The sequence below is a fragment of the Porticoccaceae bacterium LTM1 genome (assembly GCA_030252795.1).
Classification (GTDB): Bacteria; Pseudomonadota; Gammaproteobacteria; order Pseudomonadales; family Porticoccaceae; genus SCSIO-12696.
Window position 1 is genome coordinate 1,439,902 of record CP127080.1, and the last position, 230,686, is coordinate 1,670,587.

General features: G+C 50.4%; 190 protein-coding genes, 6 tRNA genes, 1 other RNA gene and 1 pseudogene (2 of these 198 running past the window's edge). 79 read left to right on the top strand and 119 right to left on the bottom strand.

Annotated features, from left to right (window positions below):
- Nucleotides 1-1,181: the 5' portion of a 5-methyltetrahydropteroyltriglutamate--homocysteine S-methyltransferase gene (gene metE / locus QP938_06280; protein ID WIO75507.1), read on the bottom strand. It extends 1,099 nt beyond the left edge of the window; 1,181 of the gene's 2,280 nt are visible here — the first part of the coding sequence; it begins with the start codon at nucleotides 1,179-1,181; its stop codon lies off the left edge, out of view.
- A 116-nt stretch (nucleotides 1,182-1,297) separates the two neighbouring features.
- Between metE and QP938_06285 the strand changes: the two genes are divergently transcribed.
- From QP938_06285 to QP938_06305, 5 genes are all read left to right on the top strand, one after another.
- On the top strand, nucleotides 1,298-2,212 hold the full coding sequence (locus QP938_06285; GenBank protein ID WIO75508.1) for a LysR family transcriptional regulator: 915 nt from the start codon (nucleotides 1,298-1,300) through the stop codon (nucleotides 2,210-2,212).
- A 223-nt stretch (nucleotides 2,213-2,435) separates the two neighbouring features.
- Nucleotides 2,436-4,202, top strand: a complete 1,767-nt coding sequence (gene ggt, locus QP938_06290; protein ID WIO75509.1) for a gamma-glutamyltransferase — start codon at nucleotides 2,436-2,438, stop codon at nucleotides 4,200-4,202.
- Between the two features lie 33 nt (nucleotides 4,203-4,235).
- Nucleotides 4,236-4,733: a hypothetical protein gene (locus tag QP938_06295; protein WIO75510.1), complete on the top strand. Its 498-nt coding sequence runs from the start codon at nucleotides 4,236-4,238 to the stop codon at nucleotides 4,731-4,733.
- Between the two features lie 278 nt (nucleotides 4,734-5,011).
- The gene (locus tag QP938_06300; GenBank protein ID WIO75511.1) at nucleotides 5,012-5,446 is read left to right on the top strand and encodes a hypothetical protein; all 435 of its coding nucleotides are present in this window, start codon (nucleotides 5,012-5,014) and stop codon (nucleotides 5,444-5,446) included.
- Between the two features lie 492 nt (nucleotides 5,447-5,938).
- Nucleotides 5,939-7,672 carry a hypothetical protein gene (locus QP938_06305; GenBank protein ID WIO75512.1) on the top strand — a complete coding sequence of 578 codons (1,734 nt, stop codon included), beginning with the start codon at nucleotides 5,939-5,941 and terminating at the stop codon, nucleotides 7,670-7,672.
- Here the strand turns inward: QP938_06305 and QP938_06310 are convergent.
- Nucleotides 7,655-8,739 (bottom strand): IS3 family transposase gene (locus QP938_06310; GenBank protein WIO75513.1). Its coding sequence is split into 2 segments (ribosomal slippage): nucleotides 7,655-8,478 and nucleotides 8,478-8,739, totalling 1,086 coding nucleotides; the frame shifts between segments, so codons are not numbered across the junction. The genes QP938_06305 and QP938_06310 overlap by 18 nt on opposite strands.
- A 226-nt stretch (nucleotides 8,740-8,965) precedes the next feature.
- On the opposite strand from QP938_06310, the gene QP938_06315 reads away from it, so the two are divergent.
- Together QP938_06315 and QP938_06320 are read left to right on the top strand one after the other, a co-directional pair.
- Nucleotides 8,966-12,301: a hypothetical protein gene (locus QP938_06315; protein WIO75514.1), complete on the top strand. Its 3,336-nt coding sequence runs from the start codon at nucleotides 8,966-8,968 to the stop codon at nucleotides 12,299-12,301.
- 106 nt (nucleotides 12,302-12,407) lie between these two features.
- Nucleotides 12,408-12,603, top strand: a pseudogene (locus QP938_06320) (transposase).
- A 48-nt stretch (nucleotides 12,604-12,651) separates the two neighbouring features.
- On the opposite strand, the gene QP938_06325 reads toward QP938_06320, so the two are convergent.
- From QP938_06325 to QP938_06340, 4 genes are all read right to left on the bottom strand, one after another.
- Complete coding sequence (locus tag QP938_06325) at nucleotides 12,652-13,791, bottom strand: cupin domain-containing protein (protein WIO75515.1); 1,140 nt, start codon at nucleotides 13,789-13,791, stop codon at nucleotides 12,652-12,654.
- 249 nt (nucleotides 13,792-14,040) lie between these two features.
- Complete coding sequence (purB, locus tag QP938_06330; GenBank protein ID WIO75516.1) at nucleotides 14,041-15,411, bottom strand: adenylosuccinate lyase; 1,371 nt, start codon at nucleotides 15,409-15,411, stop codon at nucleotides 14,041-14,043.
- A gap of 332 nt (nucleotides 15,412-15,743) precedes the next feature.
- Nucleotides 15,744-19,142, bottom strand: coding sequence for a UvrD-helicase domain-containing protein (locus QP938_06335; GenBank protein ID WIO75517.1), 3,399 nt, complete (start codon nucleotides 19,140-19,142; stop codon nucleotides 15,744-15,746).
- Between the two features lie 577 nt (nucleotides 19,143-19,719).
- Nucleotides 19,720-22,419 carry a PD-(D/E)XK nuclease family protein gene (locus QP938_06340; GenBank protein WIO75518.1) on the bottom strand — a complete coding sequence of 900 codons (2,700 nt, stop codon included), beginning with the start codon at nucleotides 22,417-22,419 and terminating at the stop codon, nucleotides 19,720-19,722.
- Between the two features lie 110 nt (nucleotides 22,420-22,529).
- Here QP938_06340 and QP938_06345 point away from each other — a divergent pair, with 110 nt between their 5' ends.
- A complete protein-coding gene (locus QP938_06345) occupies nucleotides 22,530-23,174 on the top strand; it encodes an NUDIX hydrolase (protein WIO75519.1) in 645 nt (214 codons plus the stop codon).
- A 14-nt stretch (nucleotides 23,175-23,188) separates the two neighbouring features.
- Here the strand turns inward: QP938_06345 and murI are convergent, their stop codons facing one another.
- Complete coding sequence (gene murI, locus QP938_06350) at nucleotides 23,189-24,004, bottom strand: glutamate racemase (protein ID WIO75520.1); 816 nt, start codon at nucleotides 24,002-24,004, stop codon at nucleotides 23,189-23,191.
- 105 nt (nucleotides 24,005-24,109) lie between these two features.
- On the opposite strand from murI, the gene rmuC reads away from it, so the two are divergent.
- From rmuC to QP938_06365, 3 genes are read left to right on the top strand one after another with little or no spacing between them, the layout of a single operon-like run.
- The gene (gene rmuC / locus QP938_06355; protein WIO75521.1) at nucleotides 24,110-25,462 is read left to right on the top strand and encodes a DNA recombination protein RmuC; all 1,353 of its coding nucleotides are present in this window, start codon (nucleotides 24,110-24,112) and stop codon (nucleotides 25,460-25,462) included.
- 29 nt (nucleotides 25,463-25,491) lie between these two features.
- The gene (locus tag QP938_06360; protein WIO75522.1) at nucleotides 25,492-25,992 is read left to right on the top strand and encodes a DUF2489 domain-containing protein; all 501 of its coding nucleotides are present in this window, start codon (nucleotides 25,492-25,494) and stop codon (nucleotides 25,990-25,992) included.
- A gap of 26 nt (nucleotides 25,993-26,018) precedes the next feature.
- Nucleotides 26,019-26,795, top strand: a complete 777-nt coding sequence (locus QP938_06365; GenBank protein WIO75523.1) for a class II glutamine amidotransferase — start codon at nucleotides 26,019-26,021, stop codon at nucleotides 26,793-26,795.
- 40 nt (nucleotides 26,796-26,835) lie between these two features.
- Here the strand turns inward: QP938_06365 and QP938_06370 are convergent, their stop codons facing one another.
- Nucleotides 26,836-28,509, bottom strand: a complete 1,674-nt coding sequence (locus tag QP938_06370; GenBank protein ID WIO75524.1) for a formate--tetrahydrofolate ligase — start codon at nucleotides 28,507-28,509, stop codon at nucleotides 26,836-26,838.
- Between the two features lie 140 nt (nucleotides 28,510-28,649).
- On the opposite strand from QP938_06370, the gene QP938_06375 reads away from it, so the two are divergent.
- The 9 genes from QP938_06375 to QP938_06415 all read left to right on the top strand — a co-directional run bounded on the left by QP938_06375 (nucleotide 28,650) and on the right by QP938_06415 (nucleotide 40,418).
- The gene (locus QP938_06375) at nucleotides 28,650-30,326 is read left to right on the top strand and encodes an AMP-binding protein (GenBank protein WIO75525.1); all 1,677 of its coding nucleotides are present in this window, start codon (nucleotides 28,650-28,652) and stop codon (nucleotides 30,324-30,326) included.
- A 105-nt stretch (nucleotides 30,327-30,431) separates the two neighbouring features.
- Nucleotides 30,432-34,364 carry an ATP-dependent RNA helicase HrpA gene (gene hrpA / locus QP938_06380; protein WIO75526.1) on the top strand — a complete coding sequence of 1,311 codons (3,933 nt, stop codon included), beginning with the start codon at nucleotides 30,432-30,434 and terminating at the stop codon, nucleotides 34,362-34,364.
- Between the two features lie 178 nt (nucleotides 34,365-34,542).
- The gene (locus QP938_06385) at nucleotides 34,543-34,956 is read left to right on the top strand and encodes a hypothetical protein (GenBank protein ID WIO75527.1); all 414 of its coding nucleotides are present in this window, start codon (nucleotides 34,543-34,545) and stop codon (nucleotides 34,954-34,956) included.
- A 14-nt stretch (nucleotides 34,957-34,970) separates the two neighbouring features.
- A complete protein-coding gene (locus QP938_06390; GenBank protein WIO75528.1) occupies nucleotides 34,971-35,834 on the top strand; it encodes a DUF692 domain-containing protein in 864 nt (287 codons plus the stop codon).
- Nucleotides 35,835-35,838: 4 nt separating this feature from the next.
- The gene (locus QP938_06395; protein ID WIO75529.1) at nucleotides 35,839-36,612 is read left to right on the top strand and encodes a putative DNA-binding domain-containing protein; all 774 of its coding nucleotides are present in this window, start codon (nucleotides 35,839-35,841) and stop codon (nucleotides 36,610-36,612) included.
- A 145-nt stretch (nucleotides 36,613-36,757) separates the two neighbouring features.
- Nucleotides 36,758-37,804, top strand: coding sequence for a porin (locus QP938_06400; GenBank protein ID WIO75530.1), 1,047 nt, complete (start codon nucleotides 36,758-36,760; stop codon nucleotides 37,802-37,804).
- Nucleotides 37,805-37,948: 144 nt separating this feature from the next.
- Nucleotides 37,949-38,674 carry a VacJ family lipoprotein gene (locus QP938_06405; GenBank protein ID WIO75531.1) on the top strand — a complete coding sequence of 242 codons (726 nt, stop codon included), beginning with the start codon at nucleotides 37,949-37,951 and terminating at the stop codon, nucleotides 38,672-38,674.
- A 71-nt stretch (nucleotides 38,675-38,745) separates the two neighbouring features.
- Entirely contained in the window at nucleotides 38,746-39,933 is a 1,188-nt protein-coding gene (locus QP938_06410) for a SpoIIE family protein phosphatase (protein ID WIO75532.1), read from the top strand.
- A gap of 5 nt (nucleotides 39,934-39,938) precedes the next feature.
- Nucleotides 39,939-40,418 carry an anti-sigma factor antagonist gene (locus QP938_06415; GenBank protein WIO75533.1) on the top strand — a complete coding sequence of 160 codons (480 nt, stop codon included), beginning with the start codon at nucleotides 39,939-39,941 and terminating at the stop codon, nucleotides 40,416-40,418.
- A gap of 32 nt (nucleotides 40,419-40,450) precedes the next feature.
- On the opposite strand, the gene QP938_06420 is transcribed toward QP938_06415, so the two are convergent.
- Nucleotides 40,451-40,891, bottom strand: a complete 441-nt coding sequence (locus QP938_06420; protein ID WIO75534.1) for a TerB family tellurite resistance protein — start codon at nucleotides 40,889-40,891, stop codon at nucleotides 40,451-40,453.
- A complete protein-coding gene (gene dusA, locus QP938_06425) occupies nucleotides 40,891-41,841 on the bottom strand; it encodes a tRNA dihydrouridine(20/20a) synthase DusA (GenBank protein ID WIO75630.1) in 951 nt (316 codons plus the stop codon). The genes QP938_06420 and dusA overlap by 1 nt, the downstream gene beginning before the upstream one ends.
- A gap of 337 nt (nucleotides 41,842-42,178) precedes the next feature.
- On the opposite strand from dusA, the gene QP938_06430 reads away from it, so the two are divergent.
- From QP938_06430 to QP938_06445, 4 genes are all read left to right on the top strand, one after another.
- On the top strand, nucleotides 42,179-44,362 hold the full coding sequence (locus QP938_06430) for a type I secretion system permease/ATPase (GenBank protein WIO75535.1): 2,184 nt from the start codon (nucleotides 42,179-42,181) through the stop codon (nucleotides 44,360-44,362).
- Nucleotides 44,362-45,720 (top strand): HlyD family type I secretion periplasmic adaptor subunit, encoded by a 1,359-nt coding sequence (locus QP938_06435; protein WIO75536.1) that lies wholly within the window; start codon nucleotides 44,362-44,364, stop codon nucleotides 45,718-45,720. Before QP938_06430 ends, QP938_06435 begins: the two co-directional genes overlap by 1 nt.
- Nucleotides 45,721-45,788: 68 nt before the next feature.
- On the top strand, nucleotides 45,789-47,132 hold the full coding sequence (locus QP938_06440) for a TolC family outer membrane protein (protein WIO75537.1): 1,344 nt from the start codon (nucleotides 45,789-45,791) through the stop codon (nucleotides 47,130-47,132).
- A 76-nt stretch (nucleotides 47,133-47,208) separates the two neighbouring features.
- Nucleotides 47,209-55,371: a type I secretion C-terminal target domain-containing protein gene (locus QP938_06445; GenBank protein WIO75538.1), complete on the top strand. Its 8,163-nt coding sequence runs from the start codon at nucleotides 47,209-47,211 to the stop codon at nucleotides 55,369-55,371.
- Between the two features lie 38 nt (nucleotides 55,372-55,409).
- On the opposite strand, the gene QP938_06450 is transcribed toward QP938_06445, so the two are convergent.
- Nucleotides 55,410-56,081, bottom strand: a complete 672-nt coding sequence (locus QP938_06450) for a transglutaminase-like cysteine peptidase (GenBank protein WIO75539.1) — start codon at nucleotides 56,079-56,081, stop codon at nucleotides 55,410-55,412.
- A gap of 199 nt (nucleotides 56,082-56,280) precedes the next feature.
- On the opposite strand from QP938_06450, the gene QP938_06455 reads away from it, so the two are divergent.
- The 10 genes from QP938_06455 (at nucleotide 56,281) to QP938_06500 (ending at nucleotide 65,322) form a co-directional block, all read left to right on the top strand.
- Nucleotides 56,281-58,242, top strand: a complete 1,962-nt coding sequence (locus tag QP938_06455) for an EAL domain-containing protein (GenBank protein ID WIO75540.1) — start codon at nucleotides 56,281-56,283, stop codon at nucleotides 58,240-58,242.
- An 84-nt stretch (nucleotides 58,243-58,326) separates the two neighbouring features.
- Nucleotides 58,327-59,841 carry a glutamate--tRNA ligase gene (gltX, locus tag QP938_06460; protein WIO75541.1) on the top strand — a complete coding sequence of 505 codons (1,515 nt, stop codon included), beginning with the start codon at nucleotides 58,327-58,329 and terminating at the stop codon, nucleotides 59,839-59,841.
- Between the two features lie 40 nt (nucleotides 59,842-59,881).
- Nucleotides 59,882-59,957 (top strand) — tRNA-Ala (locus tag QP938_06465).
- A 58-nt stretch (nucleotides 59,958-60,015) separates the two neighbouring features.
- Nucleotides 60,016-60,091 (top strand) — tRNA-Ala (locus QP938_06470).
- Nucleotides 60,092-60,304: 213 nt separating this feature from the next.
- Complete coding sequence (locus QP938_06475) at nucleotides 60,305-60,445, top strand: hypothetical protein (GenBank protein ID WIO75542.1); 141 nt, start codon at nucleotides 60,305-60,307, stop codon at nucleotides 60,443-60,445.
- Nucleotides 60,446-60,473: 28 nt separating this feature from the next.
- Nucleotides 60,474-62,357, top strand: coding sequence for a molecular chaperone HtpG (gene htpG, locus QP938_06480; GenBank protein ID WIO75543.1), 1,884 nt, complete (start codon nucleotides 60,474-60,476; stop codon nucleotides 62,355-62,357).
- 123 nt (nucleotides 62,358-62,480) lie between these two features.
- On the top strand, nucleotides 62,481-63,512 hold the full coding sequence (locus tag QP938_06485) for an NAD(P)H-dependent glycerol-3-phosphate dehydrogenase (protein WIO75544.1): 1,032 nt from the start codon (nucleotides 62,481-62,483) through the stop codon (nucleotides 63,510-63,512).
- A gap of 47 nt (nucleotides 63,513-63,559) precedes the next feature.
- Complete coding sequence (locus tag QP938_06490; protein ID WIO75545.1) at nucleotides 63,560-64,009, top strand: DUF4389 domain-containing protein; 450 nt, start codon at nucleotides 63,560-63,562, stop codon at nucleotides 64,007-64,009.
- Complete coding sequence (gene sixA / locus QP938_06495) at nucleotides 64,006-64,464, top strand: phosphohistidine phosphatase SixA (protein WIO75546.1); 459 nt, start codon at nucleotides 64,006-64,008, stop codon at nucleotides 64,462-64,464. Before QP938_06490 ends, sixA begins: the two co-directional genes overlap by 4 nt.
- A gap of 6 nt (nucleotides 64,465-64,470) precedes the next feature.
- Nucleotides 64,471-65,322 carry an alpha/beta fold hydrolase gene (locus tag QP938_06500; protein WIO75547.1) on the top strand — a complete coding sequence of 284 codons (852 nt, stop codon included), beginning with the start codon at nucleotides 64,471-64,473 and terminating at the stop codon, nucleotides 65,320-65,322.
- Nucleotides 65,323-65,469: 147 nt separating this feature from the next.
- Here the strand turns inward: QP938_06500 and folE are convergent, their stop codons facing one another.
- Complete coding sequence (gene folE / locus QP938_06505; GenBank protein ID WIO75548.1) at nucleotides 65,470-66,009, bottom strand: GTP cyclohydrolase I FolE; 540 nt, start codon at nucleotides 66,007-66,009, stop codon at nucleotides 65,470-65,472.
- 151 nt (nucleotides 66,010-66,160) lie between these two features.
- Here folE and prmB point away from each other — a divergent pair, with 151 nt between their 5' ends.
- From prmB to QP938_06520, 3 genes are read left to right on the top strand one after another with little or no spacing between them, the layout of a single operon-like run.
- Entirely contained in the window at nucleotides 66,161-67,084 is a 924-nt protein-coding gene (gene prmB / locus QP938_06510; protein ID WIO75549.1) for a 50S ribosomal protein L3 N(5)-glutamine methyltransferase, read from the top strand.
- A 48-nt stretch (nucleotides 67,085-67,132) separates the two neighbouring features.
- Nucleotides 67,133-68,236: a chorismate synthase gene (aroC, locus tag QP938_06515; GenBank protein ID WIO75550.1), complete on the top strand. Its 1,104-nt coding sequence runs from the start codon at nucleotides 67,133-67,135 to the stop codon at nucleotides 68,234-68,236.
- Nucleotides 68,237-68,251: 15 nt separating this feature from the next.
- On the top strand, nucleotides 68,252-69,433 hold the full coding sequence (locus QP938_06520) for an MFS transporter (GenBank protein WIO75551.1): 1,182 nt from the start codon (nucleotides 68,252-68,254) through the stop codon (nucleotides 69,431-69,433).
- A gap of 18 nt (nucleotides 69,434-69,451) precedes the next feature.
- Here QP938_06520 and QP938_06525 read toward each other — a convergent pair.
- A tRNA-Pro gene (locus QP938_06525) sits at nucleotides 69,452-69,528 on the bottom strand.
- Between the two features lie 80 nt (nucleotides 69,529-69,608).
- A complete protein-coding gene (locus tag QP938_06530; GenBank protein ID WIO75552.1) occupies nucleotides 69,609-70,400 on the bottom strand; it encodes an ion channel in 792 nt (263 codons plus the stop codon).
- A 163-nt stretch (nucleotides 70,401-70,563) separates the two neighbouring features.
- Between QP938_06530 and QP938_06535 the strand changes: the two genes are divergently transcribed.
- Nucleotides 70,564-71,223, top strand: a complete 660-nt coding sequence (locus tag QP938_06535; GenBank protein ID WIO75553.1) for a TetR/AcrR family transcriptional regulator — start codon at nucleotides 70,564-70,566, stop codon at nucleotides 71,221-71,223.
- A gap of 34 nt (nucleotides 71,224-71,257) precedes the next feature.
- Nucleotides 71,258-71,809, top strand: coding sequence for a DUF1285 domain-containing protein (locus QP938_06540; GenBank protein ID WIO75554.1), 552 nt, complete (start codon nucleotides 71,258-71,260; stop codon nucleotides 71,807-71,809).
- 66 nt (nucleotides 71,810-71,875) lie between these two features.
- Here QP938_06540 and QP938_06545 read toward each other — a convergent pair whose 3' ends face one another.
- Entirely contained in the window at nucleotides 71,876-73,501 is a 1,626-nt protein-coding gene (locus QP938_06545) for an electron transfer flavoprotein-ubiquinone oxidoreductase (protein WIO75631.1), read from the bottom strand.
- 210 nt (nucleotides 73,502-73,711) lie between these two features.
- On the opposite strand from QP938_06545, the gene QP938_06550 reads away from it, so the two are divergent.
- Nucleotides 73,712-74,461, top strand: coding sequence for an electron transfer flavoprotein subunit beta/FixA family protein (locus QP938_06550; GenBank protein WIO75555.1), 750 nt, complete (start codon nucleotides 73,712-73,714; stop codon nucleotides 74,459-74,461).
- The gene (locus QP938_06555; protein ID WIO75556.1) at nucleotides 74,458-75,387 is read left to right on the top strand and encodes an FAD-binding protein; all 930 of its coding nucleotides are present in this window, start codon (nucleotides 74,458-74,460) and stop codon (nucleotides 75,385-75,387) included. The genes QP938_06550 and QP938_06555 overlap by 4 nt, the downstream gene beginning before the upstream one ends.
- A gap of 60 nt (nucleotides 75,388-75,447) precedes the next feature.
- On the opposite strand, the gene xthA is transcribed toward QP938_06555, so the two are convergent.
- The 3 genes from xthA to QP938_06570 form a co-directional block, all read right to left on the bottom strand.
- Nucleotides 75,448-76,263 (bottom strand): exodeoxyribonuclease III, encoded by an 816-nt coding sequence (xthA, locus tag QP938_06560; protein ID WIO75557.1) that lies wholly within the window; start codon nucleotides 76,261-76,263, stop codon nucleotides 75,448-75,450.
- 7 nt (nucleotides 76,264-76,270) lie between these two features.
- Nucleotides 76,271-78,325: a carboxy terminal-processing peptidase gene (locus QP938_06565; GenBank protein WIO75558.1), complete on the bottom strand. Its 2,055-nt coding sequence runs from the start codon at nucleotides 78,323-78,325 to the stop codon at nucleotides 76,271-76,273.
- Between the two features lie 566 nt (nucleotides 78,326-78,891).
- The gene (locus QP938_06570; GenBank protein WIO75559.1) at nucleotides 78,892-79,362 is read right to left on the bottom strand and encodes a hypothetical protein; all 471 of its coding nucleotides are present in this window, start codon (nucleotides 79,360-79,362) and stop codon (nucleotides 78,892-78,894) included.
- A gap of 311 nt (nucleotides 79,363-79,673) precedes the next feature.
- Here QP938_06570 and QP938_06575 point away from each other — a divergent pair, with 311 nt between their 5' ends.
- Nucleotides 79,674-80,264, top strand: coding sequence for a hypothetical protein (locus QP938_06575; protein ID WIO75560.1), 591 nt, complete (start codon nucleotides 79,674-79,676; stop codon nucleotides 80,262-80,264).
- 151 nt (nucleotides 80,265-80,415) lie between these two features.
- Here the strand turns inward: QP938_06575 and QP938_06580 are convergent, their stop codons facing one another.
- Entirely contained in the window at nucleotides 80,416-81,993 is a 1,578-nt protein-coding gene (locus QP938_06580; GenBank protein WIO75561.1) for an arylsulfatase, read from the bottom strand.
- A gap of 305 nt (nucleotides 81,994-82,298) precedes the next feature.
- Nucleotides 82,299-84,617: a heavy metal translocating P-type ATPase gene (locus QP938_06585; protein ID WIO75632.1), complete on the bottom strand. Its 2,319-nt coding sequence runs from the start codon at nucleotides 84,615-84,617 to the stop codon at nucleotides 82,299-82,301.
- Nucleotides 84,618-84,785: 168 nt separating this feature from the next.
- Between QP938_06585 and QP938_06590 the strand changes: the two genes are divergently transcribed.
- Nucleotides 84,786-85,331 carry a hypothetical protein gene (locus tag QP938_06590; protein WIO75562.1) on the top strand — a complete coding sequence of 182 codons (546 nt, stop codon included), beginning with the start codon at nucleotides 84,786-84,788 and terminating at the stop codon, nucleotides 85,329-85,331.
- Between the two features lie 48 nt (nucleotides 85,332-85,379).
- Here the strand turns inward: QP938_06590 and QP938_06595 are convergent, their stop codons facing one another.
- Together QP938_06595 and QP938_06600 are read right to left on the bottom strand one after the other, a co-directional pair.
- On the bottom strand, nucleotides 85,380-86,003 hold the full coding sequence (locus tag QP938_06595) for a c-type cytochrome (GenBank protein WIO75563.1): 624 nt from the start codon (nucleotides 86,001-86,003) through the stop codon (nucleotides 85,380-85,382).
- Between the two features lie 14 nt (nucleotides 86,004-86,017).
- Nucleotides 86,018-87,271: a porin gene (locus QP938_06600; protein ID WIO75564.1), complete on the bottom strand. Its 1,254-nt coding sequence runs from the start codon at nucleotides 87,269-87,271 to the stop codon at nucleotides 86,018-86,020.
- A gap of 350 nt (nucleotides 87,272-87,621) precedes the next feature.
- Between QP938_06600 and QP938_06605 the strand changes: the two genes are divergently transcribed.
- Nucleotides 87,622-87,996, top strand: coding sequence for a hypothetical protein (locus QP938_06605; protein WIO75565.1), 375 nt, complete (start codon nucleotides 87,622-87,624; stop codon nucleotides 87,994-87,996).
- Between the two features lie 64 nt (nucleotides 87,997-88,060).
- On the opposite strand, the gene gorA is transcribed toward QP938_06605, so the two are convergent.
- The 7 genes from gorA to QP938_06640 all read right to left on the bottom strand — a co-directional run bounded on the left by gorA (nucleotide 88,061) and on the right by QP938_06640 (nucleotide 96,194).
- Nucleotides 88,061-89,422: a glutathione-disulfide reductase gene (gorA, locus tag QP938_06610; protein ID WIO75566.1), complete on the bottom strand. Its 1,362-nt coding sequence runs from the start codon at nucleotides 89,420-89,422 to the stop codon at nucleotides 88,061-88,063.
- A 2-nt stretch (nucleotides 89,423-89,424) separates the two neighbouring features.
- On the bottom strand, nucleotides 89,425-90,132 hold the full coding sequence (gene tsaA / locus QP938_06615) for a tRNA (N6-threonylcarbamoyladenosine(37)-N6)-methyltransferase TrmO (protein WIO75567.1): 708 nt from the start codon (nucleotides 90,130-90,132) through the stop codon (nucleotides 89,425-89,427).
- 83 nt (nucleotides 90,133-90,215) lie between these two features.
- Nucleotides 90,216-91,490, bottom strand: a complete 1,275-nt coding sequence (serS, locus tag QP938_06620) for a serine--tRNA ligase (protein WIO75568.1) — start codon at nucleotides 91,488-91,490, stop codon at nucleotides 90,216-90,218.
- Between the two features lie 33 nt (nucleotides 91,491-91,523).
- Nucleotides 91,524-91,895, bottom strand: a complete 372-nt coding sequence (gene crcB, locus QP938_06625; protein ID WIO75569.1) for a fluoride efflux transporter CrcB — start codon at nucleotides 91,893-91,895, stop codon at nucleotides 91,524-91,526.
- Nucleotides 91,895-93,235, bottom strand: a complete 1,341-nt coding sequence (locus QP938_06630; protein ID WIO75570.1) for a replication-associated recombination protein A — start codon at nucleotides 93,233-93,235, stop codon at nucleotides 91,895-91,897. The genes crcB and QP938_06630 overlap by 1 nt, the downstream gene beginning before the upstream one ends.
- On the bottom strand, nucleotides 93,228-93,878 hold the full coding sequence (gene lolA, locus QP938_06635) for an outer membrane lipoprotein chaperone LolA (GenBank protein WIO75571.1): 651 nt from the start codon (nucleotides 93,876-93,878) through the stop codon (nucleotides 93,228-93,230). The genes QP938_06630 and lolA overlap by 8 nt, the downstream gene beginning before the upstream one ends.
- Nucleotides 93,879-93,899: 21 nt before the next feature.
- Nucleotides 93,900-96,194 (bottom strand): DNA translocase FtsK 4TM domain-containing protein, encoded by a 2,295-nt coding sequence (locus QP938_06640; GenBank protein ID WIO75633.1) that lies wholly within the window; start codon nucleotides 96,192-96,194, stop codon nucleotides 93,900-93,902.
- A 278-nt stretch (nucleotides 96,195-96,472) separates the two neighbouring features.
- Between QP938_06640 and trxB the strand changes: the two genes are divergently transcribed.
- The 4 genes from trxB (at nucleotide 96,473) to infA (ending at nucleotide 99,264) form a co-directional block, all read left to right on the top strand.
- Entirely contained in the window at nucleotides 96,473-97,423 is a 951-nt protein-coding gene (trxB, locus tag QP938_06645) for a thioredoxin-disulfide reductase (GenBank protein ID WIO75572.1), read from the top strand.
- Between the two features lie 43 nt (nucleotides 97,424-97,466).
- A complete protein-coding gene (gene aat / locus QP938_06650) occupies nucleotides 97,467-98,141 on the top strand; it encodes a leucyl/phenylalanyl-tRNA--protein transferase (protein ID WIO75573.1) in 675 nt (224 codons plus the stop codon).
- A gap of 55 nt (nucleotides 98,142-98,196) precedes the next feature.
- A complete protein-coding gene (locus QP938_06655) occupies nucleotides 98,197-98,934 on the top strand; it encodes an arginyltransferase (protein WIO75574.1) in 738 nt (245 codons plus the stop codon).
- Between the two features lie 111 nt (nucleotides 98,935-99,045).
- A complete protein-coding gene (gene infA / locus QP938_06660; protein WIO75575.1) occupies nucleotides 99,046-99,264 on the top strand; it encodes a translation initiation factor IF-1 in 219 nt (72 codons plus the stop codon).
- A 65-nt stretch (nucleotides 99,265-99,329) separates the two neighbouring features.
- Here infA and clpA read toward each other — a convergent pair whose 3' ends face one another.
- Both clpA and clpS read right to left on the bottom strand, forming a co-directional pair.
- Nucleotides 99,330-101,600, bottom strand: a complete 2,271-nt coding sequence (clpA, locus tag QP938_06665; GenBank protein WIO75576.1) for an ATP-dependent Clp protease ATP-binding subunit ClpA — start codon at nucleotides 101,598-101,600, stop codon at nucleotides 99,330-99,332.
- A 27-nt stretch (nucleotides 101,601-101,627) separates the two neighbouring features.
- Nucleotides 101,628-101,978, bottom strand: coding sequence for an ATP-dependent Clp protease adapter ClpS (gene clpS, locus QP938_06670; protein ID WIO75577.1), 351 nt, complete (start codon nucleotides 101,976-101,978; stop codon nucleotides 101,628-101,630).
- A gap of 244 nt (nucleotides 101,979-102,222) precedes the next feature.
- Between clpS and cspD the strand changes: the two genes are divergently transcribed.
- The 7 genes from cspD to QP938_06705 all read left to right on the top strand — a co-directional run bounded on the left by cspD (nucleotide 102,223) and on the right by QP938_06705 (nucleotide 109,275).
- Nucleotides 102,223-102,495 carry a cold shock domain-containing protein CspD gene (gene cspD, locus QP938_06675; GenBank protein ID WIO75578.1) on the top strand — a complete coding sequence of 91 codons (273 nt, stop codon included), beginning with the start codon at nucleotides 102,223-102,225 and terminating at the stop codon, nucleotides 102,493-102,495.
- 275 nt (nucleotides 102,496-102,770) lie between these two features.
- Nucleotides 102,771-105,005, top strand: a complete 2,235-nt coding sequence (locus QP938_06680; GenBank protein ID WIO75579.1) for an NADP-dependent isocitrate dehydrogenase — start codon at nucleotides 102,771-102,773, stop codon at nucleotides 105,003-105,005.
- A 77-nt stretch (nucleotides 105,006-105,082) separates the two neighbouring features.
- Nucleotides 105,083-105,715, top strand: coding sequence for a pseudouridine synthase (locus tag QP938_06685; GenBank protein ID WIO75580.1), 633 nt, complete (start codon nucleotides 105,083-105,085; stop codon nucleotides 105,713-105,715).
- The gene (locus QP938_06690; protein WIO75581.1) at nucleotides 105,675-106,112 is read left to right on the top strand and encodes an NUDIX hydrolase; all 438 of its coding nucleotides are present in this window, start codon (nucleotides 105,675-105,677) and stop codon (nucleotides 106,110-106,112) included. The genes QP938_06685 and QP938_06690 overlap by 41 nt, the downstream gene beginning before the upstream one ends.
- Nucleotides 106,113-106,175: 63 nt before the next feature.
- Nucleotides 106,176-107,306, top strand: a complete 1,131-nt coding sequence (gene mnmA / locus QP938_06695) for a tRNA 2-thiouridine(34) synthase MnmA (GenBank protein WIO75582.1) — start codon at nucleotides 106,176-106,178, stop codon at nucleotides 107,304-107,306.
- A complete protein-coding gene (gene hflD / locus QP938_06700; GenBank protein WIO75583.1) occupies nucleotides 107,303-107,932 on the top strand; it encodes a high frequency lysogenization protein HflD in 630 nt (209 codons plus the stop codon). The genes mnmA and hflD overlap by 4 nt, the downstream gene beginning before the upstream one ends.
- A gap of 275 nt (nucleotides 107,933-108,207) precedes the next feature.
- Nucleotides 108,208-109,275, top strand: a complete 1,068-nt coding sequence (locus tag QP938_06705; protein WIO75584.1) for a 3-deoxy-7-phosphoheptulonate synthase — start codon at nucleotides 108,208-108,210, stop codon at nucleotides 109,273-109,275.
- 68 nt (nucleotides 109,276-109,343) lie between these two features.
- Here QP938_06705 and nfuA read toward each other — a convergent pair whose 3' ends face one another.
- Nucleotides 109,344-109,928 (bottom strand): Fe-S biogenesis protein NfuA, encoded by a 585-nt coding sequence (gene nfuA / locus QP938_06710; GenBank protein ID WIO75585.1) that lies wholly within the window; start codon nucleotides 109,926-109,928, stop codon nucleotides 109,344-109,346.
- A gap of 215 nt (nucleotides 109,929-110,143) precedes the next feature.
- Between nfuA and metH the strand changes: the two genes are divergently transcribed.
- The 3 genes from metH (at nucleotide 110,144) to QP938_06725 (ending at nucleotide 115,653) form a co-directional block, all read left to right on the top strand.
- The gene (gene metH / locus QP938_06715) at nucleotides 110,144-113,863 is read left to right on the top strand and encodes a methionine synthase (protein WIO75586.1); all 3,720 of its coding nucleotides are present in this window, start codon (nucleotides 110,144-110,146) and stop codon (nucleotides 113,861-113,863) included.
- Between the two features lie 17 nt (nucleotides 113,864-113,880).
- Nucleotides 113,881-114,105 (top strand): DUF2970 domain-containing protein, encoded by a 225-nt coding sequence (locus tag QP938_06720; GenBank protein WIO75587.1) that lies wholly within the window; start codon nucleotides 113,881-113,883, stop codon nucleotides 114,103-114,105.
- 381 nt (nucleotides 114,106-114,486) lie between these two features.
- Nucleotides 114,487-115,653 (top strand): cation:proton antiporter, encoded by a 1,167-nt coding sequence (locus QP938_06725; GenBank protein ID WIO75588.1) that lies wholly within the window; start codon nucleotides 114,487-114,489, stop codon nucleotides 115,651-115,653.
- A gap of 57 nt (nucleotides 115,654-115,710) precedes the next feature.
- On the opposite strand, the gene sohB is transcribed toward QP938_06725, so the two are convergent.
- Together sohB and nudC are read right to left on the bottom strand one after the other, a co-directional pair.
- Nucleotides 115,711-116,742 (bottom strand): protease SohB, encoded by a 1,032-nt coding sequence (gene sohB / locus QP938_06730; GenBank protein WIO75589.1) that lies wholly within the window; start codon nucleotides 116,740-116,742, stop codon nucleotides 115,711-115,713.
- Nucleotides 116,743-116,790: 48 nt separating this feature from the next.
- Complete coding sequence (gene nudC, locus QP938_06735; GenBank protein WIO75590.1) at nucleotides 116,791-117,609, bottom strand: NAD(+) diphosphatase; 819 nt, start codon at nucleotides 117,607-117,609, stop codon at nucleotides 116,791-116,793.
- Nucleotides 117,610-117,724: 115 nt separating this feature from the next.
- Here nudC and nhaD point away from each other — a divergent pair, with 115 nt between their 5' ends.
- Nucleotides 117,725-119,176, top strand: coding sequence for a sodium:proton antiporter NhaD (nhaD, locus tag QP938_06740; protein WIO75591.1), 1,452 nt, complete (start codon nucleotides 117,725-117,727; stop codon nucleotides 119,174-119,176).
- Nucleotides 119,177-119,290: 114 nt separating this feature from the next.
- Here nhaD and dnaQ read toward each other — a convergent pair whose 3' ends face one another.
- Genes dnaQ through QP938_06755 form a run of 3 tightly spaced genes read right to left on the bottom strand, consistent with a single transcriptional unit; the run spans nucleotide 119,291 to nucleotide 121,288 of the window.
- Nucleotides 119,291-119,998, bottom strand: coding sequence for a DNA polymerase III subunit epsilon (gene dnaQ, locus QP938_06745; GenBank protein ID WIO75592.1), 708 nt, complete (start codon nucleotides 119,996-119,998; stop codon nucleotides 119,291-119,293).
- 32 nt (nucleotides 119,999-120,030) lie between these two features.
- Entirely contained in the window at nucleotides 120,031-120,477 is a 447-nt protein-coding gene (gene rnhA / locus QP938_06750) for a ribonuclease HI (protein ID WIO75593.1), read from the bottom strand.
- Nucleotides 120,464-121,288: a methyltransferase domain-containing protein gene (locus QP938_06755; GenBank protein ID WIO75594.1), complete on the bottom strand. Its 825-nt coding sequence runs from the start codon at nucleotides 121,286-121,288 to the stop codon at nucleotides 120,464-120,466. The genes rnhA and QP938_06755 overlap by 14 nt, the downstream gene beginning before the upstream one ends.
- Before the next feature lie 91 nt (nucleotides 121,289-121,379).
- Between QP938_06755 and gloB the strand changes: the two genes are divergently transcribed.
- Both gloB and QP938_06765 read left to right on the top strand, forming a co-directional pair.
- Nucleotides 121,380-122,177, top strand: a complete 798-nt coding sequence (gene gloB, locus QP938_06760) for a hydroxyacylglutathione hydrolase (protein WIO75595.1) — start codon at nucleotides 121,380-121,382, stop codon at nucleotides 122,175-122,177.
- 53 nt (nucleotides 122,178-122,230) lie between these two features.
- Nucleotides 122,231-123,772: a LysM peptidoglycan-binding domain-containing protein gene (locus QP938_06765; protein ID WIO75596.1), complete on the top strand. Its 1,542-nt coding sequence runs from the start codon at nucleotides 122,231-122,233 to the stop codon at nucleotides 123,770-123,772.
- 56 nt (nucleotides 123,773-123,828) lie between these two features.
- Here QP938_06765 and QP938_06770 read toward each other — a convergent pair.
- The 9 genes from QP938_06770 to QP938_06810 form a co-directional block, all read right to left on the bottom strand.
- Nucleotides 123,829-125,051 (bottom strand): IS3 family transposase gene (locus QP938_06770; protein WIO75597.1). Its coding sequence is split into 2 segments (ribosomal slippage): nucleotides 123,829-124,700 and nucleotides 124,700-125,051, totalling 1,224 coding nucleotides; the frame shifts between segments, so codons are not numbered across the junction.
- Nucleotides 125,052-125,157: 106 nt separating this feature from the next.
- Nucleotides 125,158-127,026 (bottom strand): SurA N-terminal domain-containing protein, encoded by a 1,869-nt coding sequence (locus tag QP938_06775; protein WIO75598.1) that lies wholly within the window; start codon nucleotides 127,024-127,026, stop codon nucleotides 125,158-125,160.
- A 127-nt stretch (nucleotides 127,027-127,153) separates the two neighbouring features.
- Nucleotides 127,154-127,426: an HU family DNA-binding protein gene (locus tag QP938_06780; GenBank protein ID WIO73023.1), complete on the bottom strand. Its 273-nt coding sequence runs from the start codon at nucleotides 127,424-127,426 to the stop codon at nucleotides 127,154-127,156.
- A 177-nt stretch (nucleotides 127,427-127,603) separates the two neighbouring features.
- Nucleotides 127,604-130,033 (bottom strand): endopeptidase La, encoded by a 2,430-nt coding sequence (gene lon, locus QP938_06785; GenBank protein ID WIO73024.1) that lies wholly within the window; start codon nucleotides 130,031-130,033, stop codon nucleotides 127,604-127,606.
- 183 nt (nucleotides 130,034-130,216) lie between these two features.
- Nucleotides 130,217-131,500, bottom strand: a complete 1,284-nt coding sequence (gene clpX / locus QP938_06790) for an ATP-dependent Clp protease ATP-binding subunit ClpX (protein ID WIO73025.1) — start codon at nucleotides 131,498-131,500, stop codon at nucleotides 130,217-130,219.
- A gap of 91 nt (nucleotides 131,501-131,591) precedes the next feature.
- Nucleotides 131,592-132,218: an ATP-dependent Clp endopeptidase proteolytic subunit ClpP gene (gene clpP / locus QP938_06795; protein ID WIO73026.1), complete on the bottom strand. Its 627-nt coding sequence runs from the start codon at nucleotides 132,216-132,218 to the stop codon at nucleotides 131,592-131,594.
- Nucleotides 132,219-132,373: 155 nt separating this feature from the next.
- Nucleotides 132,374-133,708, bottom strand: a complete 1,335-nt coding sequence (tig, locus tag QP938_06800) for a trigger factor (protein WIO73027.1) — start codon at nucleotides 133,706-133,708, stop codon at nucleotides 132,374-132,376.
- Nucleotides 133,709-133,785: 77 nt separating this feature from the next.
- Nucleotides 133,786-133,870: transfer RNA gene (locus tag QP938_06805), tRNA-Leu, on the bottom strand.
- A 122-nt stretch (nucleotides 133,871-133,992) separates the two neighbouring features.
- Complete coding sequence (locus QP938_06810; GenBank protein ID WIO73028.1) at nucleotides 133,993-135,369, bottom strand: hypothetical protein; 1,377 nt, start codon at nucleotides 135,367-135,369, stop codon at nucleotides 133,993-133,995.
- A 167-nt stretch (nucleotides 135,370-135,536) separates the two neighbouring features.
- On the opposite strand from QP938_06810, the gene QP938_06815 reads away from it, so the two are divergent.
- Nucleotides 135,537-135,869, top strand: coding sequence for a type VII secretion target (locus QP938_06815; GenBank protein WIO73029.1), 333 nt, complete (start codon nucleotides 135,537-135,539; stop codon nucleotides 135,867-135,869).
- An 83-nt stretch (nucleotides 135,870-135,952) separates the two neighbouring features.
- On the opposite strand, the gene fadA is transcribed toward QP938_06815, so the two are convergent.
- The 4 genes from fadA to QP938_06835 are packed head-to-tail and all read right to left on the bottom strand — an operon-like array spanning nucleotide 135,953 to nucleotide 140,617.
- Nucleotides 135,953-137,131 carry an acetyl-CoA C-acyltransferase FadA gene (fadA, locus tag QP938_06820; GenBank protein ID WIO73030.1) on the bottom strand — a complete coding sequence of 393 codons (1,179 nt, stop codon included), beginning with the start codon at nucleotides 137,129-137,131 and terminating at the stop codon, nucleotides 135,953-135,955.
- Between the two features lie 3 nt (nucleotides 137,132-137,134).
- Complete coding sequence (gene fadB, locus QP938_06825) at nucleotides 137,135-139,276, bottom strand: fatty acid oxidation complex subunit alpha FadB (GenBank protein WIO73031.1); 2,142 nt, start codon at nucleotides 139,274-139,276, stop codon at nucleotides 137,135-137,137.
- Nucleotides 139,277-139,328: 52 nt separating this feature from the next.
- On the bottom strand, nucleotides 139,329-140,003 hold the full coding sequence (locus tag QP938_06830) for a class I SAM-dependent methyltransferase (protein WIO73032.1): 675 nt from the start codon (nucleotides 140,001-140,003) through the stop codon (nucleotides 139,329-139,331).
- On the bottom strand, nucleotides 140,003-140,617 hold the full coding sequence (locus QP938_06835; protein ID WIO73033.1) for a nitroreductase family protein: 615 nt from the start codon (nucleotides 140,615-140,617) through the stop codon (nucleotides 140,003-140,005). Before QP938_06835 ends, QP938_06830 begins: the two co-directional genes overlap by 1 nt.
- A 142-nt stretch (nucleotides 140,618-140,759) precedes the next feature.
- Between QP938_06835 and QP938_06840 the strand changes: the two genes are divergently transcribed.
- From QP938_06840 to QP938_06860, 5 genes are all read left to right on the top strand, one after another.
- Nucleotides 140,760-143,114 carry a Tex family protein gene (locus QP938_06840; protein WIO73034.1) on the top strand — a complete coding sequence of 785 codons (2,355 nt, stop codon included), beginning with the start codon at nucleotides 140,760-140,762 and terminating at the stop codon, nucleotides 143,112-143,114.
- Between the two features lie 141 nt (nucleotides 143,115-143,255).
- Entirely contained in the window at nucleotides 143,256-143,567 is a 312-nt protein-coding gene (locus QP938_06845) for a hypothetical protein (protein WIO73035.1), read from the top strand.
- Between the two features lie 18 nt (nucleotides 143,568-143,585).
- Complete coding sequence (locus tag QP938_06850; protein WIO73036.1) at nucleotides 143,586-144,245, top strand: DUF6249 domain-containing protein; 660 nt, start codon at nucleotides 143,586-143,588, stop codon at nucleotides 144,243-144,245.
- A 6-nt stretch (nucleotides 144,246-144,251) separates the two neighbouring features.
- The gene (locus QP938_06855) at nucleotides 144,252-144,800 is read left to right on the top strand and encodes a sigma-70 family RNA polymerase sigma factor (GenBank protein ID WIO73037.1); all 549 of its coding nucleotides are present in this window, start codon (nucleotides 144,252-144,254) and stop codon (nucleotides 144,798-144,800) included.
- Entirely contained in the window at nucleotides 144,797-145,153 is a 357-nt protein-coding gene (locus tag QP938_06860; protein WIO73038.1) for a hypothetical protein, read from the top strand. Before QP938_06855 ends, QP938_06860 begins: the two co-directional genes overlap by 4 nt.
- A 21-nt stretch (nucleotides 145,154-145,174) precedes the next feature.
- Here QP938_06860 and QP938_06865 read toward each other — a convergent pair whose 3' ends face one another.
- The 9 genes from QP938_06865 to ffs all read right to left on the bottom strand — a co-directional run bounded on the left by QP938_06865 (nucleotide 145,175) and on the right by ffs (nucleotide 151,632).
- Nucleotides 145,175-145,918 carry a ferredoxin--NADP reductase gene (locus QP938_06865; protein WIO73039.1) on the bottom strand — a complete coding sequence of 248 codons (744 nt, stop codon included), beginning with the start codon at nucleotides 145,916-145,918 and terminating at the stop codon, nucleotides 145,175-145,177.
- 127 nt (nucleotides 145,919-146,045) lie between these two features.
- Complete coding sequence (locus tag QP938_06870; GenBank protein ID WIO73040.1) at nucleotides 146,046-146,435, bottom strand: hypothetical protein; 390 nt, start codon at nucleotides 146,433-146,435, stop codon at nucleotides 146,046-146,048.
- Nucleotides 146,436-146,837: a YcgN family cysteine cluster protein gene (locus tag QP938_06875; protein WIO75634.1), complete on the bottom strand. Its 402-nt coding sequence runs from the start codon at nucleotides 146,835-146,837 to the stop codon at nucleotides 146,436-146,438. It abuts the gene before it with no gap.
- Between the two features lie 44 nt (nucleotides 146,838-146,881).
- Nucleotides 146,882-147,172 carry a YcgL domain-containing protein gene (locus QP938_06880; GenBank protein WIO73041.1) on the bottom strand — a complete coding sequence of 97 codons (291 nt, stop codon included), beginning with the start codon at nucleotides 147,170-147,172 and terminating at the stop codon, nucleotides 146,882-146,884.
- Nucleotides 147,173-147,197: 25 nt separating this feature from the next.
- Nucleotides 147,198-148,355: a ribonuclease D gene (rnd, locus tag QP938_06885; GenBank protein ID WIO73042.1), complete on the bottom strand. Its 1,158-nt coding sequence runs from the start codon at nucleotides 148,353-148,355 to the stop codon at nucleotides 147,198-147,200.
- Nucleotides 148,355-148,948, bottom strand: a complete 594-nt coding sequence (gene recR, locus QP938_06890; protein ID WIO73043.1) for a recombination mediator RecR — start codon at nucleotides 148,946-148,948, stop codon at nucleotides 148,355-148,357. The genes rnd and recR overlap by 1 nt, the downstream gene beginning before the upstream one ends.
- 56 nt (nucleotides 148,949-149,004) lie before the next feature.
- Nucleotides 149,005-149,325 carry a YbaB/EbfC family nucleoid-associated protein gene (locus tag QP938_06895; protein ID WIO73044.1) on the bottom strand — a complete coding sequence of 107 codons (321 nt, stop codon included), beginning with the start codon at nucleotides 149,323-149,325 and terminating at the stop codon, nucleotides 149,005-149,007.
- A gap of 9 nt (nucleotides 149,326-149,334) precedes the next feature.
- Complete coding sequence (dnaX, locus tag QP938_06900; protein ID WIO73045.1) at nucleotides 149,335-151,368, bottom strand: DNA polymerase III subunit gamma/tau; 2,034 nt, start codon at nucleotides 151,366-151,368, stop codon at nucleotides 149,335-149,337.
- A gap of 167 nt (nucleotides 151,369-151,535) precedes the next feature.
- Nucleotides 151,536-151,632: signal recognition particle sRNA small type (gene ffs, locus QP938_06905), an RNA gene on the bottom strand.
- Between the two features lie 164 nt (nucleotides 151,633-151,796).
- Here ffs and QP938_06910 point away from each other — a divergent pair.
- The 5 genes from QP938_06910 (at nucleotide 151,797) to QP938_06930 (ending at nucleotide 159,184) form a co-directional block, all read left to right on the top strand.
- The gene (locus QP938_06910; GenBank protein WIO73046.1) at nucleotides 151,797-153,902 is read left to right on the top strand and encodes a S9 family peptidase; all 2,106 of its coding nucleotides are present in this window, start codon (nucleotides 151,797-151,799) and stop codon (nucleotides 153,900-153,902) included.
- 187 nt (nucleotides 153,903-154,089) lie between these two features.
- On the top strand, nucleotides 154,090-155,748 hold the full coding sequence (locus tag QP938_06915; GenBank protein ID WIO73047.1) for a peptide ABC transporter substrate-binding protein: 1,659 nt from the start codon (nucleotides 154,090-154,092) through the stop codon (nucleotides 155,746-155,748).
- A gap of 1 nt (nucleotide 155,749) precedes the next feature.
- Nucleotides 155,750-156,685, top strand: a complete 936-nt coding sequence (locus tag QP938_06920; GenBank protein WIO73048.1) for an ABC transporter permease subunit — start codon at nucleotides 155,750-155,752, stop codon at nucleotides 156,683-156,685.
- On the top strand, nucleotides 156,685-157,572 hold the full coding sequence (locus tag QP938_06925) for an ABC transporter permease (protein WIO73049.1): 888 nt from the start codon (nucleotides 156,685-156,687) through the stop codon (nucleotides 157,570-157,572). The genes QP938_06920 and QP938_06925 overlap by 1 nt, the downstream gene beginning before the upstream one ends.
- Nucleotides 157,573-157,576: 4 nt before the next feature.
- Nucleotides 157,577-159,184, top strand: a complete 1,608-nt coding sequence (locus QP938_06930) for a dipeptide ABC transporter ATP-binding protein (GenBank protein WIO73050.1) — start codon at nucleotides 157,577-157,579, stop codon at nucleotides 159,182-159,184.
- Nucleotides 159,185-159,430: 246 nt separating this feature from the next.
- Here QP938_06930 and QP938_06935 read toward each other — a convergent pair whose 3' ends face one another.
- Both QP938_06935 and QP938_06940 read right to left on the bottom strand, forming a co-directional pair.
- Entirely contained in the window at nucleotides 159,431-159,775 is a 345-nt protein-coding gene (locus tag QP938_06935) for a DUF4286 family protein (GenBank protein WIO73051.1), read from the bottom strand.
- Nucleotides 159,776-159,785: 10 nt separating this feature from the next.
- Nucleotides 159,786-160,817, bottom strand: a complete 1,032-nt coding sequence (locus QP938_06940) for a phospholipase A (GenBank protein ID WIO73052.1) — start codon at nucleotides 160,815-160,817, stop codon at nucleotides 159,786-159,788.
- A gap of 100 nt (nucleotides 160,818-160,917) precedes the next feature.
- On the opposite strand from QP938_06940, the gene QP938_06945 reads away from it, so the two are divergent.
- Nucleotides 160,918-161,751 (top strand): sulfurtransferase, encoded by an 834-nt coding sequence (locus QP938_06945; GenBank protein ID WIO73053.1) that lies wholly within the window; start codon nucleotides 160,918-160,920, stop codon nucleotides 161,749-161,751.
- Here the strand turns inward: QP938_06945 and QP938_06950 are convergent.
- The 3 genes from QP938_06950 to QP938_06960 are packed head-to-tail and all read right to left on the bottom strand — an operon-like array spanning nucleotide 161,746 to nucleotide 165,613.
- A complete protein-coding gene (locus QP938_06950) occupies nucleotides 161,746-163,701 on the bottom strand; it encodes a DUF3488 and transglutaminase-like domain-containing protein (protein WIO75635.1) in 1,956 nt (651 codons plus the stop codon). The genes QP938_06945 and QP938_06950 overlap by 6 nt on opposite strands.
- Nucleotides 163,702-163,733: 32 nt before the next feature.
- Nucleotides 163,734-164,645 (bottom strand): DUF58 domain-containing protein, encoded by a 912-nt coding sequence (locus QP938_06955; protein ID WIO73054.1) that lies wholly within the window; start codon nucleotides 164,643-164,645, stop codon nucleotides 163,734-163,736.
- 47 nt (nucleotides 164,646-164,692) lie between these two features.
- The gene (locus QP938_06960) at nucleotides 164,693-165,613 is read right to left on the bottom strand and encodes a MoxR family ATPase (GenBank protein WIO73055.1); all 921 of its coding nucleotides are present in this window, start codon (nucleotides 165,611-165,613) and stop codon (nucleotides 164,693-164,695) included.
- A gap of 152 nt (nucleotides 165,614-165,765) precedes the next feature.
- Between QP938_06960 and QP938_06965 the strand changes: the two genes are divergently transcribed.
- The gene (locus QP938_06965) at nucleotides 165,766-166,908 is read left to right on the top strand and encodes a methyltransferase (GenBank protein WIO73056.1); all 1,143 of its coding nucleotides are present in this window, start codon (nucleotides 165,766-165,768) and stop codon (nucleotides 166,906-166,908) included.
- A gap of 136 nt (nucleotides 166,909-167,044) precedes the next feature.
- On the opposite strand, the gene QP938_06970 is transcribed toward QP938_06965, so the two are convergent.
- The 16 genes from QP938_06970 to leuC all read right to left on the bottom strand — a co-directional run bounded on the left by QP938_06970 (nucleotide 167,045) and on the right by leuC (nucleotide 184,530).
- On the bottom strand, nucleotides 167,045-168,247 hold the full coding sequence (locus tag QP938_06970) for an O-succinylhomoserine sulfhydrylase (GenBank protein WIO73057.1): 1,203 nt from the start codon (nucleotides 168,245-168,247) through the stop codon (nucleotides 167,045-167,047).
- A gap of 22 nt (nucleotides 168,248-168,269) precedes the next feature.
- Entirely contained in the window at nucleotides 168,270-169,796 is a 1,527-nt protein-coding gene (purF, locus tag QP938_06975; GenBank protein WIO73058.1) for an amidophosphoribosyltransferase, read from the bottom strand.
- 61 nt (nucleotides 169,797-169,857) lie between these two features.
- Nucleotides 169,858-170,352 carry a CvpA family protein gene (locus tag QP938_06980; GenBank protein ID WIO73059.1) on the bottom strand — a complete coding sequence of 165 codons (495 nt, stop codon included), beginning with the start codon at nucleotides 170,350-170,352 and terminating at the stop codon, nucleotides 169,858-169,860.
- 53 nt (nucleotides 170,353-170,405) lie between these two features.
- Nucleotides 170,406-170,999, bottom strand: coding sequence for an SPOR domain-containing protein (locus QP938_06985; protein WIO73060.1), 594 nt, complete (start codon nucleotides 170,997-170,999; stop codon nucleotides 170,406-170,408).
- A 16-nt stretch (nucleotides 171,000-171,015) separates the two neighbouring features.
- Nucleotides 171,016-172,227, bottom strand: a complete 1,212-nt coding sequence (folC, locus tag QP938_06990; GenBank protein ID WIO73061.1) for a bifunctional tetrahydrofolate synthase/dihydrofolate synthase — start codon at nucleotides 172,225-172,227, stop codon at nucleotides 171,016-171,018.
- A gap of 7 nt (nucleotides 172,228-172,234) precedes the next feature.
- On the bottom strand, nucleotides 172,235-173,119 hold the full coding sequence (accD, locus tag QP938_06995) for an acetyl-CoA carboxylase, carboxyltransferase subunit beta (GenBank protein WIO73062.1): 885 nt from the start codon (nucleotides 173,117-173,119) through the stop codon (nucleotides 172,235-172,237).
- Between the two features lie 24 nt (nucleotides 173,120-173,143).
- Nucleotides 173,144-173,962, bottom strand: a complete 819-nt coding sequence (trpA, locus tag QP938_07000; GenBank protein ID WIO73063.1) for a tryptophan synthase subunit alpha — start codon at nucleotides 173,960-173,962, stop codon at nucleotides 173,144-173,146.
- A gap of 9 nt (nucleotides 173,963-173,971) precedes the next feature.
- On the bottom strand, nucleotides 173,972-175,180 hold the full coding sequence (gene trpB / locus QP938_07005; protein WIO73064.1) for a tryptophan synthase subunit beta: 1,209 nt from the start codon (nucleotides 175,178-175,180) through the stop codon (nucleotides 173,972-173,974).
- A gap of 35 nt (nucleotides 175,181-175,215) precedes the next feature.
- Complete coding sequence (locus QP938_07010) at nucleotides 175,216-175,839, bottom strand: phosphoribosylanthranilate isomerase (protein ID WIO73065.1); 624 nt, start codon at nucleotides 175,837-175,839, stop codon at nucleotides 175,216-175,218.
- A gap of 108 nt (nucleotides 175,840-175,947) precedes the next feature.
- A complete protein-coding gene (truA, locus tag QP938_07015; protein ID WIO73066.1) occupies nucleotides 175,948-176,844 on the bottom strand; it encodes a tRNA pseudouridine(38-40) synthase TruA in 897 nt (298 codons plus the stop codon).
- Nucleotides 176,845-178,788, bottom strand: a complete 1,944-nt coding sequence (locus QP938_07020; protein ID WIO73067.1) for a FimV/HubP family polar landmark protein — start codon at nucleotides 178,786-178,788, stop codon at nucleotides 176,845-176,847. It lies immediately after the preceding gene.
- Nucleotides 178,789-178,924: 136 nt separating this feature from the next.
- A complete protein-coding gene (locus tag QP938_07025) occupies nucleotides 178,925-179,956 on the bottom strand; it encodes an aspartate-semialdehyde dehydrogenase (protein WIO73068.1) in 1,032 nt (343 codons plus the stop codon).
- A gap of 1 nt (nucleotide 179,957) precedes the next feature.
- Entirely contained in the window at nucleotides 179,958-181,061 is a 1,104-nt protein-coding gene (gene asd, locus QP938_07030; protein ID WIO73069.1) for an aspartate-semialdehyde dehydrogenase, read from the bottom strand.
- Between the two features lie 201 nt (nucleotides 181,062-181,262).
- Complete coding sequence (gene leuB / locus QP938_07035) at nucleotides 181,263-182,345, bottom strand: 3-isopropylmalate dehydrogenase (GenBank protein WIO73070.1); 1,083 nt, start codon at nucleotides 182,343-182,345, stop codon at nucleotides 181,263-181,265.
- A 106-nt stretch (nucleotides 182,346-182,451) separates the two neighbouring features.
- A complete protein-coding gene (leuD, locus tag QP938_07040; protein WIO73071.1) occupies nucleotides 182,452-183,099 on the bottom strand; it encodes a 3-isopropylmalate dehydratase small subunit in 648 nt (215 codons plus the stop codon).
- A gap of 3 nt (nucleotides 183,100-183,102) precedes the next feature.
- Nucleotides 183,103-184,530, bottom strand: coding sequence for a 3-isopropylmalate dehydratase large subunit (leuC, locus tag QP938_07045; GenBank protein WIO73072.1), 1,428 nt, complete (start codon nucleotides 184,528-184,530; stop codon nucleotides 183,103-183,105).
- Between the two features lie 119 nt (nucleotides 184,531-184,649).
- Between leuC and QP938_07050 the strand changes: the two genes are divergently transcribed.
- A complete protein-coding gene (locus tag QP938_07050) occupies nucleotides 184,650-185,516 on the top strand; it encodes a LysR family transcriptional regulator (GenBank protein ID WIO73073.1) in 867 nt (288 codons plus the stop codon).
- A gap of 221 nt (nucleotides 185,517-185,737) precedes the next feature.
- On the opposite strand, the gene QP938_07055 is transcribed toward QP938_07050, so the two are convergent.
- The 17 genes from QP938_07055 to QP938_07135 all read right to left on the bottom strand — a co-directional run bounded on the left by QP938_07055 (nucleotide 185,738) and on the right by QP938_07135 (nucleotide 203,985).
- On the bottom strand, nucleotides 185,738-187,522 hold the full coding sequence (locus QP938_07055; protein WIO73074.1) for an acyl-CoA dehydrogenase: 1,785 nt from the start codon (nucleotides 187,520-187,522) through the stop codon (nucleotides 185,738-185,740).
- Between the two features lie 68 nt (nucleotides 187,523-187,590).
- A complete protein-coding gene (gene trmH, locus QP938_07060) occupies nucleotides 187,591-188,259 on the bottom strand; it encodes a tRNA (guanosine(18)-2'-O)-methyltransferase TrmH (protein ID WIO73075.1) in 669 nt (222 codons plus the stop codon).
- A gap of 276 nt (nucleotides 188,260-188,535) precedes the next feature.
- Entirely contained in the window at nucleotides 188,536-190,695 is a 2,160-nt protein-coding gene (locus QP938_07065; protein ID WIO73076.1) for an EAL domain-containing protein, read from the bottom strand.
- A 456-nt stretch (nucleotides 190,696-191,151) separates the two neighbouring features.
- Nucleotides 191,152-191,238, bottom strand: a tRNA-Leu gene (locus tag QP938_07070).
- 23 nt (nucleotides 191,239-191,261) lie between these two features.
- Nucleotides 191,262-191,335 (bottom strand) — tRNA-Cys (locus tag QP938_07075).
- Between the two features lie 100 nt (nucleotides 191,336-191,435).
- Nucleotides 191,436-191,999: a CDP-diacylglycerol--glycerol-3-phosphate 3-phosphatidyltransferase gene (gene pgsA / locus QP938_07080; GenBank protein WIO73077.1), complete on the bottom strand. Its 564-nt coding sequence runs from the start codon at nucleotides 191,997-191,999 to the stop codon at nucleotides 191,436-191,438.
- A gap of 37 nt (nucleotides 192,000-192,036) precedes the next feature.
- A complete protein-coding gene (gene uvrC, locus QP938_07085) occupies nucleotides 192,037-193,860 on the bottom strand; it encodes an excinuclease ABC subunit UvrC (protein ID WIO73078.1) in 1,824 nt (607 codons plus the stop codon).
- On the bottom strand, nucleotides 193,860-194,510 hold the full coding sequence (locus tag QP938_07090; GenBank protein ID WIO73079.1) for a response regulator: 651 nt from the start codon (nucleotides 194,508-194,510) through the stop codon (nucleotides 193,860-193,862). Before QP938_07090 ends, uvrC begins: the two co-directional genes overlap by 1 nt.
- A 63-nt stretch (nucleotides 194,511-194,573) precedes the next feature.
- The gene (locus QP938_07095; GenBank protein ID WIO73080.1) at nucleotides 194,574-195,209 is read right to left on the bottom strand and encodes an alpha-ketoglutarate-dependent dioxygenase AlkB; all 636 of its coding nucleotides are present in this window, start codon (nucleotides 195,207-195,209) and stop codon (nucleotides 194,574-194,576) included.
- Nucleotides 195,210-195,212: 3 nt separating this feature from the next.
- Nucleotides 195,213-196,244, bottom strand: coding sequence for a UDP-N-acetylmuramate dehydrogenase (gene murB / locus QP938_07100; GenBank protein WIO73081.1), 1,032 nt, complete (start codon nucleotides 196,242-196,244; stop codon nucleotides 195,213-195,215).
- 8 nt (nucleotides 196,245-196,252) lie between these two features.
- Nucleotides 196,253-196,759 carry a low molecular weight protein-tyrosine-phosphatase gene (locus QP938_07105; protein ID WIO73082.1) on the bottom strand — a complete coding sequence of 169 codons (507 nt, stop codon included), beginning with the start codon at nucleotides 196,757-196,759 and terminating at the stop codon, nucleotides 196,253-196,255.
- Between the two features lie 26 nt (nucleotides 196,760-196,785).
- Complete coding sequence (gene kdsB / locus QP938_07110; GenBank protein ID WIO73083.1) at nucleotides 196,786-197,580, bottom strand: 3-deoxy-manno-octulosonate cytidylyltransferase; 795 nt, start codon at nucleotides 197,578-197,580, stop codon at nucleotides 196,786-196,788.
- 4 nt (nucleotides 197,581-197,584) lie between these two features.
- Nucleotides 197,585-198,616, bottom strand: coding sequence for a tetraacyldisaccharide 4'-kinase (gene lpxK, locus QP938_07115; GenBank protein WIO73084.1), 1,032 nt, complete (start codon nucleotides 198,614-198,616; stop codon nucleotides 197,585-197,587).
- A complete protein-coding gene (msbA, locus tag QP938_07120; protein WIO73085.1) occupies nucleotides 198,613-200,499 on the bottom strand; it encodes a lipid A export permease/ATP-binding protein MsbA in 1,887 nt (628 codons plus the stop codon). The genes lpxK and msbA overlap by 4 nt, the downstream gene beginning before the upstream one ends.
- Before the next feature lie 12 nt (nucleotides 200,500-200,511).
- Nucleotides 200,512-200,937, bottom strand: a complete 426-nt coding sequence (locus QP938_07125) for a biopolymer transporter ExbD (GenBank protein WIO73086.1) — start codon at nucleotides 200,935-200,937, stop codon at nucleotides 200,512-200,514.
- Nucleotides 200,938-200,939: 2 nt separating this feature from the next.
- The gene (locus QP938_07130) at nucleotides 200,940-201,605 is read right to left on the bottom strand and encodes a MotA/TolQ/ExbB proton channel family protein (GenBank protein ID WIO73087.1); all 666 of its coding nucleotides are present in this window, start codon (nucleotides 201,603-201,605) and stop codon (nucleotides 200,940-200,942) included.
- Nucleotides 201,606-201,717: 112 nt separating this feature from the next.
- Nucleotides 201,718-203,985 carry a DNA internalization-related competence protein ComEC/Rec2 gene (locus QP938_07135; GenBank protein WIO73088.1) on the bottom strand — a complete coding sequence of 756 codons (2,268 nt, stop codon included), beginning with the start codon at nucleotides 203,983-203,985 and terminating at the stop codon, nucleotides 201,718-201,720.
- Between the two features lie 131 nt (nucleotides 203,986-204,116).
- Here QP938_07135 and QP938_07140 point away from each other — a divergent pair, with 131 nt between their 5' ends.
- Nucleotides 204,117-205,301 carry a patatin-like phospholipase family protein gene (locus tag QP938_07140; GenBank protein WIO73089.1) on the top strand — a complete coding sequence of 395 codons (1,185 nt, stop codon included), beginning with the start codon at nucleotides 204,117-204,119 and terminating at the stop codon, nucleotides 205,299-205,301.
- A 7-nt stretch (nucleotides 205,302-205,308) separates the two neighbouring features.
- Here the strand turns inward: QP938_07140 and QP938_07145 are convergent, their stop codons facing one another.
- From QP938_07145 to QP938_07180, 8 genes are all read right to left on the bottom strand, one after another.
- On the bottom strand, nucleotides 205,309-205,836 hold the full coding sequence (locus QP938_07145; GenBank protein ID WIO73090.1) for a GNAT family N-acetyltransferase: 528 nt from the start codon (nucleotides 205,834-205,836) through the stop codon (nucleotides 205,309-205,311).
- The gene (locus tag QP938_07150) at nucleotides 205,829-206,161 is read right to left on the bottom strand and encodes a DUF2288 domain-containing protein (protein ID WIO73091.1); all 333 of its coding nucleotides are present in this window, start codon (nucleotides 206,159-206,161) and stop codon (nucleotides 205,829-205,831) included. Before QP938_07150 ends, QP938_07145 begins: the two co-directional genes overlap by 8 nt.
- Nucleotides 206,154-206,453 carry a GIY-YIG nuclease family protein gene (locus tag QP938_07155; protein ID WIO73092.1) on the bottom strand — a complete coding sequence of 100 codons (300 nt, stop codon included), beginning with the start codon at nucleotides 206,451-206,453 and terminating at the stop codon, nucleotides 206,154-206,156. The genes QP938_07150 and QP938_07155 overlap by 8 nt, the downstream gene beginning before the upstream one ends.
- Nucleotides 206,450-207,634 (bottom strand): 2-methylaconitate cis-trans isomerase PrpF, encoded by a 1,185-nt coding sequence (prpF, locus tag QP938_07160; GenBank protein WIO73093.1) that lies wholly within the window; start codon nucleotides 207,632-207,634, stop codon nucleotides 206,450-206,452. The genes QP938_07155 and prpF overlap by 4 nt, the downstream gene beginning before the upstream one ends.
- A 232-nt stretch (nucleotides 207,635-207,866) precedes the next feature.
- On the bottom strand, nucleotides 207,867-210,461 hold the full coding sequence (acnD, locus tag QP938_07165; protein WIO73094.1) for a Fe/S-dependent 2-methylisocitrate dehydratase AcnD: 2,595 nt from the start codon (nucleotides 210,459-210,461) through the stop codon (nucleotides 207,867-207,869).
- Nucleotides 210,462-210,589: 128 nt separating this feature from the next.
- Complete coding sequence (gene prpC / locus QP938_07170) at nucleotides 210,590-211,711, bottom strand: 2-methylcitrate synthase (GenBank protein WIO73095.1); 1,122 nt, start codon at nucleotides 211,709-211,711, stop codon at nucleotides 210,590-210,592.
- Between the two features lie 20 nt (nucleotides 211,712-211,731).
- Nucleotides 211,732-212,619, bottom strand: coding sequence for a methylisocitrate lyase (prpB, locus tag QP938_07175; protein WIO73096.1), 888 nt, complete (start codon nucleotides 212,617-212,619; stop codon nucleotides 211,732-211,734).
- Nucleotides 212,616-213,326, bottom strand: a complete 711-nt coding sequence (locus tag QP938_07180) for a GntR family transcriptional regulator (GenBank protein ID WIO73097.1) — start codon at nucleotides 213,324-213,326, stop codon at nucleotides 212,616-212,618. Before QP938_07180 ends, prpB begins: the two co-directional genes overlap by 4 nt.
- Nucleotides 213,327-213,546: 220 nt before the next feature.
- On the opposite strand from QP938_07180, the gene QP938_07185 reads away from it, so the two are divergent.
- The gene (locus QP938_07185; GenBank protein WIO73098.1) at nucleotides 213,547-214,107 is read left to right on the top strand and encodes a DUF2062 domain-containing protein; all 561 of its coding nucleotides are present in this window, start codon (nucleotides 213,547-213,549) and stop codon (nucleotides 214,105-214,107) included.
- Between the two features lie 27 nt (nucleotides 214,108-214,134).
- Here the strand turns inward: QP938_07185 and QP938_07190 are convergent, their stop codons facing one another.
- The 3 genes from QP938_07190 to QP938_07200 are packed head-to-tail and all read right to left on the bottom strand — an operon-like array spanning nucleotide 214,135 to nucleotide 217,370.
- Nucleotides 214,135-215,367, bottom strand: a complete 1,233-nt coding sequence (locus QP938_07190; GenBank protein ID WIO73099.1) for a lipoprotein-releasing ABC transporter permease subunit — start codon at nucleotides 215,365-215,367, stop codon at nucleotides 214,135-214,137.
- Nucleotides 215,360-216,091, bottom strand: a complete 732-nt coding sequence (lolD, locus tag QP938_07195) for a lipoprotein-releasing ABC transporter ATP-binding protein LolD (protein WIO73100.1) — start codon at nucleotides 216,089-216,091, stop codon at nucleotides 215,360-215,362. The genes QP938_07190 and lolD overlap by 8 nt, the downstream gene beginning before the upstream one ends.
- Nucleotides 216,092-216,113: 22 nt before the next feature.
- On the bottom strand, nucleotides 216,114-217,370 hold the full coding sequence (locus tag QP938_07200) for a lipoprotein-releasing ABC transporter permease subunit (GenBank protein WIO73101.1): 1,257 nt from the start codon (nucleotides 217,368-217,370) through the stop codon (nucleotides 216,114-216,116).
- Nucleotides 217,371-217,587: 217 nt separating this feature from the next.
- On the opposite strand from QP938_07200, the gene QP938_07205 reads away from it, so the two are divergent.
- Nucleotides 217,588-217,899, top strand: a complete 312-nt coding sequence (locus tag QP938_07205) for a hypothetical protein (protein ID WIO73102.1) — start codon at nucleotides 217,588-217,590, stop codon at nucleotides 217,897-217,899.
- A gap of 80 nt (nucleotides 217,900-217,979) precedes the next feature.
- On the opposite strand, the gene sthA is transcribed toward QP938_07205, so the two are convergent.
- From sthA to QP938_07260, 11 genes are all read right to left on the bottom strand, one after another.
- Complete coding sequence (sthA, locus tag QP938_07210) at nucleotides 217,980-219,377, bottom strand: Si-specific NAD(P)(+) transhydrogenase (GenBank protein ID WIO73103.1); 1,398 nt, start codon at nucleotides 219,375-219,377, stop codon at nucleotides 217,980-217,982.
- A gap of 179 nt (nucleotides 219,378-219,556) precedes the next feature.
- Complete coding sequence (locus QP938_07215) at nucleotides 219,557-219,763, bottom strand: cold-shock protein (GenBank protein ID WIO73104.1); 207 nt, start codon at nucleotides 219,761-219,763, stop codon at nucleotides 219,557-219,559.
- A gap of 209 nt (nucleotides 219,764-219,972) precedes the next feature.
- Entirely contained in the window at nucleotides 219,973-220,215 is a 243-nt protein-coding gene (nqrM, locus tag QP938_07220) for a (Na+)-NQR maturation NqrM (protein ID WIO73105.1), read from the bottom strand.
- Between the two features lie 11 nt (nucleotides 220,216-220,226).
- Nucleotides 220,227-221,240: an FAD:protein FMN transferase gene (locus tag QP938_07225; GenBank protein ID WIO73106.1), complete on the bottom strand. Its 1,014-nt coding sequence runs from the start codon at nucleotides 221,238-221,240 to the stop codon at nucleotides 220,227-220,229.
- Nucleotides 221,241-221,453: 213 nt separating this feature from the next.
- Nucleotides 221,454-222,680: an NADH:ubiquinone reductase (Na(+)-transporting) subunit F gene (gene nqrF, locus QP938_07230; protein ID WIO73107.1), complete on the bottom strand. Its 1,227-nt coding sequence runs from the start codon at nucleotides 222,678-222,680 to the stop codon at nucleotides 221,454-221,456.
- A 21-nt stretch (nucleotides 222,681-222,701) separates the two neighbouring features.
- Complete coding sequence (nqrE, locus tag QP938_07235) at nucleotides 222,702-223,319, bottom strand: NADH:ubiquinone reductase (Na(+)-transporting) subunit E (GenBank protein ID WIO73108.1); 618 nt, start codon at nucleotides 223,317-223,319, stop codon at nucleotides 222,702-222,704.
- Entirely contained in the window at nucleotides 223,319-223,984 is a 666-nt protein-coding gene (locus tag QP938_07240) for an NADH:ubiquinone reductase (Na(+)-transporting) subunit D (GenBank protein WIO73109.1), read from the bottom strand. The genes nqrE and QP938_07240 overlap by 1 nt, the downstream gene beginning before the upstream one ends.
- Before the next feature lie 3 nt (nucleotides 223,985-223,987).
- Nucleotides 223,988-224,755: a Na(+)-translocating NADH-quinone reductase subunit C gene (locus QP938_07245; protein WIO73110.1), complete on the bottom strand. Its 768-nt coding sequence runs from the start codon at nucleotides 224,753-224,755 to the stop codon at nucleotides 223,988-223,990.
- The gene (locus QP938_07250) at nucleotides 224,748-225,971 is read right to left on the bottom strand and encodes an NADH:ubiquinone reductase (Na(+)-transporting) subunit B (protein ID WIO73111.1); all 1,224 of its coding nucleotides are present in this window, start codon (nucleotides 225,969-225,971) and stop codon (nucleotides 224,748-224,750) included. The genes QP938_07245 and QP938_07250 overlap by 8 nt, the downstream gene beginning before the upstream one ends.
- Before the next feature lie 5 nt (nucleotides 225,972-225,976).
- On the bottom strand, nucleotides 225,977-227,326 hold the full coding sequence (locus tag QP938_07255) for a Na(+)-translocating NADH-quinone reductase subunit A (GenBank protein ID WIO73112.1): 1,350 nt from the start codon (nucleotides 227,324-227,326) through the stop codon (nucleotides 225,977-225,979).
- Between the two features lie 319 nt (nucleotides 227,327-227,645).
- The gene (locus tag QP938_07260) at nucleotides 227,646-229,034 is read right to left on the bottom strand and encodes a glyceraldehyde-3-phosphate dehydrogenase (GenBank protein ID WIO75636.1); all 1,389 of its coding nucleotides are present in this window, start codon (nucleotides 229,032-229,034) and stop codon (nucleotides 227,646-227,648) included.
- 300 nt (nucleotides 229,035-229,334) lie between these two features.
- Between QP938_07260 and QP938_07265 the strand changes: the two genes are divergently transcribed.
- Nucleotides 229,335-230,686, top strand: partial view of a Na/Pi symporter gene (locus QP938_07265; protein ID WIO73113.1) — the 5' portion only. It continues 328 nt past the right edge of the window; the window shows 1,352 of its 1,680 coding nt (coding positions 1-1,352); it begins with the start codon at nucleotides 229,335-229,337; the stop codon falls past the right edge of the window.

Sequence of the window (230,686 nt, forward strand, 5' to 3'; positions counted from 1 at the left end):
ACACGAAGCGAAATGCTGCGCTCCTCAACGATTTTATCGACAGTCGCAATCAGCGTGGCAGTAGTTTCGTCACCTTTGCCGGAAAGCACCTGGGCAATGGCGCTGACCTCAGCGAGTTTCTGTTTGCCAAATGCCAGCCAGCTGCGAATTTCCGGATCAAGGTTTTCCTCAACATCCAGATCAATCGGGCTGTGCAGCAGCGAACAGGATGGGGCAATCCACAGGCGATTACCCAGCTTTGCATAGGTTGCCTCGAGTCGCGCTACCGATTGACTCAAATGATTGCGCCAGACATTGCGACCGTTAACGATACCCACAGAGAGAATTTTGTGTGGTGGCAGCTGATCGGCAAGCTTTTCAAGCTCGTCCGGGGCGCTCACTGCATCGAGGTGCAGGCCGGCAACCGGCAGGCGGCTGGCGGTGTAGAGATTATTGCCGTAACCACCAAAATAACTGGCCACCAGCAGCTTGATATCGCGGCGCTGCAACTGGTGATAGCTGCGTTCAAACGCCTGCTGCCACTGAGCTGGCAGGTCCAGTGACAAAATCGGCTCATCCAGCTGTACCCACTCGACATTGCTGCTGGCCAAGCGGTTCAGAATATCTGCATACACTGGCAAAAGTCGCTCCAGAAGTGCCAGCTTATCGAACTCATTGCCGCTGCACTTGGCCAGCCACAGGTAACTCAACGGTCCAAGCAAAACCGGCTTTGCGTTGTAGCCCAGCTGCTGTGCCTGCTCCAGTTCTTCAAACAATTGCGTCCACTGCACACTGAACTGCTGATCTTCGCTTAGCTCAGGAACAATGTAGTGATAATTAGTGTTAAACCACTTGGTCATATCGCTGGCGGAGCAGCAATCTCCACTCGGTGCCTGACCGCGAGCGCAGCGGAACAAGGTGTCCAGATTAATTTTGCCGTCGGCTGGCAGGTGACGAGCCGGAATCGCACCAAGCAGGGCAGAGGTGGTGAGCACTTGGTCGTACCAGGCGAAATCGCCCACCGGAATCAGGTCAATGCCAGCGGCTTTTTGTAGTTGCCAGTTTTCTGCACGGATTTCAGCACCGATTCCCAGTAGTTCGTCCTGGGTGATTTTTCCTTGCCAGTAACTTTCCTGGGCAAATTTTAGCTGCCGCTTTAAACCAATTCGCGGAAAGCCAAGGTTGTGGGTTGTGATGGTCATGGGTCACCCTTGTGTTAGTCATATTTAGTGTTATTCATATTTCGATGGACGCCATTCTGGATTTCACCTAACATGAGTGCAAATCAAGTTTTAAGATTTAAACATGAGATAAATTTATGATTGATTTGAGACACCTCAGAACTATTCGAGCACTGGCCAAAGGCGGTTCGCTGGTGGAGGCCGCGGAAATGCTGCACCTGACCCAGTCCGCATTGTCCTACCAGCTGAAAGAGGTGGAAGATCGTATCGGTATGCCGCTGTTCGTGCGCAAGTCGAGGCCGTTGCAGCTGACCGGAGCGGGGCAGCGCCTTCTGGATTTGGCGCAACAGGTTCTGCCGCTGATTGAGCAGGGTGAGCGCGACCTCAAACAGATCAGCTCTGGCCAGGTGGGGCGTCTGTATATGTCCATTGACTGCCACAGCTGCTTTGACTGGTTGATGCCGTCGATCAACTATTTTCGCGACAGCTGGCCGGAAGTGGAGGTAGACCTGAGCAGTGGCTTCAGCTTTGCGCCATTGCCAGTGTTGCAGCGAGGCGAACTGGATCTGGTGGTCACCTCAGACCCTGAACCTATGGACGGGATCGCTTACGAACCGCTGTTCCGCTATGAGGTGATGCTCGCCATTGCCAAAGACCACCCTCTGAAAGCGGAGCCCTATATTCAGCCGAAGCATATTCAGGATCAGACTTTGATTACTTATCCGGTGGAGCCGACTCGTATGGATGTGTTTAACCACTTCCTGACTCCGGCTGGTATTGCACCTGGGGCAGTTCGCAAAGCAGAGTTGACCCTGATGATTGCCCAGCTGGTCGCCAGCAACCGCGGTGTAGCGGCGCTGCCAAACTGGGCGTTGGCCGAATACGTGCGCAACGGCTTTATCGAGGCGCGCTCACTGGGTGAAGGTGGTTTGTGGCGCACGCTCTATGCGGCGATTCGGGAGGAAGACAGGGAGTCTGCGTATATCAGCGATTTTATCAACAGTGCCCGTCGAATCAGCTTTGATAACCTGAAAGGTATTCGCAGGCCATAGAAGCCATTTCATAACGTAACGAGCGCAGTAGTTATGAACCAACTTCTAAAAAAAACGCCCGACTCGGGCGTTAGAGTGTGTCGCTTTGCGACCTTTGGGGGTAGGTAATAGCAACAGCAATAAATTCAGTCTAGTAGGAGATTTCGAGAGTGCCAGTTTTTTTGCCCCCTTTTTTATCGTGGGGTACTCTTACGCAATTCGTGGCAAGGATGGGAAGAGAACGATGATTATAAAAAGAGTTGGATTGGCTGCCTTCAAAGGTTTTATAGCCTCATTAGCCTGTCTGCTGATGTTGCTAGCACTGCCGGCTATCAGCGCCGAAAAAGCCATTCTCGACTACGGCGTTTCGGCTCACCCGGTAATCAGCAAATCAGGGATGGTGGTCTCTCGCGATGCCATCGCCAGTAATGTGGGCGCGGATATTCTCGCCAAAGGCGGCAATGCCATAGACGCGGCAGTGGCTACCGGATTTGCCTTGGCAGTGACCTTCCCGCAGGCGGGTAATATCGGCGGTGGTGGCTTTATGATGGTCTATCTCGCCGAGGAAGACCGTACTATCGCTCTGGACTATCGGGAAATGGCACCGGCAGCGGCCTATCGCAAACTGTTCCAGGACGAAGAGGGCAATGTAGTAGAAGAGCGTGCCCGTTTCAGTCATAAGTCCGCCGGAGTACCGGGCACCGTTGCTGGCTTTGCCCATGTGCTGGAAAAGTACGGCACCTTGCCCCTGAAAGAAGTGCTCCAGCCAGCTATTGAGCTGGCCGAACAAGGTTTTGTTGTTGGCTATCCACTGGCCCAGTCGCTGGAATCCCGCTCGGAGCGCTTTGCCAAACACGCGGCATCGGCCAAATACTTCTTGAAAGATGATGGTGACAGCTATCAGCAGGGGGAGACCTTCATACAGGCTGACCTCGCCAAAACGTTAAAGCAGATTGCCAAAAAAGGCGCTGCGGGTTTCTATGAGGGTGAAGTTGCCGACCAGATTGTTGACGAAATGGAACGCGGCAATGGCCTGATTACCCACGAGGACCTGAAAAACTATCGAGTTGTTGAGCGTAAGCCGGTAACAGGCAGCTACCGTGGCTATCAAGTCGCCTCTATGCCACCGCCATCATCCGGTGGCGTTCACCTTATCCAGATGCTCAATATTCTCGAAGGCTGGGAGCTGAACAAACTCGGCCACAACAGCGCCGCCTACCTGCACGCCCTTACCGAAGTAATGCGCCGCGCCTACGCCGACCGCAGTAAATACCTGGGTGATCCGGATTTTTACGATGTGCCAGTAGAGAAATTATTGGATGCCAATTACGCCACAACTCTGCGCGAGTCCATTGACCTTGCCAAAGCCACTCCCTCACCATTGATCTCACCAGGGCTTGATCTGCCAAAAGAAAGTCCGCAGACCACTCATTTCACGGTCTGGGATAAACAAGGCAACGTAGTCAGCAATACCTACACGCTTAACTTTTCCTACGGCAGCGGCATTGCCGTTGAAGGTGCAGGCTTTCTGCTCAACAACGAAATGGATGACTTCTCATCCAAACCCGGTGAACCCAATGCCTACGGCCTGATCGGCGGCGAAGCGAATTCCATTGAACCTCGCAAACGCCCGTTGTCATCCATGACGCCCACCATCGTATTCAAAGATGGCAAACCTTGGCTCGCCACCGGCAGCCCAGGCGGCAGCACCATTATCACCGTGGTGCTGCAAACTATTCTGAATATGGTGGACTTTGATATGAATGTGGCCGAAGCCAGCATCACGCCGCGCATTCACCACCAATGGTTCCCGGACGAAATCCGCCTTGAAAAGGGGATCAGCCCGGATACCCAGATTTTACTCAGTCAGCGTGGCCATCAGTTGAAGGCTGGTGGGGTAGTGCTGGGGCGTACGGCTAGCATCATGATTAAAGACGGCGTGTTGTATGGGTTTTGTGATCTGCGCTGGCCGGGTGGGGCGGCGGTGGCAGCGGGGGATAGTGAGCGGTGATTTATTGCTTCGCAAAGGGAGTTTGGAGGTGGCGTGATTGAAATATTGTTAGGCCTTGGTCTTTTTCTTGGGATTGCTCTGCTTGTATTGGTTGTGGTTTTTGTTGTTCCGATGATTATTGATTTGGTTACTAAATCAGAAGGTGACTCAGATCATTTGTACACAATCTTCATGGAGGAAAGTGGCTACAGAGGACATAAAGTATTGTCAGCTGCTGGGTGTTTGTTTCCTTTTATTTTGCTCACAAAATCATCGAACGATATAGGCGTCTGGATGTTGGTGGTCACTATATGTGCCACCTGTTTTCTCTGTCATTTATCGGTCTACAAACACTATCCAGTTCTAACAAATAAAATGAAAGTGGTGCTGGCGATAATGCTGGGATTTCTTGCTGTGATGAGCTTTCTTGTGAGAGTGGAAATTTTGTCCAAAAATATTCTTGTATTTATTTTGGTTGCTTCAGGGTTGATCTGGGGCGGTTATGCTGTCTTTCGGCGTTCGTTGTTAGTCCGTATTGCAAGGAGAAGCTAAAAGGCCGATAAATAGCGCTTTTTTCCCTATAACTTGTGACTTGTTGCTAGTTGCTGAGGTCTAGATGAACTTTACAGTGGGTGGATAAAGTGATGGTAGTAGTCTTTTCTTGGTAACTATTGCTTTGATTATCGTAGTAGAGGTGTGGCTTGCAAGTAGAAAGCAAGTATACAAGCCATTGCGAGAAGTAGACGAAGGAAGGTTATAAACTAAAGGGGATGGCCCCCTTTTTGCTCCTAAAGTAGGGTGGTCACCTTTTTTTAAGAGAAATTTTACTCATGACTATTTTTGTAAAAATTATTGGTTGTGTTGCTTTCGTTGCTCTGGTGCTCCTGATGTTTATGTCTGAAGGGGTGGAGAGGCTCTTAATTCTATTATCCAGTTTTTTGTTTTTTTATCTGGTCCATGTGGCTTTATATTTATTTGATTCACTTAAATTCTTGGGGCGAGATGTTGTTTTTCCGGTTGGAGGGGGTGCAACTTCACTGTCGTATATATTGACATCGTCAGAGTTGACGAGAGTCTGGTTCTTCTGTTGTGTTTTGTTGTTTTTTTGGTTTTCTCGTTTGGTCTTTAAAGATTATGTTTGGGGGTCGACAAGATATGTGGATGGAGAAATGCCTGTGTCTCAAGGGATGCGAGCAGCCTTCATGATGCTGCTATCGTTAGGGTTCTTTATAGCAGGTTTTAAAGGTGACTTTCCACTCTGGTAGAGTTATAAGAACTCTTCAACAAACAACGTCCCATACTCCACCAATTGCTCAATCACATTCTTACTCTCTGGCGACAGCAGATGCGACTGCAGGCTGTAAAGTCCGGAGCTGCTGAGTTGTGTTTTTCGCCAAAGATGGTCCTGTTTGCTGCCGATCTTAATAAATACCTCATCCAGAAACCAAGTATCGTCGGGCTTCCCGGTGGACTTGCTTGGTATAACCAGTTGAAAAATTCAAACACCACAGACGAATGGTTTCATAGATGACGGTTACGTCGCAGCGGCCAATAGTTCTTCAACTTCTCTGAAGCTCAATGAGAATCGATGGTAAAGCAACGCCGTGTGGCCATTGCTGTGCGACAAAAAATGGATTTCCACGATTTGCCGTTGTCGAATAACTTCGTCCGCTTGCTATACAAATTCCCAGTTTGGCCTATATTTATATCTAACGCATTTGCAGTCCAGCCTTAGGTGGAAATGCGGAGGAGACAACTTGAGGAAATTAATTGCCTCTCTCAGATGCGCCCTGATTTCTGCAGGTGCCATCTTTATCAGTGCGCTATTACCCGCGCAGGCCGATCCTTTTGCTTATATATCCAGCCAAGAGACCGACAGTATTACGGTCATTGATACGGCTACTGACACCGTGGTCGACGTTATCAACTTTGAATCACTGGGGTTTGCAGTTGCCGTCGACCCTTCCGGTTCCACTTTTTACATCGCCAGTGGTGGTAGCGCTTGCGCAACCTGCATTTCGGTTGTGGATACCACCACCAATGCGGTAGTCAACACGATCGAACTGGACCACAATCCAATTACCTTGGTCGTTAGCCCTGATGGCAGCAAACTCTATGCCTCCAGGAATGAAAGCAATACTAACTCGGCGACAGTGACGGTTATTAATACTGTCACACTTACCATCGACACCGTAATCGAACTGCCTCGTTCGGCATTGGACAATCGGGTAAACCCCCGCACAATGACACTTACGCCAGACGGCATGACGCTCTACGTCAACGACTTTACCGGTCAGCGGGTCATACTGATAGACACTGCCAGTCACACGATCTCTGGCGAAATCCTGGTCAATACTTGCCCGCTGGGCATGGATATCACACGCGATGGATCCAGGGTGTATGTGGCGAGCTTTTGCGCCCATGCGGTCAATGTGATCGACACATCGAGTAACACCGTTGTAGACACTATCTTCAACACTGGAGCCAGAACAGCCTACCTGGCAGTCTCACCGGATGGGTCCACTGTTTACGTCACCAATATCATCACCGACCATACGGTTACTGTTATTGATACCGCCACCAATTCCATCGTTGACACCATAGCGGTAGGTACTGAGCCCATCGAAGTTGCAGTGACGCCCGATGGGGCTAAGGTCTATGTACCCAATAAGGAAAGCAATTCAGTGTCTGTTATCGACACAGCTTCAAATACTGTCGTCACCACAATACCGAACATTGTCGCACCGAACTTCCTTGGTAACTTTATTGCCCAGGGAGTACCGCCTCACAGCCTGAATATTACGGCTGGCCCGTCCGGCATTCCTGACCCGGTAGCTTCCGGGGGCGGGGTAGAGTTGGATGTTACCGCTGTGGACTCCGAGGGCCATGAGCTGACTTACGCCTGGATGGCGGACTGCTCAAGCTGGACCGATGACAACGGCACATTTAACGACGCCGGTCTTCGTCAGCCCATCTGGACTGCGCCTGTCAACGAAACCGGCGACCCGCGTGAGTGCCTGATTAGCGTCAGGGTAGAGGATGGCAAAGGGCTTTTCGACCAGGGCAGTTATTCACAACGGGTTACCGAAGTTCCGCATAATTTGTCTATTACGGAAGGACCGAGCGGCACCCCCAACCCGGTCGCTACCAGGGGTACCGTCAATTTGCATGTGGCTGCGACAGACAATCGCGGCCATGCGCTGAATTATCTTTGGACCTCCAATTGCCCCGAAAGCAGCTTTAACGACAATACCCTGCAACAGCCTGTATGGACCGCGCCGCCCAACAATACCGGTTCCACCCTGGAATGTGTTATCTCAGTCACTGTTGACGACGGCACAAACGGGTTTAGCGATGAGGGCTTTTTCGCTCAGCGGGTGTCTTCGGGGCCGACAGGGCAGGGCGTTCTTGATGTCAAACCGACTACTGGCGCTGTAATCCCCCCATTTATAACCGAGCTTTTTAGTAGAGGATTAAGCCGCCAACATTAATTGCCTTGGCGGCACACCGCCAATGGCGGTATTTGGTCTTTCGTTATTGTATTGCCATAACCATTGGGTGGCCAATAGCTGGGCATGAGCAACGTTCTCGAACTGGTGCATATCCAACCATTCATGCCGAACGGTTCGGTTAAATCGCTCTATGTACGCATTCTGAGTTGGCTTGCCAGGTTGGATGTATAGCAGAGTAATACGTTGCTCGGTTGCCCAGTCAATTAGCTTCTGAGAGATATACTCCGGGCCGTTATCACAACGTATCGCCATTGGCTTCCCTCGCCATTCAATAATCTGCTCAAGGCTTCGTATCACTCTGCTGCTTGGCAAAGAGAGGTCAACCTCAATGCCTAAGCCCTCACGATTGTAGTCGTCCAGTACATTGAACGTACGCAATGAGCGACCATCAATTAGCCCATCGCTCATAAAGTCCATCGACCAGACCTGATTAGGCGCTGTGGGCACATCAAGTTCGCCAGGATGGTCGCGTTTGATAAGTCGTTTGGGCTTTATTCGTAAATTTAGCTCCAGCTCCCGATAAATACGGTAAACCCGCTTATGATTCCAGGGAAAACCTTTTACATTCCGCAGGTAAAGGAAACACAAGCCAAACCCCCAGCGTCTGTGGGCCTCTGTCAAACTTAATAGCCAGCCTGCAATCTGTTGGTTCTCACATGAGAGCTTTGCCTGATAGCGGTAGCAAGTCTCACTAATGCCGAAGGTCGCACAGGCTAGACGGATGCTGATGCCATCCCGCTGAACAGCCTTTTGGGCCATTGCTTTGCGGCAGGATGGCCTTACAGCTTTCCCTCGAGGGCCTCTTGGCGAAGCTCTGCTTTGATGCGCTCCTCGGCATACATCTTCTTCAGGCGGGCATTCTCTGCTTCCAGCTCTTTGAGGCGCTTCATCAAGGCGGCGTCCATACCGCCATATTTTGAACGCCATTGATAAATCAGGGCTGTGCTGACACCGTGTTCACGAGCTAATTCGGCAACGGAAACGCCAGCCTCATGTTGCTTCAGTATCGCCAGAATCTGGTGATCCGAAAACTTCGACTTCTTCATAGATAACTCCTTCTGATTCACATCATAAAAGTCTCTACTTAAAAGCGCGATTATTTTTCGGGGGGATTACAGCGCGAATTTCAGGGGGCCTATAGGCGGGCCATTTACCCGCTCGCTGCCCGGAGACATTATTATTCTGCCAGCCATTCATACATTTCTTCTCGAAAATACAGGCGGAGAGCCCATAACCGCCACCGTACAACGAACGCCGGCAGGAGCCGACTGGGTGAGTCTTACCTCCTCTGGCGGGGGCTGCGCGCTTGGTATTGCCTGCATCATTGAAATTGATCCCCAGGAAAAGAGGGATGTCACTGTAACGACCAATGGACAGGCTAATCTACTGGCGCTCGGTGAATACAGCGTCAACATCCAGTTTACAAATGGCACCAATCACAATGGCGATACCATCCGCCCCATTAATCTTACGGTTGAACCGGCGGACCACATTCCCCCGATCGTCGTCGGGCCAGCTGATGTCACCATAAAAGCCGAGGGCTTGCTCACCGATATCACAGGTAAGGTCGGCGAGGCGGTGGCAATCGACAATATCGACGGTGTACTACAGGCTGAGCCCTTTATTGGAGGCCAACCGGGCTTGGGGGCTTTTGGAGTGGGCGAGATATTTATCGAGTGGCGCGCAACAGACAGCTCCGGCAATACGGGAAACGATTTCCAGAAAGTGACTATCGTGGATAAAACGCCGCCGGAACTTACCCTGCCGCCCGATAAAACCAGGATTGTGACCACCATGTCCCAACTGCCTGTTTTCGTCAATATTGGAGATGCAACCACGACGGATATTCATGATCCTGACACGCCGACTCTTTCAAATGACGCGCCCACGAATTCCATGTTCCCGCTGGGGGAAACCTTTATTACATGGACCGCGGTAGACTGGAAAGGAAACAAAAGGGTTGCGGTGCAGAAGATCACTGTGGTGCTTCAGCCTGGTGACCTAGCGGGCGTCGAACTGATTCAGACCTCTCAGGATCTTGAGAATAGTGTGCGGTTGATAGATGGAAAGACCACTTTGTTGCGCGCTTATTTTAAAAGTCTCAACGGCAGAAACAATACCTTCCCGGGATTGAAATTAACAGCCACCCGTAATGGCCAACCGTTGTCACCGTCGGTATTATTCCCGCGAAACTTCAATGTGATTTCCACGGCATTTCCCAATGTATTGGATCTGCGGGCCAACCCACAGCCAGCTGATGGTACTAACCCGGATGGCAGCAGACTAAACAATGGCCGCACCCGTCGAGCGAATTTGGCCAATCTGGCATCCGAGTTTATTTTGCCCAATGACTGGACGACGGGAACAGTGACATTCAGCTTGGTGTTCGATGATTTTGTTGACGTGGATTGCGCGAATGTTGTCGGACCCGTAAACCCAGACTGCAGCATCACCAAGACCTTTGCTCTTTCCGAAGAGATGGAGCTGAAAATGGTCACGGTCAGTTTTACCCCGAGCGATGACAGCTCCGCACCTTTTTCCACCACCATCCAGGATCTGATCAACGAGCGCAATCATATTATGGCGCAATTCCCGGTAAGCGAGATTGATGCCACCGTAGGCGCCATCTCTTATCCGGATATCCTTCAAGTAGGATTTGATATCTTTACTATCGATTATGATGGCCGGGACCTGTTCGATGACATTCTGAGTTCGCTGGATGACATGCGGGACTCGGATTCCTGCTATGAGACATTTGGAGACTGCCAGAGAATTTACTATGCACTCGCCACCAACAACAATGGTGAGGATCTTGATGGCGACGGTGTATTTGATCGTACAACCGCGATATTCAACAAAGAGGGCGGTGGAACGGTATTAGGCCTCGGGCAAAACCCTGGCAGGGCGTCTGCCGGCCTGCGCGGCAGAGTCGGTACCAGCGGTCAGGAGATTGGCCATAACTTTGGTATGAGTCACACACTTTGGAAGGATGAAGGTACTATCTTTTTCGATGGCATCGGCCCCTGCGATGCCCCGGTGAGTGACAGTGACGAGCCGTTTTTCCCCTATATCAACAACGTTGACGGAAGCCGCAGGTCCACGCTCGGCCCGCTGTTACCAGACAAAGATGTGGTCATCGGCTGGGAATCCGACAGGGACCGCATGCTGCCCATTGTCGATGCGTCGGACACCATGAGCTATTGCCCCGAAACGGCATGGCCCTCAAAATTTACCTATCACCGCTTCTGGTCCAATATCCTCGCCATATTCGGGCTTGGTGCCTCGCCTTCGTCGAGCGCACTGTCCGCCAGTGAGTTTTCGTCTTCAGCAGAAGTGACAGCCGAGTCACTGGAATTTGCTGAAGCCATCAGTTTCGTACGCGGCTTCGTTCGCCACGATAACGAAGAAGATGAAGTCATTTTCAAACCGACCGGGCTGCTAGTGGATCCGCCGGTAGCGCCTCCGATGCAACCCGCAGGTGATTTTGCTCTGCGGCGCTTTGATCAGTTCGGGGCTCTGGTGGATGAAGTGAATTTCGCGGCCTCTCATGTGGATTACCGATTGTCCCCCGGCTCTACTCCAATACCCGCATCTGATTACTTCTCCATTCCATTCCCATTCAACCAGCGGGTGGAAAAAGTCGAATTGTTCCACGAGGGCCACCTTTTGGGCCAGATGGAAGCCAGTGACAACGGGCCTGAAGTCGAGCTGATGTTTCCAAACGGTGGCGAGACCCTGTCTGGCGATTCGGTAACCGTAACCTGGAAGGGACGAGACAGGGATAGGGATGAACTGGTCTATGATGTTCAATTCAGCCCGGACGGTGGCAGTACCTGGGAGACCATCATTGTCAATTACGCGGATACCTCCCTTGATGTGAACCTGAATAATCTGCCGGGTACTGACAACGGGCTGATACGGGTCTATGCAAAAGATGGCTTCCATGTTGCTCACGACACCTCCGAAGGCACCTTCATCAAATCCAACAGCCCGCCGCTGGTCAGTATTTTGCTGCCTTACGGCAACGAGATAATCGCGGGTGAGCAGCTACTGGTCTTGAAAGGTACTTCCGACGACAGGGAGGACGGCCATCTGCCAGACAGCAACCTGAACTGGACATCTGATATTGATGGTTTGCTGGGCAATGGACACAATTTGAATGTCTCTGCAGCCTCACTCACACCCGGCGAACACAGGATTACTTTGCATGGAGAGGACGCTGACGGCGCCAGTAGTTCGGACAATAGAAAAGTCCTTGTCTTTGGCCATGACCTTCCGCCTATGGTAATTGCCGGCGTGAATGTAAGCCCCGATACTCTTTGGCCGATAAACCATAAAATGATACCCATTCAGGTCGAGGTGGATGTGCGATCCATCCCGCTGCCAGAGGCACCCGAGTGCACTATCACGTCGATTGTAAGCTCTGAAGATGCGGATGGCCTTGGGGACGGTCACACAGCTGTGGATTACAGAATTACCGGACCACTGACGGCTGAAGTTCGGGCAGAGCGCTCTGGCAAGGGGGGGGCAGGAAATATTCCATCCATGTCGAATGCTCTGCCAACGATGGGGAGAAGCAGCTTAACGCCAGCAGCGTGGGCATCATAACTGTTCCACACAATCGCTAAACGGTATTCATTGCTTTGCTGAAAAGCGAGCCCAGTTTCTATATTTGCACAACATACACCCAAGCCATTAGAGGCATTCACCCAATATTGAATCGTTAAACAGCGTCATCCGCAGGTCATTAAAAAGCGAAAGCTCTTTCCCACAGATGATTCGGCTCGAAAGGTGATTTATCTGGCAATCATGGATTGTATCAAAAAGTGGACGATGCCAATACGAAATTGGAAAGCGGCCCTGAGAGACTTATGATCGAGTACGAAGTCTGCCTGAAATGCTACGTTTAACCCGCGGCAGTTACACAATTAAAATTACAAGAACCGTTATTGAGCTGCTCAATATTCGATAAATAACGCCCCATACTCCACCAACTGCTCAATCACATCCTTACTCTCTGGTACCAGCAAATACGATTGCAGGCTATAAAGCTCCAGCGGCTCGTCACTGCAGAGCAGCTCAGCAAAAGCAAGATCGGTTTTTACCGCTTCGCCATCAACAAACAGTTCCGCCTTTTTCTCGTTCAGTTTCGCAAACGCAAAACGTGATGCAGGGTGGCGTTCGAGGTGGGCGCCTTGTTCCAGCGCGTCCAGCCATTGTTGTGGCTGGCCATCGGAAATTTCCAGCTCCGGATATTTGCGCATTGTCATGTAGCGGCCGAGCCAGTTGCGGAGTAGTTGTTCGTCAAGCAGGGCTTCGCTGAGGATTTCCTTCAGGCGATTGATTGCCGCCGGGGTTACTTCACCGGGGTGTTGGAGGATCTCGTTCGGGTCTGTATAGCGCTGGTGGTCACGATGCTGTGAAATCGCATCGGTGGCGACATCGTCAATAATTTCGCCAACGCTGGGTGCACGGAAGCCGATGGAGTAGGTGAGGCAATCATCTACTGCAACACCATTATGGCTGTATTGTGGCGGCAGGTAGAGCATATCGCCGGCTTCCAGTGTCCACTCCTGTTCGACTTCAAACTGATCCAGAATTCGCAGTTTGGTGCCGGCAACGCGGGGACTTTCATCGTCGGCTTTGGGGCCAACCTGCCAGTGGCGTTTACCGTAACCCTGAATCAGGAATACATCGTAGTAATCAAAATGAGGGCCAACGCTGCCGCCTTTGGGGGCGTAGCTCACCATCAGGTCGTCCAGTCGCCAGCTTGGCAGAAAACGAAACTGTTCCAGCAGGGCTTTGGCTTCCGGTACCCACTGGTCCACGGCTTGGATCAACAGGGTCCAGTTCTCTTCCGGCAGTTTGGCAAAGGTCTCTTCGTCAAATGGGCCATTGAGGAGTTGCCAGGGGCCTTCCGGGCCTTGCTCCATCACAATGCGGGATTCCACGTCTTCTTCCAGCGCCAGGCCGGCCAGTTCGTCTGGCGATAGTGGCGATTCAAAATCGGGGAAGGCGTTGCGGACCAACAGCGGCTTTTGCTGCCAGTAGTCGCGGAGGAATTCTTCGATTGTGATATTGCCGAGGTGGGTAAGCATCGTTGGTTCCGCTTGTGAGTGTGGATTTTTAAGCATCGAAGACGCTGGTTTGCTTCGCTGCGCTCGCAATGACGGGTGCCATTTTACCGGAATATCGTCATTGCGAAGGAGCGGAGCGACTGCGGCAACCTAGTGACTTTTAGTGCCTATCCCCGCGAAGGCGGGGATCCACTTTTTAAACCATGGATTCCCGCCTGCGCGGGAATGACGTGCGGTTTATTCCCGCTTTCGCGGGAATGACGGTATGGCTTAGATATTTTGCGCCTGTGCTACAGCGTTACCAATGTAGTTGGCCGGAGTCAGGGCACGCAATTCGGCTTTGGCTTCTTCCGGCAGTTCCAGGGAATCGATAAAGGTCGCGATGGACTCTTTGTTGATGGCCTGGCCGCGGGTGAAGGCTTTCAGCTTCTCGTACGGCTCTTCGATGGCGTAGCGACGCATTACGGTCTGGATCGGCTCGGCCAGTACTTCCCAGGCGTTGTTCAGGTCTTCGGCCAGACGCTGTTCGTTCAGCTGCAGTTTGCTCAAACCTTTCTGGGTGGCTGCGTAGGCGATCATGGCGTAACCGATACCAACGCCCATGTTACGCAGTACGGTGGAGTCGGTCAGGTCACGCTGCCAGCGGGAAACCGGCAGTTTAGCCGCCAGGTGGTTGAACACGGCATTGGCGATGCCCAGGTTGCCTTCGGAGTTTTCGAAGTCAATCGGGTTAACCTTGTGCGGCATGGTGGAAGAGCCCACTTCGCCAGCAATCACTTTCTGCTTGAAGTAACCCAGTGAGATGTAGCCCCAGATGTCGCGGTCGAAGTCGATCAGGATGGTGTTGAAGCGGGCAATGGCGTCGAACAGCTCGGCGATGTAGTCGTGCGGTTCGATCTGGGTGGTGTACGGGTTCCAGGTCAGGCCCAGCTCCTGCTCGATAAAGTCCTGGGAATTCAGCTGCCAGTCCACATTCGGGTAGGCGGAGATGTGGGCGTTGTAGTTACCTACGGCGCCGTTGATTTTGCCCAGCAGCTCAACGTTTTTGATCTGCTCTATCTGGCGGAACATACGGGCTGCCACGTTGGCAAACTCTTTACCAACGGTGGTCGGGGAAGCGGTTTGGCCGTGGGTGCGGGACAGCATCGGGATTTCGGCGAAATCGTGCGCCATATCGGCGATAGTGTCGGCGATATTTTGCAGGGTCGGAACCAGAACCTCGTCACGACCGGCGCGCAGCATCAGGGCGTGGGACAGGTTATTGATATCTTCGGAAGTACAGGCAAAGTGTACGAACTCGGTTACCGCGTTCAGCTCGGCGTTGTCCTTGATGCGCTCCTTGATGAAGTACTCAACCGCTTTTACGTCGTGGTTGGTGGTCGCTTCGATGTTTTTGATGGCTTGTGCATCGGCTTCGCTGAAGTCATCAACAATGCTGTTGAGCAGGGCATTGGCTTCGTCAGAGAACGGTTTAACTTCGGCGATCTCTTCGTGCTTGGCCAGTTGTTGCAGCCAGCGGATTTCCACCTGAACGCGGAATTTGATCAGGCCAAACTCACTGAAAATAGGGCGCAGGGCGTCGGTTTTGGAACCGTAGCGGCCATCGATTGGGGTAACGGCGGTAAGCGTCGAGAGATCCATGATGTTCTGTCTCTTGAATAGTCGATTTAGGAAGGCGCGCATGATACCCGAAATGGGGTCAAAATGCAGCGTTGGTGTGGCTTTGTGGCTCTGTTATTGCGTGCGTTGCCCAAAACATTTGAGATCCTTCGCTTTGCTCAGGATGGCTGTGGAGAGGCAGCTATTTGGGTGAGGTCGAAAACAATAGAGATCCTTCACTTCGTTCAGGATGACAATTAAGGTAAGGGCTGCGTTTAGTGCGACTTGCCCCCAATAATGGTTGTCATCCTGAACGAAGTGAAGGATCTGGGTATAGTTTCGCTACGCTCAGAATGGCACTCGACGAATACTGCCTAAATTTCTTCCAACCGATTAATCAGCGGAAAGTAGAGCGCCAGCTTGGTGGGCCTGCTTTCCAGTTGACTGAAAATCCAGCAATAGCGCGTGAGTTGGGACTGGTAGTGCTCCTTCTGCTCTGCCAGAAATGCATCAAGCGGCTGATCTGCCGAGGGGGCTGCGCTTTTGTAGTCGATAATCCATCGCACGTTGTTTTCGTCCACAAAAGTGCGGTCGATTACGGCTTTGCGCTGGCGACCCTGTTGGTCGACGTACATCAGTGGCAGTTCGCACTGGCTGTCGGTATAGCTGTTTGCCAGTAGCCAGCGGCCGGTTTCGCAGCTGCTGATCACCTCAATGGCCTGGCGCAGTTGTTCTAGGGCCTTGGTGGTTTCCTGAATACCCAGCTGCTGCAATTGGCTGCGCCAGAAGGTCTGTTGGCTGGCGATTCGCTCCTGGTGCCAGCTGTCTATGCCATCAGCCACCATCTGCTGGAGGGTTTGGTGCAGAACTGTCCCGGTATGGCGAGCCTCGGCGTTGTCCGGCTCCTGAGTTTCCTCATCGTAACCTTCAGCACGGCCTCGAAAGTTCGCAAGCAGTGGGTTGTCTTCAATGGGTTGTGGCTGCCACTCTTCTTTCAAGCGAGCGAAGTGGCTGAGGGTCGTTGGACCGGGTTGCTGTTCAAGATTTAAGGTATCGCGGTGCACGATGCAGCCCTGACCTGGGGCGAGCAGCTTTGGCTCAATTACTGGCCACAACGGTGCCAGCAAGCTGTCTGCTCCGGGCGCTTTAAAGCTGTCTTCTTTCGCGCTTTTAACATTAAAGATCAGGTGTAGCTGTTTGATCGCGCGGGTCGCTGCTACGTAAATTACACGGGTGTTTTCGAGGCGTGTCTTTTCCTTGGCTTCCTGCTTTAGGTGTTCAAACAATGGGTCTTTGTCACTGCCACTGGCTTGCAGTGGGCCAAGCAGAAGCTGGGTGTCGCCGAAAGAATCGATGCGCTCGCGCCACAGCAGCATCTCGGAATCACTGCCAAAACCAGTTTTATCCAGCCCCGGGACAATAACGGTGTCGAACTCCAGGCCTTTGGATTTATGTATGGTCATTAACTGCAATTTTGGGTCACTGTTAGCAGCGGGAGCGGCGTAAAGGCTGTCTACCGCACGGGTAAAGGTCTGCCAGTCGTCGATATCGCCACTGGTGCTGTGCTGTTCCAGCAGGTCGAAATAACGGCGGGCGTGTTGCAGGTCGTTGTGATCGAGTAGCGCTTCAGCGCCACCCAGTGCAAGCCAGATACCTTCCACCCAGCTGCGCAATGGTTTGCGGCCTTTGTGGGCAATGGCGGGAAGTAGTACTTCGCAAAGGCGATTCAATCGAGCGCGGCCGGAGTCGGACAAGCCGGAGATTTGTTGGCGATGCAGTAATTGGCCGAAAAGCAGCGGGTATTGCTCGCCTTCAATGGGCGGATTTCCGTCGACGATTGAGTTGGCCAAGGTATGCAGGTCGTGCAGATCCAGACCGCACCAAGGCGCGCGCAGTATCGATAGCCAAGCGATGCGATCTGCCGATGAGCGCAGTGCTCGCACCAGGCTGTGAATATCAATCACTGCCATTTTTTTCGACAGCGGTTCAATATCAATGGCCTGCCAGTTCAATCCTGCCTGATACAGTGCCGGAAGAATTTCCCGCAAATGACCGCGATTGCGAACCAGTACGGCAATACTGCCCTCGGGATTTTGGGCTTTTGCCTTGTGAATTTTTTCTACCACCAGAGCGGCTTCCTGCTGGCGATTTTCGGGGTCCACAACGGCATCGATAGTAACGGCATCGCCGGGCAGGGCGTCATTGAATGCTATGGCATCGGTGTAGCGAACGGCACCGCGGTCAATATCGTCCTGACTTGGAAATGCCGCTTTAAAATGTTGATTAACCCATTCCACCACTTGATTCTGGGAGCGGAAATTCACCGTTAAATTCAGCGGCTGCAGTTGAATTTCGCCAATTGGGTGACGACGCGCCTCCAGAAACAGACCGACATTGGCACTGCGGAATCCGTACAGGGATTGCATGCCATCGCCTACGATAAACAGTGTGCGGCCATCGTCGGTTTGCCAACCTGCAGTGAGTTTTCTCAACAGCTGAAACTGGCTGCTGGAGGTATCCTGAAATTCGTCAATCAGAATATGACGAATACGATAATCGAGTCGCAGGGCGGTATCAGTTGGCGCATCTTCATCGCCTAATGCTCGCAGGGCTGCCAGGGTAACTTCAGTAAAATCACAGGCGTTATTGCGCAGAAATACCAGACTTAAACGTGCGCTTAATTGGGGTAGTAACTGAGTTAGCGCGGAGAGCACTTGCCACTGTTTGGCGGGATATTCCGGGTAGGGCAACGAGCGGATTGCCAATAAGTTATCCAGTAGGGCGCTGTTTTGTTTCAGTTCACCAATCAGTGCCAGCAGTTGATCCTTGCGCTCTTTGGGTTCGCCTTTACCTGCCGGAAAACCATCGCGTACGGTGACGGTTTTGCGCCAATTGCCTTCTTTAGTAAGCAGCAGATCAATAACGATATTCCAGATATCACCGCAATCGCTGTCGGGTGGTGGCAACTCTGTGATTCTTTGTAATTGGCACAGTGGGTGATTAGGATTGGAGCTTGCCAGATTACTGGCGGCAAAATCGACCAGTAGTGCAAGGTCACTATTGCAAGGTTGCAGTTGCTCGTAAGCGGTTCCTAAAGTATCGCTGATGGTTTGTTGTAGCTGCGCTTCGAGGTAAGGGCGCGCGTCAATGGCGCTTAAAATATGACCGAGCCACTGTTCACGCTTTGCCAGCAAGCCAGACAACAGGTTTTCCAGACGTTGCATATTGTTGTCGAGATGGCGCAACAAATTAGAAATCGCATCGGCATTGCTGCCACCGGATTCCAGTTCGGTCATTAACTCCTGAACGGCTTCGCGATAAAACGGTTCGGCATTTTCGGCAGGTTGCGGCAATTCTCCGAGGCCATTTTCCAGTACCAGTTGGCGTGCGAGGTCGCGGCACAATCCATCAATGGTTTGCAGTCGCAAGCGATTGGGCGCGGACAGTAATTGCCAGTTTTGTTCGGCATCACGCTCCAGAACTTTACGCGCCAAAAGCCAGGTCTGTTTTTTGAACTCTGCTTCCGGTTCCGGATTGTTTTGTGCATCTTTCAGTGCGCCAATTATCCGGTGGCGCATTTCCGCGGCGGCTTTTCGGGTAAAGGTAATTGCCAGTACTTCTTCCGGATTTTGACAGGTGGCCAAGAGGGTTAATACCCGCTGGGTGAGCAGACCGGTTTTGCCGGAACCAGCTGGTGCGGCCACGGCAAATGAGCGGCTTGGGTCGAGTGCTTCCAGACGCTGCTGGTGGTCGGCTGGGTAATTATTGGCCACTTGTGTTCTCTGTCTGTTTGGTGATATGTATTTGGTTATTGTTTGGGCTTGGTGTGTCAGCAGTTTCAGTATTCCGGTCAGTGACACGCCGTAGACCCATCCATAGGGGCTCGAGGTCAGCATCCATGCTGACCACGGTCACTGACCGGAATACTGAAACTGCTTCTGGAAGCTTGGTGCTGAAGGCATTTAGCTTAAAAAAAGAGCTCAGTAAGCTAGATTGGCTTTTAAATTTCATTATTACCTTAAGGGAACTCTGATTAACGTCATTCCCGCGAAGGCGGGAATCTATAAGCTTTTGAAAAACATGGGCTCCCGCCTTCGCGGGAGCGACGGAAAAGTAATTAATCAGGCTTTCCCTTGATAGTAAATTTCGAATCCAGCTAGAGGCACGGGCAAGTTCACAATTAATAGCCGTGACCGTGGCCAGCAGGGCCGATTTATTGCTCCTGCAAAATCGGCATTTCCACCATCCATGGCGGTCAGATGCTGGCGTCGAGCCCCCATGGATGGGTTTACGGCGTGTCACGGCTATTAATTGTGAACTTGCTACCACAGTTAAATACGAAGCAGCCATTTAAGACGGATCCCCTTTCAAAAGCCTTTCCATCTGCACCTGCTCAGGCCACCTATTGAGAGGCAAAAGCTCATCCTGATAATTAAACGCCTGATTGTTATAGGGCGTAATTTCAGCGTCACCCTGTTTGTAACTGATCGCGATAGAGGTAAGTGTGCTCTTCCATTGTTCAATCAGTTCACCCCATGATTCAGGCAGCTCAGCATTACGTGGAATACGGTAATTGGGAATAAGTGCAGGATTTTCTGCAAGGCCGGTCATGCTCTGTTGATCGGCATTGATAATGGCGAAACTGATGGCTGCCGGTGGTTGTTTCAGCAGCAGGGAATAGAGCGGTAATTGGGGTTCAGAAGGGCGATCACCAAGCCAGCTGCTTACAGAAGCATTGCCGGTTTTGTAGTCAATCAGGATTTCTTCGCCGTTTTCTGATGTGTCGATTCGGTCAATGCGCAAATCCAGTGGTAATCCAGCAAATTCGGCTTTTACCTGTGCCTCTCTTGCGGCTACTGTGAAAGCAGTACGTTGACGCTCCACATCCAGCCAACGTGAAATTAAATTGGTTAGTCGTTCTGCTTCCAGCTGAAAAAACTGATCGCCGAGTTCCGGCTTACGGCTACGCCATTTATTCAAAATGCTGTTGGCAATTTCGGTAACCTGATTCGTGGATTCTTCGTTCGATAAATCATGAAGAGAAGCCTGAGACCCGATTTTTTCCCAAAATGTATCGAGAATATTGTGCAGGATGATGCCGCGTTCCAATGGCGAGAGGCCGCTGCAAGGTTCGCTGGGTTCCAGTGCACCCAGGCGCCAGCGAGCGAACGCATTGAACGGGCAGTTGGCCTGGTCTTTAAACAGGCTGCTGCCGCCGCGCACTGTTTCGGTTTGTGGATTTAATTCTGGTGCTGAGCCGACTGGAATGAACTCCAATTCTGCACTTGGCGAGTCTGTATTTTTCAGTGGTTCAAAATCTATCGGCTCCATTCCGGCAATCAGTGAACTGGGCGACAGTTCGGCATCGCCGTCAAACTGGCAGTAGCTGAATATCTGCTGGGTTGCGCGGCTCTGGTAGGTATCCAAAAGCTTTTGAGCTAAAACCAGTTCTCGCTCTGCGCTGGCGCGAGGCATTTGTTTTTCGCGCTGTAATGCAATGGGTAATAGAGGGTTAGGTTCGGTGGCGGGCGGCCATTGGCGGTCATCCATGCCCATCATCCACAGGTGATCGAATCGCAATCCGGCGCCTTCCAGTAAACCGAGAATCTGAAGAGGTGAGTCTTCGGTTTCGGCCTGGAATGGTGTGGTTTGAGCAAGACGCTCAAGTTGTTTGAAGGCTTGGGCAAATGAAACCGGTGGCGCGACAGCACCTAAGGCCTCAAATTGCTCGAGCAATTTACGCCAATGGTTTCGCTGCTGAAATTCTATACTGTCGATCGGGCGCGGGCCTGGCCAATTAAAAATGGTCAGTTGGCTCTCAATCAGTTTGCGCCAGTTGCTGTGTGTATCTGAGTAAGGGCGCTGGCGTCGCAATTGTTCAGCGTGATTTAACAAGCTGGACAATTTGTTTTCGGATTCTTCAACATCGCCGGACAGAGAGGAAATCCTATCTTCAATTCTGGCAACGCACTCGCGAAACTCTACAGATCGAATGGTTGCTTTTTCGAGGGTCAGTAAACGTTTTTCTGTAAGGCTGCGGACCAGTTGCCCAGAATCGGTATTGCCCCAAAAGGGCGAATTCAGCACCCTGCAAAAATCCGCCAATGCTTGCTTCGGTTGATTGAGCTTCAACAGTTGCAACGCACTGGCAATCATCGGTGTGTTTGCCAGCGGGGTTGCGGTGGAGATGTTAAATGGCGGTGCGTAACGTTCTGTTTTGGGCAGTTTGTAAAGCGGCTCAAACTGCTCGCGAAACACTCTTTCAACCTGTTGGCGGCGATTGGGTAGGTCAGGAATGATAATGCCGACACGGGCATTAGGCTCCGCGTGCAGTTTTTGCTCGGCCCAGTGTGCTGCTTGCTGTAATTCCTGCGATGAATCGTTAAACGTCGCTTGTCGGCTTTGGTGGCTATTATTTTTTGGCCACTGGAACTCTACGAGGTTGTTGGTGGCGGATTCAACTACTTTACGGTGTAGCGGTGCCAGGGTCTGGAAGTCCACCAGAATAATTTTTTCGATACCGGTGATTTTTCCGGATTGGAATGCATCGACGACGTTGGCGATTAATTTAGGGTGGGAAATCAGTTTCAGGTCGTCACAGCGCTGCTGAAATGTCTCCTGCCAACGCAATAAAAGTTGTATGCCTGGCTCGTCATAGGAGCGCAGTTCGTCCAGCTCAATTGCCCACATAGCCAGATTCTGGTTTGCGCGCATGGCGCTCTGCGCCAGACCGGCGGCATTCAGCAAAAGAGGTTTGTCATCGTCCGCTTCGATAATCTGTTCCCAGAGCAGCAGCTCTTGTGCACCGCTAAGTTCGGCGCGGTCACTGCCTTCCATAGCACCGGTTACAAGCTGTTGCCAGTATTCTGAAATCCAGTTCTCGATCGCAAAAACCGCCGGCATTTTCCAGGCCAGCTTGCCCTGTTGCTGCTGGATAAGCCCCCAGGCATCGAGCAATTTGCTGGCCAGACGGTTGTTGGGTGTCAGAATGGTTGCACCGGACTCAATGGCTGGCAGCAGGGGTTCGATATCAAACAGTGGCTTTAACATATTGGTATTATTGCATCCTTGAGAGAGCGAATAATCGCATAACCAAGAGTCTGTTAACACTAATTGAATACTTACTGTTAACAGACACATACGCCATAGCGAATACCAAGATGACGAACAAACCACCAAAAGCGATCCCATCTGCCAGCATGATTGTACTGCGCGACAGCAGTAACGGCATTGAGGTTCTGGTTGCCCGACGCAACCCGGAGCTGCGCATGGCTGGTGACTTCTGGGTTTTTCCTGGTGGTGTACTGGATAAGCAGGATCAGGTCGAGGGTGATGAGCCACTGTCGGCATTTCTGCGCAATGCCAGGCGTGAAACTCTTGAGGAGGTTGGCTTGAATGTGGCCCAAGACACTGTCGTTCACTTTGCCCACTGGATTACTCCGGTGGAGCTGGCGATGCGCTTTGATACCCACTTCTTTGTCGTTCAAATGCCCAGTGACCAGCAGCCGGTGCCAGATGGCAGTGAAATAGTTGAAGTACGCTGGCTCACCCCGCAATCATTAGTTGAGGGCTGTGATAGAAGTGAATTCAAGCTGATGTTTCCCACCTTGATGAATGCTCGTCGCCTGATAGGGTTTGATTCCGTAAAGCAGGCTTTGGATCGGGCTCGTCTGGAAGAAGTAAAGCCACTGATGCCGGGTTTAGGTTTTACCAACGGCAAACCAGTGGCGCTGATTCCCGAAGAGGCGGGCTATGGGATTACCGAGTGGGAGTTTCCTTATCCCGTAAAGATCGTCTCTGATTGAGATTGGTTTAGGACCTAAACCTGCATAATTTCTATGCGGGTACAGCCAAAGTTCTTCAGACCAATCGACATACTGTCCAGCTGATCATGGGGGCCTGTGAAGATCGCCAGACTCTCCTGTACCTCAGGCAGCCCTGTATCCAGCGAAGGCAACAGTGAGTGAACACGGCGGGCGATGGCTTCGCCTGAATCTATCCAGCGGATATGTGGCTTGGCGAGTGCGCTCAACTCTTCTTTCAGCAGCGGAAAGTGGGTGCAGGCCAAAACGACGGTATCGATCTCGGTTTCAGCCAGCAGGGGGGACAAAACCTCCTGCAGCTTCTCCGCTGAAATCGCTTTGCCTCTGATTTTCTCTTCAGCCAGATGCACCAGTTCCGATGAGCCAACGCGCACCACGCGACAGTCATTGGCGAAATCGTCAATTAACTGCTGGGTGTATTGGCGTTTAACGGTTCCGGGTGTTGCTAACAGGCCAATACATTTGGTCTGACTCATGGCAGCAGCAGGTTTGATGGCGGGGACAACACCAACTACCGGTCTGACGAAGTGTGAGCGAATTCTTGGCAATACCAGTGTGCTGGCGCTGTTGCATGCAACCACCACAATATCCGGATCAACCTTTCGAATCAGGGCCTTCAGCACCTGATCTACACGCTCCACCAGCGTCTCTTCGTCTTTAGTGCCGTAGGGGAATGCCGCGTTGTCGCAGGCAAACACCAGTTCGCACATCGGCAGGGCGCGACGCAGTTCGGCCAGAATGCTCAATCCGCCGACACCGGAATCGAACACCAGGACCTTGGGGGCAGTTGAGGGCGTAGCAGAGTGGGGCATGTGGTTACAGGTCAATGAATGTCGGCAAATTGTACACTTTGCTTTGCTGTGCTCGCCAGACTGTTAGAATAGCCTCCATAACTAAGATGCACTTGGGAAGGAATTGTGGAAAACGTAACCCTGATAGACTGGATCGCTTTAGTCCTCGCTCTTGCAGTGGGTGGGCTGGCTGGCTACCTGATGGCCAGGCAGAAGCATGGTGGCAGCGAGAGTGAGGCCATTGCCAGAGCATCCACCGCCGAAGCCAACAGTACTATGCTGGGAAGCGAACTCGAGAAGCTGCGTACTGAACTGGCAACCAAACAATCCCGGCTGAGTCAGGCAGAATCCGAAATAGCCACTCTTACCGAGCGATTGAGCGCTTCCACAGAGCGTTACGAGGAACGATTGGCTGAGTTGAAAGCTGCTCGCGAATCTCTGGCCAAAGAGTTTGAAAATCTGGCTAACCGGATCTTTGACGCCAAGCAGCAGAATTTCTCGCAGCAGAGCAAGGCAGCACTGGATACCACGTTGGCACCGGTTCGTCAGGAGCTGAAGGACTTCCGCAAAAAAGTGGAAGATGTCTACGATAAGGAAAACGCCGACCGCAACAAACTGGCCGGACAGATAGCCGAGCTACAAAAGCAGGCTATGCAGATCAGCCAGGGAGCGGAAAACCTCACCAACGCCCTGAAAGGTGACAGCAAGATGCAAGGCAACTGGGGTGAGGTGATTCTGGAGCGATTGCTGGAGGAATCTGGCCTGCACAAGGGCAGGGAGTACGAAACCCAGGCATCGTTTGTGGACAGCGATGGCAAACGCAGAATGCCGGATGTGATTATTCACCTGCCGGACAATCGGGATATTGTTGTCGACTCCAAGGTGTCGCTGACCGATTACGAACGCTATTGCAGTGCCGAAAATGACGAAGACAGGCAGCAGTACCTGAAAGCCCATGTCAATTCGGTGCGCACGCATATTACCGGCCTGTCCCGTAAAGCTTATGAGCAACTGGACGGTATTAATACGCTCGATTTCGTGCTGATTTTTGTGCCGATTGAATCCGCCTTTATGGTGGCGCTGGAGCAGGATCAAACCCTGTTCCGCGACGCCTATGACAAGGGGATTATTCTGGTGAGCCCAAGCACCTTGTTGGCCACCTTGCGCACCATCCACAATATCTGGCGCTACGAGGACCAGAACCGCAACGCGGAAAAAATCGCCGAGAAAGCCGGCGGGCTGTACGATCAGTTTGTGCTGCTGGTTGAAGCGTTTGACGATATTGGCAAACAGCTTGAGCGCAGTCAGGCAGCTTGGGATACAGCCAATAAGCGACTGCATAGCGGGCGTGGCAATCTGGTGAAGCGGGTTGAAGATATTAAAGTCCTGGGTGCCAAAGCCAAGAAGCAAATTGCCAAATCCAATCTGGAACAGGCGGTGGTGGATGGCGCGCCACGGCTTGAGTCAGAGGTGGAATAACTTTTTAATATTTGGATAGAAGAATATTTATGTTGATCTGGATTTCTCTCGCTGTTTTGATTATCACCGGTTTGGGTTTTTACGCTTGGCATTTACACCAAAAGGTAAAAACCCGTATTGCTGAACAGGAAGCTTCCCGCAAAGAGGTTGAAGCTTTTGTGAAGGAGCGCAGTGACAACATTACCAACAGCATTGTGGTTATTGCCGGTGCTATGCTGGAAGAACAAATGTCGCTTAGCGAGTGCTGCATTCGTTTGAGTTCATTGCTAAATCAGTTGGGGCCGGTAGGGCAGCAGGATCGCTTTTTGTCACTACACAAAGCGGCGGAAGAGTTGGGGCATATTCCCATTCTGGATGAGTGGAAGCAGCTGAAATTCAAGCAGCAAATGACCTACCTGAAAGAGATGGAAATCATCGAAGATAAATACGGTGATTTTATTCTTGAAACCTGCAGAACAATTCACCTGAATGGTTTGAACTTGCCAAAGCAGGAAGAAAAAGATGGCGGCGTCGGCTTCTATCAACCATAAATTAAAGTATTAATCAGGTATCCAGTATGTGTGAGCTTCTCGGTATGTCCACGGATGCACCAACAGATATCTGTTTCAGTTTTACCGAATTAATGAAGCGTGGCGGTGAATCTGGTCCCCACGCCGATGGGTGGGGAATCGCTTTTTACGAAGACAAGGGCGTTCGCACTTTCCTCGATCCGTCCCCTAGCCACTGTTCACGTATTGCAGACCTGGTACGTGATTACCCGATTCGAAGTTGCAATGTGATCGGTCATATTCGTCAGGCAAATGCCGGAATGGTGGCTCTGCAGAATACACATCCATTTGTTCGAGAATTGTGGGGCCGATACTGGGTGTTTGCCCATAACGGCCAGTTTAAGTCGGTAAAAAAATGGCCGTTGGGGCGTTTTAATCCGGTAGGAACCACCGATTCAGAACATGCATTTTGTTGGCTGATGAGTCAGATAGACAATACGTTTCAGGGGCCACCAAGTTCTGTGGTCGCATTTCACAAACAACTTAAAGAGTGGTGTGATCAGCTCAGGGAGCAGGGAGTCTGTAACCTGATTTTCAGTGACTCTCGCTATACCTACGCTTACTGCACAACCAAGTTAACCTGGTTTACCCGTCGGCCACCATTCAGTGTTGCCAAGTTGAAAGATGCCGATGTGACTGTAGACTTTAAATTGAAAGATACTCAGGTTACTGCCGGAACAATAATTGCTACTGCTCCGCTGACTGATAATGAAGATTGGCAGGTAATGCAGCCAGGAGAGTTTCTGGTTTTCAGGAAAGGCGAGATTGTTCGACGGCTATTGTAGCCGCCACCTTCAAAATGAAGGTGGCGTTTTGATTTAAGGATTAGAACAGCCCTTCAATCTGCCCGTTATCGTTAACATAAATATTGTTTGCAGCAGGAACTCGCGGTAATCCCGGCATCCGCATGATATCGCCACAGATAGCCACCAAAAACTCCGCGCCGGCTGACAGTGACAACTCACGAATAGGCACTACGTGGTTGCTTGGCGCACCCAACAGATTCGGGTCAGTCGAGAAACTGTACTGGGTTTTCGCCATGCAGATCGGGAAGTGGCCATAGCCCGCCTCCTGGAACTGTGCAAACTGATCGCGAATCTTTTTGTCGGCGATAATGTCATCCGCGCCGTAAATGGAACGGGCGATATGGCGGGTCTTTTCCCAGAGCGTCATGTTGTCATCGTAGAGGGTGCGGAACTGTGAATTCTCGTGCTCGGCAAGCTCTACCACCGCTTTCGCAAGTTCTTCAGCCCCGGCACTGCCATTGGCCCAATGAGTGCAGACATAAGCCTTGGCACCATGGGATTGCACATACTGCTCAATGGCCTCGATTTCGGCCTTGGTGTCACCGGTAAAGTGGTTGATGCAAACCGCAACCGGAACTCCAAACTGGCCTACGTTGCGAATGTGGCGGCCGAGGTTTTCCAGGCCCTTTTTAACAGCGTCAACGTTTTCACCACCGAGGTTGTTCTTGGCGACACCGCCGTGCATTTTCAGGGCGCGAACAGTGGCGACAACTACTGCAGCATCAGGCTTCAGGCCAGCCTTGCGGCATTTGATATCGAAGAATTTTTCGGCCCCCAGATCGGCACCAAAACCGGCTTCAGTCACGACATAGTCAGAGAGTTTCAATGCAGTTTTGGTGGCAATCACACTGTTACAGCCGTGGGCTATGTTGGCGAACGGACCGCCGTGGATAAATGCCGGGTTGTTTTCCAGTGTCTGGACCAGGTTGGGTTGCAGGGCGTCCTTAAGCAGGGCAGTCATGGCACCCGGCGCATCCATTTGAGCAGCAGTTACAGGCTGCTTATCTCGGGTGTAGCCGATCACGATTTTCCCAAGGCGCTCCTGGAGGTCTTTCAGGTCGTTGGCGAGACAGAAAATCGCCATTACTTCTGAGGCCACGGTAATGTCAAATCCACCTTCCATCGGGTAACCATTACCGGGGCCGCCAACACCAGTCACGACCTGACGCAACTGGCGATCATTCATGTCCACAACACGCTTCCAGGTAATGCGACGCAGGTCGAGGCGGACTTCGTTGTGCCAATGCACATAGTTGTCGATCATGGCTGACAGCAGGTTGTGTGCCGCGCCAATGGCGTGCATATCGCCGGTAAAGTGCAGGTTGATGTCTTCCATTGGCACTACCTGGGAGTAACCGCCCCCGGCGGCGCCACCCTTCATGCCGAAGCAGGGACCAAGGCTGGGCTCGCGAATACAGACTGAGGCTTTTTTGCCAATGCGGTTGAGGGCATCGCCTAGGCCAATAGTTGTGGTGGTTTTACCTTCCCCGGCAGCTGTAGGGCTGATAGCAGTTACCAGTATCAGCTTACCGTTGGAATTTCCGTTCAACCCTTTGATGAAATCCTGATGAACTTTGGCCTTTGTGTGGCCGTAGGGAATCAGCATGTCTGACGGAATACCCAGCTTTTCACCAATTTCATTGATATGTTGCATTGATGCTTCGCGGGCGATTTCTATATCGGATCTCACCATGGTTATCCCCAAAAAATATTTGTTGTGTTGTTGTAAGGATCGGTCGACAGACCCTATTAAGTCGAGCTATGGTAACAAAAAACGATCTAAGTAATAGGGCGGTAGGCCCAAGCTTTCTTTCAATGACTTTGAGGGATGACATGACCACCTTGCAACAAGCCGTTAACGACGCACGTCGACGTTTTGGTATCAGCGAGCATCTTCCGGAAAACCTGCCGGAAACCATTGTGGAACTGTTAACTTCTGCAGTGGCCAAGAGTCCGAACAGCCCAGCGTTTTCGGCACTGGGAGGGACTCTCAGTTACCGTCAGATTGATGAGTTATCGAATAACTTTGCTGCATACCTGCAGCGGCACACCGGTCTCGAGCCCGGTGACCGTATTGCAATTCAGTTGCCTAACCTGCTGCAGTATCCCGTAGTGGCATTTGGTGCCATCAAGGCCGGGTTAATTGTGGTGAACACCAATCCGCTCTATACACCGAGAGAGCTGGTCAACCAGCTGGGTAACTCCGATGCAAAGGCTGTGGTGGTTCTGGACAGCCTGATTCACAACCTCAAAGAGGCTCTTCCGCAGACTGACATTACTACTGTAATCAGTACGGGCGCGGCAGATTTGCTGGGTGATGGCAGGCGCCTGATGTTAAGCGCATTGATCAAAGTCACCGGCAAAGGTCGCAAAGTCAGTGCCCTGGCCGAAGAGGTTTCATTTAAAAAAGCGCTTCAGCTGGGTAGAAAGAGTCATTATTCCCCGGTTGAACTTAAGCAATCGGACATCGCATTGCTACAGTACACTGGAGGCACTACAGGTGTCGCTAAGGGCGCTGAACTGACACATCACAACCTGATCTGTAACACTTTTCAGGTGATGGAGATTTTGAAAAACTGTGGACTCAAGGCAAATGAAGAGCAAATTATTGCTCCTTTACCGCTTTACCACGTCTTCTCTTTTGTGGTCAGTATGGTGATGATGGTGCACATTCGCGGCCATATTCATTTGATCCCCGATCCGCGCAACATACCGTCTCTGATTAAAGTCCTGAAAAACACCAAGGCAACGATTTTCTTTGGGCTAAATACGCTCTTTACCGCACTGATGCGCCATAAAAGCTTCAGGGAAGTGGACTTTTCCGGACTCAAGCTGACTGCCTCTGGCGGTATGGCGCTCAGTGAGTCGGTGGCTCTGGAATGGCAGGGGATTACCGGTTGCCCGATCACTGAGGGTTATGGACTTACCGAAACATCACCAGTAATTGCGGTTAATGTCCCGGGGCATGAAAAGCTGGGAACCATAGGTGTTACGGTTCCGGATACCGAAATCAGGATCGTTGACGATTCGGGTGTTGACCAGGGAATAGACGGGTCGGGTGAGCTTTGGGTGCGTGGTCCGCAGGTAATGCGTGGCTACTGGAGCGAAGGGGTAGAGCTTGCAGGCAGCCCCGACAATGAAGGCTGGTTTCATACCGGCGATGTTGCCTGTGTAGGGGAGGATGGTCGCTTGCGGATTATGGACCGCAAGAAAGATATGATTATCGTCTCCGGCTTTAATGTCTATCCAAACGAAATTGAGAATGTCTTTAATGGCCACCCGGATATTAAGGAGTGTGCCGCTATCGGTGTGCCAGATCAGTTAACCGGGGAAGCGATTAAGTTATACGTGGTATTAAATGGTAAAAGCCTGGATGCTACAGAGCTTAAGAAGTGGTCACGAAGCTATTTGACTGCATACAAGGTTCCTCGCCACTTCGAGTTTTGTGAAGATTTGCCTAAATCTAACGTAGGTAAAGTACTTCGCGCCAGACTCCGTGAGGCGTCCTAGATCCTTGGCTATCAATAGACGGGTCAACCCGATAAAATCCTGAATCGCCTCGTATCCGGCAGTAACGAGGCGCAAACCTGTGCCGTGCTGCCTTATCGTGGAAGAATGTCTGAAAGTCCAACCCAAATCGCCAAACAAATCTCCCAACAGCTTGATGTTTGCCTGAGCGCTGATCGAGGTCGGCTGATTGCCGGTCTGAAAAAAGTTCGGGAGCGAATTGCGAACAAGCAGCCGTTCGACAAAGACCTTGAAAGATTAGCAAAACTGGTTGAGTCATCCAGCCAACAGGTCGCATTGCGTCGCGAAGGAATTCCCCAAATAGATTACCCGGACCTGCCTGTTAGTGGTCGTCGCGATGATATTGCCAAAGCGATTCTCGAAAACCAGGTTGTGGTGATAGCCGGTGAAACCGGTTCCGGTAAAACTACGCAGCTGCCAAAAATCTGTCTGGAGCTTGGGCGTGGCAGTCATGGTTTGATTGGCCATACCCAGCCGCGCCGAATTGCAGCTCGCACAGTGGCCAGTCGAATCGCTGAAGAATTGCATACTTCTCTGGGCGATAAAGTGGGTTATCAAGTCCGGTTTAACGACCAGTGTTCCGAAAATACCTATATCAAGTTGATGACGGACGGTATTTTGCTGGCGGAAATTCAAAATGACCGACTGCTTAATCGTTATGACACCATCATTATCGATGAGGCCCACGAGCGAAGCCTTAATATTGATTTTCTGTTGGGATATTTAAAACAGATTCTCCCCAAACGCCCGGACTTGAAGGTTATTATCACCTCTGCCACGATCGACGTAGAGCGCTTTTCCCGACACTTTGATAATGCGCCTGTTATAGAAGTGTCCGGGAGAACCTACCCGGTTGAGCTTCGTTATTGCCCGCCGTCGGAAGATGAAGAGTTAAGCCAGTCGGTGCTCAATGCATTGGATGAAATTCAATCACTGCCGCAGCGCGGTGATGTGCTGGTGTTTTTGAGCGGTGAGCGGGATATCCGTGAAGTTGCCCTTGCACTTCGCAAAGCTCAGCTTCCTCATATCGAAGTGCTGCCGTTGTATGCACGCCTCAGTCTCGCCGAGCAGAATAAGGTTTTTGAAAGTCGCGGTCGTCGTGGCACAAGGGTTGTATTGGCGACCAACGTCGCGGAAACCTCAATCACTGTTCCCGGAATTCGCTATGTGATTGACCCTGGTACGGCACGTGTCAGTCGATACAGTTATCGCACCAAGGTTCAGCGTTTGCCCATTGAGGCAATTTCACAGGCAAGTGCCAACCAGCGCAAGGGACGCTGTGGCCGCTTGAGTGACGGGGTCTGTTATCGACTCTATTCGGAAGAGGATTTTATCAATCGTGCCGAATTTACTGACCCGGAAATTGTTCGCACCAATCTTGCGGCGGTTATTCTGCAGATGATGCATTTGCGAATTGGTGATATTCGCAATTTTGATTTTGTTGATGCGCCGGATCAGCGCTTGATCAGCGATGGCTTTCAATTACTCAAGGAGCTTGGCGCTATTGATGCCAAAGATCGTCTCACTGCCGTTGGTCGTCAGCTCTGCCGTTTACCCCTGGATCCGAAAATGGGTCGAATGCTGTTGTCAGCAGCCGATGAAGGAAGCCTGCGCGAAGTACTAATTATTGTTTCGGCCCTCAGTATCCAGGATCCAAGGGAGCGACCTGCAGAGAAACAGCAACAGGCCGATCAGGCACATGCCCAGTGGCGTGATAAAACTTCGGACTTTATATCGCTGTTAAATCTATGGGACCACATGGAAGAACAGCGCCAGCTATTATCCGGCAACCAATTCAGTAAATACTGTAAGCGCAATTTTATTTCCTATCTGCGAATGCGGGAGTGGCGTGATCTGCACCATCAGCTTCACCATTCAGTTCGGGAGCTGCAGATAAAAAACAGCTCAGCACGTATTAAAAGCGAATCCGATGAAGGCTTTACATACAACGATGCAGCAATTCATCGTGCATTGCTTACCGGTCTGCTTGGACAGGTAGCGACCCTGCACGAGGGCAAAGAGTATCTCGGAACCAGGAATCGCAAATTTATGATTTTTCCCGGCTCTGGTGTCTATAAAAAAACGCCTAAATGGTTGATGTGTGCCGAGCTGATTGAAACCAGTAAATTATTTGCCCACACCGTCGCACAGATAGATGTCGGTTGGCTGCCCAAGTTGGCGGCTCACCTGGTAAAGAAAAATTATTCCGAGCCGCATTACGATGCGAAGCGCGGTGAGGTGATGGCTTTTGAGCGGCAGACTCTCTACGGTCTGACAATCGTCGAGCGTAAGCGCTGTTCATACTCACACATCAACCCGAAAGAATGCCGAGAGGTGTTTATTCAATCGGCATTGGTAGAAGGGAGATACGGTGAGCACAAGCGAGCAAAAGGGAAATTTTTCAGCCATAACCAACAATTGCTGGATGAGCTGGAAGATATTGAAGCGCGGGTGAGGCGGCGGGATATTGTTGCCGAAGAGATAGCCATCTATCAGTTCTTTGATGAACGGGTGCCGGCAGATATTGCCAACTTAACCAGCTTTGAAACCTGGCGCAAACAAGTGGAACAAGAAAATCCCGAACTGTTGTTTATGGATCGCGAGCTGCTGATGCAGCGCTCTGTAAGCAATGCAACAGAGGCCCAATTCCCCGATAGCATTCAATGGCAGGGGATCTCTTATCCTCTCAGTTATCGATTTGAGCCGGGTCATCCGCAGGATGGCGTTACCGCAACTATTCCTTTAGCAGCGCTCCATCAGGCACCGCGGTTTCGCTTTGAGTGGTTGGTGCCAGGGTTGTTGCGGGACAAGTGCATCAGTTTGGTAAAGGCCTTGCCCAAGCCATTGCGCCGCAACTTTGTGCCAGTACCGAGTTTTGTGGATAAGGCACTACCAGGTATGCAACCTGACAATAAGCCGTTGGGCGAGGCTCTTGGATTTCAATTACAGCGTCAAACCAGTGTTGATTTGACCAAGGCAGAATGGCGAGTAGATCAACTGGATCCATACTATTTAATGAATTTCAGGTTGATTGACGAGGATGGAGCCGAACTGGCGGTGGCGCGAGATTTGGAAGAGCTGCAAATTCGCTATCGTGATCGAGTACAAAAAACTATCCAGCGTGCTGCAGATCCCGGTATCGAAAAATCCAATTTGACCAGCTGGAATTTCGGTGACTTGCCGGAAATCTACCAAAACGATCAAAACGGTTTGAATGTCCGCGCCTGGCCGGCATTAATTGATGAAGGTGAAAGCGTCTCGCTGAAATTGCTCGATCATCCAGATGCAGCACGTAACTTGAGTTGGACAGGTGTACTTAAGCTTGCTCTCATACAGCATTCGCAGCCAGCCAAATACCTGAAAAAGCAGCTGTTAAAGTCTGTAGACCTGAAATTAATGGCCGCGGGGTTGGGCAAACGCGAGCAATTGATCGAGCCGTTAGTTACAAATGCCTACCGGCAGGCGCTGTTTGCTGATCGCGATCAAATTCCGCGGGATCAGCAGACATTTGAGGCGCTGATTGAGCAGGGCAGTGGCGCTATTGTTGGATTTGCTAATGAACTGGAGTCAATAGTTGAATCAATTTTGGAACCATTGGCCCAGATTCGTAAAGCACTCAAGAAGTTGGGATTGGCTGCTATTCATGCCGCCAATGATATTAATCAGCAACTGGATGAGTTGTTAAGTCACGAAAGTTGGGCTGATCAGTCTTTTGATGTGCTCAGGCAATATCCTCGATATATCAAGGCAATTCAACTGCGCCTGGAAAAAGCTCCGCTCAACGTACTTAAAGACCGGCAATTTACCCTTGAGCTTGAAAAGCTTCAGTCGAAGCCAGGCTCTTTGCCTGTAGAACAGTCCGAATGGTCTCAAACACAGCTGCAAAGAGTGGCACATTATCGCTTTTTACTACAGGAATATCGGGTTTCCCTGTTTGCTCAGCAGCTCAAAACGGCAATGCCAGTATCTCTCAAACGTATTGAGGATTACTGGAAGGAGGTAAATGAGGCCTTTAGTTGAATTACTGTGAGCAAGCTCTCATCAACAGGGTCGGTCATTCCCCAGATTGCAAATCTGAAGATTTAAAGCTAAAAAAATGAAGATAGTATGGAAACCAACCGGCGTTAGACCGGTCATAAGACCAGCAATCTGATCTAGGACAGGTTGCTTTCATAACCAAGATTAGGAGAGTTCCCTCATGGCTAAACAAGCTACTAAACCTCTGGCGGCCGCTGTTGGCGCAGCATTTCTGGCCTCTGTTGCTGTTGCCCCAATGGCTATGGCATCTGATAACCCGTTTCAGGCCAGTGAATTGACTTCTGGCTACAACAACATGAGCTCCAAGCTTGCCGAAGGTGGTTGTGGTGAAGGCAAGTGCGGTGAAGGCAAGTGTGGCGACAAGGATAAAGGTAAGGAAAAAGACAAAGACGGTAAGTGCGGCGAAGGTAAATGCGGCGAAGATAAAGAGAAAGGTAAAGAAGAAGGTAAATGCGGCGAAGGTAAGTGCGGCGAAGATAAAGAGAAAGGTAAAGAAGAAGGTAAGTGCGGCGAAGGTAAATGCGGCGAAGATATGAAAAAAGAAAAAGACAAAGATAAAGAGAAGGGCGAATAAGCCCGGCTTGTGTGATGTCTTTAAAACGCTACCCCATTAAGGGGGCGGGTCTGGGGCTGCGGCGTTGTCAACTCGACAACCTGCAGTCCCTTTCTTTATCCGATGTTGATTTTATGGAGGTTGCTCCGGAAAACTGGATCAATGTCGGGGGCCGGAATGGCCGCAAGTTCCGCGAATATACCGAGCGCTTCCCGTTTGTCTGCCACGGGTTGTCATTATCCATTGGATCACCGTCACCGCTTGATTTTGATTTTCTTGCAGATGTTAAGCAGTTTCTCGCTGAGCATAACGTCAAGACTTACACAGAGCATCTTACCTACTGCAGTGATGATGGGCACTTATATGATCTGCTGCCAATTCCTTTTACCGAAGAGGCCGTTCATTATGTGGCCGAACGTATTCGACAGGTACAGGATTACCTGGGTATGCGAATCGGAATGGAGAATGCGTCGTACTATGCCGCGCCTCACCAGGAGATGTCTGAAAGTGACTTTATCAATGCAGTCCTGAAAGAGGCGGACTGCGATCTTTTACTGGATGTGAATAACATTTACGTAAACAGCATCAACCACCGTTATGACCCTTTTGAATTCCTGGCGTCTTTGCCGGGTGAGCGTGTCAGCTATGTACACATCGCTGGCCACTACAATGAGGCTGAGGACCTGCGAGTGGATACCCACGGCGCTAACGTGATTGATCCAGTCTGGGAGTTGCTGGATCGAGCCTACGAGCTGTTTGGGGTAATGCCAACGCTGCTGGAGCGGGATTTCAATATCCCTCCCGTTGAGCAGTTATTGGCCGAAGTTAACCAGATCAAGGCAGCACAGGCCAAATTCAGCACTGTTGAGCCATTGGTAACTAGCAAGGCAGAGGTCTGAGGCCGTGGTAAAAGCCTTTCAAAAAAACCAGTATCAGTTTGCCGCTCACTTGCGTGATCCAGAGCAAAATGCGGCACCGTCTGAAATCGAAGATCGCCGAATGGGCATCTATCGGGAGTTGGTCTACAACAACATCGAATCTTTCATATCAAGTGGCTTTCCTGTCCTTCGAAAAATCTACAGTGACCAGGATTGGCACGCCATGGTGCGAGACTTTATTCGCTGTCACCGGAGCAGCAGTCCGTATTTTCTGGAGATCTCCCAGGAGTTTCTCCGCTATTTGCAGGAAGAGCGTGGGGTGCAGCGGGGGGATCCAGGGTATCTCCTTGAGCTGGCTCACTACGAGTGGGTCGAGTTGGCTCTGGATGTCTCCACTGAAGTACTGCCAGCTGAGCAGAAGATCAGTACTGAGCAATTAATGTCAGAGCATCCGGACGTGTCGCCCTTGGTTTGGCGTTTATCCTATCAGTACCCGGTTCATATGATCGGCCCTGATTACCAGCCGGAATCACCACCAGAGCAGCCAACCTTTTTACTGGTATACAGAAATCCAGAAGAACGAGTACGGTTCATGGAAGCCAATGCGGTAACCATACGGCTTTTGCAGCTTTTGGAAGAAAATGACGAGATGAATGGTTACAGTGCGCTCGATCAAGTTGCAAAAGAGCTGAATCACCCACATCCTGAGCAAGCTATCCAGGGCGGCATACAAGTTTTGGAAAAACTGGCAAACCTAGGTATCATCTGCTCTACGAGGCCGCTCACCGAGCCATCTTGAGTCTGTTTCTCAATTTGTTTGCTTGTCATTACTTGGCAAAAAACTTGTCATATATCGGTAACATTTCATCCCCACAATACGCCCCGATCCGAACTTAACCTTTTGTGGATCGGCTACGTCCAAACAAATTAGGGGACTTAAACTGATGAAAAAGAATATTCTTGCTCTGGCAGTTGCCGCTGTAGCTTTCAACGCTAACGCCGGAACTGTTAAAACTGACGGCGAAGACCTGGTAATCAGCACCAAAGGTGGCCTGAAAGTTAAAACTGAAAGTAACAGCGCTTCTTTCCAACTGGGCGGTCGTATCCAGTGGGACTTCGATCAAACTGAAGTTGATGGCGGCAATGCTACTAGCGATACCGACTTCCGTCGCGCTCGCATCTTCGCTAAAGGTCACGTTGGCGACTGGGGCTACAAGGCTCAGTTCAACATCGACGGCGATGGCGTAGAAGACCTGTACATCCGCTACATGGGCTGGGGCAAAGGTGCCAACGTAACTATCGGTAAGCAAAAAGAGCCGTTCGGTCTGGAAGAGCAAACCAGCTCTAAAGACATCTCTATCCTGGAACGCTCTGCTCTGACCGAAACTCACGCTTTTGGCCGTAACGTTGGTGTTCAGCTGCACGGTAAGAGCGGCAACTTCACCTACGGCATCGGTGTATTCGAAGATGGCGAAGGCAAAGACGAGTCTGGCGATGTAGCTCTGACTTCTCGCTTCACTTACGCTCCTGTTAAGACTGACGACACTGTTGTTCACTTCGGCCTGGGTCTGTCTGAGCGTTCTGCTGACGTTAGCGCCTACAACCTGGAATTCGCTGCTGTAATGGGCTCTTTTCACTTCCAGGCTGAGCAGTTCGAAACTGAACTGGCTGACATGGACGTAGACGGCTTCTACATGCAAGCTGGCTGGATCCTGACTGGCGAACAGCGCCCATACAAAGACGGCGTATTCAAGCGCGTTAAGCCTTCTAAAGACGCTGGTGCTTGGGAACTGGTTGCCCGTTACGAAGACGGTTACGGTAAATACTCTGACGTTGGTCTGTCTACCGTTGAAGGTAACCAGCTGTCCCTGGGCATCAACTACTACCCGAACGACAATGTTCGTCTGGGCCTGAGCTGGATGACTGCCGAAGAAGACGAGTCTGGTCTGGAAGGTGATGAACTGCGTGCACGTGTACAATTCGTATACTAAGGCACACTTTCTGACCATTACTGGCCAGTAATAAAAAAGCCCTGCTAAATGCAGGGCTTTTTTGTTTGCGATTCATACTTTGAGCATTTGGATTGAGGGGAGTACAATTTGCCAAATCCAAGGACGCACAAACGAGATTCCATCATGAAAAAAAGCGCCATTATCCTTTCGCTGGTTGTTTCCCTCTTTGCTGGTGTTACCCAGGCTGAAGAGTCTGAAACCACCATGCTGGATGGCTACAATCGCGCGATGTTCAAGTTTAATGACAAGGTGGATGGATGGGTGCTGAAGCCCTTGGCCAAGGGGTACAGGGCAGTTACCCCTAATGTGGTTGAAACCGGCGTTTCCAACTTCTTTTCCAACCTGGGCGAGCTGATCAACATCCCCAACGACCTGCTTCAGGGCAAATTTAAGCAGGCAGCTAACGATACGGGGCGGTTGCTGGTCAATTCAACCATAGGTATTGGCGGTCTGTTTGAGGTAGCCGACAAGATTGGTCTTGAAAAGAGTGATGGCGAAGACTTTGGACAGACGCTTGCAACCTGGGGAGTTCCTTCTGGCCCATATGTGGTGATTCCGGTACTTGGGCCAAGTACGTTACGTGACTTCCCTGGAACGGTTACAGACAGTGTATTGTTTTCGCCAATAGGTGAGATTGAAAATGTCAGTGTGCGCAACTCACTCTATGGCCTCAAGACTGTGGATACGCGGGCTGGGCTGTTGGAATCGGAAGAATTGATCACCGGAGACCGCTATACTTTTATCAAAGGAGTTTACCTCCAACGTCGTGAGTATCTGATTAAAGATGGTGAAGTTGAAGACGATTTTGGCGATGATTCTGGTGAGTATGGCTCAGAAGAAGAGTTTTAGGGGCTTTTGACCCCTAATCGCTGACTGCGAGGCTGACTCCATTAATAACAATATCAAGCAGCCGTGAGATTATGGATCGCTATAATCGCGAGATTTTATTGATTGCACCTGATAGCCCGGAGCGCCAGCTTTGGGTCGATGGTCTTGCCACCAATGGTTGGAATATCCACTTTGCGACAGAATTGTCGCAACTTAATGCCTATAAAAACAGCCTTGATCCTGCCGTTATCCTTGCAGATTGCGAACTGCTAAACAGGAAAGAGGTGACTCAACTGTTGGCAGTGTGTCAGGAGTTTGGCGAGGGTACTGCAACTGTCCCGGTTTTGGCTGAAGATTCTACCGACCACGTAATTCACTGCATTCGTCATGGCGCAAATGATGTTTTGATCAAGCCTTTCCAGATCGAAGAGTTAATCTCAGTGCTTTCTCGTGCTTCAGGCTTAAAGCAGGCGCTCAGGGATCGCCAGATGTACCGGGATCAATTGGAGCTGGCCAACCACGAGTTGAAAGAAAGTTTAAAGGTTCTGCGACAAGATCAGCTTGCCGGGCGACAGGTTCAGCGTAGTATGCTACCTAAAACCCCTCAGCATCATAAGCAATACACTATCGCTCACCATATCATTCCATCCCTGTATCTGAGCGGTGATTTTGTTGGTTATCACGTCCTTCTTGATCGCTACCTGATTTTCTATTTTGCAGATGTTTCAGGGCACGGTGCCTCCTCGGCATTTGTGACGGTACTCCTGCGCTTTATGCTGAATCGGATTATTCGCAGGCATGTGTTACACCATGAAGAAGAGAACCTGGCCAAAGCGCCACTGGGGCTTGCTGAATCATTAAACAGGCAGCTGCTGGCCACCGGTCTGGATAAGCACATGACGCTGTTCGCGGGCAGTATTGATACGCGAAAGCATGTTTTACGCTATGTGGTTGGTGCCCAGATGCCAATGCCAATCATTGTTACAGACGGAAAGGCTGAATTCCTGCCTGGGAAGGGTAAGCCGGTTGGTCTGTTTGAGGACGCAAGCTGGGATGTTCAGGAGATGTCGCTTCCGGAGCAGTTTTCCCTATTTGTTGTCTCAGATGGTGTGTTTGAACATATGGAAGGCGATTCACTCTCCGATAAAGAACAACAACTGTTGCACCTGGCAGAAACCAAGGGTTCCACCCTCGAGGGTATTTGCGAGGGCCTTGGGCTGGAGGGTGTGGTTGATGAAGCCCTTGATGATATCTCATTGCTTTTTGTATCGAGAAATTGAATGTAATGCGTGGCCGAATACTGGTATCTGAAGAGCAGGGTACTTACGACATTAAGCTGGAAGGGGATGTGCGCATGGTTTTATGCACCTCCCTGAATCGATATATCGAATCTATTTTTCGTGAGGGAAAAGCAACCCAGGTTTTAATTGATTTACTGGATGCAACCGGTGTTGATAGCACTACACTGGGACTCCTGGTTAAATTAGCCATTCACTGTAATCGAGAGTTTCACCTTAAGCCGAAAGTATTTTGTGTTGATGATGGCCTGAACCGAACTCTCGTTACGATGGGTATTGACGAGATCTGTGAACTGCATCGTGAAGCGCCAAATAGTTTTAATGGACTCATAGAACTGGAATGCGGGGATGCTGACCCGGAAGAATACCGCCAACAGGTTTTGGAAGCTCATCGCCTGCTTGTAAAATTAAATCCTGCCAATCACAGTGAATTCATTGACCTGATTCGCGCCCTCGAGGCGGAATGATCGGTCTCTGTCAGTGTCAACAGACCGCTGGCTCAGCGGGTGTTTAATTTGGCTCGAATAAAGTCGCTGTGTGACACATAAATCAGCTCACTAATTCGACGGATAACAGCTTCTTCGTGTTTATCCAGCACATTATCTGCAAAGGCTACTTTCCAAAGGTTTTCAATCAACGTTATCTTTTCCTGATATTCAAAGTTCTCATTTATAAGGCGAGTAAACTGATACAGGGAGGTGGCATCTTTAACTTCCTGGTGAGCTAACTCAAACAGGGTTTCTACTTCGTCCGAGGATAGCTCATATTGAGTTTGCAGTAGATTTTTAACGCGCTGTTCTTCAGAAGTCTCGACTTTGTTGTCGGTAACCATTACCTCTACCAAAAGTGCAGCTGCAGCCAATTGAACTGAGCGCACTGTTGATTTCTCATCAGAGAGGTCGATATTCTGTTGAAAGAAAGCCTTTAGACGGGCAATCATTACAGGCTCCTTTCAATCTCGCTGTGCATTGCCTCAAGTGCACCGTACATTACTTCTTTCCCTGCCCCTTTTATATGTGCGTTTTCGCTCAGGTGACGCCGAAATTTGCGGCCACCAGGTATGCCGTGAAAAAGTCCCATAATATGACGAGTCATATGACTCAATTTGAGTCCGTTCTCAACATGCTGCGAGGCAAACTCGATAAACTGCTCAAACACTTCCACCCGTGACGGAATAGGGTGGCTATCACCAAAAAAGCGTTGGTCAACTTTAGCTAGAAGGTATGGGTTGTGATACGCCTCTCGCCCGATCATGACGCCGTCAACGTGGAGTAAATGCTCCTCGATTTCGTCCAGGGTTTTAATGCCGCCATTGATTATGATCTCAAGACTCGGGAGGTCTTTCTTCAGCTGATAAACACGCTGGTAGTCCAGTGGGGGGATTTCACGATTCTGTTTGGGGCTAAGTCCCTGTAACCAGGCTTTTCTGGCGTGGACAATAAAGGTTTCACAGCCAGCATCAGCTACCGGGCCGACAAAATCCAGTAAGTGTTGGTAGCTGTCCAGATCATCAATTCCAATGCGTGATTTAACAGTAACAGGAAGGTGGGTGACATCGCCCATAGCCCTAATGCACTCCGCTACAAGGCTGGGTTCTGCCATCAGGCATGCACCGAATCGACCTTTTTGTACCCGATCACTGGGACAGCCACAATTCAGGTTTATTTCGTCATAGCCATATTCAGTAGCGGCCTTTGCGGCCAGAGCCAGCTCTTCTGGGTCACTGCCACCCAGCTGAAGAGCCAGTGGGTGTTCGGCTTCATCAAACCCCAGATGATAGTCCCTGTCACCGTACTTGATGGTTCCGGAATTCACCATTTCGGTATAGAGCAGTGTGTGGTGACTGATAAGCCTGAGAAAGTACCGGCAAAATCGATCTGTCCACTCCATCATTGGGGCAACGGATACGCGACGATTCAGGTTTTTGAGGTCTGTGTTATTGGGGGAGGCTATCGTAGTGGATGGCTGGGGTGAAGTCATAGTCATTGGAGGTATCGAAAACCGGTTTACTAAGAAGAAAGTACCAATACTGGTGTGTTGTCACCAAAATTCAGAACCCGGCAATGATACCTCACATCTGTAAACACCACACTTTTTCACCACTTATCGCTCGTTTTCCACACTACATCGCAAAGTTATTTGATACCATAGTTGTGAAACTGTTCACAAAATGAAGATAGGCTAAAATTGCCATTGGGGATAGTCCTGACCGGATGAATACAACTATATGACTTCTATTGAACAACCCGGAAACTTTACCGGGCAGCAGGTGGCTGCCAATGCCAATATTGGACCGCTACCTCTAATCGATTGCTTGTTACTGACTGCTCAGGCTGAGGGGTTACCTACCTCTGTGGCCGCAGTTTCTTCTGGTCTTCCCCTGGATAATGGAAAGCTGACGGCTGACCTGTTTGTAAGAGCAGCTAACCGAGCGGGTTTGGCGGCGTTACTGGTTGAGCGCACGCTCGATGACATCAAAACGGCAGCGCTACCTTCTATCCTGATGACCAGCCATGAATCAGCGGTTGTTCTGGCTGAGCTGAACCGGGAAGAGGGCTACGCCATTCTTCTCAACGCCAATGAGCAGAGTAAGGATCAGTACCAGCAAGTTTCCATAGCTGATCTGGAGGCTATATACAGTGGCCACCTATTTCTGGTTAGACCTTTCCAACAGTTTGATAGCCGAACCCCCAAGATTTATAAGGATACTGGCCAGCATTGGTTCTGGGGGGTAATCAAGAGCTCTTCCAAGATTTACCGTGATGTGTTGGTTGCGTCTATTTTGATCAACCTGTTTGTCCTGGCTCAGCCACTTTTTGTCATGAACGTTTATGACCGGGTGGTGCCAAATAATGCCGTTGAGACACTTTGGGCGCTTGCGATAGGTATTGGAATTGTTTACCTGTTCGATTTTGCGTTGAAGGGATTGCGCAGCTATTTTGTCGAGCTGGCGGCAAAGCGTTCAGATGTAATTCTATCTTCACAACTTTTTGAGCGGGTACTGAATCAAAAACTTCAATATCGTCCAGCCTCTGTCGGCGCTTTTGCCAATCGTTTACATGAGTTTGATGCTATTCGCAGCTTCATTACCTCATCGACGATCCTTACTTTGATTGACCTGCCATTCATCCTGTTATTCATAGCCTTTATTGGTTACCTGGGAGGGTGGCTTGTTGCTGTTCCTCTCCTCATCATTCCTGTAGCTATCACCTATGGACTAATCGTCCAGAAGCGACTGAAGCCAGCTGTAGAAAATGTGATGCGCGGTGGCGCTCGTAAAAACGCCACTTTGGTGGAAAGTCTGGTGGGCGTAGAAACAATCAAGTCACTAGGAGCGGAAAGTGCGGTTCAACGCAATTGGGAGCAATCTGTTGGCTTTGTATCCCAGTGGGGACTGAAGACTCGATCCACATCCAATACCGCACTGCATCTGGTTCAATTCCTGCAGCAGTTTGGCATGGTTGCTGTTGTTGTTTGGGGTGTGTACCTGATTGGTTCAGAAAGTCTGTCTTTGGGTGGGTTGATAGCCTGTGTAATCCTGAATGGTCGTGTTTTGGCTCCACTCGGTCAGGTTGCTGGCTTGCTGAGCAGCTATGACTACGCTGAAGCCACACTCAAATCCCTGAATGACATCATGGCGATTCCTACAGAGCGTCAGGCTGGCAAGCGCTTCCTGAGTCGCTCGACCCTGCGTGGTGATATCGAATTCAAGAATGTGACATTCAAATATCCGGAGCAGGCAGTGGCTGCACTGGATGGTGTCAGCATCAAAATTTCTGCCGGGGAGAAGGTGGGTATTATTGGCCGTATCGGTTCAGGTAAATCCACACTGGCCCGCATGTTGCTGAGTTTGTATGAGCCAACGTCCGGTTCGGTAGCTCTTGATGGTTTTGAATCACATCAAATCGATCCCGCTGATATTCGAAATAACATCGGCTACGTCTCTCAAAACGTAACTCTGTTTTACGGCACGATCCGGCAAAACATCGCTTACGGTTTGCCTGGTAAAGATGATAGTGAAGTAGTAGCTGCTGCGGAAAAAACAGGTATTGCTGACTTCATTAACCGCCATCCTCTGGGATTTGATATGCCCGTTGGCGAGCGTGGCGAAACATTGTCCGGAGGGCAGCGCCAGGCGATTGGTTTGGCTCGGGCACTTTTAAGAAATCCACCTGTTTATGTGTTGGATGAGCCTACGGCCTCAATGGATATGGGGAGTGAAAACCGTATCAGAGAGCAGCTCAAGGAAGTAACAGAAGGAAAGACCCTGATTCTGGCAACTCACAAATCGAGCATGCTGGAACTGGTAGATCGTTTGATCGTTATGGATAGCGGTCGAGTGGTCGCGGATGGGCCCAAGGAGAAAGTTTTAGCCGCTCTCAAGGAAGGTAAGTTGAGGGGGCAAAGCTGATGATTGATCTCAATAAATTACGTCGACACCTCGGTAATGCTGATACTACAGACCTTAAATACATGTCGTATTCCTCAGAGGCTGTACTGCAACAATCACCAGTCTTGAGTCGCATGCTGTTATGGCTTGTTGCTCTGTTTATTGTTGTGATGATTGTTTGGGCATCTCTTGCTGAGGTTGATGAGTTTACTCGTGGTGAAGGAAAAATTGTTCCGTCCAGCGATATTCAGGTTGTAGGTAATCTTGAAGGCGGAATATTGGTTTCTTTAATGGCTTCGGAAGGCGAGTTGGTCGAGCGAGACCAGCCATTGCTGCAAATCGACGACACACTTTTTGCATCAAGCGCCAGGGAGCAGCAGATCCAAATGCACCAGTTGCAGGCGAAAGTGGCGCGACTTCGTGCAGAGGCAACCAGAAGTTCATTGGATGATGAGTTGTCAAAAATAAAATCTGGGTTGCCAGGCAATGTTGTTACGGAAGAAAGGGGATTGTTTGATGCCAGGGATCGTGGTTACAAGGCAAAACTGAACAGCTTGCAGCAGAAAGTAACCCAGAAGCAGCAGGAACTTTCATCCATTAAGGTTGAAAAGGACCATCTAAGTAAAAGTTATGAATTAGCACTGCGGGAGTTGAATATTAATCGCCCGATGGTTAAAGATGGCGCAGTTTCTGAAGTGGAACTGCTCAGATTGGAGCGGGAAGTAAACGACCTGAAAAGTCGTGTAGAGCAAGCCGAATTGGCTATCCCGCAATTGCAGGCAGCACTTCAGGAATCTAAACAAAATGTAGAAAGTTTCAAGGAAGAGTATATCGGAACAGTCAGGGAGGAGTTGACCGACACACTTTCAGAGCTACAACGCCTAGAAGAAACGCACGGTGCCCTCGAAGATAAAGTTCGCAGGCGTACGGTGCGTTCTCCTGTGCGTGGAACTGTTAAGCAACTGAATGTGAAAACAATTGGCGGTGTAATTCAACCGGGGATGGATATTGTTGAAATTGTACCGATTGAAGATTCACTTTTGGTAGATGCCAAAGTGCTGCCAGCTGATATCGCTTTCATACATCCCGGGCAGAATGCAGCGGTGAAGTTTACTGCTTACGATTACTCGATCCACGGCGGACTTGATGCGGAAGTTGTTCAGATCAGTCCGGATACCATCGTGGATGAAGAGGGCGTCAGTTATTACGAAGTAAGATTGCAAACGACAGGGCGTTTTATTGGGGCCCAGGATAAAGAACTGGACATTATTCCCGGCATGACAGTCCACGTGGATATTTTGACCGGCAAAAAAACCATCATGGACTATCTGTTAAAGCCGATACTGAAGACCAAACAGCTGGCTTTCAGAGAAAGGTAATTAAAAAGTCAGTATTAAGCTGACTTAACACTAAAAAGATTTGGCAATTATCAATAAGGATAAGTGATATGTCTGCAAGAAGAATAAATCAAGCACTGGCTTTAATCGGGGCGGCGTCGCTTTTCAGTAATGTTCACGCCGAGAAGCTGGATGTCAGGGATGCCATCAAAGAGGCTTTGGCGAGCAACCCGCAGGTATTGAGCGAAATGCGTGAAGTAGATGCTCGGGACCGTGAAGTTCGCCAGGCACTGGCCGGCTATTATCCTACTGTTGACCTGGTTGCCGCATACGGTTTCCAGGAGATTGATCCGGCTGTAAGTCGTGATCCGTTCACTGGTGAAATTCTTAATTCTGGGCCAAATGGCCGCACTCGCAATGAACTGGAGCGGGGCGAAGTACAGTTAAGTATGCGTCAATTGGTTTTTGACGGTTACAAGACCGATTATGAATACAAAAACCAACAAGCCCGCTTCAAGAGTGCTCGTCATCGCACCAAATCAGTTGCAGAAGATGTTTCCTTGCAAGTTGTACGTGTTTACCTTGAAGTTCTTAAGCGTGAGGCGATTCTGGATATCGCCCAGGAAGCATTGGCATTCCACGAAGACGTTTATAACCGCATGAAAAAGCGTCATGAATCTGGTGCTGGCAGTAAAGCGGACCTCGATCAAATCTCCGGTCGCCTGGCGCTTGCTCGCACAAACGTTGTGACATCAACTACAAACCTTGTTGATGCACGCAGCAACTTCCAGCGTGTAGTCGGCCGCTTTCCGAACGAAGGCGAGCTGGTAATGCCTGGTACGTATCGTAAGTATTTGCCAGAAGGTGTTGGTACTGCCGTTGAGCGTGCCATTGTCAATCATCCGCTCTTGGATTCTGCCAATGCGGACATTGAAGCAGTGTCACATAGCTATGAGCAGTCCAAGAGCTCTTTCTATCCCTCGTTCCATATCGAAGCGCAGCGCGATATCAATAACAATATTAATGGCACAGAAGGTCAGGTTGACGATCTGCAAGTAATGCTGCGGATGCGCTACAACCTGTTTAATGGCCATGCTGATACTGCCCGTAAACAACAATTTGCTCACTTGGTTGAGAAAGCCAAAGAGATTCGTAACAACGCCCACCGTGCCGTAGAGGAAGAAACTCGATTGGCTTGGGCTGCACACGAATCCCTGAATATGCAGATGCCGGCACTGGAAGCTCATGTGACCAATTCATTGGCTACTCGTGAAGCTTATACACAGCAATTCGATCTGGGTCGTCGAACTTTGCTGGATCTGTTGAATACTGAAAATGAATATATTGACGCTCGAATTGCCCATCAGCTGGCGTGGCATGATGTTCTGTATCACGAGTACCGCATTTTTCACGCCATGGGTGACCTGATGTATATGGTCGGTGCAAAACTGTAATTAGCGTCCAAAAGGGTAGATGTAGAGACCGTAGGGCTATCTGATTTGTGCGATAGAGTCGCAAGGGGTAAGTGTCATGAACGATCAAGTTAAAGATGGAATGGATATCCAGACTACTGCTACAGAGAGTGGAAAAGTCATTGGTGTTGTGATGTCGCTGGTTGGCGGCAAAGCGTTTGCTGCTGCTCCCGATGGCAGTGAACGTCCTTTAAATGCAGGCGACAAGATTTTTGTCGGAGAAAAATTACGTTTTGACAGCGACGCTAAAATTGTTGTGAGTGATGCTGACCCCAGCAGCGAAACTCAAACTCTGGACGCTGCCCAGGCGGTTATCTCCTTTGCAGATGGCTCTGTCCGTATGGTAACCCCGCAAGATGACCAACCACTGACTTCAGAATCTGCACAGCTGCTTGCGGTTGCTGATTTATCGGAAGATGGCAATCCAGATTTTGGTGAATTGTTAGCTGCACTGGAATCCGGGGAGGATATCAGTGAGCTGCTGGAAGAGACCGCAGCCGGTGAAGGCGGTGCCAATGGTGATGAATCCGGTCAAGGTGTTCGGTTTGAACGTGTTGATCAATCTGCTTCACCTACAGCGGGTATCGATCCCGATTTGGCATTTAACAGTCCAGAAGCTGACCAGAATTTTGTTCAACAGGAAGTAGGCAACCCTGAAGGTGTTATTACTCTTGGAACGGTTAGCACTGACGAGAGTAAATCGTTGATTTATTCTGCATCAGTCGATAATCCACCTGAAGATACTGACTTAGTCATTACCTTATCGAATGGTGTAGAGATTATCATTCCCGTAGGCGCTACAACGGGGACATCTGCACCGCAGCCGGCGCAAGGTGATGACGTCTACCAGGACGGTGAAAGCTTCAACGTCGGTATTGCCAGCACCAGCGGCGGCAACTACGAGGCGCTGGACACCAGCAGCACCGCCACCGTCACCATCAACGACACCGTGGACACCACCACCGTGACGCTCGACGACGTGACCGTGAACGAAGACCAGACCATCACCTACACCGCCAGCGTCGACAACGCGCCGCAGGGTGCGTTCAGCGTGACCCTGGACAACGGCGTGGTGATCAACTTCGCCGACGGCGCCTTGACCGGCAGCTCGGCACCGCAGGCGGCGCAGGGCGATGACGTCTACCAGGACGGCGAGAGCTTCAACGTCGGTATTGCCAGCACCAGCGGCGGCAACTACGAGGCGCTGGACACCAGCAGCACCGCCACTGTCACCATCAACGACACCGTGGACACCACCACTGTGACGCTGGATGACGTGACCGTGAATGAAGACCAGACCATCACCTACACCGCCAGCGTCGACAACGCGCCGCAGGGTGCGTTCAGTGTGACCCTGGACAACGGCGTGGTGATCAACTTCGCCGACGGTGCACTGACCGGCAGCTCGGCACCGCAGGCGGCGCAGGGCGATGACGTCTACCAGGACGGCGAGAGCTTCAACGTCGGTATTGCCAGCACCAGCGGCGGCAACTACGAGGCGCTGGACACCAGCAGCACCGCCACCGTCACCATCAACGACACCGTGGACACCACCACCGTGACGCTGGATGACGTGACCGTGAACGAAGACCAGACCATCACCTACACCGCCAGTGTCGACAACGCGCCGCAGGGTGCGTTCAGTGTGACCCTGGACAACGGCGTGGTGATCAACTTCGCCGACGGTGCACTGACCGGCAGCTCGGCACCACAGGCGGCACAGGGCGATGACGTCTACCAGGACGGCGAGAGCTTCAACGTCGGTATTGCCAGCACCAGCGGCGGCAACTACGAGGCGCTGGATACCACAAGCACCGCCACCATCACCATCAACGACACCGTGGACACCACCACTGTGACGCTGGATGACGTGACCGTGAATGAAGACCAGACCATCACCTACACCGCCAGCGTCGACAACGCGCCGCAGGGTGCGTTCAGTGTGACCCTGGACAACGGCGTGGTGATCAACTTCGCCGACGGTGCACTGACCGGCAGCTCTGCACCGCAGGCGGCGCAGGGCGATGACGTCTACCAGGATGGTGAAAGCTTCAGCGTCGGTATTGCCAGCACCAGTGGCGGCAACTACGAGGCGCTGGACACCAGCAGCACCGCCACCGTCACCATCAACGACACCGTGGACACCACCACCGTGACGCTCGACGACGTGACCGTGAACGAAGACCAGACCATCACCTACACCGCCAGCGTCGACAACGCGCCGCAGGGTGCGTTCAGTGTGACCCTGGACAACGGCGTGGTGATCAACTTCGCCGACGGTGCACTGACCGGCAGCTCGGCACCGCAGGCGGCGCAGGGCGATGACGTCTACCAGGACGGCGAGAGCTTCAACGTCGGTATTGCCAGCACCAGCGGCGGCAACTACGAGGCGCTGGACACCAGCAGCACCGCCACCGTCACCATCAACGACACCGTGGACACCACCACCGTGACGCTCGACGACGTGACCGTGAACGAAGACCAGACCATCACCTACACCGCCAGCGTCGACAACGCGCCGCAGGGTGCGTTCAGCGTGACCCTGGACAACGGCGTAGTGATCAACTTCGCCGACGGCGCTTTGACCGGCAGCTCGGCACCGCAGGCGGCGCAGGGCGATGACGTCTACCAGGACGGCGAGAGCTTCAACGTCGGTATTGCCAGCACCAGCGGCGGCAACTACGAGGCGCTGGACACCAGCAGCACCGCCACCGTCACCATCAACGACACCGTGGACACCACCACCGTGACGCTCGACGACGTGACCGTGAACGAAGACCAGACCATCACCTACACCGCCAGCGTCGACAACGCGCCGCAGGGAGCGTTCAGTGTGACCCTGGACAACGGCGTGGTGATCAACTTTGCCGACGGTGCACTGACCGGCAGCTCTGCGCCACAGGCGGCACAGGGCGATGATGCTTATGTAGACGGCGACAGCTTCAACGTGTCGATCGCCAGCACCAGCGGCGGCAACTACGAGGCGCTGGACACCAGCAGCACCGCCACCGTCACCATCAGCGACACCGTGGACACCACCACCGTGACGCTGGATGACGTGACCGTGAACGAAGACCAGACCATCACCTACACCGCCAGCGTCGACAACGCGCCGCAGGGTGCGTTCAGTGTGACCCTGGACAACGGCGTGGTGATCAACTTCGCCGACGGTGCACTGACCGGCAGCTCTGCGCCACAGGCGGCACAGGGCGATGACGTCTACCAGGACGGCGAGAGCTTCAACGTCGGTATTGCCAGCACCAGCGGCGGCAACTACGAGGCGCTGGACACCAGCAGCACCGCCACTGTCACCATCAACGACACCGTGGACACCACCACTGTGACGCTGGATGACGTGACCGTGAATGAAGACCAGACCATCACCTACACCGCCAGCGTCGACAACGCGCCGCAGGGTGCGTTCAGCGTGACCCTGGACAACGGCGTAGTGATCAACTTCGCCGACGGCGCCTTGACCGGCAGCTCGGCACCGCAGGCGGCGCAGGGCGATGACGTCTACCAGGACGGTGAAAGCTTTAACGTCGGTATTGCCAGCACCAGCGGCGGCAACTACGAGGCGCTGGACACCAGCAGCACCGCCACCGTCACCATCAACGACACCGTGGACACCACCACCGTGACGCTCGACGACGTGACCGTGAACGAAGACCAGACCATCACCTACACCGCCAGTGTCGACAACGCGCCGCAGGGTGCGTTCAGCGTGACTCTGGACAACGGCGTGGTGATCAACTTCGCCGATGGCGCCTTGACCGGCAGCTCGGCACCACAGGCGGCGCAGGGCGATGACGTCTACCAGGACGGCGAGAGCTTCAACGTCGGTATTGCCAGCACCAGCGGCGGCAACTACGAAGCGCTGGACACCAGCAGCACCGCCACCGTCACCATCAACGACACCGTGGACACCACCACCGTGACGCTCGACGACGTGACCGTGAACGAAGACCAGACCATCACCTACACCGCCAGCGTCGACAACGCGCCGCAGGGTGCGTTCAGTGTGACCCTGGACAACGGCGTGGTGATCAACTTTGCCGACGGTGCACTGACCGGCAGCTCTGCGCCACAGGCGGCACAGGGCGATGATGCTTATGTAGACGGCGACAGCTTCAACGTGTCGATCGCCAGCACCAGCGGCGGCAACTACGAGGCGCTGGACACCAGCAGCACCGCCACCGTCACCATCAGCGACACCGTGGACACCACCACCGTGACGCTGGATGACGTGACCGTGAACGAAGACCAGACCATCACCTACACCGCCAGCGTCGACAACGCCCCACAGGGTGCGTTCAGTGTGACCCTGGACAACGGCGTGGTGATCAACTTCGCCGACGGTGCACTGACCGGCAGCTCGGCACCGCAGGCGGCACAGGGCGATGACGTCTATCAGGACGGTGAAAGCTTCAACGTCGGCATTGCCAGCACCAGCGGCGGCAACTACGAGGCGCTGGACACCAGCAGCACCGCCACCGTCACCATCAACGACACCGTGGACACCACCACCGTGACGCTCGACGACGTGACCGTGAACGAAGACCAGACCATCACCTACACCGCCAGCGTCGACAACGCGCCGCAGGGTGCGTTCAGCGTGACCCTGGACAACGGCGTAGTGATCAACTTCGCCGACGGCGCTTTGACCGGCAGCTCGGCACCGCAGGCGGCGCAGGGCGATGACGTCTACCAGGACGGCGAGAGCTTCAACGTCGGTATTGCCAGCACCAGCGGCGGCAACTACGAGGCGCTGGACACCAGCAGCACCGCCACCGTCACCATCAACGACACCGTGGACACCACCACCGTGACGCTCGACGACGTGACCGTGAACGAAGACCAGACCATCACCTACACCGCCAGCGTCGACAACGCGCCGCAGGGAGCGTTCAGTGTGACCCTGGACAACGGCGTGGTGATCAACTTTGCCGACGGTGCACTGACCGGCAGCTCTGCGCCACAGGCGGCACAGGGCGATGATGCTTATGTAGACGGCGACAGCTTCAACGTGTCGATCGCCAGCACCAGCGGCGGCAACTACGAGGCGCTGGACACCAGCAGCACCGCCACCGTCACCATCAGCGACACCGTGGACACCACCACCGTGACGCTGGATGACGTGACCGTGAACGAAGACCAGACCATCACCTACACCGCCAGCGTCGACAACGCGCCGCAGGGTGCGTTCAGTGTGACCCTGGACAACGGCGTGGTGATCAACTTCGCCGACGGTGCACTGACCGGCAGCTCTGCGCCACAGGCGGCACAGGGCGATGACGTCTACCAGGACGGCGAGAGCTTCAACGTCGGTATTGCCAGCACCAGCGGCGGCAACTACGAGGCGCTGGACACCAGCAGCACCGCCACTGTCACCATCAACGACACCGTGGACACCACCACTGTGACGCTGGATGACGTGACCGTGAATGAAGACCAGACCATCACCTACACCGCCAGCGTCGACAACGCGCCGCAGGGTGCGTTCAGCGTGACCCTGGACAACGGCGTAGTGATCAACTTCGCCGACGGCGCCTTGACCGGCAGCTCGGCACCGCAGGCGGCGCAGGGCGATGACGTCTACCAGGACGGTGAAAGCTTTAACGTCGGTATTGCCAGCACCAGCGGCGGCAACTACGAGGCGCTGGACACCAGCAGCACCGCCACCGTCACCATCAACGACACCGTGGACACCACCACCGTGACGCTCGACGACGTGACCGTGAACGAAGACCAGACCATCACCTACACCGCCAGTGTCGACAACGCGCCGCAGGGTGCGTTCAGCGTGACCCTGGACAACGGCGTGGTGATCAACTTTGCCGACGGTGCACTGACCGGCAGCTCTGCGCCACAGGCGGCACAGGGCGATGATGCTTATGTAGACGGCGACAGCTTCAACGTGTCGATCGCCAGCACCAGCGGCGGCAACTACGAGGCGCTGGACACCAGCAGTACCGCTACCATCACCATCAACGACACAATTGATACAACAACTGTGCTCATTGAAGACGTGGCTGTCGATGAGGGCGAAAGCGCTGCGACCGTTCAGGCTACTGTTGACAACGCCCCGCAAGATAGCCCATTGGTTGTCACTCTGAGCAATGGTGCAACCATAACCTTTGCAGTCGGTGAGACTACTGCGACTTCAACATCTTTTGCTGTGGGTGGAGAAGGGCAGACCGTTGTCACCATGGACAGTGCGTCAGGTGGTAACTACGAGAATCTGGATATTAGCGACACGGCAACAGTTACCGTTGAAAATGTTCCGCCAACATCTGATAACGCGACAATATTGACTGATGAGGATACCGCTTATCAGTTTGACGGCAGCGAATTTGCCTTCTCTGATACAGGTGGGGATACGCTTGATAGCGTAACAATTACTTCCTTGCCTACTGCCGGGACGCTCCTTTTGAACGGTGTTGCTGTAAACGCTGATGACAGTATTTCTGTTGCTGATTTAGCGAGCCTGACTTTTGAGCCAGCTCAAGATGAGGCAGGAGAAGGTTATGCCTCATTTAACTTTACCGTTAGCGACGGTGATGCTGATAGCTCCGAGTACACAATCACAATTGATGTTGATCCTGTGGCCGATGCTGCATCAGTAACCAGTGTTCAGGTCTCGACCAATGGGTTTGCGTACACAATTGCGACGAGTAAGACCACAGGTGACAGTCAGTTGATTCGCATTGATATGGACAACGGCTCACAAACGCTGATTGGTAATATTTCTGTTGGCAATAAAGACACCGTTGATATTGAGGCACTAGCTGCAGATCCTTCTGACGAAAATACGCTCTACGCCTTTGTAAATACGGGTGGTGCCAGAACGTTACTAAAAATTGATGTTGAGCTGCTAGAGAGTGGCGCTCCAGGAGCAATTGAAAACCTCTCTAACTTCACCAATACCACTGGTGAAATGGGGTCAACATTTGTAAATGGTGTGATGTATGTCTTCACCAAAGACGGTACCAATAGCAAGTTATATTCAGTTGATACAGATGATGGCACTCCAACTGAAATTGGTACTTTGGCCAGTGAAAATATTGTTGCGATGACATTCGATGTCTCGAAATCCACTTTCTATGCAATCAATACCAATGGAGAAGTGCTGGAAATTCACGGCATTCTAGAAGGTGGTCCTATCACGTCAACGGCCTTGCTGGACGGAAGCAACAATCCTGTCACTGTTAATGGCGCAGTGGAGAGCTTGGCGTATTCTCAGAATGGCAAGCTGTTTGCGATTGACCGTGTAACGGGTACTGTATTTGAAATCGATACTGATGATGGCATGGTCACCAACTTGCTTACCCTCGATGTAAGTGACTATCAGGGGGACGGCATTGAATCGCTTGCCATTACTACCAGTGGTAATACTGTAGTTAACGATGGTGAACAGTTTGGCATTTCATTAGCTGGTCACTTTGGCGACTTTACCGACGGCTCAGAGCAGCACTACTTCCTCGTGTCTATTCCTGACGAAACCTGGTTGGTTGGCGGAACTGATACGACGGTTGTCACGGATCCGGACGGTGTACCTTCTGGGACTTATGCAATGGTTCCAGTCGATGACTTGATGGATGCTGATGGAAATGCATTTGCCACCCTGATCCTCAAGTCACCTGTGGATAATACCGAGAGTGTTTCAGTCGAATCATTCAATATCTATGCGGTTTCGCAAGAGACAGGCGGCATTATTGATACTTCTGACGACCTTTATGTCAGCTCACCAGAAACTGTTGAGATACAGGTGCTTTATGGAGACAGTGTTTTCCGGGGCTCTGAAGGTGATGAATCCATAACAGGTACCACTGGTGATGATTTGATCTACGGTGCTGGCGGGGATGACATCCTTACAGGTGATACCGGTTCTGATCTGTTTGTCTGGCTTGCCGGGGATGAAACAGGCTCACCCACTGACACTGTAACGGACTTCAATGTTGGTCAAGGTGATGTTCTCGATTTCTCCGATCTGCTGCAGGGAGAAGGCCCGGATGCAGATGGCTCAGATCTGGATTCATACCTGAGCTTCAGTTATAACAATGGCACTGGTGACACTACCATCGAAATAGATGTTGATGGAGATGGAGGTGGCGCGGATATGACTGTGATTGTTGAAAATGTAGACCTTGTTGGTGCGGCAGCAAACAACATAGAGGTGATCGATAATCTGATTCAAAGTGGGAACTTGACCACTGACTAGGTGTTGTACTGAAAAGGCCCCGAATTTCGGGGCCTTTTTTATTCCTGGCTTGCCATCCTTTCAGTTAAATCCATCCACCGTTTAATCTTGTCTGACTTGCCGGCCCTGAGCTGCTCATTGCGACTGCGGTTTAACCAAAGGCTATCTGCATTAAAGCTGTATACAGGGGTCAGGTCGGTTCTTTCTGATGCGGGTTTTATCTGTTTGTTAATATTGTCGAGAATGAGCGGTACGGAGGAAGGGGTCTCATAGTAGGCCAGTACCATGTGCGCCTGGTTATAGGTGACTGACTTGGTGTATGTGATGCGCATTTTGCTGGTTGGTACGCCAAGCTCTTTAAGGGTGAAGTACTTGGCAATTGAAAAGTCTTCACAGTCACCAGCATCTAACGATAAAAACTCTATCGGAGTTGCCCAGTAGTCTTTGGTTTTCCAGAGATCAATATCATTTACAAAGCGAGCCCCGTTGAAAAAATTATTGACCAGATTCAGTTTTGCCAGCTCTGTGGTGTCCTGATTATTGCGTATCAGGCTTTGCCAGTGTTCAAGTCTCGCCACGGCTATTTCACCGTGCGTCTCTTTAACGCTGGCAAGAAGTTTTTCACTCAAGGTGAATAATTTGGGGTCGTTAGTGCGTGCAATAAGACTGAACACCAGCAGTAGGGCCAGTGAAGCAATTTGCAAGAGTGTATATCGAGGCGTCGCTGCCAAGGTTGCTCCAAGCACATTATTGTTCAATTTGTTACCGGGTAATCATAGCATTACAGAAGGCGTTAACAGGTAGACTTCTAAAGAATTGGGGATTTTGTCAATTTTCAATACAAATTGGCTTGTTTTAAAGAGTTGGCATAGAATTCACTCAAGTCGCGCGGTTTTGCGAGTCTACTAAATAATAAGGAAATCTGAGACAGTGACCCTGTATCGTCAACTGCTTATTGCTGTCGTTGTACTTTTAATAACACTCTATGGGGTGAGCATTGTTGTTGGAATATACAACAATCGAGAGTTGGTTCAGCAGCAGATGGAGGTCCATGCCCAGGATACGGCAACCTCTGTAGCGCTTTCGATGACTCAAGCGGCACAAGAAAAAGATATGGCATCGCTGGGTGCCATGTTTAATGCCGTTTCAGACAGTGGTTATTTTCGCCAGATTACCTATAAGGATTTATCCGGAAAAATTCTTCTCGATCGACATTTTGATGTTGATGTTCAAGGTGTTCCCGAGTGGTTCGTCAGAAATATATCCTTGCCGTCACCTGAAGGACGCGCTGAAGTAGCCTCAGGCTGGATGCGGCTGGGTGAGCTGGTTGTGATAAGTCATCCGGGACAGGCCTACAATAAACTCTGGCAGGTTACCAAGGATCAGTTGCTCTGGTTTGCTTTGGTTACCTTGATTGTTTGTGTGACAGCGATCTTTGCTTTGAAGATTATTCTCAACCCTCTGGTCAGGGTTGAGCAGCAGGCCAATGCAATCTGCAATCAGGACTTTATGGTTCAATCCAGTGTTCCTAGAACGCGTGAATTACGCAGCGTGGTGGAAGCAATGAATCGTATGGCCAAGCGGCTGCAAAGTATCTTTGATCACCAGCTCTCCCTCATCGGTCAGTTACAGGAGCAATCGCTGCGAGATTCCGTCACCGGCCTGTTTAACCGATTGGGATTTGATACCCAGTTACGCAGCTTTGTACGACCGGATACCAGCGCGGTATCTGGAGCTCTGATGATTCTATCAATAGACCATTTTGAGCGGGTTAATGAGCAGGCTGGCCGATTGGAGGGTAACGCTGTTTTAAAAAGGCTTGGAGAAAAGCTTCAACATGTATTGAAGTCATACTCAAGGTCAGTATTGGCAAGACGGCAGGGGCCGGAAATTACAGTATTTGTTCCTTACCTGATCGAATCTGATGCCCGTGAATTGGCTCAGGCACTGTACGATGCTGCGGTCTCGGTTGAATGGAAAGGCCAGGATACAGATCCGCTGGTATTCCGTATGGGCTTTACCTATACGGAGCGGCTGGAAGACGCCAGTGAAATGCTTCGCGAAGCGAATGCGGCCAGGCAGCAGGCGATTGATAACGGTATTGAAGGTTGGGTTGCCAGTGACCAGCTCGAAGGCGGTCTGGTGCCATTGCTGACATCGGATGCCAGTGAATGGCAGCATGTCCTGCAGGACGCCATTGAGAATGAGCATACCAGGATTCTTTTCCAGCCCATCTATTCAGCCAATCGAAAACTGATGGGACACGAAATTTATTCAAGGCTGGTTAGTGGTGATCAGCTCATTTCGGCTGGCATTTTCATGCCACTGGCAGAGCGTTTTGGAATAGCCCATCATTTTGATCGCATTGCGCTGGAAAGGCTTTCTGAGTTTGCTTCCAGGCTTCCTGGAAATCATATTCTTTGTGTCAATTTCAGTACGTCGTCTATTCAGAATGACGAATTTGTCACCTGGCTTTGCCAGTACCTTGGAAAACACAGGGATCTTGCCAGGCGATTGGTGGTTGAGTTGCCAGAGCACGCAATGCATGTAGAAGAGCATTATGTGCGACAACTATGTGAAAAGCTGTCCCGCTACGATGTGCGCCTTGGTATTGACCACTTTGGCCTTGAGTCCTCGGCCTTCAGTTATCTGGCCAGCCTGCCTATTCACCACATCAAAGTGCACCGTAGCTTTGTTCGGCAGATTGATGAAAATCCTGATAATCGCTTCTACATCCAGTCACTGGCTCAAGTGGCTCGCAGCCGTGATATATATCTGGCGGTTGAAGGGGTTGAGAGGGAAGAGGAGTGGCAGGCTATCGCAGAACTTGATATTGATGCTATGCAGGGCTACTACCTCGGTCAGCCTGCATCTGAACCAATTAAGGAATAGCTCAGATCAGTTAGCCCTTATTTGTTGGCAGCAAAATCACTATAATACGGCGCTTTCGAGAATCGACTTAACCGGAAGCCGTTCATGACCGTAAGAACTCGTATTGCGCCATCACCAACTGGTGACCCCCACGTAGGCACAGCTTATATCGCGCTGTTTAACCTCTGTTTTGCCCGTCAGTATGGCGGTCAGTTCATTCTGCGTATCGAAGACACCGACCAGGTGCGCAGCACACCAGAGTCAGAGAAGGCTATTCTCGACTCACTGCGCTGGCTGGGCCTGGACTGGGAAGAGGGACCGGATGTTGGCGGACCTCACGGCCCGTACCGCCAAAGTGAGCGGATGGGTATCTATAAGCAATACGCTATGGAGTTGGTCGAAAAGGGGCATGCGTTCTACTGCTTCGCTACTCCAGAAGAGCTGGATGAAATGCGTCGCGAGCAAATGGAATGTGGCGAAGCGGCCAAATATGACGGTCGCGGCCTGAAGCTGAGCCAGGAAGAGGTTCAAAAGCGCCTCGAGGCTGGTGAGCCCTATGTGATCCGCATGAGAGTGCCGGAAGAGGGCAGCTGCCTGGTTCATGACCTGCTGCGTGGTGAAATTGAAATCCCCTGGCAGCAGGTTGATATGCAGGTACTGCTGAAAAATGATGGCATGCCGACTTATCACCTGGCTAATGTGGTTGACGACCACCTGATGGAAATCACCCATGTGATTCGTGGTGAGGAGTGGATCAACTCTGCCCCCAAACACAAGCTGCTTTACGAGTACTTTGGCTGGGAGATGCCGAAGCTTTGCCACATGCCGTTGTTGCGAAACCCGGATAAGAGCAAGCTCTCCAAGCGAAAAAATCCGACCAGCATTACCTACTACCGGGATATGGGGTACATGCCAGAGGCTCTGCTCAACTACCTGGGTCGTATGGGTTGGTCAATGCCTAATGAGGAAGAGAAATTCAGCCTCAAGGAGATGCAGGAAGCATTCAATATCGAAACTGTTTCCCTGGGTGGACCGGTATTTGATGTAGAGAAGCTGGACTGGCTCAACGGCCGTTGGATTCGTGAAAATCTTGATGAAGACCAGTTTGCCGATCGTGTCGCTAACTGGGCCTTTAACCGAGACAATTTGAAGCGCATGATTCCGCTGATTCAAGGGCGTGTTGAGAAGTTCAGTGACATCGCACCCCTGGCGGCATTTATGCTGTCTGGAATGCCGGCTATCACAGAAGAGAGTTTTGAGAATAAGCGCCTTGATAGTGACACTGTTAAAAAGATTCTGCAGTTTAGCTCCTGGCGCCTGGATGGCATGCGTCACTGGACCCGTGATGACCTTTATCAGGAATTGAACCAGATTGCTCAAGGTCTTGAAATCAAGCTGAAAGACTTCCTGTCTCCGCTGTTTGTTGCTGTGGCTGGTTCACCTTCGGCTCCGCCGCTGTTTGACGCGATGGCGATTCTGGGTGCTGATGTGGTTCGTGCGCGGGTCCGCTATGCACTCAATGTTGTGGGTGGTGTATCGAAAAAGCAGACTAAAAAACTCGAAAAAGAGTATCAGGCTTTGTCAGCTACACGGGAATCTCATCCGGAAGAAAGTGCTTGACACAATCTGGGGTGCTTCATAGAATGCGCCCCTCATTTACGGGGCCTTAGCTCAGCTGGGAGAGCGCAACACTGGCAGTGTTGAGGTCAGCGGTTCGATCCCGCTAGGCTCCACCAAATATAAAGCCTCTGTGGCTTAGCCCAGAGGCTTTGTTATTCCAGATTTACCCGTTTTGGGGCCTTAGCTCAGCTGGGAGAGCGCAACACTGGCAGTGTTGAGGTCAGCGGTTCGATCCCGCTAGGCTCCACCAAACTAAAAAGCCCTGCACGCAAGTGCGGGGCTTTTTGGTTTGGGCGAACGCAGTGAGCCGAACCGCTGAAAGCGGTTACACAAAAGCGCAGTTTTTGAGCGCCGAAGGCGACCCCAAAGGGGCGAGGAGCTTGCGACGAGTAATCCCGCTAGGCTCCACCAAACTAAAAAGCCCTGCACGCAAGTGCGGGGCTTTTTAGTTTGGGCGAACGCAGTGAGCCGAACCGCTGAAAGCGGTTACACAAAAGCGCAGCTTTTGAGCGCCGAAGGCGACCCCAAATGGGTGAGGGAAGCCAATTACACCAATTCAGCCCTTGAAAACCTGGTTTTCGACCCTACCTTAATCATCAGCTAAGTAGTTAGACCATTTGGAGAGATAAGGAATGGCTGAAGCAGCACATAAAGCAGAAAAAATGGGGTTTCAAACAGAGGCAAAGCAGCTTCTGCACCTGATGATCCACTCACTGTACAGCAACAAAGAAATCTTCCTTCGTGAGCTGATTTCCAATGCTTCTGATGCGGCAGACAAACTGCGCTTTGAGGCTCTGAAAAACGCCGACCTACTGGAAGGTGATAGCGACCTGAGTGTTCGTATTACCGCCAACGAATCAGAAAAAACCATTACCATTTCTGACAATGGTATTGGGATGTCACGTGATGAGGTTATAGAGAATCTCGGTACCATCGCCAAATCCGGTACAGCTCAATTCCTATCGTCTCTGTCAGGTGATGCGAAAAAAGATTCACACTTGATTGGCCAATTTGGTGTTGGGTTTTATTCTGCATTTATTGTTGCCGATAAGGTTGTTGTTGAATCTCGCCGGGCAGGACTTGATGCTAATGAAGCAGTGCGTTGGACTTGCGAGGGAGAAGCAGAATTTACCGTTGAATCCATAGAGCGCAAGGAGCGCGGTACCAGCATTACCCTGCATTTAAAGGATGATGAGAAAGAATTTGCCAGCGACTGGCGTCTTCGCTCAATTGTTAAAAAATACTCGGATCATATCGCTGTAGCGGTTGAAATGATCAAGCCAAATTTTGATGAAGAGAAAAAATCTGAAATCGAATTTGAAGTGGTAAATTCAGCCAAAGCAATGTGGACTCGCTCACGCAGCGAGTTGAATGATGACGAGTACAAAGAGTTCTACAAACACCTGTCACACGATTTTAAAGAGCCGCTTACCTGGAGCCACAATCGCGTAGAGGGCAAGCTGGATTACACCAGCTTGTTGTATGTCCCATCCCATGCGCCATTTGACATTTATAACCGAGATGCTCCAAAAGGCCTGAAGTTGTACATCCAGCGTACTTTTATTATGGATGAGGCTGAGCAGTTTTTGCCGATGTACCTGCGTTTTATCAAGGGTGTAATCGATTGCGCTGATTTGCCACTGAACGTATCCCGCGAAATCCTGCAAAGAACACCCGCGGTAGACAGTATTCGTACTGCGCTTACCAAGCGCGTACTGGATATGCTTTCCAAGCTGGCAAAAAAAGATGATGCCGCTTACCAGACCTTCTGGAGTACCTTCGGCAATGTGGTGAAAGAGGGGCCTGCGGAAGACTCGGCCAATCGTGAAAAAATTGCTGAATTGCTGCGTTTTTCCAGTACGCAAGGTGATGCCACTCAGAATGTGTCACTGACTGATTACATCAGCCGCATGAAGGATAAACAGTCAAAAATATATTACCTCACTGCCGACAGCTTTAATGCTGCCCAGAATAGCCCATATCTTGAGGTGTTCCGCAAAAATGGCATTGAAGTATTACTCTTGACCGATCGTATCGATGAATGGTTGATGAGCTACCTGACCGAATTTGACGGTAAGCCCTTCCAGGATATCGCCCGTGGGGAATTGGATCTTTCGGAGCTTGGAATCGAAGAGTCCAAGACTTCTGAGAAAGAACAGCCGGCTGACGATCTCTCCGAGAGAGTAAAAAATCTTTTGGAAGACAAAGTTGAAGCTGTGCGTACTTCCAGGCGCCTGATTGATTCAGCTGCCTGTCTGGTGGTTGGTGATAATGATGTCGGCATGCAAATGCGTCGCATTCTGGAGCAGGCCGGCCAGTCATTACCTGATGCAAAGCCGATTCTCGAGATAAATGCCGATCATCCACTGTTAAAAAGACTGGTCGCTGAGCAAAATGACGATCAGGCGAAAGAGCTGGCGTTGCTGATGTTTGAGCAAGCCCAACTGTCTGCTGGAGAGCAGCTGGATGACCCATCTGCTTTTGTGCAGAGGCTGAACCGTCTGCTATTCGCCTAAATGCCTAAAGAGCCACCTTATGGTGGCTCTTTTTTTGTCAATCTTTTTTCTTGGCAGGGTGTCGTAGAAGTGCCAATGTGATGCCCCTATAATTGCTGTATTGAAACAATTTCGAGAACACTAATGTCTGATCAAAAACCATCCACAACCCATAAAATTACCGTTCTAGGTGGCGGCAGTTTTGGCACAGCGATCGCCAATATGATCGCCATCAATGGTTATCCTGTGACCCTGTGGATGCGTGATGAAGAAAATGCCGAGCATTGTCGCACTGCCCACGAAAACACCCCCTATCTGCCCGGTTATAAATTGACTGAAAGCCTGGCTATTACATCTGATATCTCTGAGGCCTTGCGAGGTAGTGACATCGTATTCTTCTCGGTACCAAGTAAAGCTTTCCGTACCGTAGCCAAAGAAGCATCGAAATATATTGAACCTGGCACTATTGCAATTAGTACGGCCAAGGGCATTGAGCCGTCCAGCTTTAAACTGATGAGCCAGGTACTTGGAGAAGAGCTGACAGACGCACGAATCGGTGTCATCAGCGGACCAAATCTGGCCAAAGAAATCGCCGATCACCAGATCACAGCTACTGTTGTCGCAAGTGAAGACGACAAAGTATGCAAAATCGTTCAGGACCTGCTGGGCTCTCAATATTTTCGTGTCTACGCCAACAGCGACCCCTTTGGCGTTGAGCTTGCTGGTGCATTGAAGAATATTTATGCACTGGGAGCCGGTATTGCTGCCGCATTGGGGGTAGGCCAGAACACCATGAGTGTACTGGTCACTCGCAGTTTGGCTGAAATGAGCCGGTTTGCGATGCGTTTGGGGGCCGACCCAATGACCTTTCTCGGTTTGAGTGGAGTAGGGGATCTCTATGTAACCTGTACTTCCCCGCTGAGCCGAAATTATCGAGTGGGTTATGCGTTGGGTAAAGGCAAGACCCTGGAGCAGGCTACCGAAGAGGTGGGCCAGGTTGCTGAAGGCGTGAATACCACGAGGCTGGTAAAACAGAAAGCTGATGAGATGGGCATTTATATGCCGCTTGCAACTGCGCTGTTCGAAACTATGTTTAATAACAAGTCGATCAGGGATTTGATGCGTGGCATGATGTTAGCTGAACAGGCGGCAGATGTTGAGTTTAGTGCCCAATAGAATTTGTCAATAATAAAACCAAAAGCATGTTACACAGGAAAATAGGCATGACTGATAAACCGGTAAAAACCAATCTATTGAACGTTAACGTTTGGATTCGGCTCATTTACATGGTGATTTTTGGCCTGTTGATGATGTTGGCTCGCGCTGTTATCTGGGTGGTGGTTGCTCTCCAGTTTATCCTTGTGTTGGTTACCGGCAAGGATAACGACAACCTCAGGAATCTCGGGCAGGGCCTGGGAAAATGGGTTTATCAGGGTGTTCTCTTTTTGAGCTTCAACAGTGAAGAGAAACCATACCCGTTTAGTGACTGGCCTGATATTGAAGCGACAGAAAGCTATGAAGCACCTGTTGAGGAGGCTTCTGAAGAAGCTTCGAATCCTGTAGTGGCCACTGAGCAGCCTTCCGATAATCCTGACGCAGGTGGTGATGAGGATGTCCCCTCATTTACAGAAGCGGCAGAAGAGGAGAAGGGTAAAGATACCCCCAGCCAATGAAGCTCTTTCTGCTGAGACACGGCGATGCGTCCTTCGCGGCGCACAGTGACTGCGAACGCCCCCTGACAGATTATGGCAGGGGGCAGATTCATCAGGTCGTTACGCGGGTAACCAGCAAGCTTTCCTCCACACCAGTCCTTCTCACCAGTCCAAAGTTAAGAGCTCGTCAGACAGCAGAAATTGCCCAGTCTATTTTGTTGGCCAATGAGGCCAGTATTACTGAGCATTTAAAACCGTGCAGTGAACTTGTAGATCTCGGCAAGCTTATTGATCGCCACAACGATAACGACCTGCTTTTGGTTACTCATCAGCCATTGGTAGGGGATCTGCTCGACTACCTTATTGATATGCCGGGTACAGGCCGCTTGATGGGTACCGGTTGCTTTGCAGCATTGGACCTGATCACCTTCGGTCGCGGTTGCGGCACACTTGAATGGCTTGAAGCCCCCTCCTGATCCGTTATGTCCGTTCAACAGAAAAGTTTTCAAATTGGCTCTCTAAGTCTGGTCGCTCAATCGTGGCGACTTGAATCATGTAGTAAAGCGACGCCAGTGCTGGCTCTGCATGGCTGGCTCGACAATAGTGCCAGCTTTGAGTTGCTCGCCGATCAACTCAAAGCGCCGTTGATGGCACTGGATTTAGCCGGCCACGGACAAAGCTCTCACCGATCCAGCGATTCCAGCTACAACTTATGGCTGGATGTTGACGAAGTCCTTCAGGTTGCCAATCAGCTAGGCTGGAAGCAGTTCTCCCTTTTGGGTCACTCTCGTGGAGCAATGATTTCAGTGTTGCTTGCTGCAGTCGCGCCGGAAAGGGTTGCCAAAGTAGCACTGATAGATGGTCTTGTTCCGTTCCCTGTGCCCGAGGATCAGGTGGTCGATCAGTTGCGACGAGCCATACAGGAAAAGCATCGTTTTGCTCAGCGCAAGCGACGCCGCTACCCAACGTTTAAAGAGATTGCCGAAACCCGCTTGAAGGGCGATTTTCCGTTATCTGAAAACTCAGCAATGCTTATGGCTAAGCGTGGCACCCAGGAAGATGAAAATGGTTTTTACTGGAGTGCCGATCCGAGGCTGCAAGCGGCATCGGAAGTGAAATTTACCGAAGGACAGCTGCGCAGCTTCTTAACATCAATCCAGGCACCAGTGCAGCTTTATTTGGCCCGGCGAGGGATGGGGCGCCTGATCGAGCGGTTTGCTGCCATGTGGCAGTTGGTTGAGCGAGGGGAAAGGATTGATCTGGAGGGTGGTCACCATCTGCATATGGATGGTGCCACCGGAGAAATTGCTGAATCGTTAAATCGTTTTTTCTAGCAGGCGGTTGAAATTCGTTTTCGAGGCAGCTACTGCAAGGCAAAAATGAACGAAAAGAGGGAGCTTATTGCAATAAATGGCCGACCTGAGTTCATTTTTAACACCGCAGGAGCAACGCAGATTGAATTTCATCAGCTTGCTAGCGTATTACTTAACCAGCGCAAGGAATTCACTGCGGGTGCTCTGGTTGTTGCGGAATACGCCCATCATGGCTGAGGTTTTCATCAGCGAGTTTTGTTTCTCAACACCGCGCATCATCATGCACATGTGCTTGGCTTCAATGATTACCGCCACACCCAAGGCACCAGTGACATCCTCAATGGTCTTGGCAATTTGTGTGGCCAGATTCTCCTGAATCTGCAGGCGACGGGAGAACATGTCGACAATGCGTGCAACTTTTGACAGTCCCAATACTTTACCGTCCGGAATATAGGCAACGTGACATTTGCCAATGAAAGGCAAGAGGTGGTGTTCGCACAATGAGTAGAGTTCAATGTCTTTTACGATCACCATTTCACTGCTGTCACTGGGGAAGAGGGCGCCATTTACAACTTCTTCAAGATTCTGGTGATAGCCTTTAGTCAGGAATTCGAAAGCCTTGGCTGCACGAGCCGGAGTGTCGACCAGGCCGGGGCGCTCCAGATCTTCACCAATACTCTTGATAATGTGTGCAAATGAGTCTTTCATCTCTCTATACCCTACTAAAATCATCGGCTATTCAAAAAGGGTGGCTACCGTACGCCAATTACATGAAAACGTAAAGCATTTTACGCAATCAAGCTTTAGAATACGCCGATTTACTTTCCACATTTTACCCGCAACTTCAGGGGCGCTCCGCATGTCAGAGTCCAGTCAGGACATCACTCAACAATTAATTACCGTCAGGGACTACATTCGCTGGGGTGCCAGCCGGTTTACCGAAGAGGCCCTGTTTTTCGGGCACGGTACAGACAATGCATGGGATGAAGCGGTAGCGCTGGTTCTGCACGGACTATTTCTGTCGCCGGAGTGTGGTGCGCAAGTATTGGATGCGCGTCTTACCCTGGCGGAGCGGCAGAGGGTGCTGGTCCTACTGGAGAGGCGCATCACCGAGCGCGTGCCAGCCCCATACATTACCGGTGTTGGCTGGTTCTGCGGTCTGGAATTTGAGGTTGATGAGCGGGTGTTGATTCCCAGGTCACCTATCGCAGAGCTGATAGAGGCGCGCTTTGCTCCCTGGCTGACACATGAGCCGGAGCGAATCCTGGACCTGTGTACCGGCAGTGGGTGCATCGGTATCGCCTGCGCCTATGCGTTTGAGGATGCCAAAGTGGACCTCAGCGACATATCCATGGATGCTTTGCAGGTTGCAGACCAGAACATTATTCGGCACCACCTTGAGGGCCAGGTCAGAACCGTAGCCTCCGACCTTTTTGAGTCACTGCAGGACGAAATTTACGACCTGATCGTTACTAACCCTCCTTATGTGGATGCGGGTGATTTCCACAGCATGCCGGCAGAGTTTCATCATGAGCCTGAAATTGCACTCAGCTCCGGTTATGATGGTCTCGATTTTACGCGTCGATTGCTGCTTGAAGCGCCTGACCACCTGAGTGAAAACGGGATACTGGTATTGGAAGTTGGCAACTCCTGGGTAACACTGGCGGAAAAACTGCCGGAAGTGGATATTACCTGGTTGGAGTTTGAACGCGGTGGACATGGTGTTTGTGTGTTCACAAGGACTCAATTGATAGCCCATAAAGCGGACTTTGAGAACCTGTAAAATACTTAAAACTGATTATTTGTCTTTACTAAAAATTTCGGAATTACTATGTCAGGAAACAGCTTTGGGAAGCTTTTCACAATCACCACTTTCGGCGAAAGCCATGGCCCTGCATTAGGCTGCATTGTCGACGGTTGTCCTCCGGGACTCGAGTTGTCTGAAGAGGATCTTCAGGGTGATCTGGATCGTCGAAAACCGGGCCAGTCACGTTACACGACTCAGCGCAGGGAAGGGGATCAGGTAAAGATCCTGTCGGGTGTTTTTGAAGGTAAAACGACCGGTACTCCTATTGGCCTGCTAATAGAGAATACTGACCAACGCTCTAAAGATTACAGCAATATCAAAGATCAGTTCCGTCCGGCTCACGCCGACTATACCTATCACCAGAAATACGGGGTGAGGGATTACCGCGGGGGCGGCCGTTCATCAGCTCGCGAAACCGCAATGCGAGTGGCTGCCGGCGGTATTGCCAAGAAATATCTGCGCGAATATTACGGTATTGAAATTCGCGGTTACCTCTCGCAGCTGGGTCCGATCAAAATCGACAAGATCGATCTGGATGCTGTTGAGACCAATCCGTTTTTCTGTCCGGATCCGGATAAAGTCCCGGAAATGGAAACTTACATGCAGCAACTGATCAAAGAGGGCAATTCCATTGGAGCCCGCATCAGTGTCCGGGCCAGCAATGTCCTGCCTGGTTTGGGTGAGCCAATTTTTGATCGCCTTGATGCGGATATCGCCCACGCCATGATGAGTATCAACGCAGTGAAAGGGGTTGAGATTGGTGCCGGCTTTGCAAGTGTTGAGCAAAAGGGCACTGAACATCGTGATGAAATTACCCCGCAAGGTTTCCTTTCCAATCATGCCGGTGGAATTTTGGGGGGCATCTCATCAGGTCAGGATATTGAGGTGCATATTGCCCTGAAACCTACTTCTAGCTTGCGGATCCCGGGAAAGAGCGTAGACCGTTTTGGCAATCCTATTGAAGTGGTGACCACAGGCCGTCACGACCCTTGTGTTGGCATTCGGGCCACACCTATTGCCGAGGCAATGCTTGCCCTGGTGCTTATGGATCACGTATTGCGTGATCGCGCCCAGAATTTTGATGTGGACTCAGATCTTGAGCCTATTCCGGGGCAGGCTCCAGAGTAAAGTAACTCTTTGCTAATGGAGCCCATAACTACCGCAGCAGGAAAAGAGCCGCCAGTACCTTACTGGCGGCTTTCATCGTTTTATTTCTGGTATTTCGCCCTGCTGGGCGTGTTAAGCCCATACTGGGCACTCTATTTTCAATCAGAAGGGTTTAGTGCTGAGCAGATTGGCTTGTTGCTCGGCACAATGATGGGTACCAAGGTGGTGGCTCCAAACCTTTGGGCCTGGTTAAGCGAGCAAAGTGGTAAGCCGCTGCGAATATTACGGCTTGGTGTATTCCTGGCTTTGTTGTGCTTTTCGGTAATGCTCTGGCCCTTGTCGTTTACATTGGCTTTATTGGTCATAATCGGTTACAGCTTTTTTGTGAATGCGATATTGCCGCAACTTGAAGCGATAACGCTCCATTTCCTGTCGGACAAACCACAGAGATATAGCCAGATACGCCTGTGGGGATCTGTAGGGTTTCTGATAGCTGTAGTTGTGGTTGGCTATTGGTTTGAAAGTCAGCCCCTAAAAACTCTTCCGGTTATAGCCTGCTTTATGTTGGGTGTGGCCTGGCTCTGCAGCTTATTCATACCGGCCATTTCCGATCAGCATAAATCCCGAGCCAGATTGCCATTTGCATCACTGATAAGGCAGCGCGGCATAATAGCGTTTCTCATTTCTGGACTATTGATGCAGGTGGCCCATGGGAGCTATTACAGCTTTTTTAGCATCCATCTCAGTGAAGTTGGCTACAGTAACCACGCTATAGGGTGGATGTGGGCGCTCGGTGTTATTGCCGAGGTGTTGATATTTACCGTTATCCATCGCTGGCTACCCCGTTACGGGGTGAAAGAGTTGATGCTAACGAGTCTAATTCTCGCGGCTATTCGTTGGTGGGTGATTGGCTGGCATGCTGATTCATGGTTCTGGTTATGTGCAGCGCAGCTGCTGCATGCCTTTACGTTTGGAGTGTTCCATTCAGCTTGTATTGAGGGTTTGCGCCAATTCTTTGGTAGTGAACGCCAGGCAAGGGGGCAGGCTTTATATGTGGCTTTTTGCTACGGTGTGGGGGGCGCATCAGGTTCCTGGGTCGCAGGATTTTTGTGGGCTGAGCATGGCGCGCACTCTGTCTTTGGTGTTGCTACCGTGGTGTCGTTAGTCGCTGTCTTTGTGGTTGCACTCTGGTATCCGGGCACAAAAAAAGCCACCTGAGAAGATGGCTTTTTAAAATGGTCGGAGCGAGAGGATTTGAACCTCCGACCCCCTCGTCCCGAACGAGGTGCGCTACCATGCTGCGCTACGCTCCGACTGCGTTATGAAGGATGGATGCCTTCAAATCGGCGCGCATTATAGCACCGATTATTGCCTTGTAAATGCAAAGCCGGGGCTAATCTCTTTTCTTTAAAAGCTGATCCAGTTTGGCTTCCATCCGCTCGGTTTTCTTGGTCAAAGCATCCAGCTTATCCTTGATTTCAGCTTCAGCAGACCCGGGCTCTTCTTCGCGCTGGGAGATAAAGTGGGCGGCAATACTGGCGGTAAAGATGGAGGTCAGGGCAAGTCCCGCAAGAATGATCAGGCTGCCAAACATGCGACCTTGTGGGCTCAATGGAACCACGTCCCCATAGCCAACAGTGGTCATTGTGACCCATGCCCACCATATTCCATCCCAAGGTGTTTCTATCCCCTCGTCGAGGGCTGCCATCATGATCCCCGACATCACGATTACAATAGCACTTGCTGACAGGGTCATGCCCAGTTCATTGCGGGTCAGCATGCGTCGGACTCCGCTGCTGATGTGAAGCAGCAGGGTGATGATGACTACTATGCGCAAAACACGCAAAGCGCCCAGGTTTACGTCCCAGCCAAGCAAGATGGGCAGCCCGAACAATATGATGACTACATTTAGCCAGTTGCCCCTCAAATAGCGGGCTTTCTCATTCACCAATAACGAGATTAACAGGGTTTCAAAAACGAATAAGCCCCACAACATCAAGTCATAAGCATTTGATTGGACCTCCTGCAGGTGATCGGGCCTCTCAGACCACACAAGAAAGATCCAAAACGCCGCAAGCAGCATGGGCATTTCAAACAGAAGCCCAACACGTCTCGCCAGGTCATTTTCGCTGGGGTCTACACCGGCAGCACCAATGTAATAACCTATCGGGTTAATCGAATTCATAGGCTGAATTTCTATAAGTTCCTGGTTTTTTTAAAAGACTCTTATATATCCAAAAATAGAATAAAAAACTGTTTAACAGCTGTCCTTCAGATGTTCTATTGTCTATCCTTTGAAACAGAAAACACAAATTTGGTCACGCTGATCGTTAATAAGAAGAGAGGTTATGTTGACTGCCAACTCTACAAGCACTGAAAAGATCCGCGAGAAGAAGCGCCGCTTTCTGGCCCGTGAACAACGCATTGTTGATGCCGCACTTGAACTGTTGCTGGAGCAGGGCATTGACCGCGTTACCGTGTCCTCTATCGCTAATCGTGCAGGCATAGGCAAAGGAACGATTTACAAGCACTTTCTCACCAAAAATGAGATCTTCATGCGTATCGTCCTGGATTACGAGCGTACCTTGGCCGAAAATCTAGCCAAAGGCATTAAGGAGGCCTCCAGAAGTAATCCGGGTGCCGCCGCAAAAGCGTACTTTCAGTCGAGGCTTAACAACCCTGCGCTCGATAGGCTGGTACAGCACTTGGAAGCTCGCCTTGAGGCTGAACAGGAAGTTGAGGTTCAGCTCAAAGAGTTGCATGAAATCAGGCGCTCAAATGTAAATTCCTTGAATGCGATGGTCGCTGAATTGATGAAAGACGGCATACTGGAAGATGTCCCGCCTCACTATCACTATCTGAGCTGTTGGGCCTTGGCTCAGGGTGCAGTGGATCTTTACTTCAACAAGACACTTGATGGTCTAGGTGCCGATGACAAAGCCAGTTTGCTGGAGTATATAGCTGGAATCGGAGTTACCATGGGCAATCGCGGCCAGCTTGGTAACTGATAGAATCATTCTCTATAACTAGTGTATTTGTATCTTGAACCTTGACGCCTTTGCTGACCTGATAGAAAGGCAGCGCCAATCGTATGAAAGTATTCCGCCGGTTGAAGACTGGAACCCGCCATTGTGCGGGGATATGGATCTTGTCGTAAGGCAGGATGGAAGCTGGATCCATCAGGGAACGCCCATAAAGCGAGAAGCTCTCATACGTCTATTTGCCAGTGTGTTAAAACGCGAAGGCAATGACTTTTTTCTTGTAACGCCGGTGGAAAAATGGCGTATTCAGGTCGATATAGCCCCTCTCTTTGTGACCAGCCTACAGATTGAACATCGTGATGGCTCTCAGGTTCTGATCTTTGAAACCAGCACAGGAGATACAGTCGTCGCTGGACCTGACAACCCGTTGTGGATGGAGAAAGAGGGGCGGGGAAGAAATCCTGTGCCTTTGCTCAGGGTCAGGTCAAACCTTGATGCCGTTATTAGCCGATCAGTTTATTACCAGCTTGCGGAGCACTGTGAATCTAGGGTTTTGGATACCGTTGAAAGAGTGGGAGTTGTAAGTCTGGGAGCGTTTTTCCCATTGGATTAATGGTCGACCAGACAGGTCAATAAAAAAGGCTGAGCAGATAGGTTTCTGGTCAGCCTTTTTGTTGGTCTACATATTTGGGTAGTTGGGCCCGCCTGCGCCTTCAGGGGATACCCAAGTGATGTTTTGCTCGGGGTCCTTGATGTCACAGGTTTTACAGTGCACACAATTCTGGGCGTTGATCTGGAAGTGCTTGTCGCCATCATCGCCCTCTACCACCTCGTAAACACCCGCAGGGCAATAGCGCTGGGCTGGTTCGTTATAGATTGGTAGATTGTGACTGATTGGCAGTTCGGCATCAGCAAGCTTCAAGTGGCAAGGCTGATCCTCTTCGTGGTTTGTATTCGACAGGAACACGGAAGAAAGCTTGTCAAAGCTGAGTTTGCCATCGGACTTGGGGTAACTGATCGGGGTGCACTCAGACGCAGGCTTGAGCTGTTTGTGATCCGGTTTTGGATCGCTTAGGGTCCAGGGCAGTTTGCCGCCAAACAGGTTGATATCGATAAAAGCGTACGCGCCACCCAGGAAATTGCCCCATTTATGCTGGGCCGGACCAAAGTTGCGTTGTGCATGGAGTTCTTTCCAGGCCCAGCTGGCTTTGTAAGCTTCGCCAAATTCGGTCAGGTCATCATTGCTGCGGTTGTTGGTAATTGCCTCGACAATTACTTCGGCGGCAATCATTCCGGACTTCATCGCAGTATGGTTGCCTTTGATTTTGGCAAAGTTCAGGGTGCCTGCATTGTCACCAATAAGCAGTCCGCCGGGAAAGGACATCTTAGGCTGGGATTGCAAACCACCTTTTACCAGCGCACGAGCGCCGTAGGATACACGTTCACCACCTTCCAGATACTTGCTAATGGCAGGGTGGTGCTTGTAGCGCTGAAACTCATCAAATGGGCTCAGGTGGGGATTGCTGTAGGACAAGTCGGTGATTAGCCCGACAGCAACCTGGTTGTTTTCTATGTGGTACAGGAAGCCGCCACCAGTGGATCCGCTTTCAGAGAGTGGCCATCCGGCGGTGTGCACCACCAGACCTTGTTTATGTTGGCCCTCAGGAATGGTCCATAACTCCTTGATTCCAATGCCGTAATGCTGTGGTTCTTTGCCGTTATCAAGGTTGTATTTGGAGATCAGTTGCTTGCCAAGATGGCCGCGACAACCCTCACCAAACAGGGTGTATTTGGCGTGCAGTTCCATGCCGGGCATGTATGAATCTTTGTGGGACCCATCGGCAGCAACACCCATGTCGCCTGTGGCAATGCCTTTCACGCTGCCGTCGTCGTTATAAACCACCTCAGCCGCAGCAAAGCAGGGGAAGATTTCCACGCCCAGAGCTTCAGCCTGTTCGGCCAACCAGCGGCAAAAGTTGCCCAGGCTGATGATGTAATTGCCATGATTGCGCATGGTTTTGGGGGCAAAGAACTCAGGAATACGTCGCTCTTTCTCGCCGTCTTTAAGGAGTAAAATATCATCGCCGGTAACGGCTGTATTGAGCGGCGCTCCCAGCTCCTTCCAGTTCGGAAAGAGTTCGCTGAGGGCGGTAGATTCAAAAACAGCACCGGAGAGGATGTGGGCGCCTACTTCAGACCCTTTTTCAACCACACATACGCTAAGGTTTTCATTCAGCTGCTTGAGGCGGCATGCCGCAGCCAGGCCAGATGGGCCGGCGCCTACGATGACAACATCGTACTCCATAAACTCTCTATCCACTTCGTCCTCCGGGTATCAGCGGGAGATTGGTTAACTGCATGATTCTACCCTGCATTTTATTGGCAGGTAATGATTCGTTTGACTAAAAAATGTCCAGTCAGAGTTTGCTTTGATGCGGCTCTATGGGCATTATTCTGTGTTTCAACAGATGCCCAAAAGGCGATAAACCACCCAAATATATAGGAAGGGTAGTCAATGAAGGTCCTTGTCGCAGTTAAGCGTGTGGTCGACTACAACGTAAAAGTACGCCCCAAGTCGGATGGCTCGGGAGTTGACCTGAACAACGTTAAAATGTCCATTAACCCGTTCTGTGAAATCGCGGTAGAAGAAGCGGTTCGCTTGAAAGAGAAGGGTGTAGCTACAGAGGTTGTTGTGGTATCCATCGGCCCTCAACAGGCACAGGAGCAGATTCGCACGGCCCTGGCCCTGGGTGCTGACCGCGGCATCCTGATCAAGACTGACGACCAGCTTGAACCACTTGCTATTGCCAAGTGCCTGAAGGCGGTTTACGACGAAGAGCAGCCCCAGCTGATCCTGATGGGTAAGCAATCAATTGACGGTGACAACAACCAAACTGGCCAGATGCTTGCGGCTCTGACCGGCTTGCCACAAGGTACATTTGCGTCTGAGGTGGTAATTGAGGGTGGCAGCGCTTCTGTTACTCGTGAAATCGATGGCGGCCTACAGACTGTATCTTTGAAATTACCTGCTGTGGTTACCACTGACTTGCGTCTGAATGAACCACGATACGCATCACTCCCCAACATTATGAAGGCGAAACAAAAGCCTTTAAACACCACCTCTCCAGAGGAGTTGGGTGTTGATACTGCTGCGCGCGTGAAAACACTAGGTGTTGAACCACCTGCGGCTCGTAAAGCAGGTGTAAAAGTTGAATCCGTGGCCGAACTGGTCGACAAGCTGAAAAATGAGGCGAAAGTGATATGAGTACTCTGGTCATTGCTGAACACGACAACGCCAGCCTCAAGCCTGCGACCCTGAATACAGTTGCCGCAGCCAAGGAGCTTGGTGAAGGCTTTGATATATTGGTGGTTGGTGAAAACTGCAGTGCTGCTGCGGAAGCTGCTGCCAAAATCGCTGGTGCCGGGAAAGTGCTGGTTGCCAATAATGCGGCCTTTGGCCACCAGTTGCCGGAAAACATTGCACCACTTGTCGCGGATGTAGCCAAGTCCTACAGCCATGTACTGGCACCAGCCACTACAACCGGCAAGAACCTGATGCCCCGAGTAGCAGCTTTGCTTGACGTACAGGGAATCTCCGATATCAGTGCAGTGGTATCAGCCGATACCTTCAAGCGTCCGATTTATGCCGGTAACGTGATTGCTACGGTACAAAGTACTGACTCAATCAAAGTGCTGACCGTACGTGGAACCGCTTTTGATCCTGCGGCGGCAGATGGCGGGAATGCCGCTATCGAGGAAGTGTCTGGTGCCCAGGATGCTGGCATTTCAAGTTTTGTTGGCGAAGAACTGGCTGCTTCGGATCGCCCTGAGTTGACTGCGGCTCGCGTGGTTATTTCCGGTGGTCGCGGGATGCAGAACGGCGAAAACTTTGCCTTGCTGGAAAAAGTGGCCGACAAGCTGGGCGCTGCCGTTGGCGCCTCTCGCGCCGCTGTAGACGCCGGATTCGTGCCAAACGATATGCAGGTAGGGCAGACAGGTAAGATCGTTGCTCCGGATCTTTATATTGCTGTTGGTATCTCGGGTGCCATTCAGCACCTGGCCGGCATGAAGGACAGTAAAGTTATTGTTGCTGTGAATAAGGATGAAGAGGCGCCAATCTTCCAGGTAGCAGATTACGGACTGGTAGCAGACTTGTTCGATGTGTTGCCGGAGCTTGAAAAGGCCCTGTAATTGCTGGATTATTCCAGACATAAAAAAAACCGGCTAAGGCCGGTTTTTTTTTATGTCTGGTTAAAGCTGGAATTCTGCCCAAACCGGTGCGTGATCTGACGGCTTCTCCATGCCGCGAGTTTCATAGTCCACATCTGCCGCCAAGCAAGCGTCGATCAGCGGTTTGGTAGCCAGAATGTGGTCTATCCTGAGGCCGCGCTTCGGCTCTGCTTCAAAGCCTCTGCTGCGGTAATCAAACCAGCTGAATCGGTCGTTACCCTCAGGGTTATACTTGCGATGGCAGTCAGACAAGCCCCAATCGAGCAGACGCTGATACCACTCACGCTCCTCGGGTAAAAACGAGCATTTCCCCGTGCGAAGCCAACGTTTACGGTTTGGCTCGCCAATACCAATATCAAGATCGGAAGGGGAGATGTTCATATCACCCATAATGATCAGTGGTTGTTCCGCACTGCATTCATTCTCCAACAGAAATTGCAGATCCTCATAAAACTTCTGCTTTGCTGGAAACTTTAACGGGTGATCACGGCTTTCCCCTTGTGGGAAGTAGCCGTTTATCACGGTTAGCGTTTTGCCGTCGGTAATTGGAAGCTTTACGGTTATCAGTCTTCGCTGGGCGTCATCTGTGTCAGATGAAAAGCCCTTGATTACCTCCGTGGGCTGCTGGCGACAGAGCAGGGCGACACCATAATGACCTTTTTGGCCATGATAGAAGACTTCGTAGCCCATTGAGCGAACTTCATCAATCGGGAAGGCTTCATCATGAACCTTGGTTTCCTGAAGTCCAATTACATCTGGCTGGTGTCTGTCGATTACTGCTTGCAATTGATGTAAACGGGCGCGAAGCCCGTTTACATTGAATGAGATTATTTTCATTGAATTCTTATGGTGTTTCAGCGAGTCGCTGATGGTTTCTCAGTTGAATCATATCGGCCATTATCTGACAGGTTTCCATCAGGTAAAGGTCTGACTCTGGTGATGGCTCTTCGTCACGCCTAGCCTCTAGCCAGGTGTTGTAGTCAGGGAAGGGCTCTTTTCCTAAAGCTTTACGGCGACTGTTTTCCAGTGCCAACTCGAGCTCTTTAACTTTTTCCCTTTGCTCAAGTCTTTTGCCTTTGCTTAAAGTGACTGCGGTGGCCTGCTCTTTGCGGTAATCATCCTGAGCCTTAAGAACTTCAACAAATTCAGTGAACCCGGGATCGGATGAAATACGTTCTTGGTGAGTTCTGTCCAACATGGGAATGACCGCTGAAAGGTCGCCATTTTTCCTGTAGTTGGCTGGACGAATCTGGTCCCAGGGGAGGGCGTTCTTTTCATTGCTTTCACCGTAGCTATCCTCCGGCATCAAGCTTGGCAGCTTGATGTCCGGGGTGATTCCGTGGTGCTGATTGCTATCGCCAGACACGCGGTAGAACTTTGACTCGGTAAGCTTTAATTGCCCTTCTGACAGGGGTAGCAACACCTGAACCGTACCTTTACCGAAGCTTTGGCTACCAACAATAACTGCGCGATTGTAATCCTGCATTGCGCCAGCAAAAATCTCGGAAGCAGATGCGCTCAGGCGGTCAATCAGAACGATCAGGGGACCTCTGTAGTAGGCGCCACTGCGCGCTACCTGGCGTCGATTTATACGACCTTTGCTGTTCTTGATCTGGACAACCGGGCCTGGATTGATAAACAGGTCACTCAGCATGGTTGCTTCCTGAAGGGCGCCGCCGCCATTGCTTCTCAGATCTACAATCACGCCATCAATATCTTGTGTGCTGAACTCATTGAGAAGGTTGTATACATCGCGGGTGGTGCTTTTAACATTGCTGTCACCATTTCTGTCAGCCTCAAAATCCCGGTAGAAAGTAGGGATGTCGATAACGCCGATCCGGTAATTATCTTCACCGCGCTTTATTTCGATTATGTCGCTTTTGGCCGCCTGCTCTTCAAGCTTTACCTTGTCACGCACAATTTTGATGGTAACAGTGGCGTCATTAGTTCCGGCAGGGAGCACCTGCAAAACTGCCAGGCTCGACTTTGGACCACGAATCAGGTCAACCGCATCGTCAAGACGCCATCCAACGATATCCACGTTGTCGCCATCGTCACCAGTGGCGATACCAACGATTCGGTCACCTGCTTTGAGCTCACCCTGTTTGTCGGCCGGGCCACCAGGGACGATGCTCACGACCTCAATGTATTCATCTTCGCGCTGCAATACAGCGCCAATTCCCTCCAGAGACAACGACATGTTGATATTGAAATTTTCTGAAGTGCGTGGAGAAAAGTAGTTTGTGTGAGGGTCGTACAGCGAACTGATCGAATTTGCGTACGTCTGGAAAACGTCGGTTGAGTTGAGTTCTTCAAGTTGCTTTTTGATGGTCTTGTAGCGCTTTGCAAGTACTTCGCGAGCTTCGGCGGTATCTTTGTCAGAAAGTATCAGGCGAAGAAGGGAGTCTTCCATTCTTTTGCGCCAGAGCTCATTCCGTTCCTCGACAGTCTTGGGCCACTGTATATTGTCCAAATCCGTCAGCAGAACCTCATCATCATCGAAATTGAATACAATATCGCCCTCAAGAAGCGCGATATTGTGATCAAGCTGCTTTTCAGCGATGTCCCGATAGAGGTTAAACGCCCTGAACCCAAAAGCGGGGTCTTTGTCCTTCAGCTGGTCATCCAGCTTGGTTTTCCAAGCCGCCAATTCGTCTATATCAGATTGAAGGAAGTAGCTTTTGCCTGGGTCGAGGTCGTCAAGATAGGCCTCAAATAGCTCTTGTGAGAAGGCGTCATCAATTGTTCTGTCCCTGTAATGTCCTTCATGAAGAATCTCAAGCATGTCTGACAGCACTTGAGGCTGTTGTTCGCTCGGGGAAATCGACTCTGCTTGAATGCTGGAAGCCAGCAACAGGGAAAGGATGGCGGTGGACAGGTTTCTTGAAGTATTCGTCATAGTAGCAACTTGTTTAATTGTATCTGCTTTATAGAGACAAGATTTTCGCTTCTGAGTTTAACACCCGTGGCGGGGCAAAAGGGAACCCTGGTAACACTTCTTTACATTCCCCGCCAATTCTCGATATACAATTTAACATAATATACATTATGCGCATATATACGTTTCAGGGGTTTGGGTCAACAAGCAATCGGACGTCCAAGTATTGTTCTAAACAAATCCAATCAAACCAATAAACTTACAAGTAAAGCTGAAAACTCGTCGCCGGTGGATTTCGTGCAAATCTATGTTTTCTCGGGATTAATCCACTCGCTTGATGAACGCTTCTCTCAGCAATGGGTCAGCCTCTAAGATTCGAGCAATGTTTCTAGAGTCATCAGTCATCATGCCCACTCTTTTGGCTGCCTAAATGACCACCTGCAGCCCTAAATCTGCAGGTGAAAATATTAAGGGTACTCATATGATTCATAGGGCTAAGGTATAGATTTCCCTAAAATGGGTGGATGTGTGTAGATGCCCGAGATAGTGACGAGCAACTGGTAATCCATCACAGTACTATAAGTAAATCAGGCCTGAAGAAGACCACGCTCTGCCGCCCAGTAAACTCCTTTGAGTTTAGCCAAGCCAAGCTCGCGCGCGTGGCAGGCCATCGCGAAAGCGCCCTCCTTACCAAATTTTTTCTCTGAAAAACGCTTGGTCTCACTCTGTCCTGGGGCTGTTGGCCAAATTGCCTCCCAGTACCAGGTCTTGCGCTGACGACCATCAGCCAACCAATAGACGCTGGCGAAACGACAGACACCGGAAACGCCGGACTTGTTGTTTTTTTGCAGTTTGCGCGCCACTTCGGAGCGGGTGATAGGCGGGTGCTTGGCGACTAGCTCATCTCTGTACTGCTTGGCTAACTTAAGTGCCTTACCTTTGCCGCCGTGCTTTTTATCAGGGAAATTTTTGACCAGCGTCTTACCTCGACGACGCAAGCTGACACGCCAGGCAAAGGTATAGTAAAAAGGGTCATCAATTCGGGAGATTCCATACATCCCCAAGGGCTTCCTTGTCTTCATAATCTTCTAGCTGTTATTGGTTATCAGTGATTTGGTGCAGATGCTTTATTAATGTTTTGTTTTATAACGGTTAATCTCTGTAATTTCAAGTTGGTGTGGTGGACCAACTGCTTCACCACGTCGAGATGTTTGAGCATACGCTATGACTACCATTTAATGTGCCCGAAAAGCTATTGATCCCCTACCCTACGAAGAGAAAAAGTCCAAAACCTGATCAGCTAGATGTAAAGTAGGAATGTTGTCCATCACCAACCGGGTGAATTACGGAATTTAGAAGTGAGGTTAGTTTGATTCGTTTGCTGATGATCTTTGCCATAGTGCAAATTCTTTGCGGGTGTACACCAGTGGAAATAGACCCGAAAGCTGCAATTCAACCAGCAGAATCTTCTGAATTATGGCTGCAAATCAATGCCAGTATCCGAAGCGATGATGATATCCCCCTCTCAGGATTGCTGACTTCGGCAACACAGCCAAATCAATTCACGCTGAAACAAGTCAAGAATCAAACATTGTTTATCCAGTTATTGTCCCGAGCTCTGGGCATGGATAACTTCTCGTATGAGGCTGTTGATCTACCTGATGGAAAGCTTGTAAGCCTTATATATGATGATGTCTCCATATGGGAGAAATTTGGTTACGGGCTGTTTTATCGACAAGGTAATTGGTATTGGTTTTATTGCGCAGGAGTCTCAAGTAAAAATTTTACTCCAATGTTTGATCTGTCTCTGATTGGCAGGAACAGGGTTGAAGCAATTCTTTGTATTGAAGACTGCAGTTGGTGGGGCAAGAACGCTTTGGTAGTACTTGATATGGAACGGCTGGAAATAGAACTTGTTGAGCCAGTTGAGATGACTTATGCAGATTGGGTCAATCAATAGATAGCTTGAATACATTGAAAAATTTTGGATCGAACCCTATCAATTAGACAGGAGCTCGACCTAGGTTATGGCAGTCATCCTGGTCAGGGTAGCTTGGGGCTAAAAGTTTTTGTGAAATATGGCATCCAAAAACTAAAGCCCCTTAGCGCAATTACTGCAAAGACTTGTTGATAAATTCCTCCACGACATCGGACATATCAAAGCTCTTACCGCCCTGCACTGGTGGATGGTCCGCAAGCGATTTCAGATGCGCACGCATTAATTCCCCCATGGGCTGAATCAGCCAAGATACCTTTTGCATTAGGTGGCCGTATGAGTCAGAGGAATCGTAACTCTCATATGGATCCATACGGATATTGAACACCAGTGGCACTGTGCGTGGAATCACATTCGCGTAGTAATCCTCTTTGGTCGAAAAGTGGAATTTCCAAGGTCCCATCCGCACCGCAGTCAGCTTGCTTTCGTAATAATAAAAAATGTGATTGCGATTGGACATACCGGACTCACCCATCCAGTACTCAAGGTTGTTTACGCCGTCGATATACTGTTTTTTTTGCTTCATAACGCGCTCAGCCACATCCGGTACACCTGCAGCTGCCGCCAATGTGGTAAACAAGTCTTGATGCGCCTGAATGCCGTTAAGCTTTTTGCCCCCCGGTATCTTGCCAGGCCAGCGGGCCATCATCGGGACCCGTACGCCGCCTTCGTAGGTTGTCATCTTTTCACCGCGGAATGGCGTGGTCGCGCCATGAGGCCAGGAAGAATGCTCCGGTCCGTTATCTGTGGAATAAATCACAATGGTGTTATCGGACAGGCCAGTTTTATCCAGCCAGTTCAGCACCAGGCCGATATCGTGGTCATGTTGCAGCATTCCTGCGCCGTGCAGATCGGCTTCGCTGGTAATGGATTCAACCTTGCGGACCCACTCGTCACCAACGCGGGTGTACAGGTGCATACGGCTGGTATTTAGCCAGACAAAGAACGGCTCGCCTGCTTTTTGGGCTTTATCCATAAAACCCAACGCGAGGGGTATGACCTCACCTGCGTCGAAATTTTTCATCCTTTCTTGAGTTAATGGTCCGGTGTCTTTAATGCTCTGTTTGCCTACTTGGCCAAATCGTGGTTGTTCAGTGCGGTCATTTTTGTCTGTCGCAAAGGAATGGATTACGCCTCGGGTTCCGAATTTCTCCTCATAGCGTTCCAGACTGCCGGAATACGCCTTGCCGAAATTCTGGTAGTCCCGCTGTTCCGCCTCTTCCTGAGTGTTCAAGTGGTAGAGGTTGCCAAAGAATTCATCAAAGCCGTGCACTGTCGGCAGATGCTCATTGCGGTCACCCAGGTGATTCTTGCCGAAGTGTCCGGTGCGATAGCCCTCGGCTTTCAGTACCTCTGCCAGCGACGGGGACTTCTTCGATAAACCCAGTGGGTCTCCCGGCTGACCCACCGTAGTCATTCCTGAGCGAATCGGATACTGGCCTGTGATAAATGCTGCACGCCCTGCTGTACATGAAGGCTGAGCGTAGTGATCGGTAAACAATACACCCTCATTAGCGATGCGATCTATGTTGGGTGTGCTGTAGCCCATAACTGCATGATTATAGGAACTTAGGTTCGACCAACCAACATCGTCGCCCCATATCACAAGGATGTTGGGTTTTTCTGCATGAGAGTATGCTGAGCTGATGAGCAGAATAGATAAGGCAATAAACTTCATGATCAAGGACTTCATTGGGCTTCTCCAATCTTGTTGCAAGATATCTGATCTAGAGCTGGCGCTTCACTTGATGTGTAATTGAGAAGTCTAGTCGACTGTTCTGTTTTAGCCAGAATTCTGCCCAATATGGTGTTGATCTCTGTTTTGAAATCCACTGACGGCTTTATAAGGGCTTATCAAAAGTAAGTAGAGCCTGACTGGGTTGCGAAGATGCCCACCCCCTCCCGAAGAAAGCCTTTCAGGAAAAATATCCAACTGTTTATGCTCCAAGGAGGGGGTAGATATAAATGAATGCCCAGCTTAGTTGATCGTGCTACGTATCACTTGTACCTCAAGCGCAACGCATTGGTTACCACAGAAACTGAACTCAAACTCATTGCCAAAGCAGCAATCATCGGAGACAGCAGCAAGCCGAAAAACGGATAGGCAATTCCCGCAGCTACTGGCACACCAATGCTGTTGTATATGAAGGCAAATCCAAGATTCTGGCGCATATTGCGTACCGTGAGTCGGGATAGCTGTATCGCCTCAGCGATTCCCCGCAAGTCACCTTTCACCAGTGTTACTTGTGCGCTGCTCATGGCTACGTCGGTTCCGGTGCCCATGGCGATCCCAACGTTTGCTTTTGCAAGAGCTGGTGCATCATTGATGCCGTCGCCCGCCATTGCCACTATGCGGCCTTTGGACTGGAGTTTGGCAATAAGATCGAGTTTGTCGCCTGGCTTAACTTCACCGTGGATTTCGTCGATACCCAGTTCCTTGCCAACTGCTCTGGCAGTCCTCTCCCCATCACCAGTAGCCATGATGACGCGTATGCCCTCTTTTCGAATCAACTCAATAGCAGCGCGGCTGGTTTCCTTAACAGGATCGGCAATCGCCAGCACCCCGGCTAGCCGGTCACCAACACCGAGATAAACGACACTCGCGCCCTGATCACGTAGCCTGTCAATATCAGCAGACAAGGACTTCCAGTTGATTTTGTGTTGATCCATCAAGGCAGTATTGCCCAGTGCCAGTTTTTTACCGTCAACCTCTCCGGTAACCCCGATACCCGATTCAGAGTCAAAATCACTGACTTTGGCAAGTTTGATTTCTTGTTCTCTCGCGGCATTTACTATCGCAATGGCGAGTGGATGTTCGCTGCCCTGATCAAGGCTGGCGGCAAGACGTAGAACTACCGAGTCTTCAAAACCTTCAGCGGGTATGACTTCTTTAAAAACAGGGCGCCCTTCCGTTAACGTTCCGGTTTTATCCACTACGAGAGTATCTACAGTTCGCAATGCCTCGATTGCAGCTGCATCGCGGAACAGCACCCCATGTGTGGCTCCCTTGCCGGTTGCAACCATGATTGACATGGGGGTTGCCAGACCCAGCGCACAGGGACAGGCGATGATCAGCACCGCAACCGCATTGATCAGGCCGTATATCCAGCTCGGTTCCGGCCCGAAAACTCCCCAGATTATGAAAGTGGTTAGAGCTATTGCCACCACGATGGAGACAAAATAACCAGCCACCACATCAGCAAGTCGTTGCATTGGGGCTCTTGAACGCTGGGCCTGAGATACCAGGTGAATAATCTGCGACAGTGTGGTGTCTTCCCCAACCCGCTCGGCACGAATAATCAAACTGCCGTTGGTGTTCTGTGTCGCGCCAATGACTTTGTCGCCGGGCTGCTTTGACACTGGTGCCGGCTCCCCGGTCAACATGGATTCGTTCACCGCGCTGCGACCCTCTTCCACCTCTCCATCTACGGGCACGTTTTCGCCAGGACGAACTCGTAGCCGGTCACCTTCGCGCACTTCGCTCAACGGGATGTCTTCTTCGCTACCATCGTCATTCAGGCGACGTGCAGTATCTGGTGCCAAACGCAGAAGCGACCTGATCGCTTCTGAGGTTCTGGAACGCGCTTTTAACTCAAAGAGCTGCCCCATCAGTGTCAGTGAAATAATCACCGCAGCGGCCTCAAAATAGACATTTACCTTGCCACCTTGAATGAATGAACCTGGGAACCAGTGTGGCACTATGGTGGCAGCCAGGCTGTAGAGATAAGCGGCCGCCGTTCCCAGTCCAATCAGTGTCCACATATTGGGACTGCGATGAATGATGGATTGGGCGCCCCGAACAAAGAATTGTAGACCGCACCAGAGTACGACAGGTGTTGTAAGAACCAGCTCTATCCAGCTCTGCGTGCCATGGGGGAACCAGTTTCGGCCATGGCCAAACATGGCTATAACGAATACCACGGCTGTAAATGGCAGGCTAATCAGAAAGCGCCGCCTGAAATCTATGTATTCGTGATCCTCACTCTCTTCGAGGGAAGGTGTTTCTTGTTCCAGCGCCATTCCGCATTTGGGGCATGTCCCCGGTCCCTGCTGACGTACTTCCGGGTGCATGGGGCAGCTATACCAGGCTGAAGAATCAACTCTCTCCTCCTTTTCAATATCCGGTTGCAGATATTTCTCTGGCTGCTCCGAAAACTTGGTGAGACAGTTGGCGCTGCAGAAATAATAATCTTCACCTTGGTATTGATGGTGATGCTTTGAGTTGCTGGTAACTGTTATGCCACAAACCGGATCCTTCAGGTCAGTCGACTCTTGGTGGTGTATGTGGCAGCAGCTTTTGTGGTCCTGATGATTCATGTTGATGTACTCATGTAGATTATTGGCCAATTCGGGATTCAATCAGGCGGCACACATCATCGCCGTCGGGTATGCAATCCGGAATCTTTTGCCAATCGGCCATGGCTCGCTCCATTTTTTCGCAAAGTCTGGTCAACCCCCCTATTCTGGGGGCTGCCGATTCTGGTTGTGGTTGTCACGCTGTATTTTTTAATGTGGGAACCAGCCAATGTTGATGGGATGGCATACCCTGATTTGCATCGGGTTATGGAGAGTTCAAATATATTGAGACTGGGCCCTGAAAGTGCGCAAGATAGAGAGTTAGTGCAGAAATATACCGCTCCTTCCAAAGCCATAACAGAGATTGTTTTACAGCGTCTTTCAGAGTTACGAGCAACCTATAAACAACTTGGGCCCGCACTGGAAGTCGTTCCAACAGATTCAGACGAGCACCAGCGAGTTGCGGACTCGATAACCAATTTACTGGGTACTTATAACCTGAGCAGTTCGGTTAAGCCGAAGGCGCATGAAATCCCGCCAGCAGAGCTGCCATTAATTCTCTATTGCTCAACCAAAGATATGGACTTGGCATATAAGTTTCTTTCTGCAATAGCTCCTTATATTCATGGTGCAGCAGTGATTATGACAGACCCCGAATATTCTCCAGGCAGGATGAGGCTGTTTATTCAGGGCACAGTTTATTTTAGTGACAACGGCGTGGCTGTTTTCGAGTAGCACTGACTTATTTCAGTTGCCAGTCATTACACCAGAGGCCTTACACATTCATTTAGTACCAAACGTTTCCCTGATGTATTTCAGCACTACTTTAATATCACCATCGGTTAGCGCACTATTCCCCCCTTTCGGTGGCATAGCCAAGGTGCTGCCAGTGCTTTGGAATCCGTTAGTAATATTTTTTAACAGTTCAGAGTCAGCTTTGCTTAAGCTGCCGTTTCTATCCGTTAAATCAGGCACACCCGCCAGTAATCCTTTGCCATCCTCCCCGTGACAGGCTACGCAGCTACTCTGGTAGATTGCTTGACCGGAACCGGAGCTTGAAATTGGTCCAACATTTTTTTCAGTACCGGTATCGTTGTTGGCTGCCTTTTTCTTACTATTAGATTCTTGCAAAAAGGTTAAGATATCCCTGGTTTCCTGACCGGTTAATCCAGCGCGAATACGCATATGAAATGTACTGGTGATCCATTGATCATCGCGAAGATCACTTGGGTTGCGCATGTTATGACAGCGTGCACAGTTATTCGCCCAGGTTTTACTCCCGCGTGTAAAATCACCTTTCTCAGGATAATCCGCCGCGAAGCCAAGTGCTGCCGTCATCCCAATCACAGGTATACAAACTTTTCTTAAAAGACTTGGGAACACTCTGCTATTGATCAGTAAATTCATAATGACTCTCCAGATCAGAAACCGTAAGCCATCTGGAGCAACAGCCGATCTTTGTCAGTATCGCTTTGCCTTGCTCCGTCGTTAAACTCATAGCTCAATTTTCCAATGAAGTTACTAGTAAACAAGTAATTAACTCCACAGGACCATTGGTCTTGTTCCTGACTCTTATGTGGTGAGTTAAAGTCTGTAAATCGAGTGACAATCTCCCATTTCTTTTTGGGTAGACGATAAGCGCCTTGGATATACCAGCTCTTCCATTCCGCTCCTTCGGAAGCTGCTACCCCACTGCCATTGTCAGCACCAACCTTTGTGCGCACATACTCACCGCGAAGATCCAAACCACCGCTTTGCCACGCAAAATCAATACCGGCGACATCATAATCACGCGCTGCTTCTCCATTTAGTAGGCTGCTGTCGCCATCTTCGATCATGGTAACTGTGGCTTTACCGGTAGCGTATGACAGCCCTACTTCAAAACCATTGAAGGGGAGAAGGCCAAATCGCCCACCAATGACTTTTTCACCATCCTTGTCAGAATTAAATCCTTCAGCCTCAACAGCCTCCAGTTCAAATTCTATGTCACCCCCCTCCACTTCCATTTCCGCTGCCAATTCCGGTCCGTTACCGATAAAGAGCGCATAGTTTGCTTTCATTCCTTCAATTGGAAATCCGCCACGAAGTTGAAATCCGGTATCGGAAACTGGCGCCGCGCCATCCTCTCCAAATCCAGGCGGAGCGGATGGCAATTTATTAATCCAGGAGGGGTGCAGATTCTGGCGGAACTGACCTATTGGGCTAAGGAATCTACCAGCCACCAAAGCAACGTAGTCATTGATAAACCAGTCAACAGTCAAATATTCAAGTTTAGCTTCAGTTTCACCATCTTCCTCGAGCTCAAGTTCCAGCTCGGACTCCACCATGACTAAATCGCGATACTGGAAATGAAAGATTGGCGAGAAGGTTCCGAGGTTAAAGCTCCCATCTTGAGATTCTGAATCTGAGTATCCGACATCCACATAGCCGGCTAAGTGGACAAGTGTATTTGGCTGTTTCCACTCAGCCGCCGCTTCAACCTTCCTTTCAACCTCTTGCACTTCCTGCTTGGTAGCGCTTTTTTGTATTTGCTGACGCAGATAGTCCACTTCTTTCTGTAATTGCTCAAGGCGCTTCAACAATTCCGTGGTATCTTCTTCGGCAAGAGCAAAATTAGAAAGCGTGATTGCGGTAAGGCCCAGCGCGATTCTGGTAAGTAACTTGTTGGTACGCATGATCTGCTCCTTATCCATGGGACATGGCTGGTAAAAGCAACATGAGTATAGTCAGCATTTCGCGAAGCACATTAGAGAGTGCAGCACATATAACTGGTCATTCAATTTAGGCGACTAGGTAAGGTATAGGTGAAAACATTGGTCTCATCATGGGCGCAGAATGGGAGATTCGACTTTCATTGATCTGAGTCGATTTTTTAGTAAAAACCAATGGGGTCCTCGGGCACATTAACATCCATGCCTTCTACCTATGGTTAATTTGCTAACTGTGTCACAATCTAGTGCACCAATACTTCTATTCGACTATATTTGTCTGGACAGAGAACAACCAAGAAAAAGGAGAAATTTCAATGAAATCAGCTATTTTGCTCAGTGCTTGCCTGTTGCTGATCTCAGCCTGTTCGCCCAGCCTGAAGAACGATTCACAAGCCTCTCAATACTACTGGCCTGAAAGCGGTGACAGTATTTTGATTAGTGCTGACCTTAACAATAACTTCACCGAGCATGGTGCTGGAGTTACCTCAAGGCACTTGGTGGTCAAGTTTAATGGTGAAGCGGTTGTGGACGGTTTTCTCAGTGATACCTACGAGGGTATGTTGACTGGCACCTACGCTGGTCAGGATGTATCCGTTACTTGTCATATGCCGAAGGTTTCCGGTCAATGGCGTGAGGTCCGCTGTGTGGTGACTCATGGTGATAAATGGGCGGCTAACCTGACGTTTTAAAAGTCCAGAGATTGAAAAGCCCGCATATCAACATGTTATGCGGGCTTTTTTGTGTGGATTCGAGTTAGCTTGCTGGTTCACGCATGGTAACAAACTCCTCCGCAGCTGTTGGGTGAATGCCAATCGTTGCATCAAAATCAGCCTTCGTGGCCCCTGCCTTGATGGCAATCGCCAATCCCTGAACAATCTCTCCGGCGTGTTCGCCAACCATGTGGCACCCCACTACTTTGTCGGATGCAGTATCGACGATCAGCTTCATAAATGTTTTTTCATCGCCGCCGCCCAGAGTTTGCTTCATCGCTCGGAACTGGCTCTTGAATACCGTAATTTCTCCAAATTTTTCCCTGGCCTGTTCTTCACTTAAACCGACGGTCCCAATACAAGGCTGGCTGAATACCGCTGTAGGAATAGCGTCGTAATCCATTTTGCAGGGCTTGCCTTGATAAAGATGCGCCGACAACGCCATGCCTTCAGCAATGGCTACCGGTGTTAATGGGACTCGATCGATTACATCCCCCAAAGCAAAGATCGAAGGTTCTGACGTTTGAAATTGGTCGTTGACGACAATAGAGCCATTAGAACTTACTTCGACCTGTGTATTCTCAATGCCAAGATTGTCGAGATTTGGTTTACGACCTGTGGCATACATCACTTGGCCAATTTCGAGCTTTTCGCCGTTATTAAGTGTGGCGAGTAGGTTGTCCCCTTGCTTGTTGAGGGATTGGATGTCGGTATTGAAGTGGAGGTGAACTCCCCTGCTCTTCATTTCGTGAGCTAGCACATCACGGACTTCATCATCGAACCCCCTGAGGAACTTCGGCCCGCGGTACAGCAAGTGAGTTTCAACACCCAGGCCGTTAAAAATGCCTGCAAATTCGACAGCGATATAACCGCCACCAACCACAATAATCTTTTCTGGCAGTTGCTCCAGGTAAAACGCTTCGTTGGAGGTGATGGCCAATTCTTTTCCGGGAATATCTGGCACAAATGGTTTGCCACCGGTGGCGATCAGAATTCGCTCGGCACTGTACTCTGAGCCGTTAACCGATACTGTGTTCGCATCTATAATGGTGGCGGTCCCTTCAAACAACTCAACCCCGGAGTTATTTAACAAATTTCTGTAGATGCCATTCAGGCGCTCTATTTCTGTGTTTTTATTGGCAATGAGTTGAGGCCAGCTGTGTTTGGGTGACTGTTCGATATTCCAGCCAAATCCTGCCGAGGAAGAAAACTCACTGGAAAATTCAGCTGCATAAACCAGTAACTTTTTCGGCACGCAGCCGACATTAACGCAGGTGCCACCCAGGTATTGCTGTTCGGCAATAGCTACTTTTGCACCATATTTCGCAGACATTCTTGCGGTACGAACGCCGCCAGAACCAGCGCCAATAACAAACAAGTCGTAATCAAATTTCCGGTCGGACATGGTTATACCTCTTCAATCCGGATAACTCGAGAGGTCCCATCTACAACCTCCCAAACTACATTTATATCGTACAGGCGAACACCATATTGGCGGTTTTCGGTACTAGCATTTCGATAAGCTGGTCTTGGGTCCTGCGCCAACACATCACTAATAAAGTCTTTCAGGTGTGGATGCTTGTCATTTAATTTATGCAGAATGGATTCGGCCTCAGCACTGAATTCCACTGTCATTATTGCAGCCGGCTTATCCGCAGCGTACCCAGCATGAGCACCAGGAAGACTATCTGAATATGGAATATATGGCTTGATATCAATTACCGGTGTGCCATCAAGCAGATCCATTCCGGCAATTTCAATAAATACCCTCTGCCCTTCCTGTTTGATGCCTTCAAGAGAGACGACGGACATACCGATAGGATTAGGACGAAAAGTAGAACGCGTTGAAAAAACGCCCGTTTTGGTATTGCCACCTAAACGTGGAGGGCGCACCAATGGTTTCCACCCCTGATCCTGTGTTCCATGGAATACGAATAAAACCCACAAGTGGCTGAACTGTTCAAGATCCCTAATGGCGTGCTCGTCATTGTACGGAGGCAGTAATTCAATTTGTCCTTTGGCACTGGAGACGATGCCCGGCTGCCTCGGCACCGCAAACTTCTCCTTATAGGGTGAGTGAACAATGCCTATGGTGTCGAATTGAAACGTTGCCACTTTCAAATCCTGAAATTTGGGTCTGGATAAAAACAGGGCTCCACACGGGAGCCCAACTGAAAGCTGTATTTAACCGACTTAAATTAGCCGATTTTTTCAAGCCCACCCATATAGCCGCGCAGCACTTCCGGGATTTCAATACTGCCATCGGCTTGCTGATAGTTTTCCATTACAGCAACCAGGGTACGGCCAACGGCCAGGCCTGAGCCGTTAAGGGTGTGCAGCAGCTCAGGCTTGCCGGTTTCCGGATTGCGCCAGCGCGCTTTCATGCGGCGAGCCTGAAAGTCGCAGAAGTTACTGCAGGAAGAAATTTCACGGTACTTCTCTTGAGATGGCAACCAAACTTCGATGTCATAGGTTTTGGCTGAACCGAATCCAAGGTCGCCACCGCAGAGAACAACGGTGCGATATGGCAGGTTTAGCTTCTGCAGGATAGTCTCGGCATTTGCCACCAGTCCTTCCAGGGCATCCCATGAGTCTTCGGGTTTAACAAACTGAACCATCTCGACTTTTTCAAACTGGTGCTGACGAATCATGCCGCGAGTATCACGACCATAGCTGCCAGCCTCACTGCGAAAACATGGTGTATGAGTGGTGAATTTCAGCGGCAGCTGCCCTGCTTCGACAATTTCGTCTCGTAGCAGGTTAGTCACCGGTACTTCTGCGGTTGGGATCAGGTAGAACTCGCGATCATCGGTCAGCTTGAACAGATCTTCTTCGAATTTAGGCAGCTGGCCTGTGCCGTAAAGGGAATCGCGATTGACAATGTACGGTACATAAACTTCTTTATAGCCGTGCTCACGAGTGTGAGTGTCCAGCATAAATTGGGTCAGTGCACGGTGCAGGCGAGCCAGGTCGCCACTCATTACGGCGAAGCGGGAGCCGGTGAGTTTTACAGCGTTTTCAAAATCGAGGCCATTCAGCTTGGCGCCCAGATCGACGTGATCCTGAACCTCAAAATCAAACTCGCGCGGAGTGCCGTAACGGCGAACTTCTACGTTATCGTCTTCGGTCTTTCCTTCTGGCACAGATTCATGAGGAATATTGGGAATGCCACTCAGCAGGTCATTGAGTTCAGCCTGTATATCATTTAGCTCGACTTTGGCTGCATCCAGCTCTTCACCCAGCTTGGACACTTCTGCTTTTAACGGTGCAATGTCCTCACCAGCTGCAACCGCTTTACCGATGGATTTGGAACGGCTGTTACGTTCTGCCTGAAGGGCTTCGGTTTTCACCTGTACTTCTTTGCGGCGGGCCTCAAGGGAATCCAGTGCAGCAGTATCAAGTTGAAAGCCTTTTTTGGCGAGTGCCGTAGCAACGGCATCCATGTCTGAGCGGATAACTTTTGGATCAAGCATAGTGAGTCAATTCGTAGCGTTAGTTTTGAAATATTAAATCAGTCGAGCCAGGTAGATGGCACCTAATGTTGCCGCAAGGCAAAGGATCAGGCTGCCTACTGAGTAACTGATGGACATAGCAAAGTGACCATTTTGCCACAAGGCAAGGGTCTCTAGCGAGAAGGTTGAGAAAGTAGTGAATGCACCAAGAAAGCCGACCATGACGATATTGCGCCATTCTGTGGGCAGCAGCCCTCTTTCGATGATCAGCACATAAAAAACGCCCATCAGGAAAGCCCCCGACACATTGGCAATCAGTGTGCCCAACGGAAGTCGTTCACCAAAGACCGGGAATGCCAGTGCATTGACTCCAAATCGAGCCATTGCCCCCAAGGCTCCTCCTACCGCGACCGCCAGCCATTGCATTATTTTTTATCCTTAGTGGGATAACGTTGTTCCGGGCTTGTTTGATCAAGCTTGCGCAGGTGTTCCAGTTTATCAGCAATCTTCTGTTCGAGCCCGCGCGGTACCGGTTGATAGTAGACCTGGTCTTTCAGTTCTTCGGGAAGATAACTCTCGCCGGCCGCGTAGGCATTTGGCTCATCATGGGCATAACGGTATTCCTTGCCGTAATCGAGCGACTTCATCAGCTTTGTTGGTGCATTGCGAAGGTGCAATGGTACATCGTAACTGGGTTGAGACCTGACGTCCGCCAATACCTGCTTAAAGGCTGTGTATACGGCATTGCTCTTGGGTGCAGCTGCCAGGTAGGCAAGCGCCTGGGCTATGGCCAACTCCCCTTCCGGGCTGCCAAGCCGCTCCTGGGTTTCCCATGCATCCAGGGCCAGTCTCAGTGCTCTGGGGTCGGCATTGCCGATATCCTCACTAGCCATACGCACGACGCGGCGAGCAACATAAAGCGGATCGCATCCACCATCGATCATGCGCGCAAACCAGTACAGCGCCCCATCAGGAGATGATCCGCGCACCGCTTTATGCATTGCGGAGATCTGGTCGTAAAAGTGCTCCCCACCTTTATCAAAGCGACGAGTGTCGGCAACCAGCACTTCCTGGATATTGGCAAGGACTATGCGGTTATCTTCGCCAGCGAGATCGCTGGCAATCTCAAGTAGATTCAATACCGTTCGAGCATCGCCATCGGCGGAATTTACCAGTGCAGTTAGGGCGTCATCGTCGATGGTTAAACCATTTGGTAACTCTGCATTGCTCGACTGCAATGCTCGCTGAACTACTTCCAGCAATTCGTCCCGCTCCAGGCTGCGTAGAACATAAACACGGCATCGAGATAGCAAGGCATTGTTTAATTCAAAGGACGGGTTTTCTGTGGTGGCGCCAATCAGTACCACCGTGCCATCTTCCACATAAGGCAGAAAGGCATCCTGCTGGGACTTATTAAAGCGGTGAACTTCGTCCACAAACAGTATGGTTTTGCGGCCCCGAACATCTCGCTCTTCTTCGGCGCGAGCTACGGCAGCGCGAATCTCTTTCACCCCGGCAAGTACAGCACTGACACTTTCAAAATGAGCGTCAGCTGATTGGGCAATGATTTTGGCCAGGGTGGTTTTGCCAACGCCGGGCGGCCCCCAGAACACCATGGAGTGCAACTGCCCCGCTTCTATCGCCTCGCGAAGGGGTTTCCCCTCCCCTAACAGGTGCTTTTGACCGATATATTCAGACAGCTTTGCGGGCCGCATACGAGCGGCAAGAGGCCTATATACCGTCTGCTGGAAGAGCGACTCAGTCATTGTGGATTACGTCAGTTCCTTCAGGGGGATCAAACTGAAACAGCTCGTCGTCGAGGTCAGGGTTAAGCTTTACGTGGCTCAGTTCAATGCGGGTGAGTTCACCCAATCCATCGCGTGCCTCAATCAGGCTTGGGCTTTTGGATGTAAAGCTTAAAACCACAGACTCAAACAGCGCATTTTCGTCCAGAGGCGTCAGCACAAAGCTGTTTTCGTTATCACCCCTGGCAACAGAGTACTCTTTAGTAAGTGAAGAGAGGTCGCCAGAAAGCAGCATCATCGGAGAGTTACGGCCATCAAAATTCTGGACAGTTACCTGCTCCAGATCCGGGTCGTAAATCCACAGCAGATCGCCATCGGTAATAATGGATTGTTCGAAGGGCGGCTTGCTGACCCAACGCATTTTCCCTGGTTTGGCCAACTCTACTTCACCCTCGGTAGCACGCACCTCAAAGCCATCAACAGCCAGTTGCGTCTGCTTAAAGTTGGCTCGAAGACTGCTTACCGGGGAGAGTAATTGTTTTAGTTCGGCGACAACGGTTTCATCACTGGACACAGTGTCGGTTTTTCCATAACTGTTGATTGCGGCAGCCGAAAAAGATACAGCGGCGATTAAGCTGATAAATGCTTTAGAAAATACCTTCACACACATTTCCTTAAAAATAAATTAACGCCCGTGATCCGGTGCCAGGACCTCACGGTTACCGTTGCTGCCCATCGGGCTGACAACACCGGCGGCTTCCATTGCTTCGATCAGTCGTGCAGCGCGGTTATAGCCAATTCTCAGTTTGCGCTGAACCGAAGATATCGACGCCTTGCGGGTTTCAAGCACAAAGGCGACTGCTTCATCGTAGAGCGCGTCGGACTCATTGTCTTCACTACCGCCTTCGCCTTCGGCAGCAAAGCCGGGTACTGCAATCCCACTGGCAACGGTTTCATCAACGATCTCATCGAGATAATCCGGTTCACCGCGTTTTTTCCAATCCGCTACTACGTTGTGTACTTCGTGGTCGTCCACAAACGCACCGTGGACACGAACCGGCAAGCTGCTGCCAGGTGGCAGGTAAAGCATATCGCCCATACCCAGCAGCTGCTCTGCGCCGCCCTGGTCGAGAATGGTTCGGGAGTCAATTTTGGATGACACCCTGAATCCAATTCGGGTCGGCACGTTGGCCTTAATCAAGCCTGTAATCACATCCACCGACGGGCGCTGGGTTGCCAATACAAGGTGAATACCTGCTGCCCTCGCCTTTTGGGCAATACGAGCGATCAATTGTTCTACTTTTTTACCAACAATCATCATCATGTCGGCAAATTCATCGATTACGACGACGATGTAGGGCATTTTATCAAGCCCCGGTGCCTCTTGAGGCACATCTTCGCCAAACAGGGCTTCGTTTGGATTTGGGCTCCACAACGGATCTTTGATTGGTTCGCCAGCCGCTTTTGCATCCAGCACTTTGCGGTTGTAACCGGAGATGTTACGAACCCCGAGTGCAGCCATAAGCTTGTAGCGACGCTCCATCTCACCCACGCACCAACGCAGGCCATTGGCAGCATCTTTCATGTCGGTAATAACGGGTGTGAGCAGATGTGGAATACCTTCGTAAGCACCCATCTCCAGCATTTTGGGATCAATCAGGATAAGGCGCACATCCTCTGGCCCGCTTTTGTAAAGCCAGCTCATCAGCATGGTGTTTACGCCGACAGATTTACCGGCACCGGTTGTACCAGCAACCAGCAAGTGTGGCATTTTGGCCAAATCACCAACCACCGGTCCGCCGGCGATATCATGGCCCAGGGCAATTGCGAGTGGGGATTTGGCGCTTTCAAACGCCTCCGAAGCAATTACCTCGGACAGACGAACCACCTGACGCTTCTCGTTCGGAATCTCGATGCCCATTACCGACTTGCCTGGAATCACCTCTACCACTCGCACACTCTGAACGGCCAGAGAGCGAGCAAGGTCTTTGGCAAGGTTGGTAATACGGCTTGCTTTCACGCCGGGCGCTGGCTGGATTTCAAAGCGGGTAATTACCGGGCCGGGTAGTACTTCAACAACTTCGGCACTGATGCTGAAGTCCAGCAACTTGAGCTCAAGCAAACGGGACATGGCCTCCAGTGACTCTTGGGAGTAGCCCTTTTTGGCATTTGGGTCTGCAGCGTCAAGCAGGCCGATAGCTGGTAAATCACCGACTGCTGCATCGTCAAATAGTTTGACTTGCTTTTCCTGTTGGGCGCGCTTGCTTGGAGCGGCTTTAGGCTGCGGAGCAGGCATCTGGATACTCGGCGGAATCCGCTTTTCGTACTCCTTGGTAGCCTTCTCCACTTTTTCCTTACGCCGCTTGCTGGCAATACTCGCGGTTCTTTCCTCTTCTTTATTTTTTCGGTACTCAACGATTCGGCTGCGGATCAGGTCTGCCAGGCGTAAAGTCAATCTTCCGGTACCGTCTATAACGGCTAGCCATGAAAGATCGGTAAAAATGGTTAACCCGAACAGCGCCACCGCAAACAGAATCAGGGTGCTGCCAACCAGATTGAATGCTGATAGTGCAGCTCCGCCGACCGACTGCCCCAGTACGCCTCCTGCCCCTTCACGATATATTTCGATATCACCGTAATGAAGATTGGCCAGTGCAGTAGCGGTAATCATAACCAGGGCGAAGCCGAGGAAGCGCTGGGCAAAAGTCAGCCAGTCAAATGGCAGACCTTCGTTGCGCCTGAGGCGAAATACTTTCCACGCTCGCGCCAAAAGCAGTATCGGGAATAGATAGGCCATTACCCCAAAGATGTAGTAGAAAACATCGGCAATCCATGCGCCGGCAGGACCACCGGCATTGGCAACCTTGCCGGCAGCACCGGTGTGGGACCAACCCGGGTCTGCTTCAGAGTATGTGATCAGCGAAATGAGCAGATAGCAACAGACAACCAGCCAGCCCAATAAAGCCCCTTCCCGGTAGATGTGGCTGAAGCGACTTGTACCACTTTCGGAAGCCGTAGTTTGTGCTGTTTTCTTGTTATTGGATTTACTCAATTATCTTCCCCAAGTCTTTGGCCAGACTCATATTTCGGGTTATTGTAATTGACTGGATAATAAAAGCCACGCCAACTACTAAAACTGCCAAGCGGTTATTGTTCACGGCAATATAGGCAATCAATACACTCTATTTGGAAACAGGCGTGCAATTGATTATCATAGCGGGCGTCTAACGTTTTAAAAAATCTGAGAGATTGGAACATATGTCCACAGAAAACCACCACCGCCTTATCATCCTTGGCTCAGGACCAGCAGGTTACACAGCAGCCGTTTACGCAGCCCGAGCTAACTTGGAACCAGTGGTTATTACTGGCATCCAGCAAGGCGGTCAGTTGACCACAACTACTGATGTTGATAACTGGCCAGGCGACCCTGAGGGCGTTCAAGGTCCGGACCTGATGCTTCGCATGCAGCAGCACGCTGAGCGTTTTGACACCAAAATCCTGTTCGATCACATCGAAAAAGTTGACCTGAACCAGCGTCCATTCAAGTTGATCGGCAACGAGACCTACACCTGTGACTCTCTGATCATTGCCACTGGTGCGTCCGCACAATATCTGGGCCTGCCTTCTGAAGAAGCTTATATGGGCAAAGGTGTTAGTGCCTGTGCTACCTGTGACGGTTTCTTCTACCGCGATCAGAAAGTTGCCGTTATTGGTGGCGGCAATACCGCTGTTGAAGAGGCTATGTACCTCTCCAATATCTGTAGCGAAGTGACCCTGATCCACCGTCGCGATGCACTGCGCTGCGAGAAGATCCTGGAAAAACATCTTTTTGAAAAGGTTGAAAATGGCAACATCAACCTAGAGTGGAACCACGTTCTGGATGAGGTTCTGGGCGATGGCAACGGTGTTACCGGTCTGCGCCTGAAGAGCACGCAAGACGACTCCACCAAGGAGATTGACGTGTCTGGCGTATTTATCGCTATCGGTCACAAGCCGAACACTGACATGTTCCAGGGACAACTGGAAATGAAAGACGGCTATCTGAAGGTTCAGGGCGGCTCGGAAGGCAATGCCACACAAACCAGCATCTCTGGCGTGTTTGCTGCCGGTGACGTAGCTGACCACATTTACCGTCAGGCCATCACCTCAGCCGGCTCCGGCTGCATGGCGGCTCTGGATGCCGAGAAATACCTCGGTGTAGCCTGGTAAGTATACGGACAGCCCGCTATCGCAAGGTTGCGGGCTTTTCTTTATGACAGAGCTGGTTTTACTCGATCAAGACAACCCTGAGTTCCCTCATCCAAACTCAGCTCTCAGCGACCCCAATGGGCTTTTGGCTGTTGGCGGCAATCTTTCTCCTGATACATTGTGGAGCGCCTACCAGAAAGGCATCTTCCCGTGGTTTATTGATGAAGAGCCTATCCTTTGGTGGAGCCCGGATCCAAGGGCAGTGATACACCCCGAATACTTCCACCTTTCCCGGAGTCTAGCCAAGTTACGCAAGCAGCGTAAGTACCAGATCAGCTGTGATACTGCTTTTGAGCAGGTGGTGGAGGCTTGCAGCGCCCCCAGGAGAAAAGAGGCTGAAACCTGGATCACCCCTGAAATGAAGTCCGCATACCGTCAATTGCACCTGGCTGGCCACGCCCACTCCGTTGAGGTATGGGAATCTGGCAAGCTGGTTGGCGGCCTGTACGGAGTCGCTGTTGGCGGTGTTTTTTGTGGTGAATCGATGTTCAGCCGTGAGCCAAATACATCCAAGTTGGCCATGGCTTTCCTGGCAAAGGATATCGCCGGGGTCAAATTAATTGATTGCCAGCTGCCAAATGAACACCTGATGAGCCTGGGAGCGTGCACGTTATCCCGTAATGACTTCCTTTCATCGCTGGAACGCTATAAAAACGATACCATCGACTGGCCCCGGTGATGGCGGTTGTGCTAAATGTAATAGAACCAATGTCAGTAAATTTGTCTTAGCTAGTATGACCAGAGATGTAACTCCGGATCTGGCGAAGGTCAGATTATTTCTTACCGAGCCCCACCCTTGCAGCTATCTTCGGGATCGCAGCGCAACCACTGCTTTCGTCGACCCGGCGCTGCCCATCAGCTCAGATCTTTATGCCAGACTCTCCGAACATGGCTTTCGGCGTAGCGGCAAGTTCCTCTATATTCCTCGCTGCCAGGGTTGCGCTGCCTGTATTCCTGCTCGCATTCCCGTTGCCGAGTTCATCCCTAATCGACAACAGCGGCGCTGCCTCAAGAAAAATGCCGATATCAAATTATCGGTCCTTAACCGAATTGATGGCGACGAGCACTTTTCAATTTACGAGCAATACATTCACCAACGTCACTCTGATGGTGACATGTACCCGCCCAATCGTAGTCAGTATGACGACTTTATTGGCAGCACCGCCCCCTTCACTCGCTTTCTCGAGTTTCGTAAGGATGGCAGGCTTTTGGCGGCCAGCGTTGCAGACATTCTGGATAATGGCCTTTCGGCGATTTACACCTATTTTGACCCGTCTGAAGATCAGCGCAGCCTTGGTGCCTTTGCTATTCTCAGCATGATTAATTTTGCACGACAGAACTATATCCCCCATGTATACCTGGGTTATTGGATCGATGGTTGCCGCAAAATGCGCTACAAGACCCAATACCAGCCTGTTGAGCTTCTGGTTGAAGGGGCTTGGACTCCATATAATTCGCTGGATTCAGCCTGATTCCTGTACCTACAAATCCCTTTTGCCTGCTTTTTGCCGAAGTACTGGAGAATTGCCGACTTTTCAGGCAGAATTGCCGGCCTCTTGAATTGATTGGAGCCCATTAGCGATATGGCCAAAGAAGACGTCATTGAAATGGAAGGCGAAATTATCGACACCCTTCCCAACACCACCTTCCGCGTAAAGCTGGAAAACGGTCACGTAGTTACTGCGCACATCTCCGGAAAAATGCGCAAGCACTACATCCGCATTTTGACCGGTGACAAGGTGAAGGTTGAGTTGACGCCTTACGACCTTAGCAAGGGTCGCATCACCTATCGCGCCCGTTAATCGGTCCGAATATAAAAAAAGCCGGCAATAGCCGGCTTTTTTTATGGTTGAATCGAAAGTTGGATTCAGGCTGGTACCGCTTCTTCTGTCTCAATAACCAGATCGTCATTCTCGACAGTGACATGTACTGTTCCACCTTTCTCGGACAGGCGCCCAAACAGCACCTCTTCTGCCAGTGGTTTTTTCAGTCGCTCCTGGATCAGTCGCGCCATTGGCCTCGCACCCATTTTTTCGTCGTAACCGTGCTCGGCTAGCCACAGCAGTGCTTCGTCCTCTACGTCCAGCGTAACGTGCTTTTCATCCAGCTGAGCCTGCAGCTCTGTAAGGAACTTGTCGACGACGGTGGTGATAACGTCGAGTGGCAGGGATTTGAACTGGATAATAGCGTCCAGGCGGTTACGGAATTCCGGCGTAAAGGCTCTGCGAATCACTTCCATGCCATCGGTGCTGTGATCCTGGCTGGTGAATCCAATCGACGCCCTACTCATCTCCTCCGCGCCGGCATTGGTGGTCATGATCAATACCACATTGCGGAAATCAGCCTTGCGACCGTTGTTATCGGTCAGGGTGCCATGATCCATCACCTGAAGCAGGATGTTAAACACATCCGGATGCGCCTTTTCAATTTCATCCAGCAGCACAACAGAGTGGGGATGCTTGGTCACAGCATCGGTCAACAGTCCACCCTGGTCGAAGCCAACATAACCGGGAGGCGCGCCAATCAGCCTTGAAACAGTGTGGCGCTCCATGTATTCGGACATGTCAAACCGGATCAGTTCGATACCCATGATATGGGCCAACTGTTTGCTGACTTCAGTTTTACCCACACCGGTCGGGCCGGCAAACAGGAATGAGCCGATAGGCTTTTCATCGCTACCGAGACCGGCTCTGGCCATCTTGATGGAGGTGGAAAGCGCATCGATAGCCTGATCCTGACCAAACACCACCAACTTGAGTTGTTTGCCCAGATCGCGCAAGCGCTCTTTGTCTGAGGCGGTAACGCTCTTGGCGGGAATTCGGGCGATTTTCGCAATGACCCGCTCAATATCGGCAACACCTATGACTTTCTTGCGCTTGTATTCAGGCTGCAGGCGCTGGTAGGCGCCAGCCTCATCAATAACATCAATAGCCTTATCCGGCAGAAAGCGATCAGTAATGTAGCGAGCGGAGAGCTCGGCTGCAGTCTTGAGCGCAGACTGGGTGAAGCGAAGTCCATGGTGCTCCTCAAAGCGAGATTTGAGCCCCTTGAGGATGCTGGTGGTTTCTTCAACAGAAGGTTCGGGCACGTCAATTTTCTGGAAGCGGCGCGCCAATGCGCGATCCTTTTCAAAGACGCCGCGATATTCCTGGAATGTCGTTGAACCAATGCAGCGGATCTTTCCTGAACCCAGCAGCGGTTTGAGGAGGTTTGAAGCGTCCATCACCCCGCCGGAAGCAGCCCCCGCACCAATAATGGTGTGAATCTCATCAATAAAGAGAATTGCATGCTGCTCTTTATTCAGCTCTGCCAGTACACCTTTGAATCGTTTTTCAAAGTCGCCCCGATATTTGGTACCTGCAAGCAAAGCCCCGAGGTCAAGGGAATAGACAACACTCTCTGAGAGCGCGTCAGGAACATTTCCTTCAACAATATGCTTGGCAAGGCCCTCGGCAATAGCTGTTTTACCGACTCCGGACTCGCCCACCAGCAGCGGGTTGTTTTTGCGACGGCGAACCAGGATCTGGCAAACGCGCTCAACTTCGTATTCCCGGCCTACCAGGGGATCGATTTGGCCCAGCTCGGCTTCTCGATTCAGGTTGGTGGCAAACTGTTGCAGCAGACTTTTTTCGCCGCTATCGGCTTCTCTCACCTCATCGTCGTGATGATGGGTTTCTGAGTCATTGTGTTCTGTCTGGTCAGCAACTTTTGAAATGCCATGGGAGATGTAGTTCACCACATCGACACGAGCGATATTCTGCAGGCGCAGGAAATAGACCGCCTGACTCTCCTGCTCGCTGAAAATGGCAACCAGGACGTTCTCGCCCTTAACCTCTTTCTTTCCGGAAGACTGGACATGGAAAACAGCTCGCTGCAATACGCGCTGGAAGCCAAGAGTAGGCTGGGTCTCTCTCTCGGTGTCATTGGTCGGAATGAGCGGCGTAGTTGACTCGATAAATTCGTCGAGATCCCTTCTGAGTGAATTTAACTCTGCGCCGCAAGCCCGTAATACGGTCACGGCTGATTCGTTGTCGAGCAAAGCCAACAACAGGTGTTCTACTGTCATGAATTCGTGACGTCGGGTACTGGCTCCTTTGAAAGCCAGGTTCAGGGTCACTTCAAGGTCTCGGCTTAACATGGCTGACTTCCTTCTGCGGACATTGGCTTAACTCTGCTCATCATCACCGTCAAACGGCTCTATTTCACAAAGCAAAGGATGTTCACACTCTCTAGCATATTGATTCACCTGATTTGCTTTAGTTTCGGCAATATCACGTGTATATATACCGCAAACCGCCCTGCCCTCCGTATGCACTTTCAACATTACCCGGGTTGCCTGCTCCCGGTTCATGGCGAAATACACTTCCAGAATCTCAACCACAAACTCCATGGGTGTGAAATCATCGTTGAGCATAATCACCCGGTACATGGGTGGACGCTTTAACCGCGGTCTCTGCTCCTCGATGACTGCATGTGTACTTCCTGAGTGATCGTCGTCATTCCATTCATCACTCATACTGCTGGGTTCAAAAAGCTTCATCTTTATTAGAAATAATAGGTGTATTTGCCAGTTATTCTAATCTGATTTTAGGCGAGATGGTGTCCGCAAGGTTGATTTTTCCGACTTGACTTGAGCATGGATTGCCTATAGAAAGGGATGTCTGTATGAAATTCATACAGGGCAACGATGACCGGAGAGTCACAGAACCGTTCTTACGAGACGAATTACCAATAATAAATTCATGGGGAAGGTGTCAGTCATGCCCAAAGGTACAGTCAAGTGGTTCAATAATGCTAAAGGTTACGGATTCATTCTTCCAGAGAGCGGCGAGGGTGATATCTTTGCGCATTACTCAGCAATTCAGATGGATGGATACAAAACACTGAAAGCTGGCCAGACCGTAACATTTGAAATAACAGAAGGTAACAAGGGATTGCATGCGGCCAACATTCAAGCTGTTCAGTCCGGCGGGACCCCGCAGGAGGAAGACTACTGCGATCAGTTTGAAGTACTGCAGGCCCAGGCTGACTGAGTCGAAACACCACTCCAGTCAAAGTTTCTCTTTTTTGATATACGGTATCTGATATACCGGCATTATCATTTTCAGTGATAATGGTTATTCCTGCCTGCTCAAACTACTTGAGGTTTATACTGTAACATACTGTATTTACTGTGTTTTGGTTAAATTTTAAGCAAAACCTCCCCTCTACTCGGCTTTATTTCCAGCTGTTATAATCGCCGCCGCAAATGTACCCGGACAGCGACCCGCTGCACACGGCAAGCCACTGTGAATTCATAGGACTGGACATGACCACACCGACCACCTCTAAAATCATCTACACAGAAACTGATGAGGCGCCAGCGCTGGCTACATACTCTTTACTTCCGATCGTAAAGGCCTTCACCCAATCTGCGGGCATCACGGTTGAAACTCGCGACATCTCCCTGGCCGCACGCATTATCTCCAGCTTCCCCGAGTGTTTGACTGAGGCACAACGTCAGAGCGATGCACTGGCTGAACTGGGTGAGCTGTGCAAGACTCCGGAAGCAAACATTATCAAGCTGCCGAACATCAGTGCGTCGATTCCGCAGCTGAACGCAGCGATCAAAGAACTGCAAACCCAGGGCTATAACCTGCCAAACTTCCCGGAAGAGCCTAAGACTGACGAAGAGAAAGCGGTCAAGGATCGCTACGCCAAAGTACTCGGTAGTGCTGTAAACCCGGTTCTTCGTGAGGGTAACTCCGATCGCCGGGTTGCTGCTGCAGTTAAGGAATACGCCAAGAAAAACCCACACTCAATGGGCGAATGGCACGCTGACTCCAAGTCCCACGTTGCACATATGAATGATGGAGACTTCTTCTCCAGTGAACAGTCTGTAACTGTGAGCGAAGCTGGCGACGTCAAAATCGAATTTGTAGCAGAAGATGGCAGTGTATCGATCCTGAAAGAGAAGGTAAGCCTGCAGGCCGGCGAAGTAATCGATTCTGCACGCATGAGCCGCTCTGCCCTGCGCGAGTTTTATGCTCGTGAAATTGAAGACGCCAAATCAAGTGGCGTACTGCTTTCACTGCACCTGAAAGCCACCATGATGAAAGTTTCCGACCCGATCATGTTTGGCGAAGCCGTAACCGTCTTCTATAAAGACGTATTTGAAAAACACGCCAAAGTGTTTGCTGAGCTGGGTGTGGATGCCAGCAACGGTCTGGGCGATGTTTACGCCAAAATCGCCAACCTGCCAGCTAATCAAAAAGCGGAAATCGAAGCAGATATTCAAGCTGTTTACGCTAACCGCCCTGCACTGGCGATGGTGGATTCCGACAAGGGCATCACTAACCTGCACGTACCGAGCGATGTAATTATCGACGCCTCCATGCCGGCTGCGATTCGCGCCTCTGGCCAAATGTGGGGCCCGGACGGCAAGTTGCACGATACCAAAGCGATGATCCCTGACCGCTGCTACGCAGGCGTATACCAGGAAACCATCAGCTTCTGTAAAGAAAATGGCGCCTTTGATGTAACCACCATGGGCAACGTAGCTAACGTTGGCCTGATGGCACAGAAAGCCGAAGAGTACGGTTCACACGACAAGACCTTCAAGATTGCAGGTAAAGGCACTGTTCGCGTTGTTGATGCCGCTGAAAACGTATTGATGTCACACGATGTTGAAGCAGGTGACATCTGGCGCATGTGCCAAACCAAAGACGCACCGATTCGCGACTGGGTTAAGCTGGCCGTTAATCGCGCCCGCGCCACTGGCAACCCTGCCATTTTCTGGCTGAGTCAGGATCGCGCTCACGATCGCAGCCTGATCGAGAAGGTAAATACCTATCTGCCAGAGCACGACACCAGCGGTCTGGATATTCAAATCATGTCTCCGGTTGACGCTACCCGCTTCAGCCTGCAGCGCATGAAAGAAGGTAAAGACACCATCTCCGTAACCGGTAACGTACTGCGTGACTACCTCACCGACCTGTTCCCGATTCTGGAGCTGGGCACCAGTGCCAAGATGCTGTCCATCGTTCCGCTGCTGGCTGGCGGTGGTCTGTTTGAAACTGGTGCTGGCGGCTCTGCGCCGAAGCACGTTCAGCAGTTCAACAGCGAGAACCATCTGCGTTGGGATTCCCTGGGTGAATTTCTGGCGTTGGCGGTATCCCTGGAAGACCTGGCCATCAAGACTGGCAACGAAAAAGCCAAGGTGTTGGCCGAGACTCTGGATATTGCCAATGGCAAATTCCTGGACAACAACAAGTCACCATCTCGCAAGGCGGGTGAGCTGGATAACCGTGGCAGCCACTTCTACCTGGCAATGTACTGGGCCCAGGCTTTGGCAGAGCAAACCATGGACGCCGAACTTCAGGCGCTGTTTGCACCGCTGGCCAAGCAATTGACCGAAAAAGAAGCGGTAATCGTTGATGAGTTGAACATTGTTCAGGGTCAGCCGGTTGATATTGGTGGTTACTACCACCCCAACCCCGAACTGGCCGCCAAGGCGATGCGCCCAAGTGCCACATTCAACAGCGTACTGGATTCACTGAGCTGATTGAGCCTGCACTGAAAAGCCGCCCTCGGGCGGCTTTTTGCGCTTTTACGGGCTATTGAAACTACAATATCGCTGACATGTCGACTATCTATCTACTCAACAAACCCTACGGTGTGCTCTGCCAGTTCAAACGAACGGACGAGCGCCCTACTCTTGCGGACTTTATACAGACGCCTGATATCTACCCCGCTGGCAGGCTGGATCACGACTCTGAAGGCCTGGTTCTATTGACCAATGACGGCGATCTGCAAACGCGAATAGCACATCCCAAGTACAAGCTACCTAAAACCTATTGGGTTCAGGTGGAAGGCGATATAACCAATGAGGCACTGTCACAGCTTCACCACGGAGTGGCGCTTAACGACGGGCAGACTCGCCCTGCCAAAGTTAAGAAAATCACAGAGCCAACAAGTCTTTGGCCCAGGAACCCTCCGGTGCGTTTTCGCAAGAACACACCGACCAGCTGGATAGAGTTGACCATAACTGAAGGTCGGAATCGCCAGGTGCGGCGTATGACTGCCTCTGTTGGTTTTCCAACCCTGAGGCTGGTAAGAATTCGTATAGGCAACTGGACGCTGGATGGTCTCAATCCCGGAGAGCATCGCAGCGAAGCTGTCCACCTCGCTAAGCCGGTTCCACATCACCATCACAACAATCAAAAACATAAACATGGAAAACCAAATACACCTCACCGTCGCCACCGTCGTTGAGCGCAACAGCAAGTTTCTCTGTGTCGCCGAGCGCGATGGCGGCAAGCGGGTAATTAACCAGCCGGCTGGCCACGTTGAGCCAGGAGAAAAGATTGCCGATGCTGCATTAAGGGAAGCGCTGGAAGAGACTGGCTGGAATATTGAGCTAACAGCCTTGATCAGCATCTCTACCTATCTCGCGGCAAATGGTGTTACCTACTACCGTGTATGCTTTGCTGCCAGGGCTGTTGAGGAGGTGCAAGGTGCAATGCTGGATGCAGACATTGATGAGGTGTTGTGGCTGAGCTACGAAGAACTTATTGAGCAACAGGCACTACTTAGAAGCCCGCTGGTCCTGCAAGCTGTGGAGGATTATCGTAAAGGTCACTTGCAACCCTTGTCGATGTTGCGTGAATAAGCCTCGTATCCCCCACTGCACCCTGTTAAAATTTACGTTTTTCAAATAGTTAGCAAATCCCCAATGAGCGTATCCCAAGCCAGTAAACGGCCCGAAAAAGTTATCGTCGGAATGTCCGGCGGCGTAGATTCATCTGTCTCTGCCCTGCTTCTCAAACAACAGGGCTATGAGGTGGCTGGGTTGTTTATGAAAAACTGGGATGAAGACGACGGCACAGAGTATTGCACCGCAAAAACTGATCTTGAGGATGCGCAAAAAGTCTGTGACAAAATCGGCATTGAGCTTCACACCGTCAACTTCGCCTCCGAGTACTGGGACAATGTGTTCGAATATTTCCTTGCCGAATACAAGGCCGGCCGCACCCCGAACCCGGATATTCTCTGTAACCGGGAAATCAAGTTCAAAGTCTTTCTGGAGTACGCCCAGATTCTTGGTGCTGACCTGATTGCTACTGGGCACTATGTGCGTAGAGCCGATCGCGATGGCCATGCCCGACTGCTTAAAGGCCTGGATGGCAATAAAGACCAGAGCTACTTCCTGTACGCAGTTACCGAGCAGGCATTTGAGAAAAGCCTCTTCCCGGTCGGTGAACTGGAAAAGCCGGAGGTGAGAAGACTTGCTGAGGAATACGACCTTGTCACACACAACAAAAAGGACAGTACCGGAATTTGCTTTATCGGCGAACGCCGTTTTAAAGATTTTCTCGAGCAATACCTGCCAGCCCAACCGGGCAAGATTGAAACACCGGAAGGTGTAGTAATCGGCGACCACAGTGGCCTGATGTACCACACCATGGGACAGCGCCAGGGGCTGGGTATTGGTGGAACAAAAACAGGCTCAGATGAGCCCTGGTATGTTGCAGAAAAAGATCTGGATCGCAATGTATTGATTGCCGTACAGGGCAGCGATCATCCCCTGCTGTTTCACAGCACGCTGACGGCGAGCCAAATGAACTGGATTAACGGCAAGCCGGAACAGCAATCAATTCGCTGCACTGCTAAAACCCGTTACCGCCAGCCGGATCAAGCCTGCACAGTATTTATCGAGGGCGATAACTGCCGAGTCGAGTTTGACGAACCACAAAGAGCGGTAACTCCAGGGCAGTCGGTTGCTTTGTATCAGGATGACTGGTGTCTCGGTGGCGGCATTATTGAGAGCCGCAGCAACACCCCCTATTCCAAACCGGAGGCATGACCTTGTTGGCACCTAATCGCGATCAGGTAATTGCCCTGGCTGGAATTTTTCAGGCTTGCCAATTAGTAGAAACAATTGCAAAAAGTGGCACTGTTCCAGCGGATAGTTTTAAAGTTTGTATTCACAGTCTGTTTGAACAATCCCCCCAGAATTTGAGTGAAATTTACGGGCCCACGGCAAATTTGCGTATTGGTATCGAGGCGATGCACGAATTGCTGACCATACAGCAAAGCGGGCAAGTGTCAGATACTCTCAGATACGTGGTTGGTGTTACGTATTTACAGAAGAAAATGATGCGCAGCCGAAAAGTACTTAACAGACTGGGCGAAGGCATTGAAAGGGCCAAGGCACAGGCTGAACACTTTGACGATATTCACGAGAATGTGCTGGCCAACCTATCCGAGCTCTATCAAAACACTCTGAGTACTTTTCGATATCGCATACAGGTAAATGGTTTTGCGGGCTACCTGCAGCAAACCTCTACTGCAAACCGTGTTCGCGCGCTGCTGCTGGCAGGAGTTCGAAGTGCCGTTTTATGGCGCCAGCTTGGTGGCTCAAGGTTACAATTACTGTTTCATCGAAAGAAGATCCTTGGGATTCTCCACGAGCTTCAGCGAGAGCTTTAGCAGGCTGTTGAAATTCGTTTTCGAGGTAGCTACTGCAAGGCAAAAATGAACGAAAAGAGGGAGTTTATTGTAATAAATAACCGATTTGAGTCCATTTTTAACGCCGCAGGAGCAACGCAGATAGAATTTCAACAACCTGTTAGGGGTTACCTCCTTAGTGATACGGGATTGGTACATTCAGCCAAGACTTGGGTGTCATAAAATCTTTTTATTTGCGTAAGCGGGTTCAATAGTTAGAATGGATTTTTTACAACCCATAAGTTCTGGCTAAAACGATGTCTCTCCAAGTACTAGACAACCTTCGAATCTCTTCCCAAGAGACCCTGGTTACGCCTCGTGAGCTAAAAGCAAAGCTGCCTCTTACCGAGTCAATTGCAGAAAGTGTTCAAGCTGGCCGTAATGCAGTTCAAAATATTCTCGATCGCAAAGACCACCGACTAATGGTCGTTGTAGGGCCCTGCTCTATTCATGACACAAAAGCGGCAATGGAATACGCTCACAAACTACAAGAGCTTTCAGAGAAAGTAAGCGACACCCTGCTATTGGTTATGCGCGTTTATTTTGAAAAACCCAGAACTACGGTTGGATGGAAGGGCCTGATCAACGACCCTTACCTGGACGACTCCTTCAAGATCCAGGATGGTCTTCATATAGGTCGCAAGTTGTTGCTGGATGTGGCCGAGTTGGGACTGCCCACTTCTACTGAAGCGCTGGATCCCATTTCGCCGCAATACTTGCAGGATCTGATCAGCTGGTCAGCAATTGGCGCCCGCACTACCGAATCTCAAACCCACCGCGAAATGGCAAGTGGCCTATCATCTGCGGTTGGCTTTAAGAACGGCACTGATGGTGGCCTTGAAGTGGCAATTAACGCCATGCAGTCATCTGCGAACCCCCACCGCTTTTTGGGTATCAATAACGATGGCCAGGTTTCAATTATCGAGACTGCTGGCAACCCTTACGCTCATATCGTATTGCGCGGCGGAAATGGCCGACCAAATTATGATGCCATCAGCGTACAAGCTTGTGAAAATGAGCTGCGCAGATCGAACCTGACGCCAAATATCATGATCGACTGCAGCCACGCCAATTCCAATAAAAATCATGAGCTGCAACCGCTTGTGATTGAAAATGTTGCCAATCAGATTGCTGAAGGCAATAACTCGATTATCGGAGTGATGATTGAGAGCCATCTATTTGCAGGCAATCAAAAGGCTGATGAAAACATGCAGTACGGTATTTCCATCACTGACAAGTGCATTGATTGGGAGACTACCGAGCAGTGTCTTCTGGAGATGCGGGATAAAATTTCCGAAGCCCTGAAAAATCGCCTGGACAAGTAAGCAGAAAGACCAACAAACAAAAACGCCCTTTGGTAAACCAAAGGGCGTTTTTGTTATTAAGCATAAAATCAGCTGTAGTATGCGCTGGACTTATCGGTGTGATCGGTTACGTCCCTAACACCTTCAAGCTCCGGGATTTTTTCGGTGAGTGTTTTTTCCACACCATCCTTGAGCGTCAGGTCAACTGCGCTACAGCCCTGGCAGCCACCACCAAAGCGCAGGATGGCAACTTTACCATCCATCGCCTCAAGGGTGACATTACCGCCGTGGGCCGCAAGCCCCGGATTGATTTCACTGTACAGAAGATAGTTAATTTTATCTTCAATCGGGCTGTCGTCGGAGACCTTTGGCATGCGCGAATTGGGAGCCCTGATAGTCAACTGACCACCCATCTTGTCAGCAGAATAATCGACTTTCGCCTCTTCCAGAAATGGCAAACTGCGGCGCTCAAAATAGGCGGTAAAACTGTTGAGTTCCAGTTTTTCGTCTTCCGGATTCTCTTCACCTGGGCGGCAATAGGCAATGCAGGTTTCAGCTTTTGGAGTGCCCGGGTCAGTAACAAACATGCGAATCCCGATGCCTTCGCAATCTTGCTTAACAAGGAGGCCTGACAGGTATTCCTGTGCGGATTCAGTAATAGTGATATTCAACATAAATCTGACTCTTGAACGGCTGGTATCGGGGTGCAAATAGCAATCCCGAGTAATTTAGTCATGTATTTTACCGTGACCACCCAGTTCATCACAAGGGTGGATTTGTAAGCAGCTTTCATCTTTATCTAAAAAATATCTCAAGTTGAGTGGCAATAATGATGAGCATAGTTTGTTAAAATGGCGGGTCCTTTACTACTCCATCGCCAGGATTCACCGTGAAATCAGACCAGTCTCAACGTATTGATCGTATCAAAAGTCTCCACAAGGTCGCTTCCGAGCGAATACTGATCCTTGATGGTGCAATGGGTACGATGATCCAGCAGCACAAGTTCAAAGAAGCCGACTACCGCGGCGATCGCTTTGCTGATTGGGGCCAGGATCTGGGCGGTAATAACGATCTCCTGACCCTGACCCAGCCTGATGTCATTCGCGACATACATTCAGCCTACCTGGCGGCTGGGAGCGATATCATTGAGACCAATACCTTTAACTCCAATCGCATCTCGCAAGCTGACTACGGTATGCAGGAGCTGACCGTGGAGTTGAACCGGGAAGGTGCCCGCCTAGCTCGTGAGGCGGCGGACGAATGGACGGCTAAAAGCCCTGACAAACCCCGTTTTGTAGCAGGGGTTTTGGGGCCAACCAGTCGTACTGCCTCCATTTCACCTGATGTGAATGACCCAGCCGCTCGTAATACCAGCTTTGATGAGCTGGTGGGCAATTACATTGAAGCAACCGAGGCCCTGATTGATGGCGGTTCCGACCTGATTCTGATTGAGACGGTATTCGACACACTTAACGCCAAGGCAGCCGTGTTTGCTGTACAGGAAGTGTTTGAGCGACTCGGCTTTGAATTGCCTATTATGATTTCCGGCACTATCACCGATGCAAGTGGTCGCACCCTCTCTGGCCAGACTACAGAAGCATTCTGGAACTCACTGGCCCACGCCAAGCCATTCTCCATCGGTCTGAACTGTGCACTGGGTGCTGAAGAGTTGCGCCCTTACGTTGAAGAAATGTCACGTGTAGCTGACACCCTGGTGAGCGCACACCCCAATGCCGGCCTGCCCAATGAGTTTGGTGAGTATGACCAAACGGCGGATGAAATGGCAGAAATCGTTACTGACTTCGCTCGTCGTGGACTGTTGAACGTGATCGGTGGTTGTTGTGGCACCACACCTGACCACATCAGCACCATCTCCAAAAATGTTGCCGAATTCAAACCAAGAGCAATCCCCGATATCGAGCCGGCCTGCCGCCTTTCGGGCCTGGAACCGTTCAATATCACCGCCGACTCACTGTTTGTGAACGTCGGTGAACGCTGTAACGTAACCGGCTCTGCCCGCTTTAAAAAACTGATTCTCGATGAGGATTATGACACCGCCCTGGATGTGGCACGCACACAGGTTGAGGACGGCGCCCAGATCATCGACATCAACATGGATGAAGGGATGCTCGACGCCCACAAGGCGATGACAACATTCCTCAACCTGGTTGCCTCTGAGCCGGATATCTCCCGAATCCCGATCATGGTGGACTCCTCCAAGTGGGATGTGATTGAAGCTGGCCTCAAGTGCATTCAGGGCAAGCCAGTGGTTAACTCCATCTCGCTGAAAGAAGGTGAAGAAGACTTTCTGGATAAAGCCCGCCTCTGTAAGCGCTATGGCGCTGCCATTGTGGTGATGGCTTTTGATACGGACGGTCAGGCCGACAATTTGAAGCGCCGAATCGAGATCTGCTCGCGCAGTTATGATTTACTTGTTAATAAAGTTGGCTTTAATCCCAATGATATTATTTTTGACCCCAACATCTTTGCCGTAGCGACCGGTATTGAGGAACACAATAACTACGCCGTTGATTTTATTGAGGGCACTCGCTGGATTCGTCAAAACCTTCCCGGAGCAATGATTTCCGGCGGTGTATCGAACGTATCGTTCTCTTTCCGTGGCAATAACCCGGTTCGTGAAGCTATTCACTCGGTATTCCTCTACCACGCCATCAAGGCGGGTATGAACATGGGTATCGTAAATGCCGGTCAGCTGGCGGTTTACGATGATCTACCGGAAGAACTGCGAGAAAAAGTAGAGGATGTGATTCTCAACCGTACTCCAGACGGCACTGAAAACCTACTGGAAATAGCTGAAAAATACCGTGGTGATGGTTCAACCGGTGAGAAAAAAGAAGATCTTGCCTGGCGCGAATGGCCCGTGGAAAAACGTCTTGAGTATGCCTTGGTAAAAGGCATTACCTCCCATATTGTGGAAGATACCGAAATTGCCCGCCAGAACTCCACTCGCCCGCTCGATGTAATCGAAGGCCCGCTGATGGATGGCATGAACGTGGTGGGCGACCTTTTTGGTTCAGGCAAAATGTTTTTGCCACAAGTCGTTAAATCTGCCCGCGTAATGAAGCAATCCGTGGCCTATTTACAGCCTTATATCGAAGCGGAAAAAGACGGTGACGCAAAGTCTAATGGCAAAGTTATTATGGCGACCGTTAAAGGCGATGTTCACGATATCGGCAAGAATATCGTCGGTGTGGTGTTGCAGTGTAATAACTTCGAGGTGGTAGACCTTGGGGTTATGGTGCCCTGCGAAAAAATTCTCGAAACTGCTATTAAAGAAAACGCCGACATAATTGGTCTGTCCGGACTGATCACCCCATCCCTGGATGAAATGGTGCATGTCGCCAGTGAAATGGAACGACTCAAGCTGGACCTGCCACTGATGATTGGTGGTGCAACTACCTCGAAGGCCCACACTGCAGTGAAGATTGATCCGGTATTCAATCTTAACCAAGCCGTTTATGTTGCCGATGCCTCTCGCGCCGTGGGTGTGGCCAGCACCCTGGTAAATCCGACATCTCGAGAGCGTTTCTACGGAGAGCTGGCTGATGAATACGAAAAGGTTCGTATTCGCACAGCCAACCGTAAACCACGCGGTACTACCCTCCCCTATGAGAAAGCCATCAATGCCGGATTTAATTTCGACTGGGACAGCTACCAGGCGCCGGCACCAGGCTTTATTGGCACTAAGATTTTTGATGACTATCCGCTGGAAGAGCTGGTAGAAACCATCGATTGGACACCGTTCTTTATTTCCTGGGATCTGGCCGGCAAGTTTCCCAAAATCCTCGAGGACGAGGTTGTCGGTGAAGCGGCTACCAGCTTGTACAAAGATGCTCGCGCAATGCTTGATGACATCATCAAAAATAAACTGCTTAGCGCCAAAGCCGTAATCGGTCTGTGGCCTGCAAACAGGGTTGATGGCGATGATATTGCTGTCTTTAACGACCCAAATAAGGATCAGGAGCTGGCTCGACTGCATCATATTCGCCAACAAACAGCTAAGCCCGGTAATACCAAACCCCACTACAGTCTGGCTGACTTTGTGGCGCCGGCGGAGAGTAGCTGTCAGGATTACATCGGAGGTTTTGTTGTGACTGCCGGCATTGGTGCCGAGGAGCTCGCAAAAGAGTACGAAGCCAACGGCGATGATTACAATGCCATTATGATAAAGGCTCTCGCTGATCGCCTTGCAGAGTCCTTTGCAGAACATATGCATCGTCGCGTACGCACCGAGTTTTGGGGCTACGCAAAAGATGAGCAGCTCGATAATGACGAGCTGATCAAGGAGAGTTATCAGGGTATTCGCCCTGCTCCCGGTTACCCGGCCTGTCCGGACCATACCGAAAAGGCGACGCTCTTTAAGCTCCTTGATGCCGAGAAGGCTATTGGCGTCTCTTTGACAGACAGTTACGCTATGTTCCCGGCGGCAGCAGTCAGCGGCTGGTATTTTTCTCACCCAGAATCGGATTATTTCAATACCGGTAAAATCCAGCGTGACCAGGTTGAAAGTCTCGCCAATCGTAAGGGCATGACAATCAAGGAGCTGGAGCGCTGGCTGATGCCGGTTCTGGATTACAACCCTGAGTGATCGAACTGAGCAAGAACATGAATACTGAAAGCCATAACGATGAGAACAAACCGAGCCGATGGCAGATCGTTAAAAGCGCTCTGTCAGCTGGCTTTGGTGTTCAATCGGAAAAAAATCGGGAAAGGGATTTCAAAAAAGGAAGCGCAAAGACTTTTATTGTTGTCGGGTTACTACTGACTACCGCCTTTGTGCTGTCGATAATTGGCTTGGTGAAGCTTGTCACACATCTAGCGGGTAATTAGTGGGTAGAGAGCCCAGGTCGGTCAACTCACCTCTTGACCGACCTGCCGGGTTTTAATTATTGCTGGCTAACCCAGTAAATTACGGCACCCACCACCAACAAGACCGCAAATACCCCGGCCATAGCATCGATAAATTGATCGTTATTCGAGTTGTTATCAGACTCAGTCATAGCTACCCCAGTTACAGTTGATCACATAGGAAAATTGCCGCCCCGTGGCGACATTTACCCAGAGCAAACAGCCTCCGGTTAACGCCAATGCATACTAACAACACAATAAGAACTTGTCATGTATTGGTCCGATTTCGGCATTCACAGCTGGAGACCTTGCACAACAGCCTCTAAAAACCGATAGTAACTATAAAAAGAAAGGGAATCTGTTGTGGCTGATAGTGTTTTTCAATCCTTCTTTCTGATTTTTACCGGTGCAGCGGTAATCGCCTCTCTTGCACTCTACGGCCGCCAGCCGCTTTTGGTGGTATACATTGCACTGGGCGCATTGATCGGCCCTTATGGTTTGGGGTTGATTTCTGACGTCAAATTGCTCACCGACCTGTCGAGTATCGGCATTATATTTCTGCTATTCCTGCTCGGCCTTGATATGCAGCCGCGGGCGCTACTGTCCGTTTTCAGAAAAGTTACTCTCGTTACCCTGCTGAGCTCAGGGCTATTTGCTATTGTCGGTTACGGGATCGGCTGGGCATTTGGGTTCACCCAGATGGAATCGATTATCATCGGCCTGTCGATGATGTTCTCAAGTACCATCATTGGTATAAAGCTGCTGCCAACCACTGTCCTGCACCATCGACATATTGGTGACATGATGGTCGGGATGCTACTGATGCAGGATTTTCTCGCTATCTTTGTACTTCTGGTGCTGCTGAGTGGATCAGATGGCCAAATTGATCTTATGAAAATCGGCCAAACCCTCTTTGCATTACCTCTGCTCATTGGCGTCGCCATTGCATCAGTGCGTTACGGTCTGGTGAAGTTGTTTGCCAAGTTCGACCGGGTTTCTGAATATGTGTTTCTACTGGCGCTAGGCTGGTGCCTCGGAATGGCGGAGCTGGCGGAAGTGGTCGGGTTGTCGAGAGAGATTGGCGCATTTTTGGCCGGAATTACCATTGCCACCAACCCTATATCCCAATACATCGCCCTTAGCCTGAAACCGCTACGGGATTTTTTCCTGATCATGTTCTTTGTGGCTCTTGGGGCAGGCTTTAACCTCAACCTTCTCGATGAGATATTGGCCGTTGCCCTGGTTTTAGGCATTACCATGCTGGCACTCAAACCGGTTGCATTTCGATTTTTACTCAAACAACAAAGCGAAAGAAAGGTATTGGCTTGGGATCTTGGTTTTCGATTAGGGCAAATCAGTGAATTTTCTTTGTTGATCGCCTATGTCGCATTCGGCGCCTCACTTATCAGTACAGAGGCGTCACACGCTATTCAGGCAGCAGCAATCCTGACGTTTTTGATATCCAGTTATATTGTGACTTTCAGCTTTCCGAACCCGATTGCAGTTAGCGAGCGCCTGCGGCGGGATTGAGGCCTTATCTTCCAAATTCCCACCCCCGCCTACGCGGGGATGGGATTCTGCAGAAAATCAGGAAAAAAAGCGATTCCCAGCAATACGCTGCAATACACCGGTAACGCCTTTCTCAACTCCGGCTGCAGCAGCAAGCCCCAGGCGCTCCTGAATACGCTTTTTGTGCTCAAACGATACTTCGTAAAGATCGGCAGTATCAAGCTGGCTGGTCAGGTATTCATCGCTGGTCTTAACTTCATCGACCAGCCCCAAAGCCAAGGCCTGGGTACCCAGCCATACTTCGCCAGTGGCTACTTTCTCTATGTCCAGCTGAGGTCGGCGCTCGGCAACATAGTGTTTGAATTGATCGTGAATTTGCTGCAGGTCTTCGCGAAACTTGGCCCTGTCCTCATCAGTATTTTCACCAAACATGGTAAGGGTGCGCTTGTAGTCACCTGCCGTATGTTGCTCGAACTCCACATCATGCTTTTTCAACAGCTTGCTGAAGTTAGGCAGCTGTCCAATCACTCCAATGGAGCCAATCATGGCAAAAGGCGCAGATAATATTCTGTCACCGACACAAGCCATCATATAGCCACCACTGGCTGCAACTTTGTCTACACAGATAGTCAGCGGGATATTCTTATTGCGAATCCGGTCCAGCTGGCTTGCGGCCAACCCGTAGCCATGAACCGCACCGCCGGGGCTCTCAAGTTTGACGACGACTTCGTCACTTTCTTGAGCAACAGACAGCACAGCGGTAATAGCCTCCTTCAATTCGCTACTTTCAGAAGCACTTATATCTCCTTTGAAAGAGAGTACAAACACACGCTTTTTCGACTCTTCTTCAGTGGACTTTTTCCGTTCTTTTTCTTGCTGCTTGCGTTTTTTCTTCTCGGCCTTCTGCTGTTCACTGCTAAACACGGTGTGCTGAAGTGTGTCGCGCATTTCATCAACAAATTCATTGAGCTTTGAGATGGCAATATGGCCCTTGTCCGCTTTTTTGCCTCGACCACTTAGTTCAGATGCTATGCCGACGATGATTGCAATAGCGACAACCACTGTTACTGCCTTGGCGAGAAACAAGCCGTATTCCGTTAAAAATTCCAAAACCATTCTCCTGATTATTCGTTTGCGGAGTATATCCGAGTTGGCCCGTTAAGCTAAACCAGCTCTACACCGCTTTACAAAATCAGCGATTAGTTGGCCTGAGAGAGTTGCCTGCCCCGGATGGTCAGGCAGTTCACTGTAGTGAAACCAGTCAGCAGAGAGAATTTCCACGCCGTCTGGTGCTATATCCCCTCCAGCATAATCAGCGTGGTAGCCCAACATTAGCTGCCCGGGAAATGGCCAGGCCTGACTGCCGAAATAGCGGATGTTACTCACCTGCACACCCACCTCCTCCATCGCCTCCCGTTGCACGGTTATCTCTGGTATTTCTGCGGGCTCGATGAATCCGGCAAGACAGGTATGAAGTGCATTTCGCCGAGCGTGACGAGCCAATAGGCAGTACTCTCCATTTTCTATCAATACAATCATGCAGGGCGACACACGCGGATAGAATGACAAGCTGCACGCCGAACAGCTCCTGGCCAACTCTCCTTCTATCAACATGGTTTCAGAGCCACAACGCCCACAATACTGGTGCTCCTTGTGCCAGCGAATCAGTTGCACCGCCCTGGAAGCCAGGTCAAAACACTCTGGGTCAACAGTTAGCAATTCACGCAGTTGGCAACTGGCCACATCCTCGAGGTTGGCTACATCTTCTATCTCATAGACCCAGCAAGCATTTTCGCAGAACAGGCCGACATAGTGACGGGATTGTGCCTGATTGAATACGTCACTACCTTCTGGCCAGAACAACTCGGTACAGTTTTCACCAGCCAGTAACAGGTTACCCCGCCAGAAGATCAGGTGATTACTAATGGGTGTGCTGGGGTCCACTGCCGGGCGGTACCCGTCTTTCACTTGGTTCATATCTAAATTGCTCTTTGAGTCAATATGTTATTTCGGGTGTATCCACTTTGGGGGGTCATGTATAATCCGCCACCAATTTAACCCTACCCCATGGATTTTATTAGGTTTGATGACTATGAAAGCCCTCATTACCTTTATGGCTTGCATACTGCTGCCTGGCCTGGCTTTGGCCTCAAGTGGTTCTGCACCAGCCTCTCTCGACATCACTTCCCACTGGATTGGCTACACCGCCATTGTGATATTTGCCGTTGCCTACCTGTTTGTTATCTTTGAAGAACAGCTGCACCTGCGCAAGTCCAAACCAGTACTTACTGCCGCAGGCATTATCTGGATTCTGATTGCTATATATTGCCAGACTTTGGATGATCCTTCTGTTGCTGAAGTGGCGATTCGTCACAATTTCCTTGAGTACGCCGAGCTGTTCTTCTTCCTGCTGGTAGCGATGACCTATATCAATGCCATGTTGGAGCGTAACGTTTTTGATGCCCTGCGTGACTGGCTGGTAGTTAAAGGCTTCTCATACCGCTCACTGTTCTGGCTTACCGGCTGCCTGGCTTTTGTGATCTCCCCTATCGCGGACAACCTCACCACAGCCCTGATCATGTGTGCTGTTGTATTGGCCGTTGGCCAAGGCCAGCCCAAATTTGTTGGTATCGCCTGTATCAACATTGTTGTCGCGGCCAATGCCGGTGGCGCCTTCAGCCCGTTTGGTGACATCACCACCCTGATGGTGTGGCAGAGCAAGCTGGTAGCATTTGAAGAGTTCTTTGATCTGCTGCTGCCTTCGTTGGTCAACTTTGTTGTACCTGCTGCATTTATGCACTTTGCACTTCCGAAAGGTAATCCAACTGCTGTTCAGGGTGGTATCACCCCGATCAAGTTTGGTGGCCTAATGATTTGCGGCCTGTTTATCCTGACAATTATCACTGCAGTTTCCTTCCACAACTACCTGCACCTGCCACCTGTATACGGCATGATGCTGGGCTTGGGTTACCTCAAACTGTACGCTTTCTACATCAAGAAGAAAGAACACGCCCCGGCTACTAATGGCGACATTGGTGATACTCCGGCTAACCCAAGTGTTCAGAATGGTGAAAACGATAAAGGCTTCGACATCTTCAACAAAATCGCCGGCGCTGAATGGGATACCCTTTTCTTCTTCTACGGAGTAATACTGGCCGTTGGCGGCCTCGGTTTTATCGGCTACCTGACTTTGGCCTCCGAGTTCTTCTACAACGACTTGGGTGCCACCAATGCCAACATCCTCGTAGGTATTGCTTCTGCTATCGTTGATAATATTCCGGTTATGTTCGCTGTTCTGACCATGCTGCCGGATATGGACCTGTTCCAGTGGCTGCTGGTTACCTTGACCGCTGGTGTTGGTGGTAGCTTGCTGTCAGTTGGTTCAGCTGCTGGCGTTGCCCTGATGGGACAGGCTCGTGGCCAGTACACCTTCTTCAGCCACCTGAAGTGGAGCTGGGCAATTGCCCTCGGCTACGCCGCCAGTATCTGGGTACACTTCCTGGTTAACAGCCACCTGATCGGCATTCCTGCTGCTCACGGTTAAGCTTTCCCAGAAAGCAAAAAGGCCAGCTATCCAGCTGGCCTTTTTTATTGAAGTCTATCGTTGGTCCATAACCGCCGCTGTAAAGGTGAATATGAAGTGTCGACAGACTCTGGTTTATTCAGCTAGCCAAAGGCAGTTGCCACTGGCCTTTTGGATCTCTTCAAGCTTTCGTTGATGCTCGATCAACTCATACTCAGATGCGCGAATAACTGAAAGAGCCGGTCGGTCAGCGGCAAGCCGACGTATCTCCTGCTCCCCACTTTGACTGTTGCTACTGTTCTCCCCCGAAAAGCCCAGCATTACCTGACCACCGGTCATTGCCAGGTAGACTTCAGCAAGAATCTCGGCATCCAGTAATGCCCCGTGCAGCTCACGGTGGGCATTGTTTACGTGGTAGCGCTTACATAGTGCATCGAGGTTGTTCTTCTGGCCGGGGTGCATTTGCCGTGCCATGACCAGAGTGTCAATCACCGAGCAGTAGTCGCTTGTGACCCCAAATTCAGATCCCAGCTTGTTGAACTCGTGGTCCATAAAGCCAACATCGAACGGGGCGTTGTGAATAATCAGCTCTGCACCGCGAATAAACTCCAGGAATTCACTGGCAACTCTCGCAAACACCGGTTTGTCATTCAGGAATTCATTAGAGATACCGTGAACCTCATAGGCACCCTGATCCACTTCCCGTTGCGGGTTGATGTATTGGTGGTAGTGACGACCGGTCAGCTTTCGATCAATCATTTCGACACAACCGATCTCGATAATTCGGTGATCCTGCGCCGTTTCAATACCGGTTGTTTCGGTATCCAGTACAACCTGTCTCATACAGTCTCTCTGATACTTTATGTTCTCGGTGGCTAGGACGCTTCGCCCGCCAATTCATCAATGCCTTTGTTGGCGAGCTGATCCGCTATCTCATTTTCGCGGTGACCACTGTGCCCCTTAACCCAGTGCCAGTCAATCTGGTGCTTTTCAGATTCTTTATCCAGCAACTGCCATAAATCCTGGTTCTTGACGGGTTTCTTGCTCGCAGTTTTCCAACCATTGCGTTTCCAGCCATGCATCCAGCTGGTAATGCCCTGACGCACGTATTGTGAATCTGTAGTGAGAATGACATGACAAGGTTGTTTAAGGGCTTCAAGTGCCTTGATCGCCGCCATTAATTCCATTCGGTTATTGGTGGTTTCAGGTTCACCGCCATGTAATTGCTTCTCGGTATTGTTGTAGCGCAGCAAAGCGCCCCAACCGCCTGGCCCAGGGTTTCCCCGACAAGCACCATCGGTAAATATTTCAACGGATTTCAACAGTTTCCCTCAGTGATTCATCTTGGTATTTATCGCCATGAGCAGTCAACTCGCAGCCCATTTTCTGCCAACCCAAATTAGGGATTTTCAGGCCATTGGGTATCAGGCCATTGCGTGTAATGGGGCGAGCAACATTCTTGCGGGCAACAATGGTGTAATACAAGCCAAATGGCAGGCCGAGACCATAGCCCCAGCGCTGGCAAATTGAAAAACTATCATCTTTGATTGGGCCTAATCCGCCGCGCTTTACATCAATCGTTTTGAAGTGCAGCAGACGAAGCCAATCCACCAGGCGACCAACCCTCAGGCCATGATGGCGAAACAATGGGTAATCGCTGAAACTCCAGCCCGGCCATTTGGTGACTCCCAACAGGCTGAACGGGTTGAATACAAACAGCACCAGATGCCCCCCTGGAGCGACAACTCTCGCAGCCTCATTTAAAACCCGGTGTGGTTTTGGAGAGAATTCCAATGCATGATGCAAAACAGCGCAATCCACAATATCCGAAGGCAGTGGTAACTCTTCGAAATTTGACACCGCGCTACCACCCCTTCCTGAGGCTGGAGTTATGGAGAAACGATGGAGATGGTCAAATTCGTCCAGCAGACCAAATTTTGGTGAGAGTCCAAGCTCCATAATCTGGTACCCCGGCAACTTGGGTAGTTTGGCGATGTGCTTGCGCTCTTTCTCAAGCAGATAGTGACCTGCAGGCGAGCGAAACCACATCTCCAGCGCCCCTTGTACGGTCTCAATGGGCTCGGGACGGAATTTATTCGCTAATTTCTTTCTCAGATTAAAGCGTTGATGCAAACCGTGAACTCCGTTGCCAGTTTGAGAAATGGGCTGTTAAGCCGATTAGCGTTATTATGGGTAAATCCCCACACAAACACCACAGAGCGTGATGAATAGAATTAAAGCCATACCGGCCTTTAACGACAACTACATCTGGATGATCCCACTTGAGGGTCGGAAAGTGGCCGTTGTTGATCCAGGCGATGCTGAGCCAGTGTTGAGCGTACTTAAGCAAAGAGATCTTGAACTCTCGGCGATCCTGGTGACCCATCATCACTTCGATCATATCGGAGGGATTGAGCAGCTTCTATTGCACTATCCTGTCCCTGTTTATGGCCCTCTATCCAATAACATTCCACAAGTAACCCATCCGGTGACGGACGGCGAAAGCCTTACCCTTGGCGATTTCAGCTTTAAGATTATTGCTGTGCCTGGCCATACTCTCGATCATATTGCCTATTATGCAGAGTCAGGCAATGGCTACAGTCACAGCAGCCCTACCCTGTTTTGTGGTGACACCTTGTTTGCCGCGGGCTGTGGAAGGCTCTTTGAGGGTACACCTGAGCAGATGCATCAATCTCTCACAAGGCTGGCCGCACTGCCTGATAACACGCAGGTGTACTGTACTCACGAATACACCATGGCAAATCTGCAGTTTGCGCTGGCAGTAGAGCCAGATAACAAGGAGCTGCAACAACGGCGAGTTGCTGATGTTCAGCGACTTCAAGCAGATGGCATTACACTCCCTAGCACCATTGAACTTGAAAGACAGACTAACCCCTTTCTGCGCAGCAGCAACACATCCGTTGTAGCCGCTGCCGCTAAACATGCCAATGTTGAAGCGAAACCGGGTGCACCGACGTTTGCGTTGCTGCGTAAGTGGAAAGACCATTTTGTGGTAAGGTAGCCCGTTTCGCCGCCTTAGCAGCGGCCTATAAAACTAACGAATTAAATAAAATTATGTATCCAAGATTACTTGCTGTTGCCATTTCCGTGGCCATAACCAGCGGCTGTAGCCAGCTGCAAAACCAATCGGTAGTCGACAAAGATCAGGACATTGAGTCGCTCCCCAGTGAGCCCCTGATCGTAGAAGCTGACACTTTGCCGACAACTTCAGCCCCTAAAAGGGATACAGAAGATGTGGCCGATTTTGATGCGTTTGGCGAAGATGGCACCGTCTGGCCCCGTATTCGCAAAAACATGGACATGATCGGCGAACACGATCACCCGCGACTGTCTCGCCAGCTTGAGTGGTACGCAAAGCACCAAACCTATTTTGATCGTGTTTTCCAGAGAGCCGAACGGTATCTGTACCATATCGTAAAAGAGGTTGAAGCCCGCAATATGCCGATGGAGCTCGCACTTTTACCTGTAGTAGAAAGTGCTTTCGACCCGTTTGCCTACTCCAACAGCCATGCCGCCGGGCTTTGGCAGTTTATCCCTGGAACAGCCGAGCGTTTTGGCCTTGAGCGTAACTGGTGGTATGAGGGACGCCGTGACGTGGTCGCTGCAACGACAGCTGCCCTGGATTATCTTGAATACCTGAATGGCCTGTTTGATGGCGACTGGTTGCTTGCCCTTGCGGCATACAACAGCGGTGAGGGGACAGTTCGCAGAGCCGTAAAACGTAACAAAGACGCAGGAAAACCCACCGATTATTGGTCTCTGAAGCTGCCAAAAGAGACTTCTGCCTACGTGCCACAACTACTTGCAGTCAGTGAAATAGTTTTTGCTCCCGACAACTACAATATTTCACTCTATGAAATTGCAGATGCACCCTATTTTGAGCCGGTTAACCTTGAAGGTCAGCTGGATCTCGCCCTGGCAGCAGAAATGGCAGGACTTGATACCAAAGAGTTGTATCTACTGAATCCAGCCTACAACAGACTTTCCACCGCCTCGTGCGCGGACCATCGGTTGCTGCTTCCCGTAACAAGTGTTGAGCAGTTCGAAGTCAAGCTGGCCCAGCTTCCCAAGGAGCAATGGGTCGCAATTCGTGAATATATCGTAAAGCCTGGTGACAGCCTCAGCCGTATCGCATCTAACAATAAAGTCAGCGTTAAAGAGCTGAGACGCGAGAATAGCCTGAAAAACGACCTGATTCGCGTTGGGCAGGTAATTAAGATACCGGGAGCTGGTGGTGCCGCCCCCCTTACAGCGTCGCACAGCAGCTTTTACACGGTTCGCAATGGCGATTCACTCTGGGAAATCGCAAGAGCTCATGATGTAAGGGTCAAAAATCTGCAAGCCTGGAACAATTTGGCTCCCGGCGATGTAATTCGCCCCGGTCAGCAATTGCAGGTAAGTGCAGCCACACCTGAGAGTTTCAGCGTTAATCGCAAAGTGAATTACAAGGTTCGTCGTGGTGATTCACTTGCTCGCATAGCTAATAAGTTCAATATCAGGGTAAACGACATCATCTCCTGGAATAAAATTAATCCGAAGAAATATTTGCAACCAGGCCAGCGTTTGACCCTGTTTGTAGATATACAAAAGATCTGATTATCTCTTCCAGATAATAATTCCAGTGTCTTGTCCTGATATAGGTTGACACTATTTCAGGTTAAAAACGCCCGATGGACTTCCTCGGGCGTTTTGTATTTTAGGGCCATGTGTGGCCGCTGTTTATTGTATAGCTCTATAGACTCTTCCACCATGATGGCAGCCTGATCAAGATTTTCAGGTTTCACCGTCAGATATTCTGTCTTCAATATCCCGTTCACTCTTTCAGCAAGCGCATTTTGATAACAGTCATACCCATCTGTCATGGAGCAGTGCACCTTATGTTTCTCGTGTTCAGCCTGATATAACTTAGAACAGTACTGGATCCCTCGATCTGAGTGATGGATTAGCTCACTCTCTCGACTACGCTCATGCAATGCCTTTTTGTACGCCCTCAATACCGATTCCGCCTTGAGGTCACCGTGCACATGATGACCAACGATCTTCCGTGAGAAGGCGTCCGTAACCAGGCTCAGATAAGCCTCTCCCTGCTTGACGGGCAAATACGTAATATCAGCCACCCAAACTTGCTCGGGCCCGGCAGCCTGCATCTGCTTTGGCCCTGCCTTCAGCAGGTTGGGGTGACACCAGAAGCGATGATTGCTCTGTGTTGTCTTATGGTAGGCACGTCGCCTGTGAACCAATAATCGGTGCTGCTTTAGCAAGTCAAAGAGCCTGTCACGGCCTATAGTGAAGTCAGTTTGCGCCTTGAGCTGATACAAGAGCTTACGACCGCCCATTCGCGGGTGTCGTAGGCGTTCGTGCCGAACGAAAGCCAATATGGCCTCGCAAGATACGGTTTGCTGTTGAGCCCTTTGACGCTGTCGATAGTAGGCCTGTCGACTGATGCCCAAGATCTGGCAAGCCTTCGTGACGCTCAGTCCCGGGATTTGCTTGGCTTCGATGACTTGCCGTGAGGCTTTTTTGTCACGCTGACTCCGTAGTCCCTCTTCAGCACATCAACAACCGCCTCAAAAAAATCCGCTTTTTGTTGGGCCTCGGCGAGCTGTTGTTCAAGCTCTTTGATCCGTTGCTCTGGAGTAAGTGGCCTTGGTTTCTCTGACATTGCTCGCTCTCCGCGGCAGCAGTGTGGTGTGCCTTTGGACCAATCTAGCCTACCGTGCTTGCGAAGCCAAACCAAAACCGTCGATCGCCCCTGAATACCATAACGACTCTGGGCTTGTTTGTAGGTCAATTCGCCATGCTCAACCTGGTCGACAACCGATAATTTAAAAGCCAGGGAATAATCTTGCTGCGTGCGCTTAGTTGTTGATTTCATGTCACTTTCCAATTCGGTGATTGAAAAGTGTCAACGTTATTCAGGACGGGACACAGAGCATAAAAAAAGCCCTCATTGAGGGCTTTTTTTATTTCTATCTCAGAAATTACTGACGGGTTTTAATTTCTGCCGTATCCAGCAACCACTGTTGATAGTCCCGGATACTGCTTTCACCGGCATTTGTAACAAGGGTTTGCTCCAAAGCTTGTCGCTGCTCCAGCGGCAGGGAGTCAATTTCAGCGAACTCCACTGAGGCCAACTCTACTATGAGATAGTCGCCATTGGCCTTTTTGATGCCAGCAACATTGCGCCCATCTTCTGTAACAGGCATTGCAAAAGCTTTTTGACGAGCAGTTGCATCTACGTTACCGCCAGAGCGCTTGGTGTTGTGGCTAACCTGCCACTCGAGTGACTCCGCCTTGGCAACCGCTTCAACGCTCTCCCCGGCTTCAACTTGCTTGATCAGATCCTGACCTTTCTGTTCAACCAGAGCAGCTGCATTTTCCTTTTTGAGCTCAGCCAGCAACTCTTCGCGCACTTCTGTTAACGGCTTGGTTCGCTGGGCTATACGCTCAAGAAGTTTAACCGTAACCGCACGGCCATCACCCAGCTCAACTACTTTACTGGCATAACCGGCGTTCAGAACGTCATCAGTGAATGCAGCGGTTACTACATCTTGATTTGCAGCGATGCCCTCACCACCCTCTCGAGAAAATGGTTCAGAGCGCTTCACCTCAAGACCAAGAGTCTCCGCTGGCTCCTGAAGGGTCTCGGCACCGAAGACGAGATCGCTAAGTTGTTTGACCGCTATGGCATATCTCTCGCTGGCAAGTTCGTTTCTCAGACTTTCGGCAATGCGATCCTTTTGCTCCTCAAAAACCGGCAGTTCTGCTTGTTCAACATCAGTTACCTTTAAAATGTGGATGCCACTCTCAGAGGTAACAGGTTGGGATAAATCACCAAGAGAAAGACTGGCCGCAGCTGTGGCAAGGGATTCTGGAAGAACTGACATGTCAATAAAGCCAAGATCACCACCTTGAGGGGCTGTACCGGCATCTGTAGAGTACTCTTTGGCAACATCAGCGAACTCAGCACCTTCTGCCAACTTTGAGCTGACTTCATTCAGAAGCTCTTCATCCCCTTGTGGCAACAGGATGTGGGCCAGACGTTTTTGCTTTCCGCCAGACTCCTTGGCAATCTTCAATTCGGAATCAAAACGCTCACGAATCTGTTCTTCGCTAACCTCGTCCGCTTTAGCAAGATTGTCTTTATCAAGCTCCAGGTATTCAACAACTAACTGCTCTGGCACCACCAGCTGACCTTTCTTTTCGTCATAGCGGGCCTGAAGCTGTTCTTCGGATACTTCAACAGTCTCAATCAGTGGCTCGACAGGAATAGTCAGGTAATAGAAATCCCTGGTCTGTTCAGCAACTGCTGCGTTCAGTGACATCTCTTCACTGGTAACAAACTCACTGGCAGTAACACCTTGAACAAATTGACCACCCAGGTAATCGTTGCGTATTTGCGTACGATAGGAACTGGCCGTCTGGCCCATTTGGTTCATGATGTAGTTGAATGATTCTTTATCAAATTCACCGTCGCGCTGGAATGCCGGCGTATCCATTATGGCTTGCTGAACACTTGATTCAGCAACGCTCATTCCATGCTCATTTGCTGCACCGGTGATGAGTTTCTGGGTTACAAGCTGATTTAAGACCTGGCCTCGAAGACGGTTGTCATCAAAAAACCTGAGCATTTCTTCGCCAAATTGAGCCGCGATCATTTGACGCTGCAAGAGGATACCGCGCTGCAACTCAAGATCGGTTATTTTTTCACCATTCACCTCGGCCACCTCAGGGCTGCCGCCTGAGCGCAGGAAAAAGTTGTCTACGCCGGTAAGAGCAAAGGGGATGGCGATAATTACAACGAGAATTAAACCAATTCCTTTGAGGTTGTCGCGCATATTCTGAAGCATGGAAATCTCTTTATTCTTTCAAACTCTAATAATGAAAAAGGTGCATCAACGCTGATGCACCTTTTTGCTGTCGCCAAAGTTGTTAAGAAAAATCCACTAACAACTCTTGGCGTCATTGAAAAACGACTTAGTTTACAGCGTCTTTCAGCGCTTTACCTGGCTTGAAGCTAGGTACGTTTGCAGCAGCAATCTGGATTTCAGCACCAGTTTGTGGGTTGCGGCCAGTACGAGCAGCACGCTGTTTTACAGAGAAAGTACCAAAGCCAACCAGAGAAACCTGGTCACCCTTTTTCAGGGCTTCAGTAACAGCGGAAGTGGCAGCATCCAGCGCACGGCCCGCAGAAGCTTTAGAAATGTCCGCAGCAGCGGCGATAGTATCGATCAATTCTGATTTGTTCACTTGTGAACCCCTTTTTTATTTATCAAGGCTTTTGAGTAATGGTTTGTTATGTCAATTTATTTGCTGACTGATTTCCCAAACCTGTAGTGTAAATACGCTCCCTGGATGCACGCATTCACTGGCGGGGAAATTTATACCAACAGTATTCATAGCGGTCAAGCACAACCCACACAAATATTAGTGTGTGGGCATGCGGTCTGACACTGAATCATCTTTTCCCGAGCCGGCGCTTGACTTATCAGAAGATGCATATTCTTCATCCGTCAACGCTTCTGGCATATTTTGCAGGGCTATAGCCAGAACCTCATCAACCCATTGAACCGGTTGAATATCAAGGTCCGCTTTTATGTTGTCCGGGATCTCTTTCAGATCGCGCTCATTCTCTTTAGGAATGATCACAGTAGTGATACCACCACGGTGAGCGGCCAACAGTTTTTCTTTGAGCCCCCCTATCCTAAGTACCTGACCTCTAAGGGTAATTTCCCCAGTCATGGCAACGTTTGCACGGACAGGAATGCCCGTCATTACCGAGACAAGCGCTGTGCACATGGCAATACCAGCACTGGGTCCATCTTTCGGTGTAGCACCCTCTGGAACGTGGATGTGTATGTCGTTGGTCTGGTGGAAATCCTTCTTAATACCCAAAGACTGGCCACGACTGCGTACAACTGTCAGGGCTGCCTGAATGGACTCCTGCATCACATCACCAAGCGAACCGGTTTTAATTACTACACCTTTTCCCGGTACTGCTGAGGTTTCAATGGTCAGCAATTCACCACCAACGGACGTCCATGCCAGCCCGGTTACCCTGCCAATCTGGTTTTGCTCTTCAGCTCGCCCAAAATCAAACTTCTGGACTCCCAGCAACCCTTCAAGATCCTTAGGTGCAATTTTACTGACCTTCGTGGAGCTTTCCTTGACATGCCTGGTTACCACTTTACGACAAACTTTCGCCAGCTCTCGCTCCAGGCCACGAACCCCTGCCTCGCGAGTGTAGTAGCGGATAATATCGCGCAAGGTGGCTTCACTGACAGTCAATTCAGACTCTTTGAGGCCATTTGCCTTACACTGTTTTGGCAACAGGTAACGCTGGGCAATATTTACCTTTTCGTCCTCGGTATATCCGGGGATACGAATAACCTCCATGCGATCCAGTAGAGGTCCTGGAATATTCATGGAGTTTGCCGTGCAGATAAACATCACCTCAGAGAGGTCATAATCCACTTCGAGGTAGTGGTCATTGAAGTTGTGATTCTGCTCCGGGTCCAGGACTTCCAGCAGGGCCGACGCCGGATCGCCGCGATGATCCATACCGATTTTGTCAATTTCATCCAGCAAAAACAGCGGGTTTTTAACCCCGGTTTTCGACATTTTTTGAATCAACTTGCCGGGCAAGGAGCCAATATAGGTCCTGCGGTGACCACGGATTTCAGCTTCATCCCGAACGCCACCAAGTGACATTCGCACAAACTTACGCCCGGTTGCCCTCGCGATAGATTCTCCCAGGGATGTTTTACCAACACCGGGAGGCCCCACGAGGCAAAGAACCGGCCCCTTGAGCTGCTTGACGCGTTTCTGGACTGCCAAAAACTCCAGGATACGCTCTTTAACCTCTTCAAGGCCGTAGTGCTCCTCGTTGAGAATACGGTCGGCACGCACGAGATCGTGGCGAACCTTGCTGCGTTTTTTCCAGGGGACGCTGATCATCCACTCGATGTAGCCACGCACAACCGATGCTTCAGCAGACATCGGCGACATCATTTTCAGTTTATTGAGTTCAGCCTGGGTTTTTTCCAGTGCAGCTTGAGGCATGCCTGCCTGTTGAACTTTCTGTTCAAGAGCCTCGATTTCATTACTACCGTCGTCCATATCGCCAAGTTCTTTCTGAATGGCTTTCATCTGCTCATTCAGGTAGTACTCGCGCTGACTCTTTTCCATCTGTTTCTTGACGCGTCCACGGATACGCTGCTCTATCTGGAATAGGTCAATTTCGGACTCCATCAGTGCCAGCAAGTGTTCAATCCTTGCCTTCTCATCAGCAATTTCCAGCACTTCCTGCTTCTGCTCCAGTGCCAGGGTCATGTGAGCAGCAATGGTATCGGCAAGACGGCTTGGCTCATCAATGCCAGCCAAGGTGGAAACTACTTCCGATGGGATTTTTTTACTGAGGTTTACATACTGCTCAAACTGGTTAATGACTGAGCGTATCAGAGCATCTGCTTCACGAGGGTCAAGATCGTCTGATTTAAGTTCAGTGTATTCAGCCTGAAAATAGCCATCTTCTTCTCTTACGGAGTCGATATGCACACGGGTGCCGCCTTCAACGAGTACCTTGACTGTACCGTCGGGCAGCTTGAGTAACTGGAGAACAGTGGAGACTGTTCCAACCTGATAGATATCTTCTACTTTCGGATCATCATCCGCTGCGTTCTTCTGGGCAACGAGCAAGATTTGCTTGTGCTCAGCCATCGCCTGCTCAAGCGCCTGGATCGACTTTTCCCGGCCAACGAACAGGGGGATAACCATGTGGGGATATACAACTACATCGCGCAAAGGCAACAGCGGCAATGTTTGCAGCTCAGAATCGTAACTGGTGTCTTGTCCCATAATAAACCTCAATACTGCGTGCGCATGGCACTGGACTTTACTGTGATATGGGGATTGAAGGCTGGAAAACAAGGATAGCCCAAAAACTTATTATCCTTAAATTGTTCATTGCAGCCATTGTTTTATTGGCAAAAGACATAAAAAAAGAGCCAAGCGGCTCTTTTTTTATGTTTCGGCAAGGCGTTACTCCTTGCTCGCAGTCTTCTGCTTTTCAGCCTGCTCGTAAACGAGTATTGGATCCGACTCACCATTTACGACTGATGCGTCAATAACCACTTTGCGTACATGGTCTTTAGATGGGATCTCATACATTGTCTCAAGCAGGGTGTTCTCCATGATGGAGCGCAAACCGCGTGCACCCGTCTTGCGAGCCAGAGCCTTTTCGGCAATTGCCTCAAGAGCATCGGGGCGTATGTCAAGTTCAACTCCTTCCATTTCAAACAAGGCGCTGTACTGTTTGATCAGTGAGTTTTTCGGTTCAACCAGAATGCTTACTAATGCATCCTTGTCGAGTTCCTCCAGTGTGGCTGCAACCGGCAAACGGCCCACAAACTCGGGTATGAGACCGTAACGCACGAGATCATCCGGCTCGAGATCGGCCAGTGTAGCGCCAATGCTCTGGGTTTCTGCCTTGGATTTAACCTCGGCACTGAAGCCAATACCACCCTTCTCGGATCGATCACGAATTACCTTCTCAAGGCCTGCGAACGCTCCACCGCAGACAAACAGGATATTTGAGGTATCAACCTGCAAAAATTCCTGCTGTGGGTGCTTGCGGCCACCCTGAGGTGGAACGGAAGCAACAGTACCCTCGATAAGCTTTAACAGAGCTTGCTGAACGCCTTCTCCAGACACATCCCTGGTGATAGACGGGTTGTCTGACTTGCGCGAGATCTTGTCAATTTCATCAATGTAGACAATGCCTCGTTGAGCTTTTTCGACGTCGTAATCACACTTCTGAAGCAGCTTCTGGATGATGTTTTCTACGTCTTCACCCACATAGCCGGCTTCCGTCAGTGTGGTGGCATCGGCAATGGTAAATGGCACATCAAGCAGGCGAGCAAGGGTTTCAGCCAGCAGCGTCTTACCGCTACCAGTCGGGCCCACCAGCAAAATATTGCTTTTACCCAGCTCTACCTCGCCGACACCTTTACCGCTGTTTTGCAGGCGTTTGTAGTGGTTGTATACCGCTACAGAAAGAATTTTCTTGGCACGCTTCTGGCCAATCACGTATTGATCAAGTGTTTGCTTGATTTCTTCCGGAGTTGGGAGTTTGTCCCGTGGAGACTCGCTGTCAGACTCCTGAATCTCCTCAGAGATGATGTCGTTGCACAGGTCAACGCACTCATCACAGATGAACACGGACGGGCCCGCAATCAATTTGCGGACTTCGTGCTGGCTTTTTCCACAGAAAGAGCAATACAGCAGCTTGCCGCCATCACCCTCGTCTTTACTTTTGTCGGACATATAAAACCCTCTGCCCCGATACTACGAATTTCTTATAATTCAGGGACTTATAAAAAAATCAAATCAAACTTCTAAAGCGAGACTAGCGATTCTAGGGACGTTTGTCCAGAACCTGATCAATCAAGCCATACTCTCTGGATTCCTCAGCGCTCATGAAAGTGTCACGCTCGGTATCAGCAATAATTTTATCCAATGGTTGGCCTGTATGCTTAGCCAGGGTTTCATTGAGCCTTTGCTTCAGTTTTAGAATCTCCTGGGCCTGAATATGGATATCAGTCGCCTGCCCCTGTGCACCGCCACTGGGCTGGTGGATCATGGTGCGGGAGTTTGGCAGGCTGTATCGCTTACCCTCGGCGCCTGCTGCCAGCAGAAAAGCTCCCATACTGGCAGCCTGGCCAATACACATGGTGCTCACATCCGGCTTGATAAATTGCATGGTGTCATAAATAGACAGACCAGCAGTCACGGAGCCACCCGGTGAATTTATGTAGAGGTGGATATCCTTGTCAGGGTTTTCGGATTCAAGGAACAACATTTGGGCAACGATCAGGTTGGCCATGTAATCTTCTACGGGACCAACAAGGAAAATAACGCGTTCTTTAAGGAGGCGCGAATAAATATCGTAGGAGCGCTCCCCTCTGGAGGTTTGCTCAACAACAATGGGTACCAGACCGGTGTTTTGAACATCCAACATACCCTGAGAGTCATAATTTTTCATTATTAAGAATCCTAACCATCTGGAATTTATTCATAAAGACAACCCGCATTCTAGCTGGGTTACTTTGTAAAGGGAATGACACAGCAGATTCAACAAGCCAAATAAAAAGGCGAGTCGGTTTTGGCCGACTCGCCTTTGATCCAACTGAAGAAAAATCAGTCTTCCGACTGTTCTTCCTGAGCCTTTGGAGCATCCGGCTTGATGGCGTCCTCGTAGGAAACCTTAGCCTCTGTCACTGTAGCTTTTTCGAGCATTCTCTCAACAACCTGCTCTTCGAGAATTGCTGACTGAATGCCATCCAGCAATTGACGCTGGCTGTAGTAGTACTCAACAACCTGCTCAGGTTGTTCGTAGGTAGAGGCAATCTCTTCGATTTGGGCGCGAACGCGGTCAGCGTCAACCTTAACTTCTTCAGCCTTAACGATCTCGGCAACCAGCAGGCCCAGGGCCACGCGACGTTCAGCTTGTGCAGTAAACATATCGTCCGGGAGGATTGACGGATCAAAGTTTTGCGCCTGACCACCATACTGCTGGAACATCTGCTGCTTGAGAGCTTTGATTTCACCAGAAACCAGAGATTTAGGCAGTTCAACCTCATGCATTTCGAACAACTGGTCCATTACACGGGTTTTCAGCTTGTTCTTGATGGCATTCTTGAGCTCACGCTCCATGTTGCTGCGAACTTCTTCGCGGAACTTCTCTTCGCCGCCTTCAGAAACACCGTATGCAGCAAAGAAGTCATCGTTCAGGTCGGCCAGTTCACGCTTGGAAACACCGTTTACTTTAATAGCAAACTCAACCGCAGCACCTTTCAGCTCTTCCGCGTGATAGTCTTCCGGGAAGGTCAACGGAACGGTTTTTTCCTCACCGGCAGACATGCCAACCAGTGCATCTTCAAACCCAGGGATCATTTGGTTTGAGCCGATAACAATGTTGAAGCCTTCGGACTTGCCGCCCTGGAATTCTTCACCATCTTTAGTGCCGGTAAAATCGATATTTACCTGATCGCCACTTTCGGCAGCACGCTCTACGGCTTCCCACTTGGATTGCTGCTCACGCAGAACAGTAATCATTTTGTCGATGTCTTCGTCGGTTACCTCAGCAACCGGCTTGGCCACTTCGATCTTGCTCAGGTCGCCAATAGAAATTTCCGGGTAAACCTCGAAAGTTGCTACATACTCAAGGTTTTCGCCCTCTTCGCCTTTCAGCGGCTCAAAAGAAGGCTGGCCGGCTGGGCGCAGTTTTTCCTGGGAAACAGCTTCATAAAAAGACTGGCTGACAACTTCACCCATTACTTCCTGGCGAACGTACTTGCCGTAGCGCTGTTTAACAACTTTAAAAGGAACCTTGCCCTTGCGGAAACCGTTAATCTTGATGGTCTTGGCTTCTTTCTGAAGGCGAGCGTTTACTGCTTCATCAATACGTTCGGCGGGTACTTCTACCTTCAGGCGGCGTTCCAAACCGGAGGTCGACTCAATGGAAACCTGCATGTTGTTCCTCGTTTAACCTAGTAAATCAGTCCGAACCTGGCCGGACCCAAACACCCCAACGGGATACTTTATATGATTGGTGCGGAAGGCGAGACTCGAACTCGCACACCTTGCGGCACCAGAACCTAAATCTGGCGTGTCTACCAATTTCACCACTTCCGCGTGTCTTTTCGTGGGATATCGTCCCCGAAAAAAGGTGGCAGATTTTGCCACAGCACATCGCTGTGAGCAACAGCCAGTTTAAAACCTATTTATACAATTGCTTAGACTGGCCTTGCCAATGTTTATACAGCTGGCTGGACTGGCTCAGCCAGTAACAGCACCGCTTGCTGCTTCGAGGTGGCAGAAATTGCCACCGAGCCACTGTTGGCCGGGATGTAAAGCGCCTGTTCAGCTGGAAGGTCCTTACCCGACACCACCGGGGTACCACTTACCGACATGATAAGGCCATAGCCCCACCCCTTTTCCAGCTCCCACTCAGCGTCAGGATGCAAGGTTAGTCTGCGCACAATGAAATCATCAAACTCCACCACCTGCTCCAGTGTATGCTGATCTGACCGCTCCAGCACCTTAAGGGGAGGCTGCTCAGGGGCATGCAGCGACATCTTTTGAACGGCCTCATGCGTATCCCAGTGGTCTTGAGTCAGTACTTTTTGGGCAAATGACAGAATCATTCGCTCATACACTGGAGTCTGGAACTCGACCGTGCGAACGCCGTGCTGTAAAGCATGTGGTGTTAAAGTTGGCACCCTAACAACATCACCCACAGACAATGGAAGCAGCGCTGTAAAGCTGTTCATTGAATCTCGCAGGAACTTCTCCTTGCTTTGTAATTGCTCAGGTATTGAATTCAGCCACCCCTTTAGCCTTTCTGCCGATATTGGTGCATTCAGCTCGACTCCCTCTTTTCGCCTGCATTCATCCAGAGCTGCATCAATTTCCTCGCGAACTTCTCTGTACTGTAGAACCGCCTCGGTATACTCGGTTCTGAACCGCTCATGGGACTCAGCTTGCTCCAGTCGCTTGGAGTCAAACCCAAAACGGATAGCCCCTTTCCCTGCCGGCCAGGCTTTCTTGTCTACGTGGGTTACCACATAGACCTCCTGCTTTTCTTCATGCAGTTCGTAGTAAAGGTCGCCAAACACCTCCTCTGGAAGCGGATCGAGTATTTTTAGCAGGTTGATTTTTCGTTCTGCACCCTCAGCCAACCTTTTCGGGGCAACTGCCAGCCACCAGGAAAGAGGTGAGGATTTATCGCCATCACAAACTCGTGATAAGCCACGCTCCTCAATTCCAGTGAACCATATTTCCTGCCCCCAGGGCTTTTCAATGGCAACAGGCTGCAGGAGCACAGGGGAAGCTAAAGGAAGGAGTGGAACGCCCCACAGATCGGAAAGCTGACTGGCTGAATCACTCACTTCGAGATCGCGAGCGCGCGAGTCGGAAAAGTCTGTTACAAGAGCGGATACCACTATTTCACCGCTTACTCGAGTCAAACTGTAAACAGCAACCAACTCAATCAGCGGTGAACCGGGCAAGTAATACTGTTCATAAGAAAAATGCACGCCAAACACATCGGCAATAGTGTTATTGCCCTCAAATTTGGTCAGCTGCTGGTTTAAGGCTAATTCCGGACAGGAGCCAGATTGAAGCAAACGCAAGCGGGCACTCCAGTGATCTAATCGACTTTTGGTGTGGAGAGTCTATCAGATCTTCGAATGATAATGGATTGAAGGACTTGCAAATAAGTTCACGTTGCTTAATCTTAGAGCAGCCCGCCAACCTGGCGGGTGATTTATTGAATCTAATAAAAACCCGGAGAGGCATGATGAAGACCCTACTTTCACTCGTATTGATGATGACAATGGCACTGATGGCAGGTTGCAACAAAGACGAAACCAGCGATCAGGTGAATTCCGCTGAAGAGTCAATGGATGGCGCAGCCACACAAATGAGCGATGCGACTGGCGACATGAAAGAAGCCATGGATGAAACCATGGATGAAGCCAAAGACGTAGCTGAAGAAGCCGTAGAGGCAGTAGAAGAGGCCGCTGAAGGAGTGGCTAACGAAGTTAAGGATACTGCCGAAGAAATTGAAGAAGAAGCTGAAGATGCAATGGACGATGCAACTGACAAGCTCAATGAAAAGCTCGGCGGCTAATTTTCAGTAGAGCTGAGAAAGAAGCAATACAAAAAAGGCTGCATTTGCAGCCTTTTTTAATGTGTAACCTGCTCAGGAATTAATTAATTAATTCGTTCCAAAACTGTTGTAATTCCCTGCCCCAGACCAATACACATTGTAGCAACCCCCAGTGTTCCCTGATTTTGCTGCATGACGCTAAGTAAAGTTCCGGTAATACGTGTGCCAGAACAGCCAAATGGGTGGCCCAGTGCAATAGCCCCACCAAAGCAGTTCACCTTTTTATCCATATCCTTAAGAATATTAAGATCCTTTAAAACAGGCAGGGCTTGTGCAGCGAATGCTTCGTTAAGCTCAAGGTGGTCAATGTCACCTATTTTCAAGCCTGCTTTTTTTAGCGCTTTTTCAGTCGATGGGACCGGCCCATAACCCATAATTGACGGGTCGACCCCTGCTGTTGCCATCGATACGATTTTTGCAATGGGCTGTACTCCCAGCTCCTCAGCTCGTTCGGCAGACATCACCAGCATGGCGGATGCGCCATCAGAAAGCTGGGAAGAAGTTCCTGCTGTGATTGTGCCATGAACGGGATCGAAAACCGGTTTTAGCTCAGCCAGCCCTTCCGGGGAAGTTTCCGGCCGAATGGTTTCATCCTGTTTAATCAGCGCCAAACCACCCTCGGCATTGTGACCCTCAATGGCAATCAGCTCCCTCTCAAACCATCCTTTTTCAGTTGCCAAGGCGGCGCGCTGGTGGGAGCGAACAGCGAATTGATCCTGCTGCTCCCGGCTGATGCCGTGCAGACGACCCAGTAACTCTGCAGTAATACCCATCATGTTGGACGCTTTGGCAATGGTCAGGCTCAGGGCAGGGTTTAGATCCAGGTCGTGATCCATGGGGATATGCCCCAGGTGCTCTACCCCACCAACCAGGTAGAAATCGCCAAGACCTGCCATGATGTTTGCTGCCGCTGTTTGCAGTGCAGACATTGAGGAGCCGCAAAGTCGATTCACCGTCATGCCGGTTACGCTATGCGGCAACCCGGCTCGCAACGCTACCATTCTGCCTATATTGAAGGCCTGCTCACGGGTCTGCATAACGCAGCCCCAGATCAGGTCATCGATGGTTTCCGGGTCAATGGCAGGATTTCGCGCCAACAATTGCTTAACCAATTGAGCAGACATATCATCGGCACGTATATGACGGAAACAGCCATTTTTGGAGCGTCCCATTGCGGTTCGACCATAATCAACAATGACTACATCGCGCGGGTTCAACTTCATAAGTCAGGCTCCCTTTGTGTAGTAATTTTCGCCATTTGCTGCCATCGACTTCATGGTTTCCGTGGCGTGATACAGTTCGCCAAGATCTTTTAATGGCTCCGCCATTGCAATAAATGCATCCAGACCGATTTCATCCAGCCAGCGGAAAATGCCACCCCTGAATGGAGGGAAGCCGACGCCGTAGATCATCGCCATATCCGCTTCTGCAGCTGAACTGACTATACCCTCTTCCAGGCAGCGTGCCATCTCGGTACACATCGGCACCATAAAGCTGGCGATAATTTGCTGTTCGTCCAGGGGTTTAATTTCTGTGCCCAATAGCGTGTAAACCGACTCATCCACCAGTTTTTGCGGTTTGCCTCGCTTGTCAGCTTCGTATTGATAAAAACCAACACCGTTTTTCTGGCCATAGCGTTTGGCTTCGAAAAGTTTCAGCAGCGGCGAATCACTGCCTGTACCAGACATGCGCTCAGGGAACCCTGAAGCCATAACTTTCAAAGCATGCACAGCTGTATCAATGCCGACCACATCCATTAAATACGCTGGTCCCATTGGCCAGCCCCACTTTTCGAGCACCTTATCAATCTGCTGAAAATCGCCACCGGATTTCAGCAAGTGATCGAGTCCAATGACCGCAGGAAACAGTACACGGTTGATGAGGAAACCCGGACAATCCTTAACAACAACCGGCTTTTTACCCAGGGAAAGTGCATGGGCAACAACGGCAGACACAGTTTCATCGGAAGTTTTCTCGCCGCGAATAACCTCAACCAGCGGCATAGCATGGACCGGATTGAAAAAGTGCATACCGCAGAATTTATCTGGGCGCTGCAAATTATCAGCCAGCGAACTAATAGAGATAGTCGAGGTATTGGAAGCAAGAATCGCATCTTCCCTGATCAAGGTTTCAGTCTCCTTGAGAACGGAAGCTTTTACAGCAGGATTTTCGACGACAGCTTCAATCACCAAATCAACATTATCGAGACCACTCGAGTTCAGCGTGGGCGTAATTCGAGTCAGTGCCTCACCTGCCTTGAGGGGTGTCAGACGACCCTTTTCCACACGCTTGTTGAATAATTTGTTAGCCTCAGCCATACCCATATCCAAGGCAGGCTGGGCAATATCTTTCATCAGTATCGGGTAGCCCTTCAGTGCGTGCTGGTAGGCAATGCCGCCACCCATAATCCCGGCACCGAGAACCGCAGCACGCTCAATTTTTTGTTTGGCCGCCTTACTGTACTTCTTTGCGACCTTATTAAGGTACTGATCGCTGAGAAACAGGCCGATCATAGCCTTGCACTGGGGAGTCGACCCAATTGCACCGAACGCAAGTGATTCCTCCACTAACGCTCCATCACGATCCAGAGATGCAGCCTTTGCCATTACATCTACGGCGGCAACTGGTGCCGGATAATTTTTACCGGCTTTGCTGGCTACCATAGCTCGGCAGGTGGTCGCTGCCATCTGCAACTCAATAGCATTTAATTGCAGGCGGGAAAGTTTTCGTGCACGGCGTTCTTTTATTTCCAGATCACCATTAATAGCCTGCTTAAGCATCACCAGAGCCTGCTGCTCCAGATGATCGGCAGCTACTACTGCATCAACAGCCCCGTCCTTGATAGCATCTGCCGGTCGTTTATGTTGCCCGGCAGCAATCCACTCAACGGCGTTGTCAAAACCAATTAATCGCGGCAGACGAACTGTGCCTCCCCAACCAGGAATAATACCCAGTTTTGTTTCCGGCAAGCCCACTTGAGCAGCATCACTCATAACCCGAAAATCACAGGACATACAAAGCTCAAAACCACCACCAAGAGCAAAGCCATTGATTGCGACGACGGTCGGGAAAGGCAAATCTTCAAGATTACAGAAATTGGCGTTGTTGAGTTTTGAAACCTCCGTCAACCCCTTCTCATCCAGGGTGGATAGCTCCATGATGTCGGCGCCTACAATAAAAACCGGCTTGCCACTGGTTACCAACAACCCCTTGATATTGTCAGAACTTTTAAGCACTTTCAGCGCATCAGCCAGCTCATTGATGGTCTGTCTGTCAAATTTGTTTACCGAATCATTGCGAGCATCAAATCGCAATTCAACAATACCTTCCTCACGTTCCAATACCGCTAACTTTTCGCTTTCAAACATAGAGACCTACATCCTTTTTCTAGCGTATTTGGGGATACGCTGATTATCATACTCAGTCAATTACAATTTGCGATGGGTCTGTGTGACCCTCGAGTTCGGGTTTTCTGAACAGTATCACATCGCGGCCAATGAATTCCGGTTCGACTGACCATTTATTGGCCAACCAACGAAAGGTAGGCTCGCTGAAAAAACTGATGTGAGTCGGGTCATTTTTATAGTGCCAGCGGGAAAAAGCTTCTCGATCAATTACCAGCTTCGTCATCAGTGCAAGCCAACCGCCCCCTTTCACCATGGACCACAATCTGTCCAATTCACTACCCGGCCTGGCAAGATGTTCGACTACCTCAGTGGCCGTTACAAAATCATATTGGCTTTCAAGCGTAGATTTGTCCGGGTAAAAAAACAGGTCGTACAAACTGACTCTGTGGCCTTTTTCGATAAGCATTTGTGAAAGAGTCGGCCCTGGGCCACAGCCAAAATCCAGCCCCGAAGAACAAGGGGCAAGCCGCTGAAGTAATGGGCTCGCAATCCGGCTCAGAAATTTTCTGTACCCATCATCCGTCGGGTCATTTTCATGCAGCTCATAATAGCCACGCTCTTCTTCGACAGTTACATGCTCACTGCTTTCCACAAAAACCAGTTCGCATTGAGAACACTGGTGGTAACTGCGAATTTTGTCAGTCAGGTAATGGGAGATTTCTCGCTCCCCACAAAGTGGGCAACCCATCAAGCACCACCGCCCGGCTCAAGGTCTGCTGGCTGCCCCCAGGCATTTGCAAAGACGAAATCACTAACTGATTTTCGTTCCCGAGTTTTGCTGTCCTTTTGTCGAACATCATCGGGGAGTTCCGGATTCTCTTCAGCATAGCCAACTGCAATAGCAGTTACCGGCTCAAAATCGTCCGGAACCTGAAACTTTTCCCGAATCACATCCTGCAGAATCCCTGCCATCTGGTGAACTTTCAGTCCGCGATTTTCTGCTTCAAGAGTGAGCTGGGCCGAGGCGGCTCCAAGGTCATGTATTGCTACACGATTTGGCTTGCCGTTGTATTCAAAATTCAACTGCGAAAATCCCAAGGCAAGCACCCCGGCATGCTGCGCCCAAATCCTGTTTTTTTCAGTCAGACAGCCCAGGATTTGCTCAAAATCTTCCTTATCCTCACGCTTTGCAATGATGTAGCGCCAGGGTTGGGCATTGAATGAAGATGCTGCCCACCGGGCTGCTTCAAGCATAGCAGCCAGATCAGCATCGGCCACCAGCCGCTCAGGGCTGAATTGATAAGGGCTGTATCGCTGTTTAATCAAGGAATGAATGGCAAACTCAGTATTGGCGTCCCGCATACTATTTCTCCTTGCTTCTTGCGACTCCAAATGGTGTGTGGATTCACAAAACCACAGTTCCGTGTCAAATACAAGACTGTCTCAGGAGGGTTGTTTGGTCGATAATCCCTCTCCTCAATTCGACAACAACTAATCAGGAATTATGTCTTCACAAGCCAACTCTACTCATCTCTTCGCCGCCATCGCACAAACCATTGCTGATGAGCTTACAGTAAACGTCAAACAGGTGAATGCCGCCGTTGAACTACTCGACGAAGGTGCAACAGTGCCTTTCATCTCCCGCTACCGGAAGGAAGTCACCGGCGGGCTGGATGACAGCCAATTGCGGACGTTACAGGAGCGTTTAGGCTATTTGAGAGAGTTGGAAGAACGTCGCGACACCATCCTGAAAAGCATTGATGAACAAGGCAAACTCACGCCGGAGTTGAAAGCCAGCATTATCGCAGCCGACACCAAAACCCGACTGGAAGACCTCTACCTGCCCTACAAGCCCAAGCGCCGCACCAAAGGCCAGATAGCAATTGAAGCCGGACTGGAACCACTGGCAGACGCCCTGTTCAGCGACCCTACTTTGAGCCCGGAAGAGAAAGCCACCGAGTTTTTCAATGCCGAGCACAACATCAATGACGCCAAGGCGGCACTGGACGGCGCCAAATTCATTCTGATGGAGCGCTTCAGCGAAGATGCCGAACTGCTCGGCCAGCTGCGTGCCCAACTTCACGACAATGCCCTGCTGGTGAGCTCTGTTGCTCCAGGCAAAGAGCAGGAAGGCGCCAAGTTCAGCGACTACTTTGAACACAGCGAAGCCTTCAATAAAGTCCCCTCTCACCGGGCTCTGGCCATGTTCCGTGGTCGCCGGGAAGGTTTTCTTCACATCAAGGTGGATCTTCCACAACCGGAAGATGCCACTCCAAGCAGCAAACACCAGTGTGAAGTGCGTATTGCCCGCCACTTTGGTATCGAAGACCAGGGCCGTGCCGCCGATGCGTGGCTGGCTGAGGTGGTGCGCTGGACCTGGCGTGTGAAACTGCACTCACACATTGAAACTGACCTGCTTGGAGACCTTCGCCAGATCGCAGAGACCGAGGCCATCAAGGTATTTGCTGAAAACCTTAAGGATCTGCTGCTAGCTGCTCCCGCTGGCCTCAAGCCAACCATCGCCCTCGACCCGGGTCTGCGCACTGGTGTAAAAGTTGCGGTAATCGATGGTACCGGCAAGCTGGTCGATCACGGCGCAATTTACCCGCATGCACCGAAAAACCAATGGGATCAATCCATCAGCGTGCTGGCTTTGCTGGCGAAAAAGCACGGCACCGAGCTGATTGCCATCGGTAACGGTACGGCCTCACGCGAGACCGACAAGCTGGCTGGCGACCTGATCAAACTCCACCCGGAGCTGAAACTGCAAAAAATCATGGTCAGTGAAGCAGGCGCTTCTGTTTACTCTGCATCAGAGTTTGCAGCCCGCGAATTCCCGGATCTGGATGTAACCATTCGCGGTGCAGTATCCATTGGCCGCCGTCTACAGGATCCACTGGCAGAGCTGGTAAAAATCGAACCAAAATCCATTGGTGTTGGCCAATACCAGCACGACGTGAGCCAAACCCAGCTGGCACAGAGCCTCGATGCCGTGGTTGAGGATTGTGTAAACGCCGTTGGTGTAGAAGTGAATACAGCCTCCGCGGCCCTTCTGCGTCGAGTATCCGGCCTCAACCAGACCATCGCCGACAACATCGTTGCCTATCGCGACGCCAACGGCGTGTTCAAAAATCGTAAGGACCTGAAAAAGGTTCCGCGCCTGGGTGACAAAACCTTTGAGCAGGCAGCGGGCTTCCTGCGCATTGCCAACGGCGACAACCCGCTGGATGCCTCCGCCGTTCACCCGGAAACTTACGAGGTGGTTGAGCGTATCGCCACCAAGCAAGGTAAAGAGATCAAATCACTGATCGGCGACAGCGGCACCCTGCGTCAGCTGAAGCCGCAAGATTACACCGATGAGAAATTCGGCATTCCGACTATCACTGACATCATCAAAGAGCTGGACAAGCCGGGTCGTGACCCACGCCCAGAGTTCAAAGCCGCCGTGTTTAAGGAAGGTGTTGAGACTCTCAAAGACCTCAAGCCCGGCATGATTCTGGAAGGCAGTGTCACTAACGTGGCTAATTTTGGTGCATTCGTGGACATCGGCGTCCACCAGGATGGACTGGTCCACATCTCCGCCCTATCAGATACCTTTGTGGATGACCCGCGCAAGGTAGTCAAAACCGGTGACATCGTAAAAGTCAAAGTGATGGAAGTAGATATTCCACGCAAACGAATTGGCTTAAGTATGCGCCTGAATGATGAGCCGGGTAGCGATGCAAAACGTGGTAGCGCACCTGCTGGCAACAAAGGACGCGGCGCCCAAAAAGCCATGCGCAGCCAGGCGCCAGCAAGCAATGGCGGTATGGCAGCGCTTTTTGCCCAAGCCAAAAAGAACAAAGGCGGTCGCCTGTAACCCTTCTGGCCACCCATATTTACTGGGTGGCCCCCCCCCTTCCCTTCCCGTTTATTTAAAATTTTTTCTGCCCATGCATCCAAATGGGTGTCTGCCTGCATCTAAGAACATGAATTGGGAATCACCGACGAGGTGGCAATTATGTTCAGTCTCAATAAAAAACCAGTAACTTTTCTTATCGCGTCATTGTTAGCAATTTCCGGGGTAGCACTTGCGGAATCCCCCGAAAAGGATCTTCAGCAATCGCTGCAAGAAAAGCTGGATGCAAACTTCGAAAAAATGCTCACCAATATCGAGCAGAAACAGAAACAGGAAGCCGACAAGGTCTTGTCCTCAAGTGAACCAGTTGTGAAATTGAGGGATCAGGCTAAAAAGTCGTCTAGGATAACAAAGCCGCCTGTTGTCGAAGTGGATATTAAAACCAAAGAAAAACCCGCTGTCGCCAGCAAATAATTGATACGAGGCAATTTTATGAAATGGTTAGCAACATCTCTGTTCGTCGTTTTCTTCACTCAGGCTACCTGGGCGGAGTCACCTGTAGACTTTCAGGAACAACCTGAGACTACTGAACAAAAGCTGGAGATTGAGTCGCCAGACAAGGAGCAGGAAGTTTCTAAGGCACTGGAAGTCCTTATCAAACGTTTTGATAAGGACGAAGAGCTCACGGAAGAAGAGCGCAAGGAACTGAAAGAAGCGTTGATGACTGCCAAAGAAGCCATCAAGGAGATCGATAACATCACCATTGATCTCGACAGTGAAGACTCCTTTATGGGCAATCTGGTTGGGCTGTTTGCCATCCTGCTGATATTTGGCGGCCCGATAATTATCGTCGCTATCGCTCTATACAGCTCTTACAAGAAGCGCAGACTTACACACCAGACTATCAATGCCTACATTGAGCAGGGTAAGGATATTCCAGCAGAAGTCTTGAAAGGTTTACAGCAATCCGGTGGACAAAAAAGTAACCTCCATAAAGGACTGGTAATGGTAGGTGTTGGTGTTGGGCTTGCATTGTGCTTTGGCCTGATAGGCTCCACAGAAGCGGCTGCACTGGGATTGATACCATTGTTTATCGGAGTTGCACTTCTGCTGGTCTGGAAGCTTGAAAAAAAATCCGGCCAGACTGAATAAGCAAACATGCATCAGGACGATGGAGCCCTGATAGCCAGGGTACTGAAACGGAATGACCAGCGCGCCTATGCGACGCTGGTCAACCGCTACCAGTCAAAGCTGCGTAATAGCATGAGGCAGCTTACAGGCTGGGATGAAGCCCTGGCTGACGACTTGGCCCAAGAGACATTTATTCAGGCATATGTCCACTTGAATAGCTTTAAGGGAGAAGCGCAGTTCTTCACCTGGCTTTACAAGATCGCTTACCGCCAGTTTGCACAATATTACCGGTCACGAAAAATTACGGTGCCACTGGAAGATGGCTGTGAAGATGAGGATCAAGGTCAATCCCTCTCATCTACAGACTTGCAACAGGATATAGCCAGGGCTCTGGCAACGTTTCCACCAGAACAAGCGATGGCGCTACACCTGCACCTCCATCGAGGATATACCCACCAGGAGGTTTCCGATATCTTGGAAGCCCCCCTTGGTACCATTAAAAGCCATATTGTTCGTGGCCGGGAAAAGCTAAAAGTGCTACTCTCAGAGTGGCAAAACCGAGAAAACGCATTATGAAAGATCATTCACAGCAACCAGATTCCCTCGACGCCCTTTTCGCAACAGCGCGTGAGCAAGAGAAGCATTTGCCTGATGATGGTTTCAGTGGTGGCGTTATGGCAGCCATAGCTCACAAGCAAATTAATAAAGGTATTAGCCTGTGGCAGAAAAATGCCCTGATCATGATTCTTACAGCAACAGGATCTGCACTGGCAGCAACAATATTCTCAAACTCGGTATCAGATTTTAAGAGCTCACTGGCAAGCCTGTTGTCATTCCACCTTGGGTCGCTGTCGCTGATGGTCGCTGCAGCTGCGTTATTTGCAATAATGGCTGCTGCTCTGTGGGCAGATAAAAAAGAGATTATTTAGGGCTATTTGAGCCACTGGGGCTTATTTGTATATTTCCATAACAATATGTCCAGGCTCACGCCTGCGATGCCTGCGGAACCCCTTCTCTTCGAGCGCCTCCAGACAACCTTGAACCATTCCCGGATTGCCACAAATCATGATCCGATCCAGTTCGTTCTCGAGGGTCAGCCCGGTTTTTTGCTCCAATGATCCAGAGTGAATGGCATCGGAAATTCGTTCGCTAATGGCACAATTTACCTTTTCACGAGTAATCGATGCCACAGGAATAAACCGGTCACCGTACCCCGCCTTAACATCATCTATTAAATCCAGATAGGTTAATTCGTCCACAGAACGAACTCCGTGCACCAGTACTACAGTTTTAAACCGGTGCCAAACTTCACCTGCCTGCAATATGGATAAAAAAGGACCAAGTGCTGTGCCAGTTGCAAGCATCCAGAGTCGTTCACCTTGTGGAGTGGCACTCAAGGTGAGAAATCCAGCGACCATCTGCGATAACCAGACTTTATCTCCGGCCTCGAGGGAATGTAATTTGGGTGATAACGGGCCTTCAGGAACACAATTAAAGTAGAATTCGGAAAAGTCGGAATTTGGCGGATTTACCAGTGAATAGGGCCTGGCTATAAAATCACCGTTAACTTCCAGTCCTAAACGAAGGAATTGACCGGCTTCAAAGGAAGGTGCATCCGCCTTAACCCGAAGTGAGCAAAGTCGTTCATTCCAGCGCTTGTTTTCTACTACTGTGCCTTCTATCCACCTTTCCACATCAAACCCCATCCTGAGCTTTTTTAATTATTATTCAGTTGTGATCACCAGTAGTAAGCAACATAACACTTTGCAGACCACCAGAGCAAAGGCATTATCGCCAGCTAAGTAATGGTCAGATTACCCATCATTCCACTTGACTATCAATCATGGGTTCTTTTTTGTCAGCAACCTGTTTTTTGGCAACCCAAACATGCCGCAACCATTGCCAGCCAATATAAAAAACCAGGAATACACAAAATGTGAAGATATAGGGTGTGACCACCCTGCCCGGATCACTTCCCTCACTGCCAAGTAACCCCTCAAACACCAGAATGGTGAACGCCGGCGCAAGATGCACACCATCTGTTAAAACAGTTACCGGAGTGAAAATCAACGTAGCCATCAGCAGTAAAAGCCCATGACGAAGATACTTCCAGGCAACAAAACGTCCCAGCCAGAACAGGTACCACATGACTACAGCACCACCGAGACCATAACCAACCAAGCCCCAGAAATAGTTTTCCATCGTATACATTCAATTCACCCAATGAATGACATGTTCTTCAAGATCATCCGCGTCCACATCCCGCTCAGAAACGACACACCCCTGAACGGAAACACCTGCATGATGCACTGATTCCGGATTACCGCTAATCAACGGGTGCCAATCTGGCAGCGCCTTACCTTCATAAAGCAACCGATAAGCACAAGTGGATGGCAACCAATGAAATTGCTCAAGATCGTCTGTCGTCAGACAAATACACTCCGGCACCAGTGTACGGCGATTGGGATAATCTTTACAGCGACAGCTTTGCAAATCCAGCTGCTGGCAAGCTACATCTGTGTAGTAAACCTGGCCGTCATCTACGTCTTCCAGCTTTACCAGGCAGCACTTACCACAGCCATCGCAAAGCGATTCCCACTCTTGTGTGGACATTTCTGTTAGCGTTTTGCGCTCCCAGAATGGCTGCGATGAATCGCTCACTTGCCCGCCAATTTATGGTTGTGCAAATTAATTTCCTGCATGTAGTCTTCTTTTGCAGGTGGTAACTGCAGGTAAAAACCTCTCTCTTCCATGGCTTTTAACACATTGCCTACGTCTGCTCGAGCCAGTTTTTTCTCTGGCGTAAGCAGCATGGTGGTCACCAGCACCGGTTTACCGAATTTTTCCAGTAGAGCTTCTGGCACCCTCGTCAACTGATCTTTTTTGTCAACATACAGGTAAAGCTCTTCTTCTTTTGAGCTCTTATAAATTGTGCAAAATACTTTCATGACTTTCTCTACAAAAGATCTGGCGCTATAAAAGATCTGGCAGCGCAGCCAGCATGGGCTGGCCTAGCAAAGCATCCCGCCAGGTACCTTGCCAATGCTCCGGCATTCTGGGGCGACCGTCGTATGCGGATTGAACTATCTCTTCAATATCCTTTTTACGGGCAAGAATCTCTCGCGCGACACCAATTTCATTGGCCACACCCTCTTGCACTGCTCTCAATTGTTTAAGCCAAACACCGCTCTCCCTGGGTAAGGGCTTGGGCAATCTGGAAGGCCATTCACTGTGATCAGCATTCAAGGTTTGCTCTACCAATTCAAGCAGGTCATCGCCGTATTGGCGAACCACTCGCGGATGCATTTCCTTCACTCGCTGCAATCCAGGTAATGACTTCGGTTTTGCCTTGGCAACCTCAAGCATCATTCGATCAGAAACGATACGGTTCCGGGGCTTATTTTGCTCGCGAGCGGAGTGCTCGCGCCAGCAGGCCAGCTGCTTGAGAATCGCCAGTTCATCCTGACGTAACTGCCAGGCACCTTTGATTTTCAGGTAATACTCATCGGCCGGGCCAGTGGTGGAAATTTTAGCAACCAGCTCCTTCATATCGGTTTCAACCCAGGACAGGCGACTCCCCTGCTCCAGTTGCTGAATCAGCTTGTGGTAAACGTGCACGAGGTAATAAACATCTTCCGCACCATAACGCTGTTGCGCCTCTGTTAGGGGTCGCTGCAGCCAGTCCGATCGGGTTTCATGCTTATCCAGGGTAATACCCAGCACATCACCCACCAATGCGGCATAACCCTTGGAGAAACCAAAGCCGACAAAGGCAGCCGCCAGCTGTGTATCGATGATTGGCTTTGGAATCACACCCATGCTGTGCTGCAACACCTCAAGGTCTTCCGAGCAGGCATGGAAGATTTTCACCACCCGGTTATCAACTAGCAACTCGGCAAGTGGCAGCATGTCTTCAATTGCCAGGGGATCGACCAACCAGCAAGTTTCACCATCAGATACCTGAATCAGCCCCAAAATCGGGTAAAAAGTATCTGTGCGCACAAACTCTGTATCTACCGCGATACAGGGCTGTTTGCTCCACTCTTCACATAGCTGTGAAAGGCGCTTATCTGTATCGACCCACTCAACAGCGGCCTCATCAAGTGAGAGATTTGGGTTATTGTTTGTCATCAGAGCTGTTTTCTTGAAGCAAAAGCGTGTGCCAACGTACCACCATCAACATATTCAAGCTCGCCCCCTAGCGGAACCCCGTGAGCAATGCGGCTGACCGGTACGCCAATCTCCTTGGCCCGCTCACTGATGTAATGAGCGGTCGCCTCACCTTCAACAGTCAAATTGGTGGCCAGAATCAGCTCCTCAACCTCACCGGAACCCAGCTGTTCGACAAGCTGGTTGATTCCCAGCTCTTCCGGACCAATGCCATCAATGGGAGAGAGGTGCCCCATAAGCACAAAATAACGGCCACGGTACGTGCCTGCCTGCTCTATGGCAAACAGGTCAGCAGGCGTCTCCAGTACACAGACTTGGGCAGGATCCCTGCGAGGATTGCTACATACTTCACAAAGCTCTGCCTCAGCGAGGGTTCGGCATTGTTTACAGTGCCCAACACCTTCTAAAGCTACCCCAATTGCCCTGGAAAGCTTTTCGGCTCCTGGGCGATCGCGCTCCAACAGGTGCAGCGCCATCCGCTGAGCTGACTTGGGGCCAACCCCTGGCAGGCAACGCAGTGAAGCAATCAGTTCATTAAGCAGCGGTCCGAACACTAATCAAGCCTTAATATTCAATATGTTATGTGTACTTTCTATTAAATAACTTTACATCAGAAAGGCATTTTAAAACCCGGCGGCATCTGCATGCCGGCGGTAAGCTCACCCATCCTTTCCTGAGTTGCGGACTCAACTTTACGAACTGCATCATTCACTGCTGCTGCCAGTAAGTCTTCAAGAATATCTTTATCTTCAGAAAGCAGTGACGGGTCGATTTCCACTTTGCGAACATCGTGGCGCCCGGTCATCACAACTTTAACCATTCCGGCACCGGATTGGCCTTCAACTTCTGCATTGGCCGCTTCTTCCTGCATCTTTTGCATGCGCTCTTGCATCTGTTGCGCCTGTTTCATTAAATCGTTCAAGCCTTTCATTCAATCACCTCACTCAATCGGCTCAATGGTATTTTCTAATAATTGCCCACCCATCCTCTGGCAGAGATCGTTTACCAGCGGGTCTTTATTCATGGATTCTACGGCAGCCTGCTGCCGCGCTGCGCGTTTGCGCTCGTTGTAAAGGCGTGGTGTCTCACTGGATACCTCGCCTGTTTCAATTTCTACGGATACAGTGCGACCCAGTAACTCGCTCAGGGCACCCGCTAATTTCTGCTGTTGGCTCTCCTCATACAGAGAGCTCTGGCTGGCATCCAGACGAAATGAAAATTTGTCGCTGGCTTGCGATAACAACTCCAGGTTTGCAGCGGTATTCCCCAAGACGCCTGCAAGCTTCAATCGAAAGAAGATACCTAGCCAACTATCTTCAGAGACGTCCTCCGGTAGCTGATCAACAGCAGATAAGGGATCCTTTTCGGCCTGCGGGCTTTCAACCTGCTCTTGGAGTGACTGTTTTGACACAGGTTCCGACGTCGATGGCTCACTGTGGCTGTAATCGGAATAATCAGAATAACTCTCATAATCGGCGAGAGCGTTGTTTGACAGCTCGTTATCTGAGTCTATTGCCGCCAGTGCCTGTGCTGCACCAGAGGTGACCTTTGGTTCAGGTTTTGGCTCAACCGTTTGTTGGGGCGCTGGCTGCTGAACAACAGCTGGAGCAGGCACGGCCGGCTGAGTGGCAGTATTACTACTAGTCTGAGAGGCACTATCAGCTATAGGAGCTATTCTGGCTACTGACTTTTCATCCGCTAAAGGCTCTTTATCAGCTGAGGGCTCTTTATTGGCTAAGGGCTCTCTATCGGCTAAGGGCTCTCTACTCGCTGATGACTCTTTATCAAGCAATGTCGGTTCAACCCGAGCCGGTGGTGGCTCGGCGGGTAGAGGTTCAGGCTTTTTTGCGGCGGGTACCTCCGCCAATGCGGGAGCCTGCATGGAACTGGTTCCCGGCTTGAAAGCCAGTTGACGCAACAGAGCCATCTCAAAGCCACTGCGTGGGTCGGGAGCCATAGGCAGATCACGGCGGCAAAGTAGCGCAATCTGGTAACAGAGCTGAACATCTTCGCGACTGATGGATTGGGCCAGCGAAAGCACCTGCTGGTAATCACCATGACGGTTATCCAATGCATCCGGCACGGTTTGAGCAATAGCGACACGATGCCAGAGCCCGAGCATATCGCCCATTACTGCATGGTAGTCCGGTGCGTGCTCAGCCATTTGGCCAACGATAGCCAATGCCTGTGAGCCATCACCGGCAGCAATAGCCTGACAGAGGCTCAACACCCAACCTCGATCAATGGTTCCGAGCATGGCATTGACTTCTGCCTCGGTCACCTTTCCGGCGCCATGCGCAATGGCCTGATCGGTAAGGCTGAGGGCATCACGCATACTGCCATCGGCAGACCGAGCCAAAGACCAGAGCCCGGACTCTTCAAACGGCACGCCCTCTTCTCCCAGTACAAACTTCAGGTGCTCGGTAATACGCTCGGGGCTTAAATTCTTGAGATTAAACTGCAGGCAACGCGACAGAATAGTTACCGGCAACTTCTGTGGATCGGTTGTCGCCAACAGGAATTTAACGTGGGGAGGTGGTTCTTCCAGCGTCTTCAGCAGAGCGTTGAAGGAGTGAGTCGACAGCATGTGCACCTCGTCAATCAGGTACACCTTGTAGCGACCGCGAGTGGGCGCATATTGTACGTTCTCCAAAAGCTCGCGAGTATCTTCCACCTTGGTTCTTGAGGCCGCATCCACTTCGATCAGGTCGACAAATCGACCCTCGTTAATCTCTACACAGGAGCCGCAGGTTCCGCATGGCTTGGAGCTGATGCCTTGCTCACAGTTAAGGCATTTGGCCAGAATGCGAGCGATGGTGGTTTTACCCACTCCGCGGGTTCCGGTAAACAGGTAGGCGTGGTGTAAACGCTGGTTATCCAACGCGTTTATCAGTGCTTGCAGCACATGCTCCTGCCCCGCCATTTCGTGAAATACGCGCGGACGCCATTTGCGGGCAAGAACCTGATAACTCATCTGCTGCTCTACTTATTCTGCTTAAAAATGAAGAACTCATTATAAGAGTTCGCGAATTACTTGCCAGTGGAATTAATTTGCAAACTGAATAAAGTGCGCGCCAATGCAAATCATTGGGGCTTTTATGAATAAAGAGAGTTATTCTGGAGCTTTGAATGGAGGCGAACCCCCATCAGCCGCACCCCGGCACATGAATTCACTGCTACCGTTGCTCCCTTCCGGGCCTGGCGGGGTTTACAGATCATCATTGCGAGGGGACCAATGGGGGCCACCATCGAGAGCGCGGCATTATCAAGGCTTTGGCGAAGCAAAGCAACCCCGCATACGAAAACGAACACAAAACAACAACTTTATGGTTATAAGGAGAGTATTGGGTATACTTCGCAGTTTGAAATAACAATCCGAAAGGATCTTTTAAGGAGGAAACGGTGAAAAAACTATCCGTTGTTCTGGCCCTGGCCTGGACGTTTATTTTATCCCCCGCTGCTTTTGCGGACGAAAAACGGGATATGACACTCAATGATATCGCCAAGATATCTTACGTAACTTCGGTTTCCACTTCCCCCAATGGCAAGTGGATCGCTTACACCAAAAGTGTCCAGCGCACCCCATATAAAGACAAAGATGGCCGCGCCTGGAGCGAACTGCATATCAGCGACACAAAAGGCAATAGCAAGCCATTCATTACTGGCGAGATCAACATCAGCTCTGTCAGCTGGTCTGCCGACAGCAATACCATCTATTACCTGGCCAAGCGCAATGATGACAAACATCCGTCGCTGTACGGCATCCCGGTAGATGGCGGCGAGTCGACCAAAATCTATAGCCACGTGACACCGATCGGTGGTTACGACATCAGTAAGGATGGCAAGCAACTGGTCATCCTGGCGACCGATAAGGATCCAAAATTCAAAAAAGACCTGGCTGAAAAAGGCTTTAAAGCCAAAGTCTACGAAGAGGAGCTTAAGTTCAACAAAGCTCTGTTGGTCGATCTGACTGCCGAAAACAAAGTTGCTGTTCCCCTTGATACAAAAGGCCATGTTCAGCAAATTGCTTTCAACGATAATGGTAGTGGCTTTGTTGCCAAGGTTTCAAAAACACCACTGATTGACGATATCTACATGGCTTCAAAAGTGGTTGTTTTGGACAGCGCCGGACAAACGGTTTCTGAACTTAACGTTGACGGGAAAGTTGGTCACGGTTACTGGATGCCTAACGGCAAGTCTGTTGCCTATATCGGTGTGGACGATGTCCACAACCCGAAAGAAGGTATCGTCAAATTCCACAGCTCTGCCAAAAGCGAAGCTGTTGACCTGCAGCCCGGCCTGATGGGCCATACCATGGCAATGGACATCCTGCCCAAGGGCGATGTGCTGGCTGTGAACCACATTGGCACCGGCAGTGAAGTGGTTATTATCGACCCGAAAAAGCCAGGCAAGAGCAGCAAACTGAAGACAGGCGACAAAATCGTTCGCGCTGTATCGACCCCCGTTGAAGGTCGTGGTTTTGCATTCATTGCAGATGCTCCCAACCACCCTCGTGAAGCATTCTGGTACGAGCGTGGTCGTATGACGCGACTGACTAACAGCAACCCATGGCTGGACGACGTCAAGCTGGCGCGACAGGAATCAATCACCTGGAAGGCCGAAGATGGCACCGAAATCCAGGGCGTTCTGACTTATCCGCTCAACTTTGAAAAAGGTAAACGCTACCCACTGATCAACTTCATTCATGGTGGCCCGGAAGCGCACATGTCAAATGGCTGGAACATGCGTTACTCAGAACCTGTTCATGTCGCTGCAGCTAAGGGCTATTTCACCCTGGCTCCAAACTACCGTGGCAGTACCGGCCGTGGCGTAGCCTTCTCCAAGGCTGACCAGCATGCATATGCAGATCCCGAGTTCCGTGACATCGTTGCCGGTAAGGATTACCTGGTTGAAAAAGGCATGGTAGACCCGAAAAAAGTCGGTATCACCGGTGGCTCTTACGGTGGCTTTGCTACTGCCTGGAGTGCTACTGCACTGAGTGAGCACTACCAAGCTGCAGTAATGTTTGTTGGTATCTCAAACCAGCTTTCCAAATTCGGTACTACCGACATTCCCAACGAAATGCACCTGGTGCACGCTCGTGCCTGGCCATGGGAAGACTACAACTGGATGCTGGAGCGTAGCCCGATTTTCCACGCTCAAAAACATCGTACCCCGCTGCTGATTATGCACGGTGAAGAAGATACCCGCGTTCACACAAGCCAGTCTTTGGAAATGTACCGCTACTTGAAAACCTTGGACAATGCTCCGGTTCGACTGGTGCTGTACCCTGGCGAAGGTCACGGCAACCGTAAAGTTGGTGCCCAGATGGATTATTCCATGCGCCTGATGCGCTGGATGGACCACTTCCTGGTGAACGGTGAAACTGAAGCTCCGGAACATGATCTCGAGCACCAGAACAAGCTGAAAAAGCCGAAGGAAGAACAGCAGGACTCTAACGGTAACCACGAAGCTCATGGTGGTGATTGCTGCTCAGCTCAACTCTAAGTAGCTTCAAACCTTTATCAAACGGCGACTTTTTAAGTCGCCGTTTTTTTTATCCCTGGTAAAAACAATAAATTAACCACACCCCCGCTGTAGAGATAGCTGGCCATTGATGGCACAGTGATGGAACTACTGGACTATCAATTAGTCAGTAAGACTAATAATTAATAAATTAAGTACTGGAGGGGTAGTGGCATCGTTTTTTAAAGTGCATCATCGGGTGCACATTTTTGCTTTGCTGATTCTTACAGTCAGTACGCTCACTCTTGGCGGCTGTGGTAGTCACGAATCAAATGTCGAACGCGGGAACAGCGAAAAAATTTTGTACTGGGGCAATGGCACCGAACCGCAGGAGCTTGACCCCCATATCACCACCGGCGTGCCTGAAGCAAATATTCAATTCGCACTGTTTGAGGGACTGGTCACCCAGGCTCCAAAGACTCTCGATCCACTACCTGGCATGGCTGAATCCTGGTCAGTCAGCGATGACGGCAAGGTATATACTTTCAAAATTCGCAAGAATGCCCGGTGGTCTAATGGTGATCCGCTAACAGCTGATGATTTTGCCTGGTCACTTTGGCGTGCCATGCACCCCAAGCTCGGCAACCAATATTCTTACATGTACTACCCCATCAAAAATGCACAGGAGTTTAGCGAAGGCACAATCAAAGACTTTTCTGAAGTAGGCGTATCAGCTACTGATGGCAACACCTTAGTGATTGAACTGGACAATGCCACCCCTTATTTTCTCGGCCTCCTGGCTCACCATAGTTACTACCCTGTGCATAGATCCACCATTGAAGCATTTGGTGAACCCTGGGAACGCGGAACGCAATGGACTCGCCCAGGCAACATGGTTACCAACGGTCCATTTCGGTTAGCGGACTGGAAGCTGTTTAAGCATATTAGCGTCAGGAAAAACCCATATTACTACGATACCGATAAAGTCGCCCTCAATGGCATTCAATTCATTCCCACAGAAAACATCACTACCGAAGAGAGAATGTTCCGAGCTGGCCAACTGCATGTCACCAACGAATTGCCTCAAGATAAAATTCAGTACTACAGGGATAACTATCCAGATCAGTTAATGAACAAACCTTATCTGGGTACTTATTTTTATCGTATTAACACCAGGGGCACTACCAATAAGGCACTTTCTGATCAGCGTGTCCGCCATGCCATATCAATGGCTATCAATCGCGATCAAATTACCAAGAAGATCACCAAGGGTGGCGAAACCTCCTCTTACACATTAACTCCCCCGGGAACAGCTGGCTACACAACTACCAGCCCCCTTGAGTACAACCCTGAACGTGCTCGAGAACTACTTACCGAAGCAGGATACCCTGACGGTAATGGGCTACCCGAAATTGAGCTTCTGTATAACTCCTCTGAAAGCCATCGAAAAATCGCTGTCGGGGTTCAGCAGATGTTGAAAAAAGAACTGAACATCGATGTCAGGCTTCGCAATGAAGACTGGAAGGTTTATCTGGCATCGGAAAATGCCGGCAAATATCAAATGTCTCGCGCCTCCTGGATTGGTGACTATCTTGATCCCAATACTTTCCTCGATTTATGGATTACTGGTGGAGGGAATAATCGTACTGGCTGGTCCAACAAGGAGTTTGACAGTTTGATTCTTGACCAAGCCCCTGCTGCCCAAACCCAAGAGGAACGTTTTGCACTAATGAAAAAAGCGGAAGCTATTTTATTGAATGAACTGCCAGTAATTCCCATCTACACCTACTCCACCAAATACCTGGTACATCCAAGCGTCAAAGGCCTTGATGCAAACCTTTTGGATAACCCGCTTTTTAAATATATGTCTCTCGAGGATACCGAGTAAAATGCTGCGCTTTACGTTAACCCGATTATTGCAGGCAATACCGGTATTGCTTGCCGTTGTAACTATCACTTTTTTCCTGGTTCGGGCCGCCCCCGGGGATCCACTCTCATCTGACAAATCCATGCCACCCTCTGTATTGCGTGCCCTGGAGGCGCAATACAATCTTGATCAACCAATGTGGCAGCAGTTTACGGGTTATGTCGGCAATCTTCTTCAGGGAGACTTTGGACCATCGTTCAAATATCCCGGACGTAGTGTTAACGAACTTATCGCTGCCGGGTTGCCAACTACAGCAGAGCTGGGTTTATACGCTATGCTGGTAGCCATTTTAATCGGCATTTCTGCCGGTGTTTTTGCGGCCTTACGGCCAAATACCGCGCAGGACTATATCCCCATGTCAGCTGCCATGCTGGGAATTTGCATGCCCTCTTTTCTGCTTGGGCCGTTACTGGTTCTGGTGTTTGGATTATGGCTTGATTGGCTGCCCATCTCCGGCTGGGGTGATACCCCCGGCGATAAAATACTGCCGGCTATCACACTGGGTGCTGCCTATGCAGCCTACGTTGCCCGACTGTCGAGAGGCGGGATGCTGGAAGTAATGTCACAGGACTACATTCGCACAGCTCGCGCCAAAGGTTTGCCGCAATGGGTAATTGTGATTAAGCACGGTTTGCGTGGTGGACTGATTCCAGTGGTTGCTTTTTTAGGGCCTGCTTTTGCCGGGCTGCTCTCTGGATCCTTTGTGGTAGAAACCATTTTCCAGATACCAGGTATGGGCAGACTATATGTCCAGGGCGCTTTTAACCGCGACTACACCCTGATTATGGGAACCACTGTACTGTTCGCCACCCTGATCATTCTGTTCAATCTGTTATCCGACCTTCTCTCTGTTTGGCTCAACCCCAAACTGCGCCAGCAATACCAGGGGAGTAAGTAATGAGCCAAGCCATGACCGATGTTTTATCCAACGCAGAAAAAGGCACCAGCTTGTGGAAGGATGCCTGGCACAGGCTGCAAAAAAATCGCCTGGCCCTGTTTGGCTTGGGTGTGATTCTGTTTTTGATTGTTGTTTCGCTGCTAACCCCATGGATAGCACCCTATGGCTATGATGCCCAGCAACTGGAGTTGGGCGCCACACCACCTTCAGCAGAACATTGGCTCGGCACCGATAACTTTGGCCGAGACCTGCTTACACGAATAATGTATGGCGGCCGCATGTCGCTGGCGGTTGGCTTTGTCGCAACAGGTGTAGCACTGTTAATTGGTGTACTGTACGGCGCCATTGCCGGCTATGTCGGTGGACGTGTTGATGCCGCAATGATGCGTGTGGTGGATATTCTCTACGCCCTGCCCTTTATGATTTTTATCATTCTGTTGATGGTGGTATTCGGGCGCAATATTTTGCTGCTGTTTCTGGCCATTGGTGCGGTTGAGTGGCTGACCATGGCGCGGATTGTGCGCGGTCAAGTGCAAACCCTTAGGCACATGGAGTTCGTGGAGGCCGCCAGCTCAATAGGACTCTCCCAGTGGACGATAATTCGTCGCCATATTATTCCCAACACTCTTGGCCCGGTTATTGTTTACACCACCCTGACAATTCCTAACGTGATGTTACTTGAGGCATTTCTCAGTTTCCTTGGCCTCGGTGTGCAACCACCGGAAAGCTCTTGGGGTTTGTTGATCTCCTACGGTGTTGAAACAATGGAAGAGTATCCCTGGCTGCTGATTTTCCCGGGGTTGGCACTCTCAATCACCTTGTTTGCACTTAATTTCCTTGGGGATGGTCTGCGTGACGCCCTGGACCCAAAATCCAGTAAAGATTAATGCTATGTCGTTATTAACTGTTAGCAACCTTAAAACCTACTTTCATACCCGTGACGGCATTATCAAGTCTGTTGATGATGTAAGTTTTTCCATTGGCCAGGGCGAAACGCTTGCCATTGTCGGTGAATCAGGATCAGGGAAGTCTGTCTCCTGCTACAGCCTGCTCAATTTAATCCCTCAACCTCCGGGGAAAATAGAAGGTGGAACTGCCATATTTGAAGGCCGCGATCTGTTGAAAATGCCTGAATCTGAATTGCGAAAATTGCGTGGCAACGAAATCGCGATGATTTTCCAGGATCCAATGACCAGCCTCAATCCCTATTTAACTGTTGGAGAACAGCTGATAGAGCCGTTGGTTTATCACAAAAGTATGGACCGCAAACTGGCTCGCAAACGTGCCATTAAAATGCTTGATGAAGTAGGCATTGTGAATCCTGAATGTCGCTACGACTGTTACCCGCATGAACTATCCGGTGGAATGCGTCAGCGTGTAATGATCGGTATGGCATTAATTACCGAACCGAAACTGCTGATCTGCGACGAACCCACAACAGCCCTCGATGTAACCATTCAAGCTCAAATACTCAAGCTAATTGCTGACCTGCAGAAACGGCACAATGTCGCCACGCTTTTTATCAGCCACGACCTCGCTGTGGTTGCAGACATTGCCGATAAAGTGGTGGTAATGAAGCAGGGAAAAATTGTCGAGACTAATACCTGCCAGGCTCTGTTTAACGATCCACAGCACGCTTACACACGTCAATTGATTGATGCCATCCCTTCTGGCAGTAAAGCAATCGGTAAACAGCACGAGCGCACCCTGGTAAAAGTCGACTCGCTGAAAACATGGTTCAAGAACTACAGCGACAAAGCCAATCCTTGGGTGAAGGCCATTGATGATATTTCCCTGGAAATTAAGCAGGGTGAGATTCTCGGTCTGGTCGGTGAATCCGGGTCAGGTAAGTCCACGTTAGGTAGGGCCATTTTGCAATTGGCACCAGTAACAGAGGGTCGAATTGAATTTGATGGACAAGAAGTTTCTTCACTGCCTGCTAAAGAGTTCCGCCCTCTTCGTCGTCGCATGCAGATGATATTCCAGGATCCTTATGCATCACTAAATCCACGAATGACAGTTTTTGATACCCTTGCCGAGCCACTGCTCCACAATAAATTGGCGACTCGTAAAACGGTCACCGAGCAGGTGCTTAAGCTGATGGATGATGTGGGTCTGGCGCGAGCTTTTATTCGCAAATACCCTCACGAATTTTCTGGTGGCCAGAGGCAGCGTATTGCCATAGGCCGTGCCATTGCTACTAACCCTGACTTTATCGTGGCCGATGAGCCGGTATCGGCGCTTGATGTGACCATTCAGGCACAGATTCTGGACCTCATCCAGCAGCTGGTAAAAGAACGCGAAATGACCATGCTGTTCATTTCCCACGATCTATCGGTAGTTCGTTACCTTTGCGATCGAATTGCAGTGATGCATCACGGGAAATTACTGGAATGTGATGACAACAATAAGATCTTTAACTCCCCTAAAGATCCATACACCCAAAAACTTTTGGCTGCGCTGCCGCAAATAGAGACGCAAGAAATTGTTGAAGTCTGAATTAACATGATGTCTAAAATGTTATTTAGCATGTCTCTATATTGACGGTAAAAGCACTTAAATCAGTAGTGTAGATTCTGATCGGTGCAGGACATGAATAGAGTATGGCTTGCCGTGACACGTCGTAGACCCATCCATGGGGACTCGGGGCCAGCATCCATGCTGGCCACGGTCACGGCAAGCCATACTCTATTCATGTCTTTCAGCTTTAGCTCTATACCAGACAGAAACTAATTCATCTTTTAATTATTCACCCTGCAAGAAATCTTCTCCAGATCTGACAAATTTCTCCATAGGCTCCAAGACCTTGCGGCTTGCGCTGAACTTGCCACCAAAACGCTTCAGTCCATCTTCACGCATTTTTTCGGCATGGAGATCGAAATAATTATTCAAGGCTTCTCGACTTTCCAAAAAGTAGTGGATCGTCCAACATTCACCATTGCCTCCCGCCTCATCGGAGTCGCGTTGATACATTTTGGCAGCATGGAACCCATCAATGGCGAGAATTTCATCAATATGAGTTTTCAGCCAGGCTTTGTACTCTTTGGCCACATCATCATTGACCGTTAAGTTCACTTCATAAATCAGCATACACCCTCACTTATAGCCAGTCGGTCAGCTGAAAGCCGATACCGATAGTTTCATTTTTAACATTGTAATCAATCAGGTTTTCACCATAGCCATTAAAGTACTTCAGGTACCCTCTTAGACGGTAGCTGATCGGGAAACTCCAACTCAGTTCATAGGCGCCTTTACCACTGACCGGATCGCGAATCATCATACTCCATGTGTGAGCATCACTGGTACGATAAGCGCCAGCCAACTCGAAATGACCGAGATAATCGGTAATGTCGCGGTTATTGTCATTGGAAGGGTCATCTGGCACAGAAGCATCATAATCTTCAGGCACACGCCACCAGGGCTTAAAGGACATAGCGAAATTGTCACGCTCAAAGATCATCTCTGCCATCACCCGATTCCAGCTTCTGGATAAATTGCCACTTCTACCATTGGATTGGTGATTAAAGATAATTCGATTGGCAATATTTTTTAATCCAAACACTTCCCAATCATTTTGAAAACCGAGTATTAGCTCAGGCTCATGATTCGTTTCCCGGAAAGGTGCTGAGATGTCAGTATTATAAGCCTGCCAAAAGGAGCGGTTGGTGTAGGCAATATCCAGGCGCCCTTTGTCGCCAAAAACCCCGTCCCACATCATCGCTTTGAAACTCACTTGAAATTGAAATTCTACGTTATCAAGCGAGCCACCCACTCCTTCAAAAGGGACTTCGTTTGGCGAATCATTGTAGGCAAATGGCAGGAAGTAGGTAGGTCGATGTGCATTCAGGACAAATGGGTTGTTAGCTGTATACCTCTCCAGGTTAATTCGACGCTCAACTGCAGTTTCTTCATCAGCTTCCATGTCTCTCGCTTGAACCCCGTTCTCTTTGATTGATTGCCTGGCAACAACCTGGCGACACTGCTCTTTTAGCTCCCCCACCGTCACCTCATCAGTTGCTGACAACAGTGCAGTTAATAGGCACTCCTGCATCTGATCTTTAACCGATGCCTGGGTCGCTGCAGTCAAGAACAAAAGGGCCAATGCGCATACAGTTCCAATCACTTTTCGCATCCTGACTCTCCTTTTTAAAATTTATTTGACGTTGAAAAGCTATAGCGGACAAAATTGGATCAAACAACTATTTCTTACCATGCGACCCATGGAGTATATCGTGAAAAGCCCATTAATCACTGCAGAGCAACTGATCACCAAGCCCGATAATGATGTCGTCGTTTTCGACTGCCGGTTTTCGCTGGCGGATACTCAGATGGGTGAACAGCAGTATCAGCAAGACCATATCTCCGGGGCGCTCTACCTACATCTGGACAATGACCTTTCCAGCACCAAAGCCGAGCACGGTGGCCGTCACCCCCTTCCTTCACCAGAAGCATTTGAGGCTTTGATGAGATCCTGCGGGGTCAGCGAAACCACCCATGTTGTTGCCTACGATGACCAGCGTTTTGCCTTTGCCTCCAGGCTCTGGTGGCTGATGCGCTATTTCGGCCATGACAATGTATCCATACTTGATGGCGGCTATAGCGCCTGGAAAGCTGCTGGTGGCGCTATTGAATCAAGTATCACCCATCGTTCAGGCCAAGGTAATTTTGTAAGTAAAACGCATACAGACTGGGTACTGGGCTATGAAAACATCAAGGAGCAGTTAAACAGCGAGCGGCGCACGTTGATTGATTCCAGGGAAGCACCTCGCTACCAGGGACTTGAAGAGCCAATTGATCCGGTAGCGGGCCATATACCTGGTGCAGTGAACTACCCCTGGCAGGAGGTAACCGGTACCGATGGGAAGGCGCTCTCCCCTGCAAACCTTCAGCACCGCTGGGCAGATTTACCCCAGGATAAGGAGTTGGTGATCTACTGCGGCTCTGGCGTTACTGCGTGTGTGAATTTACTGTCGCTTGCGATAATCGGCGTAGAAAATGCCAAACTCTACGCAGGCAGCTGGAGTGACTGGTGCAGCTATCCGTCATCTCCTATAAAAAAACTATAATGACCGCACTCCGGCCATAAAGTAATTCAGGTGACTAGTATCGTCTGCATAGCGTATTCGCTCATACAAACCCACTAAACGTGCAGCCTGCTTGGCCCTGGCATCATCAGAGAGTTCCAGGCGTGTCCGATAACTCCTTGGACCTTCGCCTGGCTGTCGCTCAATCCCTGATTTTGCTAACTTTCGACACAATTTGGCAAAGATACGATCTGCCAGGTCTCGGTGGTGTCTTGATCGTCGACTGAGAAACAGTGGCAAAGCCAAAACTATAACAATCAGAATTCCCGCTCCCACCAGAAAGCTGCCTATACGCCAATGCTCTGCTCCTCCCAGCAATCGCTCCAGCAGCGACTGCTGTTGACGCTCATAGCCAAGAACCCAATTGGCCCAGTAATAGTTGATGGAATCCAGTTGCAGTCGTAATCCGTTGAGCCAGCCAATATGGCGAAAGCGACTTAGAGAAAACGGCGTATCCCCTGAAAAGGCATCACTGCCATCAAAAAAGTGCTCAAACCCCAACTCAATTCGCTCCGGGGCAACAGCCGCTGTTGGATCTACTCGAACCCATCCCCTGCCGGCAAGCCATACCTCTGCCCAGGCATGGGCGTTGTACTGGTGAACCAGCAGGTACCCATCCGGATGAACTTCCCCACCCTGATAACCGGTAACCACCCTTGCAGGAATACCAGCTGCCCTCATCAAAACGGTGAAACTTCCGGCAAAATGTTCGCAAAAACCGCGCTGGGTATCCCAGAGAAATTCATCAACACGATTGCGGTTCAGGGGTGGGGGTTCCAATGTGTAAGTAAATTCGCGATGAAACCAGTCGAGGACTTTCCCGATATACTCAAGGTCAGTATCAACCTCTGAGCGCCAGCGCTGCGCCAGCTCCAGGGTTTTGGGGTTATAACCCTTCGGCAGCCTCAGTGTAAGGCTGCGCACATATCGATTTATCTCGTTGGAAAAGCCTTGGTATTGAGGCCAGGATTTAACCTCATAGCGCGTTTTGCTGGTTACCCGATCACGACTGACCAACCGCATTTCACGAGTCAAACCCACTTTATGTTCACTGGGAACTGCAAATGGTAGCGCGAACAGCCAGATTTGTTGGGTTGGCTCCAGAACAACGCTGTAGGAAAGTGGCTCGCCCTGTACCTTAATTTTGTTAATCCACTCGGGTGGCTTCTGGTCAGGCCAAAATACATGGCGGCCATCACCAAACTCATAAGGTTCCGCCTGCTGCCAGCGACGTCCATCAAAGTCGGTGAGAATGGGTCCACGCCAATACAGCTGCCTTGCATGTGGTACATCGCCTTCAAAGCTCACCCGCATTGCCACCGCGCCGTTTCGTCCCAGTCGAGTCATATCACCCGGAGACATTTCACCGCTCACACCTGTTGTATCTGACTGTTGCCCTGGTACAGTCCAGAATGCCGGCAGTCGAGGCATTACCAGAAACAACAACAGCATCAGGGGAAGTGACTGCAGCAGCAATGATGCCCCACGCTTTAAAGGCTTCCACAACGAAACGTCTGACGCAGAATAGATACTGTTTAATGCCGCCGTGATCATCACCAGACAGCTAAACACATAGAGTGCAGCACCTATAGACTGGTTGAAGAGAAGTTGCAGGGTGGCCGCAACATAACCGACATAAACCAGAACGAGAGCATCCCGGCGGTGATGGGTTTCCAGTAATTTAAGCGCCAGTGCGCCTAGTAACAGAGTGGTAAATGGTTCAAGTCCGGCAAGGTGTCGAAAGCTGAATAACATTCCAGCCCCAAAACAGGCCACTATAAGCAATCTCACAAGACGTGACGGGTAATTCCATGCACCTCGATAAATCTGGAGCCGCCAGACTGAAACAGCTGCGACTATCGCTATAAGCCAAAAAGGTGTCGCCGACCACAAGCCCGCCAGTATGGCGATTTGACTCAGCCACAGCCACATCAATGCTGATCGGGGAATTTGCCAGCTCGGCGTCACCTTGAATCCCCTTCCTGAAACAACGCTAGTGCTGTCAGGATTTGATGCAAGTGACTTTCTCCACGACTGGGAGTAATCTCAACACTCGGTAATTTCAAACCATAATCCGCAGGGCGCTTAGCCAATTCCAAAGCTTGCCCACATAGCCTGGACAACCGCTGCTCAGTTCCCTGCCCGGCAAACGCATCCCAATCAAGCCAGCACTGCTCGTCAACTGCGTCGCCGTATTGTTTACTGAATAACCCTCTTTCACTGGCGTATTGCTTCCAGGCCACTTGCTGAAGTGGCTCACCCTTCTCATAAGTTTTCAGGCCGATAAAGTCATCACTGCCATTACCATTTATCAGCCGTCCATCATCCGCCGGGGCGTGTTGATTGTGATTAACAGATGAGAAGATAGGTTTTGGGTACACCAATGCCTGACAATCCAGATCAAGATAGGTCCACACCCGCAACAGACCCAACGGGTAAACACTCTCTACTCGTACTCGTCCGGGTTTAAACAAGCCACGGCGGCTTGTATATGCGCTTACGAATATATTTTTTTTGGGTTCAAGCTCGAGGCTTTCTACCTCTACAGGCCCGCCTTTAAAGCTCAATCGAATATTGTGCCGGGGACGCTTTCCATTGTGAGAAATTAAAATATCAAAGAGAGCATTTTGGCCTGCAAATACCGGCTCAGCGCCGGAGAATTGTAGCTCGAGGCCGGCAAGATTGGCGTAACTGTGTAATATCGCTGTAATGAACATACTACTGAGTAAAACAGCAACACCAAACACGAGGTTATTCTGGTAGTTAGTCGCTAACAACCAGAGTACAACCAAGACAAAAAGATAGGCAAATCCGGCACCGGAAGGGAAAACAAACAACTTGTTCTGGTCAAGCCGGATGCGCCTTGCAGTTGGCACCCGCCTGTCAAGCCACTGAATGAAGCTCCTTTTTAGCCAACTTGCCATCATTCGATAATATCGACGGTATTCAGCATCTGTGTCACCAGCCGCTCGCCAGGAAGTGATCCGGCGTCACCGCGCCCCATCAATCGGTGCCCCCAGACAGCCGGCAGTACCTGCTGAAGGTCTTCTGGAATCACATAGTGGCGATCTTCGAGAAGCGCCCAAGCCTTCGCGCAATTCAATGCACCCAGCGCTCCACGCGGGGAAATCCCAATCTCCAGGCTCGCGTCTGAACGGGTGTAATGAATCAGCCTCTGCAGGTAATCAAGCAAGCTGTCCGATACTTTCACCGCTTTGATACTCCCTTGCATCTGCTCCAGTTGATCAGCAGATACCACCGCCTTGAGCCCTCTAAGCAGCTCCCTGGGATCAGTGCCAGAGAGTAGCTGTCGTTCCGCTTTTAGATCCGGATAACCCAGGGATATTCTCATCAAAAAACGATCCAGCTGCGACTCCGGCAGAGGAAAGGTACCCGACTGATGAAAAGGGTTTTGTGTGGCAATAACAAAAAATGGCTGTGGCAGTGGCCGTGTTTCGCCTTCAATGGACACCTGCCCTTCAGCCATCGCTTCCAGCAAGGCACTTTGGGTCTTTGGCGTACTGCGGTTGATTTCATCAGCGAGGATCACTTGGTTAAAGATAGGCCCCTGATGGAAATTGAACTGACCTGTCTGCTTGTCAAAGACCGAGACACCCAGAATGTCGGCAGGCAGCAGGTCACTGGTAAACTGCACACGGCTATAACTGAGGCCCAATGCCTGAGCCAGCGCATGAGCCAGCGTGGTTTTCCCCATTCCGGGCAGGTCTTCGATCAACAAATGGCCACGAGCCACCAGACAGGCTAATGCCAATCGAATCTGCTGCTCTTTACCCACCAGTACCTGGCTGATGGCATCGACAATCTGGTCAGCGACTTTTTTCATGAAGACAGTGCATTCCTGAATCTATTTCCTAGTTTGAAATAGTGCCGCTCACACCAGCGAATGTACAGGACTGAAGTAACAAAATACGTCAGTTGGCTATTAATTGCTGTGCGTCAAAATGGTTTAATAGTCTTTTTGTTGGCTTATGCGTTATGGAAACACTCACCACCCCATTTGGTAGTCTGGCGTTGGCTCGTTACCCTCGGCGAAAGCGTGAAACTCTTCGTGCCTGGGATGCCGCCGACGAGTATTTGCTGGAACATATCCAGCAGGAAGATCTGCTGACCTCAACCAGGCGAATACTGATTCTCAATGACACTTTTGGCGCTTTGGCAGTTAGCTTGTGTAAAGGCTCTAATAAAGAAATCGCGTCAGTCAGTGACTCATGGCTTGCTCATCAGGGCTGCAAAGCCAACCTTGCAGGGAACAATCTCGACGCTGAAGCCGTGTCACTCCACTCAAGCCTCGATTGGCCTGAGGGGGCATTTGACCTTGTGTTGATCAAAGTGCCCAAGACATCGTCACTACTGGAAGACCAGCTTTATCGTCTTAGGGAACATCTCGATAGCAAAAGTGTGGTTTTGGCAGCTGGCATGGCCAAAGGAATACACACCTCCACCCTGAAACAGTTTGAACAATTAATAGGTGAAACCCGCACCTCACTCGCCAAAAAGAAAGCCCGGCTGATTTTTGTTGAGCCCGATTTATCGAAAAATGTCGACAAAGAAAACCCCTACCCGATCAGCTATTTCCTGGATGGTTATGACTTTCAAATTCACAACCACGCCAATGTTTTCTCAAGGGAAAAGCTCGATATCGGCACTCGTTTTTTCCTTGAGCATATTCCGGGTATTGATGAGCCCAGACAAATAATTGATCTGGGTTGCGGGAATGGATTGGTTGGCATAGTCGCCGCCCGCAAGAACCCTTCGTCGACCATCACATTTGTCGATGAGTCATTTATGGCGGTAGAGTCAGCAAAGCTGAATTTTGAAAGCTCTTTCCCTAATCGAAATGCAAATTTCCAGGTAACTGACTGCCTGGCGGGGATTGCACCGGATAGTGCAGATCTTATTCTCAACAACCCGCCCTTCCACCAGCAGCATGCCGTGGGCGATCACATTGCAATGCAAATGTTTGAAGAGTCGAAAAAGGTGTTAAAGCAGCATGGCGAGCTATGGGTAATTGGCAACCGTCACTTGGGCTACCACGTAAAATTGAAACGCCTGTTTGGAAATTGCCAGACTGTCGCGAGCAATCCTAAATTTGTGATTTTGAAAGCATTTAAGCGTTAGATCAGGGGAAGCGCCACTTTGGGTAGGCGTGTCATCCAGGTTGTAACAAAGGGCGTCAATGTCAGTGAGTACAAGTGCCTTTGTTACTCCCGGGATACGACAGGAAGGACCAATAATGCGGTCTAAGCGAATAGCATTAACTTATAGCCGCAAAACCACGTTGCAAGTCAGCCTTGATATCTTCAATATCCTCAAGGCCTACCGCCACACGAATCAAACTATCCTTGATTCCCGCGTTGGCGCGCTGTTCATCGGTCAGGCTGCCGTGAGTGGTTGTGGCAGGATGAACGATCGTGGTTTTTGCATCACCAAGGTTGGCAGTCAGTGACAGTAATTGAACGCTGTCAATCAGCTTCCAGGCCTGCTGCCTACCACCATCAATTTCAAACGCGACAACACCACCAAAAGCACGTTGCTGGGCTTTCGCCAATGCGTGGCCCGGGTGATCCTCCAATCCGGCGTAATAAACCTTGGTGACTTTTGGATGCTGTTTTAACCAACGGGCAAGCTCAAGAGCGTTGGCACTGTGCGCTTCAACCCGAAGCCGCAAGGTTTCCAAACCTTTCAGGAACACCCAGGCATTAAACGGACTCATGGATGGGCCACATGCTCTAATAAATGCCCGAATACTGCCCATCTCCTCGTTGCGACCAACCACTGCGCCGCCCAATGCTCGACCCTGTCCGTCGATATACTTGGTGGCCGAGTGAATAACAATATCAGCCCCAAGCTCCAACGGTTTTTGCAATGCCGGAGTACAGAAGCAGTTATCGACAACCAAAAGTGCATCTATGCTATGAGCCAAATCCGCAAGCGCACGAATATCACCCACTTCGGCACGAGGATTTGACGGGGTTTCCATAAACAGCATTTTGGTATTTGGCTTAATGGCCGCACGCCACTCATCGAGATTGCTGAGTGACACAAAGGTAACTTCCAGGCCAAACCGACAAAGATGCTTGGTGAGCATCGCAGTGGTTGAACCAAATACATCCTTGGAACAAACCAGATGATCACCAGCATTCAGCAACGCCATAAAGGTAGTCATTATGGCTGCCATACCAGAAGCCGTACCAACGCCCTGCTCTGCACCTTCCATCGCCGCAATACGCTGCTCAAAGGCACGAACTGTAGGGTTGGTGTAGCGACTGTATACGTTGCCCACACGCTCATCAGCAAAGGTTTTTGCCATCTCTTCAGCGTTGTTAAACGTGAAGCTGGAAGTCAAAAACAGTGCTTCGGAATGTTCATGCTCGTGTGAGCGTGAGATTCCCGAGCGAATGGCCAGAGTATCCAGGCCAGCGTTCTCTAGCGCTGATTTATCTTTGCTGTCCGACATTTGAAACCCTTACTTACAATTCTCAGTTCGCTGAAGCGTTGTGAATACCGATCAAGTCGGTAGGCTCAGGTGCATCACCTTTCTTTTTGTTTTTTGCGCTATCGCTGCGTGCCGCTTTCAAGGCATCGAAATACGCTTCGTCAATGTCACCAGTGATGTACTTGCCATCAAATACAGCGCAATCGAATTCTTCAATATCGCTGTTACCCTCTTTTGCCGCTTCTACCAGATCTTCCAAATCCTGGTATATCAGTTTGTCTGCACCGATCAACTCGCAAATTTCTTCAACTGTGCGGTTGTAAGCAATCAATTCACTGGCAGCCGGCATATCAATGCCGTAGACGTTTGGATGTCTTACCTCTGGTGCCGCAGAAGACATATAAACCTTATTGGCACCGGCGTCGCGGGCCATCTGGATAATTTCACCAGAAGTTGTTCCGCGAACGATAGAGTCGTCAACCAACAAAACATTTTTGCCCTGGAATTCGAGTTTGTTCGGGTTTAATTTCTGACGGACCGATTTTTTCCGTTGCTTCTGGCCTGGCATAATAAAAGTACGGCCGATGTAACGGTTTTTCATAAAACCTTCCCGCAGCTTCAAGCCAAGTCGCTCAGCTATGGTTTGCGCGGCTACACGGCTGGTATCGGGGATCGGAATAACAACATCGATATCGTGATCCGGCATTTCCCTCAGGATTTTCTCCGCCAGCTTTTCACCTTGACGCAGACGGCACTTGTAAACGGAAATGTCGTCCAGCATGGAGTCCGGGCGGGCAAAATAAACGTGCTCAAAAATACAGGGAACCAGCTGTGGATTTTGTGCACATTGACGCAGGTGGAGGTTACCTGCCATATCAACAAACAGTGCTTCACCGGGTTTAATGCTGCGTACCAGTTCGTAACCCATGGTGTCGAGTGCAACACTCTCTGAGGCCACCATATACTCGGTACCTTTTGCGCCTTCACGCTTACCGTACACAAGCGGGCGAATGCCGAAAGGATCACGAAACGCGAACAAGCCGTAATTGGCAATAATTCCTACCACTGCATATGCACCACTACAACGCTTGTGCAGGCGCTCTACGGCAGCAAAAATATCGTCAGCTTCCGGTTGAAGCTTGCCCTGTAATTGCAGTTCATGAGCAAATACGTTGAGCAGCAGTTCAGAGTCGGAATCTGTATTTACATGGCGCATATCGGATTTGAAAATGTGCTCATGCAATTGCGTTGAGTTGGTCAGGTTGCCATTGTGTGCCATGCAAATGCCGTAAGGCGAATTCACATAAAATGGCTGTGCCAATGCCGGACTGGAGCTTCCAGCCGTTGGATAGCGGACATGGCCAATACCGATGTTGCCCTCCAGCAATTTCATGTGACGAGTGTGGAATACGTCCTTCACCAGGCCATTATCCTTGCGCTGATGGAATACGCCATTCTTGAAGGTCGTTATGCCAGCGGCGTCCTGCCCCCGATGCTGTAACATGGTCAATGCGTCATACAGTTCGAGATTGACGTCGCTATGTCCAAAAATGCCGGCTATGCCACACATACTTCAATGCACCTTTAACTTCGAAAAATAAATTTAATAGTTACTCTGTCACCAGTTGCTTTCAGAAAAAGCCACCAGCCCATTCATAAATGGCCGCGCCCGCAGTGCGTGCCCAGCCTTCAAATTTCAAAAAATAAGGAATCAGAACTGATTCATGCCACCAGGCATCCTGGGTAACCGGGAGAGCTTGTGGCAATAAAATCAAAATCACTAATACAACCAACAGCCCCCTGGCCGTACCAAACAACATTCCCAGAAAGCGATCGGTCCCTGTGAGACCTGTCGCCCTGACAAGTTGCGAAATCAGGTAATTGACGATGCCACCAACTATCAAGGTCAGAACAAACAGCCCCAACCAGGCGGCAGCCTGGCGCAACGATGGGGTTTCAATCAGATTTGTCAGCCACTGGGTGACTTGCGGGTAAAAAGTCATCGCGACAAAGAGTGCTGCAACCCACACAACCAGGGACAATGCCTCCCGTACAAAGCCACGAACCACACTGATCAGTGCGGAAACTCCAACAATGGCGATAATAGCCCAGTCGGCCCAAATCATCGGGTAATTCCAGGTTGGTTTAGATAAGCGTGCATTGTACCAGACAGACTGTGCTATGACTCAAACTTGAGTAACAGGGATTTCACGCGGTATTTGCGGTCAATATCCTGCTGGTGCTTCTGGGCTGTGCCTTTATCGATATTCGGGCCCACATAAACTCGAAAGTAGCCCTGACGTCGCGCCTCTCTCTGATAGGCCTTGTAGCCATCTGTAATAAGTTTCTCGACCAGTTGTTGAGCTTTTTCCTGCTCCTTGAAACTGCCCACCTGAATCACCCAGCCTTCAGGCAGGTTTTGCTCGCTCAGCTTTGGCGGCTCAGGTTCATTTTGCACTTTTGGCTGCTCGTCCCGGGCCATTTCAGCATCAGAAGATCCAGGTTGTTGTTTTGCCGCAGCTATTTCAGCCTCAACCTCGGTTCGGGACTGATCAAATTGATAGGCTTTATCCAACTCGGCAGGGTAATCGATATCCGCTGGCCGGTCCGGTTCGGCTACGGTTACCGGTTCAATCTGGGGCCTGGGTGGAATTTGACTGGTACGATCTATGATGCGCTCGGCATCGAAATTAAACACCATTGGCAGGAAAATAACTGCAATCACCACCAGAACAAGTGCCCCGACGATCCGCTGCTTCAATCCGTCGTTCAATGCTCTACTCCCAAGATCAAAGGGTTATGCCCCGCTGCTGCAACCATTCAAGTGCTGCCGCAACAGTGAAAAATGAGCCAAACACAAGCACCCTATCGCCTTCCTGGCCAGTTGCCAATAGATTATCCAGTGCGTCACAGACAGAGCCGGCAATTAGAGGTGAACTGCCATGATCTGTCAGCTTGCCAGCCAGAAGTTCTGCACTGGCTGCACGCTGATTCCCAGGCAAATCACAGACAACCCACTTTCCGACACCGGGAGTGAGAATATCCAGCACACCATCAATGTCTTTGTCGGCCATCATCGCGGTCACAGCAGTGCAACCATTAAAATCGTTTGCAACCATCTTTTGAGCCAACATGGCCGCCGCAGCTGGGTTGTGCGCCACATCCAGCACCAAGTCAATACCATTAACCGAAAAGCGCTGAAAACGGCCGGACAGACCGGTTTCCTGAACCAGGCGGGCCTTGGTGTCAACTGACAGCGATATGTTCAGAATTTCGGCGGCTTTTATCGCACAGGCTACGCTAGGCAGCGGCAGTGATGGTTGCGGCAGCTCAGATGGGTACTGAAAGTCGCGTCCCAGATAGCAGCTCGCTGCACGAATCTCATTGACGACAGATTCAAAATTGATGGGCAATTGCTGCTCACCAACCAGCAGTGGCTTACCAGCCCTGGCGATACCGAGCTTCTCAACCGCTACTGCTTCGCGTGTATCACCCAGCCAATCCTGATGATCAAGGTCGATACTGGTGATAATAGAAATATCTGCATCGAGCAAATTGACTGCATCGAGGCGACCGCCGAGGCCGACCTCCATCAATGCGACATCAACGCCAGCCTCAGCTATCACCACAAATGCAGCCAAAGTGGTGAACTCGAAATAGCTCAGGCTAACATCACCACGCGCAACCTCAACCTGCTCAAAGGCCCTGCAGAATTGCTCATCGCTGGCAGAGTGGCCATTAATGCGCACGCGTTCGTTGAAGCGCAACAGGTGCGGCGAAGTGTAGGCACCTACAGTTTTACCTGCTGCCAGCAGCATCGCCTCAAGAAAAGCGACACAGGAACCTTTTCCGTTAGTACCACCAACGGTAATTATCCGGGGCGCAGGACGAACAAAAGCGAGGCGGCTAAATACATCACCGACTCGCTCAAGTCCTAAATCAATTTCAGTGGGGTGGCGTGATTCCAGTAGTTTCAGCCACCCTTGCAGGCTATTGCTCACGTACGATTCAGCTATCCGACTCTTCAGTCTCAAAAGCCTCACGACCGGTAAACTTGGCCAGTAGACGAGCTACTGTATCGCGCATGTCACCGCGAGGAATAATCATGTCAATTGCGCCATGCTCCAACAGGAATTCCGCACGCTGGAATCCTTTTGGCAGTTTCTGTCGAATGGTCTGCTCGATAATATTCGGCCCGGCGAAACCGGCACGTGCACCAGGTTCTGCGGCGTTAATATCACCGAGCAGTGCCAAACTGGCAGAAACTCCACCATAAACCGGATCGGTCATGATTGAGAAGTACGGCGTACCCTGCTGCTTGAGCTTCTCGATAATGGCGCTGGTTTTTGCCATCTGCATCAGGGAGATCAATGCTTCTTGCATGCGCGCTCCGCCAGTGGCCGGGAAGCAGATGAGTGGAATATTTTCCTCCAGTGCCAACTTGGCTGCACGGGTGAACTTTTCACCGACAACGTAACCCATAGAGCCACCATGAAACGCAAACTCGAAAGCCACCACAACAATCGGCATACCCTTAAGCTCACCGCGCATGGCGACAACAGCGTCTTTTTCACCAGTGGCTTTTTGCGCATCGCTCAGGCGATCCTTGTACTTTTTAACATCCTTGAATTTCAGGCGATCAATCGGTAATACATCAGTGCAGATTTCCTGACGATTATCTTTATCGAGAAAAACATCCAAACGGCGACGTGCGCCAATTCGCATGTGATGGTCGCACTTCGGACATACATCCAGGTTACGCTCCAGCTCTGGTCGATATAAAGGAGCACTGCACTTCGGACACTTTTTCCAAAGACCTTCCGGGACACTTTGGGTGCGGTCTTTTTTCTGTGTAGTGAGCCCTTGGGGTCTGATCTTGTTTAGCCAGCTCATATCGCTTTCCGTCAAATTATCTGCTTAAACTTGTTCGTCCAGTGCCGCACGCATTTCTTTTACAATGCTGGCGATGGACTCGGTAATTTGGTTTGCATCTGAATTCAGTTTTGCCTGCTCTGCCATGGCATTGACCAGGACACTTCCCACAACGGCTCCATCGGCAGATGAAGAAGCTGCTCGCGCCGTGGCTCCATCTTTAATGCCAAAGCCTACGCATACAGGAAGATCTGTCAGCGTGCGAATTTCCGCCACTTTTTGTTGAACCGATTCAACGTCCAGATGCCCGGCACCAGTGACACCTTTCAGGGAAACATAATAAATATAGCCGCCCGCAAGCTCGGCGATACTCTTTTCCCTGCTCAGGGTTGTGGTCGGTGCAATCAGGAAAATATTTTCCAGGCCGTGCTGACGCAGGATTTTCGTAAAATCCTCAGCTTCCTCAGGCGGGAGGTCCACTGTAAGTACACCATCAACACCTGAAAATTGCGCCTGCTCAGCAAACTGCTGGTAACCCATTTTTTCGACGGGATTGGCGTAGCCCATCAAAACTACCGGAGTCTCGTCATCGTGTTCACGAAACTCTGCCACCATGGCAAGGGTATTACGCAAACTGGTCTTGTGCTTCAGCGCCCTTTCATGCGCCAGCTGAATTACCGGACCTTCTGCCATTGGGTCGGAAAACGGCACACCAATTTCAAGAATATCGGCACCTGCTGCCACCAGTGCGTGCATCGCTGGCACAGTAATTTCCTTGAATGGATCACCAGCTACAATGTAAGGAACTAACGCCTTTCGACCTTGAGCCCGAAGTGTTGTCAGTTTTTGGTTGATTCGGTTCACTGAAAATCCTTAGACGGTAATGTCGTCAATCTCGGCCATGGTCAAAATATCTTTATCACCACGCCCCGAGAGGTTAACAACAATCACCTGATCCGGTGACATGGTTTTTGCCAACTTTTCGGCGTAAGCCAGTGCATGGCTCGACTCAAGGGCCGGCATAATACCTTCAATTCGGGTCAATTTCCTGAATGCTTCAAGCGCCTCATCGTCATTGATTGCGACATAATTTACCCGACCCTGATCTTTCAGCCAGGCATGCTCAGGGCCTACGCCCGGGTAATCAAGACCAGCCGAAACGGAGTGGGTTTCAATAATCTGTCCGTCGTCATCTTCCATCAGGTAGGTTCGGTTACCGTGCAAGACTCCGGGTACACCGACTGTAAGAGGCGCAGCGTGACTACCTGTTTCGATACCTAGGCCACCTGCCTCAACGCCATACATAGCGACAGTTTCATCAGCCAGCATCGGGTGGAAAAGGCCGATAGCGTTAGACCCACCACCGACACAGGCAACCAGTGCGTCTGGAAGTTTGCCGGTCATTTCGAGGCACTGTTCACGGGCCTCGCGACCGATTACCGACTGAAAATTGCGCACCAGCTCCGGGTATGGGTGAGGACCCGCACAAGTGCCGATGATGTAAAAGGTATTGTCGACATTGGTAACCCAATCCCGCATCGCTTCGTTCATAGCATCTTTTAGGGTACGAGAGCCGGATGATACCGGGTGTACCGTGGCACCAAGCAGTTTCATTCGATAGACATTGAGCGCCTGGCGCCGTACATCTTCCTCGCCCATATAAACATGACACTCAAGCCCAAGGCGGGCACATACGGTCGCTGAGGCAACACCATGCTGACCAGCACCGGTTTCGGCAATGACCCGGGTTTTACCGCTGTACTTGGCCAGAAGAGCCTGGCCAATTGTGTTATTAATCTTGTGGGCGCCAGTGTGGTTGAGGTCCTCACGCTTGAGGTAAATCTGGGCACCACCAACTTCTCTGGACCATCGCTCAGCATGATACAAAGGTGAAGGTCGACCGACGTAATGAGCCAGGTCGCGATCAAACTCGGCTTGCAATTCAGGGTCTGATTTCAGGTTTTCGTAATTTTTTTCCAGCTCATCGAGAGCGTGGATCAAGGTTTCAGAAACAAAGCGTCCACCATACGGCCCAAAATGGCCCTTGGTGTCGGGTACCTGACTGTAATCTTGTTTCGACATCGTAAAATGACTCGTATTAATTTATCCGTCGACTCTTACCAAGTGACAGATTTAGCGCGTTCTATAAAAAGTTCAATTTTCTGGGGGCACTTTTTGCCTGGAGCAGACTCTACCCCGCCACTCACATCAACCCCGTAAGGCTTTACTAGCTTAACCGCCTCTGTGACATTTTCTGGGTTCAAACCTCCGGCCAGTACAAACGGAGTTTCAGCTTTTGGCAAGCGCTGCCAGTCAAAAGTCTCACCGGTACCGCCATATTTACCGGGCTGCCAGGAGTCAAATAAAACTCCACTGGCACCTTGCCAGCGCTCAATCTCATCAACCGGATCAAGATCCGGGCTCATTCGCAGTGCCTTATACCACGGGCGATCAAACTGACGACAAAACTCTGCCGACTCATCTCCATGGAATTGCAGTATATGCAATGGCACTTCGGCAACTACAGCCTCCACCTCTTCAACTGAGGCATTAACGAATAAACCAACTACCGAGGTATAGGGACCAACTGCACGGGCTATCTGAGCTGCACACTGTGCACTGACATTGCGGGAACTGCCCGAATAGAACACCAGACCAATCGCATCGGCACCGGCATTTGCTGCAACGATCGCATCCTCAACGGAGGTGATACCGCATATTTTCACGCGAGTTGCTGTCAAGTGCACTCCAGAGTCCGGTGGCTGCCGCAATAAAGCGAGGAATTCTAACAAAAACAATAATCTGCGACCAGTAAAACCCACCCTACCAGCAGTGGCTCTATTCACAGTTCAGGGGAACAACCGCTCCTTGCACGGCGGGTGTTTCAGGGGATCAGGCACAAAGTGCGGTCCAGGAGATAGATCAGGCAACTCAAAAGGCTCCGGATAATCAACACTCACAAGATACAGGCCATTAGGTGGCGCTGTTATATCAGCCTGATTGCGATCACGAGCAGACATTAATTGTGCCATCCAATCCGGCTCTCGCTCACCTGAACCAACAGCCATCAACGAACCGGCTATATTCCGGCACATATGGAGGAGAAAGGCATTTGCTCGCAACTCAATGATTACAAGACTACCCTGCCGCCAGACTTCTACATAATGCATATCTCGATTAGGGCTATTGGACTGGCAACCAGCGGCGCGAAAAGACGAAAAGTCGTGCTCACCAACCAGATGCTTTGCAGCTTTCTGCATTGATAAAACATCCAGGGGGCGCCTCTCCCAGGTCAGTCCAGAGTGACCCAGTGCAGGCCTGTAAGGCCCGTTGTAGATAACATAACGGTATGTGCGGGCTGCAGCACTGAATCGAGCGTGAAACTCTTTAGGCATCTCGCCTGCCCAATGCAACCTTATACCTTTCGGCAAGTTGGCATTAGCCCCCATTATCCAGTTGTGAGGAGCGCGTACAGCCAATGTATCAAAATGAATGATCTGGTTAGTGCCATGCACTGCAGTATCTGTTCGACCCGCACAGGCAACCGTGATTGGCTCAGCGGCCACTTTTGAAAGTGCCCGCTCAACTTCAGCCTGAACGCTTGGGCTGTGGCTCTGTCTTTGCCAGCCACAAAAGAGACTGCCGTCGTATTCAACGACGGCAGCTATTCGGTGCATGCCTTCTGGCATCGGGTCATCAGCGCGCATTCGGCAATTGCGCTGATAGACCCAGGGCAGATCTGACATTTAGCTCAATGACTCCAGCATTCCCTTCGCTCTTTCCTGCTGTTCCTGTGAGCCATCCTCTATTACTTCCTCGAGAATCTCGCGAGCACCGTCGGCGTCACCCATATCCAGATACGCCTGAGCCAGGTCCAGCTTAGTGGAGATTTCATCCCCCTCATCCAGAAGGTCAAAATCATCGTCCGATACTGAGCCAGCGCCTGAGTCCAAATCAAAGCTAACTTCATCCAGCTCCTCGGCACTCAGATCACTTTCTGCGGCTGGATCTTTCTCGTCTTCCAGGTCAGACACATCAATTTCGTTAAGGTCGAGATTAAGGTCAAAATCCAGCTTACTCTCGTGCTCCTCTTCTGTTTCATCCTGCACTTCCGACTCGGTAGTGAGCCACTGCTGATCTTCATTCAACAGCATTTCATCAGCCGACTCAGCAGCCTCACTCTCAAACTCAGCAGTTAATGGCTGCTCAGCTTGCTCGAAATCTTCTTGCTCACCTTGTTTGTCGGGGTCAACAAACAGATCATCATCCTCGGAAAGATCGATATCATCCAGGGCAACCACTTCCTCTTCGTAATCTTCTTCTGGCAGCTCAGGCTCAATAATCACAGGTTCTACCGGCTGATCGAAGTCAATGGAATTATCTTCATAAGCAGGTTTTTTGCGACGCCCTACCAGGAACAACAGCAAGGTAACCAACAGCGCACCACCTGCAATCAGGTAGTATTTAAATTCCTCAAAAAAGCTGGTGCCAACCTGTTTTTCTGTCGGCGCTGAAGTTACTTTAGCGACAGACTCCGAAGTTACCTCTTCTGCTGCTGGCTCAACGTCAGAAGATGGTTCAGCAGATTGAGCAGCCATCTGCTGCACATCGCTCATTGTTGAATCTTTTACTTCGATCATGCGCTGCATCGTTGCGATGCGCTCTTCAAGCTTGGCAACGCGATCACGCTCTTCGGCAAGCTCCCTATCCCGCAGTGCCAACTCCTCCTCGGCGATAGCCAACTCATTCTCAAGCCGCTCTTCTTCTGCTGCGTTTGAGCCACCCTCGACACCTTCAAGGTCCAGGGCAGTGGCACTGCTATTTCCAGTCACCTCGGGTTGTGCAGCACTCAGCTTGAGTCGACCAGCTGGCTCAGCTTCGACGGAAGACTGGGAAGTGACCTCCTCTACAGCGTCAATCAGAGCGCCATCAGAGCTTTGTTCGCTACCGGAAAGGCTGGCCACCTCAAGAATCGCTTCGCGTGCGGAGACCTCGCCCATCTGGTGCCCTTGAGGCAAACGCAGTACAGCCCCTCTTTTGAGGCGGTCTATGTCGCCATTGATAAACGCCTGAGGGTTTAACTTGTGGATTGCAAGCATGCTCTGCTGTACAGAAACATTATCTGTTTTGGCTCGACTAGCTATTCGCCAGAGGGTATCACCACTCTCAACGGTATACTCACCATCACCAGCAATTACTGGCTTTGATGGCTGCGCCACCGGGGTCCGAGTAGATGAGACAGTAGAGCTTGCAGCTGGAGCATTAACCACTTTGGGCTTGGATTGCTCTTCCGCAAAGACAGGCAGGTCTACCAGCAGCGTGTACTCACGCAGCAATCGACCAGATGGCCACTGCAACTCAACCAGAAAATCGAGATAAGGCTCGCGGACGGGCTTTTGGGATTTGACGCGAATCATCGGCCTACTGTCAGTGAGGTCGACAGTAAATTTAAGATCCGTCAGAAAGAACTCACGCGCCACACCAGTGCGGGCGAAGTCTTCATTACTCGCCAGAGCAACCAGCATTTCAACGTCAGAGAGATCCCCGACATTCAGCAGCTCAATCTCGGCATCGAGTGGTTCATTGAGCGCAGAATTCAGAGTGATATCACCGAGTCCTACAGACAGTGCTGCCTGAGAAAAGAGCAGAGACAGTGCCGCACCAATTTGAGCCTTCTTCCGCAAAGCCATATCCATTAATCCCGTTTGCGTTGTTATATCTTTATAATATAGCTATTCGACACGTATATGACCGGTCAGATTGCATCCCACATTAAAAACAATCATACGAAAACATGGGATGCAATGCCAAGCTATGCAGAAATCATTATAGATAGCTTTCTATCAGCAATTCTGCGATCTGTACACTATTTAGGGCAGCTCCCTTACGAAGGTTGTCAGCAACTACCCACAAGTTGATGCCATTTGGGTGAGAAATATCCTCGCGAATACGGCCCACATACACCGCATCCTTGCCGGCCCCCTCACCTACCGGGGTCGGATAACCGCCGTCGACATGCTCATCCAGCAACTCAACGCCCGGTGCATCAATCATCAGGGCGCGAACCTCATCAACAGTGATAGGCACACGTGTTTCCACATGTATTGCCTCTGAATGGCCATAAAACACCGGCACTCGCACACAGGTTGGATTCACACGAATGGTGTCATCGCCGAAAATTTTCTGGGTTTCCCAGACCATTTTCATCTCTTCGCGGGTATAACCATTATCCTGGAAGGCATCAATCTGCGGCAGAACATTAAAGGCAATCTGCTTCGGGTAAGCCTTCTCTTCCGCCGGCAAACCGTTCAGCAGCTTGGCCGTCTGGCCAGCCAGCTCGTTAATCCCCTTGCGGCCACTTCCAGAAACCGACTGATAGGTACAGACATTGATGCGATCAATACCCACCTCGTCGTGAATCGGCTTCAGAGCTACCAGCATCTGAATGGTAGAGCAATTGGGGTTGGCAATGATATTTCGAGCACTGTATCCCGCCAGCGCATCCGGATTGACCTCCGGCACCACCAGCGGCACATCGGGGTCATAGCGAAATTCAGAGGTGTTATCGATAACCACGCAGCCGGCAGCAGCGGCTTCCGGCGCGTATTGGGCAGACACAGAACCGCCAGCTGAAAACAGCGCAATCTGGACTCTGGAAAAATCAAACTCCGCCAGATTTTGCACTTCAACTGAGCGGTTCTTGAAGGTAACCATCTCGCCGGCCGAGCGCTCACTGGCAAGCGGATAGAGCTCACCAACAGGAAAATCACGCTCAGCCAAGATATTCAGGATGGCCTCACCGACGGCGCCAGTGGCACCAACTACAGCAATATCGTATGTCTGCCTAAATTCGGTCATTTCAGGATTCCAGCAAAATTCTCAACATGCGGCGCAGCGGTTCGGCGGCACCCCACAACAATTGGTCACCTACGGTAAACGCAGACAGGTATTCACCGCCCATGTGCATTTTGCGCAGTCGACCTACCGGTACATGCAAGTGTCCGGTCACAGCAGTTGGAGTCAGGTCGCGCAGGCTGTCCTCGCGGTGATTGGGAACAACCTTCGCCCAATCGTTGGCTTCAGCCAGCATGGATTCAACCTCGTCCATAGGGACATCTTTGGTCAGTTTGACGGTAAGCGCCTGGCTGTGACAACGCATCGCACCGATACGAACACAAACGCCATCCACCGGGATCACTTTGTCAGTGCGCAGGATCTTGTTGGTCTCAACCTGGGCTTTCCACTCCTCTTTGGATTGGCCGCTTTCCAGCTCAACATCAATCCATGGCAGCAAGCTTCCTGCCAGTGGCGCACCAAAGTTGTCGGTCGGAAACGCTTCGCTGCGCATGGTGGCAGCCACTTTGCGATCAATTTCAAGAATCGCAGAGGCCGGGTCAGCCAGCTCGGTAGCAACATCATCACGAATCATACCCATCTGGCTGATCAGCTCTCGCATGTTGCGGGCACCGGCACCGGACGCCGCCTGGTAGGTCATGGCACTGACCCACTCCACCAGGTTGTTTTTGAATAGGCCACCCATCGCCATCAGCATCAGGCTGACAGTGCAGTTACCACCGACAAAGTTCTTAACGCCGTTGGCAATGCCGTCCTTGATCACATTCAGGTTAACCGGATCCAGTACGATAAGTGCGCTGTCATCCATACGCAGTGCAGAAGCGGCATCAATCCAGTAGCCATTCCAACCTGACTCGCGCAGTTTCGGGTAGATTTCCTTGGTATAGTCGCCGCCCTGACAGGTGACAATAATGTCCATTTTCGTCAATTCGGAAATATCTGTGGCGTCTTTAAGTGTTGCATTTGCCTCAGCCGGACCTTCCTGACCCACCTGTGAGGTGGTGAAGAAGATCGGGTTGATATCGGCAAAATCATTTTCAGCACGCATACGCTCCATCAAAACGGAGCCAACCATGCCACGCCAACCTATAAATCCAACTTGTTTCATTAGTCTGCCTCGAGTGTCATTACTTGTGGTGACTTTAACTTGGAGTATGGCCTGTCCAAAGCACTTACCCCAAAAGAAAAGGGACGGAAGTGTACACTATCCGCCCCTGTCTTTTCCGCTTTGAGCGGATAAAAATCGTCAAACCGACAAAATTGAAATCAAATCAATTAAATTTCAATCTTTAGTTATCAATTTGACCAATTAGGCTGAGAGCAGCGCTTCTACAACAGCATCCCCCATTTCAGCTGTGCTTACTTTCACGTCCCCTTCCGTATGGATATCCGGAGTACGCTTGCCTTGATCCAGAACCGCATTTACCGCTTGCTCAATGGCATCCGCAGCTTCAGTCATGTTCAGCGAGTAGCGCAACATCATTGCAGCCGACAGGATAGTCGCCAGCGGGTTGGCAATGCCTTGCCCGGCAATATCAGGTGCAGAGCCGTGGCAAGGCTCGTACATACCCTTACCGGAGGCATCCAAAGATGCTGAAGGCAGCATGCCGATGGAGCCGGTCAGCATAGCGGCCGCATCGGAGAGAATGTCACCAAACATATTGCCAGTAACCATTACATCAAACTGCTTGGGTGCGCGAACCAGCTGCATGGCAGCGTTGTCCACGTACATATGGCTCAGCTCGACATCGGGATAATCCTTGGCAACCTCTTCCATGATTTCGCGCCACAGAACGGTAGCTTCAAGCACGTTTGCCTTGTCCACCGAGCAAACACGACCGCCGCGCTTGCGTGCAGATTCAAATGCCACCACACCGATACGGCGAATTTCGGACTCACTGTATTTGTAGGTGTTGTAACCTTCGCGTTCGCCGTTTTCCAGCGTGCGGATTCCGCGAGGCTCACCGAAATAAATACCACCGGTCAGCTCGCGAACAATCAGGATATCCAGCCCCGAAACCACTTCTGGCTTAAGTGATGACGCAGAAGCCAGTTGCGGATAGAGAATTGCCGGGCGCAGGTTACCAAACAGGCCTAGCTGTGAACGGATTGCCAGTAGCCCCTTTTCTGGGCGAATGGCACGATCCAGCTTATCCCACTTCGGGCCGCCAACGGCGCCCAACAAGATAGCGTCAGCTGCCTTCGCTTTGGCGGCGGTATCATCCGGGTAAGGAACGCCATGCTCATCGATAGCTGCACCACCCAGCAGGCCGTGTTCGAAATTCAGGCCAAGATTAAATTTCTGGTCCGCTGCACGGAGAACGCGCTCGGCTTCGGTGACAATTTCCGGGCCAATGCCATCGCCGGGAAGAATCAATACGTTGTTAGTCATCGTGTGTCTCAATATTTTCAATGATCTTTAATCAGTCATTCCCGTGGAAAAGGGAATTCACTTGCATCCAAAATGTGGATCCCCGCCTGCGCGGGGATGACGGAGATTATTTAATTGCGCCAAACAACCAGGGGCATTGCTGCTGCCAGTTGGTTTCAAAGGCTTTGATATCTTCCGCGTCCTGCAGGGTCAGGCCGATATCATCCAGGCCATTCAGTAAGCAGTGCTTGCGGAAAGCGTCCACTTCAAATGGAATATCTTCACCGCCCGGGCGCTTGATCAACTGGTTTTCCAGATCAATTGTCAGCTCGTAACCTTCACTGGCTTCAACTGCCTTGAACAGCTGGTCAACAATTTCAGCATCCAGCACGATCGGTAACAGACCGTTTTTAAAGCTGTTGTTAAAGAAAATATCGGCATAGCTCGGTGCGATAATGCAACGAAATCCGTAATCCACCAGCGCCCAAGGTGCGTGCTCACGACTGGAACCGCAACCAAAGTTTTCCCGCGCCAACAAAATAGAGGCACCTTTGTAACGGGGTTTGTTCAGGGCAAAATTTTCATTTACGGGACGGTTGGAACAGTCCTGCCCAGGATAACCTTCATCCAGATAGCGCAACTCATCAAACAGGTTGACACCAAAACCGGTACGCTTGATCGATTTCAGGAATTGCTTGGGGATAATCATGTCGGTATCGACGTTGGCGCGATCCATAGGCGCTGCAATACCGGTGTGTACAGTAAACTTTTCCACGGCTCAGGCCTCCATCATTGTGCGAACATCGGTAAAGTGGCCCGCTACTGCAGCGGCAGCAGCCATTGCCGGACTAACCAGGTGGGTTCTGCCACCAAATCCCTGACGGCCTTCGAAGTTGCGGTTGGAGGTAGAGGCACAGTGCTCGCCATTGCCAAGCTTGTCGGCATTCATGGCAAGACACATTGAGCAACCTGGCTCACGCCATTCCATGCCAGCTTCGATGAAGATCTTGTCCAGGCCTTCCGCTTCAGCCATTGCCTTTACGGACTGTGAACCGGGAACAACCAATACTTGTTTAACGCTGCCTGCAACCTTGCGACCTTTCGCAACAGCGGCAGCTTCACGCAAATCTTCAATGCGCGAGTTGGTGCAGGAACCGATAAATACACGATCTACCGGAATGCTGGAGATATCCTGACCGGCAGTCAATCCCATATATTCCAGAGCACGAGCAATACCTTCACGTTTTACCGGGTCAGTGGCATCTTCCGGACTTGGCACTTTCGCGTCCACAGGCAGAACCATTTCTGGAGAAGTACCCCATGAAACCTGTGGAATAATTTCAGAGCCGTTCAATTCAACAACAATATCGAACTCGGCATCGTCGTCGCTGTGCAGGGTATTCCAGTACTCAACCGCGCGATCCCAGTCCTCGCCTTTAGGCGCATATGGGCGGCCTTTTACATACTCGATGGTAGTGCCATCCACCGCCACCATACCGGCCCGGGCACCGGCCTCGATAGCCATGTTACAAACAGTCAGGCGACCTTCCATAGACATATCACGGAATACCTGACCGCCAAATTCGATGGCGCAGCCGTTGCCACCCGCAGTACCGATTTTGCCGATAATGGCCAGTACCACGTCTTTTGGCGTAACACCTGCACCGAGCTTGCCGTCAACTTTGATCAGCATGTTCTTCATTTTGCGCTGGATCAGGCACTGGGTTGCCAGCACGTGCTCAACTTCAGAAGTACCAATACCATGTGCCAGAGCACCCAAGGCACCATGAGTTGAAGTGTGAGAGTCACCGCACACAACCGTCATACCCGGCAGTGTTGCGCCCTGCTCAGGGCCAACTACGTGAACAATGCCCTGACCGGGATCATTGATACCGTGCTCGACAATACCGAATTCGTGACAGTTCTCATCCAGGGTTTTAACCTGGATTCGGGAAGTCTCATCTTCAATACCATCCACACCGGCAGAGCGCTCAGCAGAGGTCGTCGGAACATTGTGGTCAGGAGTAGCCAGGTTGGCGTCAATGCGCCACGGCTTGCGACCAGCAATGCGCAGGCCTTCAAAGGCTTGCGGGGAAGTCACTTCATGCAGAAGCTGACGGTCGATATAGATCAGCGCCGTGCCGTCTTCGCGCTGTTTGACAAGGTGGGCGTCCCACAGCTTGTCATAGAGAGTTTTACCTGCCACGTTGAATACTCCCGAATAGTCGTGGTTATCGAAATTTAATGGCAGTCTAGCTCGACATTTGAATAAAATAAATTCATTCTATTTATCCAAATGATTCCAATTAGGAATACGAGCAACTTATGGACACATTACTACTGGAAGCCTTTGTCACGGTAGCCGAGACCAGTTCTTTCTCCACTACTGCTGAACAACTGCACCTCACCCAATCTGCAGTCAGCAAGCGCATTGCCCTTTTGGAACAACAGCTGGACTGCCGACTCTTTGACCGCATCGCTCGCACAGTATCCCTGACAGAAAGTGGCAAGGAATTACTGCCAAGAGCACGGCATATCCTTCGCGAACTGGACGCTACTCGCCAGGCAATCGCCGACCTGAGCGGCTCGGTTGCTGGCACCCTGAAACTTGCCATCAGCCACCATATTGGCTTGAGACGACTCCCGCCAGTACTCAAGACATTCACTCAGCAATACCCGAAAGTCCATCTGGATGTGGCATTTATGGACTCTGAACAGGCATATGACAGTGTTCTGCACGGACATGATGAATTGGCCCTGATAACACTTACATCAACACCACACAGCAAAATTGTCTCAGTTCCCGTCTGGAATGATCCGCTGTCTTTTGTATGTGCGCCAGACCACCCTCTAACAAGCGAGCCGCCATTACTGCAAAATCTGGAGAAATTCCCAGCGATACTTCCAGAGCTGAACACCTATACCGGCCAAATCGTCAGTGAGTTATTTGAGAATCAAAAATTAACCCTGAATGTCGCCATGACCACTAATTATCTGGAGACCATCAAAGGGATGGTATCCAGTGGTATGGGCTGGAGTGTTTTGCCGGACACCATGATTGATCAAAGTATCTCCGCCATGGCAATAAGCAAACACAGTTTGGAACGACAGCTTGGCTATATTCATCACCGCGACAAGACACTGTCTAACGCTGCTAATGCATTTATTCAGCTGTTACACAGTAAGGACTGATCTGAAGATCATAGCTCTCTCACAAATCTGAGAGACATGGATTGGGTATTGCTTGGTGTGACCGTGGCCAGCGAGCCCCCAGAGAGGGGTCTATGGCGTGTCACAGCAAGCAATGCCTAATTCATGTCTGGCTCCACACCTGAAAACACTCAAGCTACTTCTACCAACAACTCCAGAGTAGCTACAGGTGATTTTGTCGAGCGTAGTGACCGTAAAATAAGTTAAAACTGATCTTCAGGCAAAGCCATAATTGAATCGTGGCCAGCGGTAATCGCCTGCATATAGCTGGTTGTTCTCGGCATTAAGTGTTCGGCATAAAACTGCGCAGTAATTATCTTGTTGCGACAGAATTCAGCGTTGCCCTCACCTTTTTCAAGTTGGCGATGCGCCGCCAATGCACTTTTTGCCAGTAGCGCTCCAGCCGCAGTTGTACCCAGCAACATCAGCAGGTTATAGGCAACTGCATTTGGGAAACTCCAGTCACCCATTACATGAGTAAAAATATGTCGAATGGCTTTATCCGCCGAATAAAGCCCCTGCCCCAACCCACGATGAATTGACGCCATCGGTTTGCCTGCTTTTTCCAGCTCACCAAGTAGCACATGAAATTCACCCGCCAATTCCTGCAGCGCTTCACCCTGATCCCTGAGCAATTTACGACCAATCAGGTCCATAGCCTGAATACCATTCGTGCCTTCATAAATCGGCAGGATTCGTGCGTCCCGAAAATGCTGTGCAGCACCGGTTTCCTCGATATAGCCCATGCCCCCATGGATTTGCACACCCAGAGACGTCACTTCTTGAGCCATCTCGGTACACCACCCCTTCACCAGGGGTGTCAGCAGGTCGACTCGACGATCATGACGTTTGGCAACAGTTACATCTGGCTCATAAAGCGAGAAATCTTCATGAGCAATGGCTTCATAAGCCAACGCACGGCCAGCCTCAATCTGACTGCGCATTAGCATCAACATACGGCGAATATCCGGGTGCTTGATAATTGGTGCACGTCCTTCAACGCCGGTTACCGATCCTTGCACCCGAGTGCGCGCATATTCACAAGCTTGCTGGTAAGCGCGCTCGCCAATGGCCACACCTTGTAAGCCTACCGACAAGCGTGCGTGATTCATCATCGCAAACATATAGCGCAGGCCGGCATTTTCCTCGCCAACCAGATATCCAAGAGCTCCGCCCTCTTCCCCATAGCTGAGAACACAAGTCGGGCTGCCGTGAATGCCCAGTTTGTGCTCAACGGAAATCGGGCGAACATCATTTCGCTCGCCGATATTGCCGTCAGCGTCATGTAAAAATTTGGGAACAATAAACAGTGAAATACCTTTCACCCCTTCTGGCGCATCCGGTGTGCGAGCCAGGACCAGGTGAATGATATTGTCGGTAAAATCGTGATCGCCCCAGGTAATAAAAATCTTCTGGCCGCTGATACGATAGTGATCGCCCTCAGGAATTGCTTTTGTTCGAACTGCAGCCAGATCACTACCGGCCTGGGGCTCGGTCAGATTCATGGTGCCCGCCCACTCACCGGAAATCAGCTTGGGCAGATAGAGATTTTTTTGATCCTGATTGCCATAACGCTCTAACGCAGTGATAACACCTTTACCGAGCAATGGACACAGACTGAAAGCAAGATTAGCGCTCTGGCACATTTCATCGAGTGCAAAGGAAATCAAATGCGGCATGCCCTGCCCACCAAATTCCGGATTTCCCGCCAGACTTGGCCAGCCAGCTTCAACCAGAGCGTGATAAGCTTTTTTTAATTCTTCCGGGGCTTTTACCTGACCATCGACAACGGAAGTTCCTTCACGATCACCAATTTGATTTGTTGGCGCTACAACTTCAGAAAAAAATCGTGCCCCCTCTTCCATGATTGCATTTACCAGGTCCGGGCTCACTTCTTCGTAACCCGGTAATTTGGCAATTTGCTCAAGTCCCAAAACCTGATCAAACAAAAACTGCATATCGCCCAGAGGCGCCCTGTAGTCGGTCATAACGTCTCCTTTCGTAGCTTATTTTTGATTGTAAACAGTTTACCGGGGCATGCGACAGGGTTTTGTGACTAAACAGTTTTCAATACTTCAGGATCGATAAGATCGCCATTTTCATTTAACTCAGGATATTCCAACCCCTTGGCTTTGCAATAATCTGCAATCACCGGGTGGCACCACTCAAACAGCAGCTTATCGTAGGTTTTTTTATCCAACCGCGGCTCTTTATAGAGGCCCGCAACCTGACGTTGGCGCTGCGCTTCCGACAAAATAATTGCACAAGCCACACTTACGTTAAACGAGGTAACCATTCCCAGCATCGGCACAATAATTTCTCCGTCCACCTTTTCCAGCGAACTGTCACTGACTCCATCCCGCTCGGCACCAAACAACACTGCGGTCGGCTTGCAGTAATCAATATCCCGAAAATCCACCGCGCGTTCAGAGAAATGCGCAGCCACTACCTGGTAACCCTGCTTCTGCAGCTGCTCTATAGGTTGCTCGACATTTTGATAAATATTGGCCTGCACCCATTTTTGACTGCCCATGGCAGTACCGGTATGTGGCTTGTAGGTATTGCCACTGTACACGGCGTGTACTTCCGGTATACCCACTGCATCACAAGTGCGCACAATGGCAGATAAATTCTGGCCCTTGTGGACATCATCGGTGATAACGGTGAGATCGGGTTGACGGTGATTTAATACAGATACGATTTTCTGAAAACGCTCGGGAGTCACTTATTACCTCAAATATAAGGGCTGTTAATAATCCTTTGATCATTGCTGCTGGAGTTCATTTTCAGCTGTAACCAGGCAGAAGGAGAGTCGTGTAGTCATTCTACACAAGCGACTGATAAAGCCGCTAGAGCGAAAAATGAACCCAGCCCTTCGGGTTGCCCCTGAAAAAGCATCATGCCGTGTTATTCGTCGCTTATTTGGAACGCCATACTCCTCATGCCTTGCATGACGCCTTTTCAGGGGCAACAGCAACGATCAAAGGATTGTTAACAGCCCCTAATGTTTTCTGACCTGCCTTGTAAAACTTTCAGCGGTCATGGGTTTGCCGTACAGGAAGCCTTGGGCATATTTGCCACCAAGTGATTGTACATATTCTTCCTGAACTGTGCGCTCAATCCCCTCAGCGACTACAGTCAACCCGAAAGCATCACCAATACCATATACTGCCCGCAACATGGCATCGTGATAACGCCCTCCACGCACATCCCTGAGCAAATTCTGATCAACCTTGATGATACTGACCGGCAATGACTTGAGATAGCTGTATGGCGCATTGCCGGCACCAAAGCTGTCAATTGACAGAGTAACTCCGAGCTCTGCAAGTCCCTGCATGATTTTCTGGCTAGCTCCAAGATCGGACAAAATGACTTTTTCCTGAACTTCCAGCACCAACATATTTGCAGGTATTCCTGTTGACTCCAGTGCCTGCTTAACTCGTTTTGGAAATTCCGGCGAGCGAAACTCTGTGCTTGATACATTCACCGAAATCCACCCTCGATAAACATCCTGCTGCTGCCAGTCCTTGATCTTTTCGCAAGCTGACATTATTGACCAAGCACCCAGATCATGAATAAAACCACTTCTCTCTGCATGAGGAATAAAGTGCTTGGGTAACACAATTCCCCGGTGGTGATGATCCCAACGGATCAATGCTTCACACCCAACAACCTGTGTTGTCTCTATATTCACTAATGGCTGAAAAACCAAGGCAAGCTGGCTGCGCTCCAGCGCCTTGAACAGATCATTGCTATCAAACAACTCTGACTGTGCAGATGCAGTATCCTTTGGAGTCAGATAGTAATATCCATTGCGCCCCTCGGATTTCGCTTTGTACATCGCATCATCAGCACCTTTCATCAGGCTCAGCAGGTCCGTACCATCATCTGGAAAAACCCCGACTCCTACACTGGCCGAAATTCTTAAATCTTCTTCCTGAACTAGAAATGGGCGATCAAAAACAGTTAAAACCTTTTCTGCAATCTGCCTGACTTCATTGGGGTTGCCGACACTCTCTACGATAATGGTAAATTCATCGCCAGCTAACCTTGATACTGTATCCGTCTCACGCACAACACTTTTCAACCGGGAAGCCACCCCCTTCAGCAATTCGTCACCTGCAGCATGTCCCATGGAGTCATTAATCTGTTTAAAGTCATCCAGATCAATAAAGTAGAGGCCAACCCGGTCACTTTCACGCTTGGCCCGTTTTACCGCCTGATCCAGACGATCAAGGAACAACCTGCGATTGGGCAAACCCGTCAGGGAGTCATGATTGGCAAGATACTGAAGTTTTTCCTGGGATCGTTTGTAGTTGGTGATGTCAGTGAAAAATGCCAGGTAATTACTCACCTCACCACTTTGCTTGGTAACAACCTTTATCGTCATATGCGCCGAATAGATTTCACCGCTTTTACGCTTATTCCAGACATCCCCCTCCCAAACCCCTTTATGCTTCAGGTCCTTCCAAAGCTTTCTGGCAAACCCTATACCTTGGTGTCCATATTGAGGAATACCCAGCCTGGTACCAAGCACATCCACATCCTGAAATCCTGTAATCTCGGTAAACGCCCTGTTGCAGGATTGAATGACTCGACGATGATCCGCCACCACGATTGCATCGGCCGTATTGGCAAAAATTTTCCAAAGCAAATGTAAGCGCTCTTGCAGTTGACGCTCGCGTGACAAGTCTATGGAAATACAGTGAACACCTTTGACTCGTCCTACTGAGTCAAAAAAAGGCTGAAAGTGATGACGAAAAAAATGACCTCGCAATGGCAGATAGCAAAGCCGCTTCTCACCCAAGAGTGCTCGATTCAGTTCCTCCAGCCATTCCGTCGACCCCTCAAATAACACCTGGGCGGACTTGCCAACCAAGGTCAATTCGCTCATGCCGATAGACTCCAGTGCCCGCCCGGAACACTGGGTCAAGTCACCACCACTGCTCACCGACATCATCAGCAATGGCGCGGTATTGAGAGTGTCGTGTTCGGAGTCAAAGAGTATTTGATGATACCGGTAGTTTGACTGCCAAATTAGGACCACAACCAACCATAGGAACGCAAGAGATCCAGCCACCAACATATTGGCGGTAACCGAATTGATAACCTGGGCCAGGCCAACCCCAGCTGCAACAAACACCAGGGTGACAACAGCCATAGACAGGATGTGGCGCTTTATAAGTTATCCTCCACCACCGTTACCGTGAATCCGTTCAAACTCAAAGTGGCAATTGGCCATACATAAGGTTGAGTATATGAAGGATTTTGAAACTTTCGTTGCAGATTCACTGCATCTGGAGCGAACGGTATGGAAATGGGGACGAGTGAGAGGTAATTCTTTATAAATCAAAGGGGTAAGATGGAAGAGATCTTCACCGGTTGAATTATCGAGGCTGTTTAATTGCCCTCAACTTAACATCGTATTCAGCCAAATTATTCTAAGCCAACCAGGCTACAGGATTGGCTTATCAGATTAACTGACAATAAATAACAGTACCTACTGCAGGGCTTTCAAAGTAAAAAATTGTAATAGGTAACTCTGAGCAACTTTATGAATAAACCAGATGCTGATTTTTCATAACTTGTGAAGACAAATAAGAGAGTTTATATAAGGTGGTGCCCGGAGCCGGACTTGAACCGGCACGACCGTGAGGTCGGGAGATTTTAAGTCTCCTGTGTCTACCAATTTCACCATCCGGGCGATGGACACATGATGTGTAGAAGTGGAGGCGCGGGCCGGAATCGAACCGGCATCGGCGGATTTGCAATCCGCAGCATAACCATTTTGCTACCGCGCCTGTGTTCTGTGTCGACTGTGGTCGGCGTCACAGGAATCCAGCTTTGCGTTTCCTTGCTGGAGGTCGGCTATTCTATGGATTCCGGCCAGAGAATCAACCATTAAATTGTCTTTGATTTCACCAATTCGATCCATGCAGCCTTCAAATACACAAACATTGACCACAAAGTGAGCAATGCGGAGGCATAAAGCAGTGCCAGACCGATATTGTGATACAGCGGATAGGTTACCGGATTGAATGCCAGCAGTACGCTGATCGCTATCATCTGCACTGCTGTTTTGAATTTACCGATACTGGATACCGCCACACTGGCGCGCTGTCCAAGCTCAGCCATCCACTCGCGCAGTGCGGAAATAACAATTTCACGACCTATGATTACCAGTGCTGGCAAGGCAAACCACGGAGTCGGGTTAGCTTCCAGTAACAGGATCAGTGCGGCAGCGACGCTCAGCTTGTCGGCCACAGGATCAAGAAACGCACCAAACGGCGTGGTTTGTCCCAAGCGGCGGGCAAGATAACCATCCAGCCAATCGGTAATAGACCCAAGCACAAAGATTCCCGCACACGCCATAAAGCGCCACTCCCAAGGCAGATAGAACACCAGCACAAAAATGGGAATCAGGGCGATACGCATCAGCGTAAGAATATTGGGTAAGGTCCACATAATTTTTTACTACTTTTATCCTTGAACGGCAGCCAAGTTAACCATTGTGCAAAGCACTGTAAATAGTTTCGGCCAGTTTTCTGCTAATTGTCGGCACTTTGGCTAAATCATGAACACTGGCCTGCTCGATTTCACGCAAACCGCCAAAGTATTTGAGCAGCTCGCGACGTCGCTTTGGCCCTACTCCTTCGATGGACTCCAGTGGCGAAGTTCGCCGCTTCTTGTCACGGCGCTGTTTGTGCCCGGTGATTGCAAAACGGTGGGATTCGTCCCGAATCTGCTGAATCAGATGCAAAACCGATTGCTCGGCGGTCAGCTCCTGCTCACCGTTGTCATGAGCAAGAAACAGGGTTTCCAGGCCGGGTTTACGGGTAACCCCTTTGGCTATACCGACTACGGCCACATCAATAACCCCCAGTTCGTCGAGGATTGATTTGGCCTTGCGAAGCTGCCCTTTACCACCATCGATAAACAGGATATCCGGCTGCTTGCCCTCCCCCTGCTGCAAGCGGGTATATCTTCGCTTGAGAGCCTGAGCCATAGCAGCATAGTCGTCACCGGCTGTCACCCCCTCAATATTGAAACGGCGGTAATCGGATTTGACCGGGCCACTGTGATCAAACACCACACAGGAGGCCACAGTGGCCTCACCACTGCTGTGGCTAATGTCAAAACACTCCAGGCGCTGGGGTGTTTCATCGAGGTCGAGCATTTCACCGAGCTTTTCAAAACGGCTGGCCAGCGATGCAAGCGCAGCTACTCGCCCCGCCAGGTTCTGTTCAGCGGTACGCTCCGCCACCTCTAACCAGTTGCTACGGGTACTTCGCACCGATGATTTGATGGCAATCTTGCGGCCAGCCTGTTCGGTTAACACCTGCTCCAGAAGCGGGCGCTCTTCGATATCGGCATTAAGAATAATTTCAGTTGGCAAATCAGCGGCGCCACGCCCACGAAGATAGAGCTGTGGAACGAAATCCGCCAATACTTCTGAGGCACTGTTGGCCAACGGAACTTTCGGATAATAGCTGCGACTGCCGAGGATCCTGCCCTGACGAACATAGAGCACATGTACGCAACATTTGCCGCCGGTCATCACTGCAGCTATCACATCACAACTGCTGGAGCCGGTCTCAATCACCTGCTGGGCCTGCACCTGGCGAAGTGAGGCTATCTGGTCACGAAGTTCGGCAGCACTCTCGAAGTTGAGTTTGGCAGCCGCCGCTTCCATCTGCTGCTCAAGGTCCTTCATCAACGGTTCGGCTTTACCCTCCAGAAACATTCTGCTGTGAGTAACGTCCTGCCGATAATCATCCTGGCTGATAAAGCCAACACATGGCGCTGTACAGCGCTTGATCTGGTACTGCAAACAGGGTCGCGAGCGATTGCGAAAGAAGCTGTCTTCACACTGGCGCACTTTGAAGGTTTTCTGCAAAAAATTAAGGGTTTCCCGTACCGCATTCACGCTGGGAAACGGGCCAAAATAGCTGCCGTTGCGTTTTTTCAGGCCGCGGTAAAATGCCAGTCGTGGATACTGGTCCCTGTCCGACAAAAAGATATAGGGATAGGATTTGTCGTCCCGCAGCAAAATATTAAATGGTGGCCGACACTGTTTAATCAAGTTCTGCTCAAGAATCAGCGCTTCGGACTCAGTGTTGGTAATGGTGACTTCAACTTGGGCGATGCGGCTAACCAGCGCCTGGGTTTTGGGAGACAACCCGGTAGCGCGAAAATAGCTCCCTACCCGCTTGCGCAGATTTTTGGCTTTACCCACATACAACACCTCACCCTGTTCATTCAGCATCTGGTAGATGCCCGGTCGCTGGGTGAGCTGTTTCAGGAATGCTTTGGGGTCAAAACTCATCAGAGGGTTTCAGTGGGATCAACCAGTCCGTATTTTACCGCTGCCAGGGTCAACTCAACATCGTTGGTAACACCAAGCTTTTCGTAGATGCGGTATTTGTGAGTATTGATGGTTTTTGGGCTGATCATTAAAATTGCCGCCACCTCATTTGCGCGGTGACCACTGGTGATCATTTGGCAGATCTGCAGTTCACGCTCGGAAAGCTGGGTTAACGGGGACTCATCGACGGGCCCGGACAGGCGGCCCACAGCCATTTGTTGGGCAATATCGGGGCTGACGTAACGCTGGCCTGACAGCACCATTTTAAGGGCAGTTTTCACCTCTTCGGCATCGGCACTCTTGGTGATATAGCCCTTGGCGCCAACCCTGAGCAGTTTGGATGGGTACAGGTCATCATTAAATGCACTGAGTCCGATGACAATGGTTTCCGGTCGCATGGTCAGGATTCTCGATGTGGCTTCCAGCCCCCCCATGCCCGGCATACGAATATCCATAAATACCACATCCGGCTGGTGCTCCCGAACCAGTTCGATGGCTTCTTCGCCGCTAGCCCCTTCTGCCACAACATTGGTGCCACAAACATCGCCCAGCAGTCTTCGAATTCCGGCTCTCACCAGATCGTGGTCGTCAATTAATACGATTCTTGTCATTATTGCCCCCAATATCACATGGCAATAGCCTAGCACCTTTGTAAGATATATCCTACAAAAACACTAAACCTTGACCAACTTCACACGACGGAAAGTAATATTGATTCGAGGCTGTATGATATCGAGTTGTTTGGGTACCTGATGCTGCCAATACTTCTGTGTCGCCCCCTTCATCACCAACAATGACCCACTTTCCAGCGGCAGGTTATAACGCTGACCGGTTTTCTTGTGTCGCAGCTGAAACACTCGGGTCGCCCCCAGGCTCACAGAGGCGATTTGGGGCATAGGACCGAGTTCAGGTTCATCATCGCTGTGCCAGGCCACGCTGTCTTTACCGTCGCGATAGTAGTTGAGCAGCGCGCTGTTAAAAGCGTGGTTAGCCAGCTTACACACTTGCTCTTTCAACTCAGTCAGCGCAGGAAACCAGGGGTGGGTCTGTAGCTGAATACCCGAATAGCTGTAGTTCGCACCGGTATCGCCATACCAGGCATTCAGGCGAGGGATGGCGACTTCGCGACCGCCAATATTCAGTCGATCCTGCTGCCAGTTAACCTGATTTCTCAACTCATCAAAAAGTTTAACTCCAGTATCAGAGCACAAAAAATCTGGCACATAGAACAGTTCACACTCGGGCTCATGAGCATCGGGTGAACCGGGAAGAAGAACCTGTTGAGGTGTGTTTGAGAACAGGTCCGGCATAACTTAAACCTCAGGTAAAATACGAGGTTCCATTTCAAGTTTTACGCCAAACTCCTGTTTAACGGAATCGACTATTTGACCAGCAACATCCAGCAATTGCTGGCCAGTACCATCGCCTCTGTTGACCAGTACCAGGGCCTGTCTGTCGTGGACGGCGATGTCACCTATCTGGCGCCCTTTCCACCCGGCCTTTTCAATCAACCATCCTGCTGCCAACTTCACCTCAACAGCAGACACAGGATACTGCACCATATCCGGAAACTTCCCACGCAATGTTTTGGCCTGCGTGGATGAGATCACCGGGTTTTTGAAAAAACTGCCGGCGTTGGGTGTGCTAACTGGATCAGGAAGTTTGCTGCGACGAATTTCGCACACCAATTCACTGATTTTTTTCGGTGTTAAATTCTGTCCTGATACTTCACCGGCAGCCATTTGCAGTGCCGGATAGGTAAGGACCAGATCAGGTTTTTTCGAGAGCGACAGTGTCACTGATGTAATCGCGACCTTGCCTCGCAATTCCCGTTTAAAAATACTGTCTCTATAACCAAACTCACACTCGTCACCACTTAGCACCCGTGCCGTTCCATTTTCCAGGCAAACTACCTCTACAGAGTGCAGGCGCTTCGCCAACTCCACCCCGTAGGCACCAATGTTCTGGACTGGAGCTGCACCAACACAGCCTGGGATGAGTGAAAGATTTTCAAGTCCGTACCAGTTGTTATCAAGTGTGTATTCGACCAGTCTGGGCCAATCCTCACCGGCACCAACCCGAATCAATACCTGCCGATCATCTTCACTTATCAACTCGACACCATTGATGGCCACTTTCAGAACCAGACCGGGAATATCACTGGCCAAAACAATATTACTGCCACCACCCAGCAGCGTGATTTGCAGTTGCTTTTCGTTGGCCCACTGAATGGCTTGCTGAAGATCAGGGACACTCTCGATGCGTGCAAAATACTCCGCACTGGCAGGCAGAGCCAAAGTGTTTAACGATTTAAGATCCTGCTGCTGAACAACGGAAAAAGTCACTGCACTGCCTATTTTTCAACGAGGTGATAAGAATCCAGATGATGTTGACGAATATGGGTTAACAGCCCTTCACTGGCCTGCTCCACCAAATCGATTACCAAATCAAAACCCTTCTCACCGCCGTAGTAGGGATCTGGAACTTCACGGTAATCCTGACGACTCCCAAAGTTCAGAAAGAGCTCAAAAGTCCCATCGAACTTACCAGGATGTAATTGACGCATGTTGGCCATATTGCTGTCATCCATACCGAGAACATAGTCGAACTGGTCAAAATCACTGCACACAAACTGACGCGCTCTTAACGGGCTGAGATCGTAACCGCGCTGTCGCGCTCGTGCTACAGTGCGCGAATCCGGGGCTTTGCCGACATGCCAATCGCTGGTTCCAGCAGAATCAATATGTATTTGATCCTGCAATCCAGCCTCTTTCACCAACTGATCAAAAATACCGTGTGCTGTTGGAGATCGACAGATATTGCCGAGACAGACAAACAAAACCTTTACCGGTTTAGTCAATTCTTGCGCTCTCACTCTTTGCCCTGTCACTCTTTACCTTCATAGTCGAGCAGTTCAGCAATATCCCCACCAAGCAGTTTGATGACATTCAGCAAATCCTCACGAGTATCAACTCCGCCGGGAACCTTGGCGACAGATTCATCGACGTGAACTGAGACCCCGTGCCACATAAAGCGCAGCTGTTCCAGGCACTCAATGCGCTCAATCGGCGCTGCAGACCATTCTACAAATCGGTTCAGTTGCGAAACACGATATCCGTAAATTCCAATATGACGAGCAGGAATCAGGTTGTTGGGCAGCACGCTCTTATCGTTAGCGAATTGATCTCTCGGCCAGGGAATGGGCGCACGGGAAAAATAGAGTGCAATATCCCGCTCATCGGTAACGACTTTGACAACATTGGGGTTTGTAAAGTCTTTGACTGAGCGGATCGGTTCGCAAAGTGTCGCAACTCCTGCCTCTGGATTGCGCGACAGGTTGACCGCAACCTGATTGATCACTTCCGGCGGAATCAACGGCTCATCACCTTGTACATTTACCACGATGTGATCCGGGTCCAGTTCCAGTTGACAGGCCACCTCTTGCAGGCGATCTGTTCCTGACTGGTGCTCGGAAGAGGTCATTACCACTTCACCACCAAACGCAGTGACGGCATCGAAAATACGTTGATCATCTGTGGCCACTACCACACGAACCGCATCACTCTGCACGGCCTGTTCATAGACCCTCTGAATCATGCTTTTACCGACAATGTCACGCAGAGGTTTTCCCGGAAGACGAGTGGATGCATAGCGAGCAGGAATAACAGCAGTGAATTCCATATTATCAACACCTTACAGACTTTTTATCGGAGATAACTTTAACTTTTTCCAGAAATTCCATTAACCAGGAATCAGGTAACTCGGCTGCCACATCCAACACCCAGCAATCCTCGCGAGAAATGGATTCGCACTTCACTGCATCCTTTGCAGTCATGATAACGGCACGATCATCATCAAAGCATAGATCGCTTGCCACGAACTGATGGTGATCAGGAAATGCGTGCAGCTCAGGCTGAAAACCGTAACCGGTTAGTGTGTCAATAAATCGCTGTGGATTGCCAATACCGGCCACTGCATGAACCTTTCGACGTGTAAACTGCCAATCGCGAAGCGCAATGGATGGCTTGCCGTTGAGTGAGCGCAATAGAGGCCGGGCCACCACCTTCATCGCCACAGCCTTTTCACCAAACTCTGGACTACTGCCCATACCATTAAACACACCATTTACAAGAACGGCATCAACGCTCGAAAGGCGACTGACAGGCTCTCTCAACGGCCCTGCCGGCAATAAATAACCATTGCCAAACCCACGCTGACCATCAACCACTGCCAGCTCGATATCCCTTGGCAAGCGGTAATGTTGCAAACCATCGTCACTGAGAACGATATTGCACTCCGTATCGACCAGTAAAAAGCGTGCTGCACGTAGCCTGTCAGGATCAACCACCACAGGACAGCCAGATTGTCGAGCTATCATCAGCGGCTCGTCACCAGAGTGTTCCACCGGCGTGCTTGACTCAACCCTCAGTGGATATTTGGGAGCCTTACCACCGTAACCGCGACTCACCACTCCAGGTCGATAACCGGCCTGGCGAAGAGCATCAAGAAGTGTAATCAGCAACGGTGTTTTACCAGTACCGCCAACAGAAATATTACCAACTACAATCACCGGTACCGGCAGCTGGTTGTTTTTGCTGCGGCTCTTCAGCCATTGCCGGCGTGTTGCAGAAATGCCACCAAACAGCCAGGAGAGAGGCAGTAATACTTTTGGAAGTACACCACCGCTGTACCAGCTTTGTTCCAGCGATTTACTCACTGCTCCGCCTCAAAACCACTGCTGTGCAATTGCGCGTAGCGACCACCTGCATCAAGTAATGATTGATGGGTGCCCTGCTCCACGATCTCGCCTTTTTCCAGCACGATAATGCGGTCAGCGTTTTCGATGGTGCTTAACCGGTGAGCGATTACGAAAGTGGTACGGCCTTTCATTAACTCTTCCAGAGCCGCCTGAATATGACGTTCTGAATCCGTATCCAGTGCAGAAGTGGCTTCATCAAGAATCAGTATCGGGCACTGTTTCAGCAATGCTCGAGCGATCACCAGACGTTGACGCTGACCACCAGACAATTTGGAGCCGTTGTCACCAATTACCGTATCAAAGCCCTGCGGCATCGCCTCGATAAACTCCAGGGCATGAGCAGCCCTGGCGGCTTCGATTACTTGCTCTCTCGGCAAAGAAGCCAGGTCACCGTAGGCAATATTGTTATAAGCGGTGTCGTTAAAGAGGGTGACCTGCTGATTCACAAACGAAATGTGGCTGCGAAGATTCGCAAGAGTCAGGTCTTCGATCTCTACCCCATCCAACAAAATAGATCCGCTGCTGTGGTTGTAAAAACGGGGAATAAGGCTGACCAGGGTACTTTTACCACTGCCCGATGAGCCCACAAGGGCAACGGTCTCCCCTGCTTTGACCTCAAAGCTGAGATTATTGATTACAGGGCCATCAGTATCGTTGTAGGCAAAACTGACACCATCAAAAACGAAGTGCCCCTGAACTTTATCCAGGGTTTTGGTGCCGGTATCCACCTCTTCTTTTGCATCCAGGGTCTGGAAAATCGATTGGGCTGCGGCAAGGCCTTTCTGTATCGGTGCCATAACACTGGTGAGTTTACGAACCGGGCGAGTCAGCGCGCCAGCAACCAGCAAAAACATAATCAAGCTATTCAGCTCGATGTGATCCACCATGTACGGGCTTAACGCGAAGAAAATCAGCAGTGCCATTACAACGCTGATAATCAGCTGTACTACCGGGGAGCTCAGCCCCTGCACTGCACCCATCTTGACCACCTGATGACGGTTGTCCTCACTGGCGGCATTCATTCTCTGGCGCTCGTACTGTTCACCCGCAAAAATTCGCATTACCCGAAACCCGCTGATCATCTCCTGGGAGACTTGGGTCACATTACCTTGCGCTGACTGAATACGGTGACTGATACGACGAAAACGTTTGCTGACTACCTGGACTACAACACCGATCAAAGGCATTACTACCAGGAACAAAACTGTTAGCTTCCAGTTGTAAAACAACATCATGGCCAGATAGGCAATGACCTGCGAGCCCTCAGTAATTACCGTTTTTACTGCGTTGTTTACCGCTTCTGTTACCTGGGTAACGTTATAGGTCAGGCGGGAAACCAGGTGGCCAGACATATTGCGATCAAAATACGCAGTAGGCAGCCGGGTCATCTTGTTAAACACGTCTGTGCGCAGATTGTGGACCAGGTAGGAGCCAATGTAGGCCATGCCGTAAGTTCCCACAAAGAAGCCAAAACCGCGCACCATTGCCACAGCGACAAACAGCAACGGAATAGCCAGCTGCCCATTTTGACTAATGGCATCGCCGAGACTGTCGCCAAAAATTTTAACCAGAATACTGTTGCTTGCTGCCTCTCCGGCACCACTGACAATCCCGCCCATGCCTGACGGGATTTCCATGCCTTCCAGCGATACCCCCTGCCCGGACACTTTGCCAATATGGGCAATCAACATTCCAAACAGATCAAAGAAAGCAGCATTCATGGCCGAGAACAGAGTCAGCGCCAGAGTGCTGATTGCAAATACCAGCCAGTAAGGTTTTACATAGACAAGCAACCTTTTGTACAGGGTAAGGTCTGCCTGTGCAGTTCGTTTATCTGCCATTGAATTTCTCGATTATTGTCCCGTGGATTCCGGGCGTCGACTGGTAACACTGAGGTGAACAAAGCCAGCCCTGCCTGCCGCATCCGCTGCGGTTACAAAAGACTGATGGGTGGCATCGGCGTCGGCGGTGATAACCAGTGGAATGGATGTGTCGCCCCCGGATATCAGGTTGAGGGCTTTAACAATGGTTTCCGGCTGGCGGTTCACCAATGCTTCTCCATTGATGCTGTAACTGCCATCTCTGGCAATCACGATTTCAATGGAGTCGGGCAAATCCGGATTAGGCTGCCCTTCCGCTTCCGGCAAGGAGACCTCAAGGTGGGTCTCTTTGGTAAACGTCGTGGACACCATAAAAAAGATTAACAGCAGAAAAACTACGTCAATCAGCGGCGTGAGATTTACGCCCTGTTCGGTCTTGCGTTGACGGCGAAACTTCACTGTCAGGCTCCCTGCTGAGCCGCTGCCGTACTGACCGGTCGATCTCCATTGCGACTGGAGATAGTGCGATCACCATGCAGTGCATCCACCAGTTTGACTGCCTGATCTTCCATATTCAGCACCAGGCCATCTACCTGACGTTCGAAATAGCGGTGCAAAATCATGGCTGGAATTGCCACTGCAAGACCAGCCGCAGTGGTGATTAACGCCTCGGATATACCGCCTGCCAACACGCCAGCATTACCGGTGCCTTCCAACATGATGGCTGAAAACACTTTGATCATGCCGATTACGGTGCCCAGCAGGCCCAACAATGGAGCGATAGCGGCAATGGTACCTAACGGGGCGAGAAAACGTTCGAGTTCGTGAATAACCTGGTTGGCAGCCTCTTCGATGCTGTCCTTCATCACTTCACGACCGTGGCCAGAATTGCTCAATCCTGCAGCCAACACTTTACCCAACGGTGAAGAGTCGCGTAGCTCCTGCAGTTTGGCTTTATTGACCTGGTTATGCTTGAGCCAGTGCCAAACCTGGGCAAGCAGATTGTCGGGGACAACTCGTGCCGGCCGTAATGTCCAGTACCGTTCTACCGAGATAGCTACCACTGCCAACGAACACAGCAGAATTGGAATCATTAACCAGCCACCGGCCACTATCAGCTCGTACACACAACCCCCTGAAACCCTTTAGTTATTGATTCGCAACACTTTACCACAAGGCTCGCCAAGCTCGAACTGTTATGGTTCTGTAAATAGTATTTACAGGCCCTACTTCACGCTTTTACTGCCAATAGTAAGGCAACTCTCGCCGATGCTCGAATACTGTCCAATTCCCTGCGTCATAACGAAATGTAACGGCCCCGGAATAGGCAGTATTGTAGGCTTTACTGCCGACATGTTGATACCGATCTACCACCGAGGCATGAGGGTGGCCAAACTGGTGTCGATAACCGGTGGAGAAAACCACAGAGTCAGGTCGAGTAGCGTTAACAAATGTTGGTGTGGAAGAGGTTTTACTGCCGTGATGCGGGGCTATCAAAAGAGTGATATTGCGAGGTAACACCCCGCTTGTGGCCAACTGATTTTCCACCGTTGCCTCAATATCACCCGGCAGCAAAATGATTTGACCTTGATAATGAATGGCCAGCACACAGGACTCGTTATTTGTCTTGTCATACATCTGGCTATCCGGGTGCAACACTTCAAATAACACCCCATCCCACTGCCAGTGCATACCAGCTCGACAGACCGACACAGAATCACCCTGATCGGCCTGTGGCTTCAAAATACTACTCACGGAAATCGACTCAAGTACGCCACGCTCCCCTCCTGCGTGATCATTATCTGAATGACTAATCATTAATTTGTCGAGGTGACCAATCCCCTGACTTCGCAGCCAGGGCACGACAATTCCCGATCCGGCATCAAAGCGGTCACTGAAACGTGCACCTGTGTCATACAGCAAAGTGTGATTTGGAGTCTGGACCACCACGGCCAGGCCTTGCCCCACATCCAGAGTGGTAACCTGCAACTCGGCACGGGGTTGTTTTGCGAAAAACAAACAGAACACTGGAACAATACCCAGCCATCGCGCGGGGAACCCTTTAGGCAGGATCAATAAACCTGTAGCCAAAGCCAGTGTTAAAAACAGCGTCAAGGAGTGCGCCAGAGGCAAAGAAACGGAAAAATCCTGGCAATATTGTTCCGCAACCCCCAGTAACTCCCACAGATATTCGAGTTGCCAATTTGCCAGTCTCCAGCAACCATCACTCACCACAGGCAGCCATGAGAAAATTGCCCCTAGCAGGCACAATGGAACAATTAACAGACTCACCCACGGGATGGCCACTGCATTAACCAAAGGTGATAGTACTGTTTGATCTCCGAAGCCTATAAGTATGGGACCGGAAAGCGCCAAAAACACCAACCACTGTGGAAGCCAAAAACGCCTCCAGCGAATTAACCCCCACAACCCCGTCATCCCCCAGAGTAAAGCTGTCACAGCACCAAAAGAGAGCCAGAACCCTAAACTGTGAATAGCCAGGGGATCTATGAACGCGATAACCGCAGCAGCGAAAGCGAGACCACACCAAAAGCTGATTCTGGTTCTCAATAATCTAACCAGCAAAACCACTGCCACCATCACCAGTGCACGAATAGCCGGCAGACCTAAGCCGGCGAGTCCGCTGTACAACACAGCCCCAACCAAAGAGAAAACACTGGCTACCAGAGGGGTGGGTATTTGGTGAAACTGCAGATTAACAAACCTTCCCAGCAGTATTCCCAGGGCATAACAGAGCGTTGCAACAAATCCGATATGCAATCCGGATATCACCAGCAAATGGGTGGTACCGGTTAACCTAAGCCGCCGCCAATCCTCCCCCGAAAGACCTGAGCCATCACCGACAACAAGGGCGGCAAGAAATCTCTGCTTGCCTAAATTGCTCGCCTGAATCTTTTCACGCAGAGAAATACGCCAGCTCGAAAGGCCACCATACTCTTCGGCAAATAATCGATTATTGCTGTTGGCACGCACATACCCTGTGGCAGAAATACCCTGACTCATTAACCAGCCGCGGTAATCAAAACTAGCGGGGTTTGAGAAGTTGCGCGGTCTTCTTAATTTCACCCGTAACTGCCACTGCTGGCCGGGCACAATCTGCTGTTCTGAGTCATACCAGCTGAGCAAAAGCTTATTAAGCGGTAGCGGCTGCCCATCGGAGGTACGATGAACTTCATGCACCTCAAACTCAAAGCGCACACGTCGCTCATTTACATTAGGAAGGCTGATAACAGAGCCTTTTACATCGTACTCAGCCAGTTCATCGTCAATGGACAACTGGGCATTCATCATCTGGTGTCCACTGAATACCCCCCAGCAGACACCGGTATAAAAAAAGATGATCAAGCGAATACATGCGTAACGACTCAAGGCCACAAGCAATAAAGCAAACGCCAATAACCACCATATGGAAGGCAGTTTCGGGAAAAGACTGACAAGAAACACACCACTGGCGAACAACACCAGCTGTTTTGGCAAGCGCGACATCCATGTACCTGCTTGTTTATGATATATATGGACCGATCAAGAGCCCCAAACTTGGCCGATGAGCGATTCTCGACCACAATTACAGTGTGAACAGAGTTAAACCTGAATAACTATAGAAGCAGGACGCGGTAATGTCACCAGATACCAAACTTTCGCTGGCTCCAGAAGCGCTGCCTCAGAAAAAGCCTATTGCGCTGGTATTGTCAGGCGGCGGTGCGCGTGGCGCTTATCAAGCCGGTGTACTTAAAGCTGTTGCCGAGATTTTACCCAAATCGACCTACAACCCTTTTCCAATTATCTGTGGCACTTCTACCGGAGCTATAAATGCCCTGGCACTGGCTGGCCGTACCGGCCCCTTTCGTCTCAGAATTCGCAAGCTGGAATATATCTGGCGCAGTATTCGACCCCATAAAGTCTATCGTGCCGATGCCATGGGGGTTATGAAAAACTCCTTAAGGATGGCTCTTTCTTTTTTCCACAGTGGTTACTCTCCGGGCAAACCCGTAGCCCTGCTGGACACCTCCCCTCTCCGTGCCCTGTTGGAACGGGTAGTACGCTTTCGTCATATTGACGAAGCAATCGCCGGTGGTGAGCTGAAAGCGTTAAGCATCACCTGCATGAGTTATACCAGCGGGCAGTCCATCACATTTTTTCAAGGGGCTCATGATTCCAACAACTGGGAGCGATCTCGGCGCAAAGGTATTCGCACTGGGCTAACCGTTGATCACCTGATGGCCTCTTCGGCAATTCCCACCCTGTTTCCTTCGGTAAAGATTGGAGGCCACTATTTTGGTGACGGTGCCATTCGACAATTAAAACCGCTAAGCCCTGCACTGCAACTGGGGGCAAAAAAGCTGTTTGTAGTAGGTGTCAGCGATAAAACAAAGCCGGAAGATCTGGAAGGCCCTGCATCCCACTCCCCATCCATTGCGCAAATTATTAACCACATGTTTAACAGCGCATTTGCCGATGCCATGGAGGCAGACCTGGAAACCATGCACAGTATTAATCGACTAATTGCCGGTATCAGTGAAGAAGAACGCGAGGAGCTGGATATTCACGATATGGACCATATAGATGCGCTAGCCATTCGCCCCTCGCAATCCATTGAGGCAATGGCAGCCAACTACCTCACTGAACTGCCCTTTATTCTGAAATTATTTATGAAAGGAATCGGTGCAACTGCCCGCGGCGGCGGTGCCGGTACCGCGAGCTTTTTGCTGTTTGAAAAGAAATTCTGCTCTCAGTTATTAAACCTGGGCTATCGCGATGCGATGGAAAAAGCGAAAGAGATAAGGGAGTTTTTTGAGTCGTAGTCTAGGCTCAATCCGACACTGTGGCTGGTTTTTTTATCACATAGCGAACCACATCGAATCCTTCGTACTTCATGTCACCTTCCAGCTGCAGGCCGCTTTTTTCCAGCACCCTCGTAGAAGCTACATTCTCCGGCAGGGCGATACCAATAATGTATGGCAGCTTTAAAACCTCAAGGCCATATTTAACACAAGCACGGGATGCTTCGGTACCAAGCCCTCGCCCCCAAAAACGAGGGAAAAACCGGTAGCCAACATCAACCTCGTCAAGCTCCTCCAGGTATTTCAGTCCGCACCAGCCAATAAACTCATTAGTGTCTTTGAGGATACATGCCAAGCGCCCATACCCGAACTTTTGGTAATCCCGAAGTGGCCTTTCCCGCAATCCATCCAAAGCTTGCTGCAGATCGGTAAAACAATCTTCACCGGTATAACGCATGACCTCTGGATCAGAATTAAGCTGAAAAAACAGCTCCACATCCTGCTCCGTTAACTTGCGGAGCAACAAGCGCTCAGTTTCAATAACAACATCACTCATCGCTACACTCCTGTACCAGCACCCAAGGTTTAACCACACACGTCCACAAGTGAGCATTCCCCTCAAACCAGTTTAAAGCCTGCTCATCACTGACTTGCCCTACCCGCCCTGACTCCATCCATTGCTGGATTAGACTGCTGTTGTCCATGGAAATTTGCAGAGCAACATCAGTTAAGTCCAACTCCGCTGATACAGCGATAACCGAGCCACTGGCAAAAAATCGTTGCAAGTCGCTCCATGGAGCCTTTGCAGTTTCCAGATTCAACTTGGCCTTCAGGACCTCTGGATCACGCTCCATCTGCACCATTTTTTGAATATCAGTCACGCTGTTCTCCGATGTATTTCTCTATCAATTTGCTCAGGGATAACCGGCCTGTCACCAGGGCTTCTTTCTGCTGTTTGGACAGCTTCTTAACTGACATTTCCAGTCTGGTTGCCACTGAACGGTTACCAACCACTTGGTTGAACACCAGCTTTAACGGCCCCTTCCCCTTTAAGGCCTTGGCCCCTTTCTCACCGTCGCAATGCTCGCCAAAACGCCGCTCAACGTCGGTAGTTATGCCGGTGTACAACCGGTTACCCGCATAGCGTACCAGATACAGGGACCATTCACTCATTCCTGAAAACTATCGCCGGGTACCCGCACCCAGCCTTCCATCAGTACTCGGGCACTACGCCCCATCACAGCTTTGGTCACTACCCAGGAGCCGTTTTGTTCACTTGCGCTGGCACCAACCCGCAGTGTTCCGGAGGGATGTCCAAAGCGAACAAAATCGCGCTCGCCACCACCGGCAATTTCATTTACCAGTGTTCCCGGTATTGCGGCCGCAGCAGCTATGGCCACCGCCGCCGTCCCCATCATGGCATGATGCATTTTACCCATCGACAGTGCGCGCACAGACAAATCAATGTCAGCAGCAAATACCTGCTTGCCGCTGGAGGCGAGATAATCCTGAGGATTGGCAATAAAGGCAACTTTGGGGGTATGTTGCCGTTGTGCGGCTTCTTCCAGCTTTTCGATCAATCCCATTTTTAACGCACCCTGTGCGCGAATGGCTTCAAAACGAGCTAAAGCTTCCGGGCTTTCGTTGATAGCTTCCTGCAATTCGGTACCTGTGTAGCCAAGTTCATCTGCCAGTAAAAAAATGGTAGGAATTCCGGCATTGATCATGGTCGCTTTAAATGTGCCCACTCCCGGCACCTCCAGATCATCAACCAGATTCCCTGTTGGAAACATGAAACCGGTTGCGTCGGCAGGATCGACAAACTCAACTTGAACTTCGGCAGCCGGAAAGGTCACACCATCCAGTTCAAAATCGCCGGTTTCCTGAACCTCGCCATTGGTAATTGGGACATGGGCAACAATGGTTTTTTTTATGTTCGCTTGCCATATACGGACAGTGGCAACCCCATTTTCGGGAATACGACCGGCATCCACCAGTCCGCTGTTTATGGCAAAAGAACCAACCGCAGCAGATAAATTCCCACAGTTACCACTCCAATCCACAAAGGGTTTGTCGATGGAAACCTGACCAAACAGGTAGTCCACATCATGACCCGGCTGACTGCTTTTAGACAAAATAACAGTTTTACTGGTGCTGGAAGTCGCACCGCCCATACCGTCAATTTGTTTGCCGTATGGATCAGGACTACCTATTACGCGCAGCAATAATGCATCGCGAGCCGGCCCCGGTTTTTGCGCTACTTCTGGTAAATCCTGCAAGCGGAAAAACACCCCTTTGCTGGTGCCACCGCGCATATAGGTGGCAGGAATTTTGATTTGTGGTTTATGGGTCATTTGTTTGATTCTCTGAAATTCTGCTGTTTGATCCAGAATCATTCTATTTGTAATAGATACCCACCTGCGGGGGAATGACGTGCGTTCTAATCATTCTGAGTGCAACGAAGGATCCCGTAATTCTGAAATAGAGATTCTTCGCTTCACTCAGAATGACATGAGTTATGCTTTTCCACCGTCATTCCCGCGAAAGCGGGAATCCATAGGCATTTTTACTAAATTTGGTGGCAAATCAAACTGTCGCCTCTGACTCCAAAAAGTCTTGGGCAAAACGCTGCAATACACCACCCGCTTCATAGATCGAAACTTCTTCCGCCGTATCAAGGCGACAGGTAACTGGAACTTCTTCACTATCTCCATTTTTACGATGCATGACCAAAGTCAACATGGCTCCTGGAGTGAATTCCCCCACAACATCGTAGGTTTCAGTGCCATCAATACCAAGCGTTTTACGATTTACACAGGCTTTAAATTCCAGTGGCAATACGCCCATACCAATCAGGTTTGTGCGGTGAATTCGCTCAAATCCTTCGGCGACAATCGCTTCAACACCAGCCAATCTCACGCCCTTCGCCGCCCAGTCACGAGATGACCCCTGACCATAGTCGGCGCCAGCAACAATGATTAATGGCTGCTTGCGTTCCATATAGGTTTCAATTGCTTCCCACATGCGAGTAACTTTGCCTTCCGGTTCGATTCTCGCAAGTGAACCCTGCTTCACTTCACCATTTTCACGAACCATTTCATTAAACAGTTTCGGGTTGGCAAAGGTCGCACGTTGCGCGGTGAGATGGTCACCCCTGTGGGTGGCGTAGGAGTTAAAGTCCTCCTCAGGCAGGCCCATTTTCGCCAGGTATTCACCGGCGGCACTGCTGGCCAAAATTGCATTGGACGGTGACAGGTGGTCGGTAGTGATATTGTCGCCCAACACCGCCAAAGGTCTCATTCCTTTAAGGGTGCGCGGTTGTGCCAAAGCCCCTTCCCAGTAAGGTGGCCGACGAATGTAGGTACTTTGCGGACGCCAGTCGTACAGTGGATTACCACGCTCCGCTTCAGCTTTTTCCAAGTCAAACATCGGAATATACACATCGCGGAACTGCTGCGGTTTAACACTCGCTTTCACAATCTCATCGATTTCGGAATCGCTGGGCCAGATATCCTTAAGGGTGATGGGGTTACCTTGCTGGTCAGTGCCTAGCACATCTTTCTCGATATCAAAACGAATGGAACCGGCAATGGCATAGGCCACAACCAATGGTGGCGACGCCAGAAATGCCTGCTTGGCGTAAGGGTGTATGCGGCCATCAAAGTTACGGTTACCGGACAAAACCGCTGTCGCATAAAGATCGCGGTCAACCACTTCTTTCTGAATCTCTGGATCCAAAGCACCGCTCATGCCGTTACAGGTGGTACAGGCAAATCCCACCACACCAAAACCAAGTTGCTCCAGTTCCGACAGCAAATTAGCTTCTTCCAGATACATTTTTACAGTTTTAGAGCCTGGTGCCAGTGAAGACTTTACCCAAGGCTTGCGAAGTAATCCCAGACGATTGGCATTACGCGCCAAAAGACCGGCGGCAATAATATTTCTCGGGTTACTGGTGTTGGTGCAACTGGTGATGGCAGCAATAATTACCGCACCATCGGGCATGACACCTTCCTGCTGTTCGTATTTACCAGAAATACCGCGTGCAGCGAGATCTGCGGCTGGCAGCAATGCATGAGGATTCGATGGCCCGGCGAGGTTTCGACCCACGGAGCCCAAATCAAATTTTAAAACACGCTCGTACTCAACGTCTTTAAGTGTGTCAGACCAGAGCCCGGTTTGCCTTGCGTAGTTTTCTACCAGTGCTACCTGTTCATCGTCACGACCGGTGAGTCGCAAGTAATCAATAGTTTGTTCATCAATTGAGAACATTGCTGCTGTGGCACCATATTCCGGAGTCATATTGGATATTGTGGCGCGATCACCCAAACTCAGTCTGGATGCACCTTCACCATAAAACTCCAGGTACGCACCCACAACACGCTCGCGGCGTAAAAATTCTGTCAGCGCCAACACCAGGTCAGTGCCCAGAATTCCGGGTTTTAATTCACCAGTTAATTCAACACCGACAATATCAGGCAGGCGCATGTAGGATGCACGCCCCAGCATTACACTTTCTGCTTCCAGGCCTCCAACACCCACGGAAATTACCCCAAGCGCGTCTACCATCGGGGTGTGACTGTCGGTTCCGACACAGGTATCAGGAAATGCAACGCCGTCTTTTACTTGAATAACCGGCGACATTTTCTCCAGATTAATCTGGTGCATAATGCCGTTGCCAGGAGGAATCACATCAACATTTTCAAAGGCCGTTTTGGTCCAGTTGATAAAGTGGAAACGATCCTCGTTGCGGCGCTCTTCAATCGCGCGGTTTTTATCAAACGCCTCTTTCTCAAAGCCACCGTGCTCCACTGCCAACGAGTGATCCACAATTAATTGTGTTGGTACCACCGGATTAACTTTCGCCGGATCACCACCCTTGTCAGAAATAGCATCACGCAAGCCTGCAAGATCCACCAGTGCGGTTTGACCAAGGATATCGTGACAGACTACCCGCGCCGGAAACCAAGGAAAATCCAGGTCGCGCTTGCGATAAATCAACTGCTTTAATGCGTCGGTGAGAGACTCGGAATCGCAACGACGAACCAGGTTTTCTGCCAAAATTCTCGAGGTATACGGCAGCTTTTCGTAGGCACCGGGTTCGATTTCATTAACGGCTTCGCGGGTGTCAAAATAGTCGAGATCGGTATTAGGGAGATTCTTTCGGTATTGAGTGTTCATTAGCGTTCCGTGATATTTCACTAGTCGGACGTCGGAGGTCTGACGTCGGACGCTGGCCGGGCACTCGCCCGACCGGTTTTAAACAGGCTTTTACGTCAGACGTCCGACTTCAGACGTCTGACCGCCCATCACCGACTGGTGATGGGTACAACTTTCCGCAATTCAGGCCCAACATATTCAGCCGATGGACGAATAATGCGGTTGTCTGCACGCTGTTCAAACACATGCGCGGCCCAGCCAGTCACTCGACTCATAACAAAAATCGGTGTGAACAGCTTGGTGGGAATGCCCATAAAGTGGTACGCAGATGCATGGAAGAAGTCAGCATTACAGAACAGTTTTTTCTCACGCCACATCACTTCTTCACAGCGCACTGAAACCGGGTACAGTACTTTGTCGCCCGCTTCTTCAGCCAGTTTCTCAGCCCAACGTTTTATGATGGCGTTGCGCGGGTCGGATACGCTGTAAATAGCATGACCAAAGCCCATGATTTTCTCTTTGCGGGCCAGCATACCCATCATCGCCTCTTCGGCTTCATCCGCACTGTTCCACTGCTCAATCATTTCCATTGCCGCTTCGTTAGCACCACCGTGCAACGGACCACGCAGAGTACCAATAGCACCGGTAATGCAGGAGTGGATATCAGTCAGTGTTGACGCTGAAACACGAGCGGTAAAGGTAGACGCATTGAATTCGTGCTCGGCGTACAGAATCAACGAGGAGTGCATGACTTTTACATGCAGATCGCTGGGGGCTTTGCCGTGCAGCATGTGCAGGAAGTGACCGCCGACAGAGTCGTCGTCGGTTTCAGTTTCGATACGCACACCGTCGTGAGTGAAGCGATACCAGTAACAGATGATGCTTGGGAATGCAGCTACCAGACGATCCACTTTATCGCCCTGTTGGGAGAAATCAGTTTCGGTTTCCAGATTACCCAGCATGGAGCAACCAGTGCGCATCACGTCCATCGGATGAGCGGAAGCTGGAATGCGCTCAAGCACATCTTTAAGCTCTTGCGGCAAGCCACGCATGGATTTCAGCTTGGCTTTGTAGGCATCCAAATCCGCCTGATTAGGCAGTTCGCCTTTCAATATCAGGTATGCAACTTCTTCAAATTCGCAGTTACTGGAAAGGTCTTCAATGTCATAACCGCGGTAAGTGAGGCCTGAGCCTTCTTTGCCACAAGTACAGAGTGCTGTTTTACCGGCCACCTGACCACGCAGGCCAGCTCCACTTAATTCTTTAGCCATGATTCTCTTCCTTAAATTGCTTACTTGTTCTTGCCTGCTGCAAACAGGCTGTCGAGTTTCTGTTCGTAGTCGTGATAACCCAAAAAGTCATAGAGCTCCATGCGTGTCTGCATGGTATCCACAACATCTTTCTGGTCGCCCTTTTCGAGAATATTCTGATAGACATTCAGCGCAGCTTTATTCATGGCACGGAATGCACTCAAAGGATAAAGCACCATATCTGCACCATTTTCTGCCAGCTCTTGTTTGTTATAGAGTGGGGTTTTTCCAAACTCTGTGATATTGGCCAGAATAGGTACGTTCAGCGCATCGCGAAACGCGCGGTAGTGTTCAAGTTCGTTAATTGCCTCGGCAAAAATGCCGTCTGCACCAGCCTCTACAAAAGCCTGGGCACGATCGATAGCCTCTTCAAGGCCACACTGGGCAAAAGAATCAGTACGAGCCATCACAAAAAAACTATCGTCTGTTCGAGCATCAACAGCTGCCTTAACCCGGTCAACCATCTCCTCTTTCGAGACGATCTCTTTATTTGGGCGGTGACCGCAGCGCTTTTGAGCTACCTGATCTTCAATATGAACTGCCGCCGCACCCGCTTTAGTCATATCCTTGATTGTCTTGGCGATATTAAACGCGCCACCCCAGCCGGTATCGATATCTACCAACAGAGGCAATTCACTTGCAGAGGTGATTCGGCGGACGTCTTCCAGCACATCGTTGAGACTGGTCATTCCAAGATCCGGCAAGCCGTAAGACGCATTGGCTACACCTGCACCGGAAAGATAGATGGCTTTGTGGCCTACTTGCTCAGCCATCATGGCACTGTAGGCGTTGATGGTACCGACAATTTGTAACGGCTTTTCCTGCTCAATAGCGAGCCGAAAGCGCTGACCAGGAGTAAGTGCGGTCATTGGATTGATTCTCCATTTGTGTAACTTTCAGATAACTGGCTTTCAATATAGAGTCGAGAAGCGCGAATATGGCGACGCATCAGCATCTCGGCCATCTCACTGTCCCGATCCCGAATGGCATCAACAATAAACTGGTGTTCGTTAAAACCCGTTTCCACTCGTGGGCTACCCATCGAAAACTGGTAACGGTACATGCTGATTTTTGGGTAAAGCTCCCGACACAATAAGTGCTGCAGGTGCTGGCAACGACTGCCCTGAATCACCAAATAGTGAAAATCCATATCACCATTACGGTGTTGTTCAAGCATAGTCTTTTCAGTCTGGGTTTCACTTTGACGGTTGCTTCGCACAACTGCTTCGAGGTCGGCTATCTCCTCGCTTGTCATTCGCTCCGCGGCCAAACGACAAGCCAGCCCTTCCAAAGCTTCTCGGATCTGGTAGATCTCCAACAGCCCTTCTGCACTCAAGGGAATTACCCTTGCACCGATATTGGCCTTACGGGAGACAAGGTGAATTGATTCCAGCCGACTAATCGCTTCTCGAATGGTACTGCGACTTACATTCAGGCGTTTAGCCAGGTCCGGTTCGCTGATTTTACTGCCACTGGCAATAGCACCGGTGATGATCTGCTCCATGAGCTGCCCGGTAATCTGGTCCACTACTGAGGCTGTAGTCAGGTCCGCACCAAAATAAGAGAGAATACTCAACTGAACACCTATTGTCCGACAATCCTTGGCAATTCAACCACAAAACAGGGTACCCAATCAACGATCAAGGCAATATTGTCGACAATTTAGCTATTAGGATAGTGCCCCTTTATTCCATTGACTACTTAAAGAACAAAAATAGCGGTAGAGCCAACGGCCAAATATCGGCATAATGCACGGCAATCTCAGGGTCGCGAAAATTGAGTGTTAACAGGGACTTATGCCAAGAAAGTATATCCGCCGGTGGATGCCTGATCCCCACAAAATTGCGAATCACAAAGGTCTTCGCTGGCTCGGCCCCTTGATTGACGATCCAAACCTTTTCCACCTGACTCGCCACTCAGTATCGACAGCCATGTTTGTCGGTATTTTTATGGCGTTCATTCCAATTCCGTTCCAGATGGTGGTCGCCGGGCTGATGGCACTGTGGCTACGCTGCAACCTGCCCATCTCTGTGGTATTGGTGTGGATTACCAACCCGCTTACCATTCCCGCCCTGTTCTATGCCAGCTATCGACTGGGTATCTGGATACTGGGCATTGAGCCGACTCACATCCAGTTCCATGGAGACTGGGATATCCTTTGGGAGTGGCTGAAACAGGTAGATGGCGCTCAGCTTCAGGAATGGCTGAAAAATATCGGCCTGCCATTTCTGCTTGGCACTATCACCTGCGGAGTTGTACTGGGAGGTTTAGGCTATTTCACTGTCCGATGGCTGTGGCGTTGGCATGTAGTGAATAGTTGGGAAAAGCGTAAAAAGTCACGCAGCAACTCGAAATAATTCCGCTGTTTTTAACGCAGTGACTTCTCACTCATAACGCAATTCGTCCGCCGGCTGTACTCTGGTTGCACGCCATGCTGGATAAAGCGTTGCAATCATATTTAGCGCAAAAGCGACAATTACAACAGTCAACACATCCTGCCACAGTAGCAGTGATGGCAATTGATCTACCGGGTAGACCTCTGTGTTCAGAAATTGGATACCGGTCATATGCTCCAGACCAGCTACCCATTTACCGATGTATTTGGATGCCAACACGCCCAACAGAGCGCCAATTGAGCAACCCATCAGGCCAATCAAGCTTCCCTTTGTAAAGAAAATCCGCAAAATTTCGCCATCGCGACAACCAAGAGTTTTCAGGATGGCAATTGCAGATCGCTTATCGGTTACCGTCATAACCAGCATAGAAACAACATTAAACGCTGCAATCGCAACAATCACAAAAATTAGCAACAGAACCAGCTCCCTGGACATTTTTATTGCCTGATAGAGATTTCCGTAACTGCTGATCCAGTCAGACAAGTAAATACCGCCGGGTAACATTTGCTGCAGCTCGTATTTCATAATTCGAGCAGCAAATACATCATCAATATGCAACTGAATTCCGCCAACCCTGCCGGAATACCCGGCCAAATCTCCCGCCACTGACAGCCGGGTTATCGCCAAGCGCTGATCCAGTTCGGTACCAGTAGCAAACACATCGACCACGGTGAACAGCGCAAAACGAGCGCTTTGCGCATTGCCATAACTCTCGGCACCCGGTATCACCATCTGCAATCGGTCACCGGTAGCAACACCTAACTTATCAGCAACGCCTTTCGCCAAAAAAAGCGGATGGGAAATCCCCTCAGCCTTATTCCAGTGAATAAATGCCTGTAAGCGATCATTGCCCTCTTTCGGGTTCTGGCTTTCACCATGCAAAATCACCGGTTGCACTTGTCCCCGATAATTCAGCATGCCATTTACCTGCGTAAACGGTGTCGCGCTGACAACTCCGGGTTGCTCCTTAACCCGCTTTGCCAACTTCTGCCAGTCATCTATCCCATCCTGTTTATACAGGCGAATATGCGGTACCAGACCGATAATATTGGTGCGCAGCTCTTTCTCAAATCCGTTCATGATTGACAGAACGGTAATCAGCAGCGCTACACCCAAAACCAGGCCAGTAACAGCCAGCCCGGAAATAAAAGAAACCAGTCGACTTCCCGAGCCGGAAAAGAAATACCTGAGGCCGATAAATAGCGAGACGGGTTTAAACACTGGCAGATTTTTCCTGTGCCGATTGTTCGGTCAGCTTGCCTCTATCCAGGCGTAGTATTCGCCCCATTCGGGATGCCAGTTGCGGATCGTGGGTAACAATAACAAAGCTGGTGCCAACGGTTCGGTTGAGCTCCAACAAAAGATCCTGAATAGTAAGCGCAGTTTCAACGTCGAGGTTGCCGGTGGGTTCGTCCATCAGGACGCAGGAGGGGTTATTTGCCAATGCACGGGCAATGGCCACACGCTGGCGTTCCCCGCCAGAAAGCTGGGCGGGCTTATGGGTTTGACGGTCTTTCAGGCCAACCTGCTGCAACAATTGCGCCGCCCTTTCTCGCGCTTCCTTTACTGGGACTTTCGCAATAAGCAAAGGCATCGCGACATTTTCCAGGGCGCTAAACTCCGGCAGCAAGTGGTGAAACTGATAGACAAACCCCAGATGCCTGTTACGCCATTGCGCACGATCAGAATCAGATACTCCTGCCAACACACGGCCGGCAATCAGCACCTCTCCGTCACAGGGGTTATCCAGACCACCCATCAGATTCAAAAGTGTTGTTTTGCCAGAACCTGAAGCACCAACGATAGCAATACACTCTCCTGTGTTCACACAAAGATCAAGGCCGCGCAATACATCGATGACTTCGGCGCCCTGCTTGTAAGTTTTGGCGAGTTGTCGGCACTCCAGAACTGCCTGTATATCTGATCGATCTAATGGGTTCGCCATTTTTTATCCAATTGTTCCGTTCTCAGTGATCATATCGCAGCGCTTCTGCGGGCTCTATTCTCGAAGCTCGCCAGGCTGGATACAGTGTTGCCAACATGCTCATCAGTAGTGCACCCGTACAGACCACCACTACATCCCGCCACTGTAACTGGGACGGCAGGGAGCTGACGAAATAAATGTGCGGGTCAAATATCGAAAGACCGGTAATGCGCTCAAAAAATCCGACGATATCGGCAGTCCAGTAACCAAAAGCGCAGCCAATTGCAGCACCGATCAAAATCCCCATAAAACCAACTGCGGTACCCTGCACCATAAAAATACGCATTATGGTATTGGAGTGGGTACCCATTGAGCGCAGTACGGCAATGTCCTTGCGTTTTTCTGCCACCATCAAGACAAGATTGGCGACAATATTAAAACCGGCAACCGCAATCACAATGCCGAGCAATAGCCCGACAACAACTTTTTCCATCTCCATGGCAGCAAACAGACTGCCCATCTGGTCAGCCCAGCTGGAAACTTTAAGCTGCTCACCTAGTTCGGTTTGCAGTTCAGCCGCCATGGGCCGCGCTTGTACAGGTTGCTGCAACCGCACCCTCAAACCATCTACTTTATTGCCACGACGATAGAGCTTTTGAGCATCATTGATATGAACAAAGGCAATGCCACCATCGACCTGAGCATCCACCTTGAATACACCAATTACGGTGACATTTTTTTCCCGTGGAAAAACACCGGCCAATGTTCTCGATAATTCAGGCAGGGTCAGCCGCAGTTGATCACCAACAACTACACGCATGGCTCGAGCGGTCTGATGCCCCAGCACAATGCCAAACTCACCGGGCTGTAACAGGGCAAACTCACCGACCAGCATATGGTTGGCAATGGGTGTCACCTTAGCTTCTGTTGCCGGGTCAATCCCCTGAATGGAGACTGCTTGTGGCTCGCCGTCAAACTTCAGCATGCCAAAGCCCTCAACAAAGGGAGAGGCAGCCACAATAGATGGGTTAGCGCTCAACTGATTTGCCAACTGATCAATCTGTGCCTGGATCAATCCCTTGTTATCGCGATCCAGAATGGTCAGATGGGGAATAACATTCAGTACTCTCGAGTGAATCTCGTTGGCAAAGCCGTTCATAACAGACAGAACAACGATCAATGCGGCAACACCAAGCGCCATGGCACCAAAGGAAAACCCGGATACAAACGATAGAAAGCCGTTTTGACGCTTGCCGCGGAGATACCGCAAGCCAATGAATAGAGGCAGGTTTTTAAGCATTGGGCGATTAAACCGGAATAGCGGTCGATACACAAGCAGACTGACTGATTGTTGAAAGATCTGGTGCCTAAGACCTGATAATTATTTTGAAAAGCCGCAATGCCGCGTTGTGACAAATTCCCCTTTTACATCAGTCAGCTATTGCACTTTATCGGTACAGGGCTACTATACTGAAGCTAATGGAAGTTTTACCGGCAGCCAAAAACAGGACATAACGATGACAAAAACAGCAATAATGGGTTTCGCCGCCCTGTTGGCAATGACGGCAGGTTTCACCACTTCAGTATCCGCAGACGAACTGCGAGTTCCCGTTGGAAAGCAGGCTCCCGAGAAGCAGGATATTGAGCGCCCCAAAAACGGCCAGAAAAAACAGCAGGTAGAGAAAAAGTTTGGCGAGCCCGAACGCAAAGTCCCCGCTGTTGGCGAACCGCCCATATCCTCTTGGGAATATCCTGATTTTATCGTTTATTTTGAGCATGATCTGGTGTTACACACGGTTCTTAAAGGTGCCGCCAAACCAGTCGAGTAAGCTCTAGAAAAAGTTCAGAAAAAAGCCCACTACATAGTGGGCTTTTTATTGCTGAATCCAGCTCTACAAATTATCACCAACTACTGGTGAACTCGATCCATGCCATTAATTGCAGCAACCCGGTAGGCTTCTGCCATCGTCGGATAGTTAAAGGTGGTGCGGGTAAAGTACTCGATAGTATTTGCGCCATCCTTTTGATTCATAATGGCCTGGCCAATATGGATAATCTCGGCAGCCTCGGCACCAAAACAGTGAACCCCAAGAATTTCCAGTGTTTCAGGATGAAACAGTAACTTGAGCATCCCCACTTCTTCACCGGATATTTGCGCGCGGGCAATACGCTTGAAGAAAGCCCGGCCCACTTCGTATGGTACTCGCTCTTCCGTCAACTGTTGCTCCGTTTTACCGACGTAGCTGATCTCAGGAATCGTGTAGATACCGGTGGCCACATCCTCCACCTCATAATCTCCGGAAATTCCGCACATATGAGCTGCTGCAAAGCGTCCCTGATCATTGGCAGCACCAGCCAAGGCAGGCCAGCCAATCACATCGCCAGCTGCGTAAATCGAATCTACAGCAGTCTTGTAGTGTTCACTAACAGACAACTGGCCGCGGTGGTCCGCCTCCAGACCAACATTATCCAAAGCCAGCGTATCGGTATTACCGGTACGACCGTTACACCAGAGCAGTGCCTGGGAGTTGATTCGCTTGCCTGACTTGAGCAGCAGACTGACACCTTTATCAGTGTGGGTCAGCGATTCAAATTCTTCACTGTGACGCACCATCACACCCAAGTCGCGCAGGTGATAACTGAGTGCATCTGAAATCTCGTCATCAAGGAATGAGAGCAAACGATCGCGAGTATTAACCAGGTCAACCTTACAACCAAGGCCGGCAAATATAGAGGCGTACTCACAACCAATAACGCCAGCACCATAAATAATGATGTGCTGAGGGGTATCCTGCATTTGTAAAATGGTATCGCTGTCGAAAACCCGCGGCATGGAAAAATCTACATTTTCCGGCCGATATGGGCGTGAACCGGTAGCAATCAGGATTTTCTTGGCACTGAGTCGCTCGTGAGTACCTTCATGAGTCAAAACATCCAGGGTTGTGGCATCAACGAAACTGGCGCGACCATGATGCAAAGCCACGTGAAAACGGGAGTAATAGTGGGTGCGGCCTTCAACCTGTTTTTCAATAACGGCGGAAGCGGATTTCATCACCTCCGGAAATGAAAACCATCTGGGTTTGCCGATCATACGAAACATCGGCATGGTGTTGTACTGAACAATGCGACGCACAGAGTTACGCAGTGCCTTGGACGGAATGGTTCCCAAGTGGGTGCAGTTTCCGCCAACCAGTGGACGTTCATCCACCACTGCAACTGACCAGCCGTGTCGCGCAGCGGTCATTGCCGCCCCCTCACCTGCCGGACCACTACCAATTACCACCAGATCGTATTTATAGTTTGCCACTGTTGTTCTCAAATTTTTGGTTAATACAAGACACGGGAATGATACACCGGATGGGTAAATGGTTGTATTCGCATTAGTAATAATAGGATTTTACAGCGTTAAAACAAAAAACGGACACTGTAAACAGTGTCCGTTCTTGGCTCGCCAGCTGCTAGTGCCAGCTCACTTGTCAGTCAGTCTTAAGCTGGGTGTACGTTCTCAGCTTGAGGACCTTTCTGACCTTGAGTTACGGTGAAAGTAACTTGCTGACCTTCGGCCAGAGTTTTGAAGCCGTCGCCCTGGATTGCAGAGAAGTGAACAAATACGTCTGGACCAGACTCTTGCTCGATAAAACCAAAACCCTTAGCTTCGTTAAACCACTTAACTTTACCAGTTGTTTGAGACATTGTTAGCTCCCTTAGCTACACATGTTGATATTGCCTTCCGGCGTTCTTGGAAGTACAGGTTGTGCTTATGAGGATCTAAAGGAGGTACAACTACTTTGATGAACATAATGGCAAACTGATATTCCACTGAGCTGGATTATAGCGCTCCCTAACGAGCGGTCAACTACAATATTTTTACAAAACCAGCACTATGCAGCCGTTATTAATGGCTATTTGGTACCCGTTTTGCTAGCTGCATCATAGGCAAGATTGTTGTCATCAGACTCTTCCTGAAGGCTTTCGCACTTGTTCGGGTCGCCACCACACAGATCACAGGTGTAGTCTTTTTCACCCAAAGCAGCACCAACACCACCACAGGAGCCTGCCAGCGGTTTACGGCCCATAATCACTCCAATCGCCATACCGGCAATTAGAAGCATTACAATCACTATTGCTAATACAAAGGTCAACATATCCAACTCAGTTAATTCAAAAAGTGTTCAAAGCGACTGCTGTGAAGGGTTACGAAGCTGTCACCCTGTTTGACTATCAAGTAGATAGCAAGATCCAGTTTTTCAGCCAGTACCAGTGATTTTTCACTGCCAAGCACCATAAAAGCGGTGGCCATTGCGTCTGCATAGCCGGCATTATCTGCAATTACTGTTACAGATGCCAACTTATGAGTGACTGGGTAACCGGTACGCGGGTCGATGGTATGGGAGTAACGCACACCATTCTGCTCGAAGTAATTGCGATAGTCACCGGAGGTTGCTACACCGGCATCCGTCAAGGAAACAGCCAGGTTTACAGCACCCTGCCCCAGATTTGGCTGTTCAATACCGATCTTCCAGCGCTCGCCATTACCTTTAACGCCACTCAGGCGCATCTCACCACCTACTTCTACAAGGTGGTTGTACAACCCTAGTGATCTCAGCTCGTTACTTACCAACTCGGCCGCATAGCCCTTCGCCACCGCGGAAAGATCCAGACGAACGTCTTCATGCTTAATAAGGCGCTCACCATCAAGCTCAAGGCCCTCAAACCCCATTTCAGCAAGGGCATCAGCAATAGCATCCGCATCAGGGACAACATCCCCGGTGTCTCTCGGCCCAAAACCCCACAGATCCACTAGGGGCCCCACTGTTGGGTCAAATGCACCTTCAGTGTCTGTGTATGCCTGTTCGCTGATCTTCATTACCGCAGCAAATTCAGCCGGTAACTCGACAACCTCACCAATTGGCAACTCGTTGAACTTACTCAGGTCCGAATCAGGCTGATAAGTACTCATCTGATCATTGATTCGATTCAGGGCATCGAGAATCACCTGATCGAGATTTTCAGAAGCACTCACCTCTCCCGGAATTACCGTAACGTGGTAAGTCGTGCCCATGGTTGGGCCGGAGAATTTGAGCTCTTGAGGGGGTTGTTGGCAGGCTGTAAGCAGGAATGTCGCCAAGCCTATGGCAAGGAGTCTTGTTGCAAGGGTCGCACGTCGCACGCCGCACGTCGCACGCTTTGTGCGAAGCCAACTGCAAGTACAGCGTAATAACTTACCCTGAATATTCTCTGCAAAGCCTAAATCAGGCAACACACCGCTGTTAACGTGCGACGTGCGACGTGCGACGTGCGACCTAAAGTTAAACAAAAACAGGGCCCCAAGGGACCCTGCTTTGCGAAACTGTCTACGAAGAGAAGTTTCAATCCTCATGAATTAACCACCAAAGTCATCCAGGAAGATGTGATCGCGCTCAACACCAAGATCTTCCAGCATCTTGATCACTGCAGCGTTCATCATGGGAGGACCACACATATAGTATTCGCAGTCTTCAGGAGCTTCGTGGTCCTTCAGGTACTGTTCGTACAATACGTTGTGGATAAAGCCTGTCAGGCCATCCCAGTTGTCTTCCGGTTGAGGATCAGACAGTGCCAGGTGCCACTCAAAGTTGTCGTTCTCGGCGGCCAGCATGTCGTACTCGTCGTCGTAGAAACACTCGCGCAGAGAGCGGGCACCATACCAGAAGCTGATCTTGCGCTTGCTGTTCAAACGCTTGAGCTGGTCAAAGATGTGTGAACGCATCGGTGCCATACCGGCACCACCACCGATGAATACCATCTCGTTGTCAGTGTCCTTGGCGAAGAACTCACCAAACGGACCGTACACCTTGATTTTGTCACCCGGCTTCAGGCTGAACACATAGGAAGACATAATTCCCGGTGGCAGCCCTTGGGTGCGGGGCGGCGGCGTCGCAATACGGATATTGAACTTAACAATACCTTTTTCTTCCGGATAGTTGGCCATGGAGTATGCACGAATAACCGGCTCATCCACTTTCGACTCCAGATTGAAGAAGCCAAAGTGCTCCCAGTCACCGCGATATTGTTCTTCGATGTCAAAATCGCTGAATTTAACGTGGTGTGGAGGACACTCAAGCTGTACGTAACCACCGGCACGGAAGTCAACGTTCTCGCCTTCCGGCAGCTTCAGGGTCAGCTCTTTAATGAAAGTCGCCACGTTCGGGTTGGATTCAACAGTGCACTCCCACTGCTTAACTCCAAACACCTCTTCAGGCACTTCCACTTTCATGTTTTGCTTAACCGGCACCTGACAGGACAGACGCCAGCCTTCGTTTACTTCGCGCTTGGTGAAAGAAGATTCTTCGGTCGGCAGAATAGAGCCGCCACCTTCACTCACCACACAGCGGCACTGTGCACAGCTACCGCCACCACCACAGGCAGACGGCAGGAACAGACCGGCAGCAGCCAAGGTCTGCAACAGCTTGTCGCCAGCAGGTACACGAATGGTTTTTTCACCGTTGATGTCGATCTCTACGTCACCGCTGGAAACCAGCTTGGAACGTGCAGCCAAAATGAAGGCTACCAGTGCCAAAACGATCACGGTGAACATCGCAACACCGACTACGATAGTCATATTTTCCATCTTACTCGCTACTCCTATCGCTTACAGGTCGATGCCGCCGAAGGACATAAAGCCCAGCGACATAAGGCCAACTGTGATAAATGCGATACCCAGACCCTGCAGGCCTTCAGGAATATCACTGTACTTGAGCTTTTCGCGAATACCGGCCAGAGCCACAATCGCCAGTGCCCAGCCCACACCGGAGCCCAGACCAAACACTACGGACTCGCCGAAGTTGTAGTCGCGCTCCACCATGAACAGAGAGGCACCCATGATCGCGCAGTTCACGGTAATCAGCGGCAGGAACACGCCCAGCGCGTTGTACAGGGCCGGCATGTAGCGGTCCAGTACCATTTCCATGATCTGAACGATCGCGGCGATAACGCCGATGTAAGACAGCAGACCGAGGAAGCTCAGGTCAATGCTCTCGGCACCCGGCAGACCGGTCCAGGCCAGTGCGCCTTCTGCCAACAGGCCCTGGTAGATCAGGTTGTTGACCGGCACAGTAATGGCCAGTACTACGATAACCGCAATACCCAGACCCAGAGCGGCCTGGATCTTTTTGGAGAGTGCCAGGAAGGTACACATCCCCAGGAAGAATGCCAGCGCCATGTTCTCGATGAACACGGAGCGGACAAACAGACTCAGATAATGTTCCATTACGCCACCTCCGCCGGTGCTGAATTAGGAGCCATTTTGAACTCGGCTTCTTCAACTTGGTCTTTCTTCTTCTGACGGATAGCCCAAATGATCAGGCCGATCAGGAAGAACGCACTTGGCGGCAACAGCAGCAAGCCGTTCGGGATATACCAACCACCAGTGCTTGCAAGAGGCAGAATCTCGATACCGAGCAGCTTGCCGGAGCCAAACAGCTCACGAATCACTGCCAGGGTAACCAGAATGAAGCTGTAGCCCAGACCATTACCGATACCGTCCAGGAAGCTGGGGATCGGCGGATTTTTCATGGCGAACGCTTCAGCGCGGCCCATTACGATACAGTTGGTGATAATCAAACCAACGAATACCGACAGGGTTTTACTGATCTCGTAGCTGAACGCCTTGAGGATCTGGTCTACCACGATTACCAGCGAAGCAATAATGGTCATCTGCACGATAATGCGAATGCTGCCAGGAGTGTGGTTACGTACCAACGACACGAAGAAGTTGGAGAACGCAGTTACCAGGGTCAGCGCCACACACATTACCAGGGACACTTTCAGGCTGGAGGTTACCGCCAGCGCCGAACAGATACCCAGGATCTGCAGAGCGATCGGGTTGTTGTTAAAAATCGGGTTGAGCAGAGTATCTTTGGTTTTGGTCGCCATGACTTAGGCCTCCCCTGCTTTCAAATTTGCCAAGAACGGGGCGAAACCGTTGTCGCCCATCCAGAATTGCACCAGGTTGTTTACACCCTTGCTGGTCAGGGTGGCACCGGACAGACCGTCTACCTGATAAGTAGCCTGGGGCTTGCTCTCATCAACGGAGCCCTTGATCACAGAGATTTTGGCTTCGCCATTCTCGTAGATCTTCTTGCCAATCCACTTGGCTTTCCACAGCGGATTGTCTACCTCGCCACCAAGACCTGGAGTTTCACCGTGCTCGTAGAAGCCGAGACCGGCAACCGTGTTGAAGTCGTTTTCCAGCGCCACAAAACCGTACAGGGTGGACCACAGACCGTAGCCTTTGATCGGCAGGATCACTTTCTCGATACCGTTCTCGTCTTCCACCATGTAGATGGTGGCGTACTTAACGCGACGACCGATTTTGGCGATGTCCTGTTCGTCATCCAGATCTACAGACAGCTGAGGATCCTTGGACGATTTGCGCTGATCGTAAGTGGTTGCGTCCACCGCATCGGTGAATTTACCGGATTCCATATCAACGATCTTGGTGGTTACGCTCTTGAACTGCTCTTCAACAGAAACACCTTTCTCGTACAGACCAGCGGCCTTGAGAATATTGGTTTTCTTGTCTTTGAGTTTGTTGGCTTGCTGCATATCGCGCAGACCAACCGCAGCGCCGGCTACGATTACCGAGCACACCAGACAGAGTGACAGTGCTACCAGCACTGTATGTTTTACAGATTCTTTAGCCACGTGCCAGCCTCCGCTTGATATTGCCTTCCACTACGAAGTGGTCAATTAACGGTGCAAACAGGTTGGCGAACAGGATTGCCAGCATCATGCCTTCCGGGAATGCCGGGTTAACCACACGGATCAACACCACCATTACACCGATCAGAATACCGAACCAGATTTTACCGGTGTCAGTCATGGAAGCAGAAACCGGGTCCGTCGCCATAAACACCATACCAAAGGCGAAGCCACCCACTACCAGGTGCCAATACCAAGGCATGTTGAACATGTTGTTGGTTTCAGAGCCAACCAGATTAAACAGGGTCGACAGAGCGATCATGCCCATCATCACACCCAGCATAATGCGCCAGGAAGCAATTCGCATCGCCAACAGAATTGCACCACCGATGAAGATCGCCAGAGTGGAAGTCTCACCCATGGAACCCTGCATGTTACCCAGGAAGGCGTCCATCCAGGTGAGGCTGCTCTCCAGTGCACCCATACCATCGTTGTACGCGATAGACAGAGCGGTAGCACCAGTGAAGCCGTCAACCATGGTAGCTGCACCAGTAGCCCATACTGTGTCACCAGACATAGAAGCCGGGTAAGCGAAGAACAGGAAGGCACGACCAGTCAGGGCCGGGTTGAGGAAGTTTTTGCCGGTACCGCCAAATACTTCTTTACCGATCACCACACCAAAGGTGATACCCAGAGCCGCCATCCACAGCGGCAGGTCTGGTGGACAGGTCAGAGCGAACAGGATGGAAGTTACGAAGAAACCTTCGTTCACTTCGTGGCCGCGCTTGATTGCAAACAATACTTCCCAGAAGCCACCGACCACAAACGCAGTCAGGTAGATCGGCAGGAAGTACATTGCGCCGTGAATCATACAATCGTAGATGCTGCTGGCATCGAACGTACCGGCACCAAAAATATTGATGAACCACAGGCGAATAGCGTCTACAGAAGAGGCAGCAGTCGCTGGATCCAGGTACAGGTTAGCCTGGTGACCTACGTTGTACATGGCGTAGAACATCGCCGGGAAACAGGCGAACCAAACGGTGATCATCACACGCTTGAGGTCCACACCGTCACGAACATGCGATGCATTTTTGGTGGTCGCCTTGGGCGAGAAGCAAATAGTGTCAAATGCTTCAAACAGGGCGTACCATTTTTCGTATTTGCCGCCCTTATGGAAGTTCGGCTCGACTTTTTCGAGGTAACTGCGAAGACTCATCGCGATTAACCCTCCACTTCAATGCGGGTCAAGTTGTTGCGAAGAATCGGACCGTACTCGTACTTACCTACACAAACGTAGGTGCACAGTGCCAGGTCTTCTTCATCCAACTCCAGGCAGCCCAACTTCTGGGCCATGTCGGTGTCGCCAACGATCAGTGCACGCAGCAACTGAGTCGGCAGCATATCCATTGGAACAACTTTCTCGTAATTGCCCAGTGGCACCATGGCGCGCTCACTGCCGTTTACATTGGCAGTCAGGCTAAATGTCTTCTTCTTGTTGAAAGTAGACAGGTAGATTGGCATGGCAGAGTGACGGTTTACACCTGGTGACAGGTAGCGAGCCGCTTCGCGAATGGCACCCTCTTCGATCACAGATACCTGGTTGTGATAACGACCGAGGTAAGTGAAAGCGCCGGCGGCTTTACGGCCGGACAGCACGGAACCAGAGATAACACGGCTATCGCCGCCGCGCAGCTTGCCAGCAACCAGTTCTTCAGTGTTGGCACCAAAGCGAGTGCGCAGCAGGCAAGGCTTCTCAACCTGCGGGCCAGCCAGGGCAACAGTGCGACGAGTGTCGATACGACCGGTAGTGAACAGAGCACCAAAGGCGATCACATCCTGGTAGCCAATAGTCCAGACTGACTTTTCCTGATTGGCGCCCACTGGATCCACGAAGTGGATGTGGGTACCGGCCAGGCCAGCCGGGTGTGGACCGGCAAACTGGTGGGCTTCTACGCCATCAACGTCTGAACCCGGAACCTCAGCCTTGGCAGCGGCACAAAGATGTACCTTACCGTCGGTCAGGCGGGTCAGAACTTTCAAGCCATTAACGAAGTCATCCTTGCGCTCGGCAATAACCAGTGCCGGGTCACCGGCCAGCGGGTTGGTGTCGATGGCAGTAACAAAGATAGAGCTTGGAGCAGCATCAATCTTCGGTACTTTGGAGTAAGGACGAGTACGCAGGGCCGGCCACTGTCCGGATTCGACCAGGTTTTCAACAACCTTGGCACGATCCAGAGAAGCCAATTCAGCGGCATCGTATTGAGCAAAGGCGATTGCATCATCACCATCCACATCAATAACGATCGACTGGAATACACGGCGTTCACCGCGATTGATGGCCTTGACAGTACCGGCGGCAGGAGCGGTGAATTTCACTCCGGCGTTCTTCTTGTCAGTAAACAGAACTTGGCCCAGCTTAACTCTATCGCCCTCTTTCACTTCCATGGTCGGTTTCATTCCGTTGTAATCGAAACCAATAAGAGCAACAGAGCGTGCAGCGGGACCATCGTGAATGACCTGCTCGGGTGCTCCCGAGATAGGTAAGTCCAATCCGCGACGGATTTTAATCATAGGTGGTGCCTACTCACGCAATTGTAAAGAAAACTGCATAAACAAACCCGGACACTCCAACGAGTTCCAGGTTTGGATAAATTTGTGACTGCGTTGCGTTATCAAAAAACGCATCAACAGCTATTAAACGGCGCGAAATTATAAAGCCAGCAATCACCAATTACCAGACATCAGCAATGGTTATTCTCTCACTTCAATTTCAGATCTAACCCCAAATCAACCACTTACGCCTATTACCAAGGGTTTGCAGGGATCACTATTCGAGCCGCAGAAATCAAAAACCCCGCTAATGCGAGGCTTTTGAACAATCAATCAAAGATCAGGCTTCCTTTGGATACACATCCCAGGAAACACCTGCCATCTCTTCAAGGCAGCGAATTACCTGGCAGCTGTAGCCAAATTCGTTGTCATACCAGCAGTACAGCACTGCGCTGTCACCAGACACGATTGTCGCCTTGGCGTCGTACACACAGGCGTGACGCGAGCCAACAAAGTCACTGGAAACAACTTCGGGGGACTCAGTGTAGTCAATCTGCTGCTGCAGCCCGGAGTGAAGAGCGATATCACGCATGTACTCGTTCATCTCTTCTTTGTCGGTAGCCTTGCTCAGCTTCAGGTTCAGAATCGCCATGGAAACGTTAGGAGTCGGTACGCGAATCGCATTACCAGTCAGCTTACCTTCCAGCTCCGGAAGCGCCTTGGAGACCGCTTTGGCAGCACCGGTTTCGGTGATTACCATGTTCAGCGGCGCGGAACGACCACGACGCTCAGCCTTGTGATAGTTATCGATCAGGTTCTGGTCGTTGGTGTAGGCGTGAACAGTCTCAACGTGACCGTGCTCGACACCGTACTTGTCCATAATCGCTTTCAACACAGGAGTGATAGCGTTGGTGGTACAGGAAGCGGCAGAGATGATCTTGTCTTCCGGCAGAATGTCTTTGTGGTTGATACCGTAAACCACGTTTTTCAGGTCGCCTTTACCCGGCGCAGTCAGCAGCACCTTGGAAACGCCATTGCACTGCAGATGCTGGCTCAGGCCAGCTTCATCGCGCCACACACCAGTGTTGTCGATAACAACCGCATTGCTGATACCGTAGTTGGTGTAATCAATTTCAGCCGGGCTGTTGGCGTAAATGATCTTGATCGGGCTGCCGTTGCAGATCAGGGTATTGCTATCTTCGTCGATACGGATGGTGCCACGGAAAGAGCCGTGTACAGAATCACGACGCAGCAGGCTGGCACGCTTAACCAGGTCGTTGGCCACTTTGCCCGGACGAACAACAATGGCACGCAGACGCATCAGGTCGCCACCACCGGCTTTTTCGATCAACAGACGAGCCAGCAGGCGGCCGATACGTCCAAAACCGTACAGAACCACGTCTTGAGGCTGCGGCAGCGGCTTGGCATCGCTGTCCAGAGCACCAGCCAGTTCAGTGCGCAGGAATTCTTCCGCAGAAGCACCGTTACCCTGACTCATGTATTTAACGGCCAGCTTGCCCAGGTCGATGTGTGACGGACCCAGGTTCAGGTTCATCATAGCTTCCAGCAGTGGGAAGGTTTCGAATTCAGACAGTTCATTGTGCTCAACCTGACGAACGCGACGATGCGCCTTCATGATGTCGATAACAGAACGGTTCACCAGTGAACGGCCGTACATGTACAGGCCTACGTTGCGCTCGCGATTGAGCTTGCCAATCATTGGGATCATCGCTTCTGCGAGTGCTTCACGCTCTTTCCAGTCTTTAAAAAAGTCGGCTGGTTGTGGTCGAGTCACGGCTAAATTCCTTTGCTGGTTGCAATCAGGTGGTAAATTGGGGCGCTATTATCCGGTCTGAGGTCCGTGTATGCAACAAAGTGGTCACAAATCAGGCTATTTTCTCCCAACCGAATCAATCCCTGTGTTCAGAATCACCGGATACATCTAGAAATTCACTATCCAGGCTTCTCAATCTGCTAAATAAATAACATAGCCATCTCACTTTTAGAGCACAGCAAAAGGAATCACCAAGTGCTGCTGACGAACCTGATTATTGGCTTGGGTATTTTCCTCTATGGCATGAACCAGCTTGAGCGTGGTGTAGAAGCTCTCAGCAGTGATTGGATCAAATACCGACTGGCCTACAGCACTAGACACCCCCTGCAGAGCGTTCTTACTGGTACAGCAGTAACCGCACTGGTACAGAGCAGCTCTATGGTGGGACTACTTGTCCTGGCATTTGCCAGTGCGGGTGCCATCCCTCTCTACAACGCCATTGGTGTGATGCTCGGTGCCAACCTGGGCACCACATTCACTGGCTGGATAGTTACAACCCTTGGCTTCAAATTAAACCTGGCTGCCGTAGCACTGCCTGCTGTTGGTCTTGGTGGCCTGATACAGGTATTTGCCGATTCGCGGCCAAAGCTTCGCGCAAATGGTATCGTGATACTCGGATTGGGGCTGCTACTGTTCGGGCTGGGTATCATGAAGGACACCGTTGATAACCTGCCATCGAATTGGGAACTTGAGCAGTTGAGGGAATTTAACGCCCTGACTTTCTTACTGCTCGGCACAGTACTCACTGCCGTGATTCAATCCAGTTCGGCCACCATGATGATTGCCCTGACAGCTCTAAATAGCGGCATCATTGATCTGCAAGGGGCCGCAGCACTGGTTATCGGTGCCGATATCGGTACCACATCCACAATGGCTCTGGGCAGCATCAAGGGTGCTGTAATCAAAAGGCAGCTCGCCCTCGCCCATTTTTTGTTTAACCTCTCTGTTGACCTGCTGGCATTTATTTTCTTATTGCCACTACTACCAACCCTGATCTCATGGATAAACCTGAAAGACCCGCTCTACAGCCTGGTGGTATTTCACAGCTTGTTTAACGCCTTGGGGCTGTTGATCTATGTGCCTTTTTTGCAACAATTTTCCAGCTGGATCAGTAAGCGATTTCTCTCCAGACAAACCGGGAGTTTGCTTTCTGATGTTCCAGTCTCCGTGCCGGAAGCAGCAATTCAAGCAAGCCAGCAACATGTCAGGAAAATGCTGATTTCCAGCATTGCCGTAAACTTACAAGCTCTTGAGGTCAACATCAGGCAACTCTCTATCAGTGAGAACTCAAGGACCACCTTGAATCAGGTAGTGACAGAAGATGAGAGTTTTGAACAACAGTACGATCACCTCAAGGAAAGTGAAGGAGAGTTACTGCGCTATGTAGTGAGGTTTCAGCAACAGCCACTGAATGATCAACAAGCCAATCAATTATTGCTACTGCTTAACTGTGCCCGGGATACGGTATATAGCACCAAAACCCTGAAGGCGGCACGACCAGACCTTGCCGAGCTGCACCACACACCGGTGACAATTTTGCAGGATTA

Bases quoted from the DNA above. Each gene is read 5' to 3' on its own strand.
- xthA (WIO75557.1), bottom strand. From the start codon at position 76,263: ATGAAAATAATCTCATTCAATGTAAACGGGCTTCGCGCCCGTTTACAT.
- QP938_06345 (WIO75519.1), top strand. From the start codon at position 22,530: ATGACGAACAAACCACCAAAAGCGATCCCATCTGCCAGCATGATTGTA.
- QP938_06440 (WIO75537.1), top strand. From the start codon at position 45,789: ATGTCTGCAAGAAGAATAAATCAAGCACTGGCTTTAATCGGGGCGGCG.
- QP938_07250 (WIO73111.1), bottom strand. From the start codon at position 225,971: ATGAGTCTTCGCAGTTACCTCGAAAAAGTCGAGCCGAACTTCCATAAG.
- QP938_06500 (WIO75547.1), top strand. From the start codon at position 64,471: ATGTCCGTTCAACAGAAAAGTTTTCAAATTGGCTCTCTAAGTCTGGTC.
- rnd (WIO73042.1), bottom strand. From the start codon at position 148,355: ATGACAAACAATAACCCAAATCTCTCACTTGATGAGGCCGCTGTTGAG.
- QP938_06965 (WIO73056.1), top strand. From the start codon at position 165,766: ATGGAAACACTCACCACCCCATTTGGTAGTCTGGCGTTGGCTCGTTAC.
- QP938_06840 (WIO73034.1), top strand. From the start codon at position 140,760: ATGTCTTCACAAGCCAACTCTACTCATCTCTTCGCCGCCATCGCACAA.
- QP938_07020 (WIO73067.1), bottom strand. From the start codon at position 178,788: ATGGCTTTGCGGAAGAAGGCTCAAATTGGTGCGGCACTGTCTCTGCTC.
- cspD (WIO75578.1), top strand. From the start codon at position 102,223: ATGCCCAAAGGTACAGTCAAGTGGTTCAATAATGCTAAAGGTTACGGA.
- QP938_06535 (WIO75553.1), top strand. From the start codon at position 70,564: ATGTTGACTGCCAACTCTACAAGCACTGAAAAGATCCGCGAGAAGAAG.
- nqrM (WIO73105.1), bottom strand. From the start codon at position 220,215: ATGTTGACCTTTGTATTAGCAATAGTGATTGTAATGCTTCTAATTGCC.
- purB (WIO75516.1), bottom strand. From the start codon at position 15,411: ATGGATCTCTCGACGCTTACCGCCGTTACCCCAATCGATGGCCGCTAC.
- truA (WIO73066.1), bottom strand. From the start codon at position 176,844: ATGTCAGATCTGCCCTGGGTCTATCAGCGCAATTGCCGAATGCGCGCT.
- QP938_06835 (WIO73033.1), bottom strand. From the start codon at position 140,617: ATGCGGGACGCCAATACTGAGTTTGCCATTCATTCCTTGATTAAACAG.
- clpP (WIO73026.1), bottom strand. From the start codon at position 132,218: ATGAAAAATTATGACTCTCAGGGTATGTTGGATGTTCAAAACACCGGT.
- hrpA (WIO75526.1), top strand. From the start codon at position 30,432: ATGTCTGAAAGTCCAACCCAAATCGCCAAACAAATCTCCCAACAGCTT.
- QP938_06950 (WIO75635.1), bottom strand. From the start codon at position 163,701: ATGTGGCTGTGGCTGAGTCAAATCGCCATACTGGCGGGCTTGTGGTCG.
- crcB (WIO75569.1), bottom strand. From the start codon at position 91,895: ATGCAATGGCTGGCGGTCGCGGTAGGAGGAGCCTTGGGGGCAATGGCT.
- pgsA (WIO73077.1), bottom strand. From the start codon at position 191,999: ATGTGGACCTTACCCAATATTCTTACGCTGATGCGTATCGCCCTGATT.
- QP938_06580 (WIO75561.1), bottom strand. From the start codon at position 81,993: ATGAAGTCCTTGATCATGAAGTTTATTGCCTTATCTATTCTGCTCATC.
- QP938_06405 (WIO75531.1), top strand. From the start codon at position 37,949: ATGAAAAAAAGCGCCATTATCCTTTCGCTGGTTGTTTCCCTCTTTGCT.
- purF (WIO73058.1), bottom strand. From the start codon at position 169,796: ATGTGTGGCATAGCCGGCATTTTTGGACATAGCGACGTCAATCTCGAA.
- QP938_06490 (WIO75545.1), top strand. From the start codon at position 63,560: ATGACTGATAAACCGGTAAAAACCAATCTATTGAACGTTAACGTTTGG.
- clpS (WIO75577.1), bottom strand. From the start codon at position 101,978: ATGAGTGATGAATGGAATGACGACGATCACTCAGGAAGTACACATGCA.
- QP938_07205 (WIO73102.1), top strand. From the start codon at position 217,588: ATGACAAAAACAGCAATAATGGGTTTCGCCGCCCTGTTGGCAATGACG.
- QP938_06830 (WIO73032.1), bottom strand. From the start codon at position 140,003: ATGGGTTGCCCACTTTGTGGGGAGCGAGAAATCTCCCATTACCTGACT.
- QP938_06935 (WIO73051.1), bottom strand. From the start codon at position 159,775: ATGCTGATTTATGAAGTGAACTTAACGGTCAATGATGATGTGGCCAAA.
- QP938_06375 (WIO75525.1), top strand. From the start codon at position 28,650: ATGACCACCTTGCAACAAGCCGTTAACGACGCACGTCGACGTTTTGGT.
- QP938_06530 (WIO75552.1), bottom strand. From the start codon at position 70,400: ATGAATTCGATTAACCCGATAGGTTATTACATTGGTGCTGCCGGTGTA.
- QP938_07065 (WIO73076.1), bottom strand. From the start codon at position 190,695: ATGGCTGTTGTCACCCTGGTGTTTGTTGCAGCTGGGGTTGGCCTGGCC.
- QP938_06775 (WIO75598.1), bottom strand. From the start codon at position 127,026: ATGCTTCAGAATATGCGCGACAACCTCAAAGGAATTGGTTTAATTCTC.
- QP938_06690 (WIO75581.1), top strand. From the start codon at position 105,675: ATGGAAAACCAAATACACCTCACCGTCGCCACCGTCGTTGAGCGCAAC.
- QP938_06705 (WIO75584.1), top strand. From the start codon at position 108,208: ATGTCTCTCCAAGTACTAGACAACCTTCGAATCTCTTCCCAAGAGACC.
- QP938_06360 (WIO75522.1), top strand. From the start codon at position 25,492: ATGTTGATCTGGATTTCTCTCGCTGTTTTGATTATCACCGGTTTGGGT.
- QP938_06845 (WIO73035.1), top strand. From the start codon at position 143,256: ATGTTCAGTCTCAATAAAAAACCAGTAACTTTTCTTATCGCGTCATTG.
- QP938_06920 (WIO73048.1), top strand. From the start codon at position 155,750: ATGCTGCGCTTTACGTTAACCCGATTATTGCAGGCAATACCGGTATTG.
- QP938_06430 (WIO75535.1), top strand. From the start codon at position 42,179: ATGACTTCTATTGAACAACCCGGAAACTTTACCGGGCAGCAGGTGGCT.
- QP938_06565 (WIO75558.1), bottom strand. From the start codon at position 78,325: ATGACGAATACTTCAAGAAACCTGTCCACCGCCATCCTTTCCCTGTTG.
- QP938_06300 (WIO75511.1), top strand. From the start codon at position 5,012: ATGACTATTTTTGTAAAAATTATTGGTTGTGTTGCTTTCGTTGCTCTG.
- QP938_07155 (WIO73092.1), bottom strand. From the start codon at position 206,453: ATGAGTGAATGGTCCCTGTATCTGGTACGCTATGCGGGTAACCGGTTG.
- QP938_07260 (WIO75636.1), bottom strand. From the start codon at position 229,034: ATGATCCCAATGATTGGCAAGCTCAATCGCGAGCGCAACGTAGGCCTG.
- QP938_07185 (WIO73098.1), top strand. From the start codon at position 213,547: ATGCCAAGAAAGTATATCCGCCGGTGGATGCCTGATCCCCACAAAATT.
- QP938_06895 (WIO73044.1), bottom strand. From the start codon at position 149,325: ATGAAAGGCTTGAACGATTTAATGAAACAGGCGCAACAGATGCAAGAG.
- QP938_06545 (WIO75631.1), bottom strand. From the start codon at position 73,501: ATGGAGTACGATGTTGTCATCGTAGGCGCCGGCCCATCTGGCCTGGCT.
- murI (WIO75520.1), bottom strand. From the start codon at position 24,004: ATGCCCCACTCTGCTACGCCCTCAACTGCCCCCAAGGTCCTGGTGTTC.
- QP938_07255 (WIO73112.1), bottom strand. From the start codon at position 227,326: ATGATTAAAATCCGTCGCGGATTGGACTTACCTATCTCGGGAGCACCC.
- nqrF (WIO73107.1), bottom strand. From the start codon at position 222,680: ATGGAAAATATGACTATCGTAGTCGGTGTTGCGATGTTCACCGTGATC.
- gltX (WIO75541.1), top strand. From the start codon at position 58,327: ATGACCGTAAGAACTCGTATTGCGCCATCACCAACTGGTGACCCCCAC.
- QP938_06550 (WIO75555.1), top strand. From the start codon at position 73,712: ATGAAGGTCCTTGTCGCAGTTAAGCGTGTGGTCGACTACAACGTAAAA.
- aat (WIO75573.1), top strand. From the start codon at position 97,467: ATGACAGAGCTGGTTTTACTCGATCAAGACAACCCTGAGTTCCCTCAT.
- nudC (WIO75590.1), bottom strand. From the start codon at position 117,609: ATGAACCAAGTGAAAGACGGGTACCGCCCGGCAGTGGACCCCAGCACA.
- lon (WIO73024.1), bottom strand. From the start codon at position 130,033: ATGGGACAAGACACCAGTTACGATTCTGAGCTGCAAACATTGCCGCTG.
- QP938_06630 (WIO75570.1), bottom strand. From the start codon at position 93,235: ATGACTGAGTCGCTCTTCCAGCAGACGGTATATAGGCCTCTTGCCGCT.
- QP938_06850 (WIO73036.1), top strand. From the start codon at position 143,586: ATGAAATGGTTAGCAACATCTCTGTTCGTCGTTTTCTTCACTCAGGCT.
- QP938_06520 (WIO75551.1), top strand. From the start codon at position 68,252: ATGGAGCCCATAACTACCGCAGCAGGAAAAGAGCCGCCAGTACCTTAC.
- QP938_06860 (WIO73038.1), top strand. From the start codon at position 144,797: ATGAAAGATCATTCACAGCAACCAGATTCCCTCGACGCCCTTTTCGCA.
- QP938_07240 (WIO73109.1), bottom strand. From the start codon at position 223,984: ATGGCGACCAAAACCAAAGATACTCTGCTCAACCCGATTTTTAACAAC.
- QP938_06685 (WIO75580.1), top strand. From the start codon at position 105,083: ATGTCGACTATCTATCTACTCAACAAACCCTACGGTGTGCTCTGCCAG.
- QP938_06720 (WIO75587.1), top strand. From the start codon at position 113,881: ATGAATACTGAAAGCCATAACGATGAGAACAAACCGAGCCGATGGCAG.
- QP938_06605 (WIO75565.1), top strand. From the start codon at position 87,622: ATGAAATCAGCTATTTTGCTCAGTGCTTGCCTGTTGCTGATCTCAGCC.
- QP938_06980 (WIO73059.1), bottom strand. From the start codon at position 170,352: ATGATTTGGGCCGACTGGGCTATTATCGCCATTGTTGGAGTTTCCGCA.
- hflD (WIO75583.1), top strand. From the start codon at position 107,303: ATGACCTTGTTGGCACCTAATCGCGATCAGGTAATTGCCCTGGCTGGA.
- aroC (WIO75550.1), top strand. From the start codon at position 67,133: ATGTCAGGAAACAGCTTTGGGAAGCTTTTCACAATCACCACTTTCGGC.
- uvrC (WIO73078.1), bottom strand. From the start codon at position 193,860: ATGAGTTTTGACCCCAAAGCATTCCTGAAACAGCTCACCCAGCGACCG.
- QP938_07200 (WIO73101.1), bottom strand. From the start codon at position 217,370: ATGCTTAAAAACCTGCCTCTATTCATTGGCTTGCGGTATCTCCGCGGC.
- prpB (WIO73096.1), bottom strand. From the start codon at position 212,619: ATGACCGCACTTACTCCTGGTCAGCGCTTTCGGCTCGCTATTGAGCAG.
- QP938_06570 (WIO75559.1), bottom strand. From the start codon at position 79,362: ATGTATGGAATCTCCCGAATTGATGACCCTTTTTACTATACCTTTGCC.
- QP938_06680 (WIO75579.1), top strand. From the start codon at position 102,771: ATGACCACACCGACCACCTCTAAAATCATCTACACAGAAACTGATGAG.
- QP938_06385 (WIO75527.1), top strand. From the start codon at position 34,543: ATGGCTAAACAAGCTACTAAACCTCTGGCGGCCGCTGTTGGCGCAGCA.
- lolD (WIO73100.1), bottom strand. From the start codon at position 216,091: ATGGCGAACCCATTAGATCGATCAGATATACAGGCAGTTCTGGAGTGC.
- dnaQ (WIO75592.1), bottom strand. From the start codon at position 119,998: ATGAGACAGGTTGTACTGGATACCGAAACAACCGGTATTGAAACGGCG.
- dusA (WIO75630.1), bottom strand. From the start codon at position 41,841: ATGGAGTGGACAGATCGATTTTGCCGGTACTTTCTCAGGCTTATCAGT.
- QP938_06445 (WIO75538.1), top strand. From the start codon at position 47,209: ATGAACGATCAAGTTAAAGATGGAATGGATATCCAGACTACTGCTACA.
- nfuA (WIO75585.1), bottom strand. From the start codon at position 109,928: ATGTTGAATATCACTATTACTGAATCCGCACAGGAATACCTGTCAGGC.
- QP938_06855 (WIO73037.1), top strand. From the start codon at position 144,252: ATGCATCAGGACGATGGAGCCCTGATAGCCAGGGTACTGAAACGGAAT.
- QP938_06325 (WIO75515.1), bottom strand. From the start codon at position 13,791: ATGCTTACCCACCTCGGCAATATCACAATCGAAGAATTCCTCCGCGAC.
- QP938_06400 (WIO75530.1), top strand. From the start codon at position 36,758: ATGAAAAAGAATATTCTTGCTCTGGCAGTTGCCGCTGTAGCTTTCAAC.
- trxB (WIO75572.1), top strand. From the start codon at position 96,473: ATGTCCACAGAAAACCACCACCGCCTTATCATCCTTGGCTCAGGACCA.
- infA (WIO75575.1), top strand. From the start codon at position 99,046: ATGGCCAAAGAAGACGTCATTGAAATGGAAGGCGAAATTATCGACACC.
- asd (WIO73069.1), bottom strand. From the start codon at position 181,061: ATGAAACAAGTTGGATTTATAGGTTGGCGTGGCATGGTTGGCTCCGTT.
- QP938_06365 (WIO75523.1), top strand. From the start codon at position 26,019: ATGTGTGAGCTTCTCGGTATGTCCACGGATGCACCAACAGATATCTGT.
- sixA (WIO75546.1), top strand. From the start codon at position 64,006: ATGAAGCTCTTTCTGCTGAGACACGGCGATGCGTCCTTCGCGGCGCAC.
- QP938_07090 (WIO73079.1), bottom strand. From the start codon at position 194,510: ATGACAAGAATCGTATTAATTGACGACCACGATCTGGTGAGAGCCGGA.
- clpA (WIO75576.1), bottom strand. From the start codon at position 101,600: ATGTTAAGCCGAGACCTTGAAGTGACCCTGAACCTGGCTTTCAAAGGA.
- QP938_06435 (WIO75536.1), top strand. From the start codon at position 44,362: ATGATTGATCTCAATAAATTACGTCGACACCTCGGTAATGCTGATACT.
- mnmA (WIO75582.1), top strand. From the start codon at position 106,176: ATGAGCGTATCCCAAGCCAGTAAACGGCCCGAAAAAGTTATCGTCGGA.
- QP938_06925 (WIO73049.1), top strand. From the start codon at position 156,685: ATGAGCCAAGCCATGACCGATGTTTTATCCAACGCAGAAAAAGGCACC.
- QP938_06415 (WIO75533.1), top strand. From the start codon at position 39,939: ATGCGTGGCCGAATACTGGTATCTGAAGAGCAGGGTACTTACGACATT.
- msbA (WIO73085.1), bottom strand. From the start codon at position 200,499: ATGGCAGATAAACGAACTGCACAGGCAGACCTTACCCTGTACAAAAGG.
- dnaX (WIO73045.1), bottom strand. From the start codon at position 151,368: ATGAGTTATCAGGTTCTTGCCCGCAAATGGCGTCCGCGCGTATTTCAC.
- QP938_06970 (WIO73057.1), bottom strand. From the start codon at position 168,247: ATGTCGGACAGCAAAGATAAATCAGCGCTAGAGAACGCTGGCCTGGAT.
- tig (WIO73027.1), bottom strand. From the start codon at position 133,708: ATGCAGGTTTCCATTGAGTCGACCTCCGGTTTGGAACGCCGCCTGAAG.
- accD (WIO73062.1), bottom strand. From the start codon at position 173,119: ATGAGCTGGCTAAACAAGATCAGACCCCAAGGGCTCACTACACAGAAA.
- QP938_06940 (WIO73052.1), bottom strand. From the start codon at position 160,817: ATGCGAAAAGTGATTGGAACTGTATGCGCATTGGCCCTTTTGTTCTTG.
- QP938_07050 (WIO73073.1), top strand. From the start codon at position 184,650: ATGGACACATTACTACTGGAAGCCTTTGTCACGGTAGCCGAGACCAGT.
- clpX (WIO73025.1), bottom strand. From the start codon at position 131,500: ATGTCCGACAAAAGTAAAGACGAGGGTGATGGCGGCAAGCTGCTGTAT.
- kdsB (WIO73083.1), bottom strand. From the start codon at position 197,580: ATGGAATTCACTGCTGTTATTCCTGCTCGCTATGCATCCACTCGTCTT.
- QP938_06555 (WIO75556.1), top strand. From the start codon at position 74,458: ATGAGTACTCTGGTCATTGCTGAACACGACAACGCCAGCCTCAAGCCT.
- QP938_06370 (WIO75524.1), bottom strand. From the start codon at position 28,509: ATGGTGAGATCCGATATAGAAATCGCCCGCGAAGCATCAATGCAACAT.
- QP938_07055 (WIO73074.1), bottom strand. From the start codon at position 187,522: ATGACCGACTACAGGGCGCCTCTGGGCGATATGCAGTTTTTGTTTGAT.
- nqrE (WIO73108.1), bottom strand. From the start codon at position 223,319: ATGGAACATTATCTGAGTCTGTTTGTCCGCTCCGTGTTCATCGAGAAC.
- QP938_06875 (WIO75634.1), bottom strand. From the start codon at position 146,837: ATGTCCACACAAGAGTGGGAATCGCTTTGCGATGGCTGTGGTAAGTGC.
- QP938_06880 (WIO73041.1), bottom strand. From the start codon at position 147,172: ATGAAAGTATTTTGCACAATTTATAAGAGCTCAAAAGAAGAAGAGCTT.
- gloB (WIO75595.1), top strand. From the start codon at position 121,380: ATGAATAGAATTAAAGCCATACCGGCCTTTAACGACAACTACATCTGG.
- acnD (WIO73094.1), bottom strand. From the start codon at position 210,461: ATGAACACTCAATACCGAAAGAATCTCCCTAATACCGATCTCGACTAT.
- QP938_06410 (WIO75532.1), top strand. From the start codon at position 38,746: ATGGATCGCTATAATCGCGAGATTTTATTGATTGCACCTGATAGCCCG.
- QP938_06870 (WIO73040.1), bottom strand. From the start codon at position 146,435: ATGTATACGATGGAAAACTATTTCTGGGGCTTGGTTGGTTATGGTCTC.
- QP938_07135 (WIO73088.1), bottom strand. From the start codon at position 203,985: ATGTCGCGCTTGCCAAAACAGCTGGTGTTGTTCGCCAGTGGTGTGTTT.
- QP938_06815 (WIO73029.1), top strand. From the start codon at position 135,537: ATGAAGACCCTACTTTCACTCGTATTGATGATGACAATGGCACTGATG.
- QP938_06655 (WIO75574.1), top strand. From the start codon at position 98,197: ATGACCAGAGATGTAACTCCGGATCTGGCGAAGGTCAGATTATTTCTT.
- folE (WIO75548.1), bottom strand. From the start codon at position 66,009: ATGAAAGACTCATTTGCACACATTATCAAGAGTATTGGTGAAGATCTG.
- QP938_06285 (WIO75508.1), top strand. From the start codon at position 1,298: ATGATTGATTTGAGACACCTCAGAACTATTCGAGCACTGGCCAAAGGC.
- prmB (WIO75549.1), top strand. From the start codon at position 66,161: ATGTCAGAGTCCAGTCAGGACATCACTCAACAATTAATTACCGTCAGG.
- nhaD (WIO75591.1), top strand. From the start codon at position 117,725: ATGAAAGCCCTCATTACCTTTATGGCTTGCATACTGCTGCCTGGCCTG.
- trpB (WIO73064.1), bottom strand. From the start codon at position 175,180: ATGTCGAAACAAGATTACAGTCAGGTACCCGACACCAAGGGCCATTTT.
- QP938_06765 (WIO75596.1), top strand. From the start codon at position 122,231: ATGTATCCAAGATTACTTGCTGTTGCCATTTCCGTGGCCATAACCAGC.
- fadA (WIO73030.1), bottom strand. From the start codon at position 137,131: ATGAAGTTGAACCCGCGCGATGTAGTCATTGTTGATTATGGTCGAACC.
- QP938_07095 (WIO73080.1), bottom strand. From the start codon at position 195,209: ATGCCGGACCTGTTCTCAAACACACCTCAACAGGTTCTTCTTCCCGGT.
- QP938_06585 (WIO75632.1), bottom strand. From the start codon at position 84,617: ATGAATCATCAGGACCACAAAAGCTGCTGCCACATACACCACCAAGAG.
- leuB (WIO73070.1), bottom strand. From the start codon at position 182,345: ATGACTAACAACGTATTGATTCTTCCCGGCGATGGCATTGGCCCGGAA.
- QP938_06390 (WIO75528.1), top strand. From the start codon at position 34,971: ATGTCTTTAAAACGCTACCCCATTAAGGGGGCGGGTCTGGGGCTGCGG.
- fadB (WIO73031.1), bottom strand. From the start codon at position 139,276: ATGTTTGAAAGCGAAAAGTTAGCGGTATTGGAACGTGAGGAAGGTATT.
- prpF (WIO73093.1), bottom strand. From the start codon at position 207,634: ATGACCCATAAACCACAAATCAAAATTCCTGCCACCTATATGCGCGGT.
- QP938_07145 (WIO73090.1), bottom strand. From the start codon at position 205,836: ATGAGTGATGTTGTTATTGAAACTGAGCGCTTGTTGCTCCGCAAGTTA.
- QP938_06600 (WIO75564.1), bottom strand. From the start codon at position 87,271: ATGCGTACCAACAAGTTACTTACCAGAATCGCGCTGGGCCTTACCGCA.
- QP938_07025 (WIO73068.1), bottom strand. From the start codon at position 179,956: ATGACCGAATTTAGGCAGACATACGATATTGCTGTAGTTGGTGCCACT.
- serS (WIO75568.1), bottom strand. From the start codon at position 91,490: ATGCTTGATCCAAAAGTTATCCGCTCAGACATGGATGCCGTTGCTACG.
- ggt (WIO75509.1), top strand. From the start codon at position 2,436: ATGATTATAAAAAGAGTTGGATTGGCTGCCTTCAAAGGTTTTATAGCC.
- htpG (WIO75543.1), top strand. From the start codon at position 60,474: ATGGCTGAAGCAGCACATAAAGCAGAAAAAATGGGGTTTCAAACAGAG.
- QP938_06960 (WIO73055.1), bottom strand. From the start codon at position 165,613: ATGAAAAAAGTCGCTGACCAGATTGTCGATGCCATCAGCCAGGTACTG.
- QP938_06595 (WIO75563.1), bottom strand. From the start codon at position 86,003: ATGAATTTACTGATCAATAGCAGAGTGTTCCCAAGTCTTTTAAGAAAA.
- prpC (WIO73095.1), bottom strand. From the start codon at position 211,711: ATGGCTAAAGAATTAAGTGGAGCTGGCCTGCGTGGTCAGGTGGCCGGT.
- QP938_07140 (WIO73089.1), top strand. From the start codon at position 204,117: ATGTCACCAGATACCAAACTTTCGCTGGCTCCAGAAGCGCTGCCTCAG.
- QP938_06340 (WIO75518.1), bottom strand. From the start codon at position 22,419: ATGTTAAAGCCACTGTTTGATATCGAACCCCTGCTGCCAGCCATTGAG.
- gorA (WIO75566.1), bottom strand. From the start codon at position 89,422: ATGTCCGACCGGAAATTTGATTACGACTTGTTTGTTATTGGCGCTGGT.
- QP938_06420 (WIO75534.1), bottom strand. From the start codon at position 40,891: ATGATTGCCCGTCTAAAGGCTTTCTTTCAACAGAATATCGACCTCTCT.
- QP938_07215 (WIO73104.1), bottom strand. From the start codon at position 219,763: ATGTCTCAAACAACTGGTAAAGTTAAGTGGTTTAACGAAGCTAAGGGT.
- QP938_06930 (WIO73050.1), top strand. From the start codon at position 157,577: ATGTCGTTATTAACTGTTAGCAACCTTAAAACCTACTTTCATACCCGT.
- QP938_06485 (WIO75544.1), top strand. From the start codon at position 62,481: ATGTCTGATCAAAAACCATCCACAACCCATAAAATTACCGTTCTAGGT.